Annotated in this window: 218 protein-coding genes and 1 other annotated feature (2 of these 219 running past the window's edge); of the genes, 199 read left to right on the top strand and 19 right to left on the bottom strand. The window is 45.9% G+C overall.

Annotation, left to right across the window (positions count from 1 at the left end):
• From V6668_RS10935 to V6668_RS10970, 8 genes are all read left to right on the top strand, one after another.
• Nucleotides 1-809: the 3' portion of an alpha/beta hydrolase gene (locus V6668_RS10935; RefSeq protein ID WP_338708407.1), read on the top strand. It extends 145 nt beyond the left edge of the window; only the last 809 of its 954 coding nucleotides appear in the window; its start codon lies beyond the left edge, outside the window; it ends in the stop codon at nt 807-809.
• A 68-nt stretch (nt 810-877) separates the two neighbouring features.
• A complete protein-coding gene (locus tag V6668_RS10940; RefSeq protein WP_338708408.1) occupies nt 878-1591 on the top strand; it encodes a class I SAM-dependent methyltransferase in 714 nt (237 codons plus the stop codon).
• A 68-nt stretch (nt 1592-1659) separates the two neighbouring features.
• Complete coding sequence (locus V6668_RS10945; RefSeq protein ID WP_338708409.1) at nt 1660-1845, top strand: hypothetical protein; 186 nt, start codon at nt 1660-1662, stop codon at nt 1843-1845.
• Nucleotides 1846-1900: 55 nt separating this feature from the next.
• Nucleotides 1901-2338, top strand: a complete 438-nt coding sequence (locus V6668_RS10950) for a GNAT family N-acetyltransferase (protein ID WP_036609514.1) — start codon at nt 1901-1903, stop codon at nt 2336-2338.
• A 219-nt stretch (nt 2339-2557) separates the two neighbouring features.
• Nucleotides 2558-3016 carry a MarR family winged helix-turn-helix transcriptional regulator gene (locus V6668_RS10955; protein ID WP_036609512.1) on the top strand — a complete coding sequence of 153 codons (459 nt, stop codon included), beginning with the start codon at nt 2558-2560 and terminating at the stop codon, nt 3014-3016.
• Nucleotides 3013-6180, top strand: coding sequence for an MMPL family transporter (locus tag V6668_RS10960; protein ID WP_338708410.1), 3168 nt, complete (start codon nt 3013-3015; stop codon nt 6178-6180). The genes V6668_RS10955 and V6668_RS10960 overlap by 4 nt, the downstream gene beginning before the upstream one ends.
• A gap of 203 nt (nt 6181-6383) precedes the next feature.
• Nucleotides 6384-7010 carry a GDSL-type esterase/lipase family protein gene (locus tag V6668_RS10965; protein WP_017689264.1) on the top strand — a complete coding sequence of 209 codons (627 nt, stop codon included), beginning with the start codon at nt 6384-6386 and terminating at the stop codon, nt 7008-7010.
• Between the two features lie 92 nt (nt 7011-7102).
• The gene (locus tag V6668_RS10970; RefSeq protein WP_338708411.1) at nt 7103-8164 is read left to right on the top strand and encodes a phosphotransferase; all 1062 of its coding nucleotides are present in this window, start codon (nt 7103-7105) and stop codon (nt 8162-8164) included.
• Nucleotides 8165-8277: 113 nt separating this feature from the next.
• On the opposite strand, the gene V6668_RS10975 is transcribed toward V6668_RS10970, so the two are convergent.
• From V6668_RS10975 to V6668_RS10985, 3 genes are all read right to left on the bottom strand, one after another.
• The gene (locus V6668_RS10975; RefSeq protein ID WP_026081149.1) at nt 8278-8955 is read right to left on the bottom strand and encodes a tetratricopeptide repeat protein; all 678 of its coding nucleotides are present in this window, start codon (nt 8953-8955) and stop codon (nt 8278-8280) included.
• 14 nt (nt 8956-8969) lie between these two features.
• Nucleotides 8970-10958 (bottom strand): translation factor GTPase family protein, encoded by a 1989-nt coding sequence (locus tag V6668_RS10980; RefSeq protein WP_338708412.1) that lies wholly within the window; start codon nt 10956-10958, stop codon nt 8970-8972.
• Nucleotides 10959-11100: 142 nt separating this feature from the next.
• A complete protein-coding gene (locus V6668_RS10985; protein ID WP_083677279.1) occupies nt 11101-12027 on the bottom strand; it encodes an AraC family transcriptional regulator in 927 nt (308 codons plus the stop codon).
• Nucleotides 12028-12168: 141 nt separating this feature from the next.
• Here V6668_RS10985 and V6668_RS10990 point away from each other — a divergent pair, with 141 nt between their 5' ends.
• Both V6668_RS10990 and V6668_RS10995 read left to right on the top strand, forming a co-directional pair.
• The gene (locus V6668_RS10990) at nt 12169-13686 is read left to right on the top strand and encodes a tagaturonate reductase (RefSeq protein ID WP_338708414.1); all 1518 of its coding nucleotides are present in this window, start codon (nt 12169-12171) and stop codon (nt 13684-13686) included.
• On the top strand, nt 13683-15197 hold the full coding sequence (locus V6668_RS10995) for an altronate dehydratase family protein (protein WP_338708415.1): 1515 nt from the start codon (nt 13683-13685) through the stop codon (nt 15195-15197). Before V6668_RS10990 ends, V6668_RS10995 begins: the two co-directional genes overlap by 4 nt.
• A gap of 101 nt (nt 15198-15298) precedes the next feature.
• On the opposite strand, the gene V6668_RS11000 is transcribed toward V6668_RS10995, so the two are convergent.
• The 3 genes from V6668_RS11000 to V6668_RS11010 form a co-directional block, all read right to left on the bottom strand.
• Nucleotides 15299-15985, bottom strand: coding sequence for an AlkZ-related protein (locus tag V6668_RS11000; protein WP_338708416.1), 687 nt, complete (start codon nt 15983-15985; stop codon nt 15299-15301).
• A 34-nt stretch (nt 15986-16019) separates the two neighbouring features.
• The gene (locus V6668_RS11005) at nt 16020-16976 is read right to left on the bottom strand and encodes a helix-turn-helix transcriptional regulator (protein ID WP_338708417.1); all 957 of its coding nucleotides are present in this window, start codon (nt 16974-16976) and stop codon (nt 16020-16022) included.
• A gap of 438 nt (nt 16977-17414) precedes the next feature.
• Nucleotides 17415-19442, bottom strand: coding sequence for a beta-galactosidase (locus V6668_RS11010; protein ID WP_338708418.1), 2028 nt, complete (start codon nt 19440-19442; stop codon nt 17415-17417).
• Nucleotides 19443-19605: 163 nt separating this feature from the next.
• Here V6668_RS11010 and V6668_RS11015 point away from each other — a divergent pair, with 163 nt between their 5' ends.
• The 18 genes from V6668_RS11015 to V6668_RS11100 all read left to right on the top strand — a co-directional run bounded on the left by V6668_RS11015 (nt 19606) and on the right by V6668_RS11100 (nt 43484).
• Entirely contained in the window at nt 19606-20406 is an 801-nt protein-coding gene (locus V6668_RS11015; RefSeq protein ID WP_338708420.1) for an AraC family transcriptional regulator, read from the top strand.
• A 143-nt stretch (nt 20407-20549) separates the two neighbouring features.
• On the top strand, nt 20550-21338 hold the full coding sequence (locus V6668_RS11020) for an alpha/beta hydrolase (protein ID WP_338708422.1): 789 nt from the start codon (nt 20550-20552) through the stop codon (nt 21336-21338).
• Between the two features lie 81 nt (nt 21339-21419).
• A complete protein-coding gene (locus tag V6668_RS11025; protein ID WP_076208943.1) occupies nt 21420-22085 on the top strand; it encodes an SGNH/GDSL hydrolase family protein in 666 nt (221 codons plus the stop codon).
• A 12-nt stretch (nt 22086-22097) separates the two neighbouring features.
• Entirely contained in the window at nt 22098-22979 is an 882-nt protein-coding gene (locus V6668_RS11030; RefSeq protein ID WP_338708423.1) for an SMP-30/gluconolactonase/LRE family protein, read from the top strand.
• Between the two features lie 403 nt (nt 22980-23382).
• Nucleotides 23383-26463 (top strand): X2-like carbohydrate binding domain-containing protein, encoded by a 3081-nt coding sequence (locus tag V6668_RS11035; RefSeq protein WP_422395250.1) that lies wholly within the window; start codon nt 23383-23385, stop codon nt 26461-26463.
• Between the two features lie 271 nt (nt 26464-26734).
• Entirely contained in the window at nt 26735-28282 is a 1548-nt protein-coding gene (locus V6668_RS11040) for a response regulator transcription factor (protein WP_338708424.1), read from the top strand.
• 18 nt (nt 28283-28300) lie between these two features.
• On the top strand, nt 28301-30070 hold the full coding sequence (locus tag V6668_RS11045) for a cache domain-containing sensor histidine kinase (protein ID WP_036670305.1): 1770 nt from the start codon (nt 28301-28303) through the stop codon (nt 30068-30070).
• Nucleotides 30071-30422: 352 nt separating this feature from the next.
• The gene (locus tag V6668_RS11050; protein WP_235193818.1) at nt 30423-31706 is read left to right on the top strand and encodes an extracellular solute-binding protein; all 1284 of its coding nucleotides are present in this window, start codon (nt 30423-30425) and stop codon (nt 31704-31706) included.
• A 141-nt stretch (nt 31707-31847) separates the two neighbouring features.
• Nucleotides 31848-32738: a carbohydrate ABC transporter permease gene (locus V6668_RS11055; RefSeq protein WP_036610887.1), complete on the top strand. Its 891-nt coding sequence runs from the start codon at nt 31848-31850 to the stop codon at nt 32736-32738.
• Nucleotides 32731-33561 (top strand): carbohydrate ABC transporter permease, encoded by an 831-nt coding sequence (locus V6668_RS11060; protein WP_036609483.1) that lies wholly within the window; start codon nt 32731-32733, stop codon nt 33559-33561. Before V6668_RS11055 ends, V6668_RS11060 begins: the two co-directional genes overlap by 8 nt.
• A gap of 157 nt (nt 33562-33718) precedes the next feature.
• Nucleotides 33719-36766 (top strand): glycoside hydrolase family 2 TIM barrel-domain containing protein, encoded by a 3048-nt coding sequence (locus V6668_RS11065; protein WP_338708425.1) that lies wholly within the window; start codon nt 33719-33721, stop codon nt 36764-36766.
• Between the two features lie 169 nt (nt 36767-36935).
• On the top strand, nt 36936-37241 hold the full coding sequence (locus tag V6668_RS11070) for a hypothetical protein (RefSeq protein WP_017689244.1): 306 nt from the start codon (nt 36936-36938) through the stop codon (nt 37239-37241).
• 143 nt (nt 37242-37384) lie between these two features.
• The gene (locus V6668_RS11075) at nt 37385-37633 is read left to right on the top strand and encodes a hypothetical protein (protein ID WP_338708428.1); all 249 of its coding nucleotides are present in this window, start codon (nt 37385-37387) and stop codon (nt 37631-37633) included.
• A 129-nt stretch (nt 37634-37762) separates the two neighbouring features.
• A complete protein-coding gene (locus tag V6668_RS11080; protein ID WP_338708430.1) occupies nt 37763-38197 on the top strand; it encodes a hypothetical protein in 435 nt (144 codons plus the stop codon).
• Between the two features lie 338 nt (nt 38198-38535).
• Nucleotides 38536-39606 (top strand): GIY-YIG nuclease family protein, encoded by a 1071-nt coding sequence (locus tag V6668_RS11085; protein ID WP_338708431.1) that lies wholly within the window; start codon nt 38536-38538, stop codon nt 39604-39606.
• Nucleotides 39607-39751: 145 nt separating this feature from the next.
• Nucleotides 39752-41152 carry a hypothetical protein gene (locus V6668_RS11090; RefSeq protein WP_338708433.1) on the top strand — a complete coding sequence of 467 codons (1401 nt, stop codon included), beginning with the start codon at nt 39752-39754 and terminating at the stop codon, nt 41150-41152.
• A gap of 552 nt (nt 41153-41704) precedes the next feature.
• Nucleotides 41705-42706: a hypothetical protein gene (locus tag V6668_RS11095; protein ID WP_036670316.1), complete on the top strand. Its 1002-nt coding sequence runs from the start codon at nt 41705-41707 to the stop codon at nt 42704-42706.
• A 4-nt stretch (nt 42707-42710) separates the two neighbouring features.
• Nucleotides 42711-43484 (top strand): ATP-dependent DNA ligase, encoded by a 774-nt coding sequence (locus V6668_RS11100; RefSeq protein ID WP_338708926.1) that lies wholly within the window; start codon nt 42711-42713, stop codon nt 43482-43484.
• A 53-nt stretch (nt 43485-43537) separates the two neighbouring features.
• On the opposite strand, the gene V6668_RS11105 is transcribed toward V6668_RS11100, so the two are convergent.
• Nucleotides 43538-44578: a fibronectin type III domain-containing protein gene (locus tag V6668_RS11105; RefSeq protein ID WP_338708435.1), complete on the bottom strand. Its 1041-nt coding sequence runs from the start codon at nt 44576-44578 to the stop codon at nt 43538-43540.
• 210 nt (nt 44579-44788) lie between these two features.
• On the opposite strand from V6668_RS11105, the gene V6668_RS11110 reads away from it, so the two are divergent.
• The 9 genes from V6668_RS11110 (at nt 44789) to coaD (ending at nt 50439) form a co-directional block, all read left to right on the top strand.
• On the top strand, nt 44789-45460 hold the full coding sequence (locus tag V6668_RS11110) for an SOS response-associated peptidase (RefSeq protein ID WP_338708437.1): 672 nt from the start codon (nt 44789-44791) through the stop codon (nt 45458-45460).
• A 128-nt stretch (nt 45461-45588) separates the two neighbouring features.
• Entirely contained in the window at nt 45589-45930 is a 342-nt protein-coding gene (locus tag V6668_RS11115; RefSeq protein ID WP_338708438.1) for a hypothetical protein, read from the top strand.
• Between the two features lie 58 nt (nt 45931-45988).
• A complete protein-coding gene (locus V6668_RS11120; RefSeq protein WP_338708440.1) occupies nt 45989-46339 on the top strand; it encodes a hypothetical protein in 351 nt (116 codons plus the stop codon).
• Nucleotides 46340-46861: 522 nt separating this feature from the next.
• Entirely contained in the window at nt 46862-47065 is a 204-nt protein-coding gene (locus V6668_RS11125) for a hypothetical protein (protein ID WP_338708441.1), read from the top strand.
• Between the two features lie 56 nt (nt 47066-47121).
• Nucleotides 47122-47379 (top strand): hypothetical protein, encoded by a 258-nt coding sequence (locus V6668_RS11130; protein WP_338708442.1) that lies wholly within the window; start codon nt 47122-47124, stop codon nt 47377-47379.
• Between the two features lie 145 nt (nt 47380-47524).
• On the top strand, nt 47525-47776 hold the full coding sequence (locus V6668_RS11135; RefSeq protein WP_338708443.1) for a hypothetical protein: 252 nt from the start codon (nt 47525-47527) through the stop codon (nt 47774-47776).
• An 835-nt stretch (nt 47777-48611) separates the two neighbouring features.
• Nucleotides 48612-48977 (top strand): BRO-N domain-containing protein, encoded by a 366-nt coding sequence (locus V6668_RS11140; RefSeq protein WP_338708444.1) that lies wholly within the window; start codon nt 48612-48614, stop codon nt 48975-48977.
• A 345-nt stretch (nt 48978-49322) separates the two neighbouring features.
• Nucleotides 49323-49931: a 16S rRNA (guanine(966)-N(2))-methyltransferase RsmD gene (gene rsmD / locus V6668_RS11145; protein ID WP_036609474.1), complete on the top strand. Its 609-nt coding sequence runs from the start codon at nt 49323-49325 to the stop codon at nt 49929-49931.
• Nucleotide 49932: 1 nt separating this feature from the next.
• Nucleotides 49933-50439: a pantetheine-phosphate adenylyltransferase gene (gene coaD, locus V6668_RS11150; RefSeq protein ID WP_085981453.1), complete on the top strand. Its 507-nt coding sequence runs from the start codon at nt 49933-49935 to the stop codon at nt 50437-50439.
• Here coaD and V6668_RS11155 read toward each other — a convergent pair.
• Entirely contained in the window at nt 50417-51754 is a 1338-nt protein-coding gene (locus V6668_RS11155) for a nucleoside recognition domain-containing protein (RefSeq protein ID WP_338708445.1), read from the bottom strand. The two genes, coaD and V6668_RS11155, sit on opposite strands and share 23 nt — an antisense overlap.
• A 251-nt stretch (nt 51755-52005) precedes the next feature.
• Here V6668_RS11155 and V6668_RS11160 point away from each other — a divergent pair, with 251 nt between their 5' ends.
• The gene (locus V6668_RS11160; protein WP_101313434.1) at nt 52006-53046 is read left to right on the top strand and encodes a SepM family pheromone-processing serine protease; all 1041 of its coding nucleotides are present in this window, start codon (nt 52006-52008) and stop codon (nt 53044-53046) included.
• A 362-nt stretch (nt 53047-53408) separates the two neighbouring features.
• On the opposite strand, the gene V6668_RS11165 is transcribed toward V6668_RS11160, so the two are convergent.
• Both V6668_RS11165 and hmpA read right to left on the bottom strand, forming a co-directional pair.
• Nucleotides 53409-54641 carry a nucleotidyltransferase gene (locus V6668_RS11165; protein WP_338708446.1) on the bottom strand — a complete coding sequence of 411 codons (1233 nt, stop codon included), beginning with the start codon at nt 54639-54641 and terminating at the stop codon, nt 53409-53411.
• 219 nt (nt 54642-54860) lie between these two features.
• Nucleotides 54861-56096, bottom strand: a complete 1236-nt coding sequence (gene hmpA, locus V6668_RS11170) for an NO-inducible flavohemoprotein (protein ID WP_338708447.1) — start codon at nt 56094-56096, stop codon at nt 54861-54863.
• Nucleotides 56097-56559: 463 nt separating this feature from the next.
• Between hmpA and V6668_RS11175 the strand changes: the two genes are divergently transcribed.
• From V6668_RS11175 to V6668_RS11275, 21 genes are all read left to right on the top strand, one after another.
• Nucleotides 56560-57066, top strand: coding sequence for a YceD family protein (locus tag V6668_RS11175; protein WP_047842456.1), 507 nt, complete (start codon nt 56560-56562; stop codon nt 57064-57066).
• Nucleotides 57067-57133: 67 nt separating this feature from the next.
• Nucleotides 57134-57307, top strand: a complete 174-nt coding sequence (rpmF, locus tag V6668_RS11180) for a 50S ribosomal protein L32 (RefSeq protein WP_017689233.1) — start codon at nt 57134-57136, stop codon at nt 57305-57307.
• 372 nt (nt 57308-57679) lie between these two features.
• Nucleotides 57680-58228 (top strand): transcription factor FapR, encoded by a 549-nt coding sequence (gene fapR, locus V6668_RS11185; RefSeq protein ID WP_047842457.1) that lies wholly within the window; start codon nt 57680-57682, stop codon nt 58226-58228.
• Entirely contained in the window at nt 58225-59220 is a 996-nt protein-coding gene (gene plsX, locus V6668_RS11190) for a phosphate acyltransferase PlsX (RefSeq protein ID WP_338708448.1), read from the top strand. Before fapR ends, plsX begins: the two co-directional genes overlap by 4 nt.
• 8 nt (nt 59221-59228) lie before the next feature.
• Nucleotides 59229-60218, top strand: a complete 990-nt coding sequence (locus V6668_RS11195; protein ID WP_036610885.1) for a beta-ketoacyl-ACP synthase III — start codon at nt 59229-59231, stop codon at nt 60216-60218.
• 25 nt (nt 60219-60243) lie between these two features.
• Nucleotides 60244-61185, top strand: a complete 942-nt coding sequence (gene fabD / locus V6668_RS11200; RefSeq protein ID WP_338708450.1) for an ACP S-malonyltransferase — start codon at nt 60244-60246, stop codon at nt 61183-61185.
• A 211-nt stretch (nt 61186-61396) separates the two neighbouring features.
• Nucleotides 61397-62146 (top strand): 3-oxoacyl-[acyl-carrier-protein] reductase, encoded by a 750-nt coding sequence (gene fabG / locus V6668_RS11205; RefSeq protein WP_017689228.1) that lies wholly within the window; start codon nt 61397-61399, stop codon nt 62144-62146.
• Between the two features lie 152 nt (nt 62147-62298).
• Nucleotides 62299-62532 (top strand): acyl carrier protein, encoded by a 234-nt coding sequence (acpP, locus tag V6668_RS11210; protein WP_024630176.1) that lies wholly within the window; start codon nt 62299-62301, stop codon nt 62530-62532.
• 176 nt (nt 62533-62708) lie between these two features.
• On the top strand, nt 62709-63947 hold the full coding sequence (fabF, locus tag V6668_RS11215) for a beta-ketoacyl-ACP synthase II (protein ID WP_036609459.1): 1239 nt from the start codon (nt 62709-62711) through the stop codon (nt 63945-63947).
• 13 nt (nt 63948-63960) lie between these two features.
• On the top strand, nt 63961-64665 hold the full coding sequence (gene rnc / locus V6668_RS11220; protein ID WP_036670338.1) for a ribonuclease III: 705 nt from the start codon (nt 63961-63963) through the stop codon (nt 64663-64665).
• A 371-nt stretch (nt 64666-65036) separates the two neighbouring features.
• Nucleotides 65037-68606: a chromosome segregation protein SMC gene (gene smc / locus V6668_RS11225; RefSeq protein WP_036609457.1), complete on the top strand. Its 3570-nt coding sequence runs from the start codon at nt 65037-65039 to the stop codon at nt 68604-68606.
• A 108-nt stretch (nt 68607-68714) separates the two neighbouring features.
• Nucleotides 68715-69728 carry a signal recognition particle-docking protein FtsY gene (gene ftsY, locus V6668_RS11230; RefSeq protein ID WP_036609455.1) on the top strand — a complete coding sequence of 338 codons (1014 nt, stop codon included), beginning with the start codon at nt 68715-68717 and terminating at the stop codon, nt 69726-69728.
• Nucleotides 69729-69874: 146 nt separating this feature from the next.
• Nucleotides 69875-70522 carry a PAQR family membrane homeostasis protein TrhA gene (trhA, locus tag V6668_RS11235; protein WP_338708453.1) on the top strand — a complete coding sequence of 216 codons (648 nt, stop codon included), beginning with the start codon at nt 69875-69877 and terminating at the stop codon, nt 70520-70522.
• Nucleotides 70523-70784: 262 nt separating this feature from the next.
• Nucleotides 70785-71135 (top strand): YlxM family DNA-binding protein, encoded by a 351-nt coding sequence (gene ylxM / locus V6668_RS11240; RefSeq protein WP_017689221.1) that lies wholly within the window; start codon nt 70785-70787, stop codon nt 71133-71135.
• 63 nt (nt 71136-71198) lie between these two features.
• Nucleotides 71199-72578 carry a signal recognition particle protein gene (gene ffh, locus V6668_RS11245; RefSeq protein WP_017689220.1) on the top strand — a complete coding sequence of 460 codons (1380 nt, stop codon included), beginning with the start codon at nt 71199-71201 and terminating at the stop codon, nt 72576-72578.
• Between the two features lie 53 nt (nt 72579-72631).
• Nucleotides 72632-72904: a 30S ribosomal protein S16 gene (rpsP, locus tag V6668_RS11250; protein ID WP_017689219.1), complete on the top strand. Its 273-nt coding sequence runs from the start codon at nt 72632-72634 to the stop codon at nt 72902-72904.
• 23 nt (nt 72905-72927) lie between these two features.
• Nucleotides 72928-73158 carry a KH domain-containing protein gene (locus V6668_RS11255; RefSeq protein WP_017689218.1) on the top strand — a complete coding sequence of 77 codons (231 nt, stop codon included), beginning with the start codon at nt 72928-72930 and terminating at the stop codon, nt 73156-73158.
• Between the two features lie 301 nt (nt 73159-73459).
• Nucleotides 73460-73972, top strand: coding sequence for a ribosome maturation factor RimM (rimM, locus tag V6668_RS11260; RefSeq protein WP_036609454.1), 513 nt, complete (start codon nt 73460-73462; stop codon nt 73970-73972).
• A gap of 1 nt (nt 73973) precedes the next feature.
• On the top strand, nt 73974-74747 hold the full coding sequence (trmD, locus tag V6668_RS11265; RefSeq protein WP_338708454.1) for a tRNA (guanosine(37)-N1)-methyltransferase TrmD: 774 nt from the start codon (nt 73974-73976) through the stop codon (nt 74745-74747).
• Nucleotides 74748-74928: 181 nt separating this feature from the next.
• Nucleotides 74929-75303, top strand: a complete 375-nt coding sequence (locus tag V6668_RS11270) for a VOC family protein (RefSeq protein ID WP_036609452.1) — start codon at nt 74929-74931, stop codon at nt 75301-75303.
• A 154-nt stretch (nt 75304-75457) separates the two neighbouring features.
• A complete protein-coding gene (locus tag V6668_RS11275) occupies nt 75458-76705 on the top strand; it encodes a hypothetical protein (RefSeq protein ID WP_076326824.1) in 1248 nt (415 codons plus the stop codon).
• Between the two features lie 3 nt (nt 76706-76708).
• On the opposite strand, the gene V6668_RS11280 is transcribed toward V6668_RS11275, so the two are convergent.
• Nucleotides 76709-77611, bottom strand: a complete 903-nt coding sequence (locus V6668_RS11280) for a polysaccharide deacetylase family protein (protein ID WP_338708456.1) — start codon at nt 77609-77611, stop codon at nt 76709-76711.
• Between the two features lie 357 nt (nt 77612-77968).
• Here V6668_RS11280 and rplS point away from each other — a divergent pair, with 357 nt between their 5' ends.
• The 10 genes from rplS to V6668_RS11330 all read left to right on the top strand — a co-directional run bounded on the left by rplS (nt 77969) and on the right by V6668_RS11330 (nt 86692).
• Entirely contained in the window at nt 77969-78310 is a 342-nt protein-coding gene (gene rplS / locus V6668_RS11285; RefSeq protein ID WP_017689212.1) for a 50S ribosomal protein L19, read from the top strand.
• Between the two features lie 357 nt (nt 78311-78667).
• On the top strand, nt 78668-79288 hold the full coding sequence (gene lepB, locus V6668_RS11290) for a signal peptidase I (RefSeq protein WP_047842465.1): 621 nt from the start codon (nt 78668-78670) through the stop codon (nt 79286-79288).
• 30 nt (nt 79289-79318) lie between these two features.
• On the top strand, nt 79319-80182 hold the full coding sequence (gene ylqF, locus V6668_RS11295; protein WP_036670353.1) for a ribosome biogenesis GTPase YlqF: 864 nt from the start codon (nt 79319-79321) through the stop codon (nt 80180-80182).
• 460 nt (nt 80183-80642) lie between these two features.
• Complete coding sequence (locus V6668_RS11300; protein ID WP_083669772.1) at nt 80643-81344, top strand: ribonuclease HII; 702 nt, start codon at nt 80643-80645, stop codon at nt 81342-81344.
• Nucleotides 81345-81374: 30 nt separating this feature from the next.
• A complete protein-coding gene (locus V6668_RS11305) occupies nt 81375-83426 on the top strand; it encodes a DNA ligase (RefSeq protein ID WP_338708457.1) in 2052 nt (683 codons plus the stop codon).
• Nucleotides 83423-83734: an EscU/YscU/HrcU family type III secretion system export apparatus switch protein gene (locus V6668_RS11310; RefSeq protein ID WP_036609395.1), complete on the top strand. Its 312-nt coding sequence runs from the start codon at nt 83423-83425 to the stop codon at nt 83732-83734. The genes V6668_RS11305 and V6668_RS11310 overlap by 4 nt, the downstream gene beginning before the upstream one ends.
• On the top strand, nt 83728-84126 hold the full coding sequence (locus tag V6668_RS11315) for a YraN family protein (protein ID WP_076318519.1): 399 nt from the start codon (nt 83728-83730) through the stop codon (nt 84124-84126). Before V6668_RS11310 ends, V6668_RS11315 begins: the two co-directional genes overlap by 7 nt.
• Nucleotides 84127-84445: 319 nt before the next feature.
• Complete coding sequence (locus V6668_RS11320; RefSeq protein ID WP_127543787.1) at nt 84446-84607, top strand: paeninodin family lasso peptide; 162 nt, start codon at nt 84446-84448, stop codon at nt 84605-84607.
• A 118-nt stretch (nt 84608-84725) separates the two neighbouring features.
• Nucleotides 84726-85859, top strand: a complete 1134-nt coding sequence (locus V6668_RS11325) for a carboxypeptidase-like regulatory domain-containing protein (RefSeq protein WP_338708460.1) — start codon at nt 84726-84728, stop codon at nt 85857-85859.
• 281 nt (nt 85860-86140) lie between these two features.
• Nucleotides 86141-86692, top strand: coding sequence for a nitroreductase (locus tag V6668_RS11330; RefSeq protein WP_338708461.1), 552 nt, complete (start codon nt 86141-86143; stop codon nt 86690-86692).
• Between the two features lie 234 nt (nt 86693-86926).
• On the opposite strand, the gene V6668_RS11335 is transcribed toward V6668_RS11330, so the two are convergent.
• Complete coding sequence (locus V6668_RS11335; protein WP_338708463.1) at nt 86927-88537, bottom strand: YifB family Mg chelatase-like AAA ATPase; 1611 nt, start codon at nt 88535-88537, stop codon at nt 86927-86929.
• A 477-nt stretch (nt 88538-89014) separates the two neighbouring features.
• Here V6668_RS11335 and V6668_RS11340 point away from each other — a divergent pair, with 477 nt between their 5' ends.
• The 105 genes from V6668_RS11340 (at nt 89015) to V6668_RS11860 (ending at nt 196678) form a co-directional block, all read left to right on the top strand.
• On the top strand, nt 89015-89470 hold the full coding sequence (locus V6668_RS11340; RefSeq protein WP_036609387.1) for a MarR family winged helix-turn-helix transcriptional regulator: 456 nt from the start codon (nt 89015-89017) through the stop codon (nt 89468-89470).
• A gap of 243 nt (nt 89471-89713) precedes the next feature.
• Nucleotides 89714-90874: an ADP-forming succinate--CoA ligase subunit beta gene (gene sucC, locus V6668_RS11345; protein WP_036609384.1), complete on the top strand. Its 1161-nt coding sequence runs from the start codon at nt 89714-89716 to the stop codon at nt 90872-90874.
• Between the two features lie 63 nt (nt 90875-90937).
• A complete protein-coding gene (sucD, locus tag V6668_RS11350) occupies nt 90938-91867 on the top strand; it encodes a succinate--CoA ligase subunit alpha (RefSeq protein ID WP_036609382.1) in 930 nt (309 codons plus the stop codon).
• Between the two features lie 245 nt (nt 91868-92112).
• The gene (gene dprA, locus V6668_RS11355) at nt 92113-93243 is read left to right on the top strand and encodes a DNA-processing protein DprA (RefSeq protein ID WP_338708464.1); all 1131 of its coding nucleotides are present in this window, start codon (nt 92113-92115) and stop codon (nt 93241-93243) included.
• A 116-nt stretch (nt 93244-93359) separates the two neighbouring features.
• Entirely contained in the window at nt 93360-95459 is a 2100-nt protein-coding gene (topA, locus tag V6668_RS11360) for a type I DNA topoisomerase (protein WP_047842473.1), read from the top strand.
• 56 nt (nt 95460-95515) lie between these two features.
• Nucleotides 95516-96859, top strand: coding sequence for an FADH(2)-oxidizing methylenetetrahydrofolate--tRNA-(uracil(54)-C(5))-methyltransferase TrmFO (gene trmFO / locus V6668_RS11365; protein WP_422395251.1), 1344 nt, complete (start codon nt 95516-95518; stop codon nt 96857-96859).
• 26 nt (nt 96860-96885) lie between these two features.
• Nucleotides 96886-97428, top strand: coding sequence for an ATP-dependent protease subunit HslV (gene hslV / locus V6668_RS11370; RefSeq protein WP_017689194.1), 543 nt, complete (start codon nt 96886-96888; stop codon nt 97426-97428).
• Between the two features lie 116 nt (nt 97429-97544).
• Entirely contained in the window at nt 97545-98945 is a 1401-nt protein-coding gene (hslU, locus tag V6668_RS11375; RefSeq protein WP_047842474.1) for an ATP-dependent protease ATPase subunit HslU, read from the top strand.
• A 987-nt stretch (nt 98946-99932) separates the two neighbouring features.
• The gene (gene flgB / locus V6668_RS11380; RefSeq protein WP_036670359.1) at nt 99933-100340 is read left to right on the top strand and encodes a flagellar basal body rod protein FlgB; all 408 of its coding nucleotides are present in this window, start codon (nt 99933-99935) and stop codon (nt 100338-100340) included.
• Between the two features lie 6 nt (nt 100341-100346).
• Entirely contained in the window at nt 100347-100796 is a 450-nt protein-coding gene (gene flgC, locus V6668_RS11385; RefSeq protein WP_017689191.1) for a flagellar basal body rod protein FlgC, read from the top strand.
• 58 nt (nt 100797-100854) lie between these two features.
• On the top strand, nt 100855-101166 hold the full coding sequence (gene fliE / locus V6668_RS11390) for a flagellar hook-basal body complex protein FliE (protein WP_017689190.1): 312 nt from the start codon (nt 100855-100857) through the stop codon (nt 101164-101166).
• A gap of 137 nt (nt 101167-101303) precedes the next feature.
• Entirely contained in the window at nt 101304-102887 is a 1584-nt protein-coding gene (fliF, locus tag V6668_RS11395) for a flagellar basal-body MS-ring/collar protein FliF (protein WP_282321925.1), read from the top strand.
• An 11-nt stretch (nt 102888-102898) separates the two neighbouring features.
• Nucleotides 102899-103915 carry a flagellar motor switch protein FliG gene (gene fliG, locus V6668_RS11400; protein ID WP_036609368.1) on the top strand — a complete coding sequence of 339 codons (1017 nt, stop codon included), beginning with the start codon at nt 102899-102901 and terminating at the stop codon, nt 103913-103915.
• Nucleotides 103899-104771, top strand: coding sequence for a FliH/SctL family protein (locus V6668_RS11405; protein WP_422395252.1), 873 nt, complete (start codon nt 103899-103901; stop codon nt 104769-104771). The genes fliG and V6668_RS11405 overlap by 17 nt, the downstream gene beginning before the upstream one ends.
• Nucleotides 104758-106077 (top strand): flagellar protein export ATPase FliI, encoded by a 1320-nt coding sequence (fliI, locus tag V6668_RS11410; protein WP_036609365.1) that lies wholly within the window; start codon nt 104758-104760, stop codon nt 106075-106077. Before V6668_RS11405 ends, fliI begins: the two co-directional genes overlap by 14 nt.
• An 11-nt stretch (nt 106078-106088) precedes the next feature.
• Nucleotides 106089-106541, top strand: coding sequence for a flagellar export protein FliJ (gene fliJ / locus V6668_RS11415; protein ID WP_036670362.1), 453 nt, complete (start codon nt 106089-106091; stop codon nt 106539-106541).
• Nucleotides 106542-106584: 43 nt separating this feature from the next.
• Entirely contained in the window at nt 106585-107526 is a 942-nt protein-coding gene (locus V6668_RS11420) for a MotE family protein (RefSeq protein ID WP_036609363.1), read from the top strand.
• Between the two features lie 39 nt (nt 107527-107565).
• Nucleotides 107566-108954 carry a flagellar hook-length control protein FliK gene (locus V6668_RS11425; protein ID WP_338708467.1) on the top strand — a complete coding sequence of 463 codons (1389 nt, stop codon included), beginning with the start codon at nt 107566-107568 and terminating at the stop codon, nt 108952-108954.
• A 19-nt stretch (nt 108955-108973) separates the two neighbouring features.
• Nucleotides 108974-109531 (top strand): flagellar hook capping FlgD N-terminal domain-containing protein, encoded by a 558-nt coding sequence (locus V6668_RS11430; protein ID WP_017689182.1) that lies wholly within the window; start codon nt 108974-108976, stop codon nt 109529-109531.
• Nucleotides 109528-109911 (top strand): TIGR02530 family flagellar biosynthesis protein, encoded by a 384-nt coding sequence (locus V6668_RS11435; RefSeq protein ID WP_036609362.1) that lies wholly within the window; start codon nt 109528-109530, stop codon nt 109909-109911. The genes V6668_RS11430 and V6668_RS11435 overlap by 4 nt, the downstream gene beginning before the upstream one ends.
• A gap of 81 nt (nt 109912-109992) precedes the next feature.
• Nucleotides 109993-110811 (top strand): flagellar basal body rod protein FlgG, encoded by an 819-nt coding sequence (gene flgG / locus V6668_RS11440; RefSeq protein WP_036609361.1) that lies wholly within the window; start codon nt 109993-109995, stop codon nt 110809-110811.
• 68 nt (nt 110812-110879) lie between these two features.
• Nucleotides 110880-111101 carry a flagellar FlbD family protein gene (locus V6668_RS11445; RefSeq protein WP_017689179.1) on the top strand — a complete coding sequence of 74 codons (222 nt, stop codon included), beginning with the start codon at nt 110880-110882 and terminating at the stop codon, nt 111099-111101.
• The gene (locus V6668_RS11450; RefSeq protein ID WP_036609360.1) at nt 111101-111562 is read left to right on the top strand and encodes a flagellar basal body-associated FliL family protein; all 462 of its coding nucleotides are present in this window, start codon (nt 111101-111103) and stop codon (nt 111560-111562) included. Before V6668_RS11445 ends, V6668_RS11450 begins: the two co-directional genes overlap by 1 nt.
• Before the next feature lie 40 nt (nt 111563-111602).
• On the top strand, nt 111603-112601 hold the full coding sequence (fliM, locus tag V6668_RS11455) for a flagellar motor switch protein FliM (protein WP_036609359.1): 999 nt from the start codon (nt 111603-111605) through the stop codon (nt 112599-112601).
• A complete protein-coding gene (gene fliY, locus V6668_RS11460) occupies nt 112591-113865 on the top strand; it encodes a flagellar motor switch phosphatase FliY (protein ID WP_036609358.1) in 1275 nt (424 codons plus the stop codon). The genes fliM and fliY overlap by 11 nt, the downstream gene beginning before the upstream one ends.
• A gap of 28 nt (nt 113866-113893) precedes the next feature.
• Complete coding sequence (locus tag V6668_RS11465; protein WP_017689175.1) at nt 113894-114259, top strand: response regulator; 366 nt, start codon at nt 113894-113896, stop codon at nt 114257-114259.
• Between the two features lie 11 nt (nt 114260-114270).
• Nucleotides 114271-114807: a flagellar biosynthetic protein FliO gene (locus tag V6668_RS11470; RefSeq protein ID WP_100529395.1), complete on the top strand. Its 537-nt coding sequence runs from the start codon at nt 114271-114273 to the stop codon at nt 114805-114807.
• Nucleotides 114804-115559: a flagellar type III secretion system pore protein FliP gene (gene fliP / locus V6668_RS11475; RefSeq protein ID WP_036609355.1), complete on the top strand. Its 756-nt coding sequence runs from the start codon at nt 114804-114806 to the stop codon at nt 115557-115559. The genes V6668_RS11470 and fliP overlap by 4 nt, the downstream gene beginning before the upstream one ends.
• 25 nt (nt 115560-115584) lie before the next feature.
• On the top strand, nt 115585-115854 hold the full coding sequence (gene fliQ, locus V6668_RS11480; protein WP_017689172.1) for a flagellar biosynthesis protein FliQ: 270 nt from the start codon (nt 115585-115587) through the stop codon (nt 115852-115854).
• 10 nt (nt 115855-115864) lie between these two features.
• On the top strand, nt 115865-116653 hold the full coding sequence (fliR, locus tag V6668_RS11485) for a flagellar biosynthetic protein FliR (protein WP_036609353.1): 789 nt from the start codon (nt 115865-115867) through the stop codon (nt 116651-116653).
• 23 nt (nt 116654-116676) lie between these two features.
• The gene (gene flhB, locus V6668_RS11490) at nt 116677-117759 is read left to right on the top strand and encodes a flagellar biosynthesis protein FlhB (RefSeq protein WP_179086416.1); all 1083 of its coding nucleotides are present in this window, start codon (nt 116677-116679) and stop codon (nt 117757-117759) included.
• Between the two features lie 25 nt (nt 117760-117784).
• Entirely contained in the window at nt 117785-119818 is a 2034-nt protein-coding gene (gene flhA / locus V6668_RS11495; protein WP_036609349.1) for a flagellar biosynthesis protein FlhA, read from the top strand.
• Nucleotides 119815-121167, top strand: coding sequence for a flagellar biosynthesis protein FlhF (gene flhF / locus V6668_RS11500; RefSeq protein WP_076318525.1), 1353 nt, complete (start codon nt 119815-119817; stop codon nt 121165-121167). Before flhA ends, flhF begins: the two co-directional genes overlap by 4 nt.
• Nucleotides 121164-122051: a MinD/ParA family protein gene (locus V6668_RS11505; protein ID WP_036670376.1), complete on the top strand. Its 888-nt coding sequence runs from the start codon at nt 121164-121166 to the stop codon at nt 122049-122051. Before flhF ends, V6668_RS11505 begins: the two co-directional genes overlap by 4 nt.
• Before the next feature lie 32 nt (nt 122052-122083).
• On the top strand, nt 122084-123526 hold the full coding sequence (gene cheB, locus V6668_RS11510; protein ID WP_036670377.1) for a chemotaxis-specific protein-glutamate methyltransferase CheB: 1443 nt from the start codon (nt 122084-122086) through the stop codon (nt 123524-123526).
• Between the two features lie 32 nt (nt 123527-123558).
• Nucleotides 123559-125631: a chemotaxis protein CheA gene (locus tag V6668_RS11515; protein ID WP_036609342.1), complete on the top strand. Its 2073-nt coding sequence runs from the start codon at nt 123559-123561 to the stop codon at nt 125629-125631.
• A gap of 41 nt (nt 125632-125672) precedes the next feature.
• The gene (locus V6668_RS11520; RefSeq protein WP_036609340.1) at nt 125673-126134 is read left to right on the top strand and encodes a chemotaxis protein CheW; all 462 of its coding nucleotides are present in this window, start codon (nt 125673-125675) and stop codon (nt 126132-126134) included.
• A gap of 10 nt (nt 126135-126144) precedes the next feature.
• On the top strand, nt 126145-126765 hold the full coding sequence (locus V6668_RS11525) for a chemotaxis protein CheC (RefSeq protein ID WP_100529443.1): 621 nt from the start codon (nt 126145-126147) through the stop codon (nt 126763-126765).
• Nucleotides 126758-127255 (top strand): chemotaxis protein CheD, encoded by a 498-nt coding sequence (locus tag V6668_RS11530; protein ID WP_017689162.1) that lies wholly within the window; start codon nt 126758-126760, stop codon nt 127253-127255. The genes V6668_RS11525 and V6668_RS11530 overlap by 8 nt, the downstream gene beginning before the upstream one ends.
• 4 nt (nt 127256-127259) lie before the next feature.
• Nucleotides 127260-127703, top strand: a complete 444-nt coding sequence (locus V6668_RS11535) for a hypothetical protein (protein WP_076208888.1) — start codon at nt 127260-127262, stop codon at nt 127701-127703.
• A gap of 15 nt (nt 127704-127718) precedes the next feature.
• The gene (locus V6668_RS11540) at nt 127719-128507 is read left to right on the top strand and encodes a FliA/WhiG family RNA polymerase sigma factor (protein WP_017689160.1); all 789 of its coding nucleotides are present in this window, start codon (nt 127719-127721) and stop codon (nt 128505-128507) included.
• A gap of 62 nt (nt 128508-128569) precedes the next feature.
• Entirely contained in the window at nt 128570-129979 is a 1410-nt protein-coding gene (locus tag V6668_RS11545) for a FapA family protein (protein WP_338708471.1), read from the top strand.
• 52 nt (nt 129980-130031) lie between these two features.
• Complete coding sequence (locus V6668_RS11550) at nt 130032-130352, top strand: hypothetical protein (RefSeq protein WP_338708472.1); 321 nt, start codon at nt 130032-130034, stop codon at nt 130350-130352.
• 65 nt (nt 130353-130417) lie between these two features.
• Complete coding sequence (locus tag V6668_RS11555) at nt 130418-131002, top strand: hypothetical protein (protein WP_036609330.1); 585 nt, start codon at nt 130418-130420, stop codon at nt 131000-131002.
• A 3-nt stretch (nt 131003-131005) separates the two neighbouring features.
• Nucleotides 131006-131632, top strand: a complete 627-nt coding sequence (locus tag V6668_RS11560) for an endolytic transglycosylase MltG (RefSeq protein WP_036670382.1) — start codon at nt 131006-131008, stop codon at nt 131630-131632.
• Nucleotides 131633-131928: 296 nt separating this feature from the next.
• Entirely contained in the window at nt 131929-132627 is a 699-nt protein-coding gene (gene rpsB / locus V6668_RS11565) for a 30S ribosomal protein S2 (RefSeq protein ID WP_017689155.1), read from the top strand.
• A gap of 115 nt (nt 132628-132742) precedes the next feature.
• Nucleotides 132743-133393: a translation elongation factor Ts gene (tsf, locus tag V6668_RS11570; RefSeq protein ID WP_017689154.1), complete on the top strand. Its 651-nt coding sequence runs from the start codon at nt 132743-132745 to the stop codon at nt 133391-133393.
• A 232-nt stretch (nt 133394-133625) separates the two neighbouring features.
• Nucleotides 133626-134354, top strand: a complete 729-nt coding sequence (gene pyrH, locus V6668_RS11575) for a UMP kinase (RefSeq protein WP_017689153.1) — start codon at nt 133626-133628, stop codon at nt 134352-134354.
• Nucleotides 134354-134908 carry a ribosome recycling factor gene (gene frr / locus V6668_RS11580; RefSeq protein WP_100529402.1) on the top strand — a complete coding sequence of 185 codons (555 nt, stop codon included), beginning with the start codon at nt 134354-134356 and terminating at the stop codon, nt 134906-134908. Before pyrH ends, frr begins: the two co-directional genes overlap by 1 nt.
• A gap of 89 nt (nt 134909-134997) precedes the next feature.
• Nucleotides 134998-135765 (top strand): isoprenyl transferase, encoded by a 768-nt coding sequence (locus V6668_RS11585; protein ID WP_017689151.1) that lies wholly within the window; start codon nt 134998-135000, stop codon nt 135763-135765.
• Between the two features lie 16 nt (nt 135766-135781).
• Complete coding sequence (locus V6668_RS11590; RefSeq protein ID WP_036670385.1) at nt 135782-136576, top strand: phosphatidate cytidylyltransferase; 795 nt, start codon at nt 135782-135784, stop codon at nt 136574-136576.
• Between the two features lie 70 nt (nt 136577-136646).
• Nucleotides 136647-137786, top strand: coding sequence for a 1-deoxy-D-xylulose-5-phosphate reductoisomerase (locus V6668_RS11595; protein WP_338708476.1), 1140 nt, complete (start codon nt 136647-136649; stop codon nt 137784-137786).
• A gap of 113 nt (nt 137787-137899) precedes the next feature.
• Complete coding sequence (gene rseP, locus V6668_RS11600) at nt 137900-139171, top strand: RIP metalloprotease RseP (RefSeq protein WP_036609317.1); 1272 nt, start codon at nt 137900-137902, stop codon at nt 139169-139171.
• 62 nt (nt 139172-139233) lie between these two features.
• The gene (proS, locus tag V6668_RS11605) at nt 139234-140688 is read left to right on the top strand and encodes a proline--tRNA ligase (RefSeq protein WP_100529405.1); all 1455 of its coding nucleotides are present in this window, start codon (nt 139234-139236) and stop codon (nt 140686-140688) included.
• Between the two features lie 382 nt (nt 140689-141070).
• Nucleotides 141071-145390 (top strand): PolC-type DNA polymerase III, encoded by a 4320-nt coding sequence (locus tag V6668_RS11610; protein WP_338708477.1) that lies wholly within the window; start codon nt 141071-141073, stop codon nt 145388-145390.
• Nucleotides 145391-145646: 256 nt separating this feature from the next.
• On the top strand, nt 145647-146108 hold the full coding sequence (gene rimP, locus V6668_RS11615) for a ribosome maturation factor RimP (RefSeq protein WP_036609311.1): 462 nt from the start codon (nt 145647-145649) through the stop codon (nt 146106-146108).
• Nucleotides 146109-146231: 123 nt separating this feature from the next.
• On the top strand, nt 146232-147329 hold the full coding sequence (gene nusA / locus V6668_RS11620; RefSeq protein WP_338708478.1) for a transcription termination factor NusA: 1098 nt from the start codon (nt 146232-146234) through the stop codon (nt 147327-147329).
• Between the two features lie 25 nt (nt 147330-147354).
• Nucleotides 147355-147660, top strand: a complete 306-nt coding sequence (rnpM, locus tag V6668_RS11625) for an RNase P modulator RnpM (protein ID WP_036609307.1) — start codon at nt 147355-147357, stop codon at nt 147658-147660.
• The gene (locus V6668_RS11630) at nt 147653-147982 is read left to right on the top strand and encodes a L7Ae/L30e/S12e/Gadd45 family ribosomal protein (protein WP_017689142.1); all 330 of its coding nucleotides are present in this window, start codon (nt 147653-147655) and stop codon (nt 147980-147982) included. The genes rnpM and V6668_RS11630 overlap by 8 nt, the downstream gene beginning before the upstream one ends.
• On the top strand, nt 147975-150560 hold the full coding sequence (gene infB, locus V6668_RS11635; RefSeq protein ID WP_338708480.1) for a translation initiation factor IF-2: 2586 nt from the start codon (nt 147975-147977) through the stop codon (nt 150558-150560). The genes V6668_RS11630 and infB overlap by 8 nt, the downstream gene beginning before the upstream one ends.
• A gap of 25 nt (nt 150561-150585) precedes the next feature.
• Nucleotides 150586-150945, top strand: coding sequence for a 30S ribosome-binding factor RbfA (gene rbfA, locus V6668_RS11640; protein ID WP_017689140.1), 360 nt, complete (start codon nt 150586-150588; stop codon nt 150943-150945).
• Nucleotides 150946-150964: 19 nt separating this feature from the next.
• On the top strand, nt 150965-151942 hold the full coding sequence (locus V6668_RS11645) for a DHH family phosphoesterase (protein ID WP_076249804.1): 978 nt from the start codon (nt 150965-150967) through the stop codon (nt 151940-151942).
• A complete protein-coding gene (gene truB / locus V6668_RS11650) occupies nt 151936-152859 on the top strand; it encodes a tRNA pseudouridine(55) synthase TruB (protein WP_036670396.1) in 924 nt (307 codons plus the stop codon). Before V6668_RS11645 ends, truB begins: the two co-directional genes overlap by 7 nt.
• Nucleotides 152860-152929: 70 nt before the next feature.
• A complete protein-coding gene (locus V6668_RS11655) occupies nt 152930-153868 on the top strand; it encodes a bifunctional riboflavin kinase/FAD synthetase (RefSeq protein ID WP_422395253.1) in 939 nt (312 codons plus the stop codon).
• Nucleotides 153869-153915: 47 nt separating this feature from the next.
• A complete protein-coding gene (locus V6668_RS11660; RefSeq protein WP_268745224.1) occupies nt 153916-154050 on the top strand; it encodes a hypothetical protein in 135 nt (44 codons plus the stop codon).
• Complete coding sequence (gene rpsO, locus V6668_RS11665) at nt 154028-154297, top strand: 30S ribosomal protein S15 (RefSeq protein WP_017689136.1); 270 nt, start codon at nt 154028-154030, stop codon at nt 154295-154297. The genes V6668_RS11660 and rpsO overlap by 23 nt, the downstream gene beginning before the upstream one ends.
• A gap of 259 nt (nt 154298-154556) precedes the next feature.
• Nucleotides 154557-156659, top strand: a complete 2103-nt coding sequence (pnp, locus tag V6668_RS11670; protein ID WP_036609294.1) for a polyribonucleotide nucleotidyltransferase — start codon at nt 154557-154559, stop codon at nt 156657-156659.
• A 175-nt stretch (nt 156660-156834) separates the two neighbouring features.
• Nucleotides 156835-157830, top strand: coding sequence for a polysaccharide deacetylase family protein (locus V6668_RS11675; RefSeq protein WP_338708484.1), 996 nt, complete (start codon nt 156835-156837; stop codon nt 157828-157830).
• A gap of 99 nt (nt 157831-157929) precedes the next feature.
• Nucleotides 157930-159213 (top strand): M16 family metallopeptidase, encoded by a 1284-nt coding sequence (locus tag V6668_RS11680; protein WP_076318531.1) that lies wholly within the window; start codon nt 157930-157932, stop codon nt 159211-159213.
• Nucleotides 159173-159619, top strand: a complete 447-nt coding sequence (gene dut, locus V6668_RS11685; RefSeq protein ID WP_017689132.1) for a dUTP diphosphatase — start codon at nt 159173-159175, stop codon at nt 159617-159619. Before V6668_RS11680 ends, dut begins: the two co-directional genes overlap by 41 nt.
• 157 nt (nt 159620-159776) lie before the next feature.
• Nucleotides 159777-160676 carry a dipicolinate synthase subunit DpsA gene (gene dpsA / locus V6668_RS11690; RefSeq protein WP_338708487.1) on the top strand — a complete coding sequence of 300 codons (900 nt, stop codon included), beginning with the start codon at nt 159777-159779 and terminating at the stop codon, nt 160674-160676.
• On the top strand, nt 160673-161269 hold the full coding sequence (locus tag V6668_RS11695) for a dipicolinate synthase subunit B (protein ID WP_017689130.1): 597 nt from the start codon (nt 160673-160675) through the stop codon (nt 161267-161269). The genes dpsA and V6668_RS11695 overlap by 4 nt, the downstream gene beginning before the upstream one ends.
• Before the next feature lie 377 nt (nt 161270-161646).
• Complete coding sequence (dapG, locus tag V6668_RS11700; protein WP_036670402.1) at nt 161647-162867, top strand: aspartate kinase; 1221 nt, start codon at nt 161647-161649, stop codon at nt 162865-162867.
• A gap of 47 nt (nt 162868-162914) precedes the next feature.
• The gene (gene dapA / locus V6668_RS11705; RefSeq protein ID WP_036670403.1) at nt 162915-163793 is read left to right on the top strand and encodes a 4-hydroxy-tetrahydrodipicolinate synthase; all 879 of its coding nucleotides are present in this window, start codon (nt 162915-162917) and stop codon (nt 163791-163793) included.
• Nucleotides 163794-164269: 476 nt separating this feature from the next.
• The gene (locus tag V6668_RS11710; protein ID WP_036609284.1) at nt 164270-165949 is read left to right on the top strand and encodes a ribonuclease J; all 1680 of its coding nucleotides are present in this window, start codon (nt 164270-164272) and stop codon (nt 165947-165949) included.
• 233 nt (nt 165950-166182) lie between these two features.
• Nucleotides 166183-166944 carry a ClpP family protease gene (locus tag V6668_RS11715; RefSeq protein WP_036609439.1) on the top strand — a complete coding sequence of 254 codons (762 nt, stop codon included), beginning with the start codon at nt 166183-166185 and terminating at the stop codon, nt 166942-166944.
• The gene (locus tag V6668_RS11720; RefSeq protein ID WP_017689125.1) at nt 166941-167171 is read left to right on the top strand and encodes a YlzJ-like family protein; all 231 of its coding nucleotides are present in this window, start codon (nt 166941-166943) and stop codon (nt 167169-167171) included. The genes V6668_RS11715 and V6668_RS11720 overlap by 4 nt, the downstream gene beginning before the upstream one ends.
• Before the next feature lie 90 nt (nt 167172-167261).
• On the top strand, nt 167262-170000 hold the full coding sequence (locus V6668_RS11725) for an FtsK/SpoIIIE family DNA translocase (RefSeq protein ID WP_338708490.1): 2739 nt from the start codon (nt 167262-167264) through the stop codon (nt 169998-170000).
• A 195-nt stretch (nt 170001-170195) separates the two neighbouring features.
• A complete protein-coding gene (gene sleB / locus V6668_RS11730; RefSeq protein WP_076318532.1) occupies nt 170196-171023 on the top strand; it encodes a spore cortex-lytic enzyme in 828 nt (275 codons plus the stop codon).
• Nucleotides 171024-171149: 126 nt separating this feature from the next.
• On the top strand, nt 171150-172430 hold the full coding sequence (gene yfmF / locus V6668_RS11735; RefSeq protein ID WP_076326811.1) for an EF-P 5-aminopentanol modification-associated protein YfmF: 1281 nt from the start codon (nt 171150-171152) through the stop codon (nt 172428-172430).
• 3 nt (nt 172431-172433) lie between these two features.
• A complete protein-coding gene (yfmH, locus tag V6668_RS11740; RefSeq protein WP_076318533.1) occupies nt 172434-173714 on the top strand; it encodes an EF-P 5-aminopentanol modification-associated protein YfmH in 1281 nt (426 codons plus the stop codon).
• A 1-nt stretch (nt 173715) separates the two neighbouring features.
• On the top strand, nt 173716-174486 hold the full coding sequence (gene ymfI / locus V6668_RS11745; RefSeq protein WP_036670413.1) for an elongation factor P 5-aminopentanone reductase: 771 nt from the start codon (nt 173716-173718) through the stop codon (nt 174484-174486).
• A 163-nt stretch (nt 174487-174649) separates the two neighbouring features.
• Nucleotides 174650-174913, top strand: coding sequence for a DUF3243 domain-containing protein (locus V6668_RS11750; RefSeq protein ID WP_017689119.1), 264 nt, complete (start codon nt 174650-174652; stop codon nt 174911-174913).
• 197 nt (nt 174914-175110) lie between these two features.
• Nucleotides 175111-175878 carry a DUF3388 domain-containing protein gene (locus V6668_RS11755; protein WP_036609270.1) on the top strand — a complete coding sequence of 256 codons (768 nt, stop codon included), beginning with the start codon at nt 175111-175113 and terminating at the stop codon, nt 175876-175878.
• A 66-nt stretch (nt 175879-175944) separates the two neighbouring features.
• Complete coding sequence (locus V6668_RS11760; protein ID WP_338708494.1) at nt 175945-176994, top strand: helix-turn-helix domain-containing protein; 1050 nt, start codon at nt 175945-175947, stop codon at nt 176992-176994.
• Nucleotides 176995-177067: 73 nt separating this feature from the next.
• Nucleotides 177068-177232 (top strand): hypothetical protein, encoded by a 165-nt coding sequence (locus V6668_RS11765; protein ID WP_167350848.1) that lies wholly within the window; start codon nt 177068-177070, stop codon nt 177230-177232.
• Between the two features lie 155 nt (nt 177233-177387).
• Nucleotides 177388-177879, top strand: a complete 492-nt coding sequence (locus V6668_RS11770) for a YajQ family cyclic di-GMP-binding protein (RefSeq protein ID WP_036609266.1) — start codon at nt 177388-177390, stop codon at nt 177877-177879.
• A 319-nt stretch (nt 177880-178198) separates the two neighbouring features.
• Nucleotides 178199-178786 carry a CDP-diacylglycerol--glycerol-3-phosphate 3-phosphatidyltransferase gene (gene pgsA, locus V6668_RS11775; protein WP_017689114.1) on the top strand — a complete coding sequence of 196 codons (588 nt, stop codon included), beginning with the start codon at nt 178199-178201 and terminating at the stop codon, nt 178784-178786.
• Nucleotides 178787-178893: 107 nt separating this feature from the next.
• A complete protein-coding gene (locus tag V6668_RS11780) occupies nt 178894-180150 on the top strand; it encodes a competence/damage-inducible protein A (protein WP_036609262.1) in 1257 nt (418 codons plus the stop codon).
• Between the two features lie 243 nt (nt 180151-180393).
• Nucleotides 180394-181458, top strand: a complete 1065-nt coding sequence (recA, locus tag V6668_RS11785; protein ID WP_036609261.1) for a recombinase RecA — start codon at nt 180394-180396, stop codon at nt 181456-181458.
• 282 nt (nt 181459-181740) lie between these two features.
• Entirely contained in the window at nt 181741-182478 is a 738-nt protein-coding gene (locus tag V6668_RS11790; RefSeq protein WP_036670417.1) for a regulatory protein RecX, read from the top strand.
• 310 nt (nt 182479-182788) lie between these two features.
• Entirely contained in the window at nt 182789-184330 is a 1542-nt protein-coding gene (rny, locus tag V6668_RS11795) for a ribonuclease Y (protein WP_036670418.1), read from the top strand.
• Between the two features lie 154 nt (nt 184331-184484).
• Entirely contained in the window at nt 184485-185279 is a 795-nt protein-coding gene (locus tag V6668_RS11800) for a TIGR00282 family metallophosphoesterase (RefSeq protein WP_036609256.1), read from the top strand.
• A 117-nt stretch (nt 185280-185396) separates the two neighbouring features.
• Entirely contained in the window at nt 185397-185657 is a 261-nt protein-coding gene (locus tag V6668_RS11805) for a stage V sporulation protein S (protein WP_007430104.1), read from the top strand.
• Between the two features lie 85 nt (nt 185658-185742).
• Entirely contained in the window at nt 185743-186744 is a 1002-nt protein-coding gene (locus tag V6668_RS11810) for a dipeptidase (protein WP_422395254.1), read from the top strand.
• 193 nt (nt 186745-186937) lie between these two features.
• Nucleotides 186938-187510: a phosphate propanoyltransferase gene (gene pduL / locus V6668_RS11815; RefSeq protein WP_017689107.1), complete on the top strand. Its 573-nt coding sequence runs from the start codon at nt 186938-186940 to the stop codon at nt 187508-187510.
• Nucleotides 187511-187822: 312 nt separating this feature from the next.
• Nucleotides 187823-189379 (top strand): tRNA (N6-isopentenyl adenosine(37)-C2)-methylthiotransferase MiaB, encoded by a 1557-nt coding sequence (gene miaB / locus V6668_RS11820; protein WP_036609253.1) that lies wholly within the window; start codon nt 187823-187825, stop codon nt 189377-189379.
• Between the two features lie 302 nt (nt 189380-189681).
• Nucleotides 189682-190095 carry a RicAFT regulatory complex protein RicA family protein gene (locus V6668_RS11825; RefSeq protein WP_197997748.1) on the top strand — a complete coding sequence of 138 codons (414 nt, stop codon included), beginning with the start codon at nt 189682-189684 and terminating at the stop codon, nt 190093-190095.
• Nucleotides 190096-190304: 209 nt separating this feature from the next.
• On the top strand, nt 190305-190709 hold the full coding sequence (locus tag V6668_RS11830; protein ID WP_036609249.1) for a PaaI family thioesterase: 405 nt from the start codon (nt 190305-190307) through the stop codon (nt 190707-190709).
• Between the two features lie 78 nt (nt 190710-190787).
• Nucleotides 190788-191591 (top strand): NUDIX hydrolase, encoded by an 804-nt coding sequence (locus tag V6668_RS11835; RefSeq protein ID WP_100529416.1) that lies wholly within the window; start codon nt 190788-190790, stop codon nt 191589-191591.
• A gap of 67 nt (nt 191592-191658) precedes the next feature.
• The gene (locus V6668_RS11840; RefSeq protein WP_036609245.1) at nt 191659-192216 is read left to right on the top strand and encodes a cysteine hydrolase family protein; all 558 of its coding nucleotides are present in this window, start codon (nt 191659-191661) and stop codon (nt 192214-192216) included.
• Between the two features lie 197 nt (nt 192217-192413).
• Nucleotides 192414-193868, top strand: a complete 1455-nt coding sequence (locus V6668_RS11845) for a nicotinate phosphoribosyltransferase (RefSeq protein ID WP_036609243.1) — start codon at nt 192414-192416, stop codon at nt 193866-193868.
• 397 nt (nt 193869-194265) lie between these two features.
• Nucleotides 194266-194919, top strand: coding sequence for a hypothetical protein (locus V6668_RS11850; protein WP_338708497.1), 654 nt, complete (start codon nt 194266-194268; stop codon nt 194917-194919).
• 110 nt (nt 194920-195029) lie between these two features.
• Nucleotides 195030-196049 carry an acryloyl-CoA reductase gene (locus V6668_RS11855; RefSeq protein ID WP_338708498.1) on the top strand — a complete coding sequence of 340 codons (1020 nt, stop codon included), beginning with the start codon at nt 195030-195032 and terminating at the stop codon, nt 196047-196049.
• A 74-nt stretch (nt 196050-196123) separates the two neighbouring features.
• The gene (locus tag V6668_RS11860) at nt 196124-196678 is read left to right on the top strand and encodes a hypothetical protein (protein WP_338708499.1); all 555 of its coding nucleotides are present in this window, start codon (nt 196124-196126) and stop codon (nt 196676-196678) included.
• A 77-nt stretch (nt 196679-196755) separates the two neighbouring features.
• Here the strand turns inward: V6668_RS11860 and V6668_RS11865 are convergent, their stop codons facing one another.
• Complete coding sequence (locus V6668_RS11865) at nt 196756-197274, bottom strand: MogA/MoaB family molybdenum cofactor biosynthesis protein (RefSeq protein ID WP_338708500.1); 519 nt, start codon at nt 197272-197274, stop codon at nt 196756-196758.
• Between the two features lie 171 nt (nt 197275-197445).
• Here V6668_RS11865 and V6668_RS11870 point away from each other — a divergent pair, with 171 nt between their 5' ends.
• The 7 genes from V6668_RS11870 to V6668_RS11900 all read left to right on the top strand — a co-directional run bounded on the left by V6668_RS11870 (nt 197446) and on the right by V6668_RS11900 (nt 204276).
• Nucleotides 197446-198564, top strand: a complete 1119-nt coding sequence (locus V6668_RS11870; RefSeq protein ID WP_338708501.1) for a GTP-binding protein — start codon at nt 197446-197448, stop codon at nt 198562-198564.
• A gap of 73 nt (nt 198565-198637) precedes the next feature.
• Nucleotides 198638-198973: a four-helix bundle copper-binding protein gene (locus V6668_RS11875; protein WP_036609230.1), complete on the top strand. Its 336-nt coding sequence runs from the start codon at nt 198638-198640 to the stop codon at nt 198971-198973.
• A 178-nt stretch (nt 198974-199151) separates the two neighbouring features.
• Nucleotides 199152-199443: a binding site (T-box leader), on the top strand.
• 65 nt (nt 199444-199508) lie between these two features.
• A complete protein-coding gene (argS, locus tag V6668_RS11880) occupies nt 199509-201239 on the top strand; it encodes an arginine--tRNA ligase (protein WP_338708502.1) in 1731 nt (576 codons plus the stop codon).
• Between the two features lie 6 nt (nt 201240-201245).
• Complete coding sequence (locus V6668_RS11885; RefSeq protein ID WP_338708503.1) at nt 201246-202301, top strand: ABC transporter ATP-binding protein; 1056 nt, start codon at nt 201246-201248, stop codon at nt 202299-202301.
• Nucleotides 202298-203008 carry a hypothetical protein gene (locus tag V6668_RS11890; protein WP_338708504.1) on the top strand — a complete coding sequence of 237 codons (711 nt, stop codon included), beginning with the start codon at nt 202298-202300 and terminating at the stop codon, nt 203006-203008. The genes V6668_RS11885 and V6668_RS11890 overlap by 4 nt, the downstream gene beginning before the upstream one ends.
• A gap of 99 nt (nt 203009-203107) precedes the next feature.
• Nucleotides 203108-203653: a hypothetical protein gene (locus V6668_RS11895; RefSeq protein WP_051447120.1), complete on the top strand. Its 546-nt coding sequence runs from the start codon at nt 203108-203110 to the stop codon at nt 203651-203653.
• Nucleotides 203650-204276, top strand: a complete 627-nt coding sequence (locus tag V6668_RS11900) for a YdcF family protein (RefSeq protein ID WP_338708505.1) — start codon at nt 203650-203652, stop codon at nt 204274-204276. Before V6668_RS11895 ends, V6668_RS11900 begins: the two co-directional genes overlap by 4 nt.
• Before the next feature lie 190 nt (nt 204277-204466).
• Here the strand turns inward: V6668_RS11900 and V6668_RS11905 are convergent, their stop codons facing one another.
• The gene (locus V6668_RS11905) at nt 204467-206557 is read right to left on the bottom strand and encodes an ABC transporter ATP-binding protein (protein WP_338708506.1); all 2091 of its coding nucleotides are present in this window, start codon (nt 206555-206557) and stop codon (nt 204467-204469) included.
• 12 nt (nt 206558-206569) lie between these two features.
• Nucleotides 206570-208315, bottom strand: a complete 1746-nt coding sequence (locus tag V6668_RS11910) for an ABC transporter ATP-binding protein (RefSeq protein ID WP_338708507.1) — start codon at nt 208313-208315, stop codon at nt 206570-206572.
• Nucleotides 208316-208800: 485 nt separating this feature from the next.
• Between V6668_RS11910 and V6668_RS11915 the strand changes: the two genes are divergently transcribed.
• Nucleotides 208801-209097 carry a HesB/YadR/YfhF family protein gene (locus V6668_RS11915; protein ID WP_036609218.1) on the top strand — a complete coding sequence of 99 codons (297 nt, stop codon included), beginning with the start codon at nt 208801-208803 and terminating at the stop codon, nt 209095-209097.
• A 56-nt stretch (nt 209098-209153) separates the two neighbouring features.
• Nucleotides 209154-209603: an NUDIX domain-containing protein gene (locus V6668_RS11920; RefSeq protein WP_338708508.1), complete on the top strand. Its 450-nt coding sequence runs from the start codon at nt 209154-209156 to the stop codon at nt 209601-209603.
• A gap of 97 nt (nt 209604-209700) precedes the next feature.
• Here the strand turns inward: V6668_RS11920 and V6668_RS11925 are convergent, their stop codons facing one another.
• The 3 genes from V6668_RS11925 to V6668_RS11935 form a co-directional block, all read right to left on the bottom strand.
• Entirely contained in the window at nt 209701-210213 is a 513-nt protein-coding gene (locus V6668_RS11925; RefSeq protein WP_036609214.1) for a hypothetical protein, read from the bottom strand.
• A 416-nt stretch (nt 210214-210629) separates the two neighbouring features.
• Nucleotides 210630-211073 carry a DUF441 domain-containing protein gene (locus V6668_RS11930; RefSeq protein WP_036609212.1) on the bottom strand — a complete coding sequence of 148 codons (444 nt, stop codon included), beginning with the start codon at nt 211071-211073 and terminating at the stop codon, nt 210630-210632.
• Nucleotides 211074-211078: 5 nt separating this feature from the next.
• Nucleotides 211079-212077 (bottom strand): YpdA family putative bacillithiol disulfide reductase, encoded by a 999-nt coding sequence (locus V6668_RS11935; RefSeq protein WP_076249782.1) that lies wholly within the window; start codon nt 212075-212077, stop codon nt 211079-211081.
• A gap of 178 nt (nt 212078-212255) precedes the next feature.
• Here V6668_RS11935 and V6668_RS11940 point away from each other — a divergent pair, with 178 nt between their 5' ends.
• The 6 genes from V6668_RS11940 (at nt 212256) to V6668_RS11965 (ending at nt 217549) form a co-directional block, all read left to right on the top strand.
• Nucleotides 212256-212849: a metalloregulator ArsR/SmtB family transcription factor gene (locus V6668_RS11940; protein ID WP_100529429.1), complete on the top strand. Its 594-nt coding sequence runs from the start codon at nt 212256-212258 to the stop codon at nt 212847-212849.
• Between the two features lie 533 nt (nt 212850-213382).
• Nucleotides 213383-214408 carry a ribosome small subunit-dependent GTPase A gene (gene rsgA, locus V6668_RS11945; RefSeq protein ID WP_422395277.1) on the top strand — a complete coding sequence of 342 codons (1026 nt, stop codon included), beginning with the start codon at nt 213383-213385 and terminating at the stop codon, nt 214406-214408.
• Between the two features lie 56 nt (nt 214409-214464).
• On the top strand, nt 214465-214803 hold the full coding sequence (locus V6668_RS11950; RefSeq protein WP_076318547.1) for a L,D-transpeptidase: 339 nt from the start codon (nt 214465-214467) through the stop codon (nt 214801-214803).
• Between the two features lie 163 nt (nt 214804-214966).
• Nucleotides 214967-215506, top strand: a complete 540-nt coding sequence (locus V6668_RS11955) for a GNAT family N-acetyltransferase (RefSeq protein WP_338708510.1) — start codon at nt 214967-214969, stop codon at nt 215504-215506.
• 170 nt (nt 215507-215676) lie between these two features.
• Nucleotides 215677-217152 carry an aldehyde dehydrogenase family protein gene (locus tag V6668_RS11960; protein ID WP_338708512.1) on the top strand — a complete coding sequence of 492 codons (1476 nt, stop codon included), beginning with the start codon at nt 215677-215679 and terminating at the stop codon, nt 217150-217152.
• Nucleotides 217153-217342: 190 nt separating this feature from the next.
• Nucleotides 217343-217549: a hypothetical protein gene (locus tag V6668_RS11965; protein WP_133384357.1), complete on the top strand. Its 207-nt coding sequence runs from the start codon at nt 217343-217345 to the stop codon at nt 217547-217549.
• Nucleotides 217550-217675: 126 nt separating this feature from the next.
• On the opposite strand, the gene V6668_RS11970 is transcribed toward V6668_RS11965, so the two are convergent.
• Nucleotides 217676-217915: a hypothetical protein gene (locus V6668_RS11970; protein ID WP_074094612.1), complete on the bottom strand. Its 240-nt coding sequence runs from the start codon at nt 217913-217915 to the stop codon at nt 217676-217678.
• A gap of 422 nt (nt 217916-218337) precedes the next feature.
• Here V6668_RS11970 and V6668_RS11975 point away from each other — a divergent pair, with 422 nt between their 5' ends.
• From V6668_RS11975 to hrpB, 10 genes are all read left to right on the top strand, one after another.
• On the top strand, nt 218338-218658 hold the full coding sequence (locus V6668_RS11975) for a hypothetical protein (RefSeq protein WP_036609203.1): 321 nt from the start codon (nt 218338-218340) through the stop codon (nt 218656-218658).
• Nucleotides 218659-218712: 54 nt separating this feature from the next.
• Nucleotides 218713-222717, top strand: coding sequence for a type VII secretion protein EssC (gene essC / locus V6668_RS11980; RefSeq protein ID WP_338708513.1), 4005 nt, complete (start codon nt 218713-218715; stop codon nt 222715-222717).
• Nucleotides 222718-222733: 16 nt separating this feature from the next.
• Complete coding sequence (locus tag V6668_RS11985; RefSeq protein WP_047842537.1) at nt 222734-223564, top strand: hypothetical protein; 831 nt, start codon at nt 222734-222736, stop codon at nt 223562-223564.
• Between the two features lie 6 nt (nt 223565-223570).
• Nucleotides 223571-224119, top strand: a complete 549-nt coding sequence (locus tag V6668_RS11990; RefSeq protein WP_017689072.1) for a WXG100 family type VII secretion target — start codon at nt 223571-223573, stop codon at nt 224117-224119.
• A 186-nt stretch (nt 224120-224305) separates the two neighbouring features.
• Entirely contained in the window at nt 224306-224581 is a 276-nt protein-coding gene (locus V6668_RS11995; protein ID WP_017689071.1) for a WXG100 family type VII secretion target, read from the top strand.
• A gap of 158 nt (nt 224582-224739) precedes the next feature.
• The gene (locus V6668_RS12000; protein ID WP_338708516.1) at nt 224740-226815 is read left to right on the top strand and encodes a hypothetical protein; all 2076 of its coding nucleotides are present in this window, start codon (nt 224740-224742) and stop codon (nt 226813-226815) included.
• Nucleotides 226816-226849: 34 nt separating this feature from the next.
• Entirely contained in the window at nt 226850-227602 is a 753-nt protein-coding gene (locus V6668_RS12005; RefSeq protein ID WP_017689069.1) for a vWA domain-containing protein, read from the top strand.
• Nucleotides 227603-227612: 10 nt separating this feature from the next.
• Complete coding sequence (locus V6668_RS12010; RefSeq protein WP_036609194.1) at nt 227613-228455, top strand: protein phosphatase 2C domain-containing protein; 843 nt, start codon at nt 227613-227615, stop codon at nt 228453-228455.
• Between the two features lie 229 nt (nt 228456-228684).
• Complete coding sequence (locus V6668_RS12015) at nt 228685-229491, top strand: SDR family oxidoreductase (protein WP_017689067.1); 807 nt, start codon at nt 228685-228687, stop codon at nt 229489-229491.
• Between the two features lie 153 nt (nt 229492-229644).
• Nucleotides 229645-230686, top strand: the 5' portion of a protein-coding gene (gene hrpB / locus V6668_RS12020) for an ATP-dependent helicase HrpB (RefSeq protein ID WP_338708517.1). The gene runs 1478 nt beyond the window's last position; the window shows 1042 of its 2520 coding nt (coding positions 1-1042); the start codon lies at nt 229645-229647; its stop codon lies beyond the right edge, outside the window.

The raw sequence follows: 230686 nt of genomic DNA on the forward strand, positions 1-230686 counted from the left end.
ATGAAATCATTAGCAGTGCTTCTGACCTGAAGTGGCTGGATGCTCAGCCTACAGAAGAGATATCTCTTCAATCACATGATGGATTAAAACTGTATGGTACATGGCTCGGTTCCAATAAAGGGTCGAATCAGACGGTTATTCTGGCACATGGTTATTCGGGGAGAGGCAGAGAAATGGCTGGATTCGCCCGGTTTTATGCGGAAAAGCATGGTTATAACGTACTCATGCCAGATGATCGAGGTCATGGACAGAGTGAAGGTGATATCATTGGTTTTGGTTGGTTAGATCGGAAGGATTATGTCCAGTGGACCAACTGGGTGCTTGAAAAAGTGGGTACACAAGGGGAAATCATATTGCACGGCATATCCATGGGAGGAGCAACCGTACTGATGACAGGTGGTGAAGTTCTGCCGATTCAGGTTAAAGCGATTGTATCTGATTGTGCGTATACATCCGTGGAAGAAGAACTGACGTTCCAGTTGAAGCAATTATACAAGCTACCTGCATTTCCGTTTATACCTGTCACAAGTCTGATCTCCCGGTGGAAAGCAGGGTATTCCTTTAGAGAGGCTTCGGCTCTCAAGCAGCTTGCCAAAGTTAACGTTCCCGTGTTATTCATCCACGGAGAGGCTGATATGTTTGTACCAACGGAAATGGTGTACAGGTTGTATGAAGCCTGCCCAACCGAAAAGGAATTGCTGACCGTCCCCCGTGCGGGTCATGGCACAGCGTTTCAAGTCGATCGCACCGGATATGAGGCGGCACTGGAATCCTTTATGAAGAAAAATCTGTCGCCTGCTTTTAATTGATTTTTTTGTGACAATCTGGGTATTAAGTAGAAGATGCAAATCATTTACTAAACGATGGGGGTATCTTGATGGGAAACGAACAATTTGAGGCTGCACGAAAAGCAGAGGCAGGTTATCATTCCAATTTCTATCAGAATAATGAATTATTCGCCTCTGGTACCTGGATGTCGAGGCCCATGCCCATGGTGATGGATATGCTGGAACGTCTACTTGCTCACAAGGAGGAGTTGCGTGTCCTCGATCTGGGATGCGGAGTCGGAAGGCATACGATACCGATTGCACAGCGCCTTGCAAAAACGAACAGTGAAGTCATCGGTGTGGATTTGCTGGATGAGGCCGTAGACGGACTTAGCAAGTATGCGAAAGAATATCAGGTTGATCATATCGTGCAGGCAGTGAAAGCAGATGTTGAACATTATGCTGTGGAGCCAAACTATTTTGATTATATCGCTGCTTGTTCTTGTCTGGAACATGTCTCAAATAAGCAAGCCTTCATGGAAGCGATAGACCGGTTACAGGCCGGAACTCGTACAGGGGGCATTCATTGTATTACGATGAGTACCAATGTGGAGGAAAAAGAAATCAATACAGGCAAGGAGATTAAACCATTAATTGAGCTGAACCTGCCCACAGCCGAGACGATTGCTATACTGGAGGATGCCTACAAAGGCTGGAATATTCTGCTTCAGGAACACGTTACACAGACGATTGAAGAGGAAAAGTATGATGAACCGACACAATTTCGTTGTGAACTGCTTCGTTTCGCTGTGCAAAAGCAATAAATTCTCTGCCGGGACCTGACAATGGACCCGGCACTCTTAATGTGTGGTCTGAAGGGAGATCGTTAAGGATGAATACATATGTAATAGGGATGGATGGAGGAGGGAGTCACACGCGTGTGACTGTCGCAGATCAGAACGGGAAGATTGTATCCTATGTGCAAAAGAATGGTTGCAACCGCTATCACGATACTAATGCTGAGCAAAATGTGCTGGAGGGTATCGGAGCTGAATCGGCACACGACTTGAACTTTTAGAGGCTAACGACTACAATACGATAACGGAAACAAGCAAGGTATAGGAGGAATCAAGGTGTTAATTAATCTGAAATCACGCATACAGGAGCCGGAAGTACAGGAACTATTGTCCTACTCGGTCTTTCCTGATCCGGATCACTTGAACCGTGCGTTGCAACAATATGTAGAGAAAGACGAATTGCAAATGGGCGGTTACGAAGATGAGGGACAATTGATCGGTCTGATTGGATATGAGAAGACAGGAACAAGTGAGGTTACCATTCATCATATCTCGGTTTTGCCTGAAAACCGCTTTAAAAATTATGGACGTGGTATGATCTCACAACTGTTGGCAACATACAACCCTGATAGACTAATTGCGGAGACCGAGTTGGAAGCCGTCGAGTTTTATCGGAATACGGGGTTTGTGGTATATAGTCTGGGTGAATTATACCCAGGTGTGGAGCGATTCCGTTGTGTGCTTGAAAAAGAGGAAGATACGGACGAAGAGTAGCACAGAGACCTTTTATTACTTTAAGAAATATATGGATTATCATCAGTACAGGATGTTGGATTTGGCAATGAGCTGAGTCGGACGTCCTGTTTTTTTGTCGTTTTCATCAAAAAAGCAGGAAAAAAGTATTGCTTTGTAAGATTGTTTCATTATAGAATAGTTTCACAGAAGAATAGTTCGTTAAGTGAACTATATAGATTTGGGAAAGGAGAATGAAGAATGAGTACACCGGATGCAAAAAGTTTGGTGAACCGCTATTTGGATGCTTCCTTTATGGTCAATAAGCGGTTTGATACGCGGATACGTGAACAAGTGGGGCAGACCATAACGACCGATCAGTTCTGCGCACTTCGTCTGATTGAAGAGAAACCTTTCTGCACGCCCTCTGATCTTGCAGAGCTTCTATGTATAGGTAAGAGTAGCATTACCGCTTTGGTCAACAAGCTGGTGGATCGCGATCTGGTCCATCGTGCCGGAGATGAACGTGACCGCCGCGTTGTATATCTGACACTGACGGATACCGGACGACAGGTATACAGGGAAACAGAACAGGAAATACAGCAGATTCTGGAGCCGTATCTGGTTCATTTTAAACCGGAAGAAGTCCGAATTTTCATTGAATCTTTTGAGAAGCTTGCAGCTTTGCTATCGCATGAAGGAGGACGGGAGAACGAATGAGAACGATACTAAAAGCAAGATGGTGGTTAATGGGGCTATGGGTTGTTGTAGCTGCCGTGTTGATGTTTACCGCCCCTAACATGAGTGAACTGATTCGGGAAAAGGGACAGTTTTCGGTTCCGGAAGGGTACTCTTCCACCCAGGCAGCAGCGATTCTGAATGAAGCTGCAGCACAAAAAGGAGAACAACAGGGGAGCCAGATCGCCCTTGTATTCTATAATCCCGATGGGCTGGGCACCACGGGGAAACAAGAGGCAGAGAAGGCCGTTAAGCAATTGGAGGCCGACAAGGAGAAGCTGGGCATTCTGTCCATTCTGGAACCTTTCTCTCAGCCTGAACTGTCCGAGAAGATGATCTCAGCTGATGGCAAAACGATTCTAACATCGCTATCCATTGATCAGGGAGATCGTACGGTCAAGGAAATGCGGGAAGACCTGAATGAAGCATTGAAGTCCGTCAATGTGGAGCACTACATAACCGGTAAAGGTCTGATTGATGAAGACACCATTGAAAGTTCACAAGAGGGGCTTAAGAAATCGGAATATATTACCGTTGTCTTTATTTTACTCATTCTGTTCCTGGTCTTCCGTTCGTTTGTAGCTCCGTTTGTCCCGCTGCTGACGGTAGGGATCAGTTACATTGTATCGCAACAGATTGTTGCATTCCTGGTGGATGGGCTGGACTTCCCGATATCCACGTTTACACAGATCTTTATGGTCGCAGTCATGTTTGGGATTGGTACGGATTACTGCATCCTGCTGATCAGTCGGTTCAAGGAAGAACTGGCTCATCATGAGAATACGTGGGATGCCATCATTGCTACCTATCGTACTGCCGGTAAAACGGTACTCTTCTCAGCACTAGCTGTGCTGGTTGGATTCATTGCGATTGGCTTTGCCCAGTTTATGTTGTACCGCTCTGCGGTTGCCGTAGCTGTAGGTATTGCTGTGATGATGCTTGCCTTGGTGACCATCGTGCCATTCTTCATGGCGGTGTTGGGCAAGAAGTTATTCTGGCCGTCGAAGGGTTCACTTGAACATGCGGAGAGCAAGATCTATGGTGCAGCTGGTCGCTTTTCACTAAAACGTCCATGGGCTGCGCTGCTCATCGTTGCAGCTGTCTGTGTGCCTCTTCTGGCAACCTACGATGGCAAACTGTCCTTCAACAGTCTCGATGAGATTGGTGAGAAATATGATTCCGTAAAAGCATTTAACATTATCTCTGACAGCTTCGGTCCGGGTGAATCACTGCCGGGTCAGATCGTCATCCAGAACGATGAAGAGATGGATAATGCAAAGTATATGGCCGTTGCCGAGAAAATTAGCCGGGAAGTAGAGAAAGTAGCCGGAGTCTCTGGTGTCCGTAGTATGACACGACCTACGGGTGATGAGATTAAAGATTTTGAAGTTACACAGCAAGTGGGAACATTATCGGATGGACTGGGTGAAGGCAAGACGGGTCTGGACAAAATCCGTGATGGCCTGAGTGAAGCCAGCAGTCAGCTAAGTAAAAATGAACCACAGTTAAAAGAAGCTGCTGATGGAGCAGGTGAACTTACCAAAGGAACCTCCCAGTTGCAATCGGGTATCACGCAACTCAGTGAGGGACTAGGGCAGATTGAAAAAGGTATTCGTGATGGTTCCGCAGGTGCGGGTGATCTGAAAGCCGGACTTCAGCAAGCCAAAACGAGTGCAGATCAGCTTGCGCAGGCGAACAATCAGTTGCTTGAAGCCTATCGTCAGGCGGGAGCAGGGGTCTCTGCACTGGGGGATGGAACCCGCGAACTGGAACAACAGCTGAACGGGGTTTCAACAGCTCTAACCAGTCTGTCCGAATCCTTCACAGCACTTGAAGAGCGGTATCCTGAATTACAGCAAGATGCTGATTACCAGCGTATCAAAGGTACGATTGGTGAAACAGGTTCTGGCACAGCGCAGCTTGCTCAAGGTTTGGGTCAGATTAAGACCAAGCTGGGGGAAGCCGCTGCTGGAATTAATCAGGCCAATGAAGGGTTTGCCTCCGCAGCAGCCGGACAAAAGGCGCTTGCCGATGGCCTGGGCCAGATTGTAACGGGAATTGGTCAGTTGCAATCCGGTCTCAAACAGGCTGCAGATGGTCAGGGCAAAGTGATTAGTGAAATTCCTTCCATTCAGGATGGACTTGGCCAGCTTCAGGGTGGTCAGGAGAAAATCCAACAAGGCTTCTCGGATCTGAGTGGTCAGCTGACACAACTGACAGATGGACTGAATCAAAGTGTCGATGGTATTAAACAGGTATCCGGTGGACTGGATTCAGCGCAGGACTACCTGACGCAATTGCAAAATTCACCAGATTCCGATCTGGCAGGCTGGTACGTTCCTGATGAAGCACTGAACAGCAAAGACTTCACACAGGTATTTGATACGTATCTGTCTGAAGATCGGAAAACGATGACGATTGATGTTATTTTCGCCGAAAATCCATACGGAACAGAAGCCATTGATCGTGTTCCTGACATTGAGGCGGCAGTACATCGCGCGGTACAAGGCAGTACACTTGAAAAAGCAGATATCGCCATAGGTGGCGTTACCAGCACGTTTGCAGATTTGCAGGAGATCTCGAATAACGACTATACACGTACTGTAATGCTGATGCTGGCAGGCACATTTATTATTCTGGTCGTACTGCTTCGCTCGGTCATTATGCCATTGTATCTGATTGTTTCCTTATTACTGGCTTATTTCACATCGATGGCGTTAACCGAAGTGATCTTTGTTAATATCCTCGGATTCGCAGGCATTAGCTGGGTTACTCCGTTCTTCGGATTTGTTATGCTGATTGCACTTGGTGTGGATTATAGCATCTTCCTGATGGACCGTTTCAATGAGAACAAAGGTATGAAAGTACAGGATGCGATGTTGTACGCGATGAAAAACATGGGCACCGTTATTCTATCTGCCGCAGTCATTCTGAGCGGTACATTTGCTGCGATGTATCCATCCGGTGTTCTCTCGATGATGCAGATTGCCACAGTAGTCCTTAGCGGACTGATCTTGTACTCTCTGCTGTTCCTGCCATTCTTCGTCCCAGTGATGGTGAAGATGTTTGGCCGGGCCAACTGGTGGCCGTTCCCGAACAAGGAACAATCAGATTCCGTTGATTCGGATCGGACCATAGGCATGTAATGCATTGTAATGGATCAGGCTCTGCCGCGTTATGCGGCAGGGCTTTTTTCTTTTTTTACCTCTACAGAAGAACAGTGGTCTTGTGCAGCAAAAGAAAGGTGCATGCCTAAGGACACCATCCCGCGCCTTGTCTTGCCACTCATCATAAGATATAGAGCAGTTCATTATTGTTCAGAGAAATCACAGCAGAGAGGGGCGACGGGATGGTATATCGATATGTGGCTATAGGAGATTCATTAACGGTAGGTACAGGAGCGTTGCTGGGCACCGGCTTTGTTCCTTTATATCGGCGAATGGCAGAAATGAATGTTCGTACGTTTGTATCCATGGAAAATATGGGCGTGAATGGACTGACGTCGGGGGAAATGTTGCAGATGATCTCTTCGCATCCCCGAGTGCGGCAATCGCTCCGTGAAGCGGATATCATTACCATATCCATTGGCGGGAATGATCTGATTCGTACGTTCAAAGCAAGTAATGGCATTCCAAATGCCAGCAAAATGACACAGGTGCTCGGAGAAACCCGCAGTAATGTATCCCAGATCATGCGGCACATTCGGCAGTTAAAGGGCAACCATGAGTATATGGTCCGATCCATCGGATTGTACAACCCGTATCCACAAGCGACGGAAGCTGCGTACTGGGTGCGCCAATATAATTCGTTTTTGAATGGAGCGGGATCAGGCAACTATGCGTGTGCTCAGGTGTATGACAGGTTTGAAGGTCGTGAACGTGAACTGTTGTTCTGGGACAGAGTGCATCCCAATGCAAGAGGGTATCGTGTCATTGCGGAGCAGCTTAATCGGACGGGATATTATCCGTTCTCTTGATCACTTTGGAACAGAACTAGACCAAGCGATGGACTTCCTTTAAGATAAATAAAAGACAGTTCCATTTTGTGAGATAAAGGGGTTAATTTTTGGTGCAAAACATCGATTCCGGTTCCCTCCATCCTTCAGAGCAGCAGCGTATATCCGAAGTGTTGGCCTTATATGGTTTTACATCGGATTGGAAAGGCGAGCGGGGAAAGGGTGGGATGAATAATTCTACTTACATGCTCCATGTAGACGGGACTAATTACGTCATGAGACAATATGAAACACATAATGATCCGATGAAAATCACCTTTGAACACGAGGTGCTGGAAGCCCTCCAACGTTCGAACTTTAAGCTTGATACACCTTCACCTGTAAGGCGGTTATCTGGTGAGAGAGGTACGTTCCTTCCTGTAAAAGATACCCTGACAGGTCATACCAAAATCGTGACTCTGTTTCATTATAGGGAAGGCGTCAATCCCATCTGGCATACACCAGATCAATTGATAGGGCTCGGTAAAGCGGCGGGGGCCCTGTCTTATGTTATGGCTACGCTGGATATACCACTTGAACCTGTGTATCCACCATATTATCGAATTCAGGATGCGTATCCGCTCTGTTCACCAGAACGATTATTACAGCTATGCACATCGCCGCCGGAGCAATTGGCCTCATGTGCAAATGAGTTGAAGCAACTGAGAGATGCGCTGCCAGATCTGTTTGAAGCCCTGCGGGGAATGGAACATCTGCCGCATCAATTGGTTCATGGGGACGTGAATGCCTCGAATGTATTGGTAGATCAGCAGGATGGTGAAATCTGTGCCATTTTGGATTTTGAATTTGCGACATGGGATTTGCGGGTAATGGAGCTGGCTGTTCCGATGTCTGACCTCCTTACCCTGGACAAGAGTGAAGATTGGATGTGGCAGGCACAGGAGGGACTGATCAGGGGATTTCGGGAACAGGTCAGCCTGAAACCGGAAGAGTTGCTGGCCATACCTCGATTGATTTTGCTGCGTAGTCTGGATGTGGTCATGCATTTCATCAGTCGGATGTTCGAGGGTACAGATGAGCCGGAAGTGGCTGTGGAGCAGATTGTGAAGCTCAAACAGCGGATCGACTGGATGCATCTCCATGAAGAACGACTGCGTGAGATATTGGTGTATTAATATCGTTATTAAAAATAAAGTGCACTGGTACTGCTCATACGAGGGCAGAGATCAGTGCACTTTTATTGGTTAGAAAAGTGATATATGAAGATTACAGCGTATAGCGAATGACATTACAATCCACGTTTGCGGAACCAACTGCGGACAGCCCAGCGGCGCTCCTGACGTTTTTTGTATTTGGGCAACGAACGATAAACGTTCAACGATTGCTCGTATGCCTGCTTCGCGTCTGCATTGCGCCCAAGGGAACGGTGAACCGAACCGAGCAGATAATAGGCTTCACTGGAAGAGGAATGAATCTCCTGAAACTGATGCACATAATCCAGCGCTTTGTCCTCATGCGTATCTTTGAAGGCTCCAGCAAGGGTTAGGTACGGGCGTCCGTACTTAACTCTGGGGTTGATCTCGAGTGCTTGCAAAATATGACGTTCGCCTTTTTCGATGTTGCCCAAATGAAGCTCAGTTGTTCCTAATGCCTCCCAGTACTCAGCTGATTGCTCGTATGGGCGTTCCAGTTCAAGCAATAACGCATGTGCCTCACTGTAACGCTTGCGCTCAATTAACAGGCGAGCCAGTTCCAGCTTGGAGGAAACTTCATTGGGACTCATGGCAAGCTGTTGCCGAAGCCGGGAGATGTTACGCATACGTTTGAGAGGTTTCGTGAAGCTTGGGAACACCCCAACGTAACGACGATCCAGGAAATACAGTATAACGAGTAAAATGAGGATGGCAATGAACGGATTACCTACAATCCGCCATAGAAGGCCAAAGATAAGAAATTTAATAAGCACAGGTTCAACTCCATTTATGATGTAATCGCGTTTCGTACACTTAAAATATATTTCGACTGATCCAACGGGTTAACTCCTCTGCGTTTGCGAGTATGATTCACATCCGCAGAACAATCTTGATATCCGGCAAACGAAGTCGTAAGCATCCCGCGGCCGCTTGTCTCGGAACGCAGTTTCACCGGATAATCCATTGAGGTGGCAAGAGGCATAACTCCTTCAATAATACAACGTCCGCTACCTATGACGGGGGCTTCGAAGGTTGCCCGCATATGTACCAGATCGCTAAGGGCCTTACCGCCGTATTCTTCCGGGACTGTCAGCCGGAACTGAAGAAGGGGTTCCAGCAAAGTAGTACCTGTTCTCGACAATCCATCCATGATTCCCATAGGCGTGGCTACAACAAAATCCAGCGGATGCGTATGCCAGACATGATGTTCCCCTTCCACCAGCGTGATGCGCAGATCGGTTACTTCCCAACCGAGCATACCTTGAGACAAGGCTTCCGGAATTCGTCGTTCAACTTCATTCTGATAACGTAACAGCAGATCATCTGTCCTTACGGTTGATGAATAGATCAGACCGCTTCCCCGAGGTAAAGGTTCAATCTTGAAGCGGAGGATGGCCCAGCAGGGCTTAGGCATCGTATAAGCGATGTAACCTTCTCCAGCTGCACGAGGCGTTTCCTTATAGATAACGGATGGCGGATCGAACACGACATCCAATCCGAAACGACTCAGCAACAGGCTGGATAAAATCTCAAGCTGAATGGTCCCCATGACCTTGAGATGCAGTTCTCGTTCCTCCGGCAACCATTGCAGGTCGAGTAAGGGGTCTTCATCCGTCAACTCTTGCAATGCTGCGACAAGATCGGGGTAACGTGCCGGGTCCTTGCCATGTACTTGTACGGTCAGCAAAGGCACAGCCATCTGTGGCAGAGGAGGTACACCTTCAGGATTGCCGATAATGTCACCCACATGTGTGTCACTCAGTCCGTACAGCGCAGCAATCTGTCCCGCGTGAACGGCACCGGTATCCGCCCATTTTCGTCCATCCATGCGGCGAATCTGCGTCACTTTCTCTTCAAGCTCCCGCGTCGAATTATGGATGGTATCCCGATTGTGTAAGCTGCCACCATACATACGGACGTAAGCCGTGCGTCCCATCGTACGGTCACGTTCAATCTTGAATACAACACCCGATACGGGAGAATCCACTGGTTGTGCAGGTGGGGGCAGGAATGCAAGGACTGCGTCCAGCAATGCCGTGACGCCAATTCCTTTGCCGGAAGCCCCATAACACACAGGGAACATCTCACCCTGATGCACATACCGCAGGAATGCTTCATTCAGATCCCTTTGCGATAACGGAGTCTCCTGGATGTAGGCTTCCATGACCTCTTCGTCCAGCTCGGCAAGTATCTCGACCAGACCTGGAATGGAAGGTGTGCCATCTGACAGAGAATCTTGATTCGGGTTCCATAGGGAGTCGATGCCATGAAATGAATCTTCATGGAGCTGATACGCTTGGATTTCGCATGCGAAAGGGGACAGGGTGGAACGAATCTGCTCCATTACCGCTGGGGCAGATGCGCCAATCCGATCCATTTTATTAATATAAATGATGGTTGGGATGCGAAGTGAACGAAGGGCATGCCAGATGGCTTCACTCTGGGACTGAATGCCTTCAACTGCCGACAGAATGAGAATAGCGCCATCCATTACCCGGAGTGTTCGCTCTACTTCGGAGCTAAAATCAATGTGACCAGGCGTATCAATGAGGTCAATGATGGTGTTCTTCCAGATCAGAGAGGTCATGGCTGCCTGAACGGATATGCCACGTTCTTTCTCAATCTCCAGGGAGTCTGTGGCTGTTGTTCCGTCATCTACACGTCCCGGACTTCGGACGACACCACTCTCAAATAACATATGCTCGGTGGTGGTTGTTTTCCCCGCATCCACATGGGCGAAGATACCAATATTCCTGTGATTTAATTCGTTTAACATGGAATGCTAAGCTCCTCTGACAACGGAATGCAATGTTTCCGACAAGTAATAATCCAGATTATCATACCACATCTTCCATATGGAAGAATATGTGGATATATATGATTAGGCCCAGGCACCTATGTTCCAGTCTGGTTCTATTTTAACGAGAACTGTTCATGGTTCTGCGGTATGCTGCGGGTGTTGTACCGGTTAATTTTTTGAATTGACGGTAAAAGTGGGGCAGGCTGTCGAACCCGCAAGCATCGGCAACGGCTGCCATCGTCTCATCACCTTGCACCAGATGCTCTTTCGCCATAATGACCCTTCGTGCTAATGCGTAATCCGTTAGAGTCATTCCCGTGTATCGTTTGAAGGCACGACTGAAATGGGCAGGGGATACAGAGGCGTGCTGCGCCAGTTCAGGGAGGGACAGGCCATTCCGAAGGTTATCGTCAATATGAGAGATCGTAGAAGAGAGCCATGAGGGACCTGGAGCGGATTTACCCGGATTCGCAGGTCCCGCAGCTTCCAGACGTTCCAGAAAAATGAGCAACAGTTGCAGCCTTAACAGGGCCGCATGTGCGCTTAGATGATGACCGAGCTGGAATTCGGTCTGAATATTATCAATGAGGGTGGCCACCTGTGATTGCTCCTCTGTGTTCAGATGCCTCTTATACACGCGTTGTTTACGACAACGTTCAAACAGGCTTAGCAAGGAAGAAGCAGCGCCTCCAGCGGTCGATGCCAGCAAGCCCGGGCTGAAGAACAATGCGGAAGATGTGACAGGATTGCCTGCATCCGGCAAGGCTCGGTGAACCGTGCTGCCCGGTATAATGAACAGATCTCCTTCTTGCATATTCTCAAGTCCCGTATCAATAAAGATGCTTCCCTGACCCCGATATACATAGATAATTTCATGCCAGTCGTGAAGGTGATCTGGCAATTCGTTCTGAGGGGATTTGGTATCGCTGTACACCAGGCGGAACGGAATACCGGATTCTGCTTGAATAGTCGTACGAACAGGTGAACGTTCCATAAAGACTCCTTTCCAGACGATCGTCTTCAACGAGATGTTATACCTGGTCATGAGAGAGTATATTTACCGCAATATAAGCAATTTAATTTCCTTTTATTGATGATACAATGAATTTAAAGCGTTTACAATAAAAGGGTGCAGAGCCTTCGAGCTGCATTCCGACAGTACAAATAATCGATGAGGTGAGTGTCCATGTCGGCAAGCACAAAACGGCCAAGGTTGAAGCTGAATTTACTGGGGAGCGATGGTCAGCGCAAGTGCAAGGAGATTATGGAGCGTCCCGTGAAGGTTTTGCAGATTGGAGAAGGTAATTTCTTGCGGGGATTTGCAGACTGGATGCTTCATGAGAGTGCCAGACAAGGCAAATTCCATGGAAGTGTAGCTGTTACCCAACCACGACCGGGAGGCAAAGCCAAGCTGGAGCAGATTCGTGATCAGGATGGATTATATACGATGATTACGCGTGGGCTGTCTCAAGGAAAGCCGGTTGAGCGGACAGAGTTGATCTCCATTTTCTCACAGTGTATCAATCCGTATGAGGAATGGGATGCCTTTCTGAACTTGGCGGAACTGTCTTCACTTGAGTTCGTTATTTCCAATACAACCGAATCAGGATTGAAATATACGTATGCGGACTATATCGAGGGTGAACCCGTCCAATCATTTCCGGGGAAATTAACGGTTTTCCTGCATCAGCGATATTTGAAATTTGATGGTGATCCATCCAGAGGTTTGATTCATCTGCCATGCGAGCTGCTTGAAGGCAATGGTGATGTGCTGCGCAGTTGTGTCCTCCGTCATAGTAAGGATTATGGGTATTCGGATGGCTTCCGTTCATGGATCGAGAACCATAATCACTTCCTGAACAATCTGGTAGATCGAATCGTAACAGGTGCGCCGACCCAGGAGGAAGCCGATTCCCTGACGAATCGCTGGGGGTATGAGGACCAGTTGATTAATACGGCAGAGCCATATCATTTCTGGGCCATTCAGGGTGATGAATCATTGGACAAAAAACTTCCTCTCAAGCAGGCAGGTCTCAATGTACATTGGGTGAAAGATCTGAAGCCTTTTCAGGTACGCAAAGTTCGTATTTTGAATGGGGCGCATACCTTAATGTCATCTCTAGGCATTCTGCAAGGCAAGCAACATGTGAGAGAAACGATGGAAGATCCACATTTTGGCACATGGATCAGGGAAGCTGTGCATCAGGAGATCGTACCTGCTCTGGATATGCCCGATCATCAGCTGGACCAGTATGCAGAAGAAGTGTTCGAACGGTTCCTTAACCCATATATTGATCACAAATTGCAAGATATTGCTTTGAATACGATCGGAAAATTCAAGGTGCGTGTGCTGCCAACACTTTTGTCTTACGAGCAAAATCAGGGAAGTTGGCCAGAACGTTTAATTCAAGGGTTTGCTGGATTATTGTGTCTCTATCGTCCGGTAAATACGCCAGAAGGTTACAAGGCACAACGACTGAATGGAGAGGACATTTTGCTGCGGGATGACCCGGATGTTCTGGCTACTTTGGCTGCACACTGGGACGGTTATGACACGCTTAACAGGGATCAGAACCAACTGGATAACCGGGTAGCGGCTGTGTTGTCAGATACCCTGATCTGGGGCGAAAATCTGGATGCAAGAGAAGGGCTGCGTGCAGCACTTGTTCGTGAAATCGGATTGTTGGAAGGTGAAGGGAAATGAACACAACAAGTACAATCAATGACTGGATTGCCATTCAACCACAGGATGATGTCATTATAGCGCTTCGGGATTATGCGAAAGGAGAATGCATTACCCTGCCAGACGGTGTTTCTTTTACCTTGCTGGATGACGTGCCCAAAGGGCATAAGATTGCTGTGCATACCCTGGCACCGGGTGATGATGTGATGAAGTATGGTTTCTCCATCGGGATTGCCCAAGAGCAGATTGAGCAGGGAAGCTGGATTCATAGTCACAACCTGAAGACGGGTCTGCACGGATTGCTTGAATATGAGTATCAGCCGGGCGCGCAGGTTCAGACGGACATGCCTCCGGAACATCTGCGCTCATTTGATGGATATTTGCGCCCCAATGGTGACGCAGGTATTCGTAATGAGATCTGGATTGTGAATACGGTTGGATGTATCAATAAAGTTTGTGAAGCTTTGGCACGTATGGGTCAGTCCCAGTTTGGAAGCCGGGTAGATGGTGTATTTCACTTTCCGCATCCATTCGGGTGTTCACAACTTGGCGATGATCTGAAGTATACACAACAGTTGCTGGCCTCCTTGGTGGAGCATCCGAATGCAGGAGGCGTGCTCGTCATCGGTCTGGGCTGTGAGAACAATCAGGTCGATGAATTCCGTGAGTGTATTGCTCCGGAATACCGAGGCAAAGTACGGTTTCTCAAAGCACAGGAAACGGATGACGAGCTTGAGGAAGGGCTTCGACTGATGGAAGAACTTGTTGAGATCGTTGAACATGAACAACGGCAGCCGCTTCCGCTCAGTAAACTCAAAATTGGTTTGAAGTGTGGCGGTTCCGATGGTTTATCCGGCATTACAGCTAATCCGCTGGTCGGTGCAGTTGCTGATATGTTGGTTGCTGCCGGGGGTACGGCTATTCTGACGGAAGTTCCGGAGATGTTTGGTGCGGAGACGATCTTAATGAACCGTGCTGCCAATGAGCAGGTATTTCACGATTTGGTGGACCTCGTGAACGGCTTCAAGCAATATTTTGTGAACCATGGCCAGAACATCTATGAGAATCCTTCACCTGGGAATAAGGCTGGTGGCATCACAACGCTAGAGGAAAAGTCACTTGGATGTACGCAAAAGGGAGGACGTTCTTCCGTAGTCGACGTTCTGCGTTATGGCAAACGTGTAACTCAGACCGGTCTGAACATTGTAGAAGCACCGGGTAATGACCTGGTATCTGTAACGGCACTGTCTGCGGCGGGTGCACATATTGTGCTCTTCACAACAGGGCGGGGGACTCCATTCGGAGGCCCGGTACCTACAGTCAAGATTGCGACCCAATCCGATCTGGCGAATCGCAAAAAACACTGGATTGACTTCAACGCAGGCCAGCTGTTGGAGGGGCAGACGATGGATGAGGTGAAAGTACAGCTGTTCAGCCAACTGATTGACATTGCTTCTGGGCGGTCACACACACTTAGTGAGCAGCATGGATTCCGGGAGATTGCCATATTCAAGGATGGCGTAATTCTCTAAATCCATTGTCGATGGGGGCTGTTGATCGTCTGGGTTACATTATATGGTGAACCACAGCCAATTCCGGTTGAAATTTGCACTACAACCGGAATTGGCTTTATTTAGATTCCACGGATGCCAAGCGCTTTGGCGATGCTTGATAATGCGGCTGGTGAGGCATGTTGTTGCAGTTGAGCAACCAGCAGTTCACGCGCCTCTGCAACGCTACCTTCAAACGGCTTAATGCCATGACGTTGCATCCAGTGATCTGCGGTTTCATATGCGGAGCTGTTCCATGCAACTTTGCCTTCTGCGAGCCCTTCTTTTTCTTTGGTGCCACTAATCACAATGGCTGCACAGCCCTGAAGGTCCAGAAGTCCACGGTCAAATGTTTTTTTGTCCTCTTTTGCCCCGAAACCGGCTTGTGATCGCAAGGCACGTCCATCGATGCCTTCCTGTTCTGCAACTAACGCATGGAGTTTGAACGCTTCACGGGAGAGCAGACCCGCTTCATACTGTTCCTTGATGGTTCTGGAGTCGGCAAGCAGTCGGTGTACCCAAGGGAAATATTCAGATGAGACAAGAAGCGCTTTCTTTTTGACAAATTTTCCATATGCAGCAATGCCCTCTTCAGCCAGGCGTGAACGCCATAACCAAGGATCGAATTCATCATCCTTGTGCCAATGTTCTTTGGGGGTTAGCGATGACAGAGAAGGATAATCGGCAAATAGTGGTGCCAGAGGCAGCAGCCCTATAGACTGGATACGCTGTACTGCTTCTTCGTACGTTATAACGGCTTCATATGTCATGATATCAGTAGGCTCCTTTTTGTGTGTAGTCAAGCTACGACTTGGTTGAAGCAAGGTATCTCCGGTTCACTTCCTCGGCATGCTGACGAATCTCACTGCGAAGTTGGAGAGGTTCAATCACTTCGGCTTCACGTCCTAATCGGTAAAAGAATCGTACGGCCCAGTCCCATTCCCCTGGTGGACAAAGGAATGATAATTCCCAGAGATCCGGGGCAATTTCAGTCATCTTTTCACCAATATGCTCGTCCTGTTCAGCTTCAATCATTCCCCGATAACTCAGTTGTACCTTAACCAGGGTTGGCGGCTGTTCTGGAGGGATCGGCTTACTCTGCTGTTGCTCTGCCTGTTCATTAAGCATCTGTGCATCCTGTGGTTCGATCGCTTTGACTTCGATAATTCGGTCAACCCGGAACAGACGTTGTTCAACATGTTCGAGGGAATATGCTTCACAGTACCAGAAGCCAGAGGAAGCATATACCCGTGTGGGACAGATATGCAACCAACGCTGACGTGATGCGGAGCGATACAGCACACTAAGCCACCCGTGTTCGGGTATACATGCCAGCAGTGCGTCCAGATGAGGAAGAATGTAATTGCGGTCTGGAATATGATGATGCAGTTGTTTGAGCATGGGATCAATTCGCGACATAATATCATCCGGAATGATAGCCTTAACTTTGTTCATCAGGGTCCAGCGTTTCTCATGAAAGGGTGTGTCGGCGTAGCGACTTAGACCTTCAAGAGCGAATAGGAGCGTCGCTGCTTCTACCGGGTCCAGCTGTAATGGGGGTAATACGTAACCCTCCATAAGACTGAAACCGCCTCCCGGACCGGAAATGGCAATAATAGGCACATTCATCTCGGAGAGGGATTGAATATCCCGAAGAATCGTGCGACGGGAAACCTCAAATTTCTCACCTAATGAGTGTGCCGTTTCGTGACCATGCTGTAATGCCATTACGATGGCAGCAAGCCGATTTGTTCTGTTCATGTCAGCCACTCCGTTTCGATCTGCGCCGCCGGAAAGTGATGTCGTAGTTATATTTCTATTGTAACAACGAATAAGTGACATCATGAGTGTCACCAATATTTCAACTGTTCATTATTTTATAATGGATCAGCATCAGGATTCACAAGCATGTTCCGGCAGGCTTTGTTAAAATGTGTTTCTCGTCCAATTCGCTTTGCATACTGATATTTCCTTCTATCAAAAAGACCACAGATCATGCCAAAAACCCGTATCCGGTGTAGACGGATACGGGAAGTAGCAGCTTTTGGCTTACAGAAGACGATAAAGGTCTGAAATCTATACCAATATCCTCGCTGAAGACAATAACAAGTATAAAAGGAATGAATATGTGACACTTTGTATCGCGGGTATTTCTATCACATTATATTATTCCGAATGATTCCAATTAAGCGAAATCGCTTATTTCATTTCGAGCAATTGCACTCCACGGGCTTCAATCTCAACACTTCCCGAAAGCTCACGATTGGTGAGCAGATCATGTGCCTTAGTTGTTCCCAGATCATAGGATTGTGTGGTTGCGTTATGGTTCATGACAAACAGGTAGGGTCTGCCGTCTTTGGTTCGTGCGCTTACTTCAACACCTTCTGGTGTCTCAAGCAAGGATTCTACGTTCTTGGCTGCTGCAAGCTGTCCCAGCAAACCATCCAGGAAGCGCTCATCCGGGTCGGATGCAACGTACCAGGCTTCACCTTGACCAAAGGTATTACGTGTCACAACAGGCATGCCTTTATAAAAGTCGTCTCCATACTCCGCGATGACTTCGGCTCCTTCACTGTGCAGCAGGTCACACAGCATGCCGCAGCCATACTCTCCTTGAAGATCACCGTAGGTTTCTTTGAGGACAATGCGGTTCTTTTGCTCAGGCAGCAGGGCATCAATCTCTTCCACCCAGATTCCGAGCAGTTTACGGAGTTCTCCCGGATATCCACCTGTAGTCACGAGGTCGTTCTCGTTGACAATGCCGCTGAAGAAGGTCGTCAGGAATGTTCCACCTGCTTCAACAAACTTCTCCAATTTGGCGGCAAACCCTGGTTTAACCATGTAAAGAACAGGGGCAAGGACAATGTCGTATTTGCTCAAATCCGTATCCACACTGACGATATCTACCTGTATGTTACGACGGAAGAAGGTTGCGTAGTATTTATGGATCTGATCCACATAGTTCAGGGCAACCGTTGGTCCGCTTGATTTTTCGATGGCCCACCAGTTATCCCAGTCGAACACAATCGCTACTTTGGATTCAACAGATGCATCCAGCGTGGTATCTCCAAGGATCTGCAATTCCTTGCCCAGCTCAGCGACTTCGCGGAATACACGTGTATTCTCATGCCCAGCATGCTCAATAACTGCACCATGATACTTCTCACAGGCACCGATGGAGCGGCGAAGCTGGAAGAACATGATGGTATCAGCCCCGTGCGCAACAGATTGATAACTCCACAGACGCATGACACCTGGACGTTTCAGTGAGTTATATGGCTGCCAGTTCTGCTGACTTGGTGTTTGCTCCATCAACATGAACGGTTGACCATCCTTCAGTCCGCGCATAAGGTCATGAGCCATTGCCGTGAAGCTGACAGGAGTGGCGAGACCAGGATAACTGTCCCAGGAGACGATATCCAAATATTTTGCCCATTTGAAATAGTCTAATTGCTTGAAGAATCCCATCAGATTGGTAGTAACAACGGAGTCCGGAATATGTTTTTTGATTGCATTGTATTCCAATAGATAACAATCCAGCATGCTGTCGGAGTTGAAGCGAGAGTAGTCCAGCGAGATTCCCTGGAACGTTGAATTGTTGTTACCCCAATGTTCGCTCAGGTTACTTGGTAATACAATCTCGTCCCAATCGTAGAAGGTATGCCCCCAGAAATTCGTATTCCATGCTTTGTTGACCTGTTCCAGAGTCTGATAGCGTTCTTTCAGATACACGCGGAACGCTTTCTCACAGTTGTCACAGTAGCACTCACCGCCATATTCGTTGGAGATGTGCCATACGAGAACCGCGGGGTGATCCTTGTATCGTTCGGCCAGTTTATCCGCAATCTTCTCAGCGTATTTGCGATAGGTCGGGCTGTTGGGACAGGAATTATGGCGCCCACCGAATTTGCGTTTGCGTCCATCGGCATCTACACGAAGCACGTCTGGATATTTCTTTGCCATCCAGGCTGGATGGGCAGCAGTGCTTGTTGCAAGGCATATATAGACACCGTTTTCATGTAAACGATTAATCAGTTGGTCGAGTTCTTCAAAACGGTAAGTAACTTCATCAGGCTGAATCAGTGCCCATGAAAATACGTTGATTGTGGCAATATCAATGCCTGCCAATTGGAACATGCGCAGGTCTTCAAGGTGGGTTTCGTGATCCCACTGTTCCGGGTTATAATCGCCCCCGTAGAACATTTTTGGCAGTTTGTTACTAATCAATGTGTTCACCTCTTGTATAAGAATAATCCTATACTATATGATACATATGACTTTTAAAATATAATAAAAGTAATGACTGATATAAGAATAAGGAAGTGTATTTCAGCTTGTACCCAAGGAGGCATCCCATGTTTATCTCCCCCCCCGACATCAACGATATTTCATGACATCACGTGATCAGCCGCTACCCCTTTATATTGAGAGCCTAGGTTATAACGGCAATCAGGAGAAGGTGTCCAGACCTGTCGGGTATCCCTGTTACCATTGGCTTCAGACAGTAAAGGGAGCAGGAGAATTCAAGTTTGCCGGGTCCACGGTCGTACTGGGGGAAGCATCAGGTATTTTGCTGCCGCCAAATGAACCGCATGAATATGTGCGCGCCCAAGGAGAGTGGGAGACATTCTATATTACATTTGGCGGTTCCCAGTGTCCGGCAATCTTGGAGTCACTTAGTCTGGGTGAAGCAGCGTTGCATCAGTGGGAGCAGAGCAGTCCGTTCAATGATTACGGCCAGGAAGTGCTGGATTCGATCAGAAGTGATCAGGATTTGTCGGGACTCGAGGCGTCAGCGGATATATATCGATTTCTGATTTTGCTCAAAAAACATGGCATGACCGGCAATCGCTCTTCGATCTCTCATGCCGTGGAGAGACTCGCTCCGCTCATTGCATTCATGGAACAGCATTATGCGAATCCTGAGATTGGTCTCGAACATATGGCTGACGTCACGGGGATCTCATCCAGACATCTGAACACCTTGTTCAAGCAGTCCTTTGGCATGACAGCCTACAGTTATTTCATTTTGCTGCGCATTCGCAAAGCCAAGGAAATCATGACCGGGGATACCGCCCTGACGATTAGGGAGACTGCAGTTAGGGTAGGGTTTCGAGATGCAAGCCATTTTGTAGCAACTTTTCGCAGGATTGAGGGGGTGACTCCTGAACAGTTCCGTAATTTGTACTAACATGTACCCAAATGATCAAAAAGTGATGCCAGGAAGGTATTGATGCGTTAGGGTCATTACCGTTATGATGGTATCGATTCCTGAGATTCGAAAACGTTTAAACGGACCCATGTATCCGTTCTACTTGGAGAGGATGATTGAAGATGACAACAACTATACCCTTATGGGATCATGCTGCACCTTATGCAGCCCAGGGTCATGAAGACGAGATGCCACATTTGATTCCATTTATTCAGCCCGGTTCCGAGAGCGCTGTCATTGTATGTCCAGGGGGCGGCTATGGATTCTTGGCTGATCATGAAGGTGCTCCAATAGCGGAATTGTTGAACCGTGCAGGTATAAGTGCATTTGTCCTGAATTATCGGGTGGCGCCTCACCAGCATCCTGCACCGATAACAGATGGTCAGCGTGCCATACGTTATGTTCGTGCTCATGCTGAGCAGTATGGCATCAACCCTGCCAAGATTGCAGTACTTGGTTTCTCCGCAGGCGGACATCTCACAGCAACACTGGGAACGCTGTATGACGAGGGACAACCGGATCATGAGGACCTCATCGAACGCCAGAGTTCACGCCCGGACCGAGTTATTCTCTGTTATCCGGTCATTACGATGGAGTCCTATGGACATGCCGGTTCCCGTGAGAATTTGCTTGGGTCGGACGCCTCTGCCGAGCAGATCAAGGCTTTCAGTGCGGAGAAGCAGGTAAGAGCGGATGCTCCTGAAGCGTTCATCTGGCATACCAGCGATGACCAGGCAGTGCCTGTAGAGAATAGCTTGCGTTACGCACTTGCATTGGGTGCGCATGGCATCCCCTATGACTTGCACGTTTTTGAGAAAGGGTCACATGGACTTGGATTGGCTGAGGACAACCACGCGGTTCGGGTATGGTCAGATCTGTGTCTCACATGGCTCAAGAATCAAGGCTGGTAATCACTGATTGGATAACAACTTAACGGTCTGATTAATCAATTATTCTTATATTAGCGCCTTGGAGCGAAGGAGAAAATGACGATGAAATTGCAAAAAAATGACAAGCTTCTGTTTATCGGGGATTCGATTACAGATTGTGGTCGGGAACATCCTGTAGGCGAAGGCAGTTCAGGTCTGGGCCATGGTTACGTAGCGCAAGTCTATGCCCTCTTGCGGTCCATCTATCCGGAATTGATGTTGCGTGTCCAAAATGTGGGTAATGGTGGAAATACGATTCGTGATCTGAAACAGCGCTGGGATCGTGATGTGCTGGACCTTAAACCGGACTGGCTGACGATCATGATTGGCATTAATGATGTATGGCGTCAGTTCGACAACCCATTGTCAACAGACTCACATGTGTTTCTTGAAGAATACGAATCCACATTGCGTGAACTGGTGGCTTCGGTTCGTCCCAACCTGAAAGGTCTGGTGCTAATGACGCCTTATTATCTTGAGGCCAATCCAGAAGACCCGATGCGGGCAACGATGGATATCTACGGAGAAGCGGTACGCAGGGTAGCGAATGAGTATGATGCAGTGTATGTGGATACACAGGCTGCATTTGCTCCATTTTGGGATCATTTTTATACGTCTGTGCTGACTTATGACCGGGTACATCCGGATGCAACGGGCCATATGGTACTGTCCAAAGCATTCTTGGATGCCATCGGATTCGAATGGTCAGGCGGCGTCAAATCTGAATAAGGACGTGAGGGCATGAGCGACGTAACTGTAGCAGTACAAACCCCGGCATTACTGGGGGAAGGTCCAAGCTGGGATGCGGAGAACAATCGATTATTGTGGGTAGATATTGAAAGCTTCAAGGTGCATGTGTATGATCCGGCTACAGGGCAGGATCAGGCTTATGATGTCGGTGAACATGTCGGGGCTGTTGTTCCCTATCGTGGTGACGAAGTTGTGGTTGCTTTACGCAGTGGATTCCATACGTATCACTTGCTTACGGGTGAGCTGCAAGCCATTGAGGACCCCGAACAAGATAAGGATACCAATCGTTTTAATGATGGAAAATGTGATGCGAAGGGCCGCTTCTGGGCAGGCACGATGAGCATGAATAATGAGAGCAAAGCCGGATCGTTGTATTGTTTGGAGCAAGGGCAACCCGTTCGCACAATGGTACAAGGTGTGTCTACATCCAACGGTCTGGGCTGGAGTCCGGATCGGCAGACCATGTATTACATTGATACCCCGACACGTTCTATTGACCGGTTTGATTTTGATTTGACGGCAGGTACGATTCAAAATCGGACAAGTGTCATTCACATACCGGAGGAATTCGGTTTTCCGGATGGGATGACGGTTGATGGTGAGGGCATGCTGTGGGTTGCGCACTGGGGCGGAGGAAGAGTCACTCGTTGGAACCCGCATACATCAGAACTGTTGCAACAGATCGAGGTGCCGGCAGATCAGGTAACATCCTGCTGTTTTGGTGGACCTGATCTCAAAGAGTTATACATTACAACAGCACGTATAGGGATTAAGGAAGAACGTCTAAAAGAGACACCGGATGCGGGCTCACTTTTTGTCATCAGACCGGGCGTTAAAGGGCAGGAGACTCACGCTTATGGTAGCCAGCAATAAACAGGTGCCAATTATATAGTGAACCTTAGTGAACCTCTGCCTGGTTTGCCAGGAAAGAAACGATTCCATTTTTTTACTCTTATATAAAATGTCGAAAGGTGCTGTTCTAACAGCATCTTTTTTTGTTGTATAAACCAGTTTGAACACTGAAAATATTTTACAAAAATCGGAATTTCGACAGAGGGGTTTGGAGATTGCCAGCGAATGTTATTTATTGAAAGTATTATCCAGATAACCGCGAATCAAGAACAATTATGTAAGCGCTTAACAATATGACTGGAAGGGGGTGAGCTTCTTGTATCAAGGGATGCATTGATTCGTCTGGCACGCCATCATCAGCACGATGAGACAGCGGGGATAGACCGAAATGCAGTAACGAAGTAGAAGAGGAGGATAAGTTGATATGAGAACGTTTATGGGGAAATTGCGATTGATGAGCCTGACGGTTGCTGTAGTAACCGCCTCGCTGGGAGGACTTGCTGGAACAACAGCGGCGGCACCAAGTGAAGCCTATGAGTGGAAAAATGTGGTGACGGGTGCAGGAGGCGGGTTTGTACCGGGCATTATTTTCAACGAGTCGGAAAAGGATCTGATCTATGCCCGTACAGATATCGGGGGAGCCTATCGCTGGAATGCGGCAGACGAGAGGTGGATACCCTTAACGGATTTTGTCGGCTGGGATGACTGGAACAAGAATGGTGTGGACGCACTGGCTACGGACCCGGTTGATCCCGATCGGGTGTATATGGCAGTTGGGACGTATACGAATTCGTGGGACCAAAATAATGGCTCCATCTTGCGCTCTACGGACCGGGGAGATACATGGCAAACCACAACACTTCCGTTCAAAGTGGGCGGCAACATGCCGGGACGTTCAATGGGAGAACGCCTGACCGTGGACCCAAATGATAACAGTATTCTGTATTTCGGTGCACGAAGTGGTCATGGGTTATGGAAAAGTACCGATTACGGTGTGACCTGGAACGAAGTCACAAGCTTCCCGAATCCGGGAAATTATGTGCAAGATCCTTCGAATGAATATACCAGTGACATCGTAGGTCTGGCATGGATTACATTTGACAAAACAACAGGTTCGGCAGGGCAAGCAACCCAGACAATCTATGTGGGTGTTGCGGATAAAGATCAAAGCGTATATCGCAGCACAAATGGCGGCCTGACCTGGTCAGCTGTTGCTGGTCAACCTACAGGTTATATTCCGCATCATGGTGTGTTTGATTCAGACGGAAGCCTCTATATTACGTACAGCGATGGTGTTGGACCCTATGATGGGGCAAAAGGTGACGTGTGGAAACTGAATACGTCTACAGGTGTCTGGACCAACATCAGCCCTGTTCCAAGCAGTAGCACGGATAATTATTTTGGATATGGCGGATTGGCTGTTGATGCACAGAATCCCGGTACATTGATGGTTGCGACATTAAATTCCTGGTGGCCGGATGCCACCTTGTTCCGGAGTACAGATGGCGGAGCGACATGGACACGCATATGGGAATTTGAAGGATATCCGAACCGGAAGTTACGTTATACACAGGATATTTCGGCAGCGCCATGGCTCACATTTGGCACCAATCCTGCCCCACCCGAAACAACCCCAAAACTGGGCTGGATGATCGGTGATCTGGAGATTGATCCGTTTGATTCGGATCGCATGATGTATGGAACGGGTGCTACGATCTATGGAACGAAGAACCTGACAGACTGGGATGATGATGAAAAAATCAATATTTCAGTGATGGCGAAGGGGGTTGAGGAGATTGCCGTGCTGGATCTGGTCAGCCCGCCAAGTGGTGCACATTTGATAAGCGGATTGGGAGATGTCTCCGGATTCCGTCATAACAATCTGGACCAGGCTCCAGCTACCATATTTACGAGCCCGAACTATCCTTCCACAGAAAGTCTGGATTTTGCAGAGTTAAGTCCAAATACGATGGTTCGCGTAGGTAAAGCAGATTATGCTGCTGATCCCAATGCAAAATCCATGGGTTTGTCCAGTGACGGAGGTACTACGTGGTATAAGGCCAATGCAGAACCTGCCGGCACAACCGGAGGAGGGACCGTAGCCATCTCTGCGAATGGTAACCGACTCGTATGGAGCACATCAGATAAAGGCGTACATTATTCGACTGGCGGCAATTCATGGACGGCAAGTACGGGCATACCAGCACAGGCAAAAGTGATTTCGGATCGTGTCAATCCAAACAAATTTTATGGATTTGCAGCGGGTAAAATCTATGTGAGTGTGAATGGTGGTGCTACTTTCACGGCATCATCTGCGACCGGACTTCCAATGGAAGGAAATGCCGATCTGGATGCCGTTCCAGGTGTTGAAGGCGAACTCTGGTTTGCAGGTGGTAGTGAGGAAGAAGGTCCTTACGGATTATGGCATTCCACGGATTCAGGAGCGACATTCACGAAGCTTGCCAATGTAGAGGAAGCAGACAGTATTGGATTTGGTAAAGCGGCCCCTGGGCAGAGCGTTGTTGCGTTATACACGGTTGCACAGATCGATGGAACACGTGGATTCTTCCGCTCCGATGACGGTGGTGCCAATTGGGTTCGTATCAATGATGATCAGCATCAGTATGCTCGTGTAACCACAATTACGGGTGATCCGCGTCTGTATGGAAGAGTATATCTCGGAACAAATGGCCGCGGAATTTTGTATGCTGACCGTGTTGGAGGTAACAATGGCGGAGGAGACGGCGGGGGTACACCAGTGACCAACTCTGCGATTACACCGGTTACAGCCGAATTTGATCGCAAAGCAGGGAATCAGGTTAATATTCCAGTCACGTTAACACTTAACGGGAATACACTTGCATCCATTCGCAACGGGAATGCAACGCTGGTTTCAGGTACAGATTACACGTTGACAGGCAATGAGGTCGTATTAAGTAAAAACTACCTGGCTTCACTGCCAAATGGCGCAGCGACGCTAACCTTTCAATTCAGCGCAGGCGCTCCTGTGACCTTGAATCTGCTCATTAAAGACACGACAGCTGCACCTGTTGGAACCATACGCATTGAGATGTTTAACAGCAACACTTCAGCGACGGGCAGCTCGATTAGTCCCAAATTCAAACTGACAAACACAGGTACTACAGCCTTGAATCTGTCTGATGTGAAAATCAGATATTATTACACGATAAACGGTGAACAGCCTCAGAACTTCTTCGCTGACTGGGCGACTGCTGGCAGTGCGAATGTAACAGGCACGTTCAGTGCACTCAATCCAGTTCGGACAGGTGCTGACCACGTGCTTGAGATTGGATTCACAGCTTCTGCTGGAACTCTGAGTGCAGGACAAAGTACGGAAATCCATACGCGCATCTCCAAGAACAATTGGACCAACTATACGCAAACGGATGATTATTCTTTTGCAGGTAGTCAGACTTCCTATACGGACTGGTCCAAAGTCACTGGTTATATCGCGGGAAGTCTCCAATGGGGAATTGAACCATAAGTGAGTGATTTAACGAAATAAAGGATTGAAATAGGGGTCCTGATTCGCCAGATGATCACATGGCGAGTCGGGGCTTCTTATTTTGTCGAAATATAGTGTAAACTATAGATAGTTACCATTGCTTAAAGGATCGTTTTAGGATATAAAAAGATGTACAATTAATTTAGAATTAATGTAACCGCTAACACTGGAAAGTGTTTATAACCGATATATAATAGTTGGTATAGCCTGTACAGATATAGAGGAAAGATTAGACAAGGGGGTCGCGATCATGAACCGGTTGTGCAAGGTGCTGATTGTTGACGATGAGTTTCTGGTAAGACAGGGCATAAAGCACCATATGAACTGGGAAGCGGAAGGATTTATCATTGTGGGTGAAGCTTCCAACGGTGAAGAAGGATTACAGCAGGTGAACCTGTTAAAACCGGATATTGTGATCACCGACATTGTCATGCCTGTCATGGATGGCGAAACGTTTGTCCGTACACTAAAAGCCAGTAATCCGCAGATTGAAGTTATTGTACTTAGCAGCTTCAGTGAATTCGAGTATGTACGTTCAACGCTTCAGCACGGGGCAGCCGATTATATACTGAAACCCAAGCTGGATACAAATGAATTATTGCAAGTCCTTCAACGCACAGCGGGTAAAATTCCGGAGCTACAGTTCGAGCCGTCGCACGATGGCTGGAGACTTGGACAACTGATGGAGAAGATGCTGTCCGGATTTACACTGGATGAAGATAGCGAAATGCCGATCATTCGAGATACCTTTCCGTATGAATCCTTTCGCTTGCTTGTGTATAAACCCGTGGGTGCTGGAGGGAATCCACTGAAGATGGATCAGGAACAGATTGAATCCAAGCTCCGCAGTGATCTGCCTGAAGTAGAATGTGCAATGGTTCCCGCAGAGGGTACATTACCTGTGATGCTTCTTAATGTCGATCCTGTGAGAGATGAATGGATGCTTGAACGGATCAGACAGTTGGCCAGTGAAAATGCAGCAGGAGAAGACAGTCCTGGTTGGGTGCTTAGTGAAAGCTTTACTTCATTTGAACAGATGGGTGTTGTTTACCGGGAACGCCTGATTAAGCTGATTGAATATCGTTTCTATTATAAGGATCGACCAATCCTGGTGTATGGTGAACTGCCTCCGATGCATCCCGCAGGTTACCAGTTTAATGTGAATATGTTTTTGCAGCATGTGAAGCGTAACCGGGTCGAAGCGGCAAGGGAGTATTTACAGGATCATGCAAAAACACTTGGACGGGATTATATTGCCGATGTTTTTGAAATCAAATCATTTCTCGGTAACTTGATATTTAACGTGACCATTACCCTCGCGGATATGGATGTCCAGTCTGCCGGGCTGGAAGAGAGCAAATATACTTATTTTAAAAATGTGGACGGCGCTTCGAGTCTGGACGAAGTCATGACCGTGCTTGATCAATTCATGACGGAAGTTCAGGAGTGCACCGTTGGTGCGGGTGGAAAACGAAGTGATCCCAACATGAAGATGTTGCTGGATTACATGCATGAGCACTTTGATCAGCCGCTCGGGCTTGCTGAAGTAGCCAAGCACTTTCATTTTAATCCATCGTATTTATCCAGTTATTTCTCATCTCACAAAAAAGAAGGATTTAATGAATACTTGAATAAAATTCGGATTGAAAAAGCCGAGGAACTGCTCCGATCCGATGATGTAACGATCTCTGAGATTAGCAGTATGGTAGGTTATTCCGATCATAGTTACTTTTGCAAAGTGTTCAAAAAATTCACCGGATTATCACCAAGCCGATACCGGCGCAAATTCTGGGCATAAAGTCAGAAGGATAAGATCATGAAGAAATGGATGAACCAATTATCTCGTCTCGGATTGTTTCCTAAGTTGTTTCTGGTTATGGTGGTCAGTATTGTCCTCGTTTCTGTACTCATCTTATGGACGACCATTCACATGTCAACCAATCTGTTTACTGAGACGTTCAGTATCACAAACTCCAAGGTGCTTAATCAGATCAAAACAAATTTTGAATCCTTTAATGAGGCCATTGCTGCCGTATCGAATAATGTGACGCAGAGTGGATCGATCCGAGGATTCCTGTCCGAAGGAGATGCCGATTCCCTCACGATGGCCAAATCCTTCTATAATATGAGGGAAACGATGGATCGAATTCAATCCATCACAGAATCCTACGAAGTTGGGATAACAATTATCGGGATTAATGGACGGAGCTATTCCACGAATCGTGCTCACCTTCAGTTGTCCGTGGATGAATTGAAGCAGGAGCCAATTACGATGGAAGCAGCTGAGACGCCGAGTCGTCTTATCTTTGATGTTTACCAAAACGAGGCAACGCTCGGGAGTCAGCAGATGATCTCTGCGACGAAAGCGTTGACGGACCGAACACGCAGCCGGATATACGGTACGCTCTATGTCACGATGAGAGAAGACATATTCCGGCAATTTTACAGCAGCTTTACAAGTCGTGGCAATGATGTGGTCATTATGAATGAAAAAGGTGAGATTGTATCATCGAATCGTGAAGACTGGATCGGAACAACTCAGCTGGATTTGCTCTCGTATGCCCGGGATATGAACAACAACTCTCCGAGAAGTATTAATGCTCGTGTGATGGATCAGGATAGCGTTGTGTTATCCGAGTATTTACCGTTCTATCGGTTTTATATTGTCAATGTAGTGGATAAGGATCTGGCGATGGGTCAACTTATCGACATGAAGACGGTTGCCCTGATCTGTGCAGCTATCGTTGTGGGGGCACTCATCCTTGTGTTTCTCATCACCAGCCAGATTACCAAGTCACTGCGCAGACTTGTGAAGCAGATGTCCAACATTACAAAAAGTGATCTGGACAACTATATTCCGGTGAGCGGAAGCTACGAGAGCAGGCAGCTTGGTCATGCTTACAATTACATGCTTGATGAACTGCATGATTATGTGGATCAGTTAGTACAGACACAGCATGAACAACGGAATGCAGAGCTTGCGGCATTACAGAGTCAGATTAATCCTCACTTCTTGTACAATACACTTGCATCTGTCAAAGTTCTGGTGCAACAAGGCAACAAAGACAGGGCTGCGGAGACGATTAATGCATTAATTGGATTGCTGCAAAATACGATCAGTGATGTGAGTCAGACTGTTACAGTGGAACAAGAAGTCGAGAATTTGAAAAATTATGTCTTCATTAATCACGTCAGATATGGTGGCCGGATTAAAGCAGCTTTCTACGTTGCTCCGGATTGTACACACTATCATGTACCCAAACTGGTGATCCAGCCGTTTATCGAGAATGCATTTTTCCATGGATTCATCAAGAAAGAAACGGGTACGATTCATGTCATGGTTTCCAGAGCGGGAGAATCACTCATCTGTGAGATTATGGACAACGGGGATGGAATTGAAGGACTTGTCATGGGAGAAACGTTGCCGAATCCAAAGAACAATCGTCAACTATTCAGTGGGATCGGTATTCGCAATGTCCATGACCGTATTGAGTTATTATATGGTTCACCTTATGGTGTCACCATTATGAGTACGGTTGGGGAAGGAACGAGAGTCACCGTTACACTACCTTTAATCACGAGTTGAATCGAAACCCGATTCCATTAAATACACTTAAAATCGAGATCCCTCGCTTCTGTTTTCTACAGAGTCGGGGGATTTTCACGTGTCAGAGGTAAAGCGGGTGAAATCATTTTTGTACTATTTCAAGATCAAGAAATTACAAAATCAAAAGAAATTACAAAAAACTAAATTTAATGCAAACGGTTTCTGTAAAGGTTTTCATTGTGGCAATAAGATGACAAATCCGTACAAAATTATTACTAACGAATGGAGATATGGGAATGATAAGATGAATACATCGAAAGCAACCGCTTTCAGAAAACGCAAACAAATTACACACAAAGAGGTCGAAGGGGAGTTGAATGTTTTGAAAAAAATGTGGGTATTGATGCTCGTTACAGTACTGCTGTTGTCCGCATGTTCATCCGGTGGCGGAGGTAAATCCGCTAGTGGTGGTGACGAAAAAACAAACGAAATCACGGTCTGGGCTTGGGACAAAGCTTTTAACGTAGCTGCAATGGAAACAGCAAAAGAAGCATATCAAAAAGCAAATCCTGATGTGAAAATTAACATCATTGAATACGCTCAAGCTGATATCATTCAGAAACTGAACACAGGTCTTAACTCCGGAACTGCCAGTGGTCTTCCAAACGTAGTTCTGATTGAAGACTATCGTTCACAAAGCTTCCTGAATGCATATCCTGATGCGTTCAAAGATCTGTCTTCCAGTATCACGGCTTCCGATTTTGCAGATTACAAACTCGGACCAACAGCGTTTGATGGCAAACAATACGGAGTACCATTTGACTCCGGCGTTGCTGGTTTGTACTACAGAACAGATCTGCTGGAGCAAGCTGGCTACAAAGCAGCTGACCTGCAAGACATCACTTGGGATGACTACATCCAAATTGGTAAAGACGTAAAAGCTAAAACAGGTAAAGAGCTTCTTTCTCTTGACCCGAATGACCTTGGTTTGATTCGTATGATGATCCAAACTGCAGGTAAATGGTATTCCGCAGAAGATGGTAAAACACCTGACATTGCTAATAATGCTGCTCTGAAAGAAGCGTTTATTACTTACAAAGCAATGATGGATGCCAACATTGTTAAATTGCACTCTGACTGGAGTCAATTCGTTGCCAACGCCAATAACGGTAGCGTAGCAACAATTCCTACAGGTAACTGGTTCTCACCATCTGTACGTCAAGAAGCTTCCCAATCCGGTAAATGGGCTGTAGCTCCAATACCGAAAATGGCTGGTCAAGCAAACTCTGTTCACGCATCCAACTTGGGTGGTAGCTCTTGGTATGTTATGAACAACGTTCCTGGTGCAGATCAAGCAGCTGATTTTGTAGCAAAAACATTTGGTTCTGACAAACAATTGTATCAAGATCTGTTGAACAACATCGGCGCAATTGGTACGTACAAACCAGCAGTTGATGGTGACGCGTATGCCAAAGCAGATGAGTACTTCGGCGGACAAAAAATCTTCACAGACTTTGCAAATTGGACGAAAGAAATTCCAAGCGTAAACTATGGTATCAACACATATGCCATTGAAGATATTCTGGTAGTAGAAATGCAAGCATTCCTGAACGGTAAATCAATCGATGACGTTCTGGCTGATGCACAAAAACAAGCTGAAGCACAATTAAACTAAGATACCCAAGGTAACTTATAGAACCCTAGGAAACATCGGAGCCATCTCCCATGTCCGGCGCAAGTCGAACCGGATATGGCGAGGGGCTCCGTGGGTTCTACCCATGTTCCATGGAGAGAGAGGAGCCATACTGTGAAAGCCATGAATACAGGAGACAGTCTCCAAAAGAAAAATAATTTGACTGGATGGGCTTTTGTTTTGCTGGCTGTTGTCGGGATTGTTGCATTTTACTTCTACCCGATGATCCAAGCGCTGCTCTTATCGTTCAAGTCTGGTGTAGGAGCCAATCTTGAATTTTCGGGCCTTTCTAACTACAAAAGATTGTTAGTTGATACAACGTTCCGTACAGCATTATCGAATACATTTATCTACTTGATTATTCAAGTGCCTGTAATGATCATTCTTGGTTTGTTTATTTCCGTATTGCTGAATGACAGCACACTACGTTTCCGGAGCTTCTTCCGTACAGCGATTTTCTTGCCTTGTGTAACTTCATTGGTAGCGTACTCTGTTGTATTCAAATATCTGTTCGCACCAGATGGAATGGTGAATCAATTCCTGATGGGCTTGCACATTATTGGCGATCCAATTCAATGGATCACAGACCCGTTCTGGGCTAAAATTACGATCATAATCGCCGTTACTTGGCGTTGGACCGGATATAACATGATTTTCTATCTGTCATCCCTGCAAAACATCGATCAATCGATCTATGAAGCTGCAAGAATTGACGGAGCGAATGCTTTTACACAATTCTTCAAAATCACTGTACCTTTGCTTAAACCGATTATCCTTTTCACGTCCATCACATCAACGATTGGTACATTGCAAATCTTCGATGAGATCATGAATATTACCAAAGGTGGTCCAGGTAATGCGACCATGTCGATTTCACAATACATCTACAACCTTTCGTTCAAATATTCACCGGACTTCGGTTATGCAGCAACAGTGTCGTATTCCATCGTAATCTTGATTATTGTATTGTCCATCATCCAGTTTAAAGTGGCAGGTGATAATAAAAATGGCTAAAGCTAAAGCAAAACGGATTTTCACGTATGTGTTCCTATCCATCGTCGCCTTTGTATCCATTTTCCCTTTCTTCTGGATGCTGGTCAGTTCAACAAATGCATCAGTCGATGTCACCAAGGGTAGACTGCTGCCCGGTTCAGCTTTTATTGATAACTTCAACAAACTGATTGATTCGACAAATCTGGTACAGGCTCTCGGAAACTCGGCGATTATCTCTGTGGTCTCCACTCTCTTGGCACTGTTTATTGGTTCCATGGCAGGTTATGGTTTCGAGGTATATCGCACGAAGTCTCGTGACATTGTGTTTAATATCCTGTTGTTATCCATGATGATCCCGTTTGCAGCGATCATGGTACCACTGTATCGTATGTTTGCAACAATCTCGGGAGTTGCACCGGTTATCGGAATCAACACGATGGCAGCAGTGATCCTGCCAACCATCGCAACAGCGTTCCTGATCTTTTTCTTCCGTCAGAACACCAAAATGTTCCCGAAAGACTTGCTGGAAGCTGGACGTATTGATGGTTTGAGTGAACTCGGCATCTTCTTAAAGATCTATATGCCAACCATGAAAACAACATATGCAGCGGCAGCAATCATTACATTCATGAGTAGCTGGAACAACTATCTGTGGCCACTCATTGTATTGCAAACACCTGACCAACAAACGATTCCACTGTTGATCTCAAATCTGGGTGCTGGTTATTCTCCGGATTACGGAGTAATCATGACAGCAATCGTGATTGCAACACTGCCTACAGCAATCGTTTTCTTCATCATGCAGAAACATTTTGTTGCAGGTATGGTAGGTTCCGTGAAGTAATGAAAACAGCATAATCCGTGCAAATGACGTATGCAGGAAAGAAGAGAGGGCGCTGTTATGGCGTACCTCTGTCTTTTTTGTTTATGTAAAGCAAAAGGAAATCCAGCGTAAACCTTGAATAAGTCAAACTATAACGTTTTAAAGGGAGAGAGAGCCGATGAAAGCAACAAAGGCAGATATCAACTGGTTGGGGGACGTAAGTGTATTTGAGGTAAACCGTCTTCATGCCTATTCCGATCACCGTTACTACCAAACAATGGACGAGGCTGTAGGTTCAGGCGCGATGTCCATGCGTTATGATCTGAATGGTACGTGGAAATTCAACTATGCAATTCGTCCAGACAGCCGTTCTGAGTTTTTCTATACATCCGATTTTTCCAGTGAAGGCTGGGATGATATTGAAGTTCCGGGGCATATCCAGCTACAAGGATACGGACAGATTCAATATGTTAATACACAATATCCTTGGGATGGCCTGAACGAAATTCGTCCGCCGGCATTACCACAGGATAAAAATCCGGTTGGAAGTTACATTCGCACATTCCACCTGCCGACAGGTTGGGAGTCGAATCCGGTATATATTTCTTTCCAAGGTGTAGAGTCTGCATTCTATGTATGGCTTAATGGACAATTCGTAGGATACGGAGAAGACAGCTTCACGCCATCTGATTTTGACCTGACGCCATTCCTTCAGGATGGAGAGAATAAACTCGCAGTTGAGGTGTATCAACGCAGCACAGGCAGCTGGCTGGAAGATCAGGATTTCTGGCGTTTCTCCGGTATTTTCAGAGATGTGTATCTGTATACCGTCCCGACTGCACACGTACGTGATGTTCATGTTCGCACAGATCTGGACAAGTCCTATACGAACGGTACATTGCAGCTAGACTTGAAACTGGAAGGAAAAGCGGTTGCTGGAGCGCGCGTAGAGGCTGAACTTCGTGATCGTGAAGGCAATACCGTTAAAACGTTTGAGTCCAAAGTTAACGATGGGCAAGTAAGTCTTCGTGAAGACATTGGTACAGTGAACCTGTGGAGCGCAGAGATTCCATACTTGTACCGTCTCTATATTCGTGTATATGATGCTGCGGGTACACTGGTTGAGGTAGTTCCTCAAGCCGTTGGTTTCCGTACATTTGAAATGATTGATAAAGTGATGCACATCAACGGTAAACGTATCGTATTCAAAGGTGTGAATCGTCATGAGTTCAACCCGCGTCGTGGACGTGCGGTTACGAAGGAAGACATGCTGTGGGATGTTCGTACCATCAAACAGAACAACATGAATGCCGTACGTACGTCACACTATCCAAACCAAAGTCTGTGGTATGAGTTGTGTGATGAATATGGATTGTATGTTATTGATGAGATGAACCTGGAGACACACGGATCTTGGCAGAAACTTGGTGCTGTTGAGCCTTCATGGGTTATTCCAGGTGACAAACCGGAATGGCATGATATCGTTATGGACCGCGCTGTATCCATGGTGGAGCGTGACAAAAACCATCCGTCCATTCTGATCTGGTCTTGTGGTAATGAATCACACGGTGGTGAAGTCATCTACAAAGTATCCCAATACTTCAAATCAGCTGATCCAACACGTCTGGTACATTACGAAGGTGTATTCCATGATCGCCGTTTCGATGAAACAAGTGATATGGAGACTCGCATGTATGCCAAACCGGCAGACATTGAGGAATTCCTGAATGCAAACCCGACGAAACCTTATATCAGCTGTGAGTACATGCATGCCATGGGTAACTCTATTGGTGGTATGCACAAATATACGGAGTTGGAAGACAAATATCCGATGTATCAAGGTGGATTCATCTGGGATTACATCGACCAATCCATTTATAAAAAAGATCGTTACGGCAAAGAGTTCCTCGCTTATGGTGGAGATTTTGGTGATCGTCCATCAGACTATTCGTTCTGTGGCAACGGTATCGTCCATGCTGACCGTAAAGTAACTGCGAAAATGCAGGAGGTCAAATTCCTTTACCAGAACATCAAGCTGTTCCCGGATCGTGAAGGTGTCAAAATCGTGAACGGTAATCTGTTTGCAGATACATCTGCGCTGGAACTGGTATACAGCTTGGAGCGCGAGGGACATGAAGTGCTGCGTGGAACATTGGAAGTGAACGTGGATGCACAAAGCGAGACGGTAGTGAAACTTCCGCTGGGTGCAGAAGCTCTGGCGGGCGGCGAGTACGCTGTGAACACTGCATTTGTGTTAAAAGAAGCTACAATGTGGGCTGACAAAGGCGAAGAAGTGGCCTTTGGACAGTTTATTTTCACACAGGATCAGGTAAATGATGCAGTTGAAGTCGACTTGAACCTTGTAAGTGATGTACAAGTTATCGAAGGTGATGTTAACATCGGTGTTCGTGCTGGCAAGACACATGCGCTGTTCTCCAAACAGTTTGGGACACTGGTTTCCCTGAAATTGTCTGGTCGCGAGACGATTGCTGTACCACCTGCACCGCTCTTCTGGCGTGCAATGACGGATAATGACAAAGGTATGGCGATGGGCTTCGAACTGGGCGCCTGGTATGCAGCGAGCCTGATGCCACGTTCTGTAGAGTGGAAAGCGGAACAGAAACCGGATCAATACCGGATCGAGTTCACGTACAAGCTCAACATTTCGGAGGATGTACAAGTGAAAGTGGTCTATACCGTTCATGCAGATGGAAGTGTACGTGTGCATAATACGTACAAAGGTACAGCCGGATTGCCAAACCTGCCAATTCATGCATTGTCCTTCAGAACATCACCTGACTTCGAAAACGTGGAATGGCTTGCGATGGGACCCGAAGAAAATTATGCAGACCGCGCATTTGGCGCACGTCTCGGTATCCACGGCAGCAAGGTAGCTGATACTGTAGCTCCATATCTTGTACCACAGGAATCAGGCAACCGTACTGGCGTGCGTTGGGCCAAATTGACGGACAATGCAGGACGTGGCTTCAAAATCGAAGCTTCTGGAGCTCCGGTTGAGCTGAATGTCTCACCATATACGGCATTTGAGCTGGAGAACGCACAACATGCGTACGAATTGCCACCTGTGCACTATACGGTCGTGACTGTAGCAGGTAAACAAATGGGTGTTGGCGGTGATGATAGCTGGGGTGCTCCGGTTCATCCGGAATACCTGATCCCTTCAGACGGCGAACTGACATTTGAATTTGTCATTCGTGCACTGTAAGTAAAAAAATCGTACAGAATAAAGAATGTATTCTATAAAGAACAGAGGTCTTCGCTATCGGAGGCCTCTGTTTTGTTATGTCAACGAACAGCTTGAGAGGCTTGGTATGAAACCGTTCTCTCTCCAACCTCGTAATGTACGAGACAGGAAACATAAGAGGGGGTTCAAGATGAGTAAAAAAGCAAAGACAGGTATATGGGTGACGGTGTTGGTCTTCTTGGGTATCATAGTTGGATGTTTCATATGGTATTTCAATACCGCTTCGGGTGAACGTGCACTCAAAACAATGAGGTCCAATAACTCGGGTGGTCTGGAGAGGGTTGTTAAAGTGTACAGCAATAACGGTGAATTGATTCAGACCTATGATGGTAAGATTGACGTGGAAGATACGGAATACGGCAATAAAGTATTATTTGATCTCAATGGGAAACGTGTTGTGATCTATAATGCAACGATTGTTGTTGAAGAGAAGTAAGCGTAATTTGCCAGTCTTGACGAAGCACTGGTTTGGAATTTGTAATGACACCTTATCTCTTATATGGTAAAATTAAGGAAATGATATAAGGGTCGGGTGAGATTTTTATGGTGGATATGTACCTCATAATCCTAGTTGCTATCTTGGGAATGATCCTGTTCTATAGCTTGATTGCTTATTTCTTGATTCGTTTCATTTCGAAAAAAGCATTCAAGCTGACGTTAACCAAATATGAAATGATGGAGATTATGACTTGGCTCGCCGTGTTGTTTATTACCTTCATGATGATTAAGAATGGTTCGGTGAATCTTCTCTTGCCGGTTGTTTTACTTATCATTCCATTGATCAATTTGCGACTTTCCAATCGGAAACATAGAGAGCTGAACTCGTAAGCTCTTGCTACGTTGGGGTAAGGTACAAGAAGGATGAACATAGGAAAGGTTGACGGAGATTACATCACTAGTCAACCTTTTCTAGTTGTATGATTATGAATGGTGAAAATGAACGGGAGGATTTCAATAATGATCTTCGGAAAATCAACGGATACTTCAGGTGTAACGCAGGTTGCCAATCTTTCGGATGAGTTGCAGTCTGTTTTTGATCAAGCAGAAAGCAAATATAAAATAGTTGATATTGAACTCTTCTTTGTTTTCAGGTGTCTTCCTGAAGAATATGAGAGGAAGTCGACGGTCAGACATGTGAAGAAGGAGAATGTCATCTATTTTGATCTGGTGGTCAGCGAGGATCGTTATAAGACATTAAGCAAAAGCAAACAACGGTATGTCTTAAGCCATGAGTTTTATGCTTTTTTAAGTGAAAAGATCCAGAAATACAATATTGAACATTTAAAAGTGAATGAGTTTATTGCAGATATGGGCATGTGGCTGAGGGAGATTGGATGGTTGCAGACCGAAGAGGAAGCCGAAATAAGTGAATTTGAAGAAAAGTATAACTAGCAAAATAAATGAAAACATAAACAACAAAAAGAAGCCCTCTTTCGAGAGCTTCTTTTTCATGGGAGAGGGGTTAAATTGGTTTATGAGTTCACATATATAATCGTGAAACGCTTGGTAGATTAAGCTTTTCATAAAATATGGAGTAGAGTAGAAATGTTGTTTTTGGGTACTTTTTGCGAAGTAGCTCGACAAGTTGGGTTATCGTATAGCTCAGGTTAAACCTCTCTTTATGCTGGGAAGCCTTAAACCTTCCAAAAGATACCATCAAAGAATTAAGTTTGGTATGATTGGTTTTGGGAATACAACCAGCATGAAGCTGCCTGAGGGGGATTTATTCCGTGTATGATATTTATGTAATCACAAATAAAGTGAACGGCAAAAGATATGTGGGATACACGTCAAAGGGATATGAGTCGAGATTCAATGATCATATCAAACAATCTCGTGGATCAAGCGAAAGGTATCTCTGCCGAGCTATAAGGAAATATGGGAAAGACCAATTTTATACCGAGTTAATTGAACAAGTCGAAACACTCGCGGAAGCTGCTGAAAGAGAAAAACACTTCATTGGAAAAATGAAAACCTTTGCTCATAACAAGGATGCGCATGGATATAACGCGACTTTGGGGGGCGAAGGAATGAATGGGGCGGTTTTCTCAAAGGAGACGAGGAAGAAAATCAGCGTCACCCACAAGAAGCGCGGAAGCTGGTCCGGGGAATCGAATCCTAAGTATGGAAAGGGACACCTTGTTAGCGGAATAAACCATCCTCTATTTGGAACTAAGATGTCAATAGACACAAAAGAGAAGATCGGTAATTCAAATAGAGGACGCTTAAAAGGTAACGCTAATCCATCCATAAAGGCTGTAATATGTTATTCCTTGGAGTGTTCAACTGGTTTAATTGAGAAATTCAACTCTTTTTTTGATTTAAGAGATTCATTTGAAAAGAGAGGTATAAAATTGAACCGTAGCAGTGTTCTTGCAGTCATGCGAGGCGGAAAAGGTCGAAGGACTTTTAAAGGTCATATGTTTTTTCGCCAAGATGTCACAGAACACCGAGTCCTAACTGAGATTGAACATAAATTCAAACACGGAATCATTGAACCAGTTGTAATCAAAGATCACAGACAAGGCAGTATCCATCCAAATGCAAAATCAGTCTCTTCTTATGCTGTGGACGTATCAAACGGAGAAATTCATAAGTTTGACTCGTGGTTTGATTTGAAAAGTTGGTTTGATGTTCGAGTCGGTTCCACCAAGACCAGTTATTCCAACTTATATAATGCCTTAAAAGGCAAGTATCGTCATACCAGAGGATACAAACTTTTCAGAGAAGATGTGACTGACAAAGATACGATGGATGATCTTTTATTGAAATACAACGAGGGCAGAACCTTCAACGACTAGTCGAAAGACGTAGGGCCAAGCGGCTCGAAACGGGAGGCATCCAAGCCTTCTTTTTTTATTGCTTGGATGAAGATATAGTCTGATCGTATGGAAACATACAGCTGCCGAGTGGCGGCATGGTATTAGCGACACCATGTGAACAGAAATGGACGCGATCAAGGAATTGACCATCCGAACCAAGGACCAATCGAAGACGACTTATGAAGGTTATAAGCTCCTGAACCTCAACGCTGAGCAATTCGAACAGGCCATAGCCGGAGGCGGAGAAAACGCGAAGAAAGCTACCCAGAAAATATTCCAAGCATTGTCTAAAATCCAGGACCCAATTAAGAGAAACGCCGCTGGTGTCTCCTTGTTCGGTACTCAGTTCGAGGATTTGGAGTATGAAGCGATCAAGGCCATGGGCGAAGCCCGTAGCCAATTCGATAAGACTAGGAAGACCATGGATAACGTCAAAAATGTCAAATTCAACACCCTGGGCATGGCGTTTCAGTCCATCGGACGTTCGGTTGAGATGGATTTCATTCAGCCCTTAGGTAAAAAGTTGTTGCCGGTTCTTTCCAAAGTGGCAAAGTGGTTCCAGTCTACTGATGGCAAGGCGTGGATGCAAAACATGCAGGACAATATTCAAAAGATCATCAAAAAGGCTGTTGATCTGTACACAACGATTAAGAATAACTGGTCAGGTGTAAAAAGTATTGCTCTGTCTGTCGTAGCGGGAATTGCAGCTATGCAAACAGCATTTACAGCATTAAAGATAATTGGCAGTATTAATGCCCTTATGAAAGCATATAAAGCTGGAACACTTTTAGCCTCAGCTGCACAATGGGCTCTGAATGGAGCTATGCTCGCTAATCCAATTGGCATAGTGATAGTTTCCATAGGTGCGTTGGTAGCGGCTATCGTCCTAGCAGTAACACACTGGGACTCCATTAAAGCTGCGGTGGGTCGATTCTGGACCGCTGTACAAGGCTGGTTGGGTGGTATTGGTGCTTGGTTCTCCGAACGGTGGAACGAGGCTTACAATGCGGCTACAACGGCGTTTAGTGGCCTGACAGGTTGGTTCGGTGGAATATTCGAAAGCATCAAAGGAACATTCAACAGCGCAGTGAATTGGATAATCGAAAAACTGAACTGGGTAATTGAGAAGGCCAACGGGATCAGCTTCGACATCCCGGACTTCTTAGGAGGCGGAACTATCGGGGTAGACATCCCGAAAATCCCAACGGTCGGTGGGTATGCAACAGGCGGATACGTCAACAAACCTGAGCTTGCTTGGGTCGGGGAAGGCAGATCAGCGGAGTGGATCATCCCGGACAACAACTCTCCTAAATCACAAGGATTGTTGGATGCTGCAAACAGAAGTATGGGTTACTCTCCGGCACCTTCTAGTGGAGGTATGAACATCGTGTACAGCCCTAATATAAACATCAATGGTAACGCCAGTAAAGCAGATATTGTTGCAGCTCATGACGCTGGCCGCGCTTCATTTGCACAGGAAATGGCTCAATGGCAGAGACAAAGGGAAAGGGTGAGTTTTGGATGACACGATGATTGGTGAAATGAAAGTTTTGTACACAAAGAATAATAGAAGAATTATAATGGGCATGAAAGGCTCTGTTGATGGTTTATCAGCAGAGCCTTTTATTGATATACATAACTAGTAGTCATATATTAAAATAGAAACATTATGAGTTTTGAGGGGGGATTTTACTGGGACACCCGTCAACTAAAAGTGGTATTCCTGTACATAGTGCGCTATCACATCTAAAAACTGCTTCTACATGGTACCGGTTTCCGCTACACATAATAGTTGGAGATAATTTCAATTCACTAACGAATGAAGAAAAAGAATTTATCCTTCTACATGAAGAAGGTCACCTAACCTATGGTCTCGTCCCTCCTGGAGAGTCTTGTGACAAAGAACTCGAAATAGAGCATAATTGCGATTTGTACGCTTTGGAAAGATCTAATCTTGATGCTGCGATCGGAGCCATGGATAAGATGATCGCCAATTCTATAAAATTGAAATTTACAACAAAAATAAAGAATTGATTAAAATAATCAACATCATTATCATTTTGAGGAGGGAATAGTTTTGTCGATAAACTGGAAAGTTAGTTGTGAAATACATATTTTTCATTATGAAAATTTCAGATTAGAGCCTGTCACAATAAAGTTCAAATCATACACATGTAACGTTTCTTTTATTTCTGGGGATTATTCTTCAGAGGAGGTTGGTGGACTGAATGAAGGATCAAGGAGCATAAGTGCTATAGAATTTTCTATCAGTAATATTGATAAAAAAGTGGATAAAGTAGAACAACTCATAAATGATGAAGAGAAACTTGCGAAAACAGTGTTGAATATAACTAACCTTGTCGCTAGAGTGGTCCGAAATGAAGGGGTTTGTACGTCAATCAATGAAGTCTCTTTTGATGAAAGAGAAGATTTGCATAATGTTTTCTATAAGTTGGGACTTGTAAACCCATTAACTAATTCTGAATACAAGCCTAATTTGGAATCTATGTACGTAAGTATAGCTAAGAATGAAAGATTAAATCGTGTCAACATCGGCACTGCTCATGTCAATTATGAGACCTGGTATGAAGAAGTAAAGCCTGCAATAAATACGGACTACATAACACCTCCGGAGAGAGTTTTCTTTGTTAATGCTTTGGAACAATATAAGAACAAAAATTACCGAATTGCGGTAATCGAATCTACGATATCTCTTGAAATTGTACTAAACGGTTTCTTGAGTGCTTATATGAGAAACTATAAGAAAATGACAGATGAAAAAGTGAAACAGTTTTTAAGTAAAGAAGTGGGCCTAACAGCAAGAGTAATTGGTTTGCTGCCCTTAACCATTAACGAAAAATCCCTAGAGGATATTGACTTGAATTCTGTATTAAAGCTAATCCAGTGGAGAAATAAGATTGTTCATGCTCTCGGTGATATTCCAAAGGGGATAGAAACTGATGTCTTTGCAGATTCTTTTAATAATGTGCTTCAACTTATTTTATTACTTTCACATAAAAAAGAGATTGTGGAGTCTAGTAAAGAGATAAAATTAGGAAATTCAATAATGCTTCCTTAGATCCATAACTTACCGCCTCAATCCTTTATGGCAAAACGCTAAGTTATATACACGTCACAACAACTATTGTACCCGACAGTATCCTGAATTATTGCTGCCCTTTGACTCTGACATTATCTTGGACGGAGAGGTTGCTTGCACCGATCCAGCGACTGGATTGAACGACTTTGAGGCGGTCATGAGTCGGTTCACCATTCGGCAGCACTCGAAGGTTCAGCAACTCACCAAGACATTGCCAGCCACGTTCGCCATATTCGATATCTTGCAGTCCAACGGTCACGACCTCCGTAACCTACCTCTCGTAGAGCGCAAGGCGATTCTGCAAGGGATCCAACTGCCATCTAGTAGTTTCGGAGTAGTACCGCATATTGACGGCGCAGGAGAGGTGCTATACGCCCAGATAGAGGCAATGGGGATGGAAGGTGTAGTAGGCAAGCGTAAAGACAGCCAGTACGTTAGCAGGCGGTCCAAGGATTGGTTGAAGGTTATTAACCAGTCCTATGCAGATGTGTTTATCACGGGATACAAAAAAGCTGAGTTTGGATGGTTTGCTGCCGTTCCAGATCCAACTGGCAGGATGCGTCCGGTAGGAATTATTGAGCATGGCCCGAGTCCAAAACATAAGAAGGCTTTTCGCGGAGTGAGCCAGCAACTAATAACTGGCGAAGACAAGAACAATGTTTATTTGGAGCCCCGTATACAGGCTAGGGTCAAAATGAGGAATTGGACCAAATCTGGTTTGTTACGTATACCCGTGTTTGATCAATTTATTTTCTGAGGTAATGCAAAAAAGGCTCCGCATTGAATTGCGGAGCCGATTTTATTGATTGCTTAGTATTCGCTCACTTCAAACGTCAAAACTCGATCAAATAGGATGTAGTCCTTGCGGCTCTTAAAGGGGCCTTTGTTATTATCATGCTTGTCAATTGCGTATGACGCCTTCCCGCTTCCTGCTTGTTTTGTTTCATACCAATCGATAAAGCTGTTAACTTCTTGCATGCTCAAATCATATTCTTTTTCAAGACCGGTTGTCATAGTCACAACAAGAATCGCACGATTACCCGATGGTTCCTCTGGTTCAATAACAGGTCCTTGAGGAGTTGCGGATGCTTCGTTTGAAAATTCAGATTCGACACTATCAATAATTGCGCTCACTACAAAATAATATGTGGTTCCATTAGTCAGTCCTGGAATAACAAAATTGCCATATTCATCTTTTGTCGCTGTTACTGTTTCTGTATACTTCCCTGACTCAGTGCCGTATCTTATTGTATAACTTTCAGCAGAGGCAATTTCGTCCCACTTCAAACCTACCTGAGTATTGCCCCCAGTAGCTTGAAGATTAAACTGAATAGGATTGGTAGATTCAGTTATGCCTAAGGTAAGTTCGTTAACATGAGCCCATGAAGCTGAACCATCTACTTCTACTTTAATACCATCATATTCACCTGGTGTAATTTCAATCGGATCTGTTACTGTAACTGATAGATTCACATACCTACTTACCTTGGAACTAACCGCTGTCCATTTTCCATCTTTCAGACCATAAATCGTGTAATAATTATTTGATTTAGGATTAGAATATGCGGCTATCTGAATAAAACTTAAATTAATAGGCTCAGGAAAAACATATTGAATAGTCCCCTTATAAGTCCCTGCATTCCAGAGAGTATTTAAATTACCATCAATAGAATTCTTTCCATAGTTCGAACTATATGTACCACTTACAGTTATCACTGTATCCTTGTGCGGGGATACTCCCTGCATTCCCTCTACAGTTAAGTATTCTCCTTCATCTGCGAATGCTACATTTAAGCTCAATAAAAACAAAATAAATCCCAACAAACATGTTTTCAATATTTTTCTGCTCATAAATTAATTCCTTTCATTAAAGTTTTAATGCACATATCATAAAGTTAATTATTTTCTCTGTCTAAACATAAACTTGCTGATCTATAAATATCATCTAATTTATTGCATTTTTATTTTATATTGGATGCAATTCTCCTCCAATCACCCGTTTCTATTCCTAAAAATCTGAGTAAACTATACATAGTATAGAGTCTCAAAGGAGGCATTTTCATGTGCGGTAGATTTACAATTACTGACCCTTTAGATGCAATTATGGACAGGTATTATGCTTCTGTTGCTGATAGCTTCGAGTACAAGCCGAATTACAATGCAGCTCCTATGCAATACATCCCTACCATAATTGGTAGTAAAGACGGGAATAGGTTGGGCAAGCTCCGATGGGGTCTGGTTCCATCCTGGGCAAAGGATGATAAGATCGGTAACAAGATGATTAATGCCCGAGCCGAGACATTGAATGAAAAGGCGTCTTTTAAACGCCTGATCAGCTCCAAGCGCTGTATTATTCCGACAAACGGATTCTATGAATGGCGTAAGGAAGGAACGGCAAAGCAGCCAATGCGCATCTTGATGAAGGATGACCGCGTATTCTCGCTTGCCGGCCTGTACGATACTTGGACAGATCCGGACGGGAACAAGCTGAGTACATGCACCATCATTACTACTGAACCGAATAGTCTCATGGAAGACATTCATAATCGCATGCCGGTTATTCTGCGCCCCGAGGATGAGGCGGAATGGCTTGGAAGAGATAATGATGATGTCCAATCACTTCTCGGACTTCTCAAGCCATATCAAGCGTCAGAAATGCGAGCTTACGAGGTGCCGAAGGAAGTCGGCAATGTGCGGAATAACAATGAGGAATTATTAAAGGAAGTAAATTAGATGCTCATTTGAGTGACACCATAGCGGTGGGCACTCTTTTTTTGTTTTAGATAACAGAAATTTATGGAAATACCTACATAGGTCTGATAGACTATTCTGGATTGATTTCATCGTTGAAGGAGTTTGTTATGATTCATAATATCAGTGAGATTTTTGGTATGGTATTCTTTGCAGGATTGATCTTAGCGTTATTTGTACTAGGCTTAATGGGTATTGCTGGAATGTTTCTTAATATCTATAGAAGATTGAAAGGGTTAAGGGCTAAAAAAACGGAACCTTGCAGATCTTGTGGGCATTCAATCTCAAGTTCTGCCATTGTATGTCCTAATTGTGGAGAACACTACGGACGAGGAAGTGGATTTGCTAATTCAATCATTGGTTGTTTTATCGTTGGATTTGTTTGTATTGGAATTGGTTTCTATGCCTTGTCAGAATTTCTCGAGACATTTGAAACCTTTAGTTTTAAATAGTAAATGTTACATAGTAAACAAGACTATTCTGGATTAATTACATAGTTGGAGGAACGTCATGTTTGAGCGTATAAACAATATAATGGGTAATTTATTTGGTATAGGAATCATTATCGCAATGTTTGTACTTGCAGTGCTAGCCTTTAAGGCAATGTTTAGAAATATAAAAAGAAAGTTCAAACCTAACTCTAACAACTTAATACATTGCCAATCTTGCAGAAGTGCAATATCTGGAGATGCTTTCATGTGTCCACATTGCGGACATCATTACGGGAGATCAAGCGCTGGTAATTCTATATTTTACTGTTTATTGGCCGGATGTGGTTTTTTGTTGGGGGCATTTTATGGTCTCCAACTCTTCTTTGAAGAAGAAGAGGTTCTTATTTTTTTCCAAACATACTTTAACTAATCGAATACCCAATAATAATGGAGCCATATATAGCTCCTATTTTGTACCCTAGATTCAAACGTGTCACGAAAGAATTTTTTCCCTGCCAACTTGACAGAGACTTGGCTATAGGCTTCTACTGATCGACCATAGTCAATGATGTGCTCTTGTTCCTCCAACACATGCCAAACCACCACCCGATCCTGGCTTAAAGCCGCCGTGAAAAATCGATATCCTCTTTTAATACTCTATATGTATGGTTCATCTTATTCACCTCATGTTGTTATTCTTCACAATCTGTCATATTTCCTCTCTTTCGATCTATTGTTTATACAGAATGTTGCCCCATAATATTCCGGCAATATTATGCAACGCTAGGTTTTCAGGGGCATATAGTTATAGCACGGAATAAAAGAGTACAGCACCCCGCACAGACCATTACCTGTTTTACGGTCCAGGGCCGCAAGGGTAGCACAAGCGGGAATGCTGTTCTTTTTGTTCTCAAATAAAAAAAACTCCTGCTATTTAAGCAGGAGCGTCAGAATGCTTGAAATTACCACTGATATTCTCAGTAGCTTTTCCAAGCTTTCTGGCGTGACTACTAATTCGAATCGAATTTTCATCGCGACTCCCCCTTTCCAACGGCGGACGCTTAAGCGCCCCAGCCCATTCTCGGGCAAGCCCGAAGAACAGAAAGTTGGTGGTGGTGAAATGAGTATATCACAGGTTCTCGAGCAGGTATATTAATAAAAAGGAAAAACCTACCTTCTTGTCGAATGTTGATGCCGAGGGAGGTGATATATTTGCCGAAAGTATTTGTGCATACTCATACAGCTCAAGATAGTGATTGGGAAAATGATTATTACGAATTCAGCAGGGTGCCGATTGAAGGCGAGGTATTCGCTCTTTCATCTGACTCCCCATGGTATGAGGTTGAGTTAGTAGTTCATACTCCATTCGAAAAGGGTCTGGCTGCAGAGGTTTATGCTGTTGAAGTAGATCATAACAAAATCATGAAGCAGAAATTGAATACTTCTAAAGCTACATTTGAATTTAAGTAAGCACCCACTGAGGTGCTTTTTTTTATTGCGCTCCCTTAATTCAACAGTAGAGTCCGGAGAGATCCGGAAAGATGGGCTTCGATTCCGCGAGGAAGCCTAAACTTATGGGAGTTTACTCAAGATTGGGTACACAAACTTTTTGATAATGAACAATTATGGCCAGCTACTCATAAAAGAAAGAGCAATGAGAAATGGAGAACTTATGAGTATGACTACAAGCAAAAAAAGCAATCTCTTCAATTTAAATGATTTGTACAGAAGGTTACCTAAAAAGCCGTTTATAAAAGGAAGGAAACAGGAATTAGAAATAATGATGATGTATGATTGGCTTCATGGAATTGAGGGCGACGAAGAGTATTGGGAGGAATACAAGTCTAAAGTGATCGAGAATTCTTGATTTCATTATATAAGGGGAGTAAATATGAAAGTGAGTCCGGAGTTTATGAAGCACCTAAACGAGCTATTGGACACTTACACACAGGACGTGAAGAGCGCGGGGTTAGAGCCGTCTACAGAGAAAATATATCTACTTCACGCCGATCATTTCGTGCGCTGGTGTAACGGGGACTTTATTCCTGGCGCTACATTAAAAAAGAATAACAAATAACAATATCAAATTGATGGAACTAAACAATAAGGGTCTTCACTAAACGAAGGTCCTTATTTCTGTCCATAAATCGGTCAGGATGTAGTGTACATTTAAGTATTATAAGAACAACGTACTCGTATTTTGAGTCTCAGAATTTCATATCATCCTGATCGGATGATGAGTCCCCTCGTCTTTATCTCATATTAGTTCTGTTACCCCTACCTTACTTATAGTAACCCCGCCAACGTGTACTCCCTTTTTGAGTATGTAAAAATTCCGCATCTGTCAGATCGATAGCTATGATTGGCAGTGAACAGTCCATTAAAAACTAGAAGGAAGTAAGCGCAAGATATGTGATTTGAAATCACATGGTGGAGAATGGAAAAACCTACGAAAAGTATTCTATCCACTTAACGGATAGTATCGAATAGGTGATGACCGTCAGATTGACGGGTATAACCTAATCCTACAAAGAAAATAACAATTATAAGAAAAGCAAAATGCTGATACAGCATCTTACATTTGATGTGGATAATTAAATCGCCGAGGGATGTGGGTTGAAAACACATCCTCCATACTGCTGGTGGGGGCGTAGTCGGACTTAATACATAATCTGTCTGCTGTAAAAGCAGTTTGCATATTAATGAAGGTAATTAACTTCGGACATGAAATTCGATTCGTAGAGAAGAGTCCTGGTGAGTGGTGGGCTGTGTTGTCTGATTTATCAACAGCACTGGGTTTGGTAGCCAAGAAGATAAAACAACGTCTACCAAAGGAGGTACTTTCAAAGCACCCCCTTCCTACAACGGGTGGCATCCAAGAAATGCTGATTGTTAACGAGTACGGAATTTACGAAACGGTGTTTGAGAGTCGCAAGAAAGAAGCTAAGGATTTCAAACGATGGGTGAAGCAGTTGATTCGTGAACTTCGCCAATCGACAGGGCTTGAAGGATTCCAAGTATTCCGAATGCTCGATAAGAATAAAACACACCCAATTCGCACCCAATAACGAATATGGTAATGAAATTCAATCGTTAGGAATGGATGAAAACCTTTATAAATAAGGGTTTAGACAACAAAAATAGGCCCTCTTTCGAGGGCCTATTTTTCATGGGAGAGGAGAAACCGGACGAAGAGCTTATGGGGAAACGTAAGTCTTCTCCGCGGTTGTCTACGACACTTGTGATGTCGATAATTATAGAATCGCCCGATTGTTTCCTTTTTATACATATGCGTCAACAATTCGTCAACAATCTTCCAAGGGAAATGAAGACCGCACATTTTTCAAACCGAACCCGAATGTGGTACGATAGTCGTATCAATAAACTTACATAGAGAAAAGGTGACTCGTCAAGTGAGAGTGGTATCTGGGAGTGCAAAAGGCAGGCCGCTGAAGGCTGTTCCTGGCACGGGTACGCGGCCGACCACCGACAAGGTGAAGGAAGCGTTATTTAGCATGGTTGGTCCTTATTTTGAGGGCGGCACAGCATTGGATCTGTTTGCAGGCAGTGGAGGTCTCGGTATTGAGGCGCTGAGCCGCGGCATGGACAAGGCTGTTTTTGTTGATTTGGAATCGAAAAGTATTGAAGTCATCCGCATGAATCTGAAGGCAACCAAGCTGGAAGACCAGGCGGCCGTATATCGTAATGATGCAGGTCGAGCATTGAAGGCACTCGCCAAGCGAGGCACAACGTTTGATCTGGTGTTTCTCGACCCGCCATATCGCATGAAGAACGGGCACGAGTTAATGCTGACCATGCACGAACTGGAACTTTTGGAACCCGAAGCAACCATCGTGCTTGAATATGAATCCAAACATGATTACCCTGAGCAATTCGGCCCGTTTGAACAAACGCGCAAGGCTTTGTATGGGGAGACGGCAGTATCCATCTATTATTATGCGCCTGAAGCAGTTGAAGATGGAGAATCCATTACACCGGAAGAGGAGGCTCCTCATGACTGAAATGATACATCGACAGGAACGGATCGCCGTATATCCTGGAAGTTTTGATCCCGTAACGATGGGTCATCTGGATATTATCGCCAGAGCGTCGAAGCAATTTGATCGCGTCATTGTGGCTGTGTTGAACAATATGAGCAAAAATCCGCTGTTTACGGTGGAGGAACGCAAGGAATTGATTACGGAAGTAACCCGCCATCTACCCAATGTGGAGGTGGATAGTTTCCGCGATCTGACAGCCAATTACGTCCGGCAAAAGGAAGCTCAGGTCATCGTTCGAGGTATACGCTCGGTAACTGATTTTGAATACGAGTTGCAATTGGCATCGACCAACAGCAAGTTGAACCCGGATGCGGAAACGATATTTATGATGACAAATCCGAAGTATTCCTATTTAAGTTCCAGTATCGTCAAAGAAATCGCTCATTATCATGGAGATGTTACAGATCTTGTCTCACCTGAAGTAGAAGCTGCGCTCCGTCAGAAAATCAGCGAGAAAACCGGCGGTTAAACCAGAAGGTAAGACCCGATAGACTAACCATGACTGCAAGAAGTAACGCAAGACCCATGCATGCAGCAGGGAAGACGCTCCAAATGGTGTTGATCGTGTATGTGTTACTTGGACTATGTATGAGTAGCCAACCAAATGGTGTTGAGAGGTCGTGCACTGCATTCGTCTGTAATGTGGTCCAGACTTCTGTGCTATAACGGCTGAACGGCATCCATAGGAACAGACTGATGAAAAAGGCGATTAATCCATGAGTCAGACGAACTCCAGCAAAGTACAACATCGATTTGCTGCCCGGACCAGTTGTTTTCAAGACAGCAGAGACTTGCAGATGGGAGCATAAACCACCCCATCCCAGAACGGCTGCAAGTAGAGACATGAGCAGCATGGGTGTTAATGAAGTCTGGCTCAAATGATAGGTGCCTAGGTGAATCTCAAAGAAAGCTGGCCACAGCGCAGCAGAGGACCCGGGAGTCAGATAAAGGGAGACCAACCGGATAAATACGGCAAAACCGATCATGTATCCCCCAGTCATCATTAAGGTCTGCACAGCTTGGGATACGGTGTCACCGAGCAGTTTGCCAAATCCTCTTCCATCACGACTATGTGCTTCCCTCGCTGCAATCATCATATCAGACCATATACTGCGTCGTTTTTTCGTAGCGTGGTGGGGGGCAGATGAGCGACTTGTGGAACTTGCAGGACTTGCAGACTGAGAATCAAGAGAGTTGTTATCTGTTTGCGCGGCTGTGGAGCCAACCCTGTTTGTCTGTTTACCCGGTGCTGGCAGGAGACGCGTGGCAAGAATGGCAGCAATCCAGCCGCTGATCCAGTGGACCACGAGTAGAAAATATCCGGCCGCTGGCTGGTGGAGAAAAGCAGCACCAACGACCAAAATGATCATCATTGGATTGGCAAAATGAGATGCCGCCGCAAGGACAACCGCCTGCTTGGCGGTAATTTGTCTATCCTGAAATAAACGGGATACCGCATCTGCTCCTGCGGGGAATCCGCCGCACATGCCAACGGCAATTGCCAGACCTGCGTTGCCTGGAAGTCTGAACCAGCGTTGCATTAACGGTCCGAGCAAGGCGCCCATCGCGTGGGTGAAACCAAACGCAGTGAGCATTTGGGATAACATGAGGAACGGGAGCATGGCAGGGAAGATGATTTTCCACCATATATCCAGACCTTGAATAGAGGCGTCAAACGCTTCTTTGGGGGACGCAACTACCGCAATGACCAACATTAAAGCGCCGGTACTTAGGATTATCGTTCGTAACGGGCCAGATTCTCTAACCTCGCTCTGTAATGTCATCGTTTCACCTCATATCAGATAACGCCTATTTGGCCTCTGAATCGTTATGGACGGCCGAATGACGCCCGAAGGGCGGTTCGGCCTTGACCGGACAGGCTATTGTATACAGCGGCCTATCCGGCCTGTACCATTGTATGCACAAGGACCAGAGTGTTAGACTTGAAAAAAATGATTAAACAAGATGGAATTACGATTGCTGATTAGTGTAGAGTTCAGCTTATATAGAGATACAAAGAACGGAGGCTCATGCGATGAATCGGATTCGGAAATCTGGCGGATTCAGAGCTTCGATCTTTGTGATCGTGGTGGCTCTGGTCGTCTATGTTGCCGTGTACATGCCAACGCCGTATATCATATATATGCCTGGCAGTGCAGATGAAGTAAAACCAATGGTAACCGTTAAGGGCGGAGACCAGGAAGAACACGGTGTGTTCATGATGACAACCGTGTCGGCAACATATGCCAATGTGTTTTTGCTAGGAACCTCTCTGTTCAATAAAAATGCTCAAGTGGATAAAAAGGAAGACCGACTGCGCGGCAAAAGCGAAGCGGAATACTCTGCCGAACAGGTGTGGTTCATGAGTGACTCACAATCCTCCGCAATGGAGGCTGCATATGAGCAGGCTGGTGTGACTTACTCTATTGTACCTGAACATATCTTTGTATTTGGACTGTCTGAAGATCCAAAACCGGAAGGAGACATTGCTCCGGGAGATATCATTCTGGGAGTGAACGGAACAGCTACGCCGGATAATACGGTGCTTTCTGCCGAGTTAAAAGATAAAAAGGTCGGAGATACGGTTGAAATGCAACTGGAACGTGGTGGAGAGACCATTAGCCGGGATGTGAAACTGATTCAGGTAAAAGACAATAAAACAGGTGAAACCCGCCCGGGACTCGGAGTAATGATTGGTACGGTTCAGAAGGTGAAAGCTGAAGAGCCAGACAAACAGATATCCTTTACCGATACTCAGGTTGGTGGTCCGTCTGCCGGCTTGATGTTTACGTTGGAGATCTATAACCAGTTAACACCTGGAGATCTGACCAAGGGGCATCGAATTGCGGGTACAGGTACCATTACCAAGGAGGGTGTGGTGGGTGCCATTGGTGGTGTAGTACACAAGATTGTAGCCGCTGATCGAAAAGAAGCGGAGATCTTCTTTGTACCTAAAGATAACTATAAGGAAGCAGCAGCCAAGGCTGAACAGATCGGCACCAAAATGAAACTTGTGCCTGTGAGCACGGTGGATGATGCGCTGGCTTATTTGAAAACCTTGTCCGTGAAATCATAGGTTATAATAGGGCGGGAAGAGATCGATTTGAGTTGAACCGGATGGATAAAGAACGGATGAAATCCGAATAATTGATTACAGTGGAATGAAACGTGACCAAGAGATTTGAGAAGATCAACAGACTCACTAGACCTAAAGGGGTAGAGATACCCAAAAGTTATAAGAGAACAAGAATTAAGAGAATAAGAGAAGTGAATAAGAGAAGTGAATAAGGAAATCCCCTTGTTGCGAGGTGCCTGAGCGGCGCGCAGCAAGGGGATTTTTAATTGTATATTTGATTAACGAATAGTGGATATCAATGATTTGTTTAATGATGGAACAAAGAGCTTCTTAGGAGATGAAGCCTTATGGTCAAAAGCGGATTACAGTCTCACAGGCGACTCATAGTAGTCACTGAACATCCTACGTGTGTCCCTGTGCTCGCAAGCGAGCCCATACGCAACCTGAGCTTGTATATCCAGTTCAAGTTGATTGTGTGTGAACGTCGATGGTTTCAGCACAACAGGCAGTGACGCGGTTTTCTTCATTTGTTTAAGCAGTCTCTGCCCTTGAGCATTAAATCCGAGGACTCGGAGATATCCGGGGCCGGCAGCCAATTGCTCTGGTGAACACTCGGCTTTGGTGTGATTCAGGAGCAAGTGGGCGAGCATACGCTGGAGTTTGGTGCGTGTGTATCGTTTGGTCTTCAGTGCATTCAGGAGTGCTTCGACTGAAGGCTCCGGGAGCTGAGCGAGTGCACGGCTCAGCCTGTGTTCCAAGCCTTCCGTGACTTCGGCGATGCGTTCCAGCTCGGAGGCACGTCGGGTGGCCGCGAGGTGCAACAGCGGCTGTGCAAAGCGCTCCCAGTGTATGGGAGCGCGCCCCTCTTGCCATTCGCGATGCAGAATGGCAAGAGTTGCCGCCGGCACGTATGGCGCGGCGGCGTCAGGTCCGTCCGCGATTAGCAGGCGGCGGACGGCTGTGGCACTGGCGATCGCCCCCGGCCCGGGCGTCGCCTCATGATACGCGGCACCGGTACGCGCCGCCGTAAAGGGCTGGATCGCGCTGCCAAGTCTTTGCAGCGCGATCAGGTAGTGCAGCCCAAGCGAATTGTTGGGCTGCTCCAGCAGTGCAGCGGCGTCGTGAGCATCGACGCCGCCGGGCGCCAGCGCCGCCGCCGCGCCAGCGTACGCGGCGGGGTAGCTGGCGCCTTCCCGCAGGCGGCGCGCGATGTCCTCGCGCATCCCTGCGGGCTCCACAGCCAGCACGCGCGCAATGCGCTGCAGGCTGTCCAGGTCGCCGGACTCGCTGCCAAAGCAGAGCGAGTCCACAATGCCGGTGCGGTGCAGCAGCGATACCGCACCGAAGGCAAACCACTCTGCCGGTTGGACTGCGTACGCAACCGGCAGTTCAAGCACGAGATCCGCGCCTGCGTGCAGCGCCATCTCGGTGCGTGCCCTTTTACCCACGATGGCGGGTTCGCCACGCTGGAGAAAAGGGCCGCTCATGACCGCAACAACGACGTCTGCGCCGCTTAGCCGCCGAGCTTCTTGCAAATGATAGACATGCCCATTGTGCAAGGGGTTATATTCAACAATGACGCCTACGGCTTTCATGATTAGACGTACTCCTTTCGATTGGATAACCGAGTATGTATTACATCCATTCCATCATAGGGGATGTCATGTATTAGATCAAATCATGCACCAATTTAGACAAGAAAAAGGCACAATTCCAACATCAGCAGATGTCAGACTGTGCCTGTAAATCTATTGTATATTACAGATTTTCGATAATCGGAGAACGGCTTCTTCAACTTAATAAATCAGCACGCTTTAGACACTTTCCGGCGCGGGAGATAGACTTGCTTTTGGTCCAAAAAATTCATAATGAATGTTGTCCGCTGCAACACCTAGCGCCTGAAGTTCCGTATACACTGCCCGCATGAACGAAACCGGTCCGCACAGATAATAAGTGGAATCCAGTTCATCGATCACTTGGCGAAGCCAGATCGCATCCATATAACCTTCCTTATGAAAATATTCATTTTCACGATCAGCATCCTCAGGTTGAGTATAACAATAATAAGCTTTAACGCCCTGATTACGTTTGGCCACACTGTTCACATGATCACGGAAGGCGTGCGATTGACCATTGGGACTTGCATGCAAAAATGTAATGGTGCGATTTTCGTTCAAGTTAACGAGCGTATTTAACATGCTGATCATGGGCGTTAGACCGACACCACCACTCAGGAGAACAACAGGCCGTTTATCGTCTGCATTCAGCGTGAAGTCGCCAGCAGGAGCGGATAGTTCCATCAGACTGCCTTCTTTAATGTGATCGTGGAGATACGTAGAGATAACTCCGTCAGGACGCTCTAATACACCTCGCTCACGCTTAACGGAAATGCGATAGTAGGGTTTACCCGGGGTATCTGAAAGGCTATACTGACGAATCTGGGTAAATGACTGTGCCTCTGATTTGATTTTGATACTGATGTATTGTCCCGGTTCATAACTGGCAATGGGCTGACCATCGTCTGGAACGAGGTAAAAGGACGTGATGACTTCACTTTCCTGCACTTTCTTGGCAACCTTGAAGGTACGAAATCCTTCCCAGCCACCCGTCTGGTTTTCCGCTTCCGTATACATGTCCTGTTCAATCCCGATAAAGGCGTCTGCAATGACATTATAGGCTTCGCCCCACGCCGTGATAATTTCATCCGTTGCCGCGTCTCCAAGTACATCTTTGATGGCTTGAAGCAGATAGGTGCCAACAATCGCATATTGCTCGGGAACGATACCCAGGCTGCGATGTTTATGTGCAACTTGCCGGACGGCAGGCAGGATGGAGGACAGATTATCGATATGCAGGGCAGCGGTGTATATCATATTGGCGAGGGCGGCTTGCTGTCGTCCCTGTTTCTGATTTGCATGATTGAAAATATTCAGTAGTTCCGGATGAGCTGCGAACATCGTTTCATAGAAATGGCGTGTGATCGCTTCGCCGTGGACTTCAAGTACGGGTACTGTAGATTTAATGACTCTAATTGTGTGCTCGCTTAACATACATTTTCCCTCCCGATATAATATGAAATAGTTGGATAATAAATCGGTCATGGAGCTGATCGTGCTTCGGTTTATAGCAAGTATAGATAGGGGACAAGCGGGTCTGTGTGATATAGATCACACTAAACGTTAACGAAATGTGACCGCTATTTGCAAGGAACTACAATTAAAATGACGACTTGTAGTTTATCTTGAAGTGAGTCTATAATAGACCAGATGGAGTAAACGGTTCTGGGCCATTGGTTTTAAAATAGGGTGTAAAGTTAAAAGTGTTGACAAACGTCTTGAAAAATCGGTATAATGATTTTTGTTTGTTAAGTCAATTTCATAATACTTTTAACGAAGATTCGTCAGAATACATACAGTTAGGATTTATTGCTTTACAAAAGCAGGCTTGACCTGTATAACTGTCGTGATACGTTTGATACGAATTATGAAATTGGTTTCGTTTGGAGTGATGGAAATGTTAATGCCATTTCGCAAAGTGGCTACCAGTGACGGTCCCCTGAAGTTTAACGAACAGTGGGAGATCAAGGAACTGGTTTCAAATCGACAAGATATCACAGCCGTTACCCCGCTGACTGCGGACTTATCTGCAGAATTCAGAGAAGGTGACGTTGTGGATGTTCATGGCAAGCTGACTGTAGGAGTGGACATGTTGTGCTCCCGTTGTCTCAAGCCAATCAATGAACATTTTCATATTGATTTTCATGAGCAATTCAAGCAGGGAAAACAGCCAAAGGAATTACACGAAGACGATGATACGCTCTATGTGGATGGAGATAGCGTTGATCTGAAGGGTTATGCCGAGGAAGCTTTTCTGCTGGATCTTCCGTTTATACCGCTATGTAGCGATACATGCAAAGGGTTATGCCCCAAGTGTGGCCATGAGCTGAACGAAGGTGACTGCGGTTGTGATAACGAGGTTATTGATCCGCGGCTTGCAGGGCTCAAGGATTTTTTTAAATGAGCATGATTGAAAATCGAACATTTTAAGACTACCTGCAAAGGTTGATTTTGATAAGGAGGTGGGAATAATGGCAGTACCTCAACGGAGAACGTCCAAGACGCGTCGCGACAAACGTCGCACTCACTTTAAATTGGCTGTACCGGGCATGGTGAAATGTGAACAATGTGGCGAACTTAAACTTAGTCACCACGTGTGCAAAGTGTGCGGAACGTACAAAGCAAGAGAGATCATCTCTCAATAATAGTTGGACATTAAGTAGCACTTCATTTCGATGAGGTGCTACTTTTTTTGGATTAGAGAGTGTAGGTAGAGTGAGCTAACAAGCATGAAATCCTTGCACTAGAAGGGTGAATTGTTTTTGTTAGGCCAGTCTTTCTTTTTGACACGGGATGAGATATACTATAGTTTAGTACCAGGTTCTAAGATTTGACGTTACATATAGATGAACCATAATCCGTTTGAGAACGACCCTGGTGACCAGGGATGCAACTATAGAAGCAACACGAAAGAATGGTTGAACTGGCCGGACGGGACGGTTCCGTAAACGATACAGCGGGGGGTGTCAGGCATCGAACGTGTACCGAAGAGACAGAGGCAACAGCAGTTAACCAGAATGATAGAAGAGAACCCGTTTGTGACGGATCAGGAACTTACACGCCAATTGAAGGTGAGTATTCAGACGATTCGTCTTGACAGGCTGGAACTTGGAATACCCGAACTTCGGGAGCGGATGAAACTGATGGCAGAGCTCTCGTATGATCAGGTACGCTCGTTGCCCTTGCATGAGATTATCGGTGATATTGTGGATCTGCAACTGGATAAGAGCGGGATTTCCCTGTTTGAGATTAAGGAAGAACACGTGTTTTCCAGAACAGGGATTGCACGCGGACACTATGTCTTTGCACAGGCCAACTCCTTGGCTGTAGCGATTATTAATGACGAGATCGCGTTGACTGCATCAGCAGACATTCGCTTTGTCCGTTCGGTTCATTTGGGAGAGAAATGTATTGCAAAGGCTTATGTGAGATCGATCCCGGGTCAAAAGGGCAAAGCCAAAGTGGAAGTATTCACTTATGTAGGTGAAGAAATGGTGTTTCAAGGCAACTTTGTAATCTACCATTCAGGTGGAGAAGACAGCGGAGAAGGAGGTCATTTGGAATGAAAATCGTCATTGATGCCATGGGAGGCGACAATGCACCTGCATCAACGGTAGAAGGTGCGATTGCCGCAGCCACGGAATGGGCGGATACACAGATCGTCCTGATCGGCGATGAAGCCAAGCTGGAACCTCTTTTGAGTCAGTCAGGTGTTAGACCTGCCAATCTTACGGTCCGGCATGCTTCCGAAGTTATTGGTTCGGATGATGAACCCGTCAAAGCAGTGCGTCGCAAAAAGGATGCCTCCATGGTGGTCGCAGGCCGTATGCTGAAAGAGGGCGAAGCGGACGCGATGATCTCGGCGGGCAATACTGGAGCGCTCATGACAGCGGGTTTGCTTGTTGTAGGTCGCATGGAAGGCATTGAACGTCCGGCGCTTGCGCCTATGATTCCAACGATTGATGATGTAGGTGTGCTTGCGCTGGATCTTGGAGCGAATATGGATGCCAAACCGGAGCACCTTGCACAGTATGGCCTGATGGGCAGTTTGTATCGGCAAAAAGTACAGGGCATTGAGTCCCCACGAGTGGGCTTGCTCAATGTAGGAACAGAGCCAGGCAAGGGAAATGAGTTAACCAAACATGCATACCCTTTACTGGATCAACTCCCAATTCGTTTTGTCGGTAATGTTGAGGCACGTGATGTGCTGACTGGTGCTTGTGATGTGCTTGTATGTGACGGTTTTGCAGGGAATATCCTGTTGAAGTCGCTGGAAGGCACAGCAGGTGCCATTTTCGCCTTGCTTAAGGAACAGTTTTCATCTTCTCTCAAAAGTAAACTGGCTGCAGCTGTACTAATGCCTGAGCTGCGTGGGTTGAAACGAAAGCTGGATTATACGGAGCATGGCGGAGCGCCACTCCTCGGTTTGAGCAGACTGGTTGTGAAAAGTCATGGATCTGCTGATGGCAATGCCATCAAAAATGCTGTGCGCCAAGCTCGGATTGCAGTGCAGAATCAGCTGGTAGAGAGCATATCTAAGGAAATTAGCGGGAAGTGAGTGAGGATATGAATAATTTGCGCCCAGTAGGGATTATTGGTACAGGGAAATATGTGCCTGAGAAAATTTTGACAAATAGCGATCTGGAGAAAATGGTCGATACCAATGACGAGTGGATCGTCAGTCGTACAGGAATCAAAGAGCGTCACATCGCTGCACCGGATCAGGCAACTTCTGATCTGGCATATGAAGCGGCTATTAAAGCCCTTGAATCTGCAGGTATGACAGGCAGTGATCTCGATCTGATTATTGTTGCAACCATTACCCCGGATTCTTCGTTCCCATCGACAGCCTGCATCTTGCAGGACAAATTGGGTGCAAAAGGTGCCGCGGCATTTGATCTGTCGGCTGCTTGTTCCGGATTTGTATACGGTTTGGCTAGTGCTACGAGCTTCATCCAAAGCGGTATGTACAACAATGCACTTGTTATTGGTGCGGACTGCTTGTCACGTATTACGGATTATACAGACCGTAACACATGTGTCCTCTTTGGTGATGGAGCAGGCGCGGTAGTCGTTGGTGAAGTTCCGGAAGGTCGCGGATTCAAAGCGTTCGATCTCGGTGCCGAAGGTGCTGGCGGTAGTCTTCTTCAGATGGAAGGCGGCGGTTCCCGTCTGCCTGCTACTGCAGAGACCGTTGAAAATAAAAAACATTACATCAACATGAACGGTCGTGAAGTGTTTAAGTTTGCGGTACGTGTCATGGGGACGGCTACCATTGAGGTATTACGCAAGGCTGGTATGGAGCGTACGGATGTGGATCTGTTTGTTCCTCACCAAGCGAATATTCGGATTATCCAATCTGCGATGCAACGACTTGAACTTCCTGAAGAAAAGGTTGTAGTCAACGTGGATAAGTATGCAAACACATCTGCTGCTTCCATCCCGCTGGCTCTGGTAGAAGCAGCAGAGGAAGGTCGCATGAAAGCCGGAGATACCGTTCTGATGGTTGGATTCGGTGGCGGTTTGACATGGGGTGCATCGGTACTCGTTTGGTAAAATAGACATCTGGGAGATGAATGAGATGGGTAAAATAGCATTTGTATTTCCCGGACAGGGATCACAGGCTGTAGGCATGGCCAAAGACGCGTATGAGTCCGTGCCTGCGGCAACCGAAATTTTTCGCACAGCAGATGAAACATTGGGTTTCTCTCTGAGCAACCTTGTATTTGAAGGACCGGAGACCGAGTTGAAACAGACATCAAATACACAACCGGCTCTGTTGACAGCAAGTATTGCCTTGCTTGAAGCTTTCAAAGAAAAAGGAATTAAGCCTGACTATACGGCTGGACACAGTCTGGGAGAATACAGTGCCCTGGTGGCAGCGGGCGTTCTTTCGTTTGCTGACGCAGTGAGCACTGTGCGGGCGCGTGGTCAGTATATGGAACAGGCAGTACCGGGTGGACAAGGAGCGATGGCTGCTGTGTTGGGTGCGGATCGGGAAGCGCTGGGGGTGCTTTGCCGTGACGTATCTGAAAGTGGTCATGCGGTTGAACTTGCCAACATTAATTGTCCGGGACAAATCGTCATTTCTGGTGTGAAGGAAGGCGTAGCTGCAGTCGCGGAGCGTGTTAAAGAAGCAGGCGGTAAACGCGCCATTGCATTGGAAGTAAGTGGTCCGTTCCACTCTTCATTGATGAAGGGTGCAGCTGATAAGCTGGCAGAGAAACTGAAAACCGTTACGTTCTCACCGGCAGCGGTCCCTGTAGTCGCTAATGTGACTGCAAGACCTGCAGAGGATGGACAGGTTCAGGATTTGTTGACAGCTCAGGTCTATTCTCCTGTATTATGGGAAGACAGTGTGACATGGCTTATTGAGCAAGGTGTGGATACGTTCATCGAGATTGGATCTGGCAGTGTATTGACCGGTTTGATTAAAAAAACAGATAAAACCGTAAAATTGTACAATGTGAACAGTCTTGAAACGCTCGAAGCAACGGCAAGTGAATTAGAAGGAATTATATGAGTTAAACTAAAATTTTTACACGAGAACGGAGAGGACAGAAAAAAACTGAAGAAGCGGAGCGTTCGCCTTTATCACCGGATTTTCCCTTTATAAAAGGGAATCAAAAAAATCTGGGGATAACAGCGATCGGAAGTTTATTCTGTCATCGGAGTGGCAAGTGTAAACATTCTTTGGTTGAACTGATATAGATTTGGGGAAAGGAGGAATGATTATGTCTAAACCATTAGAAGGTAAAAATGCACTCGTTACCGGGGCATCCCGGGGCATTGGGCGCAGTATTGCACTGGCACTTGCAGAAGCTGGAGCGAACGTAGCCGTGAATTATGCGGGTAGCCAAGCGGCAGCTGAGGAAGTGGCGGAAGCGATTCGTGCCAAAGGAGTCAAGGCGATTACACTTCAAGCCAATGTTGGCCTGATGGATGAAGCTGAACAAATGGTCAAAGCTACACTCGAAGCATGGGGCAACGTTGATATTCTGGTGAACAATGCTGGAATTACCCGTGATAATCTGATCATGCGTATGAAAGAGGAAGAATTCGATCAGGTTATTGAAACCAATCTCAAAGGTGTGTTTAACTGCCTTAAGGCGGTTACACGTCCAATGATGAAACAACGGTCGGGAAGAATTATCAATATCTCCTCGGTTGTAGGTGTGCTCGGTAATGCTGGACAAGCGAACTATGTTGCTGCCAAAGCAGGAGTCATTGGCCTGACAAAGGCATCTGCTCGTGAACTGGCTTCTCGTGGAATCACAGTTAACTGTGTTGCGCCAGGTTTCATTGAGACAGATATGACAAAAGAGTTGTCCCAGGAGCTGGTGGACGGTATGCTAAGTGGTATTCCGTTGTCCCGTTTGGGTCAGCCGGATGAAATCGCTGGTGTAGTCACTTTCCTGGCTTCACAGGCTTCATCTTATATGACAGGGCAGACGTTGCATGTCGATGGTGGCATGTACATGTAATTCTTCCCGGACTTGATCAATAGTCGGGGAACAGGCGCTGGACGATCCGAAATGCCGGAAAAAGGCCGGGTTCCCCGGCCGGGAGCCGCATATGTCTTCTATGGCATTTTGCCTGCGATTCTCGTATAATACCAAAGAAGGAGGTGAACCGGATGTCCGATGTATTGGAGCGTGTAAAACGCATCGTCGTCGACCGCTTGGGCGCAGACGAAGCTGAAGTTACACTTGAAGCATCTTTCAAAGAAGATTTGGGTGCTGATTCTTTGGATGTAGTGGAATTGGTCATGGAATTGGAAGATGAATTTGATTTGGAAATCTCTGATGAAGATGCAGAAAAAATCACGACCGTAGGTGAAGTTGTAAACTACATACAATCTCATACCTAAAGTCATTTTTAGTCCCGCACATGTTTTCGAACAGGCGGGACTTCTCATCATTCATTGGTTTTTCTCATTCCGCATGCAGCTCTACTCAAGCAGGCTATCTTGGTTGAGTAGATGTCTGTTTGCGGATATTCCCACAAAATACTTGCGTAATGCAGTCGATATAGAGGTGACTCGGTTTGAAACAAAGAGTAGTAATTACCGGAATGGGCGTAATGACATCGCTCGGAAAAGATTTGGAAACGTTCTGGGGCAGTTTAATGGCAGGAAAGTCCGGAATTTCTCAGATTGAGGCGTTTGATGTTAGTGAATACACGACACAGATTGCAGCCGAGATCAAGGATTTCAACCCGGAAGAATATATGGATCGCAAGGATGCTCGCAAAATGGACCGTTTTGTACAGTTCGCTGTGGCAGCCGGCTTCAAAGCCGTTGAAGACAGTGGTCTGAAAATTAACGAGAATATTGATGCAGAGCGTTTCGGTGTATCCATCGGATCAGGTATTGGTGGATTGGGTACGTGGGAGGACCAACATAATGCATTGTTGCAAAAAGGTCCAAAACGGGTAAGCCCATTCTTTATTCCCATGATGATCTCCAACATGGCTTCAGGCCAAATGTCCATTTCTCTTGGTGCCAAAGGTCCTAACATTAACGTTGTTACCGCTTGTGCAACAGGTACACACTCCATCGGAGATTCCTTCAAGCTGATTGCCAATGGTGATGCAGATGCCATGATCTGTGGTGGTGCGGAAGCAACAATCAGACCAACGGGTCTTGCAGGGTTCTGTGCGATGCGCGCAATGTCTACACGTAATGATGATCCTGCGAAGTCAAGCCGTCCTTTTGATACAGAACGTGATGGTTTTGTTATGGGCGAAGGCGCTGGTGTTATGATTCTGGAATCCCTGGAACATGCTCAAAAACGTGGTGCACGCATTTATGGTGAAGTGATCGGTTACGGTCTGACAGGCGATGCACATCACATGACAGAACCAGATCCGGACGGAGCAGCACGTTGCATGAAGATGGCACTTCGTAATGCGGGCATTGAGCCTGAAGAAGTGGACTACATTAATGCACACGGAACTTCGACGCCTGTAGGCGACAGATCCGAAACGCTTGCGATCAAAAAGGCGTTTGGTGATCATGCGTACAAGCTCGCTGTGAGTTCCACTAAATCCATGACGGGCCACATGCTTGGTGCTGCTGGTGGTGTAGAAGCGGTTATCTGCGGATTGTCACTGACACATCAGACACTGGCTCCAACGATTAACCTGGAAAATCAGGACCCGGAATGTGATCTGGATTATGTACCAAATGTTCCACGTCAAACCAAAGTTAATATTGCCATGTCCAATTCATTTGGATTCGGCGGTCACAATGCCACCATTATTCTCAAAAAATTTGAAGCATAAGGGGCTAGTTCGTTTGAGTGAAGATCTGAAGCAGTTACAACATAAACTTCAAATCAAATTTGACAACAGGCAGCTTTTAAAACAAGCGTTTACCCATGCTTCTTATGTAAACGAACACCGGTTCAGTCAGCATCAGGACAATGAGCGTCTGGAGTTTCTGGGCGATGCCGTGCTGGAACTGACTGTATCGGAGTACTTGTATCATTTGTATCCTAACCGTCCGGAAGGTGAATTAACTAAGCTGCGGGCATCCATTGTCTGTGAGCCTTCCCTCGTCAAATTTGCTGAAGCGTTGGGTTTTGGGCAGTATGTACTTCTTGGTAAAGGTGAGGAACTAACTGGAGGACGGACACGGCCGGCTCTGCTTGCAGATGTGTTTGAATCTTTCATTGGTGCATTGTATCTGGATCAGGGGCTTGCGCCTGTTCGGACATTTCTTGATCAGCATGTCTTCCCATTAATTGTATTGGGCAGCAAGCTGCAAATGAGTGATTACAAAACGGAACTGCAGGAACTTACTCAGCATCACAATATGGGAGCTTTGGAATACCGTATCGTTGAGGAACGGGGACCTGCCCATGAACGTGAGTTTGTCTCGGAGGTCCATATGGGTCAAGAACGACTTGGCAGAGGTACAGGACGTTCCAAAAAGGAAGCGGAACAACAGGCTGCATCTGCAGCACTTGATCGACTGAAGCTTCCGGAAGCCGGAGCTTAACCGATAGCGCATAGACAAACGAAGAGCAAAGAGCAGCCCGCGGGTCCGCCCCGGCGGAAGTAATCGGCCGGACTGCTTTTTGCTCTTTTTTTTGTAAAGAGGTTCAGGAGAAGGTTACCTGATCGTTAACTAAATAAGTGAACGTTATTTTACACAAAACGAAGAGTGCAGAACCAATCTGAAGAAGCGAAGCGTGCGCATTTATCAACGGATTTTTCCCTTGGATAAGGGAATCAAGAAAATCTGGGGATAAGGGCGATCGGAGGATGGTACTGCAATCGAAGTAGTCATGTGTAATGACAATAGTTCATTTTATTTAGGCGCTTGAATGCAATACTTGAAATTTGCAAGAGGAGGTGACGAGAAACCCTATGTTTTTAAAACGGATTGAATTGGGTGGATTCAAGTCATTCGCCGACAAAACGGAGATGGAGTTCGTTCGTGGCATTACGGCTGTTGTAGGTCCGAACGGAAGTGGAAAGAGTAATATATCGGACGGAATCCGCTGGGTTCTGGGGGAACAAAGTGCCAAGTCGCTGCGTGGTGGCAAGATGGAAGATATCATCTTTGCAGGCAGTGACGCACGGAAGGCCGTTAATTTCGGTGAGGTGTCGCTAACGCTTGATAACGAGGATCACGCACTTGCATTGGATTTCGGTGAGGTGACGGTGACTCGTCGTGTACATCGCAGCGGAGATAGTGAATATTTTATCAACAAACAATCTTGTCGTTTGAAGGATATCACGGAGTTGTTTATGGATACCGGCATCGGTAAGGAAGCCTACTCGATTATTGGACAGGGGCGAATCGAAGAGATTCTGAGTACCCGTTCAGAGGATCGCAGAGGTATCTTTGAAGAAGCTTCAGGTATCGTTAAATATAAATCCCGCAAGCGGGATGCGACGCGCAAACTGGATGAGACAGAGCAGAATTTGCTGCGTATTCATGATCTGGTGACTGAACTGGAAGATCAGATTGGTCCGCTGAAGGAACAATCGGAGAAAGCGATCCACTATAAGGAACTTCGTTCTCAGCTCAAATCGCAGGAAATTTCCATGTATGTGTACCAGATCGAACAGATTCATGCTTCCTGGAGTAAGGCAAATGAGCGCCTGCAATCGCTAAAACAGGAAGAGGTTGGACTCGCAGCGATTGTCTCTACGCATGATGCCAAGCTGGAAAATGATCGGAATGCGCTGCGTATCCTGGAGACAGAGACAGAGCAACTGCAAGCTGCTTTATTGCAATTCAGTGAAGCGACGGAGAAAAGTGAAGGACTTGGAGAATTGCTCAAGGAGCGCTCGCACCATCTGCAAACAAATCAGGAGCAGCTCAAAGTAACGCTTGCCGCCAGTGAAGAGAGACATCGCGAACGGGAAACCGAGCTGCTTGCACTGCGTGAGAAGTTTGGCAAGCTTGAGCATGAACTGAATGATGTGAGAAATCAGTTGTCTCAGGAAGAAGCCAAACTCATCGGTGTCACAGGTGGCATTAGTCAGCAGCAAGAGGAAAGCCTCAAAGGCAATTTGCTGGAACTGATGAATCAGATGGCTCAGACACGCAATGAAATTCGTTATGTGGATCAGCAGAAAGAAACGCTGGAGCGCAGAATGAATCGCGCGGCTGAAGAATCAGGCAAATGGGAAGAGCAGAAAGAGACACTGGAGAGTCGCAAAACGGACATTGAGAAAAAAGTTGTTCGCTTGGGCAAAGAAATCAGTGATCTACGTGGTGGTTACATTACGGAAAGTGAACGACTTCAGTCGCTGCAGAAGCTGCTCGAAGAAAGTCGGGGTACGGTCCGTAAATGGGAACAGAAGCGTGAAGCTCAAGTCTCCCGCCGCGATACGATGAAAGAGATGCAGGATGATTTTGACGGATTCATGCTGGGTGTCAAGGAGGTTCTCAAGGCTTCACGTAAAGGTACGCTGAGCGGTGTTCATGGAGCTGTGGCTGAACTCGTAAAAGTTCCCGAGAAGATCGAACTTGCGGTAGAAACAGCAATGGGAGCATCCTTGCAGCATGTGGTCATGGAAAATGAATCAGTTTCCAGACAGGCAATTGCTTTTCTGAAGCAACGCCAGTTGGGGCGTGCAACGTTCCTGCCTCTGGATGTCATTCGTCCTCGTGCCATTGGAGCGGCTGAACGTTCTATGATTGAAGGTATGGAGGGTTTTGTGGGGATCGGTGCTGATCTTGTACAATTCGAATCCAAATATGCTTCAATCATTGGCAGCTTGCTCGGTAATGTTATTATTGCCGAAACGTTGGAGGTCGCCAATAAAATTGCGGCTCGCTGTCAGTATCGTTTCCGGGTTGTGACGCTTGAAGGTGACGTGGTCAATGCGGGTGGTTCCATGACAGGTGGTAGCCAGCACAAGAAAAATGTGAGTCTGCTCAGCCGGAAACGGCAGCTTGACCAGCTCGACCAGGATATTTTGGATACGGAAAATCAAATCGTGAAACTGCATCGCAGTGTGGATGATGTAAAAGTCCAACTGGAACAGTGTCAGGACAAACTGGATGAACTTCGTCAGTCCGGTGATGATACCCGAAATGCAGAACAGCAGGCTTCGATGGAAATGAAACAGGTAGAGCATGAGCTTCGCCATGTGCTTGAACAGGTTGCCGTTGCCGGGCAGGAGAAGAGCGGCTTTACCGAAGAGATCAAAGAGCTGGATACGGCTCGGATCGTCGCTGTGAAGAAGCTGGAGCAGCTTGAAGAGGAAGAAAAAGCGACTCATCGTGCCATTCATGCAGCCGAGTTTGCTCGGAAAGCCAATGAATCTGCGAAGGAAGAATTGCAGAGCCAACTCACCGAATTGAAAGTGCGTGAAGGCAAGCTGGATCAGGAGCGATTCTCCAATGGAGAACAATTGCGACGTCTGGAGCGGGAAGTAGAGTCGCTGGTGAAAGATCTTCGTCAGAATCGCACGTTGCTGGCTTCGATGGAAGCAGATCTCAAGAAAACACAGACCGAGAGTGTTAAACAGATTGAAGATCTGAACCAGTATAAGCTGAAAAAAGCGGAAGCTTCTCAGGATCTGGACTTCAAACGTGCTGCCCGAAGTGAGTTGTCGAAAAAGCTTGAGCTTGCCGAGAGCGAAACGAAGGAACAGCGCACGCAGTTAAAAGCTGTGGAAGAACAGATGCGACAGACGGAAATTTCCGTGAACCGGTTGGATGTTGAGCTGGAAAATATACTGCGAAAGCTGACGGATGAATACGAACTGGGCTATGAACTGGCCAAAGAGCGTTATCCTGTACCGGAAGACGTGGAGCATACACAGGCAGAGGTACAGAAGCTGAAGCGCAGTATATCCGCCCTGGGTGATGTGAACCTGGGAGCGATTGAGGAGTTCCAGCGAGTCAATGAGCGATACGAATTCCTGAGTGAACAGAAGAATGACCTGGTGGAAGCTAAAACAACGTTGTATCAGGTTATTCGGGAAATGGAAGACGAGATGGCGAAGCGATTCAAGATTACGTTTGATGCCATCCGCCGTGAGTTCGGTACCGTGTTTAGCAAGCTGTTTGGCGGGGGACGTGCTGACCTTGTTCTGATGGACCCGGAGCGCTTGCTTGAAACGGGAATAGATATCGTGGCTCAGCCACCAGGCAAGAAACTGCAAAACCTGCAACTGTTATCCGGTGGGGAGCGGGCTTTGACGGCGATGGCTTTATTATTTGCTATTTTGCATGTCAAACCGGTACCATTCTGCGTGTTGGATGAAGTAGAGGCAGCACTGGACGAAGCTAACGTGGTACGTTTTGCCCAGTACTTGCGTGAATTCTCCGAACAGACACAGTTTATCGTTGTTACCCATCGTAAAGGTACGATGGAAGAGGCAGATGTGCTGTACGGTGTTACGATGGAAGAGGGCGGAGTATCCAAGCTTGTTTCGGTTAAACTGGAAGATGAGGAAGCAGTAATTGCCTGATCTGATCCAAACTTGCGAGACAAATGAACTCATTGTAATCATTGAAAATCATTCAGATTGAGCATTTTTGCAAAAGCGCTTAGATTATGTACACGATGGAGGGGCTTTATGAGTTTTTTTAAAAAGCTTAGAGACAGCATTGCAAGCAAAACGGAGTCGGTCACCAAACAGTTTAAGGATGGATTGGAAAAGACACGTAAAGGGTTAGTGGAAAAAGTGTCGGATCTCGTAATCCGTCGCAAAAAAATCGATGAAGAGTTCTATGAAGAACTGGAAGAGATTTTGATCGGAGCAGACGTTGGTGTGAATACAGTCATGAATCTGATCGAAGACCTGCGCGTTGAGGTGAAAAAACGAAAAATTGAGGATGCGGCTGAGTTGCAGCCTGTATTGTCCGAGAAACTGACGGGTCTTCTTCGCGGTGAACAGAATAACGAATTGAAAATGAACCCGGATGGCATTACCGTCATTTTGTTCGTTGGTGTTAACGGTGTTGGTAAAACAACAACGATTGGCAAGCTGGCACATCGATTTAAACAACAAGGTAAAAAAGTCATCATGGCAGCTGGAGATACGTTCCGTGCCGGAGCCATTGAACAGCTGGAAGTATGGGGGCAACGTGCCGGTGTCGATGTGATCAAACAGCAATCTGGTTCTGATCCAGCAGCGGTTATGTATGACGCGGTACAAGCAGCGAAACAACGGGGTGCGGATGTTCTGCTCTGTGATACAGCAGGTCGTCTGCAAAACAAATCTAACCTGATGGACGAGCTTAACAAGATCTATCGTGTCATTCAGCGTGAAATTCCGGATGCTCCGCATGAAGTACTGATGGTACTGGATGCAACAACAGGTCAAAATGCTTTGAACCAGGCTAAACTTTTCGGTGAGAAAAGCGGTGTAACAGGCCTCGTACTGACGAAACTGGATGGAACAGCTAAAGGCGGGATCGTTGTTGCGATCCGTCAGGAACTGGACTTGCCTGTGAAGCTCGTAGGACTGGGTGAGAAAATTGATGATCTGCAGCCGTTTGACTCGGAGCAATTTGTGCATGCTTTGTTCGCCGGATTAATCCAGGAACAGCCAGCGGAAAGTGCTGAAGAAGAGGAAGCTAATTCCTAGAACCATTAATAATAGAATGAATTAATAATGTTAACCGTATTGCCAGTGATATACGTGATAAGTGTCACGTGTAATGTCACTGGCAATACGTGTATAATGGAGGAATAAAGCAGGCAATGTTAAAGGGTTAGAAAGGACGGTTGAAAATGGCCAATACTCATACCTATTCTCGCCGTGAAGAAGTCGCCAATGCGGTGACACATGGAATCGGCGCTGCACTCAGTGTAGCTGCACTGGTGATATTGATTGTATTTTCAAGTATGAAAGGCACAGCTTGGCATGTGGTCAGTTTCACGATCTACGGGATCACCATGCTGCTGCTCTATACAAGTTCTACACTCGTGCATGCATGGAAAGATGGAAAAGTGAAAGATTTATTTGAGATTTTCGACCATTCTTCCATTTATTTATTTATTGCGGGATCGTACACTCCGCTTTTGTTTATTGCTGTTCGCGGTACACTTGGATGGACCCTGTTTGGTATAATCTGGGGTATCGCATTATTCGGCGTGATCTTTAAGGCATTTTTTACGAAAAAGTTTCTATTCATGTCCACGATTTTCTATATTGCGATGGGCTGGCTGATCGTTATTGCCTGGCAACCTCTTATGGCGGCCATTCCTACAGGCGGCATTGTGTTGCTGGTGGCTGGAGGCCTGATGTATACACTTGGTACGCTCTTTTATGTATGGCGTGGATTTCCGTACCACCATGCGATTTGGCATCTCTTTGTGTTAGCAGGCAGTATTCTTCATTTCTTTATGGTACTGCTGTACCTGACACCACTTCGTTAGAACACCATAGACGGATGCATCTCCACGGACTGAGACGCATTCGTTTTTTCTTCTACATAGAGGCGGCTCGCAGGGACACGGATAGAATTTGCTTCTAGTGAAAAAGGGTATAAACCATCCGTTAAACATCGAAATAACGTATCATCAGAGCTGTTTTTATTGTGACAAGTATTTTTGCTTGACAACCTGATTTGTTTTAGGTATTATTAGGAACGTTGCAAGAGTGTAAAGTGTTTTTCCTTGACGAAGGGAGTGCCCCGATGTGAGTCAAGAAAATCGGCTTGAGAAGACAAACCGGATTAACTTGCTGTTTGCTTTTTATGAATTGTTACTTACCGAGAAACAGCAGACTTTTCTAAAGTATTACTTTCATGACGATTTCTCACTTGGTGAAATTGCAGCCGAGTTTGAGATCAGCCGCCAGGCGGTATACGAGCATATCAAGCGTGCCGAACAAGTGCTGGAAAATTACGAAAGCAAGCTGGGCTTGCTAGAAAAGCATGAACGGCGTAATCGCAATCTTGAAGATTTGCAAAATGCATTGGAACGCGCAGGCGTCTCCATTGATAACAACAAACAAATACACGATATCGTTGCTCAGCTTAGTGAATGAAATATTGGCTGAGCGGAACGTATCGGTCTTGCAAACAGTATTAAAGCTTAAGGAGGTGGGATCATGGCATTTGAAGGATTAACGACCCGATTACAGAATGTGTTCAGCAAGCTGCGCGGCAAAGGCAAGGTGTCTGATGAAGATGTAGCCGAGGCTATGCGCGAGGTACGTCTGGCATTGCTCGAAGCGGATGTAAACTTCAAAGTGGTCAAGGAATTCATCGCCAAGGTGAAAGAGAAGGCTGTTGGCAAAGAAGTGATGGAGAGCTTCACGCCAGGAATGGTCATCATCGACATCGTTAACAAGGAACTAACGGATTTGATGGGTGGAAGCCAAGCGAAACTGGCTAAAGCGAACAAACCGCCTACGGTGCTGATGATGGTTGGTTTGCAGGGTGCTGGTAAAACAACCACATCGGGTAAACTGGCTAAAATGCTGCAAAAGCAAAACAGCAGACCATTGCTTGTTGCAGGAGATATTTATCGTCCCGCAGCGATCAAACAGTTGCAAGTACTTGGCGAGCAGATCAAAGCGCCGGTATTCACACTGGGAGATCAGACAAGCCCTGTTGAGATCGCACGTCAAGGTCTTCAACATGCGAAGGATAACGGTAATGACTATGTTATTATCGATACAGCTGGACGTCTGCATGTTGATGAAGAACTGATGGAAGAACTTCGCCAGATTCACAGCGTAGTGAATCCGGATGAAGTACTGCTTGTCGTAGACAGCATGACAGGTCAGGATGCGGTTAACGTAGCAGAACACTTTAACCAGCAGCTTAATCTGACCGGGGTTGTCCTGACAAAGCTGGATGGAGATACTCGTGGTGGTGCTGCGCTTTCCGTCAAAGCAGTTACGGGTTGTCCAATCAAGTTTGCTTCCCTTGGAGAGAAACTTGACGCTTTGGAGCCGTTCCACCCGGAACGTATGGCTTCACGGATCCTCGGTATGGGTGATATGTTATCTCTGATTGAGAAAGCACAATTAAACATTGATACCGATAAAGCCAAGGAAATGGAACGGAAGATGCGTAATGCAGAATTCACGTTTGAAGATTTCCTGGAGCAGATGGATCAAGTGAAAAAGCTGGGACCAATCGATCAGATCATGGATATGATCCCCGGCATGGGCAAGATGAAACAAGCCAAGGATCTGAAGGTTGATGATAAACAGATGGGCCGGATCGAAGCGATCGTTTACTCAATGACGACCGAAGAGAAACGTAACCCGGACATGATCAACCATAGCCGCCGGAAGCGTATTGCTACCGGAAGCGGAACATCTCTGGCTGAAGTAAATCGTCTGATCAAGCAATTTGATGAGATGCGCCGCATGATGAAACAGTTCTCGGATATGATGGGACCTAAAGGCGGCGGTAAAAATAAAGCGATGAAGCAGCTTAAAGGTATGGGTAAAGGAATGAAGTTTCCTTTCCGTTGATTTAAGCGAAGCTGGATCATATACAGATTTCATTGAAGGAGGTGAATTTTCAAATGGCAGTTCGTATTCGTCTGAAACGTATGGGTGCTCACAAAGCTCCTTTCTACCGCGTAGTGGTATCGGATTCCCGTTCCCCACGTGACGGTCGTTTTATCGAGGAGATCGGTTACTACAACCCGGTTGAACAACCGGCTGTTGTTAAGATCGATGAAGATAAAGCATTGGCATGGCTTCAAAACGGTGCACAAGCATCTGACACTGTCCGCAACTTGCTTAGCAAAGCGGGCGTGATGAAGAAGTTCCACGAGTCTAAATTATCTAAATAAAGTGCTGATTCGGAGGGTCATCTATGGAAGAATTAGTAAGCATAATTGCTAAGGCTTTAGTCGATCATCCGGAAGATGTGACGGTTCGGACGGTTGAGAAAGACCGGCTTGTCGTTTATGAGTTAACTGTTCATCCTGACGATGTCGGGAAGGTAATTGGTAAACAAGGACGAATCGCGAAATCACTTCGTACGGTCGTCACATCAGCAGCAGTTAAGATGGATAAACGGGTTACCGTTGATATCATATCTTAAAGATATACGAAAGGGGGTTAGGATGCATGTCCTAGCCCCTTTTCGTGCATGCTGAACTTAATATGTTGAATTAGATATTGAATTAAAATATTTTGGGTATGAGTGACTTCGGAGCAGTGCAGGGGACGGGATCGATTCTGGAGAAGCGTCAGCGTTCGCCTTTATCACCTCATTTTCACCTTTTAAAGTAAGTTCGAAAAATGAGGGGGTAACAGCGATCGAAAGAACGAACCGTCGCCGGAACGACCGTACGAGAGTCGAAGTAGCTGTTTAGTTTGATTTAATTTCGTAGGAGGAACGTATGGCAGAGTTTATGAATGTAGGTAAAATCGTTAATACGCATGGAATTCGCGGTGAGGTGAGAATCATGCCTATAACCGATTTCCCGGAAGTGCGTTTCGCGAAAAATGCAGAGTTGTTTTTCTTTACACCAGATAATCATCCAGTCATGGTTAACGTGGAATCTGCACGTTTGCATAAAAATATGTATATTCTTCGTCTGAAAGAGTATGGCAATATTAATGAAGTAGAGAAGTTTAAAGGCGGTATGGCCAAAGTGTTAAAAGAGAACCTCGCTGAGCTGGAGGAAGGTGAATACTACTTCCATCAAATCGTTGGGTGTTCGGTTATCACCGAAGAGGGTGAAACGCTTGGAACTATCTCTGAAATTTTGACTCCGGGTGCCAATGATGTATGGGTTGTCAAAACGCCAGCAGGTAAAGAAGTGCTGATTCCCGTTATTGATGATGTAGTACTTGATGTGGACATCGAACAGCAGCAAGTGAAGATTCACCTGATGGAAGGGCTGCTGTAACATGAAAGTGGATGTATTAACACTATTCCCGGAGATGTTTGATGGCGTATTCGGAGCAAGCATTCTGGGTAAAGCCCAAACGAAGGGGCTGGTGTCCCTCGGTGCAACCAACTTCCGTAATTATGCCACAAATAAACATAATACGGTCGATGATGCTCCTTACGGTGGGGGTGGAGGCATGGTGCTAAAACCAGATCCGATCTTTGCTGCTGTTGAAGATGTACTGGAGCAACGCGGAGAAGCCGCGGCAACCATGAAAGCTCCACGTATCATTTTAATGTGTCCGCAAGGTGAGACGTTTACACAGAAAAAAGCAGAAGAACTTGTACAGGAAGATCATCTGATTTTTATATGTGGACATTATGAAGGTTACGATGAGCGAATTCGCGAATTTCTCGTGACGGATGAACTATCCATTGGTGATTACGTGCTCACTGGTGGGGAATTGCCTGCTATGGTTGCGATCGACAGCATCGTACGTCTTATTCCCGGTGTGCTTGGCAATGAGACAAGTGCTGTGACGGATTCATTCAGTACTGGACTCCTCGAATATCCACACTACACACGTCCACCCGAGTTTAGGGGCATGAAAGTACCGGATATGCTGTTGTCGGGACATCATCTGAACATTGAGGCATGGCGTAGAGAACAGTCGTTGCTTCGTACGCTGGAGCGCAGACCGGAGATGTTGGAAACGGCTGATTTGACGGATAAAGAACGTATTTGGTTGAAAAAGATACGCTCAAACCGTAAACATAACACAGAGTATGTATAAGTATCGTATAAACACGTAAATATATCTTTTTATAGAGTTTGAAAAAGCCAACCTTGATACCAAAGGTTGGCTTTTCTTATGTGTTTTGTAAAGAAAGCTGGATATTCAATGGGTTATTCTATAAAATGGAGGTATATTTTAAAACTCAGTTTCACTAAATGAAACCAAAGGCGGTGTATGAATGACTTACAATATTATTGGTCTTGATCATATTCAGCTCGCAGCACCTGAATCTTGTGAAGCGGAGGCACGTCATTTTTTCCATAAAGTACTGGGCTGGACGGAGATTCCCAAACCTGAAATTCTGAGAAAACGGGGTGGTGTATGGTTCGAGTGTGGTAGACACCAAGTGCATATTGGCGTACAAAAAGATTTTATTCCCGCCACAAAAGCTCATCCGGCTTTTCATGTACAACATTTGGATCAGTTGCGTGATCATCTCATTCATAACCAAATTCATATTGTCGATGACGAAGCAAGGGCAGATGAAGGTGTAAGACGTTTCTATATAAATGATCCTTTTGGCAATCGTCTTGAGTTTTTAGAGTGGGCTTAAAATCATTCGTTTAAATCGTTTAATTACGTAGGCACTTTTTTGCAGTTTTGAACATTTTTGCATGACCACATAATAGGGTTGTAAAAAACAGGGGTTTTCTTTATGGTGAACTCAGCTGGATTTGAATAACAACGATAAGCTGAGGAGGAAGATGATGAGCATTCAGCCTTATGAAATCGCCAGACTAAATATTAGCCAAGCCGGAGAACGCTGCAAAATGCTTTTGGGAGATCTAAACGGGGATAGCAGACTTGAAATGTTGCTGGTACAGGCAGATGGGGGTATAGACGATCGGTACGTCCCGCATCAGGTATGTTGTTTGACTGCATTTGATCTGGAAGGAACATTACTATGGCAGGTCGGAACTCCTGATCCCGATGCAGGGGGTCCGGGTTCAGACTATCCCGCTCAGGTAGCAGATTGGGATGGAGATGGAAATAATGAAGTATTGTGTGTCATGGACAAACAATTTCTGGTGTTGGATGGCCGGACCGGAGAGATTAAAGAAACACGTGATCTGCCAGGTGATGAAGCACATGACTGCATTATTCTCACCAACCTGACGGGTAACCAGCAGAAAATGGACATTATACTGAAAGACCGCTATAAGACGTTATGGGCACTCGACCATGATTTTAATTTGTTATGGAAGCATGAAGGGAATCCGGGACATTTTCCATGGGTATATGACATCGATGGAGATGGGAAAGATGAAGTGATGGCCGGATATGACATGCTGGATCATGATGGGACGTTGTTATGGTCTTGTCATAATCTCGATGATCATGCTGACTGTATATGGTTTAGCGACGTTGATGGTGATGGGGAAGTCGAGATTGTTATCGGTGGCAGTGTTACGGTCATGATGGACCGCTATGGTAATGAGAAGTGGCGTTATGAAGATTCGATTGAATCACAGCATATTGCATTAGGCCATTTTTGTACTGGAATGATAGGTTTACAGATTGCAGGTCTGGACCGGATTGTCCGTGGGGATGAGAATGGTAAGGATGGAATGTTCATGCTGGATAGCGCAGGGCAAGAAATATGGAAAGAAAACCGCACGACTCCTGGCTGGTTAACCATTATAGAGCCTGTATGTAACTGGGATGAAGGTGGACTCGATTATATTTTGGCGTATCGTAGAGGTGGAGATGTGTTGCCTTCTTTGGTAGATGGAGATATGAAAACGGTTACTGAATTCCCGAAAGAGGGATATGCGGTACATGCAGACCTGGTTCAGACGGGGAAAGAACAGATCATCATCTATGACGCAGAGGAAGCAGTGATTTATTCCAGCTCTCCGATGACATTATCACTTACCGATGCAAAAAGAGCCAAGCCACAGCTTAAAAGGCTGTATAACTCGACTCTGTATCCGGGCGGTGAAGTTAAAATCTAGGTTTTACTGGTCATTCTCCGATGCAAATGGTTCGTTCTGCGGACTGGATTCGGGTTGAAGCAAGGTCGCCAAATCAGTACCTGTCGTGACCGTCAAGCGAGGCAGCTTCATGGGATGATCTCCTGGATGCACAAATCCAGACTTTACGGTAAAAGCCATGCGATATCCATGTTGCTGTAACTTGTAGATCATCTGTGTGCTGGTATAACCAAAAGGATAGGCCAAATAAGGTGTGTCTTTTCCGGTTTGCTTCATATGCTGGATATCATCATCCAGAAGACTGGTGTCCAGACCGACAGGAACACTGTTACCACAGCGCATAAATCCCTTGTGATGCAGGTTATAGGTATGGCTATTGAATTCAAATACGTCAGTTGCTGCCTGCATCTCTGGTTTGGAGATGAAACTGTTAATGGCGGGCTCAAATTCCGAAGGTTGATCTTGAATTTTACTGCCTATGACAAACAGCGAGGCATGAAAATTATATTTCTGAAGCACAGGGTAAGCTAAAGTATAATTGTTCTGGTATCCGTCATCAAAGGTAATTACAATGGACTTCTGTGGCAGGGAAATCTTCCCGCTAACATATTGTTCAAGCTGATTCAATGTAATCGTGCGGTAGCCTTCATCATGCAGGTATTTCATATTTTGCTCAAAATCCTCCAGATTAATGATGGATTTATTATCTGTCTCGTGATTATTCAGTTTGGGCTCTATGTAATGATACATCAGCACAGATTGGTTAGAGAAGTCAGTGTGTGACAGCTCGAATGCTTTGCGTTTGACTATGTCCCAGGATGTGCAGGCTTTGTGTGACAGTGCATTCGTTGGGTGAGTTACGGCATATGAATATAGTGTAATGGAGCATGTGAGCATGGCGAGTAGGGCAAGTGTGATCTTTTCCAATATTTCATAAGTCTTGGGATTCTCCTTTTAAAGTGGTCAATAAGTTATATCATAGACGATATTACTACACTGGAAGTTACAGTATTTTTTCCTGTATCAGGTTGACTTGCAGATGAGAGCGTTGATTCACTTTCCATACGGGAGAATGTATTTTAGAATGAAGTTAACATGTGATGGATGAGTTTCAGAGTGGCAGATTGAACAATAGGCATTTGTTTAATTTCTCTTGTGTTTTGATATGCTGCGTGATACAATAAGTCTGTTATGTGGAATACGGCGGTCCTCTATGGATGATGAAGGAGACAAGGTGATCTCTGGAAGAAGTATGAACGCCTGTATGGAAGGAGGGAGTCATAGATGAATATCGTTCAAGCGATTACACAAGAACAACTTCGCAAGGATCTTCCGAGTTTTCGTCCTGGTGACACTTTGAAAGTGCACGTTAAGGTAATCGAGGGAACTCGCGAGCGTATCCAATTGTTCGAAGGTGTTGTGATTAAACGCCGTGGTGGTGGAATCAGTGAGACTTTTACAGTTCGTAAAATTTCTTACGGTGTAGGTGTGGAAAGAGCTTTCCCGCTTCATTCCCCTAAAATCGATAGAATCGAAGTGGCTCGCCGTGGTAAAGTTCGTCGTGCGAAGCTTTATTATCTTCGTGAACTACGCGGTAAAGCAGCGAGAATTAAAGAAATTCGTTAATATAACGGATACCGGGAAGGGCTTGGAGACAAGCCCTTTTCGTTTTTGTCCGGGAAAAGTTGAACCGGAGGTACACTTCCGAGTAAAATGGTATGGCAACACATGCGGGGAATAGTCCGGGAGGATTGTAAAATCAGTTATTGAAGTGCGTGTTCAAAAGACCGGTTTCAGTACCGACTTTTTGAACAACCTCTTGAAGGCATTTGAATTGTGGATTAAATGTACTGTAATGCTTGGTGTAAGATTACATAACTGATGTGAATGTTTTGTATCCATCCATTGAGTTATTGGAACGATACAGAATGCTGGATGTGTGTACTGCTATAAACATGTACTGTGAAGAGAGGAAGATCTTGAATGGAACAAGAAGTTCAACATGACCAGGGCAATCCTGCCGAAGAGAAAAACAGTCGATCCAAAAAAGCCAAAAATGAAATTGTTGAATGGCTTAAAGCCATTGTTATCGCATTAGTTCTCGTCATTCTCATTCGGTGGTTGCTCTTCAAACCGTTTGTTGTGGACGGTCCGTCCATGCAGCCGAACTTTGAAACGGGTGAACGTGTGATCGTCAACGAAATCTTATATGATATCAGAGAACCGAAGCGCGGTGAAGTTATCGTCTTCCACGTACCATCCGAAGGTCGAGATTTCATTAAACGTGTTATTGCTGTAGAAGGTGATACCGTTGAGGTTCAAGACGATACCGTGATGGTTAACGGTAAAAAGGTTGATGAAACGTATATTCAAGGAGCCATTGATGCAGCTGAAGCAAATGGTGGAACCTATAACGTGAAGGATTTCCCGAATGAACAGTTCCCTGATGGCAAAGTGCCGGCAGGTCATGTGTTTGTCATGGGAGATAACCGTCCAAATAGTACAGACAGCCGTATGATCGGTTATGTTTCGTTAAAAGATATTATTGGTCGTGCAGATGTGATTTTCTGGCCGATCGGTGAGATTAAGTGGATCAACCACTGAAATTGAAGTAATTAATGAGGTGAAGACAAGTTGACGATACAATGGTTTCCAGGTCATATGACTCGAGCCAGACGCCAGATTCAGGATAAGTTAAAGCTCATCGACGTGGTCATCGAACTATTGGATGCCCGTCTGCCTGTCTCCAGTCGTAATCCAATGATTGACGAAATATTGCTGGATAAACCCCGGATGATTTTGTTGAACAAATCGGATTTGGCAGATGCAAAAGTGACGCAAGAATGGATTGAATATTTCAAAAAAGAAGGAATTACCGCTTTTCCTGTAGATGCTTCGACGGGAACCAATGTTAAAGATATTCCCGTGCAGGCCAAGCTTCTTCTTAAAGAAAAAATTGACCGTCAAATTGCTAAAGGGATTAATCCTCGTGCGGTTCGCGGGTTGATCGTAGGGATTCCCAATGTAGGTAAATCAACACTGATTAACCGACTGGCTGGACGTAGTATTGCGTTAACAGGAGATCGTCCTGGTGTGACGAAGGGGCAACAGTGGATCAAGGTAGGCAAAGAAATGGAGTTATTGGATACTCCAGGTATTCTTTGGCCTAAGTTCGAAGATCAAAATGTAGGTTATCGTCTTGCCGTAACTGGTGCGATCAAAGAGGAAATTTTGAATGCAGAGGATATCGCCTTTTTTGGAATCAGTTACCTGATGCGTTATTACTGGGACGCCCTTGAAGAGAGATACGGACTTCAGGAGTTCTCCAAGGATGCAGATGATTCAGACAGTGTTATTGCAATTATGGAACAAGTCGGCCGTATCCGTGGATGTGTTGTAAGCGGTGGACGTATTGATCTGGAAAAGGCATCACGAGCATTTCTGCGTGAACTGCGAGCGGGTAAAATGGGACGTTTCTCTATGGAAGCTCCCTATTAAAAAAATGGACTCTACACGATGAAGATCATTGTCTTCATTTGTTCATTTCATATATACAAGTGCCGAAAGAAGCGGCCGTTACCGGATTACCGGGAGCGGTCGTTTTTTGTGTATACAAACGCGGAAGTAGAGCTGGAACATACGTAGAAAACGATAAAATGGAAGAGGTTTGAAGAACAGTACGCTTTATGGAATTGGCTGACCTATATATCAGGTGCATCTAAATCGTGCTATGATAAATGGTGGTGCAATTTAAATTAGACGAGGTCTGATATATTCAATTTAAACCATCAAATACCGATAAATGAAGACATCACTATCTTTATATTGTAAATCTCAAGGAAAAGTTTTACTGAGAGAGACAGGTTGTACAGAACAAAAGACAGAGGATCTACGTCTATATTATAAAATTGTAAGTGATACGTATGCTGAAAAAGCGTGGGTAGAGGAGATGAGCGTTATGGTTGAAAATAATGAAGAGATCGGGTTGAATCTACTGGATACTCCCATTGGACCAAAGAAGAAAAAAGAAGTCAGTGAACCTCGAGATCTGTTGCTCTATGAGCGGGAGTATTGGGACAGTGGATTTGAACGTATTGCTGGTATTGATGAGGTGGGACGGGGTTGTTTGTTTGGGGATGTTGTGGCAGCGGCGGTTATTTTACCGAAGGATCTCATCCTGGAAGGCGTGAATGACTCCAAGAAATTAACGGAGAAAAAACGTGATGCATTATATGACATCATTATGGAAAAAGCGCTGGCGGTAGGTATCGGGTATGCGGATGCAGAGACAATTGATCGGCTTAACATCAAACAGGCTGCGAGACTTGCGATGAAACGTGCGGTTGAAGCATTGGGAGAAACTCCTGATTATATGCTGGTGGATGCCGAGAAGGTGGATGTGAATGTACCTCAACTGTCCATTATTAAAGGGGATGCTAATAGTCAATCGATCGCAGCGGCATCTATTATTGCCAAGGTAACGCGAGATCGGCTGTGTAAGGAAGAATGGGATACGTTATATCCGGAATATGGTTTGTCGATACATAAAGGATATGCAACAAAAGTTCATCGGGAGCAAATTATGGCATTGGGGGCAACCCCGATGCATCGGCGCAGTTTTCTGGGCAACCTGCTTGGAGAGCAGCAATCTTTGTTTTAACACAGGTTTGAAGAAAGGAGGGGGAGAGATTTGAATATCGGTTCCATGATAAAGGGGTTAATGGGAGACAGTAAGCCCGGCAATGCCAAACCGCTTGAATTAAAGGAAGGTCAGGTGGTTCGTGGCTCCGTCGTTAGTGTATCCGATGATGGGGGAGAAGCAGTTCTGCAGATTCAAGGTGTGCAAGTGCGCGCCAAGTTGGAGACTCCACTCCGTCCGGGTGAGACCACGTTGCTTCAAGTGCAACCTCCAGGTGAAAATGGCATAACGGTAATGAAACCTATGACGGGTACACTTGCTGAGCTGCCACAAGCTTCGCTGAACAACCTGCTTAAGGATGTAGGACTGCCGGATACAAAAGGGAACCGGGAACTGTTACTTGCCATGCAGCGTAGCGGATTGCCGCTAACGAAGGATAATGTGGCTATGGTCCAGAATATGATGACTGCTAAACCTGCACAGGTCCCTGTGGAAGAATGGGTGCAGGCGACGGGAATTGCTTTTCAGCGTGGTCTTCCGGTTACGGCGGAAACAGTAAAAGGATTACACCAGACGGTGTTTGGCCCCCCTCTGCACCAGTTGTTAAGCGGGTTGGCTGACCAGTTGGAAACGATGCTGACTCAAACAACAGGTAAACCACTATTGCCTGGAGAGCAATCTGCTGCCATGAAACCAGCTGTTGTGGCTGGTGTACCCGTCGTGCTGAATGGAGCACAGATGGAAGAAGGATTGGCTACATCAGGCAACGGTCGTCAGGTGACTGGAACGGGAACACCTGCTTTGTCAACGCAACAAGGACAAGCGGCGTTGGCAGGTGCTATATCCATGACGGATGGCGGGGCAGAGGATGCAGGTACTGCGGTGAAAGGAAACGTGCAGACCGGCGGAGGCACCGGAAATGCTGAAGCCGGGGCAAAGGCAGTTGCCAGCAACGTTGAAACGGCTGGCAAAGGGGCTACGGGTATTCCGTCTGGAACTGGAATACCTGGAGAGAGCCCGCGCGGGGCTGACGCGGGGCAGGCTGGGAGCCGCCCGGGTACATCGGGGGCGGCAACAGAATCTGTGGCTGGCCGTGCAAGTGCAGGCCAGCCTGAAACAGGCGCGGCCGGGCGGACTGACGGCCGCGCTGAAACGCCTGCTGCTGCGGGGACGCCGTCCGCAGCAGGCCAGGCGGCGCCAGCAGCGCCTACGGCAGCGCAGCTGGCGCCCAAGCTGCTGGCGCTGCTGGACGCCCTGCGCAGCGCGTCCACTGCCGCACCGGCACAGCCTGGTGCGGCAGTACAAGCCGCCCCTGCATCGCAGGGCGGCCAGGCGGCTGCCGGAGGCGTGCCGCAGCCGTTGCCAGCCGGCGCTGATGCGTCGCCGGCTGGCGGTAGTGCCGCAGCACCTGCGGGAGCTGCGGCAGTGCACGCGCCTGTCACCCACGAGGGGGACCCGTGGGTGGGGCGCGTGCTGAAGCTGCTCGGTGCGGAGCACGAGCAGCAGGCCGTTCACGGCGCGGCAGTGCAGCCGCGCGTGGGGGATGCGGCGAGTCCGGCGAATGCGGACACGCTGAAGGGCTTGCTGCTGCAGCTCGCCAGCAGCGAAGGTGCACCGGCGGCGCTTAAGGATGCCGCCGGACAGGCCGTGCAATATCTGACAGGTCAGCAGTTATTGCTAACGACAGATCGCAGTGCTACATTTGCACAGATGCACTGGTTTATTCCGATCACTGGACCGGACGGGGAAGAAACGGCGTCTGTTCAGATTCAGTCTCGCAGAGGTCAACGTGGGGAACTGGATGCCTCCAATTGCCGTCTGTGGTTTGATCTGGACATGAAAAGTCTTGGGCCTACTCTGGTAGATGTCCATGTGGTTAATAACATTGTCAGTCTGCGTGTATTAAATGATCGCGAAGGAATGGGACCGCTTCTGGAGAGCGGACGAGAGGTGATCCATCAGGCATTGGACAAGCTGGGCTATCAACTGCTGACCTTCAAGGCGGAACCGTGGCCTGCGGGCCAGGAACCGGGCGCGGAACGAAAAACGCGGGCCTCGGACTATAGTCCTGAACGATACAAAGGGGTGGACTTGAAGGTATGAAAGACGAGTCGTCACAACCGGACCTGCTCTCCAAAAAGGCGGTTGCCCTAAAATATGTCCCTGGAGAGAGCGAAGCGCCTGTTGTTGTAGCCAAGGGGCGCGGCAAAGTGGCAGAAGCCATTCTTGATAAAGCCAGAGAAAACGGCGTGGCTGTTCAGGAGGATGCAGCACTTGTGGAGGTGCTCTCCAAGTTGGATCTGGATGAACAGATTCCGGCAGAACTGTATCAACTGGTCGCAGAGGTGCTAACGTACGTCTACCGTGCAGATCGCATGGCCTCAGGACGTGAGGAAAATGAGTCATGGTAGAACGTAGATTGGGTCAGGAGCCAGGATTAAAGCTCACACGACAGCAGAAAGGCCGATTAGGTGAAGAGGCTGCCTGTCAATGGTTGCGAGAGCACGATTATCGAATCATTAGACAGAACTGGCGTTGCCGTAGCGGTGAGATTGACATCATTGCTTCCTACGAGGGCTTGCTTGTCTTTGTAGAAGTAAGAAGCAGAAGTGGAGCCGCTCAGTACGGTACACCTCAGGAATCGGTTGATATGCGTAAAATGCAGCAGGTACGTTCAACCGCATCCGTGTATTTGCAAATGACGGGAGAGACGGAACTTCAGATCCGTTTTGATGTAATTGCCGTAATGCTTGATCAAGCAGGAGAGATTGTCTCTGTGAATCATATTGTTAATGCTTTTTAAAAATTACACTAGAAGTTATTGCTATATTATGCGATACGTAATGTATCTTTTTAATGTGAGTCGGTCAGTGATTTCGAAGTACAAGTTTAATTATGTCTTATCTTTGCATTCGTTTTAGTTTTAAAATTAGTTAATATACTAAAGCTGTAGTTCCTATTTATACAGGAGCTGCGGCTTTTTTGATTTAACTATGAAATCAAAAAACAGAGGTTAGAGCATTGATAATAAAATCATCGTATTTCAGAAATTTATAGATACAAAATGTATCATTTGTAATAAACTAAGAAAGTTGAAATTTAAAGAGAGGTTGGTGGGATGTATGAAAGAGCTTCAGAATACTTCGAACAACACAGTAAAACAAGTATGGGAGTGCCCTCAGATGGAAGTGCTGGATATCAGCGAGACCATGAACGGTGGACAGGGGATTTGGCAATATGTTTGGGACGGAGAATTCTGGAAGCTTGAACTTATGGTCAGTTAATTTTAAGAGGCTAAAGAGGAATGTTTGATCAATAAAATAAATGGTGAGGTGTAGTGAGAAGATGCAGACAAGTATCAAATGGATAATTCGACTAAGTACACTATCTTTATGTTTCATTTTGTTTGGAATCATGTATTCCGGAGTTTCTTATGCTACTGAATCTGACAATGCGGTTAGTGTGTCAGGTAAAGTGATTGATCGTCAGGGATTGCCTGTCAAGGACGCCACAGTCAAGTATTGGCTTGATTATGGGAATAAGGAACACAGCGTGGAGACAGATGAGAGTGGGAATTATCGTATTATTGAATCCGTTGAGAACTATACTGTATTTACCTTTTCAGTTGAAGCAGAGGGGTATGTGCCGTATCGACATTACACTTCCTATAGTTTAAGGGGGGGAGAGCAAATACAACTTGATTTTCGTATTTATGAGCCATCCACGATTGTAGGAACAGTCAAAGATCAGGCAGGTAGACCGGTTCCAGATGCTCGTATAAAAGTAACAAGTGTCTTTGATCGTATAGTGAAAACTGATCAGCAAGGTCGATATGCGGTTACAGGAATTGATTACGCCTATAATCCGAACATTGCAATATGGGTAGATGCCGATGATTATATGTTATATGAACAGGATCGCTTGGGTGTCCGGGAGGGAGGAACCTTGAGAATGGATGTTGTTTTGGCAGAGGCGGCACACGTGCGGGGAAAAGTTGTAGATGAGTCGGGCAATCCAGTAAGTGGGGCTAAAGTTAATGCTGGAGGTTCGGCAACAACAGATGCTCAAGGCAACTATTTAATAAAGCGCGTACCAACAGGGGCTAGAACGATAACGGGAGAAGCAGCAGGATATCTAAAAACGAGCCTGAGCGTTACTCTTGTAAAAGGAGATCATAATACGTTTAATATCGTACTTAAGAAGGATGCAGATATTACACCTCCAGTAACCAAGTACAGATTAGTTCCTATTACAGATACTGTGAACGGGAAAATATACATCAAAGGATTTACATTCAGACTTCAGGCAACAGACGAAGTCAAAGGTTCGGGCGTAAAAACAACGCAATATCGAATCAACGGGGGAGAATGGAAAAACTATGAAGGACCCGTCAAGTTTTATGCCCCTGATGTCAAGGTGGTAGAGTACTATAGTACAGATGTTGCAGGTAACCAGGAGAAGTACAACAAAATGGATTTTATTAATGGCACATTTGAAGGGAATGGCACGTTTGAAGGGGAGAGTTACGACGATTGATTACTCGTTGATATGATATGTGAATCAATAACATGAGAATAAAAGACGGTTCTGACTTTATGATCCCTCGTGGTGAATCAAGATTCAGAGTCGTCTTTTCTGTTGGAATGACCCTAACGGTACTGACCTTTGCCTCCCCTTTGAATCTCGTGATCAGATGGGTGTATAATCAAGAAGGTAAACTGGTATTTTATTATGTCATAAAGAAATTATATTGAATGTACAAGGCCGCGAATCACTATTGCGGTTGCAAATGATTTTATAAACAGGAGGTACGGCCGATGAGTAAAGCTACGAAAACAACAAATGAAGTCAGAAATGCGATTCAAAACCGTCGTACGGTGAAAAAATTCAAAAAAGAAGCTGTTCCTACACAGCAGATTATAGATTTGCTGGATACGGCAGTCTGGGCTCCTAACCATAAACTGCGTGAACCTTGGAGATTTTTGTTGTTTACCGGAAATGGACGGAAGAAACTGGCGGAGGCTATTGATGCAGAAATGGGAGAAGACAACAAATTCTCACCCAATATTATGCAAGTTCCATCCGTTATGCTTGTTGTGCTGGAAGAAGATCCAAGACAGAATATCTGGGACGAAGACTTCGCTGCGGTTAGTGCATTGGTTCAAAACTTTATGCTTGCAGCCTGGAGTGAAGACATTGGAACGTTCTGGGTGACCAAGCCATTTTTGTACGCTCCCAAATTCCGCAAATCGCTTGGAATAGAGGCGGGAGAGAAGATTGTAGGCATGATTTATATGGGTTACCCTGATGTTATTCCTTCTGCCAAAGAACGCACACCAGCCAAGGACAAACTCACTCTTTTTGAATAATAAATTATTGTAGACCTTAGCTATATAAGATCCCCTTACGTTTACAGGGGAAATCCACGTACAAGTACCTTTCTTCACAGAAGAGAAGGGCTTGTACGTTTTTTTGTCATGTTGGTGTATCCGCATTGTAGAATCTGCATAAGGAATCCTTCTCGATTTTCCTCTGATGTCTGCAGTTTCATGCCCATTTCACTGCCTTTGGGTAAATCGGCCTGTTCTTTCCTCCATATGCTTCTAAAATAGATTAAGATCCAATTGACGATACTGGATGGCTTCAGCCACATGAGCTGTCACAATTTCACCTTCATGGTCCAGATCGGCAATGGTCTGTGCCATCTTGATTATCCGATCATGTGCACGCATGCTCAGGTTTAACGTTTGCAGCGTTTGCTCTAACAGCTGCTCTGCCTCTTGGGGGAGATGGATCGTTCGTCGCAAAAGCGTGCCCGAAAGCTGGCTATTCCAACGAACCGAACTTTTGGCATAACGTGTAGCCTGAATTTGATGAGCGTGGATCACTTTTGCCTGCATTTCTTCAGAGGAAGGGGAAGCAGCAGACTTGCGCCACTCGCCTGGTGGAGGAACTTCAACCTGAAGATCAATGCGGTCCAGCAGTGGTCCTGAAATTTTGGCTCGGTATGCGGCAACACGGGCTGGACTACATATGCAGCGTTGCTCCTCCGAATGAGCGGACAAATAACCGCAGGGACAGGGATTCATGGAACATGCAAGCATGAACTGGGCCGGAAAGGTGAATGCAGCCCGTGCCCGACTAATTGTCACTGTGCGATCCTCTAACGGCTGCCTTAATACCTCCAGCACTTGACGCTGGAATTCAGGTAATTCATCCAGAAACAATATGCCACGGTGGGCAAGGCTCACTTCACCCGGTTTTGGGATACCACCGCCTCCAATCAGACCAGAAGTGGATATTGTATGGTGAGGCGAGCGAAAAGGTCTATCTGCAATCAGGCCTTGAGGCGCTTCTTTCAATTTGCCTGCGGCACTTAATACTTTGGTGACTTCCAACGCTTCATCTTCTGACAAAGGAGGAAGGATGGAGGGCAGACGTTTGATTAACATCGTTTTGCCCGTGCCTGGCGGTCCAACGAGCAATATGTTATGCATGCCTGCTGCTGCAATCATAAGCGCGCGTTTTACATGATGCTGCCCCAGAACATCGCTATAGTCATCTGCAAATAATGGTGTTTGTCTTGGCTTCCTATCCGCCATCTTATGAGTCTTATCAGTTATAGGAGCAGCAAGGTGTGCATAATTTTTCAACACGACTGGTCCTGCATTCGATTTGTTTGGTATTCCCACTGAACTAGAGGGTTGATCTGGGTTTTCCGGAGCAATATCCTGTAAATGACGAATGCCAAAAACCTGGATACCTCGAATCAGTGACGCTTCCTCCACGTTATCCAAAGGCAGGAGCACGGACGTAAAGCCTTGCCGTTTGGCCAGATCCACCATGGATAAAATGCCGGGCACGGACCTGATCGAACCGTCCAACGCCAGTTCGCCAACCACGAGTGTCCGTTCCTGGGGAGGAAGTACAAGCTGACCGCTTGTCATAAGTAAACCAATAGCAATGGCCAGATCAAAGGAAGATCCTTCCTTGCGCAGATCAGCGGGGGCCAGATTGATTGTGATCCGCTGTAAAGGGTACTGATATCCGCAATTTTTAATCGCTGCACGAACACGTTCAACGGCCTCACGAATGGCTGAATCCGGTAAACCAATGATGGACGTCTGTGGCAGACCATTGGATAAATCAGTTTCCACTTCGATCAGAACGCCATCAATTCCGTACAAACATGCACTATGCAATTTTCCGTACATAACAAAGAAACACCTCACTCGATTCTTGACTCCGCATAATACGGGCCAGTCTACGAATTAAGGTGCTTCCTCAGCTTCTACTAGCATTTTATATAAAAGGAATCATGGAGTCAACCTGTCATTATCATTGCTGTAGTCATCTTTCCTGATCCCTGAATTTTATTTCTGGAAGGAAATCATTAAATAGCTTTGCGAACATGGTTACGTATAAACTTTCATTATGTTTATTAAATTTAGCCCGAGAAAGCGTGAATCTGTTCGATGGACTTATCTATTATTGTTGTTAAATCATGGGGATGAACTGCTGATTATCTAATTATATTTATGTTTTACACAATCTAATTTATCATAATTAAATTGAATAGTAAAATCATTTGTGCTCAATTATTCTGTTTTTTTTCTATTTTGTGATAGTATAGATCTATAGTTCCTGGATTATTAGGAATAGATTGCACAATAGGCAGGTGAGAAAGACATATGCAGACTGACAGTTTGAAGCTGGATAACCAATTATGCTTTGCCATATATGCTTGTTCACGTGAGATTACGAAGATGTACCAGCCTTATCTGGAGGTACTTGGCGTAACGTATTCCCAGTATTTGGTGTTGATGGTTTTGTGGGAACGTGAAGAATGTACGGTTAAGGAGATCGGGGAGGCTCTCTATCTCGATTCGGGAACGTTGACACCACTTCTCAAACGTTTGCAGTCAGCAGGACTTATTAATCGCGAACGCTCGGCTCAGGACGAACGAAAAGTATTAATTACACTAACCGACTCGGGTCGTGAGTTGCGGAACAAGGCATTATCCATACCTGAATCCATTCAGGGAGATGCGTGTTTGAACAGTACAGAGTTTGAAACATTGCTGGGTCAGTTCAAAGGATTGCTGGAGAAAGTTCACGAAACCAACACCAACGCAGCCAAAAAATAAAATGTAGTTTTACATCAAGGAAACCTCAGTTTTTAGCTGAGGTTTTTTCCATATATACCCAAGCATTCACAATATGGGATCATACTCATATCAAAATACTGTCTATTAACCATTAGTTTTTTAAGGAAAGCGTTTTAAAAACGTGTTACAATGAATTGGGCTTGAGTGAAAATAGTCAACATTTGTCTTTTGTTAGTCTACCAACCCGCCTTGTTGCAGTCATGTTGATAGGAGGATTCGAGAATGAATATCCATGAATATCAAGGAAAAGAAGTACTGAAACAGTATGGAGTTACCGTTCCAAACGGAAAGGTTGCTTATACAGTCGATGAAGCGGTCGCGGCCGCTGAGGCATTGGGCAGTCCAGTGACTGTTGTCAAAGCACAGATTCACGCAGGTGGCCGGGGTAAAGCCGGCGGCGTAAAAGTGGCAAAGAGTACGGATGAAGTTCGTGCCTATGCTTCTGAAATTCTGGGCAAAGTATTGGTAACACACCAGACTGGACCAGAAGGTAAAGAAGTGAAACGTCTTCTGATTGAAGAAGGATGCGATATCCGCAAAGAGTATTATGTGGGTGTTGTTGTGGACCGTGCCACAGGCCGTGTAGTTATGATGGCTTCCGAAGAAGGCGGTACTGAGATTGAAGAAGTAGCTGAAGCTACACCTGAGAAAATTTTCAAAGAAATCATTGACCCTGCCATTGGATTGCAAGTGTTCCAGGCCCGTAAACTGGCCTACAGCATTAAGATTCCAAATGAACTGGTGAACAAAGCTGTTAAGTTCATGCTCGCGCTGTACACTGCATTTGTCGAAAAAGATTGCTCTATTGCCGAGATCAATCCTCTCGTTGTTACCGGAGATGGAAACGTTATCGCGCTAGATGCGAAATTAAACTTTGACTCCAACGCCCTGTTCCGTCACAAAGACATTTTGGAACTGCGTGACCTGGATGAAGAGGATGAAAAAGAAATCGAAGCTTCCAAATACGACCTCAGCTACATAGCACTTGATGGCAACATCGGCTGTATGGTCAATGGTGCGGGACTTGCGATGGCAACGATGGATATTATTAAATACTACGGTGGAGACCCGGCCAACTTCCTTGACGTTGGGGGCGGTGCAACAACAGAGAAGGTGACTGAAGCATTTAAGATCATCTTATCCGATGCCAAAGTAGCTGGGATCTTTGTTAACATCTTCGGTGGCATCATGCGCTGTGATGTTATCGCCAATGGTGTTGTTGAAGCCGCGAAGCAGCTTGGCCTGACCAAACCGCTGGTTGTTCGTCTTGAAGGAACTAACGTGGAGCTTGGCAAACGTATTCTGGGTGAATCTGGCCTGAATATCGTTCCTGCTGATTCCATGGCCGATGGTGCACAGAAAATTGTTGCCCTCGTAAAATAAGTTCATTCCTTAGTACCGGAGCTGTCCGGGAATTGAAAAATAACCGTAAGGATGTGAAGCAACGTGAGTATTTTGATCGATAAAAATACAAAAGTCATTACGCAAGGCATTACGGGTTCAACGGGAATGTTCCACACGAAGGGCGCATTGGACTACGGAACCCAGATGGTAGGCGGAGTTACACCGGGTAAAGGCGGAACTAATGTGGATATCACGTTGGAAGACGGTACAGTAGCTAGTCTGCCGGTGTTCAACACTGTGCAGGAAGCGAAAGAAGCTACAGGCGCAACAGCGAGCGTCATTTACGTTCCTCCTGCATTTGCAGCAGATTCCATTATGGAAGCTGTTGATGCTGAGCTGGACCTCGTGATCTGTATTACAGAAGGTATTCCGGTTCTTGACATGATCAAGGTTGACCGCTTCATGGAAGGTAAAAATACTGTCCTGATCGGACCAAACTGTCCAGGTGTCATTACACCAGGAGAATGTAAAATTGGTATCATGCCTGGTTACATCCATATGGCAGGGCACGTAGGCGTTGTTTCCCGTAGTGGAACACTTACCTATGAAGCCGTTCATCAACTGACGACACGTGGTATTGGACAATCTTCAGCTGTAGGAATCGGGGGAGACCCGGTAAAAGGCTCGGAGTTCATTGATATCCTCAAACGGTTCAATGAAGATCCACAGACTCATGCGGTCATCATGATTGGTGAGATTGGTGGTACAGCTGAAGAGGATGCTGCAGATTGGGTACGTGAAAACATGACCAAACCGGTTGTTGGCTTTATCGGTGGCGTAACAGCGCCTCCAGGCAAACGGATGGGCCATGCTGGCGCTATTATCTCTGGCGGTAAAGGTACAGCCAAAGAGAAAATTGCTAAGCTGGAATCATGTGGAATCAAAGTAGCACCAACTCCTGCTGAGATGGGTTCGACTTTGGTGAGTGTACTTGAGGAACGCGGTATTTTGAATTTGTGCACGACACATTAATTCTTTTTCGTTATAATAGAAGAAACGGCTCGGAAATGATTTATTTCTGGTAGACCGACTATTATGGTTACGGAAAAGGTAAGCAACCTTTTGTCCTTGAACAGGGCGAAGGGTTGCTTTTTTGCGTTTTTTTTTACGGGAAAAGGGGGAGGAATTGTCTCTCATCTGCGTAAACGCTTGCATTCCGTGGTCACTTAACACACAATATGAGGGAAGATCTCTTCCCGCTTTGGGAGGTTTATGGTATGGAAGAAAGATGGATCTTGTTTGGGTTACATGAGATGGAGGGCATTGGCAAGAAAACAATCTCGAAACTGATTCTGGGACAACATGAATTACCCGAACTATTGAATTATGGTGAAAGCGACTGGGTCGCAGCAGGCTTGCGCAAAGATCAGGCTGCCCGTTTGGCTAGCCAATTTACTATCGACTGGATTGAGAGTAAAAGAGAACACGTTTACAATCAGGGGATAGAGGTTATTACTTATCTGGATCAGAATTATCCCATATTAATGAAGGAAACCGTTCAGCCTCCCTGGGTAATGTATGCTCGAGGGGATGTTAGTTTGCTACACAATTCGTCTATTGCCATGGTGGGAACTCGTATGCCAACCGTGTATGGGCGCAAAGTTGGAGAAAAGCTGGCAGAGCAATTATGCAATGCAGGACTGACGATTGTAAGCGGGCTTGCCCGCGGTATTGATAGCGTATGTCATGAGGCAGTACTACGTGCCAAAGGAAAAACGATTGCAGTATTCGGAACAGGGATTGATAATATATACCCACCCGAAAATACAAGCCTCGCTGAACGAATCGCGGAGACGGGGCTGCTTTTGTCGGAATATCCACCAGGTACGAGAGCGCGCCAGGGATTATTTCCGGAACGGAATCGAATCATTGCCGGTCTGACATTGGGAACATTGGTTGTTGAGGCTGACATTCGCAGTGGTTCACTCATTACAGCAGATGCTGCGCTTGAAGCAGGCAGGGATGTATTTGCAGTCCCTGGACCTATTACATCGCCGAAAAGTCGGGGAGCACACAATCTTATCCGTCAAGGGGCCAAATTGGTCACTTGTGCAGCAGATGTGTTGGAAGAGTATCGATTGGGCTTGCCAAATGGAGAACAACTTCCTTACAATAGAGGACGTTCGACCGAAACAACCGAGCCTTCCGGGCGAGGGATATTCGCCGAGGTTAAGCTCTCTCCAGATGAACAACGTGTGATTTATCTGTTGGAACAGGGAGAACAATCATTGGATCAACTGGTTGAGCTGCTTGGTTGGGATTTTGGACATTTGCATTCAGTTCTGTTATCTTTAATCATAAAAAAGCAGATTAGCCAATTACCAGGCACTAAATACGCGAGGGTATGACGAAGCTACAACCTACGTAGTGCGTGGAAATATATAATTAGCAGAAGTTATTAACTATGCATAAGCTTACAGAAACAGTTTCATGACAGTTTCATGACTGAGAGGAGGATGAACCTATGGCGGATGCACTCGTAATCGTGGAGTCGCCCTCAAAGGCGAAGACGATAGGCAAATATTTAGGCAGCAAGTTCATCGTAAAAGCTTCGATGGGGCATATTCGCGATTTGCCAAAGAGTCAGATCGGCGTTGAGGTAGAGAATGATTTTAATCCGAAATATATTACGATCCGCGGCAAAGGTTCAATTTTGAAAGAACTTAAGGATGCACGGAAGAAAGTGAAAAAAGTGTATCTCGCAGCTGACCCGGATCGCGAAGGTGAGGCTATCGCATGGCATTTGGCCCATGCCCTTGAACTGGACGATACGGCAGATTGCCGGGTAGTATTTAATGAAATTACAAAACAAGCGGTCAAAGATGCGTTCAAAACGCCGCGGAAAATCAATATGGATTTAGTTAACGCGCAGCAGGCAAGACGTATTCTGGATCGGCTCGTTGGATATAAAATTAGTCCGTTATTATGGAAGAAAGTGAAAAAAGGTTTGTCTGCAGGCCGGGTTCAGTCCGTGGCTGTTAAAATCATTTTAGATCGTGAAAATGAAATTGATGATTTTGAGCCGGAAGAATACTGGAGCATTACCGCTAAACTGACAGCAGACGGCAATCCGTTTGAAGCCAAGTTTCATAAACTGAACGGGGCCAAAACAGAGCTGGGCAGTGAAGCGGAAGTGCAAGCGATCCTGAAACAGATCGAAGGTGCAGACTTTACGATCAAGGAAGTTAAAGAGAAAGAACGGAGCCGTAACCCCTCCGCCCCGTTTACGACGAGTTCTCTGCAACAGGAAGCGGCGCGTAAATTGAATTTCAGAGCTTCCAAGACGATGTCGGTCGCCCAACAACTATATGAAGGTGTAGACCTTGGAAAAGAAGGCACAGTAGGTCTCATCACGTATATGCGTACGGACTCCACACGAATTGCGGCATCTGCACAAGAAGAAGCCAAAGAATATATCGTTGGTAAGTATGGTGAGCCATTTGCACCTGAGACTCCACGAAACTATTCCAAAAAAGCAGCTAATGCTCAGGATGCGCATGAAGCGATTCGTCCAACTTCAATTTTGCGTGACCCTGACTCAATCAAGTCATTCATGAGTCGCGATCAGTTCCGGTTGTACAAACTGGTATGGGAACGGTTTGTAGCGAGCCAGATGTCTTCGGCTATCCTGGATACACTCTCTGTAGATATTGCTGCGGGGGACACCATTTTCCGTGCAGCAGGTTCGAAGGTACGATTCCAAGGTTTCATGAAGGTATATGTTGAAGGAAACGACGATGGTACAACCGATGAAGATCGTCTGTTGCCCCCGTTGAAAAGTGGAGATGTGCTTGAGAAGCAGGAGATTGAGCCAAAACAGCATTTTACACAACCGCCACCCCGATATACGGAGGCAAGGTTGGTTAAGACGCTTGAGGAATTGGGTATAGGGCGTCCGAGTACATATGCGCCAACACTGGAGACCATTCAGAAGCGCGGATATGTTGCAATTGAGGAAAAGAAATTCATGCCGACCGAGCTGGGTGAACTGGTCATCGAACAGATGGAAGAGTTTTTCCCGGAAATCCTGAATGTAGAGTTCACCGCAAACATGGAAGGTGATCTTGACCATGTGGAGGAAGGTTCGGAGGATTGGGTCAAAGTACTCGCAGAATTCTATGAATCTTTTGAGAAACGCCTTGAGTTTGCGGAAGAAGAAATGAAAGAAATCGAGATTGAAGACGAAGTATCCGATGAGATCTGTGAGAAGTGCGGCAAACCGCTGGTTTATAAACTCGGACGTTTTGGCAAGTTTCTTGCGTGCTCGGGCTTCCCTGATTGCCGGAATACCAAACCGATTATCAAGGATATCGGCGTGACTTGTCCGAAGTGTAAGGAAGGTCATGTTGTTGAGCGTCGTAGCAAAAAAGGACGTATTTTCTACGGTTGTGACAAATATCCTGAATGTGATTTTGTCTCATGGGACAGACCTTCAGCCAAACCATGTCCAAGTTGCGGATCGCTAATGATTGAAAAGCGGAACAAAAAGGGAGCACGATTGCAGTGTACTTCATGTGATCATCAGGAGCCGGTGGATGAACCGGATGACGAATCAGCAGATTAGTATATATGTGAATCAATACAATTATAGTGAAATATGAAATTGCTTTATGGGGGTAAATGATTTTGACGAATGAACAACAAGTAACCGTTATTGGTGCCGGGCTGGCAGGAACAGAAGCGGCCTGGCAGATTGCAAGTCGCGGCGTACGCGTGAAATTATACGAGATGAGACCTGTTGTGAAAACGCCAGCCCATCATACGGATAAATTTGCAGAACTGGTATGTAGCAACTCGCTTCGTGCGAATGGATTGACCAATGCAGTGGGTGTGTTAAAAGAAGAAATGAGAATGCTCAATTCTCTCGTATTGTCAGCAGCAGACAAACATGCAGTTCCCGCAGGTGGGGCACTTGCTGTGGACCGGGATGGATTTTCAGGTGAGATTACATCCACGTTGCACCAGCATCCGCTCATCGAAGTGGTGAATGAGGAATTAACTTCTCTGCCGGAAGATGGCATCGTTGTTGTTGCAACGGGGCCGTTGACCTCACCTGCATTGTCTGAGCAAATCAAGGCACTAATGGGGGAAGAGTATTTCTACTTCTATGATGCAGCTGCACCGATCATCGAAAAAGATTCAATTGATATGAATAAAGTGTATCTGGCTTCCCGTTATGATAAGGGTGAAGCGGCATATCTGAACTGTCCGATGACAGAAGAAGAGTTTGATGTCTTCTATGAAGCTCTCATTACTGCTGAAGTCGCTCAATTGAAAGAGTTCGAGAAAGAAATTTACTTTGAAGGCTGTATGCCAATCGAAGTGATGATGAAACGCGGAAAACAGACGGCTCTGTTTGGTCCAATGAAACCGGTAGGTCTGGTTAACCCTCATACAGGAGAGTTGCCACATGCGGTTGTTCAGCTTAGACAGGACAATGCAGCTGGAACCCTGTATAACTTGGTGGGCTTCCAGACGCATCTGAAATGGGGAGAACAGAAACGTGTCTTTTCCCTTATTCCTGGACTTGAAAATGCAGAGTTCGTTCGTTATGGCGTAATGCACCGTAATACATTTATTAACTCTCCTAAACTGCTTCTTCCGACGTATCAGTTTAAAGAGCGTCCAAACCTGTTCTTTGCAGGTCAGATGACGGGTGTAGAAGGATATGTGGAATCTGCTGCATCAGGGCTGATTGCTGGCATGAACGCAGCCAAAGCAGCACTTGGGCAGGAACTGGTGGTATTGCCGGTAGAAACAACACTTGGCAGTATGGCTCAGTATATTACAACGGCTGACTTCAAGCACTTCCAACCAATGAACGCAAACTTTGGTTTGTTGCCGAGGCTTGAAACAAAGATTCGTAACAAAAAGGAAAAAAATGAAGCTCTTGCACAGCGTGCACTGGATGGCATCATTAGTTTTGCTGCGGCAGAAGGTCTAACTGTTCCGGAACGCGTATAAATTATTCGTGGGAGGATGCTGATATCATGGATATGTCATTTCATGCTACAACGATCTGTGCTGTTCGTCATAATGGTAAGGCTGCAATCGCAGGAGATGGTCAGGTGACCATGGGCCAAAGTGTTGTGATGAAGAATACAGCCAAGAAGGTAAGACGTTTGTACCGCGGACAGGTTGTTGCTGGCTTTGCTGGTTCTGTGGCGGATGCGATCACCCTGTTTGAGAAATTCGAAGGTAAGCTCGAGGAGCACCATGGTAACTTGCAACGTGCTGCTGTAGAGCTTGCCAAGGATTGGCGTCAGGATCGGATCTTGCGTAAGCTTGAGGCACTCTTGATTGTGATGGACAAATCAGGTATGCTGCTCATTTCAGGCGGCGGGGAGATAATTGAACCGGATGATGACGTTATTGCTATCGGATCAGGTGGAAATTTTGCCTTATCTGCTGCGCGTGCGTTGAAACGTCATGCAGTAAACCTGGAAGCGAAAGATATTGCGCGTGAATCACTTCAGATTGCCTCGGAGCTATGTGTATATACCAACAATAATATTATTGTAGAAGAGTTATAAAGCCAAAGAAATCTCCCGTAGTGGAGCATGATTCTGTAATCTGCTCCAGGACGTCTAGGGGATTCTTTGTCCTTGCTAGGAAAAATAATTCAACATACTGGTAGGAGGGAAGCAATATGAATACTCAAGCGTTAACACCGAGACAGATTGTTGCAGAGCTTGACAAGTATATTGTAGGTCAAAAGAAAGCTAAAAAATCGGTAGCTGTAGCCCTTCGTAATCGATATCGGCGTAGCCTTTTGCCTGAGCACACTCAGGACGACATTGTGCCTAAAAATATCTTGATGATTGGACCTACCGGTGTGGGTAAAACGGAAATCGCCCGTCGCCTTGCTAAACTGGTAGGTGCGCCATTTGTGAAAGTGGAAGCTACCAAGTTCACTGAAGTAGGTTACGTTGGCCGTGACGTTGAATCGATGGTGCGTGATCTGATTGAGACATCACTGCGGATGGTGAAGCTGGAGCGGACTGAAAAAGTGAAGGACAAAGCTGAAGAAGCTGCCAATGAGCGAATTGTACATATTTTGGCTCCTTCACAGTCTAAGTCCAAGAGTCAGCGTAATCCCTTTGAGATGATCTTTGGTAATAATGGCAACAACGTTCAGGAACAGGATGAGCCAGAACCAGATACCGGGGTTGCCGAACGCCGCCGTAAGATCAAGTTTGATCTGTTGTCCGGCAAGTTGGAGGATGACATCATTGAGATTGATGTCGAAGACACTGCGCCTAACATGATGGACATGTTTGCTGGTCAAGGTAATGATCAGATGGGCATGAACATGCAGGAGATGTTTGGCAGCCTGTTACCTCGTCGTACGAAAAAGCGCAAGCTCGCTATCAAAGAAGCTCGCAAAGTGTTGATCCAGGAAGAAGCAGGCAAATTGATCGATATGGATGATGTTACACAAGAGTCCATTCGCCGGGCGGAGCAGACAGGTATCATTTTCATAGATGAAATCGACAAGGTTGCCAGTCAAGGACGCGGTAGTGGACCCGATGTATCCCGTGAGGGTGTGCAACGTGACATTCTGCCTATCGTAGAGGGCTCTACAGTGATGACGAAATATGGCCCTGTCAAAACGGATTATATTCTGTTTATGGCAGCTGGCGCATTCCATGTCGCCAAACCCTCTGATTTGATTCCTGAGCTTCAGGGACGCTTCCCAATTCGTGTGGAACTAAGCAGTCTAACACTGGAGGAGTTTGTATCCATTCTGACTGAACCCCAAAATGCACTGACCAAGCAGTATGTTGATCTGTTGCGCACAGAGAATATTGAGATTGAGTTCTCGGATGAGGCTATTCGCGAGATTGCCAAATTGGCTGAATCCGTCAATCAAAATACAGAAAATATAGGTGCACGTCGATTGCATACGATTCTTGAGAAGCTTTTGGAGGATTTATCCTTTGAGGCACCTGAGCTTACACTGGAACGTATGGTGATTACTCCGGAGTATGTCCGGGAGAAATTAAATGATATTGCGCTTGATCGTGATTTGAGTCAGTATATCCTGTAACATGCGGCTGCGGCTAGTAATGTAGTTGTTAAAATGATGTTATAAATGAACGGTATGCAAGAGAGTAGAGAACATTTGTGTGATCGACAAAGGGAAGCGATCCTTTAACGAATCACAAAGGCCCTCTTACTTAACGCATATCGTTTATTTTTGTTTCTATCTAAAGGATTTTGATGTTACAACCGATAAAAGATGTGTGGTTGTTATACGGATCGACAAAACCTAGGACTTGTGCCGCATGTATCCGGAGTTAATACCTATCGGAGTGGTAGTTATTCTTCCATTCCATACCCAATGATTCCCATTAAAAGAATTTTCCTTATTCCAAGTCTGGTCATCGGTTTAGTCGACAGATTGGTAAATGTTGCGTAAATGCGCAAAATGATGAATTGTTGAAAAGTTTGAAGCCACTAATTGTTTCCTTAAAATTAAAATATATAGACCCCACTGAATTGTTAAGAAAGTGTTGTGTGGGCAAGACGAGTTTTCTTTATTCTTGAAAGATAATTTGTCAATTGATTAATATACAGCTTTGTATGTATACCTATCATATTATCCTTAAACCCTTAGTATGACGGCAAAAAATTCTAACATTATCAACTATGAAATATTCGGAAATATACATAATTACGGGCGTTATAAGCTCATGCTGAGACTCGAATTTTTTTTTTTATTTTAAGAATGTTAAAGAACAATAAGGGAGAGTATTAACATACTTTTGTTTTGGGCCCGAACATTTACGAAAAAATTCATAATTTGCAGAAAATACACAAAAAGCCCCGTCTTTCAGAAAAGATAGGGCTTTTTTCTTATTGTAATAAATCCCAAACTCGAAGAAACTTATGTTATACGACAACATCAGAGTTAATTCTACTTAAGTCCTAGAAAACCGTGTAAAGACGAATGTTTTTGTCGAAAAAAACATAAGAATTTTTAAGGGAAAAGATACAATCTTTTTCCATAACTTCTAAAGAGAGGAGGGAGATTGTGAATCTTTTAAACGATATCAGCTTTAAAAGATTACAAGGTGCACTCGATGCGTCCAATATCAGACAACGAACAATTGCTGACAACATCGCGAACGCCGACACCCCGTATTTCAAGCGCTCGGACGTTTCTTTTGAAGAAATGTTGCAAGGGCAAATGAATGGAGATATGCCTGTTCTTAAGGGTAAAGTAACTGATGCAAGGCATTTTGTCATAGGTCCTTCCTCTTCCGTACCCACGCCAGTAGTTAATATGGACCAGTCAACCTCCATGAATAACAACGAAAACAATGTCGATATAGACAGAGAAATGAGTCTTCTGGCGGAGAATCAGTTACGTTATAACGCTTATATTCAGCAAGTGAACGAACAAATTAAAATCATGCGTGTTGGCGTGGAAGGGAGATAACCTAAATTGAACATTAGTAATAGTTTTAGTATCAGTAGCTCAGCTCTGACAGCCCAACGGTTGCGGATGGACGTAATATCTTCCAACATTGCCAACGCAGAGACTACGCGCGCGAGCGTATCCAATGGTGAAGCGGTCCCTTACAAACGTAAAATGGTTGTGCTTGAGCCGAATAAAACGTCATTTGGTACGATGCTGCAAAATCAGATGAGAGGTAGCGGTTCAGGAGATGGCGTAAGAGTAACGGAGATTCGCGAGGATCAGTCACCTCTGAAGCCTGTGTATGACCCTTCTCATCCGGATGCAAACGCAGAAGGATATGTATTTATGCCTAATGTGGATATTGCGAAAGAAATGGTCGACATGATCTCTGCTTCGCGTTCATATGAAGCAAACGTAACAGCACTGAATTCAACCAAAGCGATGATCTCCAAAGCTTTGGAGATTGGAAGATAATCTGCTTAAAAATGAAAATAAGAAAAATACAAACCAGGGATGAAGGGGAGGGACATTAATGATTCAGAACAACATGTTTAGCACACAGGGGATACAACCGCTACAGATGAAGAGTGCAACCGAAAGTAAGCCTTCTACACCAGCCGAAACCATTCAGAGCTTCGGTACATACTTACAGAATGCATTAGGGTCCGTTGCAGCACAGGAGGCTCAATCGCATGAAATGTCGAATCAATTTTTGGTCGGCAAAGCGAATGTGGATCAAGTGATGATTGCTTCAGAACAGGCCTTGTTAAGCCTACAACTCACAACTCAAGTCCGAAACAAAGTGGTCGAAGCATACCAAGAAGTTATGCGAACGCAGTTATAAAATAACCTACTTGCGCTTCGATAATAGCGCTGATCATTACAACAAAGCAGCTGCGATGCTGCTCCTGATCGTCAACCTATGAAACGGCTAGGGTTGAGTAAGGACAGACTAAGCAAAGTTTCGGATGGGGTGACAGAGTGAATGAGAGAATCGCCCAGTACAGGGATAAGGCATCCCAGTATTGGAATAGTTTTAGCAAAAAGCAAAAAGTATTATTTATATCCACCTTCCTGTTCCTGATTTTGGCTGCAGTTGTACTCACGATGCAATTGTCCAAAACGGAATATGAAGTTGCTTTTACAGATTTGAATGCAAGTGATTCAGCGGGCGTGATCAGTTATCTCGATTCATCTAGCATTCCATACAAATTAAGTTCAGATGGCAAGACCATATCCGTACCGAGTACAAGTGTTGCAATTGCAAAGGTGAATGTTGGATCTCAAGGGATTATTCAGAATGGTTCATTAGGGTATAAGTCATTCGAGGAGTCATCATCCCCCATCGGGATGACGGATAAAGAGTTTGATGTAAAGTACAACAACGCTATAAACGGAGAAGTTGAACAGTTACTTCAGCGGATGCAAGGGATACAGGATGCTAAAGTACTGGTTAATATGCCGAAAGATAACATCTTTGCTGGTTTGGAAGAACAAGACAAAGCATCAGCATCGGTAGCTCTCCAATTCAAACCGGGTTATCACCCAAATCAGGCAGCGGTAGATGGCTACTTTAACTTGGTTAAGACTGCAATTCCTAATCTGCCTGTTGAGAACATCACGATTACAAACACAGATGAAGCAGAATTGATTCCAACTGCCCGAGGTGGCAGTGGCGGGTTGTCTTCCGAAGTTCAAGAGAACATGGCACTACAGAAAAAGTTTGAAAACGATGTCCGTAATAACGTAAAGCAGTTCCTTTCCCAGATTGTAGGCGAAGACAAAGTTAATGTTTTGGTAGCCTCCAAACTTAATTTTGACAAAGAAACACGTAAGGAAAATCTGGTTACACCTGTTGATGTAGATAATATGAAAGGCATCGAGATCAGTGTGCAGGAGATACAAAAGAGCTACACTGGCGCAAGCAATCCAACAGGTGGTGTTGCTGGCACAGGGCAAGAGGAAGTTCCGGGTTACCCATCATCTGATGCAACCGGTAACTCTACCTCCGAAGAATCATCAAGCACTATAAACTACGATGTTAATCGAATCGCCAAGGATATTATTTCCAGTCCGTATACTGTAAAAGACTTAACCATTAACGTTGCAGTTGAACCACCGAATGGAGAAACAGAATTACAGGGACCGGTTCAGGACGCAATTGAGAATATTTTGGTTAACATTGTTCGTGCTTCACTGGCAGACTCAGGCACTATAATAAGTGACGCCGATCTGACAAAGAAAGTTTCAGTTATGTCACAAGGCTTCCAGACTGCCTCTGCAGACAATACAGGTTTCCAGCTTTCCTCAACGATGATGTGGGGTGGAGGCGCACTCATAGCGGCATTGATCGCAGCGGTAGTTATTTTGTTAGTACGCCGTCGCCGCAAACAAAACGAAGTCGAAGAAGAAGAGATTCCTCTTCCAATAGCAACAGAGTTCCCGTCCATTACGCTGGACAGTGTAACGAACGAAAGTCAGGTGCGCAAACAATTGGAGAGTTTGGCCAAGAAAAAGCCAGACGAATTCGTCAATCTGCTGCGTACTTGGCTGGCTGACGAATAGAGGTGAGCGCATTGGCAAAGGCAAGCAGTCAAGGTTTGACTGGCAAACAAAAAGCAGCAATATTGTTGATTACATTAGGTCCGGAAGTATCGGCTCAGATTTTCAAACATCTGCGTGACGAAGAGATCGAGCAACTTACGTTGGAGATTGCCAACGTTCGCAAGGTTGATTCTTCCGAAAAGGATATGATCATGGCCGAGTTTCACCAGATCTGTCTGGCGCAGGAATATATCTCTCAGGGCGGTATCAATTACGCCAGAGAAATCCTGGAAAAAGCTCTGGGTTCATCAAAAGCACTTGAAGTCATTAATCGTTTGACAGCTACGCTGCAAGTCAGACCATTTGACTTTGCGCGCAAAGCAGATCCGAATCAAATTTTGAACTTTATTCAGAATGAAAGCCCGCAAACGATTGCGCTGGTTCTGTCTTACCTGCAATTCGAACAGGCAGCAGCGATTCTATCATCCTTGCCACAAGAGAAACAGGCAGATGTCGCTCGCCGGGTGGCTGTTATGGATAGTACTTCGCCAGAAGTTATCTCTCAAGTGGAGCGGGTTCTGGAACAGAAACTATCTTCTACTGTAACGCAGGATTACACGAATGCGGGTGGTATCGAATCGATCGTTCAGATTCTGAACGGAGTCGATCGGGGGACAGAACGTACCATTTTGGACTCGCTCGAGATTCAGGATCCAGAGCTTGCAGAGGAAATCAAAAAACGCATGTTTGTATTCGAAGATATCGTCAATGTGGATGATCGTTCGATTCAGCGTATTATTCGGGATATCGACAACGCAGATTTGCAGTTGGCACTCAAAGTGGCAAGCGAAGAAGTTCGGGATGCCGTGTTCCGGAATATGTCGAAACGGATGTCCGAGACATTCAAAGAAGAGATGGAATTCATGGGACCTGTGCGATTGCGTGATGTTGAGGAAGCTCAGACACGTATCGTAGGAACGATACGCAGATTGGAAGAAGCCGGTGAGATCATTATCGCACGCGGTGGAGGAGATGATATCATTGTCTAATTTGATTAAATCTTTCCAGTATGTACCGGTTGATGACCGTAAAAAACTTGAGAATCATCATCATTATGGTGGTTCTGAGGAGTCTGAAACGGAATTAAGTGGTGTGAGTGCTGAAGGTTCTGAAGTTGAAACACTTCAAGCACGCGTGGACGAAGAAACACAACGTCTTACCGCAGAAATGCTGGAAGATGCCAAGGAGTTTGCAGAAAAGCAAGTACGTGAAGCTTCAGAAGAGGCAGAGCGCATGCTTCAAGAGGCCCGTGAACAGATCGACAGCTGGTGGCAGGAACAACGACAACAGGATGAACATCTGACCGAAGCGCTTCGTTCACAAGGTTTCCAACAGGGTTTTGAGGAAGGCCAAGTACAAGCTGGACTGGATCTCCAGGTGCAGATCGAAAAGATGATGATTGAAGCCCAGGAAGTGCTCAGGGAAGCTTATGTAGCTAAAGATCAGATCATTCAGGAAGCCGAACCGTTCCTCGTGGAGCTCGCTTGCGGGATCGCTGAGAAAGTCATTGATAAGCAACTTACCATTGAACCCGATCATACATTGGAGCTGATTCGTCAGAGTTTGTCACGTAAACGGGAGCAGGGTTTGATCACACTCTGTGTGGCACCTGATCAGTTTACATTTGTACAGGCAGCTCGTGAAGAATTATCTCTGTCCATTGACTCTCAGGCAGAATTGCAGATTTTGCCTGATTCAACGGTCAAAGATAAGGGATGTGTCATTCGTTCTTCGTTTGGAAGTGTAGATGCGAGAATTGATACACAGCTTGCAGAGATTAAAAAAGAACTGGTCCGCATAGCACTTGAGGATGAGGAGCGAAAAAATCAACATGAAGGTTCTTAGTTCACAGCGATATATGGAACATTTGCGCCAATTCGATCCTGTTCGTATTAACGGCAAAGTTACTCAGGTCATTGGTCTTATGGTGGAGTCAGAAGGGCCAGATGCAAGTATCGGTGACGTATGTTATATCTATCCTGGTAAATCGGCCAAGCCTCTTCAGGCCGAAGTTGTTGGGTTTCGAGATAACAAAGTGCTGCTGATGCCACTGGGTGAACTTCAATCCATCGGTCCTGGTTGCGATGTAGTAGGTACGGGTAAACCACTCGGCGTTCAGGTAGGCTCCGAATTGCTCGGTAAAGTATTGGACGGACTCGGACAACCGCTAGACGGTTCCCTCCTTCCATCCAGAATGCCGATGTACTCTACCTCCAATACACCGGTTAATCCAATGGATCGTCCGCGTGTACTTGAAACGATGGGTGTTGGTGTAAGAGCTATCGACGGATTGTTGACCGTAGGTAAGGGACAGCGTGTAGGTATTTTTGCCGGTTCTGGTGTTGGTAAGAGTACATTGATGGGCATGATCGCTCGTAATACAGCAGCAGATGTCAATGTCATCGCGCTAGTGGGTGAGCGTGGACGTGAGGTACGTGACTTTATTGAACGGGATCTGGGTCCAGAAGGACTGGAACGCTCCGTAGTCATTGTTGCAACTTCAGATCAGCCTGCCCTGATTCGGATCAAGGGAGCAGTTATTGCGACCACTATTGCAGAGTATTTCCGAGATCGTGGAATGAACGTGATGCTCATGATGGATTCGGTAACCCGATATGCGATGGCACAAAGGGAAGTGGGTCTGGCCGTAGGCGAACCTCCGGCAATGAGAGGATATACGCCATCGGTTTTTGCAAGTTTGCCCAAACTGCTTGAACGGGCGGGTACAGGACCTACCGGTTCGATTACAGCCTTTTACACCGTTCTGGTCGATGGGGATGACATGAATGAACCAATCGCGGATGCGGTAAGGGGTATTCTGGATGGACACATTGTGTTAAATCGATCCATTGCAAATAAAGGTCATTTTCCAGCGATTGATGTGTTAGCCAGCATAAGCCGTGTTATGAAGGATATTGCTCCGGAAGAGCAGTTGGAAGCCGTTAATAATATGAAACGTTTGATGGCTGTGTACAAAGAATCGGAAGATTTGATCAATATTGGAGCTTACCAGCGGGGATCAAATGCAGCCATAGATGAATCGATAGACCAGATTGATAGTATATGGAACTTTACCAAGCAGAAAGTCGACGAGAAAGTCACTTTAAGTGAAGTACAGGAACGTTTGATTCTTGAATTTGCAAGGAGATGAATGGGTAAACGATGAAATTTCGATATCATTTCCAGAAAGTTGTTGACCTGAAGAGTAATGAAAAAACACAGGCAGAGTGGATGTTATCCACAGCGATCGGTAAACTTCAGACGGAGGAAGAACATCTGATACAACTTCTTAATGATAGAAGTAATCTGATCGGCATTATCCAATCTGCTACGGAAAATACAGCGTCTGTAAACAGTCTGCAGGAGATGCAGCGATATGTACATCACCTTGACGAGTGCATTTCACGCAAAAACAGTGATGTTAAACATGCTCAGGTCAATGTGCAACGGAATCAGACGTTTCTGAACGGTAAGATGGTTGATGAAAAAGTATGGCTTGGAGCGAGAGACAAGGCCAAGATCAAATTTCAGCAGGAGATGCTCCTCCGGGAACAGAACGATCTGGACGAGATGGCTACTGTACGCTTCGCTGCCAAAGCCGGACGCGCGAATTGATGTGAGCCGGACGCGAAGTTGTCTCGTGAAGGAGGAATGAACGATGGCTGTTAAAGATGATAGCGACATGGAAAAAGAGTCGGGAGGCGGTTGGGAAAAATTTCTGATGATTTCAATCCCGATTGTATTCACCGTAGTATTGCTAGGTGTACTACTTACGCTATTTAATGTAGATATTCGTAATAATTTGTTTGAATTCGCCAACAAGATACCGGTAGTTAAGGAATGGGTACCTGATCCTGTACTGGATCCGGAGAAGGAGAAGCTGGAGAAGAGTGAGCAGCAGGTTGAAAGTGCTGAAGCCACAATCGAAAAGCTGAAATCCCAAGTAACTGCCAAAGAAACAGAGCTCAAGGCAGCACAGGAAGCGACAACAACTGAAGCAAAGAAGGCCACGGACCTTCAGAAGAAGTTGGATGATGCGGAAAAAGCGGCTGAAACGGCTACAGCAGCAACGCCGGAAACGGAATCTGATTATCAGAAACAAATCAAAGATTTGGCTAAAATGTATGCTGACATGAGCCCAAGCAAAGCTGCACCGATTTTGCAAAATATGACGAATGAGGAAATGGTATTGTTGTTGAATGCCATGCAGTCATCTGCTCGGACCAAGGTGCTTGAAAAGATGGACCCGAAAACGGCAGCCGATGTCACCATGATGATGAAGGATGCTAAACCGTCCGGGGATCTGGCACTGGATGCGCTGCAATCCAGATTGAAGAAAGAAACCACAGCAACTTCAACTGCATCCACAACCACAAGCAAAAACCTGGATAAAAACCAGCTTAGTCAAACATTTGCTTCGATGTCTGCTTCAAGTGGTGCCAAGTTATTATTGGAAACATACAAGTTGAGTCCTGACAAAACATTGACCATCCTGAATTCAGTAGATGATGCAACACGCTCTCAATTGCTTGAGAACATGTCTTCAGAGGATTCGGTTGAAACTGCAAAAATTTTGAACAGATTAATGGGTAACAAGTAGAACTGATTACTCTGTATAACCGAGAGGAGGTGAAAATAAATGTCGATTGTATATCAAATGGCATCCACAGCATCTGCAAAAGCAACGGGGACAGGTCAGACAACCGGAGCACAATCGAAAGGTTCAGCTGCAGGTGCTAGCGGTGAATTTCTCCAAACTCTTGCACAATCGCTATCTGGAGGAAACACAGAAGGTGATAGTTCAAGCGCTACTGGAAGTTTAACTGCCAATCCGTTGTTGTTTTCCTTTGCTACAAGTGAAGAAGGAGAAGCGGCATCAATCACAGATATACTGAATTCGTTGTTCACGGACTTGGATTCACTTGACGAAGCTTTGGAAAATGACCCAGCTCTACTTGCAGGTTTGCAAACTCTGATTCAACAGATGTATACACAATTAAGTGATCCTTCAGGTACTAATGCAGAAGGTTCCGACGAGTCTTCGAACGGAGCCGAAAGTGTAAAAACAGTACCCGCAATTGAACTGTCGCAGCATCCTGCAGCAGTACGTTTTGTTCTGCAAGATATGCTTACACAATTAGTAGCTGGAATGAATGATCCTGAGAGTAACGTTGCGAAGAACGCTCCTGAATTCAAACATTTGTTACAATCTCTGCAGAGTCAGCTTCAAGAGGCTGGAGTGGATACCACTAGTAACAAAGGATGGACTGAACTGAAATCCATACTGGATACATTGACTGCAGTTAAGGATCAGACTGCACAAGTTGCTCCAAGTACTTCGCTTCAAACATCCAAACAGGATTCGGTCGTACCACAAGTTCTTGTTGCGGCAGTGGCGAATTCTGGATCCCAGGTGAAAGCTGAAGCTGAGACAACATCTGCTTCAAATGCAGGTGGAGAAGTGGAACACTCAACCATCATTACTGCAGGAGAGCTGTCCTTGCGTTCATCAGGTACAACAGCAGGAAAACCGGCTGAACCTGTAATGCAAACATCACAGTTTGCCAAGGAAATGACACAGTTTGTTGTTAACAAGCTGGATATTGTCCAGCAAAAAGGATTTTCCGAGGCGACCATCTCACTTCGGCCTGAGCATCTAGGTAAGTTGGATGTTCAAATTACCTTACAGAACGGGCAGTTGGTTGCACGGTTTATGACTGAGCATACGATGGCTAAAGACATGCTTGAACAACAAATGACGCAGCTGCGTTCATCACTTCAAGCCCAGGGAATTCAAGTGGAACGACTTGAGGTTACCCAGAACAGTTCAATCGGATCACAGATGTATCAGGACGGAGGCCGTCAGCCGGGAAGTAACTCTCAACAACAACGCCGTTCGCGTGAGCGTGAGGAACAATCGGATGATGCTATAGCTACAGCAGGGATTCAAGAAGAATTGCGTAACTGGCGTAGCGAGCAAGTCGAAGGAAACGAATTACAGAGAGATACGTTTAGTGCTGAGGCTTAAATAGAAATGAGGTGAGTAAATGGCTAATGAAAATGTTTCAATGAATAATACCTGGCCGAACTATTCGGCAGCCAATAAAGCAACCACAAGTGCTGCAACAAAAGAATTGGGTAAAGATCAGTTTCTAAAAATCCTGATTACCCAGCTGCAAAATCAAGACCCGATGCAGCCAATGGAGGATAAGGAATTTATCGCTCAAATGGCACAGTTCAGCTCAGTGGAACAACTGGTCAATATTTCTACGCAGCTTAAAACATTGAACCAGTCCCTTGGTGCTGTATCCGGCATGATTGGCATGGAGGTAAGTTGGCTTTCTTCTAATAAAGATGATAACGGAACTCTTCGTCAGGGTATTGTAGATTCCATCATTGTAAGAGATAGCGTTCAATACGCAAAAGTGGGCAACGACGAGATTAAGCTGGATGAGATCATTCAGGTGAATTATCCAAAACAGGCAGAAGAGAGTCAAACTCCGGTACAGAACGTTCAGGATGTAACTCCTGAAACGAACGAGAGCCAGGAAGTTGAATCATCCGCTGAAACGGGTGATACAGAAGATAGCGGGAAAACGATATGAGTGATCGCATAACGGTTGGACAATTATACGCAGGCCCGATTACACCGAATATGCTTCAAAGACCCAAAACGGGAGAAGCTTCGGCTATACCCGAAAAACCTTTTGCAAAGGTGCTGGAAGATAATCTTCTGAAATTGAGCAATCATGCTGCCAAACGATTGGAACAGCGTGGTATTGAACTCAAGACCGAGCAAATGGAACAGATTGGTTCTGCTTTGGACAAAGCTGCTGCCAAAGGAGCCAAAGAGTCATTGATTTTAATGCAGGATATGGCTTTTATCGTCAATGTCAAAAATCGTACTGTGGTTACAGCTATGGATAGTGAGAGCATGAAGAATAATGTGTTCACTCAGATTGATAGTGCCGTAATCATTTCTTGACCGGCTGGCCCTTCTCGGGAGCCGGAATGCCGCTGACCGACTGATGCGGTAACCAAATGAAGACTGGGAGGATTTTTAAAAATGTTGAAATCAATGTACTCAGGCGTTTCCGGGATGCGGGGTTTCCAAACAAAACTCGACGTAATTGGTAACAATATTGCGAACGTAAACACGGTTGGCTTCAAAGGCAGTCGGGTTATGTTCAAAGATATTATGAGCCAAACAACGGCAGGGGTAACTGCCCCAACTGATGCTCCATCTGGTGGTGTGAATGCAAAGCAAATCGGTTTGGGTGTATCTGTGGGATCTATAGATACACTGCATCTCGCAGGAAGCCCAATGACTACAAACAATCCGACAGACTTACGTATTAACGGAGATGGCTTTTTTCTTGTCTCCCTGGGTGGAGATCAGGAAATTCCTTACTTGACACGTGCAGGGGATTTCCATGTTGATGCTGCTCGAAATCTTGTAACTTCAGATGGTTTGTTCGTCTTAAGTAGTGAGGGAGAGCCCATTACAATTGGGGATGATGTTGTTTCATTCACAATCGGACAGAACGGTATGATTAATCAGACAATGGCTGATGGAACAATCGAAGGCGATACTCAAATTGGAATAGGGAAGGTAGTTAACCCTGAAGGATTGGAAAAAATAGGGGGTAACCTATACCGGATGACAGCTAACGCAAATCCTGACGGTACTCTTGATCCTTTAACAGCGAACAGTGCTGAGGACGGAACAGGAGCAATCATTGCTGGACAGCTCGAGATGTCTAACGTGGATCTGACTGGAGAGTTTACTGAGATGATCGTAGCTCAACGTGGATTCCAGGCAAACTCCCGAATCATTACAACGTCGGATGAAATACTTCAGGAAGTTGTTAACCTGAAACGTTAATAACTGATTAATGAATTTTTAAAACGTGGGGGAGCTTGCTCCTCCCACTCTGATTAAGGGGGCTTAGCATGATTTCGGTTACGCGGTTAAATGGTTCTCCCATGTGGTTAAATGCGCTGATGGTTGAAATTGTGGAAGAGACGCCGGATACGTATATTACTCTGGTAACTGGAAAGAGACTGATTGTGCTTGAAAAAGCTGCTGACGTTATTTCCAAGATTAAAGATTACAACCGTGAAATCGGGGTTCAGGCAGCCACTATTAAAGTGCAGCAAACGGAGGAATCCTGATGAAAAAAATGATGCCCTGGCTTGCAACAATGTTGCTGGCGATAACACTCATTGTGGTGGTTGTGTTTGTATTTATGCAAGGACAGAACGGGAATAAGGACGACACACATACGGCGGCAGCCTCAGAAGCTAAGAAGATGACTGCGGATGAGATTGTAGAGGTTTCCTCTGAGCTTGGAGAAATTAAAACCAATTTGGCTGATACGGATCATGTTGTAGTTGTCAGCTTCTCATTCAAGTTGTCAGACAAAACAGCCAAAGAAGATTTCGAGAAAATCAAAGAAATTACAGTGAAGCCTATTATCATTCAGACGTTTGCGGATACAAAGTCTGAGGAGCTGGCTACAGCGAAGGGCCGCGTACAATTTAATGAGAGATTGACGGGACTAATTAATGAAGCTTTACCTGAAGGTAAGTTGAGCAGCACCAGTTTTTCAGCTTTTGTAATGGCGCCAATGTAAATGAACAGAACACGCTGTAGACCTGTAAGGGGGTGAGAACATGGTGGATGTATTATCACAAAATGAGATTGACGCCCTATTAGCAGCCCTTTCTTCTGGTGAAATGGACGCAGAAGAATTGAAGAAGGAAGAAACTCAGAAGAAAATCAGATCGTACGATTTTAAGCGGGCAGTGCGTTTTTCCAAAGACCATATCAGAAGCTTGACTCGTATTCACGAAAACTTTGCACGCTTTCTCACCACTTATTTTTCAGCCCAACTGCGGACGTTCGTTCAAATCAATGTCGTTCAGGTCGAACAGTTGCCTTATGATGAGTTTATCCGTTCTATTCCTAAGATGACGATATTGAACATTTTTGAAGCGGAGCCACTACAGGGACGAATGGTGATGGAAGTCCATCCAAACGTGGGATATGCGATGTTGGATCGCCTGCTTGGTGGAACCGGAATTGCTCCAACCAAGATCGCATCCATGACGGAGATTGAGACGACCATCATGGAGCGGATATTCAGCCGAGCATTTGAAAGTTTGCAGGAAGCATGGAAGACTGTGTTGGATATTTCCCCAAGGATGGAAGCGCTCGAGACCAATCCGCAATTTATGCAGATTGTATCTCCCAATGAGACCATTGCTCTGATCTCGCTCAGTACCAAAATTGGTGACACGACAGGCATGATCAATCTATGTATACCGCATGTCGTTCTTGAACCTATTATGTCACGGTTGTCAACTCATCAGTGGTTTGTTTCGGAGAAGAAAACGAGAGCTCCGGAGGAGTATGATGCTCTAAAAGAGCGTGTAAACAAAGCCAAGTTACCAATCGTTGCGGAATTGGGAGAATCGAGAATTTCAATTGCAGAATTTCTGGGTCTGTCCGTTGGCGATGTCATTACGTTGAACAAACCAGTTGATGAGGGACTTTCCATTAAAGTGGGTGACAAACTGAAATACATGGGCAGTCCGGGGACAATCAAAGACCGTGTGGCTGTGCAAATAGACAAGATTGTCACCGAAGGAGTTGAAGAATTTGACGAGTAAGGATTATTTATCCCAAGAAGAAATCGATGCTTTGCTCAGGCAATCGGAATCGATAAACAGCTCGGAACCCGCTGAAAAGACGGTTGATGATTTTTTGACCGAGCTGGAGCAGGATGCCTTGGGGGAGATTGGTAACATTACATTTGGTAGCGCGGCAACAGCCTTATCCACGCTATTAGGCCTCAAAGTAGATATTACAACACCTAAAGTTTCTATCATTAGTCGAACGCAGTTTGAAGAAGCTTTTCCTAAGCCACATGTTGCCGTTCATGTGAATTACGTGGATGGATTCGAAGGTATTAACTCACTTGTTATCAAGAAGAGAGATGCCCAAGTCATCGCTGATTTGATGTTGGGTGGAGAAGGAAATCCGGTCGATGAAGAACTGAATGAAATCCATATTAGTGCAGTACAGGAAGCGATGAACCAGATGATGGGTTCCTCTGCAACCTCAATGTCCACGATTTTTAATCGTTTTGTGAATATTTCCCCTCCGGGAATCGATATTCTCAATCTGGAGAGTGGAGAGGGTGTAAGTAATCTTCCAGCAGATGAGACACTTATCCAAGTTTCATTTCGTTTGTTAATCGGGGATCTGATCGATTCCAATCTGATGCAGTTGCTTCCAGTACATTTTGCCAAAAGCATGGTAGATATGCTGATTGGAGGCGCTCAGGAGTCAACTGCCAGCGCACCAGTGGCATCAACACCTGAACCTGCGCCAGCAGCTGTACCAGCAACGCCACCACCGGTTGCGGAGCAGCCGCCCGTTCAGCACCAACAGGCTCCACAGGCTCCACAACAGCCTGCTCAGGACTATAACGGATATGGACAGGCCCCGATGGGTATGCCTCAAGGAATGCCGCCACAGCAGCCGTATGGCATGCCACCGCAGCAACCTTATGGTGCACCTCAACATTACGGTGGAATGCCAAATAGGAATGTTAACGTACAACCAGTTCAATTCGCCAATTTGCAAAATGGGGCGTATGGTCAGGTAGACGAAAACAATTTGAATTTATTGATGGACATTCCCCTTAAGGTCACCGTAGAATTAGGAAGGACCCAGAAGCAAATTAAAGATATTTTGGAACTGTCACAGGGTTCGATTGTCGAACTGGATAAGTTAGCCGGGGAACCTGTCGATATTTTGGTGAATAACAAACTGATCGCCAAGGGAGAAGTTGTCGTTATTGACGAAAACTTTGGTGTTCGTGTTATAGATATCGTTAGCCAATGGGACCGAATTCAGAAATTACAATAAGCACAATTTAGGGAGGACTTGAATCAAGATGGCAAACCGAATTTTAGTCGTAGACGACGCTGCATTTATGAGAATGATGATCCGGGACATTTTGTCCAAAAATGGATATGAGGTTGTTGGTGAGGCACAGGATGGCTCACAAGCAATTGAGAAATTTAAAGAGCTTCGTCCAGATCTAATCACAATGGATATTACGATGCCTGAGATGGACGGCATTGCAGCTTTGAAAGAAATCAAGAAGATTGATGCTAACGCTAAAGTAATTATGTGCTCCGCGATGGGTCAACAAGCGATGGTAATCGACGCTATTCAAGCAGGTGCTAAAGACTTTATCGTTAAACCGTTCCAATCTGACCGGGTTATCGAAGCGATCAGCAAGACACTGGGCGTTTAAGAGACATGATGATGGCTCAGGGTGATATTCCAGGAGGAGCTGGCGTGGGAAGTAATTATTATTTACAGCTTGTATGGGTGATTGTTGTCCTGGCCGTCATCCTGGCCCTTATTGTTTATCTGATCCGTTTTCTAAACAAAAGGAATCAGCAAATGTTCCGGCACGGCACAATTCGTACCCTGGGCGGAGTTGGACTGGGGCAAAACAAGTCATTGCAAATTATGGAAATTGGTGGATGTGTATATCTGCTTGGTGTAGGTGAAGACATCCAGTTGATAGATAAGGTTTCGGATCTGGAAGAGGCCCAAAGAATCATTGATTCCTTCGAACGAGATGCTGCTGCACAACAAGGAAATCTCTCACCTCTCATTGCCAAGCTCACAAAACGTTTCCGTAAAGAAGAACCGCCGCGGGAAATGGAACTAGAGGACACAACTTCTTTTCACGAAATGTTTGAATCCAAACTTCGGCAGATGCCTAACCGTAAAGAGAAGATGGAAAAGCTCCTGGATAAAGACAATACTACAGATCGGTCGAGGGATTCATGAAGAAAAAGATTTGGTTAGCGTGTTGTTTATTAGGACTTATCAGTCTGGCATCTGTAACGGTTGCCTTTGCCGAACCCATTCCGAATATTGATATTCAGATTGGAAACGGTGATGGAGGAACACCAAGCACGAGTTCACTGTCCATCATTCTGTTAATTACGGTGCTTAGTATTGCTCCAGCAATGCTTGTACTGATGACCAGTTTTACCCGGATTGTAATTGTGCTCGGTTTTATACGTACATCTTTGGGTACACAACAAATGCCACCCAATCAGGTGCTGGTCGGTTTGGCGCTATTTCTGACACTTTTCATTATGTCGCCGACGTTGTCTTCCATAAATCAGGTAGCGCTTCAGCCCTATCTCCAGGGAGAGCTTACGCAAACCGAGGCACTTGAAAAAGCAGCGGATCCCATGAAGAAATTTATGTTTAGTCACACCAGAGAAAAAGATCTTCTGCTGTTTATGAAGTACAATCAGACTGAACAACCAAAGACCTATCAGGATATCCCAATTACTGTTATGGTGCCGGCATATGTAATCAGTGAGTTGAAGACAGCATTCCAGATGGGGTTTATGATTTTTATTCCGTTTCTGGTTATAGACATTGTTGTCGCGAGTACACTCATGGCAATGGGGATGATGATGCTTCCGCCGGTCATGATCTCATTACCTTTCAAAATACTGCTCTTTGTCCTTGTGGACGGGTGGTATCTGGTTGTCAAGTCACTGTTACTGAGTTTTAACACTTGATCCGGAAAGTTAAAGGAGGACGGTCATGACTTCGGAATTTATTATCGGTCTGGCCGGGAAAGCGGTATACACGTCATTGCTGGCCAGCGCACCTATGCTTATACTAGCTCTGGTTGTAGGACTTGCAATCAGTATTTTTCAAGCGACAACTCAAATTCAGGAACAAACATTAGCTTTTGTGCCCAAGATTGTTGCCGTACTTCTGTCAGTACTTTTGTTTGGACCTTGGATCTTAAATATCTTGGTCGATTTCACGTTTAATATTCTCGATAATCTATACAGATACATAGGGTAGGCTTTAGCAGATGGAGACATTGTTGCAAAGTTTCCCTGTCGCTCTGCTTATGTTTTGTCGAATCACATCATTTTTTGTAACTGCACCAGTTTTCTCGGCTCGAAATGTGCCGGCTTCAGTTAAAATAGGTATCTCTGCATTTGTCACATTGTCTGTCTATCTGATTTACGGAATAGACCAGACCGTACCCACAGACCTGAGTTATGTCTTATTGATCATCAGAGAGATTCTAATTGGCCTGCTTTTAGGTTTTGTGGCTTATCTGTTGATGACGGCAGTTCAGACTGCGGGGACCTTTATCGATCTACAGATCGGTTTTGGTATGGCCAATGTATACGATCCAATGACAGGTGCTTCCGCTCCACTTACGGGTAACTTGAAGTATGCATTTGCTATGCTTCTGTTTCTGACAATGAATGGTCACCATTATTTGCTGGATGCGATAGTTTACAGTTACCGGTGGGTACCATTATCTAATGTGTTTTTCCTACGGTTGGCAGATGGAAGTATTGCTGAATTTTTGATTCAGACCTTAGGTCAATCATTTATGCTGGCTTTTCAGATGTCGGCTCCGATTGTAGTTGCGTTGTTTTTGACGGATGTTGGATTGGGTTTTTTGGCCAAAACTGCTCCTCAATTTAATGTATTTGCAGTTGGGTTGCCGCTTAAGTTACTCGTTGGTCTTGCTATTTTGCTTTTGCTGGTTCCCAGTTTCTCCTTTGTATTTAGTCAATTGTTCGAAGCGATATTCAGATCGATGGAAAAATTGCTTGGTACCATTGGACAAAGGCCCGGCTGAGTGAAACGGAGGAAAAGACACGGATGAAACTTCAACTCGACCTCCAGTTGTTTTCAGGGGAGAAGACGGAGAAAGCTACCCCGAAAAAGAGACAGGATACACGAAAAAAAGGACAGGTTGTAAAAAGCGCTGAACTATCTGGCGCATCCATTCTCCTAATCGTGTTTTTGATCATGATGGTATTCAGCAATTTCTATAAAGAACGTATAGTTCGTCTGTTTACAGATATCTTCATCAATCGATTGAGTATGGATATCACCGGAGAGAATGTGATGGCGCTTATGATGCGCTATGGCATTGAAGTTTTGTTATTGATCGCTCCCGTTTTGCTGGGTGCGTTCCTGGTTGCTTTGATCGTTAACTACATGCAAGTTGGTTTTCTTCTTGTAGGGGAAGGTTTGAAGCCAAAACTTGAGAAACTGGACCCGATTAAAGGTTTCAAAAATATATTCTCTCTCCGCTCATTAGTGGAATTTGCTAAATCCATTTTGAAAATGTCGCTTATCGGTTATCTCGTTTACAGTACAATTAAAGGCTACCAGTCAGATATTGCTTCACTTTCTCATTTTTCATTGGATGCTATTTTACATTTCGCTGCGTCGATCACTTTAAGTCTTGGTATCAAGATTGCAGTGGCATTAATGATACTTGCGATATTTGATTACATGTATCAGAAGTATGACCATGAGAAGAAGATTCGTATGTCCAAGCAAGACATCAAAGACGAGTACAAGAAAATGGAAGGTGATCCGCTGATCAAAGGTAAAATCCGGGAACGCCAGCGTCGTATGGCTATGCAGCGTATGATGCAGGAAGTGCCAAATGCGGATGTAATCATCACGAACCCGACCCACTTTGCGGTTGCGCTAAAGTATGAAGGTTCCGAGATGGAGGCACCACAGATTATTGCCAAAGGTCAGGATTATGTCGCCTTGCGTATTAAGGAAATAGCCAAAGAAAACGGTGTTATTACGATGGAAAACAAGCCGCTGGCACGGGCATTGTTCCAGAGAGCCGAGATTGGTGACGCTATACCGGCCGATTTGTTTCAAGCGGTAGCTGAAGTGCTGGCTTATGTATATAAACTAAAGGGCAGAACGAAATAAAAGGGGATCGGAGGCCGTACATTCATTGAAGATTAAAGATATAGCTGTCCTTGCGGGTATCATTGGCATTGTGTTGATGATGATTCTTCCGATCCCAACCTGGCTGTTGGACTTGTTGCTGGTCGTCAATATTTCAATTGCACTGATGATACTCCTTGTTGCAATGAACAGCAAAGAAGCGTTGCAGTTTTCTATTTTTCCAGCTTTGCTGTTGATCACTACACTATTCCGACTGGCTCTGAACATTTCGACTACCAAGCTAATTCTTGGTGAAGGGGATGCTGGAGCTGTAGTTGCTACCTTTGGTAGCTGGATTGCTGGAGGGCAAATTGCAATTGGATTTATCGTGTTTTTGATCCTCGTTGTCGTTCAGTTTATCGTTATTACAAAGGGGTCTGAGCGCGTAGCTGAAGTTGCTGCCCGATTCACCCTCGATGCGATGCCTGGTAAACAAATGAGTATTGATGCGGATCTGAATGCGGGTCTGATCAACGAGCAACAAGCTCGTGAGCGTCGTTCCAAAATTGAACGTGAAGCCGATTTCTATGGAGCGATGGATGGAGCAAGTAAATTCGTAAAAGGTGACGCAATTGCAAGTATTATCATCCTCCTGATCAATCTCATTGGTGGATTTATTATCGGTATGACTGTGCATGGGATGGCTTTCGCAGATGCGATGGCAACGTACTCTGTACTGACTATCGGAGATGGATTGGTAAGCCAAATCCCGGCTCTGCTTATTTCCACAGCAGCAGGACTTATCGTCACCAGAGCGTCATCAGAAGGAAACCTGGCAGATGATATTACGGGGCAACTGTTTACATATCCAATACTAATTTATATCGTAGCTTTCGTTATTGCCATGCTCGGTTTCTTCACACCAATTCATGTTATTACTACGCTTCCGTTGGCAGGTGTGTTGGCATATGCCGCGTGGCGTATGCAGAATAATCTGAATTTGAAACAAGTAGCGGAAGAACAGTTGGAAGAAGAACAGCAGATTGAAGAGGTTAGAAGTCCTGAAAGTGTAATTAACCTGCTTCAGGTGGACCCTATTGAGTTTGAATTTGGTTATGGTTTAATACCACTTGCTGATAATCAGCAGGGTGGGGACTTATTGGATCGGATCATTATGATTCGGAGGCAGTGTGCTCTTGAACTGGGGTTGGTCGTTCCGGTCATACGGATTCGAGATAATATCCAGCTCAGACCCAATGAGTATGTTATCAAAATCAAGGGTAATGTGGTAGGTGGCGGAGAACTGTTGTTGAATCATTACCTTGCCATGAGTCCTGGCTATGATGAGGAGTCTGTGACAGGTATTGAAACGACGGAACCTGCTTTTGGACTTCCGGCACTATGGATTGATGAAGTAACCAAAGACAGAGCCGAACTTGCAGGATATACGGTCGTTGATCCGCCTTCCGTTGTGGCTACACATCTGACGGAACTGATTAAGAAACATGCGCATGAGTTACTTGGAAGACAAGAAACAAAAGCACTTGTGGATAATCTCAGAGAGAACTATTCTGCCCTTGTGGATGAACTGATCCCTTCTCTACTTTCCATTGGTGATGTACAGAAAGTGCTTGCCAAGTTATTGCGTGAGAAAATATCTATTCGAGATATGGTTACCATCTTCGAGACACTGGCTGACTATGGTACGTATACGAAAGATCCTGATGTGCTGACTGAATACGTCAGACAATCCCTCTCACGTCAGATTACTCAGCAGTTCTCACAGAAAGGTGAGACACTTCGAGTGATCACGGTTGGACCTGGTCTTGAGAAGAAAATTGCTGAAAGTGTGCAACAATCGGATCAAGGCAGTTATCTTGCTCTAGACCCTGTATCTACACAAAGTGTATATCAGAAGCTCAGTGAACAAGTGAACCGTTTGATTCAATCAGGTCAACAACCTGTTGTATTAACTTCTCCAACCATTCGGATGTATCTGCGTCAGGTTATTGAACGTACTATGCAGGACATTCCTGTGCTTTCCTACAGCGAGTTGGAGCCGAATGTTGAAATTCAAAGTATCGGGGTGGTGAACTTATGAGAGTAAAACAATACGTTGTTGAGACCATGCCCGAAGCTATGCTTCAAATTCGCAAAGACCTGGGAAGTGATGCCGTTATTCTGTCCACCAAAGAGATTAAGGTGGGCGGTGTAATGGGAATGTTTCGCAAAAAACGGATCGAAGTTGTAGCTGCAGTGGATAAGGAAGAAAACAAGCAAACAACAAAGCCAGTACAAAATCAATTCACACCTGTACCTCGTGCATTTGTACCTGAGGCTTATCGGCAAACAGCTCGTTCGTTTGTTGCGGCTTCTGATGAGTCGGTGACAACGAATACAGCTGATCAAAGTGTACAGGACCAATCTGTGGCTGCACCGTCTGTGTTTGAATCGCGTAATATCGGTTCAAACATAGACAGCGGCTCAGGTTCTTCGAGCACGGATCATAAACCGCGACCGCAAGGGGCGGATTTTTCGGGTTCAACAACTGCTCCGAAGCCAACAGGTTCAGACCTGCAGCAGGATAAGTTGATGACTGAATTGCAGGATCTTAAACAGATGGTGACCAGGCTTTCAAAGCAAGGTACTTCTGCGGACCCTGTGCCAGAGGAACTGCATACGATCCGAGAACGTTTGACAGAACAAGATGTTTGGCCTGAAGTATGGGAATCCTGGTTTGATTCAATTCAAGCAAAATGGTCTGAGGATGGATTAAAAGAACAGGATGTAGAGCAAATAGTGAAGCTTGAGGTTATGCACTTTTTGGAGCAACGTATTGAAGAAGGCATTCTTCCTACCACGCGAATCGTCTATGTAGCTGGACCAACCGGTGTAGGGAAAACTACGACAATTGCAAAATTGGCTGCTGAACAAATGTTCAAAAAACAGCGTAAAGTTGGATTCATTACATCAGATACGTATCGGATCTCGGCGGTAGAACAGCTTAGAACGTATGCATCTATACTGAATGTTCCACTTGAGGTGGTGCAATCGCCTGGTGATACACAACGTGCCATTTCTCGATTAGAGAATTGTGATTTGATCTTTATGGATACAGCGGGTAGAAACTACAGAAATGAATTACTTGTTTCAGAACTGCAAAGTTTGCTTGCTCCTGTAGAGAATAGCGAAACCTTTCTGGTCATGAGTATGACTTCCAAAAGTGCTGATATGGTGCAGATCACGGAACATTTCAGTAAATATGGACTGGATAAGGTGATTTTCACCAAAATGGATGAGACTGGGAGCTGCGGTCCGCTATTTAACTTGTTACACCGTTTTCCACTCAAGCTCGCATATGTGGCAAATGGACAAAATGTTCCAGACGATTTGTTGAAACCAGATGCAGATTCGTTGTCCAAACAGTTGCTGGGAGAATGGTCACAATGAAGGATCAGGCAGCTACACTTCGAAGTATGGTCTCCGCGCCATTGGAAATGGAAGGCATTGAGCGAGATATTCGATCCTCGAAAATTATTACTGTGGCCAGTGGTAAGGGAGGTGTTGGCAAATCCAATTTCACACTGAACTTTGCCTTGGCATTGCAGGCTTTGGGGCAAAAGGTACTTGTATTTGATGCTGATATTGGAATGGCTAATATTGATGTTCTTATGGGTACGTCTTCTTCCTATAATCTTTACCACCTGTTGTACCGACAAAAATCCATAAGGGAAATCATACAACTGGGTGCCAGTGGCTTGCCTTACATTGCTGGAGGATCGGGCATGAAAGAGTTGTTCTCATTGTCTGATCGTGATCTGGAGTTTTTCGCCAGTCAAGTCGAGGATATTGCCCAGGAAATGGATTATGTCATCTTTGACACTGGGGCAGGACTCTCCAGAGAGAATATGAAGTTCATCGGTGCTGCTGATGAATGCCTGATTATAACTACACCTGAACCGACTTCAATAACCGATGCTTATGCTTTAGTTAAAGTTATGCACGGCCAGGAAAATGCTACACCCTTTCGGATGATCGTTAACCGGGTGGAAGACGAACGAGAAGCGGAACGGGTGGCAGAAAAAATAGCTGGAGTGGCGAGGCGGTTTTTGCAGACGGATATTCCGCTGCTTGGGTATATTTCAGAAGACGCCCAGGTAGTCAAGGCGGTTAAAAGGCAAATGCCCTATAGTCTGGCTTATCCCAATGCCAAAGCCTCTAAAGATATAGAGAAACTTGCTCTTCGTTATCTGGCTGTACCTGCAACTCCGGGATCCGGAACCTTGACAGGAATCAGGGGATTTATGAATAAGTGGCTTAAACGAACAACATGATTTCTGAATAAAGGAAACAGGGGTGACACAACATGGCGGCGTATCAAGTATTGGTTGTCGATGATTCCGCTTTTATGCGTAAGATTGTTACGGATTTGATCCAAGCGGATCCGGAATTCAAGGTTACGGCAACGGCATCAAACGGTAGAGAAGCGATTCAAAAATCACTAGAATTGAAACCCGATATTATTACAATGGACGTTGAGATGCCCGAAATGAATGGGTTGGATGCATTAAAATCAATTATGAAGGAATCTTTCGTTCCTGTGATTATGCTCTCTGGTATCAATGAACAAGGCATGAAAGAAACCATTATGGCGCTTGAAGCCGGGGCATTTGACTTCATTCGCAAACCATCTATTTCACATGACCAGGATATTGCTCAAGTTGGTAAAGCCTTGGTTGAGCGCATGCGTGCTGCGATGAATGAGGTCAAAAGAAAAGCTGATCGTGAGTTATCCATGAAAAATAGAGACATGTTGCGAGGAGCAGTTGCTCCCCCAACTCAGCCAGTGCAGAAAGAACTGCCGGCTAGGGATCGAGCGGAGCCTGTAAAAAAAACGATCGAACCTGTCGAGACGATTCAACGCTCTCTTCGAGAGCGGACTGAAGCCTTTCAGGCCAAAGCCAAGAAACCAATTGAACCATTGTCACCTTCAAAACCAGGTCGCGTAGAGAATAAACCGGAGCCTTTGCCAAAGGCTGAGCGTAATTTGGGGACGAAGGCAGAAAAAGCAGTGAGGTCAGCTAATCCAGTACAGACTCCAAAGGAAGTTCGACTACCTAATGCAGCTAGAGTGGCAGCTGATCAAATAGCGGCAACTTCTGCCTCTGCAAAAGCCAAGGATGTAATCAAGCCTAATCCTGTTCCCAAAGGTGGAGGGGGACTGGAAGGACCATTCAACAAACTTGTGGCAATAGGTTGTTCTACGGGTGGACCGAGGGCTCTCAAGACATTGCTCGAGCAGTTGCCTGCTGATTTGCCTGCACCGGTCATTATTGTGCAGCATATGCCGCCCAATTTCACACGTTCTCTGGCTCAACGATTGAATACATTCAGTCCACTGCATGTGGTTGAAGCTGAAGAGGGCATGGTTCTGAAAAAAGGAACCGCCTATATAGCACCCGGCGGATTCCATGTGAAAGTTAACAAAACAGCAGACGGGAAGTTTATCGTGAAGTTGACTGAAGATCAACCAGTGAATGGCCATAGACCTTCAGTGGATACGATGTTTGAGTCACTTCTGCCGTTTACATCTTTACAAAGGCATCTTGTTTTGCTAACGGGAATGGGAAGTGATGGAGCACGTATGATGAAGAGATTATACGAAGCCGGAGTTACATCAACCTTTGCCGAGAATGAAGAAACATGTGTTGTATATGGTATGCCGCGTTCTGCTGTAGAGCTGCAATGCGTTCGTCATCTTCTGCCATTGCAGGAGATTGCTTCTAAACTTGTTCAAGCAGTGAAATAACGGAGTGTAACTCACGGAGGAGGTGCCTCACAATGGACATGAACCAATATTTATCCATGTTTATTGATGAGTCTAATGATCATCTGCAATCGCTTAACGAAAACATGCTTCAACTTGAAGGCAATCCGGAAGACCTGGGCATAGTTCAGGTTATATTCCGCTCTGCTCATACCTTGAAGGGTATGGCAGCAACTATGGGCTTTGAAGATTTGGCATCACTGACACATAAAATGGAAAATGTGTTGGATCTGGTTCGTAATGAGAAGTTGAAAATGCAGGATTACATTTTTGATACCATGTTCAAGAGTCTGGACGCTTTGGAAACTATGGTTCAGGATATTACCGAAGGTGGACAAGGTAAAGCAGATGTATCGTCGATCGTAGCTTCACTTCAAGCCATTGAAAATGGTGAAATGACAAACGGAAATGGACCTGCTACAGAAACAAACAAGCCGGCTAACGCTTCAATCTCTTCGGCTGTGGAGCTGGATGAATTCCAATATTCAGTGCTGGATCAGTCGATCGCCGAAGGTCATCGTGTGTTCTACGTGGATGTGCTTGTTAGCGAGCATAGCCAGTTAAAAGGTGTACGGGCTTATATGGTCTTTGATATGCTGGAACGTTCAGGTGAAGTCGTTAAGGCTTACCCATCCGTTCAGGATATTGAGCAGGAGAAGTTTGAGCGCAGTTTCTCGTTGTATTACATAACAACTAAAGAAGCGCACGAACTGGAAGAAGGCATCATGAGTATCTCTGAAATTGAAAGTGCAAAGCTCATTCAACTGGATCAGGAGACTCTTCAGCAGATGGCCAATCAGGTAGCAGCTACAGTTGAAGCGCCACCCGCACCAACAGCTGTAGCTGAGGTTGCTTCGCCGGATAAGAATTCTGTACCCAAAGAAGAAACCACAACGGCACCAGCTAAAACAGCTGCACCGAAGCAAGCTGCTGCACCTTCACGTACCATTCGTGTGGATATTGAACGTCTCGACGTATTGATGAACCTGTTCAGTGAATTGTTGATTGACCGTTCACGTCTGGAGCAACTGGCCAGTGAAACAGGCAACAATGATTTATCCGATACAGTAGCTCATTTAAGTCGAGTTAGCACAGATTTGCAAAATATTGTACTGAAATTGCGAATGGTTCCGGTAGATACCGTATTTAATCGATTCCCGCGCATGATCCGTGATCTGGCTAAGACACTTGATAAAAAAATCGATCTGGTGATTACAGGTGCTGAGACGGAACTGGATCGTACGGTAATTGATGAGATTGGTGATCCGCTTGTGCATTTACTGCGTAACGCGGTTGACCATGGTGTGGAATCCATTGCAGAGCGTGTAGCTGCAGGTAAACCAGAGATGGGTACAGTAAACCTGCGTGCCTTCCACAGTGGAAATCACGTATTTATCGAAATTGAAGATGATGGTAAAGGTATCTATCGCGACAAGCTTTTGAAAACCGCGATCAAACGTGGTGTTGTTACCGAAGAACAAGGTGCCAAGATGAGTGATGATGAAGTGAATCAACTGTTGTTCGCACCTGGTTTTAGTACTGCTGATATTATCTCGGATATCTCTGGCCGGGGTGTTGGCTTGGATGTAGTAAAATCGAAGATCACTTCGCTTGGCGGTAATGTAACGATTCATTCAACTCCAGGCAAAGGCACGAACTTCTCTGTTCAGCTTCCGTTGACACTATCCATTATTGCTGCAATGCTTGTACGACTTGGTTCTGAGAAATATGCTGTTCCGTTGTCCTCCATTGTAGAGACGGCCATTGTACAACGTGAGCAAGTTCGTAATATTCACGGCAATAAAATGATCACATTCCGTGAGTCACTGATTCCGTACTTGTCTTTGAGCGAAGTATTCTCTGTACCGGATTTCAATGACGCTGATGAGCAAGAAACAGAAATTGTCGTGATTCGCAAAGGCGACCGTCTTGCAGCCGTAGCTGTTGAAGAATTTATTGGACAAAGTGAGATTGTTCTCAAATCAATGGGAACCTATCTTCCTGCTATTGAAGGAATCTCTGGAGCAACCATTCTCGGAGATGGACAAGTAGCCCTGATTCTTGATCCTAATGCATTTATTAAATAAGCATAGAGCTAAGTCTTACATTTAATAGGGAGGTTTTTTACATGGAAGAAGAGTTGAAAGTCATCGTCTTTAAATTGGGTTCCGAAGAGTATGGTATTGAGGTAGACAAGGTTCAGACGATTGAGCGCATGATGCCAATTACCCGTGTCCCCAAGACACTTTCCTTTGTAAAAGGAGTTATTAATCTACGCGGTGTTGTAATTCCAGTCATTGATCTACGCGGTCGTTTCTCCCTTCCGGAAACGGAATACACGGATCAGACTCGTATTGTTATCGTAGGTGTAGACGACATGCAAGTTGGCTTTATCGTAGATTCTGCTAATGATGTTATTGATATCAAAAGCAGTGCGATCGATAGCCCCCCAGAAGTGGTTGGCGGCGTCAAAGCGAGATACCTGCGAGGTGTTGCTAAATTGGAAGATTCACGCTTGTTGATTATGCTCAACCTAAACGAAGTATTAAATAAAAGCGAGATTGTACAGCTGGAAAGTGTTGAGGGCTAGTACCGTGGAGATGTTCAACCGATTTGAGGTATTCCAGATGGATGTGCTCAAAGAGGTCGGTAACATTGGAGCAGGCAACGCCGCAACGGCGTTGTCTCAACTCCTCAACAGACCGATTGACATGGGTGTACCTACAGTACAAATGCTCCCTTTTGAAGAAGTTGCCGAAAAAGTGGGCGGAGATGAACGCATCGTGGTTACCGTGTTTCTTCGTGTAGAAGGCGAAGCACCGGGAAATCTTTTCTTTATGATGACACCAGAGGCTGCTAAAATGTTGTTGAATAGACTTGCCGGGTTTGATCTGAAAGAAGGACTCGATTTTACAGATATGGAACAATCAGCGCTTTCCGAGATTGGAAATATTTTGGCTGGATCCTATCTTTCTTCTCTGGCAGATTTCACGAAGTTGTCTATGTATCCAACTGTCCCTGGACTTGCCATCGACATGGCGGGTGCCATTCTAAGTTATGGCTTGCTGCAATTTGGCGAGATGGGTGACGCTGCATTGTTGATTGACACATCTTTCTTTGAAGGTGAAGATCAAGTTGAGGGTCAGTTTTTCCTCATTCCGGATCCACCATCCTTTGCAAAGATATTTGAATCGCTAGGGGTGCCACTGAGCTATGATTGAGGACAAAAGCGTCGTTAAAGTCGGTATGGCGGATTTAAACATCGCTCATCTTCCTGGTGTAATCCGTACGACTGGCTTGGGTTCGTGTGTGGGATTAACAATGTATGACCCACATTTGAAGCTGGCTGGAATGGCGCATGTCATGCTTCCTACTTCGGAGATTGCCCGTGAAGGGAAACTGAACACTGCGAAATATGCGGATACGGCGTTGCCTGAGCTTTTGGAAAAGATGATTAAACTAGGCGCTTCTCACTCACGTATTGTGTCTAAAATGGCCGGAGGCTCTCAGATGTTTGCCTTTGCTGGCGCTGGAGATACAATGCGTATTGGACCAAGGAATGCAGATTCTTGTCGAGAGTGGCTTCAAAAACTCAATATCCCTCTTCTAGCAGAAGATACGGGTGGGAATTATGGACGAACGATTGAGATGGATTGTGAAACTGGACTTTTGACTATTCGAAGCGTACAAATGGGTGTAAAGGAACTATAAGACTATGATAGGAAACTACCGCATTAATCTTGGAGCAGGCATCGTTGGGTTTATTCTTACTTTTTTTGTAGCATACAGCAGCAATGTGCTGATGACCAGTTTAATTCGCGGATTGATCGGATTCGTAGCCTGGTTTGTCCTTGCATATGGTTTACGCTGGGGATTGGGATTGCTGCTGAACCCTCAGATCGAGGGAAATGGGTATGGTTATGATTCACCAAATGCTCAAGATCAAAGAGGTTCACAGGTGGACATTAAAATCGAAGACGATGGACAAGAGCTGAATGATTTGCTCAAGAGTGGACAGAACGCTTCATCTGGGGACGATCTTCCGCCATCTGAGACGAAAGCTCCAACGGGATTCGCCCCTTTGGATCCGCCTAAACTTGTCCGGACCAAGGATCCGGAGGAATTGGCGCAGGCCGTTCGTCACCTGACAGACAAATAAGGAGGGTGAAAGTAATTGAACGAGCGTAAAGCTTCACATTTGAACCATTCTGATCTGTGGGAAAAGTGGAAAGAACATGGAGATCTTGAAGCCAAGAAAACGTTGATTGAAAAGTATCTTCATATTGTAAATTATGTATCCGGTCGACTGGCTGTTGGTTTACCCAAAAATGTTCCCAAGGATGACTTGGAGAGCAATGGCGTTATGGGGTTAATTGATGCATTGGAGAAGTTCGACTATGAACGTGGTCTGCAATTTGAAACTTATGCATCATGGAGGGTCCGCGGAGCCATTCTTGACGGTCTGCGTCAAGGTGATTGGGTTCCGCGTTCTGTGCGTGAGAAGGCCAAGCGAATTGAAGACGCCTACCAACAGCTGGAACAAAGTTATCTCAGGTCTGTTAGTGATGAGGAAATGAGCGAGTACTTGGACGTATCCACTAAAGATTTTCAACATATGCTTCAGGAAGTGGCAGTCATGTCACTTTGCTCGTTGGAGGACCCAATTCGTGAGGAAGAGTCTGAGACTCGTCTGTCTTTGATGGTGGATGAGAAAGCCAAAAATCCGGATTATAAAGTGAATGAGTTTTATTTGAAGGAAGCTTTGGTGCAAGGGCTTGACAAGTTGACGGTAAAAGAGAGAACGGTTGTTTCACTCTTGTATTACGAAGATCTTTCTCTTAGTGAAATTGCTGAGGTTATGTCTCTTTCTCCGTCTCGTATATCCCAGTTACATTCCAAGGCAATATTAAGATTACGCGGCACGTTGGACAAACAGAAAGATTTGTTGATGCGTAAAGATTAATAGAGAGAAGTAATATCATTGGAGTTTGGGGAGTGGAAAGTCTAAAAGGGGGAAGAATTGCGGTGACACAGCGGACTGCTTTGGAACAATGTTTAAACATTGTTTTATCGGACGACAAATGCACAGCCTACCTTGAATTTTCCAAAGAGGAAGAAGGCTTTGCCTGCACGATCGATGAACTTGAACAATTTGTGGCAAACAAGGGCATCAAACAAGGTGTATCGCGAGAGGCATTATTACTTTTTGTGAACAACCCTGAAACCTATTTGAAAGATAAATACAAGATTGCAGAAGGTGTCGCTCCCATTCAAGGAACAGATGGCTTCATCAAGGTCCTGGTTGGAATGGACGATACGAATGAACGACGACCACTGGAATCGGAAGATGGAACTGTCGATTACAAAGAAGTGACCCGATTAAACAATGTCCGTAGTGGTCAGATCATTGCAGAGCGGATCGCTCCTACCGATGGCATACCAGGCAGGGCAGTAACGGGTGAGGAAATTCCTTATCGTCCGGGAAAAGAAGCTCGGTTTAAAGTTGGGAAAAACGTTGTGATTAACCCGGATGGTTCTGCGATGTATGCTGCACTGGATGGGCTGGTTACCAAAACGGACGGTAACAAACTGAATGTGTTTCCGGTTTATGAAGTCAATGGTGACGTTGACTACAATAACGGTAATATCGACTTTGTAGGCACAGTTGTCATACGAGGCAATGTACTTACCGGATTTAAAGTAAAAGCAGCAGGGGACATTCGTGTCGTCGGAGGTGTCGAAGGAGCTGAACTGGAAGCAGGCGGCTCAATCGAAATTACCGGTGGTATTATTGGTTATAACAAAGGACTGGTACAAGCAGGCCATAATGTTAAATGTACTTTCATTCAAGAAGGCAACGTAGATGCCGGTGAAGATGTTCTGGTTTCCCAAAGTATTATGCATTCCAATATTCGTGCTGGCCACGGTGTCATCTGTGCGGGAACCAAAGGTCTTATTGTTGGTGGCTCGATCCAGGCTGGTCAGAACGTCTCAGCGCGTGTTGTGGGCAACAGCATGTCCACGGTCACTTCCATTGAAGTTGGTGTGCTACCAAAGCTGCGTAACGAACTCAATGATTTGCGTAAGGAAGTCAGAGAACAGATGGATTCCTTGGACAAAACGAAGAAAGCTTTGACATTGCTGGATCAATTAGCTGCCGCTGGACAACTAACTCCAGATAAGATGTCGATGCGAATCAAGCTGAATGCTACGCAGAAATCTGCTCTTCGTATAAGTGAAGAAACGAAAATGCGTATCTTTGAAATTGAAAAGGCACTTGAAGATACAAGTAATGCTCGTGTTGATATTCTGAAGATGATTTATGGAGGCTCTAAAATAGTTATCGGCAGATACACGAAATTTATTAAAGATCCAGTGAGTCGAATTTCATTTTATTATCACGATGGTGATATTACGATGGTTCCATACGTTTAAGTACAGCATTCAGGCACAGGAAGAAATCCATTCGAAACCGTGAGGTGAGCGTATGAGTTTCAAAGCAGTGGAGTTGCAGATTGCGGTACCACGAACAAGTGAAGCGGGACGTTATCAAAGTGAAGCCCAGCAGCGACCAATTACGGATCAGAATCTTTTGGCAGAGCAAACGTCGAAAGAAGCAAATGAAGCAAGGCAACGAAGTGAAGCAATGGACGAAACTTCACAGACTTCGGTGCGTGATGGTCATAACCATGATGGGGATCAGCAGAGTGGTTCCGATGGACAGGAGACGGCTCAGGCTCAAGCTCAAGAAACTGTCAAACCTGCAGAGCACCCTTACAAGGGAAAACACATAGATCTGTCTTTATAATAAATGGTTGTTATGGACATGCAGTCTTGCGCACCGATGGTTGAATCAGAAGGAGAGAACCCAATTTGTCACCATGGATCATTATTGTCATATTAGGGGCCTGCGCCATCGCCTACGCTTGTATTATGCCTCGGAAAAACAAGGCGCAAGAGCCTGGGCATCAACTGGTGCAGGAGATGGAATCTACGCTTGAACACTACATGACCGAGATCGAAAATGATAATGATGCTCTTATTCAACGTGTGGCTGAAATGAAGGGAGAAGCGACAGCAGCCGATCAACGTATGCAATTGCAACTTCAGGAATTACAGCAGCGGTTGGATCAGCTGGAACAGAGCAAAAAGAATGAAGCTGTCGCATCACCTGTTCCACACTCCGGTAATGTATCCGTACAATCTTCCGAAGGTTTGCAAGCACAAGCGCTCGTGAAAAGTGTACAAGCAGAGGCGGCCCAGCAGGCGTTAGAAGCAGACCAACAGACCAGTGAAGTCGAATCTTTGCCTGGGCGTGAATCGATTAAAGATCGATATGCAGAACTCTTTAATCTACATGCTGAAGGTAAGTCGATGGATGCCATATCCAAGCAGACAGGCATTCAGCGAGGTGAGGTACAGTTAATACTGCAACTGGCAGAACGGGAGGAAAGCTAAGTCATGGACAAGCGATCCTTATGGATTGGTCTGGGGAGCGGCATGATTATTGGTGCGGTTTTGCTTCAACTGGCCACAGTTGGACAAAATGCATTGTCGGATAGTAATCTGGACCCCGAGCAGACTGCCAATATGACCAAAGAACAGCTTGAAACGGCCGCGAAAACCTTGGATATGAAGTTGGTCGGTTCTGAAGAGGAACTATACACAGAAGCAGAGTGGGTGGCAAAGAAAAAGCAGGAGAGCAGTGAGTTGCAGGGGAGTACAGCAACACCGCCAGAGACAGCAACCTCTACGGAAACACCTACCGAGCCTGAGAAGCCACAAGAGCCTGCTGCAAGTGAAGGTGAAGGGCAGAAAGAGATAACTGAGCCGAAGACAACAGAACCTGTAACGCCAAGCAATCCGAAAGGCGCAACAGTATCATTTAAAGTACGTTCAGGCAACAGTCTGGCGATCGTTGCAGCAAACCTAAAAACTGCGGGAATCGTAGATGATGCTCAAGCATTCATAAAGGCTGGCAAGGCTGAGCGAATCAATACCAAAATCCAGGTGGGTACCTATGCGCTTGAAAAAGGCGAAAGTTTCAAATCCATTATCGCAAAAATCACGAAAGAACCGTCAAACTGAGCATGCTCGGACAGGACGGTTTTTGCGTATTAAACGGTACATTTTCAAAGCTTGATAATAATTAGCGCCTGAGTTACATATCAAGTTTAAAATGATTCGATACTAGCAAAAAACGAAAAGTAGATTTTAGCTTCAAAGACTGTTGCATCGGACAGTCAGTTATGCTATATTAGATAACGGTGTTAAAACACACGCATGTGCTAATTTTGTTGAGGGTGCTTTCCTTATGGAGAGTCTTGGCGAAAAATGATGCCGGCGGAGGACACAATAAAAACCATATTAGGAGGTGTGTGAAGATGGCAGTAATCTCCATGAAGCAGCTTCTCGAAGCTGGGGTACACTTCGGTCACCAAACTCGTCGTTGGAACCCAAAAATGGATCGTTATATCTTCACTGAAAGAAACGGAATTTACATCATCGATTTGCAAAAAACGGTGAAAAAAGTCGAAGAGGCTTACAATTTCGTTAAAGGAATCGCAGGAGAGAATGGTAAAATTCTTTTCGTGGGCACTAAGAAACAAGCTCAAGATTCTGTTAAAGAAGAAGCTGAACGTGCTGGTCAATTCTACATTAACCAACGCTGGCTCGGCGGTACCCTGACTAACTTCCAAACTATTCAAAAACGTATTGATCGTTTGAAACAGTTGGAAGCTTGGGAAGAAGACGGTACATTCGCTGTATTGCCTAAAAAAGAAGTTATCTTGCTTCGCAAAGAAAAAGATCGTCTGGAGAAATTCTTGGGCGGTATTAAAAATATGAAAGGCCTGCCAAGCGCCCTGTTCATCATCGATCCACGCAAAGAGCGTATCGCTGTTGCGGAAGCTCGCAAATTGGGTATCCCAATTGTTGGTATCGTTGATACTAACTGCGATCCGGATGAGATCGATTATGTTATCCCAGGTAATGACGACGCGATCCGTGCTGTTAAATTGCTGACAGGTAAAATGGCTGATGCTGTAATCGAAGCTAACCAAGGCGAAGAAACTTCCGCTTAATAGATTCGAACATATGTTATAAACTAAATTAAAAGGGTGGTTGGCAGGTGGATAACCTCTCACTGCCCTTTTTTTAGAGTGAACGTACAATACTTAATGTTGGAGGGAATTTATAATGGCAGTTAATGCGAGTGCAGTAAAAGAACTTCGCGAAAGAACGGGCGCTGGTATGCTCGATTGCAAAAAAGCACTGGAAGAAGCAAACGGTGATGTAACAAAAGCGGCTGAATTGTTGCGTGAGAAAGGTCTTTCTGCAGCAGCAAGCAAAGCAGGCCGTGCAGCAACTGAAGGCGTTGTAGAATCTTACATCCACGCTGGTGGACGCATTGGTGTCTTGGTTGAAGTTAACTGTGAAACTGACTTCGTTGGTAAAACGGATCAATTTAAGGATTTCGTTAAAGATGTAGCTATGCAAATCGCTGCAGCTAATCCTAAATTCGTTAAACGCGAAGAAGTTCCTACAGATGAGCTGGAAAAAGAAAAAGAAATCCTGAAAGCTCAAGCTCTTAACGAAGGCAAACCAGAGAAAATCATTGAAAAAATGGTTGAAGGCCGTATCGGTAAATACTACGAAGAGTACTGCCTGATGGAACAAACTTTCGTTAAAGATCCAGACAAAACGATTTCCCAATTGCTGAACGAAAAAATCAGCCAAATTGGTGAAAACATCTCCATCCGTCGTTTCGTTCGTTACGAACTGGGTGAAGGTCTTGAGAAAAAAGTAGACAACTTCGTAGAAGAAGTAATGTCCCAAGTAAATAAATAAGACGGTTTCTATAGACCGGCGAGCAGAATTGATTTTCGAAGATATAAGAATGATGAAACTTCGAAGCGTAAACTCCCTTATATCTCAGGAAAACAGTGACTTACCGGTTAAACGTTTTTCCTAAAAGAGCGGAACACAACTGTGTTCCTTTCTTTTTAAGCAGGAGGCCATGCGCGAGAAGTTTTGTTGGTTGAACACCAAGCGTGTTCGATTCAAAGTGGAGGGTGAATAATTGGAACAGCCAGTATTTAAACGTGTTGTCTTAAAGGTCAGCGGAGAGTCTCTTTCCGGTCAAAACGGCTACGGTATTGATGCAGATACGATCTCGTCGATTGCCCAACAGGTAAAAGAGGTTGTTGCACTTGGTGTACAGGTTGCTATTGTATGTGGCGGCGGAAACATCTGGCGTGGAATTGCCGGTAGCGAAAACGGCATCGATCGTGCAACTGCCGATTATATGGGTATGCTGGCGACAGTAATGAACTCGCTGGCACTGCAAGATGCTTTGGAACAGATTGAAGTGCCTACGCGTGTACAGACATCTATTGCAATGCAACAGATTGCAGAGCCTTATATTCGTCGTAGAGCTATTCGCCATCTGGAGAAAGGCCGGGTCGTTATTTTTGCAGCAGGTACAGGTAACCCGTTCTTTTCCACGGATACAACAGCAGCACTGCGCGCAGCGGAGATTGAAGCAGAAGTTATCTTGATGGCCAAAAATAAAGTTGATGGTGTATACTCAGCAGATCCGTTTAAGGACAGTACGGCTGTGAAATTTGATCAGTTGACTTACATGGATATTCTTAACAAAGACCTTGGTGTAATGGATTCGACGGCATCCTCGCTTTGTAAGGACAACAACATCCCGTTGATCGTATTTGCCATTACGGAACAAGGTAACATCAAACGTGTTGTTCTGGGCGAACGTATCGGAACAATCGTTAAAGGGAGTGTAGATTAATGCCACAAGCGGTTAAACAACATGCCGAAGAGCGTATGGAAAAAGCAATTCAAGCATTGCGTCGTGACCTGGCTAGTTTGCGTGCAGGCCGCGCAACTCCAGCTCTTCTGGACCGAATTCAGGTAGAGTATTATGGAGCAATGACGCCATTGAATCAACTCGCTAATATCAGTACTCCGGATTCCCGTACACTGATGATTCAGCCTTGGGACAAATCCTCCATGGGTGACATCGAGCGTGCCATCATGAAATCGGATCTGGGTCTTACTCCAGCCAATGATGGCAGCATGATCCGTTTGTCTATTCCGGCATTGACGGAAGAACGTAGAGCGGAACTTGTTAAGCTGACGAAGAAGTTCGGTGAAGAAGGTAAAGTAGCGATTCGTAACATTCGCCGTGATGCGAATGATGACATTAAGAAAATGGAAAAGTCAGATATTTCCGAGGATGAATCCCGGAGACATCAAGATGATATCCAAAAATCGACCGACAAGTTTATTGCTGAAGTCGATAAGGTACTCGCTGCCAAAGAAAAAGAAATCATGGAAGTGTAAGACAAGCGCAGCCCCTCCAATACGGTGGGGTTTTGTCTCTTTTTCCAAGCTTCAGATAAAGAAACTTCAGGGATTTTGGAGGAACAGGAATGATCAAACGGGTTCGGTCGTGGTGGAATGGGGCTGACAAGCAGGAAACGCTGACTATATCCGAGGACAATATCCCGCAGCACGTCGCCATCATCATGGACGGCAATGGACGATGGGCCAAACGTTTGGGGCTGCCGCGTATAGCCGGGCACCAAAATGGCATGAAGGCGGTCAAACGTGCGACCATCGCGGCGGATGAACTGGGCATCAAATATCTGACGATGTACGCTTTTTCGACAGAAAACTGGACGCGTCCAAAAGAAGAAGTGGATTTTCTGATGCGACTTCCGCAAGAATTTCTAGCTATAGAGCTGGATGAACTTATAGAAAAAAATGTGCGCATTCGCATGATGGGTCAAGAGGAACATTTACCTTCTCATACCATTAATGCCTTGCGGGAAGCCATTCGTCTTACGGAACATAATACAGGTCTCGTTTTGAATTTTGCAATGAACTATGGAAGTCGTCGTGAAATGACGGACTGTGTTAAACAGATCGCTCTGCAGGTGAAATCGGGGGAACTATCGGCAGAGGATATAACACCTGAACTCATTGATAGACATATGCTGACGGTTGACATGCCTGATCCGGATCTGCTGATCCGGACGAGCGGAGAGTTGAGATTAAGCAACTTTATGCTTTGGCAGCTTGCATATAGTGAATTATGGTTTACGGATATATACTGGCCCGAATTTGGCAAAAAGCATTTGCTTGAAGCAGTAGCCGAATATCAGCGCAGAACAAGGCGTTACGGCGGTTTGAAATAGATGGAGGATGAAGCCGTTGAAACAGCGACTAACGACAGGAATCATAGCAGGTGTGTTGTTTTTAGGTTTTTGCATGCTGGGCGGACCCTGGTACCATGGTTTGGTATTGCTTATGGCTCTCATCGGTTATTATGAATTTGTTAAAATGACCGGGGTGATGCCTTTTTCAGGTGTGGCCCTGATTGGATATGCTGGTGTGTTTGCCATTGTGTTTCCTTGGGAAATGTTTTGGGAGGCAAGACCGCTATCCTTATTTCAGGTCATCTGGATAGTAATGCTTGTACTGATGACAGCTTCGGTTGTCACCAAAAATAAGGTTCCCGTGAATACAGTGGCCATGCTTTTCCTCGGCGTGTTGTATATAGGGATCGGTTTCTATTACATTGCAGAATCCAGACATCTGCATCATGGGTTGTTCTGGACGTTCCTGTTGCTGGGCTCCATATGGGCCAGTGATGCAGGAGCTTATTTTGTAGGGAAACTCATTGGTAAAAACAAACTGTGGCCTTCTATCAGTCCAAACAAAACTATAGAGGGTGCACTGGGTGGCATCGTAATTGCAATTGTTACTTCTGTTATTTTTGCATTAGTATCAGATGGTTTGCTTTCCTGGCAGAGAGCGATTGTGATCGGAATTGCCTGTGCAGTTGTAGGTCAGATGGGTGACTTGATCCAGTCTGCATACAAACGTGTATATAATATCAAGGATTCAGGCAGTCTTCTCCCAGGGCATGGAGGCATTCTTGATCGGTGCGACAGCTGGATTGTTGTTTTTCCATTCGTACATATACTAATGCTACTGCCCTACTAAAGAAGAACATGAGTCTGAGATAACAGCATTGTTCGCCGTAGGCATTGGATAATTAAAGATGAGGTGCAGCATGAAAAAAATTGCGATTCTTGGGTCAACCGGTTCCATTGGAACCCAGACACTGGATGTAGTTGACATGCATCCAGAACTCTTTCAAGTGGAGGGACTGGCTGCCGGAGGCAATACAGACCTGCTGATCGAACAAGCCAAACGTTACCGGCCGAAGAAAGTATCAGTGGGGTCCAAAGAACTGGCGGAGAAGATAGCTCCACATTTGCCAGCAGGAACGCAACTATTTTATGGCAACGAAGGACTCGTAGAAGTTGCGGCAGGAACCGATGCGCATACGGTTGTTACAGCGGTGGTGGGCAGTGTTGGATTGGAGTCAACGCTTGCTGCCATAGATGCAGGCAAACAGATCGGACTGGCCAATAAGGAGACATTGGTTACAGCGGGGCATATCGTTACGACAAGAGCGGCTGCCAAAGGAGTCTCTTTACTGCCCGTTGATAGTGAGCACTCTGCGATATTCCAATGTTTAAATGGTGAAAACAGAGAACGCCTGACAGGCATCACGCTCACCGCTTCAGGTGGATCATTCCGTGATCTTACCCGTGAACAGTTGAAGAACGTGACTATAGAGGATGCGCTTAAACATCCGAATTGGTCAATGGGCTCCAAAATCACGATAGACTCGGCAACGATGGTTAACAAGGGTCTTGAGGTCATTGAAGCACATTGGTTATTTGGTCTTCGATATGATCAGATTAATGTATTGCTTCACCCAGAGAGTGTTATTCATTCTTATGTGGAATTTGATGACACCAGCATCATCGCACAACTGGGGAATCCGGATATGCGAGTTCCAATTCAATATGCACTGACTTACCCTGACCGCTTGCCATCACCGGCACAGCGTCTGTCTCTCGCTCAAGCTGGGAAATTACATTTCCGTGATATGGATATGGAACGGTTCCCGTGTTTAAGAATGGCGTATGAGTGTGGTAAAATGGGAGGAACCGCAACAACGGCGTTTAATGCAGCCAACGAGGTTGCTGTAGCCCGTTTCTTGCGTAAAGAGATTTCATTCCTTAAAATAGAAGATATTATTGCTTCTGTGCTGGAAGCACACCACAATGTGGACGAGCCTGATCTGCAGGAGATCGCACGTTGTGATCAGGAGAGCCGTAAGCTTGCGGCCAGTCTGTAATCTCTTTTTTCATTACAAATTGGAAGAAGTGATTCTCTTGTGCGGCATCAGAGAATAATGATAATCTAGAGGGACAGACTGCGGTATGTGCCGTGAAGGAGGATGGATAGGGATTGGAAACCATACAAGTGGTATTTCTAACGGTGCTCATGTTCTTTGTCATCGTGACGGTTCATGAATGGGGGCATTATTATTTTGCCAAACGCGCCGGTATTCTTGTACGGGAGTTTGCGATCGGTTTTGGTCCCAAATTGTTCTCATATAAAAGAAACGAAACCCAGTTTACATTGCGTTTGTTGCCTTTTGGTGGATATGCACGGATGGCAGGGGAAGATCCGGAACTGGTAGAGATCCAGGAAGGACAGACCATTGCGGTAAGATCAGCGGATGACCAGGTGAAGATGATCTATCTGGACCAGCTGGATAACCGTAAAAATGTAATACGTGGTGAAGTCATCTCCATTGATATGGAGAGAGCGCTGAAGCTTCAACTCGATGTAGATGGAGAGATTCAGGAGTATCGTATTCATCCTCAAGCAATGTTGGTAAGTCGTGGTAAACAAACGCAGATTGCACCGAAAGATCGTCAATTCGGCAGCAAAACTGTTGGACAGCGTGCATTGGCTATTTTTGCGGGCCCACTCATGAACTTTATCTTGGCCTTTGTGCTGTTTGCTGTATATGCCCAGATGGCAGGAGTTCCAGTGGAAAATCCAAAAAATCTTGTAATTGGTGAAGTGCTTGAAGGTGGGGCAGCCGATGAGGCGAACCTGCAAAAGGGCGATATTATCGAAACCATCAATGGTACTGCAATTGGTACGGATTCACAAAAAATGGTGTCGATGATTGCCGATTCCAAAGACAAGCCGATGGAATGGACGCTGCGCCGGGGTTCGGATACGTTTAATATAACGATTACTCCACGTGCTGTAGAAGGACAAGAAGGCGGTAAAGTGGGAATTGTACCTACGTTACCAACCCGATCTGTTGGATTTGTAGAGACATTTAAAGTCTCAGGCGTGGCCATGGTTGATACAACCAAAATAATATTTGAAGGTTTTAAACATCTGATCAATCAGTTCAACATGGATGATATCGGTGGTCCAGTTCGCACATTTGAAGTGACAGGACAAATTGCTAAACAAGGGATTGAACAGTTAACGAGATGGGCAGCGATTTTGAGTCTGTACCTTGGGATTTTCAACCTGCTACCAATACCTGCACTGGACGGCAGCCGTCTGGTATTTTTGGGAATTGAAGCGCTGCGCGGCAGACCTGTTGATCCCAATCGCGAAGGCATGGTGCATTTCGTCGGATTTGCGATGTTGTTTGTGTTGATGCTGGCAGTAACTTACAATGATATATTACGTTTAATTAACGGATAATTACGGTTTGACTACGCTCTGGACATTCAGAGATAGTCGTTATGGGAGGACGCTGGAGTCTTATGTCAAAGGAAAATGATAAACAGTTCGTGACTGAAATCACACCACAGGGTGAGGATTTCTCACGCTGGTACATTGATGTTATCAAAAAAGCTGATCTCATGGACTATGCACCCGTACGCGGTTGTATTGTGTTCAAACCAGACGGCTTTGAAATCTGGGAACATATTAAGGATGAGTTAGATCGTCGTTTCCGGGAAACGGGTCATCGCAATGCGTACTTCCCGATGTTCATTCCTGAGAGCTTCTTTCAAAAGGAAAAAGAGCACGTGGAAGGTTTTAACCCTGAATTACCATGGGTTACGGAAGCTGGCGGAGAGAAGCTGGAAGAACGTCTGGCAATTCGTCCTACATCCGAAACGATTATTGGTCACATGTATTCCAAGTGGATTCAGTCTTATCGTGATCTTCCGGTACTGATCAACCAGTGGGCTAACGTAGTTCGTTGGGAAAAAAGAACGTTGCCTTTCCTTCGCACAAGTGAGTTCCTGTGGCAGGAAGGTCATACAGCGCATGAGACGGAAGAAGAAGCACGTGAAGAAACGATGAAAATGCTTCAGATTTATCGTGAAGTGGTTGAGGAATACTTGGCTATTCCTGTAATTGTGGGTCAGAAAACCAAGTCCGAGAAGTTTGCGGGTGCGGTGGATACCTACTCGATCGAAGCCATGATGAAGGATGGACGTGCAGTACAAGCAGGTACATCTCACTACATGGGGACGAACTTTGCAAAAGCATTTGAAATCCAGTATCTTAGCCGGAATAATGTGCTGGAGCTGGCTTACACTACTTCATGGGGAGTAAGCACACGTTTGATCGGTGCATTAATTATGGTTCATGGAGATGACCGTGGTCTCGTACTTCCTCCTAAAGTCGCACCGACTCAAGTGGTCATGATTCCAATTGGACCTCCTAAAACACGTGATGCTGTTGTTGGGCGTGCAGATGAGTTGTTCACTGAGTTGAAAAAAGCTGGAGTCCGTGTGAAAATGGATGATCGCAGCGATGTTCGCCCAGGTTGGAAATTCAATGAATACGAGATGCGCGGTGTTCCGATTCGTCTGGAGATTGGTCCGCGTGATATGGAAAATGGCGTTTGTGTACTCGTATCACGGATCACAGGTGAGAAGAAAGTGGTAGAACAAGCAAACCTGGTAGAAGAGATCCAGGCTATGCTGACACAGATCCAGGTAGATATGTTAGAGCGTGCTCGCACATTTATGTCGGATAACTTCTACTCCGTGGATACACTCGATGAGATGAAAGAACTGATGGAAAATAAACGCGGGTTTACACTGGCCGGATGGTGCGGTTCAGAAGCTTGCGAAGATAAAGTAAGAGAAGTTACAGGTGCAACAAGCCGGAACATTCCGTTCCAGCCTGCGGAAGAAAAGCATACGTGCCTGGCTTGTGGTGAACAGGCAGAACACACGGTTGTGTTTGCAAGAGCGTATTAAGTCAGGATAACCTGACTATATACATTGAACTAAACATTTACATGAGAACGTAGAGAACAGAAATAACCTGAAGAAGTGGAGCTAAAAGCTTTCTGAAAGATAGCTACATCGGAAGCATACGCTGCGCCTTTATCCCCGGATTTTCCCCTTTGTAAATGGGAATCAAAAAATCTGGGGGTAACAGCGATCGGAAGGTTGTTCTGTTATCGGAGTGGTAAGTGTAAATATCTTTTTGTTCAATGTATATAATGGCACGTACGGACTGTAAGAGTAATGAATGGAGAGCTTCTGTCGGATAAAATGAGTCGGTGCGAGTTCGGATCGGTGACATTTTTGAATGCAGGGGCTTTTCATGCTTTAAGGGGGTACAAGGAGGAACACGATGAGCGGATTCGAGGAGAAAAGAAAACGGTTTGAGTTGTTGATGAAACAGGCAGAGCTTCCGGCTGGTCTGTTAGAGCCCTATTTTTTGGATGGATGGATTGAACAAGTAGAGACCAATCGAAGTAATCGGGAATGGAATATTCTGATTGCAAAGGATACGTTGGTACCCGCTCCAATCTATCGCGCATTTTGCCTGCATATTCAAGAGAAGATGAATCATATCGCCAAAATTTCATTTGGCTTCAAATACACGGACCAAGTACAAAATGGTGATATCGTCAGTGAATATTGGAATCTGTTTCTGGAGTGGGTTACCCGTGAGATTCCATCTGTAAATGGTTGGATGAACCGGACAACCTTTGAATGTGAAGAGGATCTCCTACAACTGACAATGAGTGATGCAACGTCGATGGAATTGGCTCGTAAGAAACAGATTGATCAGGCTATTACAAAATTCTATGACAAATACTTTCATCTACCTCTTCGCATCAAGATGCAAGTGGGCGAAGTGGGAAGTAATAAAGAGGCCATGGAACAGTTCCAGGCCCAAAAACGTGTAGAAGAACTTGAGGTCATCGAGAAGATGATGAGTGAAGTGGACACAGAAATCCCGGTGGATGAGGAGCAGGGTGATCTGCGTTTGCAAATGGGTTATGACATCAAGGAGCCAGCAGTACCCATGCAGGAAATCCAGGATGAAGAGAAAAAGGTCACGCTTCAAGGTTCGGTGTTTGGACTGGATCGTAAAGAATTGCGAAACGGAAATACGTTGTTTACCTTCTACCTGACCGACTTTACAGACTCCATGCAAATGAAGATGTTTGCCAAAACAAAAGAGGACGTTAAAATTCTTAGTTTGCTGGCTAATGGTAAATGGGTGAAAGTGCGTGGTCGTGTAGAATATGACCGGTTTATGCAAATTCCTGAACTGGCCATGATTCCATCGGACCTGATTGAAGTCAAAGCACCGCCGTCTCGTAAAGATAAAGCACCAGAGAAGCGGGTGGAGTTCCATTTGCACTCTACGATGAGTACGATGGATGCTGTAACTTCAATCGACAAATACGTAAAAATGGCAGCAGAGTGGGGACATAAGGCGATTGCAGTCACTGATCATGGTGGGGTGCAGGTATATCCCGAGGCTTCCAAGGCTGCTAAGAAAAACGGGATTAAAATGATCTACGGCCTCGAGGCCAATGTCGTGAATGACTCTGTTGCCGTTGTAATGGCTCCTCAGCCATTGGATCTCCAAACAGCAACATACATCGTATTTGATATCGAGACCACAGGTTTGTCGGTAACACAGAACAAAATCATTGAGATTGCAGCCGTGAAGATGCAAGATGGTAAAGAAATCGACCGGTTTGCAACGTTTGTGAATCCGCATGAACGCATTCCCTACAACATTCAGCAGTTGACCAATATTAATGATGACATGGTAAAAGACGCACCTGAGCTGGAGCCTGTCATTCGTGAGTTTGTGCAGTTTGCTGGTGATGGTGTGCTTGTTGCGCATAATGCACGTTTTGATATGGGCTTTATCCAGGCTTCGCTGAAGCAAATTGGAATGCCAGAGCTTCCTAACCCTGTCCTTGACACGTTGGAACTGGCGCGATTGTTATTTCCAAAAAATAAGAACCACCGTCTGAATACGATGGCAGATAAATATAAGGTTGGACTTGAAAGTCATCACCGTGCCATTGATGATACGATTGCACTCGCGGGTATACTGATCGGATTATTAAATGATGCTGCTCAGATGAAAGGGTTAACGAGGCTTGATCGCTTGAACGATTATGTAGGTGTCGACTTGTCGAATACAAGACCTTTCCATTGTGGAATCTATGCATTGAATGATGTCGGTAAGAAAAATCTATACAAGCTGGTATCTCTCTCTCATACGGAACATTTCAAGCGGGTACCGTGCATTCCCAAATCAAAACTGATTAATTTGCGTGAAGGCCTTGTTATTATATCGGGCTGTGAAAAAGGGGAGTTTTTCGAAGCGGTGCTTAACAAATCGCTCGAAGAAGCGGAAGAGATCGCTGAGTTCTATGACATACTGGAGATCCAACCACTTACCATGTATATGCATTTGGTGGATAAAGGGTTGGTGGCTACACCCGAAGAAATCAAAACAGCGATCCGTAAAGTCATCGATATAGGTGCAAAATTTAATAAACCAGTCATAGCCACAGGTAACGTGCACTATTTGGAACCGCGTGACAAGTTATATCGGGATATTACCATTCACGGAATTACAGGTTTTAGTCCACTCAAAGATCAACGTAAACCGGATGCACATTTCAGAACGACAGAGGAAATGCTGGAAGAGTTCCAGTTCCTGGGCCAAGATAAAGCTTACGAAGTCGTTGTTACAAATACGGTAGAGTTATCTGACCGCTTTGAGGAAATTAAGTTATTCCCGGACAAACTGTTTACTCCAATTCTGGAAGGTGCGGACGAAGAAATCCGTAATACCTGCTATGACACTGCCAAGTCTATCTATGGTGAGGAATTACCAGAAGTAATCGTTGCACGACTAGAGAAAGAGCTCATTCCAATTATTAAATACGGTTTTTCTGCCAACTATCTGATCTCGGAACGCTTGGTTAAAAAATCGAATCAGGATGGTTACCTCGTAGGTTCGCGGGGATCGGTTGGCTCCTCTGTTGTTGCTACATTCCTGGGTATATCCGAGGTTAATCCACTACCTGCTCATTATATTTGTGTGAATTCAGAATGCAAACACAGCGAGTGGTTCCTGGACGGCAGTGTTCGGAGTGGATTTGACCTTCCAGAGAAAGAGTGTCCGGATTGTGGTGGCACACTTAAAGGAGAAGGCCAGGATATTCCGTTTGAGACCTTCCTTGGATTTAAAGGAGATAAAGTTCCCGATATTGACTTGAACTTCTCTGGTGATTATCAGCCTCATGCTCATAACTATACGAAAGTACTATTTAGTGAGAAGAGTGTTTTCCGTGCGGGGACCATCGGTACGGTGGCTGAGAAAACAGCATTTGGTTTTGCCAAGAAGTACGAGGAACATCATCAGAAGAAATGGCGTGGAGCTGAATTGAATCGTTTGGCCTCTGGCTGTACTGGGGTGAAACGGAGTACTGGTCAGCATCCCGGTGGTATTGTCGTAGTACCTGATTATATCGAGGTCGAAGACGTTACACCTGTTCAGTTTCCGGCTGACGACGTTAATGCGGAGTGGAAAACGACACACTTTGATTATCATGCTTTTGAAGAAAACTTGCTGAAACTTGATATTCTGGGGCACGATGATCCAACTATGATGCGGATGTTGCAGGATTTGACAGGGGTCGATCCAACGACCATTCCGATGAATGATCCGAAAGTTATGAGCATGTTTAACTCAACCGAAGCTTTGGGTGTTACACCGGAACAGATTAGGTCGCCAGTCGCAACGTTTGGCGTGCCGGAGATGGGAACGAAGTTTGTACGTCAGATGCTTGTTGAATCCCAGCCGACGTCTTTTGCCGATTTGCTGCAGATTTCCGGATTGTCCCATGGTACAGGGGTATGGCTTGGAAACGCTCAGGATCTGATTAAGAACGGAACGTGTAACATTAAGACGGTAATTGGTTGTCGGGATGATATCATGTTATTTCTGATCTATAAAACGGGAATGGACGCAAGTCTGGCATTTAAGATTACCGAGAGTGTTCGTAAAGGACGGGGCCTACCACAGGAATGGATTGACGAGATGAAGAATTGTAAAGTGCCTCAATGGTACATTGATTCGTGTCTCAAAATCCAGTACATGTTCCCGAAGGCTCACGCGGCCGCTTATGTTATTTCGGCAGTACGTACGGCGTTCTTCAAGCTGTATCATCCGATTGAATATTACGCAACTTACTTTACTGTTCGAGCTGATGAGATTGATATCGAACTGATGTGTCAGGGATATGACGCGATCTATCGCAAAATTACGGAAATTGAGCAATTAGGTTTCCAGGCACCTCCAAAAGAGAAAAACATGTTACCTGTCCTGGAAATGGGTCTGGAAATGGCAGCACGCGGATTCTCGCTGAAATCCATTGACTTATACCGTTCAGAAGCGACAAAGTTCATCGTTGACGGAAAAACACTAATCCCTCCATTTTCAGCTTTGGCAGGAATCGGGGATAATGCAGCTCGCAATATTGCTGCGGCAAGAGATCATGGTGAATTCCTGTCAGTGGAAGACTTCCAGCAGAAGTCGAAAGCAAGTAAGACCATTGTTGAACTCCTGTCGAATATGGGATGTTTCCGTGGCTTGCCAGAGAGCAATCAGCTTTCCCTTTTCTAGGATTGAATTTGGATCTAGCCATAGCGATTGTTGGGGGAACGTAATTTTTCCTTCATTAGTAAGTAAACTGCCTGAAGCATCGCTTACTTGTCACTATTACCAGACTATGTTATAATTTTTGAAGTGAACGAGATAGTACGAATTTCTAAAGAGTGGGGAAACCCACTCTTTAGTCTTTGGTATACAAGAATCTTGGGTATTGAATAATCTGCCAGTGCTTTTTTGCTGGTGTAACCTAAGTTGGAGGTTATTGGTTTTGAGCACAACGAACATTAAATCTACCGTGGAAGAAATGATCCAACCCTACTTGAACGAACAAGGCTTCGAGCTGGTTGACATCGAATACGTCAAAGAAGGCAGCAACTGGTTTTTACGGGTGTATGTCGACAAAGAGGGTGGCATCGACATCGACGATTGTGTCTTGATCAGCGAAAAGCTGAGCGCCAAGCTGGATGAGAACGATCCGATTCCAACCATCTATTTCCTTGAAGTGTCTTCTCCCGGTGCGGAGCGTCCACTGAAAAAACCTGAGGACGTTACCAAAGCTGTAGGCAAAAATGTTTTTGTTACAACCTACGAGCCGGTGAACGGATTGAAGGAATTTGAAGGCAAGCTGCTTTCCTTTGATGACGATGAACTCGTGATCGAAGCAGGCAAAAAACAGCATGCCATTTCTTATGATAAGGTTGCCAGTGCGCGCCTAGCTATTTTGTTTTAAGTGCCTTGTTCACTTTATTAATGAAAAAGACACATCTCACGATAACGGCAAGGTGCTCATGAGTTCAGAGCCTTTCGCCGTTTTACGTATGAGATGCCATGTTTGAAAGGGGGATCAACATTCATGAGTACGGATTTTATTGAAGCAATGAATGAATTGGAACGGGAAAAAGGGATCAGCAAGGATGTGCTGTTTGAAGCGATCGAGGCTGCACTAATTTCCAGCTACAAGCGGAATTTCAACACGGCCCAGAATGTGCGTGTTGACATGAACCGTAATACGGGAGTTATTCGGGTGTATGCCCGTAAATTGATCGTGGAAGAAGTCCTGGATTCACGTACCGAAATTTCATTGCCTGCTGCACGAGAAATCAACCCACACTTCCAGCTGGAAGATATTGCGGAGATTGAAGTTACGCCGCGTGATTTCGGACGTATCGCGGCACAAACTGCCAAACAGGTAGTGACCCAGCGGATTCGTGAAGCCGAACGCGGCCTGATCTACAACGCTTTCGTAGATAAGGAAGAAGATATCGTTACGGGAGTGGTGCAGCGTCAGGATTTGCGCAATATCTACATCGATCTGGGCAAAATCGAAGCGGCTTTACCGCTGACCGAATTGATGCCGAACGAGAAGTTTGTTCATGGTGACCGTATTAAGGCGTATATCACCAAGGTCGAGAATACGACGAAAGGGCCGCAAATCATTTTGTCCCGTACCCATCCGGGCCTCTTGAAACGTCTCTTTGAACTGGAAGTGCCTGAGATCTTTGACGGTGTAGTTGAAATTCGCTCCGTCGCTCGCGAAGCAGGGTTCCGCTCCAAGATTGCCGTTCATTCCCGCAACGAGGAAGTTGATCCAGTTGGATCTTGTGTAGGTCCTAGGGGAATGCGCGTGCAGACCATTGTGGGTGAGCTGCGCGGTGAAAAAATCGACATCGTTCGTTTCTCCGATAAGGTAGACGAATATGTTGCTAATGCACTGAGTCCTTCCAAAGTATTGGAAGTTCATGTATTTGAGGAAGAAAAGATGGCTCGGGTTATCGTTCCGGACTATCAACTGTCCCTCGCAATTGGTATCAAAGGCCAAAATGCCAGATTGGCAGCCAAATTAACCGGCTGGAAAATCGACATTAAGAGCGAGAGCCAGGCGGAACAGGAATTCGGCAGAGAAAAAGATTCTTCTTCTGAAATGCATCAGGATTCCGTCTCCGTCGACTAAAGTAAAGTACGGGGGGCGCTGACGTATGAAACCAAAAAAAGTGCCGCTGCGCAAATGTGTGGCATGCCAAGAAATGATGCCCAAAAAGCAGCTGATTCGCATTGTTAAAACGCCAGAGGATGAAGTGCTGATCGATTTGACTGGCAAAAAATCCGGACGTGGTGCCTATTTATGCGGCAAAGAGTCCTGTTTTAAGCTCGCACTCAAAAACCGGGCTTTGGATCGGGCGTTAAAAGGCAAAGTCTCACCTGAAATTTACGAGCAATTAGCAGCTGACTTCATCGCGGTTGAGGATGAATTCATAGCAGCACAGGAGCGTGAACATGACTAATATTAAAACGCTGTCTTATTTGGGACTCTCTATGCGTGCAGGTAAACTTGTAACAGGTGAAGAAATTGTACTTAAAGCGATCCGTTCTTCCGAAGCTAAAATGGTTATTGTTGCGGGTGACGCCTCAGCCAATACACAAAAGAAATTTCGCGATAAATGCGGAACTTATAAGGTTCCTCTGTTGATCGGATTTGACCGGGATAGTCTGGGTTCAAGTATCGGTAAAGACACGCGTGTTGTTCTTGCAGTAACGGATCGAGGGTTTGCAAAAATGATCTCCAAGCAAGTCGGTATAATGTCGGAGGTGGAGTATATTGAGTAAACAGGAAAACAAGGATAAATTGCGGGTTTATGAATATGCGAAGTCCCTTAATATGAGTAGTAAAGAAATTATAACCATTCTTAAAAAGCTGGAAATTCCCGTAAACAATCATATGAGTGTCATGGAGAATGGTTCAGTCGGTAAGGTGGAACAATTTTTTAAAGATATAAAATCCACTGCTGCTTCGAAACAAGGCAACGATGCAAAACCAGTTGCAACTTCGGCAGTACGTAGTGACAAACCAGTGGACAGCAACAAGCCGGCCGGCGGAGTGAACACGCCGATTAGCAGCAACCCATCCGGTAGTCCCGTACAAACAAAAATACAACAGGAAAAGCAGGTAGGTATGAACAATAGACCAAATTCCAACAATAACAATGGCACTCAAAGACCCAGCGGCCAAGACAGTCGCAACAGAACGAACTCTTCCCAAGGCTCAAGCCAAGGGGGACAATCAACTAACCGTCCAAAACCAGCTCAAGGTGGACAAAGCAGTACTGCATCCCGTCCGCAAGGAACGGGTCAACGTCCGAATAACAGCGGTGGCGGTCAAGTAAGAACTTCAGGCCCTAACAGCGGTGGTAATACAGGTACTGCTGGCAACCGTAGCGGTGGCCAAGGTCAGAGCCAAGGACAAGGCCAACGTAGAAGCGGCCCAGGTGGTACTACTGGCAGCAACAACAATAGTGGTAACCGTTCGAACAGCGGTGGCGGTGGACGTCGTTATGATGACAACCGTGGCGGTAACTTCCGTGGTAACCGTGGTGGCAAGAACAACCGCAACAGAAATCAACAACAGTACCAACAACGTGAGAAAATTGATAACACACCTAAGAAAATCATCGTTCGTGGTGATATGACCGTTGGTGAAACAGCGAAGTTGCTCCATAAGGATGCTTCCGAAGTTATCAAAAAGCTCATCGCTATGGGTGTTATGGCAACAATCAACCAAGAGCTTGATATCGAAACGATCCTTCTGCTTTCAGGTGAATTCGGTGTTGAGGTTGAAGTGAAGATTGTGCTTGAAGATGACCGTTTCGAAACACTGGAAGAGAATGATGATGCTGCTGACTTGCAGGCTCGTCCACCAGTAGTTACGATCATGGGTCACGTTGACCATGGTAAAACTACTTTGCTGGATGCGATTCGTTCTACGAATGTATCCGATGGCGAAGCAGGCGGAATCACGCAACATATCGGTGCTTATCAAGTTGAAATTAACAACAAAAAAATCACGTTCCTGGATACTCCGGGTCACGAAGCGTTTACAGCGATGCGTGCACGTGGCGCACAAGTTACGGATATGACGATTATTGTCGTAGCTGCGGATGACGGTGTTATGCCACAGACCATTGAGGCGATTAACCATGCCAAAGCTGCTGGGCTACCAATCATCGTTGCTGTCAACAAAATTGACAAGCCGGGCGCTGATCCAGATAAAGTGAAACAAGAATTAACCAGCTATGAACTCGTTCCGGAAGAGTGGGGCGGAGATACCATCTTTGTTAACGTGTCAGCGAAACAAAGAATGGGTCTGGAAGGTCTGCTTGAAATGATTCTGCTCGTTGCAGAAGTGAACGAATACAAAGCGAACCCGGACAAACGTGCCCGTGGTACAGTGATTGAAGCCGAGCTGGATAAAGGACGTGGCCCAGTTGCACGTATCCTCGTACAGCACGGTACATTGAAAGTCGGCGATGCTTTCGTTGCAGGTAACTGCTTCGGTCGTGTTCGTGCGATGGTCAATGACAAAGGTCGCAAATTGAAAGAAGCTGGACCTTCAACACCTGTAGAAATCACAGGTCTGACTGAAGTTCCAGGTGCGGGAGATCCATTCATGGTGTTTGAAGATGAGCGCAAAGCGCGTTCCATCGCTGACAAACGTTCGATCACGCAACGTGAATCCGATCTGGGTACGCATACTCGTGTGACGTTGGACGATCTGTTCCAGCACATCAAAGATGGCGAGATCAAAGATCTGAACGTAATCATCAAAGGTGATGTACAAGGTTCGGTTGAAGCATTGAAAGGTTCCCTTGCGAAGATCGAAGTTGAAGGTGTACGCGTGAAAATCATTCATAGCGGCGCTGGTGCAATCACAGAATCCGACATCATTTTAGCTGCAGCATCCAATGCTATCGTGATCGGTTTCAACGTTCGTCCTGATAACCAGGCGAAATCAACTGCAGATCAAGAGCAAGTAGACATTCGTCTGCATCGCGTGATCTACAGTGTTATCGAAGAAATTGAACAAGCGATGAAAGGTATGCTCGATCCGATCTACAAAGAAAAAGTTATCGGTCATGCTGAAGTTCGGAGCACGTTCTCCATCAGTAAAGTGGGTACCATCGCTGGTTGTATGGTTACCTCGGGTAAAATTACGCGTTCTGCGGAAGCACGCCTGATTCGTGATGGCATTGTCCTTTACGAAGGTAAGCTGGATTCCCTGAAACGTTATAAAGATGATGCCAAAGAAGTAGCACAAGGTTACGAGTGCGGTATCACACTTGATAAATATAATGATCTCAAAGAAGGCGACGTTATCGAAGCTTTCATTATGGAGACAGTACAACGATAAGCAAGGAAGCATGAGGTGAACAACAATGGCTAAGATTCGTACAGGTAGAGTGGGCGAGCAGATCAAGAAAGAAATAAGTCTGCTCATCCAGTCTGAACTGAAAGATCCACGTATCGGCTTTATTACGGTAACGGGAGTCGAAGTGACAGGAGACTTGTCGCAAGCCAAAGTTTATCTGAGTGTCTTCGGTGAACAGGAACAAAAAGATAACACGCTGAAAGCTCTGGCAAAAGCAAATGGATTTTTGCGTTCGGAGCTGGGCAAACGTATCCGGTTCCGGCATGTTCCCGAGTTGATATTTAAGATTGACGAATCCATCGCTTATGGCAGCCGAATTGAGAAGCTGCTTGGCGATATTGGTTCCGACAAGAACGAATCCCAGTAACAGAATAGAGGAGACGGCAATGCACACTTATGAACAGGCGCTCCAGGCCGGAAAGCAATTTCTACTGGAGCATGATGATTACCTGGTCGTGTCGCATGTACAGCCGGACGGTGACGCAGTCAGCTCGACGGTAACGGTGGGCTGGCTGCTGTCATGTCTGGGTAAGACATTCACGATGATTAATGAAGGTGAAATCCCCGGGCGCATGCAATTTTTGTGGGAAGCAGGCAACATTGTGAACATGACCGAACAACCACCGCAGCGAAAATATAAAGCTGTTATCTGTGTGGATTGTGCAGACTTTGCCAGAGTAGGTTTGACACGTCATTATTTCGAAGATGATGCTGTTATCTTGAATATTGATCATCACCCTACAAATGACGGTTATGGTACAGTCAACATCATTAAGTCAGATGCTGCTGCTACGGCTGAAATCTTGTTCGATTTTCTTAACCTGTTCCAAGTAACATGGGATCAAGATGTTGCGACGGCAGTTTATACAGGATTGCTTACCGATACAGGTGGATTCCGCTATGCCAACACCAGCCCAAATGTAATGAAAACGGCCTCCAGACTGCTTGAACATGGCGTGAATGGACCCTATCTCGCCCAGACCTTGTTGGAGCAGGTGACTCTTCCGCAAGTTCGGATTTTGAATCAGGCACTATCAAGCCTGCAGATGACAGATGATGGAAAGATAGCCTGGGTTGTTATTACACCAGATGATATGGTGGCTTGTGGAGCAGCTAATGAAGATCTTGAAGGGGTAGTGAACTATCCGCGCAACATTCAGGGCGTGGAAGTTGGTATCTTTTTCAAAGTCATCAACGAGAATGCAGTCAAGGTTTCTTTGCGTTCAGCTGGTAAAATTGATGTTGCTGCACTAGCACAGACCTTTGGCGGAGGCGGGCATGTGCTCGCAGCCGGATGTCGTCTGGAAGGCAGACTTGATGATATTGTCGCAAAAGTACTGAAGCAGGTGAATTCACAATGGTAAAGCCATTTGAAGGTGTACTTCCGGTTTATAAACCGGCGGGATTTACTTCTCATGATGTTGTAGCCAAAATGCGTCGCATTCTCAAAATGAAACGCATTGGGCATACGGGCACACTTGACCCACAAGTTACAGGCGTTCTGCCGCTCTGTCTTGGACGAGCGACACGTGTGGTGGAGTATATGCAGGAGCTTCCGAAGGAATATCTGGCTACGCTCAGATTGGGACTGTCTACTGATACAGAGGATATGACAGGGGAAGTTATTGAGCGGGCTGAAACGACTGTGGAAGTAACACAGGAACAGGTTCAACAGGTGCTTGAGCAGTTCCTGGGCACGATCTCTCAGGTACCACCCATGTATTCTGCGGTAAAGGTAGACGGCAAACGTCTTTATGAACTTGCTCGTGAAGGTAAGACGGTAGAGCGTAAGAGCCGTGAGGTCACAATCTATGAGCTCGAACTTACAGGGATTGAGACTCAGGGTGAGACCACCGATATATCCTTCCGGGCCTTATGTTCAAAAGGTACTTATATTCGGACATTGTGTGTAGACATTGGCCGGCAACTTGGATATCCATCAACCATGGTTCAACTGGAGCGTACGATATCGGCAGGTATCTCTGCAGATCGTTGTCTTCGAATTGAAGAAGTGGAACAACTTATGGCTGATGGGACTTTGGCGGAGGCGTTGATTCCTGTTGACGAGGCTATTGCTTCAATTCCGGCCCATAAGGTTGGAGAAGAACAGACCAAAGGAGCACTTCAAGGTCAGAAACTGTCTGCACGTCTTCTGGAACCGCCTGTGGAGCAACCTGGTTTGCTGCGGTTGTATGCTCAGGATGGTACGTTTCTGGGGATATTTGAGCGGGATGAACTAAAACCAACGGTGAGGGCAGTTAAAGTCTTTTTGCCGGAATAAAGAGGTTTCGGGCTTGGAGTTGTGGTGATGCTCTAGCTTGGCCTATCTAGTGAAATGCAGGTGAATGATTGTGAAAACCGTAATGCTAACCTATCCGCAGACGTTACATTCGACTGAGCTGAGCACACTGCCCCAAGTGCTTGCGATTGGTCAATTCGACGGACTGCATCTCGGACATGCAAGTGTCATTTTATCAGCTGTCCGCATTGCGCGGGAAACGGGCATGCAGGCAGCGGTCATGACCTTTCATCCACATCCGAAGGAAGTTATGCGCAAAGGGGATTACGAGGGTTATTTAACTCCCTTGAGAGATAAAGAAGAGATCTTGGCAGGAATGGGCGTTGAGGTACTCTATGTGGTGGAGTTCAATGAGGATTTCTCACGGTTGACGCCGCAACAATTCGTACACGACTTGTTGATTCCTCTTCAGACACGAACAGCGGTGGTGGGTTTTGACTTCCGTTTTGGTCACAAGGGTGCAGGGGATGAACAACTTCTTCGTACTTTGGGAGAAGGAGAGATGACGGTGGAAACCGTTCCTCCTTTCTTGTTAAATGGTGAAAAAGTGAGCAGTTCTCTCATTCGTGGCCTGTTGAAGCGTGGGGAGATGGATGAGGCCAGTCATTGGCTTGGCCGACCTTACAGCATCAGAGGAACCGTCATTCACGGGGAGAAGCGTGGACGAACGATTGGATTTCCTACAGCCAACCTTGAACTCACGGATCATTACGTTACCCCGTCGAAGGGTGTTTACGCTGTTCGTGTGCAGTATGGCGAACAGGAACTGCGTGGGGTAATGAATCTCGGTGTGAAACCTACGTTTCACGAAAGCGGGATGAAACCTACGTTTGAAGTGCACCTGCTTGATTTTGATGGACACTTATATGACCAGGAACTAAAGGTTGAGCTCGTTCACTATATTCGTGCAGAACGAAAGTTTGACTCCATTGAGGCATTGATTAGCCAGATTCGTGAAGATGCATTAACTGCCGGCCGCCTGTTATCTTAAAGGTTCAGGATTAAATGCATGTTTACATTTACTTTAACTAGGCAATTATGATATACTGTACTACGTTGTCGATTGAGGCAACATTAACCTTGGCTTGGTTGCTTGCTCTCACCGGCGGTGACGAGGCTAATGGCGATTATATTGAAGGAGGTGAACAGGATGGCATTGACTCAAGAACGTAAACAACAACTGATCGACGAGCACAAAACTCACGAGTCCGATACAGGATCTCCAGAGGTGCAAGTTGCTATCCTTACGGAAAACATCACAAGTTTGACAGACCACTTGCGTACGCATAAGAAAGACCACCACTCACGTCGTGGACTTTTGAAAATGGTAGGTCAACGTCGTAAGCTTTTGGCTTATGTGAAAAACAAAGATGTTAAACGTTACAGCGCACTGATCGAAAAACTCGGATTGCGTCGTTAATTATCGTACATGTTTTCAAAATCAACCTGGCTGTTATCCGTCATTCTTTTGTCTAAAAGGACAAGCGGAACTTACAGCCGGGTTGTTTTGTAGATGAACATGTTGCCATATATTTGTAGATGGGGCTCCGTGAGGAGCTTTTGTTGTGCAGGTTAGCATGTTGAAAGTTCCATACATAGCTAATGAATGCAGGACAAGCAGGAAATACTGTGAATATGCAGAATCCATTGAATTAGGAACGAATAAAAGGAGGGGTTTCATGGAACAGCGTGTTGAAATGCAGCTTGGTGGAAGAAAACTTACGCTTGAGACCGGGCGTTTGGCCAAGCAGGCTAATGCTGCCGTTAAGGTAACATACGGGGATACCGTGGTATTGTGTACCGTGACAGCATCAAGTGAGCCGAAAGATCTGGACTTTTTCCCATTAACGGTGAACTATGAAGAAAGATTGTACGCCGTAGGTAAAATCCCGGGAGGATTTATTAAACGTGAAGGCAGACCGAGTGAGAAAGCGATTCTTTCAAGCCGTCTGACAGACCGTCCAATTCGTCCTTTGTTCCCGGAAGGCTTCCGGAATGATGTACAAGTTCTGAATATCGTTATGAGTGTGGATCAGGACTGCGAACCGCAAATCGCTGCAATGATTGGTACATCAGCAGCATTGAGCATTTCGGATGTTCCATTCAGCGGACCGATTGGTGGCGTGAAAGTTGGACGTATTGATGGCGAGTTCATCATTAACCCAACGATTGCACAGCTTGAAGTTAGTGATATTGAACTGGTTGTTGCAGGAACCAAGGATGCCATCATGATGGTTGAGGCCGAAGCAAACGAAGTGGCGGAAGAAGTGATGCTCGAAGCAATCATGTTTGGACATGATGAGATCCAAAACATTATTGCTGTAATCGAACAACTTGTGCAAGTTGCTGGAAAAGAAAAAATGGCTGTTAAGTTGCGTACCGTTAATGCTGAAGTTAACAACAGTGTGCGTGAATTCGCCAGCGCTCGTCTGGTCGAAGCGGTTAAAATCGCCGAGAAGCATGCTCGTCAAGATGCAATCGATGTAGTGAATGACGAAACCGTTGCTCACTTTGAAGAGAAATATATTGAAAGTCCGGAATTGTTCAAAGACGTGAAGGAAGTTCTGCACGATATCGTCAAAGAAGAAGTGCGTCGTCTGATCACGCATGATAAAGTTCGTCCAGATGGACGTGGACTTGCTGAAATTCGCCCAATTGAATGTGATACATCTCTGCTGCCACGTGCACATGGTACAGGACTGTTTACGCGTGGGCAAACGCAAGCACTTAGCGTTTGTACACTTGGTGCACTGGGTGATGTTCAGATTTTGGACGGAATCAGTCTTGAAGAAACGAAACGATTCATGCATCACTATAACTTCCCACCATTCAGCGTAGGCGAAGCGCGTCCATTGCGTGCTCCAGGCCGTCGCGAAATCGGACATGGTGCTCTGGGTGAGCGCGCGCTTTCCAAAGTGATTCCTTCCGAAACGGATTTCCCATACACGATTCGTTTGGTATCTGAAGTTCTTGAATCCAACGGCTCATCATCTCAGGCAAGTATCTGTGCCAGCACTTTAGCTATGATGGATGCAGGTGTACCAATCAAAGCTCCAGTTGCGGGTGTAGCTATGGGTCTGATCAAAGATGGAGATCATGTATCCATTCTGAGTGATATTCAAGGTATGGAAGATCACCTCGGTGACATGGACTTTAAAGTAGCTGGAACACCTGAAGGTGTAACTGCAATCCAAATGGACATCAAAATTGCTGGTATTAATCGTCAAATTTTGTCTGATGCATTGGCGCAAGCCAAAGAAGGCCGTATGCACATTTTGGGCAAAATGAACGAAATTTTGAAAACTCCACGTGAGCAGTTATCACAATATGCGCCTAAAATTACAACGATGCATATCAATCCGGACAAAATCCGTGATGTGATCGGTGCAGGTGGTAAAATTATCAATAAAATCATCGAAGAAACCGGTGTTAAAATTGATATTGAACAGGATGGACGTGTCTTTATCGCTTCTTCCAACCAGGAGATGAATGATAAAGCCAAAGCGATCATCGAAGGTATTGTGCGCGAAGTATTGGTCGGCGAGATTTATGTCGGCAAAGTAAAACGCGTAGAAAAATTCGGTGCATTTGTTGAAGTACTTCCGAACAAAGAAGGTCTGGTACACATCTCGCAACTGTCAACTGAACGTGTTGCCAAAGTGGAAGATGTTGTAGCTATCGGTGATTCCATTACGGTAAAAGTAACGGAAATTGACCCACAAGGTCGAATCAACTTGTCCCGTAAAGCAGTTTTGACTGCTGAAGCCCCGGCTCAATCCTAGGATACCGAAGCGACAAGTTATAAATGGATAGATTGAATGAAGAGACAGAATGTGAATTTCTGGCTCTTTTTTTAACGTTTAAATACGTAAAGCAAGGATGAAACCATGGCTTAGCATTCATATTTTTGCCCTTGTCCTCATATGATGGGGACAAAGACGGCGGGAGGATGGAGCTGTGGGAAACCAATCCAAAAAGCTGGCGGCTGTTCTGGCGGGTGTGACTGCGGTCATATTGATCGGACAAGTTGGCAGTGTACGTACATACATTACGGAGATCCGTGATGGGCCAGGTACGCAAAATGCTTTTGACATGTTTAAGGAGGCAACTGGAGAAGATGCGCTGTTGTCTGCGATTCGGGATAAAGCGGCTGAAACGAAAATTGCTCCGGTAAATGCCAGAGTGGATCGGGTATGGAAAGCGATTCCTGGTTATAATGGCATGGAGATTGATGTGGAAGCGACATACCGTAAGGCGCTGAGTGGAACGTTGAATACCAAAATAGCGTATGTCTACCGTCAGATTGAGCCGGAGATCCAGCTTAAGGATTTGGGTGCACATCCGATCTATCGGGGGAATGCAAACAAACCGATGGTTTCTTTTATGATTAATGTGGCCTGGGGGAACGAATACATCAAACCGATGCTGGATACGCTCGATGCCGAGAAAGTGAAGGCTACTTTTTTTCTGGATGGAAGTTGGTTAAGCAAAAATGTTGAACTGGCCAAAGAAATTCAGAAGCGTGGGCATGAGATGTCCAACCATGCATATTCTCACCCTAATATGAGTCGATTGAGCGCAGAACGGGCCAAGCTGGAAATTAGCAAAACCCAGGATCTGCTCCATAAAACATTGGGCGTAGAGAATCGTTGGTTTGCTCCGCCTTCCGGTGACTTTAATCAGAAGACCGTTGACATTGCTTCATCCATGGGACTGCACACCGTGTTATGGACAGTAGATACTGTGGATTGGCGTAAGCCAAGCCCGGATGCCGTTGTTGCCAAAATTGCTAAAAATACCGAGGCTGGAACGTTAATTCTAATGCACCCTACAGCTGCTTCTTCGGGAGCTTTAAAGGGCATGATTCAATCCATACGGGCCAAAGGTTTGGTGCTCGGAACAGTAAGTGAGACGCTGTCTTCGGAACGTGTAGATACGTCTGCGGTTGAGTGAACGTTGTTTTTTTGTTAATATCAAACAGTTGGAACCAAATGTCGATTTCAATTTCAAGGTTGAGATCAAGGCAATTATAGAGATGTAGGAGGGCCAACCATGAAAAAAATTCAGCTGGGCAATGGCCTCAGAGTTGTCATGGAACAGATACCGACCTGCCGTTCTGTGTCTTTCGGAATATGGGTCAAGACAGGTTCGCGTAATGAGCAACCTGCAAGTAACGGAGTATCACATTTTATTGAACACATGTTGTTCAAGGGAACAGATCGTTATGATGCCAAGGCGATTGCGGAGCAGTTCGATGCGATTGGCGGTAACGTGAACGCATTCACTTCCAAAGAATACACGTGTTATTATGCTAAAGTATTGGATGAACATTTGCCGATTGCGGTTGATGTATTGTCTGATATGTTTTTCCGCTCCAAAATGGATGATGGTGAATTGATCAAGGAGAAAAACGTCATTCTGGAAGAAATCTCGATGTATGAAGATACGCCTGATGATATGGTTCATGATCTGATGGCCTTGGCCGCTTATGGTGAGCATCCACTCGCATACCCAATCCTGGGTACGGAAGAACGTCTCAAAGCGATGGATTCCAGTCATCTGCGTGCATATATGAAGGAGCATTACACGATTGAGAACACGGTCATTAGTATCGCGGGTAATATTGATGACAGTGTAATCGATCTGATGGAGAAGCATTTTGGTGCTTTTGATGTAAATGGAGTATCGGAAGCAGTCACGATGCCAGCCTTCCAAAGCGGACAGCTCTTTCACAAAAAGAAAACGGAACAGAATCATATCTGTATCTCGTTCCCGGGCTGTAAAATCGGAGATCCGCTGCAATTCGCTATGGTTGTTCTGAATAACGCCATTGGTGGAGGCATGAGCTCCCGGCTGTTCCAGGAAATTCGTGAGAAACGGGGTCTTGCGTACTCCGTGTATTCCTATCATAGCTCTCATGCGGACAGCGGACTTTTCACGATATACGCAGGTACAGCACCGAAACAGACCAAAGAAGTGCTCGATCTGACCAAAGAGGTTCTACGCGACCTGGCTGTAAACGGCTTGTCCGAAGATGAGCTTCGTAAAGGAAAAGAACAGCTGAAAGGTAGCTTGATTCTGAGCTTGGAAAGCACAGGCAGTCGCATGAATCGTCTGGGTAAAAACGAGCTCATGCTGGGCAGACACCATACGTTGGATGAGATGATCACCAAAATTGAGCAAGTTACCATGGACGATATTAACGCGGTACTTGATCTGATGTTTGCTGAACCTTTTGCACTTGCTATGGTTGGCGCTTCAGATAAGACGATCGCTGGATTGAGAAGGGATGATTTTGTTGCATTACGTTCAAATACAGAAACTGCCGGGCAATGAAGATATTAAACTACCTCAAAAAATGTCGGAGCTGGCATCCGGCTTTGATGTAGTAGCTGCACTCCAGGAAGATGTTGTATTGCAGCCGGGTCAGCGTACGCTGATTCCTACCGGACTTGCGATGGCAATGCCAGCTGGATTGGAAGCACAGATCCGTCCTCGGAGCGGACTGGCTTTCAAACATGGAATTACTTGCCTCAACACACCGGGGACTATTGATGCGGATTATCGCGGAGAAGTTAAAGTTCTGTTGATTAATCTGGGTCAGGAACCGTTCACGATTGTACGGGGAGAGCGCATTGCACAGATCGTCTTCCAGACCGTGCCTGCGGTTGAATTGACGGAAGTGAATGAACTTTCGGAAACGGTACGTGGCGAAGGCGGATTCGGTCATACCGGGAAATAAGCAGCGTAAATATACTCATTCTTTAGAGTCGTCCCTGACAGGGGCGGCTCTTTTTTACATTTGAGAAACGGACGGTGGAATGCAATTATTGTTTTCACCCCCCTGTGGGCCCCTGCATACGATAAGGCATACATGTGGTGAAAGGAGTGACGTCCCGATGCTGACCGGAGTCCGGATTGTAGTCCTGGGCGGAGATGCGCGGCAGCTTGAAGTCATTCAAAAGTGCGCTGAGCTGGATGCAACGGTAAGTGTGGTGGGTTTCGATAAAATAGAGCGTTCCATTCCAGGGATCGAGCACCAGGAACTGGAGGATGAAGTGTTTGCTTCCGCAGATGTACTCGTACTGCCTGTTGTCGGTTGCGATGAGCAGGGAAAAGTAAGTACTTCATTCAGTGACACACCGATCTATTTGAAAAAGGAACATATTGCAGCATTACCAGAGCATTGTATTGTGTTCACAGGTATGGCAAAGCCGTTCTTGCGCGAACTTAGTCTTGAAAATGGGCTGCGACTTGTTGAAGTACTTGATCGTGATGATATTGCACTTTATAACTCTATTCCAACAGCTGAGGGAGCCATCGCCATAGCTATTCGGGAGACGGACTTCACAATCCATGGTTCGGAATGCATTGTGCTTGGCATTGGTCGAACAGGATTCACAATGGCCAAAACACTGCAGGGACTTGGAGCAAATGTACGGGTGGGAATCAGGCGGGAAGAGGATGCTGCCCGCGCTACAATAATGGGCTGGAAGCCTTTCATGACAACGGATTTGGCCGCTCAGACCGGGGAAGTTGACTTGCTTTTTAATACGATACCGACTATGATAATCACAGCACAAATCCTGTCCAGAATGCCGCAAAAGGCTGTCATTATCGACCTCGCATCCGCTCCTGGCGGTTGTGATTTCAGGTATGCCGACAAACGCGGTATCAAAGCGCTACTTGCGCCAGGCCTCCCCGGCATTGTTGCTCCCAAAACGGCTGGCGGCATTATTGCCGACGCGTTGATCCGTTTGCTTTTGGAAGAACAGAACGCACGGGAGGTTAAATCATGAACTGGCAGGGAAAAACGGTAGGTTATGCAATTACGGGTTCTCATTGTACGTTTGAAGAGGTTATGCCGGTAATTAGCCGCTTCGTAGCTGAAGGTGCCAACGTCGTTCCGATTATTTCGAATTCGGTTCTGACGACGGATACACGCTTCGGTACGGCGCAAAATTGGCAAAAACAGTTGAAAGATATAACAGGTAATGATATCATTTCTACAATTGTTGAAGCGGAGCCTTTAGGGCCTTCCAAGCTGCTTGATGTGCTGGTTATTGCTCCATGCACAGGGAATACAACAAGCAAGCTGGCTAATGCGATGACCGACAGTCCAGTGCTAATGGCAGCCAAAGCGCAGATGCGCAATCAGCGTCCACTTGTGCTCGCGATTTCCACGAATGACGGTCTGGGCTTGAATGCTGCGAATATCGCCAAATTGCTTGTGGCTAAATACTTGTATTTTGTGCCATTTGGGCAAGACGATCCAGTGAAAAAACCAAACTCGTTAGTCGCCAAAATGGAATTGATTCCAGAGGCTTGCTGGAGTGCTCTTGAGGGCAAACAGTTGCAGCCGATGATTGTGGAGCGTTCTTCACAGGCTTGATGGAACAATGATTCGGTGACAACGTTTATACGCTTGGAGAAATGAAGAAGGGTTCTAGAGACAAAGAAAATCATGGGGGACAATATGCTGGATTGAACAGCTACTATGTCCACGTTCCTGTCTATAAGGCATTCCTGCTTGCGGGCAGTACAGGTTAAGCAAGCGGGAGAGGTCTATTGTGAATGTATGCATCATGACCTCGATAACAACCGCGACCTTTGATTTGCGATTGTCCCAGACAATTACAGAAAATAAGGAGCGGCATGGAATGCCGTATAAAATGCTGAAATTATCGCATCAGAACGCTCCCTAGAGTGATCCATTTGTTGATTTGACCCGTGTCCAGTCTTCTTGCGTACACAAATGGAGGAATAAAGATGCGTATCATGGTACAGAAATTCGGAGGCACGTCTCTCTCCACTGTTCAGGCGAGAGAGCATGTGCTCCGTCATGTTAAACGTGAACTTGAAGCAGGATTGAGTCTGGTCATCGTTGTGTCTGCGATGGGGCGCCGCGGCGAGCCATATGCGACCGATACGTTGCTGGACTGGGCTGCACAGAACGGAAACGCACTATCCGCACGCGAAAAGGATTTACTGCTGTGCTGTGGTGAAATCATATCGGCGACAACGTTGAGCAGTTTACTCGAACATGAAGGCATTCCAACTACAGTGCTGACCGGTGCACAAGCAGGTTTTGTGACGGACGACAATTTCGGGAATGCCCGGATATTGGATGTCCGTCCTGTTCGTGTGTTGGAGCAGCTTCAGCTTGGCCGTGTCGTTGTTGTAACCGGATTCCAGGGGCAGACAGAGAACGGAGACTTCACGACATTGGGTCGTGGGGGAAGCGATACGTCTGCTACAGCTCTCGGTGCAGCATTACGTGCTGAAATGGTGGATATCTACACAGATGTGAACGGGATACTCACCGCTGATCCGCGAATTGTTGAGGATGCACGTCCACTGACTGTTGTGAGTTATGCAGAGATCTGTAACATGGCCCACCACGGGGCCAAGGTAATCCATCCACGTGCGGTTGAGATTGCGATGCAATCCCAGATTCCAGTGCGGGTAAGATCTACTTTTGCAGACACGGAGGGAACGCTGGTTACGCATCCGGAAGGATTCCAGGATGTGCAGACAGGCATTGTTGACCGTTATGTAACAGGCATCGCCTACGTGAGCAATGTAACGCAAATTACGGTGGATGTGCCTGGTGGTGGTGCAGATCGATTGCAACTAAAAGTGTTCAAAACCATGGCTGAGAATTCAATCAGCGTTGATTTTATTAATGTTACCCCCTCGGGAGTTGTCTATACGGTTTTTGACAGTGATTCCGAGAAAGCCATACAGGTATTGCAGGAGATAGGTCTCAAGCCACAAAGCCTGTCCGGTTGTGCCAAAGTGTCCGTCATTGGCGGAGGCATTAATGGTGTACCTGGAATCATGGCTCGAATCGTGGAGTCCTTGACACTGGCAGACATTCAGATCCTGCAATCGGCAGATTCGAATACAACGATCTGGGTACTCGTAAAAAAAGAAGATATGGTTCAGGCCCTGAGGGCACTTCACGCCTCATTCGAACTTCATTTGTAAATAACTGAAGTTAGAGGAGCCAAACCTGTTTTGAAGGAGGAATCGAATTGGACTTTGGAAGATTGATTACAGCAATGGTCACTCCGTTCAATGAACAAGGAGAGATTCATTGGGAGGAAACGGCACGTCTAATCGACTATCTAATTGTAGATCAAAAGTCGGAGACGCTTGTGGTTTCTGGAACAACAGGGGAGTCTCCAACACTTAGTGATACTGAGAAAGTTCAATTATTCGAATTTGCAGTGAAACATGCGGCCGGTCGGTGCAAAATTATAGCCGGAACGGGAAGCAATAACACGGCACATTCCATCCATTTGACACAGGAAGCTGAACGTGCCGGAGTGGATGGCATTTTGTTGGTTGTTCCGTATTACAACAAACCTAGCCAAGAAGGTTTGTTTAAACATTTTGAAGCGATTGCAGGCTCCACCAAGCTGCCAATTATGCTCTACAACGTGCCTGGACGTACAGTAACCAGCCTGTCAGCAGAGACAACGCTTCGTCTTGCACAGATTCCTAACATCGTCGCTACGAAGGAATGTGCGTCTATGGAGCAGGTTACGCTGATTGCAGCAAGTGCTCCAGAAAATTTTAGAGTTTATTCCGGTGATGATGCTTCAGGCTTACCAGCGATTGCGGTTGGAGCACATGGAATTGTCAGCGTGGCCAGTCATGTCGTAGGGGCAGAAATGAAGAAAATGATTGACGCCTTCTATGGCGGAGCACCTCTTCAGGCTGCTCAGATTCATCAGCAGTTGTTCCCAGTATTCAAAGGCCTGTTTGAGTGTCCACAGCCTCTACCAAACCCCGTAGCGGTGAAATATGCGCTGACATTGCGTGGTCTAGACGTTGGTTCCGTACGGTTGCCCCTTATTCCGCCAACGGAAGAGGAGCAGGTTTATATCAAAGGTTTGCTTAATTTGTAATCATTTTGGTTGTATATGGACTATTTTATTAATCATGGGAATATCCTTCAGATCAGCAAAAGAACCGCTCCTCTTCCTAGAGGCTGCGGTTCTTTTTTTTACGAGTAATGTGAGGTTTCTTTTCCACTGCTAAGGGGAAACCTACAGGTTAACGAGAGAGTGACTTGTTTTTTTTGTTTTTAATCATGTATAATGATGTCAAGTGACTGGGTGCGGTATTTTTTTGAAATTGAAAGCGACATCGCTTCGTGGTGTAGCTTTGCGGTGAAAAAGGAAGGAACGGCTAAGAGGGAATTTCAACTCCAACTTGTTGGTCAAAGGGAATAACTTCGAAGAACTTCTTCCAAATATCGTGAATAAAGGTGTTCTTTTGCATTCATCCCGATAGGTGGGTATGTGATGTATGGACTACTTTTCTTAACTTACAATAAATAATAAGGTACGACGTCCAACTACCATAGGAGGTTTAGATTCATTTGTCTAAGAAAAATAATAACGATAAACTGATGATTTTTGCTTTGGGCGGCGTAGGCGAGATTGGTAAAAACATGTACGTCATCCAATACGCCAACGACATTGTAGTCGTAGATGCTGGTCTTAAATTCCCGGAAGAAGATATGCTTGGTATTGATATTGTCATCCCTGACATTTCTTACCTGACTGAGAACCGTGACAAAGTAAGAGGAATCATTCTTACTCACGGACATGAGGATCACATTGGTGGTCTGCCATATGTTCTCAAACATCTGAATGTTCCTGTATACGGAACAAGACTTACGCTTGGACTTGTAGAAAACAAGTTGAAAGAAGCGAATTTGCTGGGTGATACAAAACGTATTCTGATTGATGCTGATTCCGAGATCCAACTTGGATCTGTTCTGAAAGCATCGTTCTTCGCTACTAACCATAGTATTCCGGATTCTGTTGGTGTATGTGTCGAAACACCGGAAGGTGCAGTTGTTCACACGGGTGACTTCAAATTCGACCATACTCCAGTCAATGGTCAATATGCAGATCTTCAGCGTATGGCACAGATTGGAACAAATGGCGTGTTAGCGCTATTGTCCGACAGTACGAATGCTGAGAAACCTGGATTCACACCATCGGAGAAAAATGTGGGTATCGTGCTGGAAGATATCTTCCGTAAAGCAAGTCAACGTGTTGTTGTGGCGACATTTGCTTCCAACGTACACCGTATCCAACAGGTGATCAATGCAGCAGAAGTGACTGGACGTAAAGTTGCAGTTATCGGACGTAGCATGGTGAACGTGGTTGGTATTGCTTCAGAACTGGGTTATCTTGAGATTCCGGATGGCATGATCATTGAACCTGAAGAAGTAGGCAAGATGGCAGCTGATCGTGTCGTGATTCTCTGCACAGGAAGTCAAGGAGAGCCAATGTCAGCACTGACACGTATGGCTCGTTCCACGCACCGTAAAGTGGACATCCTGCCAGGTGACACCGTCATTATCGCAGCAACTCCGGTTCCAGGTAATGAGAAATATGTAGGCCGTACGATTGATGAACTGTTCCGTCTGGGTGCTAACGTGCATTACAGCGGTGCTAACAGTGGCGTCCACGTATCTGGTCACGGTAGCCAGGAAGAGCTGAAACTGATGCTCAACCTGATGAAACCGAAATTCTTCTTGCCGATTCACGGTGAATTCCGTATGCAGCGTCGCCACGCGGTTCTTGCTGAATCTGTAGGGGTAGAACCTGAGAACATTTTCATCACGGATATCGGTGAAGTGATTGAAATTCAAGGTGGAGCAGCACGTAGAGCAGGTAAAGTTACTGCAGGTAATGTGTTGATCGATGGCTTGGGTGTAGGCGATGTGGGTAACATTGTACTTCGTGACCGCAAATTGTTGTCACAAGATGGTATCCTTGTTGTTGTGGTAACACTCAGCAAACAGGATGGAAAAATTGTTTCCGGTCCTGACATCATCTCTCGCGGATTTGTGTATGTTCGTGAATCGGAAGGACTATTGGATGAGGCCAACCGGATCGTTAGCAGCACATTGCAGAAGTTGATGAGTGAGAACGTTAACGAGTGGGCTTCACTCAAAACAAATGTTAAAGATGCACTGGGACGCTTCCTGTATGAGCAAACTCGTCGTAGACCGATGATTTTGCCAATCATTATGGAAGTTTAAAATAGGCTAAACAAAAACATATATTCAGGCACACAGTCGCCCCTTCTCTACGAGTAATATTGGACGGTTCCTCGTAGAGAAGGGGCTTTTTTTGCGTTTTCAGGAAGATCTGCAATAGCGTCAATATGTGAAGCAATTTGATGTAGCGGGTATAAGGCAGTTGGAAAAGTCCCCATACTAAGGAAATACATTAAATGTTTCTGGAGAAGGGGATTATTGAAATGAATGAACGTATGAATGACAAGCAGGCGTCAAGATCCAATCAACCGGAAGTTGAAGCGCCGGAAATTCCGATTCAGGAGGAAAAGGCCATCTCTCCCGTGACAGAGACTATTCAGCAATTTGGGCAGACACAGTCTCCTGCAGGTGAGTCGAATATTTTCTGCATGACCATTATTGGACAGGTCGAAGGGCATTTGATTTTGCCGCCACAAAACAAAACAACAAAGTATGAACATATCATTCCACAGCTGGTGGCCGCAGAACAAAATCAGCGTATTGAAGGTATACTGATCATTTTGAACACGGTAGGTGGAGATGTAGAGGCGGGTCTAGCCATTGCAGAGATGATTGCTTCTCTAAGCAAACCTACGGTGACTGTGGTCATTGGAGGCGGGCATAGCATTGGAGTACCGATTGCTGTAGCTTCAACATATTCCCTGATTGCCGGAAGTGCAACGATGACGATCCATCCGATTCGGATGAACGGCCTTGTCATTGGTGTACCTCAAACGTTTGAGTATATGGAGAAAATGCAGGAAAGGGTTGTTCGGTTCGTGACTTCTCATTCGAATATCTCTGAAGAGATGTTCAAAGAACTAATGTTTAAGACTGGTGAGTTGAATCGGGATATTGGTACAGCTGTAGGAAGCGCAGATGCAGTGAAACATGGATTAATGGATGCAGTGGGCGGGATTGGACAGGCTATTGCTCAGTTAAATCAGCTCATAGGAGACAAGAGACAGACTCTGCAAGCGGGAGGTTATACCCAATGACATTATATACAGTGATGCCCCCGGAACAACTCTGGTCGGGAATGTGGAAAGAGGGCGAAGATACGAGGGAGATCAAAATGAATGGTTTGTTAATGCAGGTAAGACCTGTTAATGACAATGAAGCCGTTATTGTTCGTTTGCTGGATTGTCCACTTGAAGCCTATCTCAATCCTGCCAATATGCCGGGTTCGACCATTCCGATTTCGGGTAACTTGGGATCAGCATAACGCGACGAATTCAGACAAATTGAGCAGAAAAAGAACATATGTACGGATTATATTTGTATGGTATAATATTCTTCTGGGGGTGACCTGATTTTGGCCAGAAGAAAAAAGAGGAAAAAAAAGGGCGCTGGTTTTAGTGGCGTTTTAAAATATGAAATTTACGGGATTGTGCTTATTACCCTTGCTGTCATAGCATTATCGGGTGAAGCCACCGTTGGACGTTCGCTTTCCAAGATGTTCGGACTGATGCTTGGTAAGTTTTATTTTGCGATTCCACTTGTTGGTATTTATTATGGTCTCATGGTGATGATTCACCGGAAATGGCCGAGTGGTTGGACCACACGCAAGACAGGACTTGTTTTGCTGGTCTTTGCCTTAACCTTGATGAGTACTGTCTCTGCAATGCACCAGAAGCTCATTCCGGTAGGTGCGCTTGAGCCTGGTGCTGTGATTACGCAGGTACATAATGATATGCAAACCGAGTTGCTAACCCCTGCTGTGCCAGGTGAGAGGGACTCCATGCTTAACAAGGACATCAGCGGTGGTTATCTCGGAGCTGGGCAATTTGCTCTTTTCCTGTGGCTGTTCGGCAGTCTTGGGGCGAGACTCATCATGATTGTCATGTTTATCATCAGTTTTATGCTGATTACGAGTCTATCTTATGTGGATTTGATACGAATATTCCGAACAAAGATTTGGGATGCCGGGAGTTCGATGTACAAAAAGCTGGAGTCGAGACCCTCTGCACGTTCTGCTTCAACTTCTGATGCCAGAAAGAAAGGTAACGCCCGTAAAGTGGTACCTGTTCCTGTTGAAGATGACGAAGACGAGTATGAGGATGAATTAGAGGAACAGCATCTACCAAAACGAAACTCGCCCATATTCTTCCAACTTTTTGGGAAATGGGGAGCTAAACGGGAACAGGCGACATCAGGACGTGAAATGGATGAGGTCGATTCGGCAGAAACAGAACAGATTGTGTACCGCGCCGAACAAGATCACAATCTAGAGGCGTGGCAGGATGCAACCGAAGACGTAACTAACAAATCAGCTTCATCACGTGTTCCTGTTCAGGCTAAACCTAATTCAGCGCCGATCATTCGAGACTTTTTCGAGCACGTCAGAACAGAAGAGGCAAGCATTGAAGATGATCTGGACGATGCTTATCCTTTCCCGGATAATCTGGCCGATCCAAACGTAGTACAACAGGGCGAGCATGCCATTAAAATAACGGATGAACTGGTAGAGACGGAGTGGTCCGCATCCGATGCGGGTACAAACGGGATGAATGCTGTGGATGAGATTCAGAGTGGAGAAGAAGTACCTAATGATGCAATGCAGGGAACAGATACTCCAACTCCTGAAGGGCAGGACACACCACCGGTGAAACCACCACCGCCACCTCCTAAGCCGTACAAGCTGCCATCATTCCGTCTACTTGCCAAGCCAAACAATGGGGGCAAGGCGGGTGACCAGAAGGATTATATGCAAACAGCACGTAAGTTGGAAGCCACACTGGAAAGCTTCGGTGTTCGTGCCAAAGTACTTGAAGTGGTTCGGGGTCCTGCCGTTACAAGATATGAAATTCAACCTGACATTGGCGTCAAGGTCAGCAGAATTGTCAGCCTAACTGATGATATCGCGTTGGCTCTGGCGGCAAAAGATATTCGGATGGAAGCACCGATTCCCGGAAAGTCTGCTATTGGTATCGAAGTACCTAATGGTGAAGTATCGGTTGTAACGATGCGTGAAGTAATGGAGACAGCAACGTTCCAGGATGCAGAATCCAAAGTGACCATTGCATTTGGCCGAGATATCTCGGGACAGACGATTATTGGTAACTTGGCTCGTATGCCCCATTTGTTGGTTGCGGGTGCTACAGGTTCCGGTAAGTCGGTGTGTATTAACGGAATTATTACCAGCATATTGTACAAAGCCAAGCCGGATGAAGTGAAGTTCCTGATGGTCGATCCCAAGATGGTTGAGTTGAACGTATATAATGGGATTCCCCATTTGCTGGCACCGGTAGTAACTGATCCTAAGAGAGCGTCACTTGCTCTCAAAAAGATTGTGGTTGAGATGGAGAAACGATATGAACTGTTCTCCAAATCAGGCACTCGTAACGTTGAAGGTTACAATAATCTGATGAAAGATAATCCTGCGGCTGTTCTGCCTTATATTGTTGTCATTGTGGATGAGCTTGCAGATCTCATGATGGTTGCAGCCGGAGATGTTGAAGATGCGATTGCGCGGCTTGCCCAGATGGCTCGTGCAGCCGGTATCCATCTGATTATTGCTACACAGCGGCCTTCTGTGGATGTTATTACTGGCGTAATCAAAGCCAACATACCTTCTCGTATCGCCTTCGGTGTATCCTCACAGGTGGATTCTCGAACCATTCTGGATATGGGTGGGGCCGAGAAACTGTTGGGTCGCGGAGACATGTTATTCATGCCAATGGGCGCATCGAAACCGGTTCGTGTACAAGGTGCTTTTATGAGTGATGAAGAAGTGGAAAATATTGTGAATTATGTACGTGGTCAAGGTGAAGCACAGTATGATGAGTCCCTTGTACCTGAGGTGGACGACTCTATCCAGGCTGAAGATGAAGTACAGGACGAGTTATACGAAAAGGCAGTGCAGATTATTCTGGAGGCCAAGCAAGCGTCTGTTTCTCTGCTACAACGTCGAATGCGAGTAGGATACACCCGTGCCGCACGTTTGATTGACTCCATGGAATCCCGGGGCGTGATTGGTCCTTACGAGGGTAGCAAACCACGGGAAGTGTTGGTCTCGCTTGAAGAGTACCAACAAAACAAAATAAGCTCGTAGCTTGTAATGCACATGAATATTCAGGCGATTCGAGCCCTCAACCTTAATGGTTGGGGGCTTTTTTCATACAATTTGACTGAAGTTTTACCATGATGTCCAATGATCGGATGATTTGGTGCATAGGAAGCAAGCAGGCTTGTCATAATAACCTTAGCGATTCTGTTAATCCCACAAGAGAAAGGTAGAGCACAGTCGATGCGAAAAATGAACATATGGCTTTTCACTGCTATTTTGCTGATGTCCGCATTGGGAATCCGTTATTTGCTTCCTGAGAATGCAGCAACCGAAAGTTCGAATCAAAGCACATCACAAGTTGAAGAGAAAGCCTTGCCTACTTTCAGCAGCAACGCTGTGAAATATGGAAGTTACGGTCAGGATGTATATGAGCTTCAGGGGCGTCTGAAGTACCTGGGATTTTACAATGGTAAAATCGACAGTAATTTTGGCAGCAGCACACTGAAATCCGTCAAATGGTTTCAATCCGAGTTTGGCATGAAGGCAGATGGTGTGGTTGGAGCTGAGACCAAGCTCAAGCTGTACAATGCGTCAACCAAATGGTCGCCAACAGAGCCGCCGCTACACAAGGAATCCTCAGGTGGAGGTGGAGGTAGCAACAATACGGCAGATAAAGAGCAAGACAATATGGGATCTGCCAATGCTCTTGGTCTCTCAGAGAATGAACTCAAGATTATGGCTAACGCTGTATATGGTGAAGCCCGGGGTGAACCGTTTGAAGGTCAAGTCGCAGTAGCGGCAGTAATTATGAATCGCGTGAAATCACCAAGCTTTCCAAATACGCCTTCAGGCGTGATCTTTCAGCCAGGTGCATTTACGGCTGTAGCAGACGGACAGATCTATTTGGAACCAAACGCACAAGCCAAAAAGGCAGTTGAGCAGGCCCTGAATGGATGGGATCCGTCCGGTGGATGTCTCTATTATTTTAACCCGAAGACAGCAACATCCAAATGGATCTGGACCCGCCCACAAGTGAAAACAATCGGACAGCATATCTTTTGTATGTGATGATGTTGGAAGCAACCAGAAGGCGTGACTTCGGTTGCTTCTTGCCTTTTGAATGGGTTAAAATGGTTGTTACGTTTAGCTTAATATGATTGCATGATAAATGACGCCGTAAAGGGGTTTTGACATTTGAATACATCAGGATTCGAACGAGGTAGCAAGAGAGAGTTTCGTATACATGTGCTTCCGACTAAACGTTTTAAAACGTTTGCTATATCGTTATATGCAGGAGTTCCCTTACGGGAAGATACAGTAACCAAAGTAGCGCTGACACCTTTTGTTCTGCGACGCGGCACGGAGTCCTATCCGGAAACAACGCAATTTCGTGAGCAACTGGAGCATCTGTATGGAGCAGGTTTTGGTTTTGACGTCTATAAACGCGGGGATTACCAGATTGTACAGTTCCGAATGGATACCATTAATGATTCCTTTGTTGGAGGGGATGAGCAGTTGCTGGATCGTTCATTTGCCTTCCTTGGAGAGGTTCTTACACGACCTGCACAGGAGAATGGACATTTCAGGACGTCTTATGTACAAGCAGAGCGAGAGACTGTTCGGAAAAAGCTGGAGTCCATCGTGAATGATAAAATGCGCTATGCGGCTGAACGCAGTATCGAGGAAATGTGCAAGAACGAGCCATACCGTCTTCATCCATTGGGTGAGCGAAAGGATCTGCCTGGGATTGAGCCCGACACACTGACTGCGTCTTATCAGGAGTGGCTGCAGCAGGCGAGTATGGATCTGTACGTGGTAGGGGATACGACACTGGAGGAGGTCGAGAACCTTGTTCAGCGTCATTTCAATGTAGATCGAACGTCCTCCTCTGATTACCAGACACAGGCAGCGGTTCGAGGAAATAAGGAAGTGGAGACCGTTGTTGAGCGACTGAATGTGAGTCAGGGAAAACTCAATATGGGACTCCGTACATCTATCACTTATGGAGATCCTCAGTATGCCGCAGCACTAATGTACAACGGGATTCTCGGTGGTTATCCTCATTCCAAACTGTTTGTCAATGTTCGTGAAAAAGAAAGCCTGGCGTATTACGCGTCATCGCGATATGACGGACATAAGGGCATTGCAACGATTCAATCCGGGATTGAAATCCCTAATTATGAGAAGGCTGTCACCATTATCAAGCAGCAGCTGGAAGAAATGAAAAGCGGTACAATCAGTGATCTGGAAATGTCTCAGACCAAAGCAATGATCCGTAACCTGCTTAAGGAAATGCAGGATTCTGCTTTTGAGATGATCGCTTATGACTTCAATCGACAGTTGTCTGGCAAAGAAAGAACGGCTGAAGAACTGTTGGCTCAGGTAGAACATATTAGCAAGGAAGATGTACGTGAGGCGGCAGAACAATTCCGTCTGGATACGATTTATTTCTTGCGGGACGAGAAGGAGGAATAATCGGTGGAGAGCATTCGGTATGAGCATTTGCAGGAGACACTATATTACGAAGTAATGGATAACGGACTGCATGTCTATATTTTGCCTAAACCGGGGTTCCAGAAAACGTATGCTACGTTTGCAACCAAGTATGGATCGGTGGATAATCATTTTCAGGTTGAAGGACAGGAAGAAGTGAAGGTTCCGGATGGGATTGCTCATTTCCTGGAGCATAAAATGTTTGAAGAACCAACAGGCGATATTTTTGCAACATTTGCGTCTCACGGTGCCTCAGCTAATGCGTTTACGAGCTTTGATCAGACGGTTTATTTGTTTTCAGCGACTGAATATGTGAATGAAAATATACAAACATTAGTCAACTTTGTGCAAAATCCTTACTTCACGGATCAAAATGTGGAAAAGGAAAAAGGCATTATTGGACAGGAAATTGACATGTATGCTGATAATCCGGATTGGCGTGTTTATTTTGGATTGATCGAAGCCATGTATCAGAAACATCCGGTGCATATCGATATTGCAGGAACGGTGGAATCCATCCGTACGATTACCAAAGAGATGTTATATGAGTGTTATAACACCTTCTATCACCCGAGTAATATGCTCTTGTTTGTGGTGGGTGGTGTAGATCCACAAGAAGTCATTGATATGGTTCGATCGAACCAGGAGCAGAAGGATTATAAGCCACAGGGGAGCATTCAACGTTTCTTCGAACCGGAGCCTGAGCAGGTAGGAGAAGCCAGACGGGAAGCGAAACTGGCTGTTTCACTGCCCAAATGTCTGTTTGGATTCAAGGAGACGGACGTTGGACTTACCGGGGAACAATTGTTACGGCGAGATATGACAACGCAGCTGATGATGGACCTCTTGTTTGGCTCAAGCACACGATTATTTCAGAAGCTCTACGATGAAGATCTGATCTCGGACAGCTTTGGACATGAGTATAACAGTTCGCCGCAATATGCTTTTTCAGCCATTGGTGGTGATACAAAAGACCCGGATCAACTGCTCGCGCGTATACGTGAAGAAGTGGATGCCATTGTAGAAAAAGGGTTCGATTCCACGGATTTTGAACGTGCACGCAAAAAGAAAATAGGCGGATATTTGCGTATGCTCAATTCTCCGGAGAACATTGCGCATGAATTTACACGTCAGCAATTCCGTGGCGGTGATTTTTTCAATATGCTGCCGCTCTATGAATCGATTACACTGGAAGATGTAAATCTCAGACTGAGAGAGCATATTCGGTGGGATCATCTGGCTGTATCGCTAGTCGTGAGTCCTTGATATGGAGAGGGGAACGGGACAATTGAAGGCAATCGGGGAAATGACTGTACTGGTAACTGGCGCAAGTGGTGGCATCGGAGCGGCTATCGCAGAACGCTTTGCCAGAGTGGGAATGAATGTTGTTATACACTATATGAAATCGCATGAAGCAGCGAATGAAGCCGCCAGACGGTGCATGGAACAAGGCAGCGGAAAAATCATGACCGTGTCTGCGGATCTTCGCAGCCGGGAACAGATTGAGCGTATGCGTGAGAAGCTGGAGTCGCACAATCTCATGCCAGATATCCTTGTGAACAATGCAGGAATCTCGCACTATGGGATGTTGGCTGATGTTACAGAGGAGATCTGGGATGAAGTGATGGCGATTAACCTCAAAGGCACGTTTATGTGTACACAGGAAATGATGCCTCACATGATCTCCCAAAGGTACGGCCGGATCATTAATGTATCGTCGATCTGGGGGCTGTCTGGTGCTTCTTGTGAGGTGCTGTATTCCACAACCAAGGGTGGGGTGAATGCATTCACCAAAGCGCTTGCGAAAGAACTCGCGCCTTCCGGAGTAACCGTAAATGCCGTTGCTCCTGGTGCAGTTCAGACATCCATGCTGAGCCATCTGGATCAGAGTGAACTGAAGATGCTGGAAGAGGAAATTCCGGCAGGAAGACTTGCTCAACCTGATGAAATCTCATCATTGGTTTATTTTTTGGCTCTCCCTGAATCGGGTTATATCAATGGGCAGATCATCAGTCCAAATGGCGGTTGGTTAACGTAAAAAAGCAAGAAAACTTGACTGGCTGTGAATGAACCAGGTGAAGGTTGCTGAGAAGCAGTCGTCTTCCGGATTATTTTCAAAATGCTCGTATATAAAATGCTTCGAAAGCACATATTACAACTGTTGATTTTAAATCTCATGCGTCATCTAAGGAGGATTTATCATGTCAACAGAAAAAACAGTGCTCTCCAGTTTTGACACATGGAAGAAGTTCCTGGGTGACCGCGTACTGCAAGCAGAGAAGATGGGGATGAGTGAAGAAACCATCAACAAACTTGCGTATGAAATCGGCGACTTCCTTGATGAGAAAGTCGATCCGGCGAACCATTCCAACCGGGCATTGAAAGAGTTATGGGATGTCGGCGATGCTGATGAGCGTCGTACGATTGCGTGCCTGATGGTCAAATTGGCCAAACAAAACGCATAAGATTACAGATGAAGAGCTCCCGCAAGGGGGCTTTTCTCTAATGATTACAAACGGATTACAGAGCTGTTCTTGTAATTCATTTTCATTTTATATATCATTAACGTGACCCATTTTTAGAAGATGTCTCAGATTGTTGTCCAGTGGATATGTTCTGTTGCTGTCGAATAATGGGGAATAATGCATTACGGGGTGTTGAAATGGAATCTAAACAATGGTACATGGAATATAAAATACATAAGAACAGACCCGGTTTGTTAGGCGATATTGCCTCTATGCTGGGGATGCTTGAAGTGAATATATTGACCATTAACGGTGTTGAAGGCAAAACTCGAGGCATGCTGCTTGAATCGGATGATGATGAAAAAATCCGTTTGCTTGGTGAAATGCTTGGCAAAGTAAACAGCATCACCGTATCGGCTTTGCGGCAACCTAAATTGGTGGATATTTTGGCCGTACGTCATGGCAGATACATTGACCGTGACTCGGATGATCGCAAGACATTTCGTTTCACACGAGATGAACTTGGGTTACTTGTGGACTTTTTGGGTGAAGTATTTAAGAGGGAAGGCAATCAGGTCATCGGTTTGCGCGGAATGCCTCGTGTTGGCAAAACGGAGTCTATTATTGCGGGCAGCGTATGTGCAATGAAGCGATGGACGTTTGTTTCCTCCACACTTCTCCGTCAGACGATAAGGAGTCAAATGTCCGAAGACGAATTGAACCCAAACAATGTCTTCATCATTGACGGAATTGTAAGTACGATTCGTTCCAGTGAGCGGCATTACAACCTGTTGCAGGATATTATGTCCATGCCTAGCACTAAAGTTATTGAACATCCGGATATTTTTGTACAGGAATCCGAATATGATTTTAATGATTTTGATATTATTATTGAATTGCGTAACATTCCCAATGAAGAGATTATTTATGATACGTTTACGGCTAGCTACACCGATGAATTGTAAGGAACCGTACGGAATCATGGAATAGATTAGCAACAACTCAAGAGATAAACATAAGGAGGAGATGGCATGTCTGAACTGGGTCAGCAGTTAAGGGAGGCCCGGCTGCAAAAAGGGATGAGTCTTGACGATGTACAGGAAATGACAAAAATTCGCAAGAGGTATCTGGAGGCCATAGAAGCAGGAGACTATAAAGTGCTGCCGGGTAGCTTCTATGTGCGTGCTTTCATCAAAACCTATGCGGAGACCGTGGGACTGAACCCTGATGAGCTGCTGGAGGGACACAAAAAAGACGTACCCGAAGAAGAGACGGAAGCAACGATGGAACCGGTTATTCAGAAGCGTTCCAGCCGTCCGGTTGAGCGTAGTAATCGGTGGATGTCTGTCGCGTTGATGTGGACATTCCCTGTTTTGATCGTAGTACTGTTGTATGTATACGTGGTGTATAACAATGGTGATGAATCAGATAATCCGGGTCTTGATCAGGTCAAAATTACAGACAGTCAACAACAACCTGAGGATAAACCAGATCCACCTGCCGACAACGGACAGGCATCTAATCCGCCTGCGACAGATTCAGGTACTGACGGTACTGGTGAGGGCGACGCTGGGGGTAATGGTGGCGGTACAGACACTGAAGGACAGACGGACGGTCAAACTGATGGCCAAACGGACGGACAGACGGATGAAACTGAGGAAAAACCAACTGACAATTCACCGTCTAATGTGACTGTTGCAGAAGATGGGAAATCAGGGAATATTACGAACTTTAAAGTTAACGGTAGTGCAGGGCAACCTGTAACGGTTACGATCAAAGCAACAGGTCATAGCTGGCTGGAAGTGTATAAAGGCGAAAACTCCAGTGGAGAGAAGTTGGAGTATGGTAACACAGCCGAAGGTGACAGCTATACCTTTGAGCTTGATAGTACAGGCATGTATATTAAGTCCGGTTACGCTGCAGCGACCACGATTGAGGTTGGCGGGCAGGTTGTAACGGATGGCAAGGCGACCAATCGGATCCGTTTGAAGCTTGGTGAAGATAGTAGTGGCACTCCTTCTTCCACAGGTGTTGAAAATGGATCAACGGACGGTACAGGGGGTACCACGGGTAGCGAATAACCGGGTCAACTGCAGGAGACAATAATCGTGTCTTAACTTGCAGTTAACTTTTGGTGAAGTGAGGTGGATGGCTGTGACAGTCAGCTGGATCGTAACAGGTTTAGGGATCATTGTCAGCCTCCTAGGTTATTACCTGACTCCAAGTGCTTGGGGTTACGGAATATTGGGTTTTGGACTTGCACATGTACTTTTGGGTGTGCTCGATATGTTCAGACAGCCCAACCGCAGCCGCTATTAGGTTGGAAGCTAAACCAGCAAGCATTTTTGGCAGCCACTTGAAGTGGAAGCCAAAAATGCTTTTTTCTTTGTGTAAAACAGCTTGAAATTAGACTTTTGCTTAAGGTATCCTCTATAATGTTACAGAACATACGATTAACTGAAAGGGTGACTGGTTTGAGCTCAGAAAATTCATTTGATATCGTGTCCAAAATGGACTTGCAAGAACTGACAAATGCCGTTACACAAACCGAGAAAGAAATTGGCGCTCGTTATGACTTCAAGGGCAGCAAGAGCAGCCTGAAGCTGGATAAGGATGCGTTAACGATCGTATCTGATGATGAGACCAAACTCAAGGCTGTCATTGAAGTGCTGCAATCCAAAATGGCGAAGCGTGGTCTACCATTGAAAAACATTGATTACGCAAAGGTAGAGCCAGCGTCTTCTGGTACAGTCCGCCAGCGTTTGAATTTTAAACAGGGGATTGATCAGGACATCGCCAAGAAAATCAATATCCTGATTCGGGATTCCAAGATGAAGGTGAAGAGTCAGATTCAGGGAGATCAACTTCGGGTAACTGGTAAGAGTAAAAATGATTTGCAAGCTGTCATGCAGTTGCTAAATGGTGCTAACCTGCCTCTGGATTTGCAATATACAAATTTCAAGTAATAAGGCCTTTTTGTAGCAAAAGTGTTTTTTGACACGGTATTGGGCGTATATTATACTAAGTGTGCATTGCTGGCAGTCAAGCATCAAGTCCAGTCCTCATCGTTTGCTGACTTTGTGAAAAGCAGTACATCTTCTGGAAGTCACCGGAACGTTTAAAGCGTTTTGCTTTTGAGCGGTTGACTTTATTTTTTGCGTTTCTACATAGTGGGATCATGTTAATATGGATTGACATTGAAACTGTACATTTCATGTTCCGGATGATGATAACGGGATTATGATGATTGTTTGGAGTAATGGAGGATATGAGGGAGGGCGTCTTGTGAATTTACCCAACCGGATTACGCTTGCACGAATTTGCTTAATCCCTTTTTTGATGGTGTTCCTGCTCGTGGATTTTCCATTTTATCCAGAGCCGTTGCAGCTTGGAAGCTTGTCGCTTCCGTATAATCAACTGATTGCTGCTGTTATTTTTATCATCGCCGCAAGCACAGATGGAATTGACGGATACCTTGCGCGGAAAAATAACATGGTTACCAATCTGGGGAAACTGCTCGATCCACTCGCAGACAAGTTGCTGGTTACTGCAGTTTTGATCTCGCTTGTGGAGATGGGCAAGCTGGATTCCTGGATTGCAGTTGTGATTATTAGTCGTGAATTCGCAGTTACCGGCTTGCGTCAAATTGCATTGCTGGATGGTTCGGTTGTTGCCGCTAGTGCTTGGGGCAAGCTGAAGACTGTAGTGCAGATTGTGGCGATTGTGCTGTTGCTGTTGAACAATTTCCCGTTTTCATACACGGGTATTCACGTCGATATTATCGCGGTATGGGCAGCAGCGCTTATTACCATCTGGTCGGGTATCGATTACTTTATCAAAAACAAAAATTTGCTTCATTTAACAAAAGCATAATGGTTTGTTCTTAAATGGGTAATCATGAAGGAAGCATTGGGTCAGGGGCAATAGGAAATTATCCTATTGCCCTTTGATCACTCACCACGTGTACAGGAGGATGCTCAATGAAGGCAGAAATCATTGCAGTTGGCACAGAGCTACTGCTTGGACAAATCGTCAATACCAATGCCAGATACCTATCCCGTGAATTGGCTGCGATGGGGATCGATGTATATTTCCAAACGGTGGTTGGGGATAACCTGAACCGACTTAGTGAAGCTATTCGCATTGCGCAGAGCCGTGCAGACGTTATTTTATTTTCCGGTGGCATCGGACCTACACAAGATGATCTGACCAAGGATGCGCTCGCAGCTGTTCTTAACCGGAAGCTGCATACAGATCGAATGGCAATGGACAAAATTGAGAGCTTTTTCAGAGATCGTAATGTGGATATGACAGAGAATAACCGACGTCAGGCGATCGTTATTGATGGCGGAACACCTCTGGCCAATGAAACGGGCCTCGCGGCAGGAAATGCGATTTCTGACAATGACAAATATTATGTTGTGATGCCTGGACCACCTAAAGAGTTGATTCCAATGTTTGAACAGGAAGTCAAACCTTGGCTGTTCCAGCATGTACTCACAGAAGAGATGCCGATCTATTCCCGAATGCTCAAATTCGCAGGTATTGGTGAATCTGCTCTGGAAGATCGACTTCTGGATCTGATTGACGCGCAGACAGACCCTACGATTGCTCCTTACGCGAGCGAAGGCGAAGTTACGGTACGTGTCTCCACAAAGGCTGAGAGTGAGGGAGAGGCGAAGCTGAAGCTGGATGCGATGGAAGTTCAGATTCGGGAGCGTTTGACAGAACATCTCTACGCGAACGAGGATGTGCCTATAGAGTACACGATTGTAACTATGATGTCTGACATGGGGCTGACGCTCAGCGCTGCTGAGAGCTGTACAGGAGGGCTTGTCATGCAAAGTCTGACCTCTGTACCCGGAAGTGCGTCAATGCTCAAAGGTGGAATTGTTTGTTACTCCAATGAAATTAAAGAAAAGTTGCTGAATGTGCCTCATGATTATCTGGAAGGTGAAGATGCACCTGGGGCGGTAAGTCCAGAGGTTGCAAAAGTGCTTGCTGAGCAGATCCGCATGATTGGCGATGCTGATTTTGGCTTGGCTGTTACCGGTGTAGCTGGACCGGGATATTCGGAACGCAAACCACCCGGACTTGTCTTCATCGCTCTTGCTGAACGTGGAAAAGAGACGGAAATTCATGAGCTGCGTATTAATGGTAATCGCGAGACGGTTCGCATTCGTTCAGCCAAAGCGATTCTCTATCGCTTATGGCAAAAACTTGTGGCGATGGATTGATTAGTTAATAGCTTCGATTGCATTTACAGTTCCAAGCAAGTATAATTAAGGAAGACGGAAGAACCGTAGAATTAGGCTTTACAGCCTTGTTTACGGTTCTTTTTTCTGTTTAATGGAAAGTTTCCTTGAGGAAGAGGCGCCTCGGCCTTTACAAAAAAAACGAATGTATGTTCGAAAAAAAGCTTGGCAAACGTGTTAAAACAAGGTATCATTATCTTATAAACAGTAAAGGGTGTGAGCTTATTGTCAGACCGTCGTGCCGCGCTTGATATGGCGCTCCGTCAAATAGAGAAGCAATTTGGTAAAGGATCCATCATGAAACTGGGTGAGTCCACTCATATGAATGTGGAAATTATTCCCAGTGGTTCCTTGGCTTTGGATATTGCATTAGGAACAGGCGGCTTGCCTAAAGGCCGTATTGTTGAAATATATGGACCTGAATCCTCTGGTAAAACAACCGTAGCATTGCATGCTATCGCTGAAGTACAAAGAGCGGGTGGACAAGCTGCATTTATCGATGCCGAGCATGCTCTTGACCCACAGTATGCAAGCAAACTTGGTGTTAATATTGATGAATTGCTTCTGTCTCAGCCAGATACGGGTGAGCAAGGGCTGGAAATTGCAGAAGCTCTTGTACGCAGTGGTGCAGTAGATATCGTCGTTATTGACTCTGTAGCCGCATTGGTTCCAAAAGCAGAGATTGAAGGCGAAATGGGCGATTCACACGTTGGTTTGCAAGCGCGTTTGATGTCTCAGGCGCTGCGTAAACTGTCTGGTGCAATCAGCAAATCCAAAACAATCGCAATCTTCATTAACCAGCTTCGTGAGAAAGTCGGCGTTATGTTTGGTAACCCGGAAACAACACCTGGTGGTCGTGCTCTGAAGTTTTATTCCACAGTACGTCTGGATGTGCGTCGTATTGAGAGTATCAAATCAGGCAATGACATGATTGGTAACCGTACTCGTATTAAAGTTGTGAAAAACAAAGTGGCACCTCCGTTTAAACAAGCGGAAGTGGATATCATGTATGGCGAGGGTATCTCGAGAGAAGGCAGTATCATTGACATTGGTACAGAGCTGGACATCGTTAATAAAAGTGGTGCTTGGTACTCCTACGAAGGCGAGCGTTTAGGACAAGGCCGTGAGAACGCAAAGCAGTTCATGAAAGAGCATAAAGATATTGCTGACATCATTGAACAAAAAATTCGTGTAGCCAGTAACTTGGTTACTGCAGTTCCTGCGCCAACTAGTGAAGAGCAACAAAAAGAAGCAGCAGAAGAACAAGAACTGTTTGAAATCAACGAGTAATCTCTCAAAACCTCCCTTGTAGGGAGGACCCTGAGGGTGTTCCCCACTGGACTCCGTAAACTTATCTGATTGAGCTTGGATCAATCTGGATAATGGATTGTAGTGGGAGTACTCGTGCTGTCTAACAGCCCCTGTCCCAATGGACAGGGGCTGTTAGCACGCTAACTGTGGAGTAAAGGCCGGGTAGAGTTCCCGGTCTTTTGTATTATTGGTGTTCTTCGTCTTATCTGAAGGTGTGTTTGGCGTAGTCAGAATGAAAATGTTATGAAAGGGGAGACCAGAATGGATCAACATGACGAGGATTTATATGAAGAAGCAGAACAGGATGGCCTATCCCAATTTCCGGACAACGAAGAACTTATTATTACACGTGTAGAACGAACGAAGAGCAGGCAAGCTCGTTATCGAATCACTTTTGGCATCCACTCCATTACGGTTCTTGAAGATGTGATGATTAAATACAGGATGACTCAAGGTAATACGTTTATGAAGAAGGATCTGGAAGATATCATTCTAGCTGACGAGCGACAGCGGACGTATGCACAGTCTCTGCGTTTTTTGGAGCATAAGCCACGTACGCGCCATGAATTAAGTCAGAAACTTCGTCAGAAGGAGTTTGCTGCACCTTTGATTGAAGAGGCGCTGGATCGGCTTGAGCGGGAGAACCTGGTGGATGACGATCTATTTGCGAAGGAATGGACAAGACAGCGTATGGAGGGCAAGCGGAAGGGAAAACTGTGGATAAGGCAAGAGCTGCGTCAAAAGGGCATTGCCAATGATCTCATTGTTGAGGCACTAGAAGGGATAAGTACAGATGCGGAATTTGAGACTGCTTTGAGTGCCGGACGCAAAAAATGGAATCAGGTCAAAGGGGACGTCAAAGAGAAGAAAAATAAAACGCTTCCCTTCCTAATGAGACGTGGTTTTTCAATGGATATGGTGCGCAAGGTCGTGAATTGTTTAATTGAAGAAGATGAGGCTGGGGACCCTGAAGATGACGAAGCGTTGTTATGGGATTAGCAGACTAGAGTCTCTATACTGCATTCTCTTGACAATTTCTTTCGTCAAATACTAAAATGGACATGAGTCTGTAAGAAATGGACAACCCTTTTTCCTTCCAAAAAAGCGGTTTCGGTTTCTTAAGATTTATACCATTCTTAATTATGGGTTCGCTGGAAACAGTGAATAGTACGTGGAAACATGTACATGTGAAATGAAAATCGGCGGGGGATCGCCGTGAGTATTCGTTATTCCCAAACATATGTAAGGTTTGAAAACTGCAAATTGACCCAAGGAATGCCTTGGAGGAACCAACGAGGAGGTGAACAGTATGGAAATTGCAATCACGATCGCTCTCGTTGCAGCCGCGCTATTCATTGGGTTCGGAGTAGGATATTTTATTCGCAAATCTCTTGCAGAGGCTAAAATCTCTAGTGCGGAACAAGCTGCCGTACAAATCGTGGAGAACGCGAAGAAAGAGGCAGAAGCACTGAAGAAAGAAACGGTGCTGGAGGCGAAGGATGAAATCCATCGCATTCGCGCTGAAGCTGAAAAAGACACTCGTGAACGTCGGAATGAAATTCAACGACAAGAAAGACGATTGTTGCAAAAAGAAGAGTCGCTGGATAAAAAATTGGAATCACTCGAACGTAAAGAAGAGCAAGTGGCTAACAAAGAGAAACGAATTGATGAGACTCAGCAGCAGATCGAAATGATTTACAAAAACCAGGTGACAGAGTTGGAACGTATATCCAACCTCACCATGGAAGACGCACGCAGTATCATACTGTCCAACGTAGAACAGGAAGTTCGTCATGAGACGGCTCAAATGATCAAGGACATTGAACAACAAGCGAAGGAAGAAGCGGACAAAAAGTCCCGCGAGATTATTACACTCGCCATCCAACGTTGTGCGGCTGACCACGTAGCGGAAACAACGGTATCTGTTGTTACCCTGCCAAATGAAGAAATGAAAGGCCGGATTATCGGTCGTGAAGGACGTAACATCCGTGCGCTTGAAACCCTTACAGGGATTGACCTCATTATCGATGATACGCCAGAAGCTGTTATTCTGTCGGGCTTTGACCCGATTCGCCGTGAAATCGCCCGTACTGCCCTGGAGAAACTGGTGGCTGATGGACGTATTCACCCGGCACGGATTGAAGAGATGGTTGAGAAATCCCGCAAAGAAGTGGATGAGCGCATCCGTGAATACGGTGAGCAAGCTACCTTTGAAGTGGGCGTGCATGGTCTGCATCCGGATCTGATCAAAATTTTGGGCCGGTTGAAGTTCCGTACAAGTTACGGTCAGAACGTCTTGAAACATTCCATGGAAGTCGCTTATCTGGCTGGACTGATGGCTGGCGAACTGGGAGAAGACGTAACTCTGGCAAGACGTGCAGGTCTATTGCATGACATCGGTAAAGCGCTGGATCACGAAGTGGAAGGATCACACGTCGAAATTGGCGTGGAACTGGCGAAGAAATACAAAGAACATCCGGTTGTAATCAACAGTATCGCGTCCCATCACGGAGATTGCGAAGCGACTTCGGTCATTGCCATGTTGGTTGGCGCAGCAGATGCGCTCTCCGCAGCAAGACCAGGCGCACGCCGCGAAACGCTGGAAACGTATATCAAACGACTGGAGAAGCTGGAAGAAATCTCAGAATCCTTCGAAGGTGTCGAGAAATCGTACGCCATTCAGGCCGGACGCGAAGTTCGCGTTATGGTACAGCCTGAGAAGATCGATGATGCTGAAGCATTCCGCTTAGCCCGTGACATCACGAAGATGATTGAGAATGAACTCGACTATCCGGGTCACATCAAAGTCACCGTCATCCGGGAAACCCGTGCGGTTGAATACGCAAAATAGAGCATTACGGAAAAGTGGCCGCAGTAGTGGGCCACTTTTCCTGTTGATAGCCTGTTAAAAGGCAACTACACATTATGGAGCATGAGATAGAGTCCTGCAAAGGTTCAACATTTGAAGTAAGAGGACTTTGCAGGAATTGAGGAGGCAGTAATCAATGAAAGTTTTGTTTATTGGTGACATTGTAGGTAACGTGGGACGTAAGGCATTAAAGGAAAATTTACCGTATCTGAAATCGAAGTATAAGCCACATGTAGTGATTGTGAATGGTGAAAATGCGGCAGCAGGTCGCGGCATTACCGGCGCAATCGCAAATGAGTTTTTCAACTGGGGTGTACATGGTATTACACTTGGTAATCATACTTGGGACAATAAGGATATTTTTGATTTTATAGATGATGAGCCCCGCATGATTCGTCCAGCGAACTTTCCACCAGGCACACCAGGACGAGGGTACACGGTTGTCAAAGGCGAAGGGAAAGAGCTGGCGATTGTCAATCTTCAAGGAAGAACGTTCCTGCCTGCTCTGGATTGTCCATTCCGTGTAGCTGATGAAATTGTAGATGAGCTGCGCCAAGACCATAAATGTATTTTGGTCGATATGCATGCTGAAGCGACGTCAGAAAAGATTGCCATGGGATGGCATCTGGATGGACGTGCGTCTCTCGTTGTAGGTACACATACGCATGTACAGAGTAATGATGATCGGATTTTGCCTGGAGGAACAGCTTACTTGACGGATGCAGGCATGGTAGGACCTCGTGACGGTATATTGGGTATGGAGCGTGAGGCCGTGCTGCGTAAGTTCTACACCCAGCTACCTGTACGTTTTGTTGTGGATGATGGCAAATGGCACTTCCATGGTGTTTTTGTTGAAATTGATGAAGCCACAGGTGCGGCAACACGCATCGAAAAAATTCGTCTGACGGAGGACGAGTGGCGCATGGAATAGGGGTATTGTCCCAATTTGCAGGGAAACCCGTCTAAAAAGAAGGAATTTTTTTGCCTCCCGCGAATAACATCTAGTAAGTGGAAACAAACTTTCAACATTCCCAGGGAGGTACTTACCATGGATGTATTAAAAGTTTCAGCAAAGTCCAATCCTAATTCTGTAGCCGGCGCTCTTGCAGGGGTTCTTCGTGAACGTGGAAATGCTGAACTGCAGGCAATTGGAGCGGGAGCACTGAACCAAGCCATTAAAGCGGTAGCGATAGCCCGGGGATTTGTAGCACCAAGCGGAGTTGACCTGATTTGTATTCCAGCTTTTACAGACATTGTGATCGACGGCGAGGACCGAACGGCCATTAAGCTGATTGTGGAGCCCAGATAATACATGCAGTATGCATTGAACCTGTTTACGATGTAGACAGGTTTTTTTGCGTTTTTTTGCAATCACATATTGAGGAGGGTTTAAGATGTCCATGTCTGATTGGCGTGTAGCTGATTTTCACTGTGATGCACTGAGCAAAATTTTGATGCAGCCTGCTCTTTCATTCCAAGATGCTCCACAACTGGATGTGAACTTGCAACGTTTGAAAGAGGGGAATGTAGGGTTGCAGGCGTTCGCGATCTATTTACCTGAAGTACTTGGCAGAGGCAAGTTTGAACATGTGATGGGGCAGTTGGAGATTTATCGTAGACGTGTGGAGAGAAGTCAGGAGCGGCCTGGCGGCACACAGACGTTGTTATGGCGTGAACAGGTGGCTCAGGTGGGGCAAACAGAGGGTCTGTGGGGATTAATCACACTGGAGGGTGTGGATGGCCTGGAGGGCAACCTGTTCTATCTGGAGTTATGTTATCAGATGGGCGTTCGAATTATTGGACTAACGTGGAATTATGCCAATTGGGCGGCTGACGGAGTAATGGAGAAACGTGGAGCAGGTCTGACCGAGAAGGGGAAGGAACTGGTGCGCCAGTGTAATGAAATCGGAATGCTGCTCGACGTGTCACATCTGACAGAGAAAGGTTTCTGGGAACTGGCTGACTTGAGTAAACGTCCTTTTATCGCCTCCCACTCCAACAGCTACAGCGTATGTCCCCATGTGCGTAATCTGAAAGATGATCAGATTCAGGCTATCATTGCCCGGGAAGGGCGGATTGGACTGACGTTTGTACCCTGGTTTGTCAAGCAGGAGGGTGAGGTACGTATAGAAGATCTGCTGCCTCATATTGAGGAGATCTGTTCTCTCGGCGGGCAGCATCATCTGATGATGGGGTCTGATTTTGATGGAATTTCAACGTATATTCAGAGACTTGAACATTCAGGACATTATCCGAGACTGACGGAAATCCTGCTCAAGCATTATGATGAACATTTAGTGCGCGGCTGGTTGTGGGGGAATGCAATGAGTTATCTGGGGGAACACTTGCCAGAGAGCAATCCGAAGATGCAGATGAAGGGGAATTCCATGAAATAGTGAACTGGTGTGTGCTTTGAATGTGTTGAATTGAAACTTGTTTTCCAAAAAAAGGAGGGGAATGATGGTGAAATAAGTGTATTTCATGAATTTTCACCAGTTCGTTTTCATTTCACTCCAAAAAGGGGTATAATACCATTGGATTGTTAAGAGCCTGAGTACAGGCCATAGATAAACAAGGAGTGAATTTACAATGAGTAAAACAGTACCTGTGGGCGTATCTGCCCGTCACATTCATGTATCCCAAGAGCACGTTGAAATTTTGTTTGGTAAAGGTTATGAACTGACTGAATTTAAACCTCTGTCCCAGCCTGGCCAATACGCTGCTAACGAAACTGTAGCGGTAATTGGTTCGAAAGGACAGTTTGATAAAGTGCGTATCCTTGGACCTGTTCGTCCTGAAACGCAACTGGAGATCTCCATGACAGATTCATTTGCGATTGGTGTTAAAGCACCTGTACGTGAATCTGGAAGCATTGAAGGTACACCAGGAATCACAATTAAAGGTCCTGCTGGCGAAGTAACGATTGATAAAGGTGTTATCGTTGCTGCTCGTCACATTCACTTCCATACTTCTGATGCTGCTAAATGGGGTATCGAGGACAAACAAATGTTGAAAGTTCGTCTGGGTGGAGATCGTGGTCTGGTACTGGAAAATGTACTGGCTCGTGTATCCGATTCTTTCGCACTGGACATGCATATTGATACAGATGAAGCTAACGCTGCTGGCGCTCGTAATGGCGACACTGCTGAAATCATCGATTAATTACATGTAATAGCCTCAGCCCCCAATTATGGCGGTCTGAATAACATATAAACCTGAGCACAGCCAACAGGGGCCGGTTAATTCCAGCCCTGATGGCAAGGCTCAGGTTTTTGTGTTTTCTGAGTGTTCTTCTGAGCATGGCATGTTTCGGATTAGACGAAGGGAGATGCGCTTTGGATGTGGAACTACAGCCCAATTCATGCTATAATTTGCTGTAATGCTCTTTTAATGTTCCAAGCAAGATATTCATGTGGAACAGGGATGAATGAACGATTTTTTATTAATAGAGGCTGTAAGGAGTGACCGAAGGAAATGGCTAAAGACTCAAAAAAGGATTACTCCCAATATTTTGATTTTTCCGATGCCAAAGTAATTTCGCAAGATGAATTCAGCAAAAAGATAAGAATCCGGGGCCGTGAGATTAACATCAAATCGGAACCCAATCATCGTCAGGAGAAACAGCGGGGCAAGGAAGACGTCCAGGTGCTTTACGAAAATGCCGTTCCCGATGAACTGAAAAACATAGGGAAAGGTAAACACTATATTGTATATACGTATGGATGTCAGATGAACGAGCATGACTCGGAGACCATCAAAGGACTCCTTGAGTCTATGGGATATCAGGCTACAGAGAATCGCAAAGAAGCTGATATTATTCTGCTCAATACGTGTGCCATACGAGAAAATGCGGAAGATAAAGTATTTGGTGAGCTTGGTCACCTCAAAACGCTAAAACTCGAACGTCCGGGATTGTTACTTGGCGTATGCGGTTGTATGTCCCAAGAAGAAGGCGTCGTCAACCGAATCATGCAGAAGCATGGCTTTGTGGATATGATCTTTGGTACACATAACGTGCATCGACTGCCACATCTAATCCAGGAAGCGTTGTTCAGCAAAGAAATGGTTGTTGAGGTATGGTCCAAGGAAGGCGACATCATTGAGAACCTGCCGAAGAAACGTGAGGGTATGCGCGGCTGGGTGAACATTATGTATGGCTGCGACAAATTCTGTACATATTGCATCGTTCCGTTTACGCGGGGCAAAGAACGCAGCCGTCGTCCAGAAGATGTCATTGCTGAAGTTAGGGATTTGGCACGACAAGGCTTTAAGGAGATCACGCTGCTTGGTCAAAATGTGAATGCGTACGGCAAGGACTTCACCGACCTGAACTACAGCTTTGGTGACTTGATGGATGCCATTCGCCAAATTGATATTCCAAGAGTACGTTTTACAACCAGTCACCCACGTGACTTTGATGATCACTTGATTGAAGTGCTGGCCAAGGGCGGAAACCTGGTGGAACACATTCATCTTCCGGTGCAATCCGGCAGTTCGGAAGTACTCAAACGTATGAGCCGCAAGTATAACCGGGAACACTATCTGAAGCTGGCTGACAAAATTAAAAAGGCCATCCCGGATGTTGTGTTGACAACGGATATTATTGTTGGTTTTCCGGGGGAAACGGAAGAACAGTTTGAAGATACACTTTCCCTTGTCCGTGAAGTAGGGTATGATTTTGCCTATACCTTTATTTATTCCCCGCGTGAAGGTACACCGGCTGCAGTGATGGAAGACAACGTACCGATGGAAGTGAAGAAGGAACGTTTGAAGCGCTTGAACGAAACGATCAACGAATACAGCCACCGAAGCAATGAAGAGCAACGCGGCAAAATCGTTGAAGTGCTCGTTGAAGGCGAGAGCAAACGGAATTCCGAAGTTCTGGCAGGACGTACGCGCAGCAATAAGCTGGTGCATTTTGAAGGACCTAAAGATTTGATCGGTACTTTCGTACAAGTGGAAATCACCGATCCGATGACTTTTTATATTCGGGGCAACCTGCTATCCGAGCCGGTAGCTGCCAATCAGTAATACACACACACAAATAAGATGAATGATTTTTTGCACTTAGCGGGGTTACGCCGAGCGTAGCGAAGGTGACGGAATCGATTCTGTAGAAGCGAAGCGTTCGCCTTTGTCTCCGAATTTTAACCTTGAACAATCTCAATCGAAAAAATTCGGAGACAACAGCGATCAAAAGAACGATCCGACACCGCAGCGGTCACTCAGCAGTCAGCTGAACTTAGTGCAACAGTGAGTTTTCATCTTATATCATCTCATAGAATGGAGCGATTTCAGTGGCGCAGGAAGAAGTGCAGTACAACCATTATGGAATGCCAACCTACGATACGCGCAATCTGGTCATACGCGACGACATTATGGGAAAAGCCAAAGAATTGGCTGATATGCTCGGAACGAGTGAGGAAGTTAGACAGTTTCAACAGGCTGAAACCAAAATTCGGGATCATGAGCGTATCCAGCAGTTGATTGCAACGATTAAGAAAAAACAAAAAGAGATTGTTGCTTTTGAAAGCTTCAAAAATGTGGAGATGGTCAGCAAAATTGAACAGGAAATTGAAGATCTGCAAAGCGAACTGGACAGTATTCCATTGGTTACGGAATTCCAGCAGAGCCAGAGCGACATCAACTACTTGCTTCAACTAGTGATCTCTGTAATCCGGGATACGGTTTCTGAAAAAGTAAACGTGGAGGCTGGAACGGATTCACCTCCGACCAGTTGCGGTTAAATGACGGAAGGGTGCGGACGCTGTCCGCGCCTTTTTTGACATTACATAACCGTTAATGTGGAGTGGCTATCGCCAAGTACTCGGAATATAATTCCAAGCAAAGCTCCACGCTGTGGGGTTATTTTGTGTGGCGCGGCTGATTTTTAATGATAAAGGCACATGACATCAAGAGAGCTTGATACGTACAGTGAATAAAGGAGAAATGAATAATGAGTATTTTGGACAAAATGGTGGAAGACGGAGACGGACGATTCTGGGGATTTCTCGGCTGTCGTTATATTAAAGGAGACGGAAAAGAAGTACAGATTGCGTTGACAGCAGGCGAACATCATACCAACTCCATGGGGATTATTCATGGGGGTGTATTGACTTCACTGATGGACCAGGCGATGGGTATGGTTGCAACAGCAGCAATGGAAGTAGACGGCTGTGTGACAACAAATCTGAACGTACATTTTCTTGCACCAATGAAACAAGGGGAATTAACGGTGACAGCTACGGTACTGCATCAAGCAGGACGCAGTGTTACGACTCAATCGGAGGTTCGTGATGCATCGGGCACGTTGGGATGTATGGCTACGGCGACATTCCGCATAGCACGCCCGAGAACGTAACGCATGAATCCTGCGGTTGACAAAAGATATTATTATGTCATAATGAAATTATCAAAATGAAAATAGTCGGTGGTGCCCATGAGCGAAAACTACGAACACTTTAATGCAGAGAGCGACGAACAAGCAGCACTTGCTTATAGTTCCCAAAAATATCGTACCCCCGATGGTGTTCCTGCGGATATCGTTATGTTCACCTTAACCAAGCGGGAGCGCAAGACGGTGACGAAGACACTTCCCATTCGGGAACTGAAAGTGATGCTGATCAAGCGCAAAGGCTGGCCTTTTGCAGGTAGATGGGCATTACCCGGTGGATTTTGTCAGGAGAATGAATCCATCTACGGTGCAGCTAAGCGTGAGTTGATGGAAGAGACAGGTGTAGACGGTGGACATCTGGAATACTTGAATGTATACAGTCAGCCGGGTCGTGACCCGAGGGGCTGGATTATCTCACACGCATTTTTCGCGCTTGTAGAAGAATGGATGCTGGATCAACGCCAAGCGGCAGATGATGCTGAGGATGTTGGGTTGTTCACGATTCAGGAGGCGCTGCAAGAACTGGAACTGGCCTTTGATCACAGAACAATCATTGAAGATGCTTATCGACGTATTCAACAGCAGATGCTGGAAACGACGATTGCTCGTCAGTTCCTGCCACGTGATTTTACATTAAGTGAATTATATCAGGTTATTCAAAGTGTTGTACCGGATTTTGAAGAACCAAACTTCATTCGCAAGATTACGTCAACCCGCAGCCGTAAAGGCATTGTGGAAGAAGTAAGAGATGAAGAGGGGAACCTGGTGAGTTCCAACCAGTACTCGCAGCGTCCGGCGCAGTTATATCGTTTTACAGAACTCGTACCACGCCTGTCCATCTACACGTAATAAGGTGTAGATGTGTCAATCTGATTGAATCAGGATCAACCATTTCTGGGCTAAGGGAGTGTTGACGATGAAAGCACTGATTGTCATTGATTTTACGAAGGATTTTGTGACAGGTTCTTTGCCTGTAGGTCAGCCAGCAGTAGAGATCGAAGAGACGATTGCAGCTGTAACCGAGGCCTATTGTAAGAACAAACATGAGGTAATCATGGCTGTGGATCTGCACGAAGAGAATGATCCGTATCACCCGGAGACTGTACTTTTCCCACCTCATAACATCAGAAATACGGAGGGAAGACAGTTATATGGTCGTCTTGCCCAAGTGATGGAAGAACGGAAAACAGATATACAGTGGATGGATAAGACGAGATATAGTGCATTCTGTGGGACCGATCTGGAACTCAGACTGCGTGCACGTGGTATAACGGATATTGCACTGATTGGGGTATGCACGGATATTTGCATATTGCATACCGCAGTGGACGCTTACAATAAAGGTTTTCATATTACGGTATACGAAGATGCCGTTGCCAGCTTCAATCCGGCAGGGCATGAGTGGGCACTTGGACATTTTCGTTCCAGCCTTGGTGCTTCGGTGGTTAAGGCGAGCGAGACAGTCTTGGCTTAATTTACTCCATAGTCATGTTTGGTTGACTCCATGTTAGGAACCGGATGAATGTGGTGAATGGTGTATAGAGTTTTTTACGGGAGACTTGTTTGTTTAATACGGATGAACAGAATCATGAAGAATGAGTCTCCATATGTTAACCCGTGTTCACAGATGAAATCTGGGGGCACGAGCGGAAGTCAGAGAGGATGAGACAAATGCAGACAACTAGCCTGGCTTTACATACGGATAAATATCAGATCAATATGATGTACGCCCATTGGGTGAATGGTACTCACAAGCGGAAGGCGGTATTTGAAGCCTATTTCCGTAAACTTCCTTTTGGTAACGGATATGCGGTATTTGCCGGATTGGAACGTATTGTGAACTATATCAGCCAGCTTCGGTTTACGATGGACGACATCAAATTTTTATCCAAACAAGAGGAAAATTACGATCCGGTCTTTCTGGAAGAGTTGCTCCAGTTTTCATTTCAGGGGACGATTCATTCCATGAAGGAGGGTGCAATTGTTTTCCCTGACGAACCGCTCATTCGGGTAGAAGGCTCCATTATGGAGACTCAATTGGTGGAGACGGCGATACTTAACTTCATGAATTATCAGACGTTGATTGCAACCAAGGCTTCGCGGATCAAACAGGTAGCACAACAGGATACGTTGCTCGAATTCGGCACACGGCGTGCGCAGGAAGCGGATGCTGCCATCTGGGGCGCACGTGCCTCGTATGTAGCAGGCTTCGATGCAACGTCTAATATGCTGGCCGGAGAGCGCTTCGGAATCCCAACAGCAGGTACTCATGCCCATTCCTGGGTACAGAGCTTTATGAGCGAACAGGAGGCGTTTGACGTGTATGCCAAAGTGTTGCCTGATCAGGTTACGCTGCTGGTTGATACCTTTGACACATTGAACAGTGGAGTACCTCACGCCATCAAAACAGCCAAGAAGTTGGAGAGCCAAGGCAAAAAGATGAATGCGATTCGTCTCGACAGTGGTGACCTAGCGTACTTGTCGATTCAGGCACGTCAGATGTTGGATGAGGCTGGGCTGGATTATGTGAAAATTGTAGCATCCAATGATTTGGATGAAAATACGATTTTCAACCTGAAGGCTCAAGGAGCACGGATTGATACATGGGGTGTTGGTACACAGTTGATTACCGCTTCTGACCAGCCATCTTTGGGTGGAGTGTACAAATTGGTGGAGCGTGAAGTGGACGGTGCCATGTTGCCTACGATCAAAATATCTGCCAATCCTGAAAAGGTGTCCACTCCAGGTAAAAAGGAAGTGTTCCGGATCATTGATCCGAAACATGGCAAAGCGATTGCAGATTATATCTGCTATCCAGAGGAAGAGCAGCCGCTACAGGGCGGACCGCTCAAGCTGTTCAACCCGCTACACCCTTACCTGAAAAAGACGGTTACCCGCTACGAAGCGGTCAATATGCTGGAGCCAATCTTTGTGAATGGACGTAAAGTGTATGAACTGCCTAATCTGGATGAGATTCGGGCGTACCACCGGGAACAGATGAACCTCTTCTGGCCTGAATACCAACGGAAGCTCAACCCGGAGATCTACCGTGTGAACATCAGCCCTGCGGCATGGAATATGAAGCAGAAGCTCATTGCGGAACATGTGAAATCCACAGAGGAATGATCTACACATAAGAATTACAGAGAGGCATAACCAGTGAGGTATACTGGCTTATGCCTTTTTGATGCCTATAAAATGTATACGTTCTTAGCGGAGTTGAGCGATTCGATGATTGCAAGCAAAATTTCCGCTATACGCGTTCTGTCTTCTGTGAAAGTACGTCGATAGTTGATAGACGTTATTCTTATATGATCCCGATGAGGTGGACCAGTGATGTAAGAAATCTCATGGACAGACTGCCAAGGTAGCAGGCTATACTGGAAATAGTCATGCCCAATTCAAGAGGTTGTAGGGGAAAAGCAGTAATTATTTCTCGGGAAAGCGCACGAGACGCCAAATTCTGCATCGCATTGTTTCAATCCCGCAGCTGTAGGGGATGAAAGTAAGAGGAGGTGCAGACATGAGATGGATATTAGGACTGGTCTGGATCGCTTTTATTGCCTATGCAGTGTTGTTGGCACCAGGGCAGTCACCTGGAAGTGATCCGATATTCAAAGAACTGATTACAATGCAAAGCAAAGAGCCCTGGTTACTTACGGTATTTTCGTGGTTAGGTATTTTCCCGGCAGTTTATGCCTGTATGCTGTTAAGAACATCTGTGAAAGAACGAGGTGGCCGTGTACCGGCTTGGCCTTTTGTTATACTTTCTTTCGGATTGGGTGCTTTTACCCTTCTTCCCTATTATGCATGGTCATCATCCGCAAATAGAGCTTCGGGTTACGCAAGCTTGCATTTTGGTCGTCAGCGGGAGACGGGAATTGGACGGGTAGCAGCCCACAAGCTGACGCATGTAGTCCTTCTGCTGTTGACGCTGGGGACAGCTTTCTATGCCGTGACGCAAGGTCATCCGGATGTATATATGGAAGCATTCAAGCAATCTGCCTTTGTACATATCATGACGATTGATTTTGTGCTGCTGACCTTACTTTCCATGATTGCGATATACAGGGATACTAAACTGAGTCGACGTTCAGCAGCTTGGACCGCGGCAGGCATCATCCCTATTGTGGGTCCACTAATCTATCTGTTGACGCTCAGGAGAGACAGAGCTTGATCATCAATATTTGAAGAATTTCACAGGTAAAAGGAGCCGTTAAGCTGAATGCGAACAATTCATGTGCTTAATGGAAAAATATATACAATCCAAAGAAGGAGTGGCTATCGATGAAAAATCATTTTAACGCATATGTTGTCCGTAAAGAAGAACAGGGCGGAGTGAAAGCTGCTATAGAGCAACTGAAGAAGGAAGATCTGCCAAATGGAGATGTAACGGTACAGGTGCAGTACTCCAGTGTCAATTATAAAGACGGACTCGCTACCCTTGAGAAAGGCGGTGTCGTTCGTGAGTACCCGATGGTACCAGGAATTGATCTGGCAGGAACGGTAGAGGAGTCGGTCAGTGGACGTTTTGCACCAGGAGATCGGGTGATCAGTACAGGATTTGAACCTGGCGTATCCCATTACGGAGGGTACAGCGAGTATGCTCGTCTGCGCAGTGAATGGCTGGTGCCTCTGCCACCGGGTCTCAGTGAGAAAGAAGCCATGGCAATTGGAACCGCAGGATTTACGGCTGCACTTTCGGTAGATTCGTTGTTACAGGCTGGAGTGAAACCAGAGATGGGCAAGGTTCTGGTTACGGGTGCAACGGGTGGTGTTGGCAGTATGGCAGTTGCCATTCTGGCGAAACTTGGTTTTGAAGTAACAGCCAGCACAGGCAAGAAGGATCAGGAGGAGTCATTGCTCCGAAACTTGGGCGCCTCAGAGGTTATTACTCGTGAAGAAGCTGATGCTCCAGCTAAAGGAGCCATGGGGAAACAGCTATGGGCGGGAGTTGTTGATCCAACAGGAGGACCGGCTCTTGCGGAGCGATTGAAACAGATTCAATACGGAGGTGCGGTAGCGGTATCCGGGTTAACTGGAGGCACAGCTTTTGAATCCACGGTACTTCCGTTTATTTTGCGTGGCATCCAGCTTATGGGTATAGACTCTGTATATTGTCCGATGGAACGTCGGGAACGATTGTGGAAACTGCTCGGCGGAGAATGGAAACCAGAGCGCGCGCTGGAACTGGGAATCCGGGAGATCTCTCTAGATCAATTGCCTCTTACGCTGGAGACGATACTCCAAGGTGGTGCAGTGGGTCGTACGGTGGTCAATACAATATCAGATCTGCCATCCGCATAAGATTCTAAGTCCTTAGACATGCTAATTCTACCTGATTGGGTCACAGTACACGTGGCTGGAAAGGAAGGATTGGCATGTGGTTTGGTAGAAAAGGCCGAAGTCTGGTTGGAAGAACAATGAAGTCGGTACTTGTAAGTGGCGTGTTGATCACGAGTGTCTGGTCCCTGGTGGCTTGTTCGGCATCATCCATTGAACAGGAGCGGAAGGTCTACACCCGCGAAGCGACAGATGAAGGAAATGTGCGGGCACAGAGTCAAGGACACGGATTAAACGGTGAATTGGTGAGTGAGATCAGTAAGAATTTTGAAGCAAAAGGCATTCAGCTGATGAATAACATGTCTGCCGATGACGGCCATGGTGGGATCTCTTATATGTATTTGTTGAATGGAAGTGGCAGACACATCGTGAAAGTCCATATTTTCAGTGATGCGACAACCCGGGTGGCCAGCATGAAACAAATGTATAGTGAGAATCGTGATGAGGCTGTCTTGGAGAATGCGCTTGGCCGGACAACGATTCGTAGCAAAGGGTACGTCTCACTCGTTTATACAGCTTCCGGTGGAGAAAAGGACAAGTATGAACAGGATGTTATGCAGGTGTTCCAACATGTGTTGGGGCAACTAAGGTAAGAGAAGATGGAAGCACAGAAAACTTTCAATCCTTACCGTACAGCTAAAAAATAAACCCGAAAAACCCGTCTGATCTTTCAGACGGGTTTATATATTTCACGCATCACATGCCGCAGCTCGGGCAAAATGAGTTTTTCCATGGCCAATTTGACGGCTCCTTTGGAACCCGGCATGGAGAATACGGCTGTTCGTCCAATCGTTCCAGCGACGGCTCTGCTCAGGATGGCAGCGGAACCGATATCTTCGGTGTAACTGAGAAAACGGAAGATCTCACCAAAGCCCGGGAGTTCCTTGTCGAGTAGTGAGGATACTGCTTCATAAGTTGTATCTCGGGGTGCAATCCCTGTTCCGCCGCTAAGTAACACGGCTTCAATATCATCACGAACAGCTGCATCTTGCAGGATGCTTCGAATGTTCTCCGTCTCATCTGGTGTGATGATGTATTCAACAATCTGATAACCCGCTTCATTCAAAAGCTGGTGCATGAGCTGGCCACTGGTATCGGTGTCTTTAGTTCGTGTGTCAGACACTGTAACAATCATGCACGATACCGTGTCAGGGGCTTCCTCGCGATGTTGTTCCACTGAATTAGTCATGAAACTTCCTCCTTCAATCAACATGTCCTCATAGCATAGACCATCCGTTAGAATCAGGCAATGTACTGGGGAAGAGTTGAACGTTATTGCACAACGAATGCGGGATGGTGTACACTCGCTAGATATAGATAGACTAGGTTACAAGAAGGACAATCAGAGAGGTGTATACGCATGAATGAAACGATTATAAAAGAACAATCCATACCTGTATATATACTGTCAGGTTTTTTGGGGAGTGGCAAAACAACACTGCTTGTTCAGTTGATTGAACATTGGCAACAGCAGGGTTTGCGCCCCGCAGTGGTTATGAATGAGTTAGGCGAAGTCAATCTGGATGGTCAGATTGTGGATTCCACTGTTCCGATGACAGAGATGTTAGGTGGATGCATCTGTTGTACCGTACGTGGTGACTTGGGATTGCAACTTGCTGATCTCGTTAAAGAGGAATCCCCTGATGTGATCATCATTGAAGCAACCGGTGCGGCGAATCCAATGGAGATTCTGGATGCGGTAACGGAGACTTCACTTTACATGCGATTGGAACTGAAAAGTCTCATTACTGTTGTGGATGCAGCACATCTGTCTGGTCTGTATCAGGAGCAGAAGGGGCAGACCTTCAAGCTAATGCAGGAGCAGATTCGTTGTGCGTCTGTGCTTCTCTTGAATAAAACGGATCGGGTGAGTGCACAGGAACTGAAGGATCTGGAGCAGCTTTTGGCAAAATGGAATGGCTTCGCACCTGTAATTCTTACAGTGAAATGTGAGGTGGAGATGGATCTGCTGCTTCGCAGCGGGGCAGACGTGCATGTACGTGATTCAGCTTCTGAAGCAGGCAAGCCGGCTCACCAAGAGCATCATGTGCATACGGAAACCTGTGGTACACATGGCTGCAATCATGGACATGAGCATACAGATCATACAGTCCAAGGCGATGCTACGAATACTGACGCATCTCATAGCCATAGTCATGACCACGGTCACGAGCATTTTGCTCCTCATGCCTCACACGAACATGTTATGGTGTATACGCATTATTTCAGTCATCCGGTGAACAGTGAGGCGTTTGAACAATTTGTATCTGCTTTGCCACGGGACGTGTATCGAGCAAAAGGCATCTTATCGTTTAGTGACACGGCGAGTCGTTTCTGGTTCCAGTATGCCTACCGTGAATCGGATTACATGAAGATCACACCTCAGGGAGAGGTCCCTAATGTTGCTGTGTTTATAGGTGAGCATTTTGACCAAACTGTCATTCGTGACCAATTACTGGAATTGGAAGCGATAAAGTAGGTTAGATGATTCAATATTCCTCCGAACTGGGTATTAAGATGCATAGCAAACTTTGCCTGGGAGGTAACTTTAAATGACACAACAACAATATCAACAATGTATCGATGCTTGCCTGGAGTGCATGAATGCATGCAACGTATGTTACATATCGAGTCTGAAAGAATATGATCTGGCGATGTTGCGTGATTGCATTCGTTTGAATCGGGAATGTGCGGAGATCTGCAGTTTTGCTGCACAAGCGATGACACGTGGAAGTGATTTCATTGCTGAAATATGCGAATTGTGTGTGAAAGCTTGTGAAGCTTGCGCCGCTGAGTGTGGCAAACACCACCATGATCACTGCCAAGCATGTGCAGAGGCTTGCCGCAGATGTGCAGAAGCTTGCCGGTTGATGGCAGCAGTAGCGTAAATATTATTTCACTGGAATATATAATTAAACCGATAATGACCGTTGTCCCCTAAGGGAAGGCAGAGAACACAAGCATCTGAGACGATGTGCCTATGTGTTGCCTTTCAGTAGGGGATTTTTAATGCAGGTTGCCAATTCTGATCGTGGTATGTATAATGATGGCAATGAATTGAAACGAAGAATATCAATGATCGGGAGAGTAGCCAGATCCATACATGACAGCGAGCCGGGAGAGGTGGAAGCCGGTATGACATGACCTGAGTGAATCGCACCCGTGAGATGGTTATCCGAAAAGATGTACGTATCCCGATTGGGATAGGCCATATCTGTCTGAGGGTAACCCGGCTTGCGACCGTTATACGCATCGAGCGGAACAGGTTCTACTGGTATGCATGTTGATGCATATTAAGAGTAAGCTGTTCACTTAGAGTGGTACCGCGGGAACTGTTAAGTCAGCTCTCGTCTCTTATTTAGAGACGAGAGCTTTTTGTGTGTTTATTTTCAGCCAATAATGAATGGATAAGGAGTGTTTTGCATGTTGATGAAGCAGGTTGCGGCCGATATTGCCCCTTTAACGGGATTGAATGAACAAAAGGTTCTGAGATTACTGGAAGTCCCACCACAGGCGGAGATGGGCGATGCAGCATTCCCTTGTTTTGTATTAGCGAAGTTATTAAAGAAAGCACCGGCAGTTATTGCAACTGAGCTCGCAACGGGATTGCAGACATCTGGAATTGAAGCGACTCCCGCCGGTCCGTATGTAAATATCCGTTTTAATCGGGAGAAGCTCGCACCGAATCTGCTGAAAGAACTGGGGAATGCGGCATTTGGTAAGCTTCAGCTTGGTCAAGGTTCACGTGTTGTGATTGATATGTCTTCCCCTAACATCGCAAAACCCTTCGGAATCGGACATTTGCGTTCTACTGTAATCGGTGCAGCACTGTATCGGTTGTATAACGAAGCGGGTTATACCTCTGTAAGTGTGAATCATCTGGGAGACTGGGGAACCCAGTTTGGCAAGCAGATCGCAGCGTATAAACGGTGGGGCAATGATGAAGCGTTGCAGGCAGACCCGATCCGTACGTCCTTGGAGCTGTATGTGCGCTTCCACGATGAGGCGGAGAACGATCCTTCACTTGAGATTGAGGCACGCGACTGGTTCCGCAAGCTGGAGCAAGGGGATGATGAAGCACAGCGGTTATGGGCGTTCTTTGTGGAAGTGAGCATGAAGGAATTCAACCGGATGTATGAACGTCTGAATGTACAGTTCGACCATACACTGGGGGAGAGCTTTTACAATGACAAGATGGGTGCAGTGGTTGAAGAACTGAAGGCAAAAGGTTTACTTGAAGAGAGTGATGGAGCACTCGTGGTACGTCTGGAGGATGAGAACATGCCACCGTGCCTGATAATCAAAAAAGATGGAACAACAATTTATCCTACTCGGGATTTAGCTACGGCAGTCTATCGTCATGAGGTGATGAAGGCAGATCGGTTGTTATACGTGGTCGGAGGCGAGCAGAAGTTACATTTCCAGCAGGTATTTGCGGTCCTATCCCGGATGGGTCATGGATGGTCTGCGAAGTGTGAACATATCCCGTTTGGATTAATGCGTTTTGAGGGACGGAAAATGTCTACCCGTCGTGGTAAAGTCGTCTTTTTGCAGGAAGTATTGGATGAGGCAGTTGCTCGTGCTTTGCAGATTATTCAGGAGAAAAACCCCAATCTGGAGAACCCTCAGAAGGTGGCTGAGGCTGTTGGTGTAGGTGCCATTATCTTTGGTGATCTGCGTAATAATCGGTTAAACGATGTGGACTTCTCACTGGAAGATGCGGTGAGTTTTGAAGGGGAGACTGGACCTTATGTGCAATACACCCATGCTCGGATTCAAAGTGTGCTTGCCAAGGCAGAAGAGGCAATCCGCGTGGCAAATGAAAACCCTTTGACTAAACCCAACCTTGCGGATGGTGAGAATAACACAGTAACCACTCCATCCCTTATCGGAGATACCTCATGGGCATTGCTGAAACTGCTTGGTGAATATCCCGAGTATTTGAAAAAAGCAATTCATCGGAATGAGCCTTCGGTCATTGCCAAATATACAATAGATGTCGCTCAAGCATTCAACCGCTTCTATCACGCCGAACGCATTGCGGATGCGTCATCTGATGTAAGATCCTTCCGAGTGGCATTGGCCAAACGGACTGCCGAACGCCTCGCGTACAGTTTACATTTGCTAGGTGTACAAGCTCCAGAGCGGATGTGATCCCAGGTGATAAGGAGTATACGTGGACTTTTCAAGAAAGCCGATCAAAATGTACCAGACTCATCAGGTCGAGGTATGTTGCTTCAACAAGTGAGCAAGCGATTAGGTAATGCTCAAGTACTTGATGAAATTAATCTGGAAGTGAAGCAGGGCGAATGTGCTGTACTTGTTGGCAGAAACGGCTCTGGCAAAAGCACGTTGCTACGTATGTTGGCAGGTATTTTGTTACCCGATACAGGATCGATCCAGCGCACAATGAAGGGTTCTGATGGGTATGCAGTAGATGGCCTGCCACGTTTGCCCTTTACCTCTGGAGAGTATTTGTGGGACATGGGTCGGATTCGGGGCATTCGCCCCGAAGTACTGCGTGAGCGGATTAGAGAACTTAGTGAACTTTTATATCTGGATACCGCGATCGATCAGAAGTTACCCTTATTATCGAAGGGCACACTGCAAAAAGTGAATTTGATTCAGGCCCTGTTACCTGGACCGGGTGGTCTTTTGTTGCTGGATGAACCGTTGTCAGGCTTGGATATTCCAGCTCAAGAGGGCATTGTATCCTTATTGGGGCAATGGAAGGATGAAGGGACATCCATCGTTACAGCTTGTCATGAACCGTTGCTTATTGAACGTTTGGCAGACCAGGTGATTGTGTTAAAGAAAGGCCGCGTGCTCCGCTACTGGAGTCGTGAAGATATACTTCAAGTTGGCGAACCTGTTGTACGTATTCAGAGTCTGACGGAAGCCGGAGAGGATCTGGCTAACGATCTATCGATTTTACAACAACCGGGAGTACTGTCTTTAGTTCGTAATACAAACTCGGAGAAATCCAATGCTTGGTTGTGGGATTGGAAAGTGGTTCAACAATCAACAGATGATGTCCTCAGAATGATCCTGGCATCCGGAGGTTCGGTTGTGTCTGTACAACAGGAAGAAAGTCAATTACATATGGAAAGTCTGCTGGAAGGACAACATCCAGCTGTACATGCGAGTCGTGGAGCTGTCACAGAATCTGTGGACTTAAGCTCTTCCATGGATGATGCGGGGGGAGAAGCTGAATGATCTATCTGACCCGATATTTGTTAAGGCATCACATTCGCTCACAGAAATATTTTGCACCGGTTATCTTTTATATCATCGCCATGCTGCTGATCTATTCCTACAAACCCAACCCTATTGCGGACAGTTACAGTGTCACGGCTATGCTGTTATTTGTGGCAGCTGCTTGGCTCGGAGTAATGGTGATGAATACCGAACGTGCAAAGCAGTATCAATTACTCGTCCTTCATACAGGAAGCAGGCGTAAAGTTGTATTAAGTCAACTCATCTGTGCCTGGATAATGCAATTCATGCTCACCGTAATCACTGTGCTGTATCCCGTGTTCGCGGGAATGTTTGAGAGACAACCCACAGGTGAGGAGTGGATGATGACTTGGTTAGGACATATGGGGTTATCACTGCTGGGATTAGGCATTAGTGTATTCTTTCAAAAATCGTACATTCCCTTGCTTAGTCGAAGTATGCCTGCCCTCATTATTGTATTATTACTATCGTTTATCCAAGGTTCCTTAAGTGAACGTTTGCCTGAATCGTTAGAATGGCTTGGCCGCATTCTTCCGCCAGCTTTTTATCTGGTTCGTGAGATGATGTTATTTGATGAATCAAAGATGGACTCTTTTGTTTCGGTTATGCTGTGGACTGTGCTCTATGCATTAGGGTTACTAATCATCCATGTGTGGCTGTCCGGAAGAAGAGATCTGCGGAGTTAGAAGACGCGCTTCCCGATAACTTGAATGTTGCTCTTGGTTTGGTTAGGATAGAGGGACATGGAATGGTTAACATTGTACGGTTGAAGGGGGCGCTCGCATATGCAAAATACAGATATCCAGAATGGTGACATGCTGGACAGCGAACACTCCAGGGAATTGTTTGCCTATTACGGATTGGCAGTGTACTACGGGCAGGCGCTTGAACAGCAGCTGGTCAATCTGATTTTATTAATGAAAATGTCTCAGGGCAAAGCCGTGTCTGAAGAGGATCTGGAAGATCTGTACGAACGAAAGATGAGCAGTTCACTGGGACAGCTCATTCACGAAGTGCGCCATCATTTTACATTCTCCGAGGAAGAGACTCTTCAATTGAATGAGTTATGGCAGCAACGTAACCGTATCGTACATCACTACTTCAAGGAACGAATCCATGAGACATTCAGTCCGGAAGGACGATCACGTATGATTAAGGAATTGGAGGATTTCAAAGACCGTGCACAGGAGTTGGAGATCCGTCTTCAGCAATATACGGGTGCATGGATTGCAGAGCTTGGTCTGGATGCCGAATCCGCAGCAGCTCTGCAAACGCTGGAGCGTATGCATACCGAGAGTATGCAAGCAAGGGCTTTGGAAGAGGATGAATGACAAGCAAACGGATAACGAAACGCTGGATATTAATGACGGCTCTGGCTGTAGTATTGGTTGGAATCCTGTGGACTGTGGTTACAGCAATCCGTATATCTGCATATACGGATGAGGATTCATCCAGGATATCGGACGCAGCAATCATTCTGGGCGCAGCCGTGGCGGGGGATAACCCTTCACCTGTATTTCGCGAACGTATTGAACACGGGATTGAATTATACCGTCAGGGTACCGTTCGTAATCTGCTTTTCACAGGTGGATCAGGTGATGATGGAGAACATACGGAAGCTGAAGTGGGTCAGAAGTATGCCATCACACATGGAGTAGATCCTGCGGACATTCGCATAGAGACCAAATCCAGAATTACCGAGGAGAACCTGGTCAATTCAATTCCGATTGGTGAACAGGCCGGTTATCAAACCTATACGATTGTGAGTGATCCATTACATATGAAACGGGCCATGAAGCTGGCTGTCGGACTGGGTATGGATGCTGTACCCTCTCCGACACGAACTACGGCTTATCGAACCTGGCGCAGCAAGTTTCCTTTTCTCGCAAGAGAGACCGTGATGTACATGGGATATACGATCAAAGGATGGATAGACAATCCGCAGCAGCCATGAGGCTGCACGCGGATTGTTTTTTTGTCTGGACGAAATCGAAATAAACAGTATCGGAACCTGAATCCCGATGAAAATACAAAAAAACCGATCTACACCGCAAACCCTGAGGTAGCTGTGTAGATCGGTTTTTGTTTTGCCGTCGAGTACATCATTTTGATTGGTTACTTAAAGAGCTATCTGTTTTACTCTGTTATGCATTGCCTCCGGCAAAGGAGGTTGAGGTTGGAATGATCTCACCCGACGGATTTTCGCTGGTTGCACTCGTTGCTGCTTGCGCACCTTGTTGAAGCTGATACATCTTATAATAGCGGCCTTTAAGCTCCATCAGTTCATCATGTGCACCCTGCTCAACGATACGCCCGCGATGCAGAACCAGAATTTGATCTGCCGAACGAATGGTGGAGAGACGGTGAGCAATGATGAAGGTGGTACGTCCTTTTTTGAGGACTTCGAGTGCGTTCTGAATCAAAGCTTCTGTTTCCGTATCGATATTGGCTGTAGCTTCATCCAAAATGAGGATGGCCGGATCAAACGCCAGTGCCCGAGCAAAGGAGATCAACTGACGCTGTCCAGCAGACAATGTGCTTCCTTTTTCGATGACAGGTTCGTCAAAGCCTTGAGGCAAATGAGCCAGTATACGTTCAGCGCCTACATCACGCAGCGCCTGTTCAATTCGTTCACGGGAGATCTTCTCATCGCCGAGACTGACGTTGGAAGCAATGGTGCCTGTGAACAGATACGGGTCCTGCAATACAATCCCCATATGCTCGCGAATCCACTGTTTAGGCAGATCTTTGACGTTCTGACCGTCAATCGTGATCTTGCCTTTTTGCGGGTCATAGAACCGGAATAGCAGGTTGATAATTGAGCTTTTACCCGAACCGGTATGACCGACCAGAGCGACCGTCTGACCTTGGGATGCTTTGAATGAGATATTGTTAAGCACGTAATCTTTTTTATAGGCAAAGGATACATCATCGAAGACAACATTCCCTTTGTATCTTGGCATAGAGCCATCGGTTACAGCTTCTCCCTTTTCATCCATCAGCTCAAAGACGCGACCAGCAGATACGAGGGAGGAGTCCAGGTTGGCGAGTTGATTCACCATACCGGTGATTGGCTGGAACAAGCGACCCAGAACATCTACGAAGGCATACAGAACACCAAGGGAGATAATACTTGTGCCATCCAACACGCTGGAACCGAAGTACCACAGGACAACCGCAAAGGCGATATTCCGTAATACGTTAACCAGATTGTGTGAGGTGAAGGCATTTAGGTTAAGCATTTTGTTCTGGTGTTTCATATAGTCATCATTTAGATCTTCGAATTCCTGTTTGGTTTGTTTCTGATGGCGGAATACGCGGATAATGGACATCCCCTGAATGGATTCGTTAATGATTGCATTGATCTCACTCAGTCGGGATCGAATGATCGTGTTGTAGCGAGTAGCGAATTTGCGATAGAGCACAATCCATGTAATGAGCATCGGCACAACGAATAATGAGATTAGACCCAGGCGAACATCAAGCAGGAAGAGTGCGACATACACACCTGTAATCGTGATGATTCCTGAGAAAAAGTTCGAAAGAACAGCAACGAACAGATCCTTGACGGCTTCTGTGTCGTTTGTGACCCGAGATACAACTTTACCTGCGGGCAGGTTATCAAAAAAGTGCACCGGCAGTCGCTGAATATGGGCATACACATCGTTACGCAGTCTTTGAATGACCTTGTTGGCCGAGGATTGCAGCCAGAAAGTTTTACCAAACTCCATAATGACCGAGATCACGAGGAAGATCATGTAATACACAATTAATTGATAGATGCTGGGCATCTCCGGTTTGTAAAAAGCAAACAGTTCACCCGCGGACAGGGGTGTTGCCGCATATTGGCCTGTTACCTCACCTGCGCGTGTAACCGTGAGGGTTCCATCCGTATATGTGCGGTCCCCGTCAGGTGCGCTTACCGGTTCGTTTACAAAATAAAAACTTCTGCCGGCTTGTAATACTCGCACTTCGGAACCTTTGTTTTCATCCGGTTCGAACAAGCCTTCGCGTTTGTAGTTCTTACCGTTGTAGACTGCGGCTTCATCAGAAGCTGTTGTCTCATAGAAAGGCTGCTCAATCGCGAGCAAGTGATTATCGATCATGGATTTGGCGATGAACGGCCCGGCAAGCTCGGCCGCAACACCAATGGTAAGCATAATTAATGCAGCGATAAATGTTCCTTTGGCTTTCAAGGCGTAATCAAGCAGCCTTTTGCCTGTATTAGACTTCAATGAATTGACCTCCTACGTGGACAGATTGGACTCGACCTGTTGCCGTTCATACTGTTCACGGTACCAGCCGTTCATGGCTAACAATTCCTGGTGAGTGCCTTCTTCCGTAATTTTTCCGTGCTCCAGTACGATGATTCGGTCAGCATGTTCAATAGCAGACAGGCGATGAGTCGAGATCAGCGTGGTTTTGCCCGAGCGTTTGTTGCGTATATTTTCAATGATTTTGGCTTCAGTACGTGCATCGACCGCAGATAAGGCATCATCGAGGATCAGAATATCAGGATTAGCAATAAAGGCACGCGCCAGCGATACCCGCTGTTTCTGTCCACCGGACAGAGAGATTCCTTTTTCACCAACGAGTGTATCCAGTCCATCGGACAAAGTCCCCAGATCCCCGTCAAAAGCGGCGGTACGAATGGCTTCCATGATGACTTCATCACTGGCCCCAGGTTGACCGAATTGAATGTTTTGACGAACTGATTTGGAGAACAGAACTTGTTCCTGTGGTACGTACCCAATCCAGCTGTGCAAGTCATCTTTGGCGATATCCTGAATCGGATGACCCGAGATGCTTAATGTGCCCGAACCGGCAGGGTATTCATGAAGCAGTTGTTTGAGTAAAGTAGACTTACCGCTACCCGTACGACCCACAACACCCAATGTTTGACCCCGTCGCAGCGAAAAGCTGATGTGACTGAGATTGTCGACAGTGGAACTTGGGTAACGGAATGTAACATCCTGCATCGCAATTTCTTCCGGATTCGGAACGTGAGCAGGTTGCTCCACATCTTGTACGGCAGGTTCTACTGATAAAGTCTCGTTGACCCGATCAAGCGAAGCGCTACCACGTTGCATCAGGTTAATTAATTCGCCGATGGCAAACATGGGCCAGATCATCATCCCCAGGTACATGTTAAACGATACGAGATCCCCCAGGGTAATTTCATTATGAAATACAAGATAAATGCCGTAGGCAAGTGCAATCACATAACTGAGTCCTACGAAGAGGCGGATGGTGGGTTCAAATAGGGCATCCATTCTGGCAACAGCCAGATTTTTTCGATACACATCTTCGGTCACGTCGGCGAACCGTTTCTCGTCCAGACGTTCCTGCACATAAGCACGCACGACACGAATCCCGGCGATGGATTCCAGCACCTGGTCGTTCATATCTCCGAATGCATCCTGTGCCAGGGTGTAACGTTGATGTACAGCTTTACCATAGATCATCATGGCAATGGCGATAAAAGGTAATGGCAGGATTGCCGCCAAGGTCAGTTTCCAACTAACCAGAAAACCCATGGCGAACAATACGGTGGCCAGAAAGGCTGTAGAGTCTGTTAAGGTCAGCATGCCGAAGCCTGCTGTAGTGGCAATGGAACGAAGATCATTGGTGGCCCGAGCCATCAGATCTCCTGTTCTGTTTTTCTCAAAAAAGGGAGGAGTCATCCGTAACAAGTGGTCCATAAAGCGTGAACGAAGCAGCCGCTCCACTAGGTTGGCACCACCAAACAGTTTGTGCATCCAAACGTATGTAACCAGATAGATAATGATGACCGTTCCCAGAATAAGCAAAATATAACGCGTAAGTGAGGTGCCGGTAATGGAACCGCGCACAATCTCGTCGATGGCATTACCAAGAAGACGAGGAGGCAGCAGTTCGGCAATGCCCACCAGAATAAGCAAAATGACACCGGTTAGGTATCGTTTGCGTTCCAGCCGGAAGAACCAGGCCAGGTTTTTAAGTACAGAGAACAAGTGTTATCCCTTCCTTTCGATGTCCGAGAAATGCAAATTCCGTTCATGAATGCCGAAATGTACCCACAAAAAAAGACATACCGCACGCAGGCGGTATGTCTTCATATAATCATACGGCAGCATGGCTCAGAGAACAGAGCCGTCACCATATATAAGTTCGATTGTGAGTATACATCACAGAGGTTCTAATGAAAGATCGCCTGTCATGCCGACTTATGAACGGAATAATGATTTCGGGTGTGCTCCGGTATTTAGTTGTGTGCTGAATTGACCTATCATATGTTTGTTAAACACCGTAATCACCCTTTCTTTTTTTGGAAATAAATACAATGTAGACCTCGTATGTTTGCATCTTAACACCGGCTTTTACAATCTGTCAAACATTTTTCACAACTTATTTTGTCTTTATGTGGTCACTTGGGTTTGTATTCAAGTCCCTGTCGAGATATGATGGAACATATATATACAGAAGGAGCTGACACCAAATGAGTACCATACATGTATCCGATCAAGCTGCTCGCTGGTACAAGGAAGAGCTGAATTTGAACGAGGGAGACAGCATTCGATTTTTTGCACGTTATAGCTCTGGCGGAGGTCTTCACCCTGGATTTTCGCTAGGTATTGCTGTAGAGAAACCGAGACATCCTGCGGATCAAACCGAAGTGTCGGGGATTCAATTCTTCATGGAAGATCACGATTATTGGTATCTGAAAGGGCACCAACTGCATGTGGACATCGTTGATGAAGGTCAGGATATCGAATATCGTTACACGGAAGTCTAAGCAATAGATGGATTACAGGTCGCCACCGGCTTCCGAGTAGGAGGAGGGGATAAGCAGTGAATCTGCCACCACGAGATTTGGCCCAGTATATCGCAAAACGCTCTCATATTGTTGTAAAAGCGGCGGTGCGGGCTGAGAACGAACAAGGTGAATTACTGCTGATTCAGCATGCTGAACATGGTCACTGGCGGTTGCCAGCAGGTGAGATGCGCCCGGGTGAGGCTATTGAAGATGCTGCACATCGGGAGTTATGGGAAGAGACAGGTTGGACTGCTGATACCATGACACTGGAAGGTCTCTATTCGGGGCCTGACCTTCGGTATTTGCATTCAAGCGGAGATGAAGAGTATTATGTCATTGCCATGTTTCGGACAGTGATCATTCAGGATGACCTTGTGGAGTCGCGTGTAAATAGTGATGCAGGTCTGAAGTTTTTTACGCTGGAGTCGTTACCACCTCTTAATCAGATTAGCCGAATCCTGTTAGCGCGGGATATTGCAGAATAAAATAAGTGTTGACGCAAAAAATGACCTTGGCATGCACGATACAGTGGATGCCAAGGTCATTTTTTAAAAAATCCGATTCACGTGCTCAGAGCATGAATTACACCTGATCCAGTGGTTCATCATCCATCGCAAAATCAAAATCATCAATATCAAATACCTGTACAGGTGATTCAGACTCAATTATGCGTGCAATCAGTTCAACCTGATCGGTAAGAATCGGGATACTCAGGCGCTGAGATGTCAGCAGCAGTTCGGTCTCAATGGGATCGAAATACTCCCCGTACTGTGCCGTATCTATTGCATTGATAATGGCAATGGATACTTGGTCACCAAATAAAATGGAGGGGCTTTTGGCCCATGGAACAAGTAACGCACGCTCTATTTTTTTCTTATTCAGCGGTTCCTCGAAATAAGAAATCATTTCATTGATTTTGGATTTCACATGCTGATCATCTGCCGGGTTATCCATCATGGGATCAGGACTGGTCTGGAATTCATATAGCTCAAGGATGGTGGTATAAGGAACAATATATTCAACAGGCGCGGGCGGCGCTAACAATTGACCGTAAATGGCCACCATCACGGCTTCTGTAATAAACTGACGTGACATGGTTCCTGAATCCTCCTGCGCCATTAATAGTTGCAAAGTGAATCTATATTTTCATGCAACAGCATAACCACAATAGTACGTGTTCAAATAGGACGGTTTTCAGTACCGAGAAGATGGGATGAAGCTAGAAATGGAGTAGCGGAGCGTAGGGAAAACTACGTGAGCAACCGCAATGTTTCCAAAGGAAACATACTTCGTAAGCCTCCCGCTTATTTCGGCTGAATTCCATATTCGATGCTGATGATGCCTCTAGGCATCCTTCGTAATCAAAAGCGGACTTTTTGAACAACCTCTAATGTGGATTATTCTGCTGTAGACTCGTGTACATGATTTGCATGAATAGAAGTATATCACACAACGGTGGGAAATACAGCCAATCTGCATAGCATGTAAGGTCACAAGCTTCACAATTTGATTCAGGATTTGCCCAGCAGCAATGATAAAATTCCCGCCGCAATCAATGGACCCACAGGCACACCCTTGAATAGGGCAACCCCAAGTACCGTTCCGATTAACAGCCCTGCAACGACAGTTGGCTGTGTACCCATCAACGTAGCGCCACGTCCTCCGAGATATGCCACCAGTAATCCTACGCCAATGGCGAGCAGTGATTTCCAGTGCAGGAAAGACTCACCGATCGTCTGCAGACTCATCTTGCCACTGGCAAGAGGTGCCATCACGCCAATGGTCAGAATGATAATGCCCAGTGTAAGTCCGTATTTTTCAAGCCATGGAAATGCCTGATTCAGGTTCAGGACTCGTAGCAACAACAGAAATACCATCGCTACGGTCACAGGTGTGTTGCTGCTGATAATCCCGAGAGCCGCAAATACGAGCAACAGCAGGGAAGTCATATCCATTGTTTTCATTTCCCTTCAGTCTGTCCACGTTGTTTGCTAACGATATGTTCCGCAATGTAACGTCCATGCCAGCGCCCGGATTCAATAAAGACTTCATTGGCATTACGACCCGAAGCGATGACTCCGCCCACATATACACCAGGTACGCTGCTTTCCATCGTTTGTGCATCATATAGAGGTTTATCCATATCATCAGACATCTCCACACCTACCGACGTGAGTAGTTGACGATCTGGACGGAAACCGGTCATTGCCAGTACGAAGTCATTATCCAGTTCCCGAGTGGAACCATCCGTGTGTATCAGACGAATCGAATCATCGAGTATTTCATTCACGCGTGATTCCAGGTGGAGTGTGATATGACCTTTTGTCACCATGCTCTCGAATAGCGGACGTACCCACGGTTTAATATGCTGGGACAGACCACTGCCGCGATAAACCATATCAATATGTGCTCCGACCCGAACCAGTTCCATGGCTGCATCCACGGCTGAGTTGCTTCCGCCAATAATGGCGACACGTGTACGGGTATAAGGGTGGGCTTCCCGGAAGTAGTGGGTTACCTTATCTTTATCTTCTCCAGGGATGCCCAGATAGTTAGGATGGTCAAAATAACCGGTAGCTACAACTACATTGCGTCCAACATGTACGATGGCCTCCCCGCGGCGATTGAGCGTATGTACCTCAAACGTACCATCATCCTTGCGTTTAATTTCACGGGCTTCCTCATAGTTATGAACACGCAGACCAAAATGTTCGGCTACCCTGCGATAATAGGCAAGTGCTTCATAACGAAACGGTTTATCATTAGGTGTGCTGAACGGAACGTTTCCGATCTCAAGCAGCGGGGCTGTGCTGAAAAACTGCATATGGGTTGGATACAGATAAATAGATTGAACGATATTGTATTTCTCAACGATCACAGCGGACAGTCCCAGCCGCTCACATTCAATGGCAGCAGACAGACCGCATGGGCCTCCGCCGATAATAATGACATCTTCCATGTTCTTAATCCTCCTTATTTCAAGCAATATAATCCTACCGTAAATAACGAGCCAATGCCAGTTCAAGCGTGGAGTTTAATTAGACAAGCTTACTTGAAACCAAAGGAGTTGACGTGTAGAGGAGAAAAGACTAATATCAAATTAGATATATATCTAATTGAAAGCGAGATGAACGATGATGCAGCTGGAGAAAATTGTGGCTTATCATAAAGCGTTGGCTGACCCGACCCGGCTTCGCATGCTGCTGTTGTTGGCACAGGGTGAACTGCACGGACAGGCACTTGCCGAGCGGCTGAATCTTTCACAGCCAACCGTGACACATCATGCATCCAAGCTGAGAGAGGCGGCGCTGATTAAGGAACGACGGGAGAAAAATACAGTGTATTTCACACTCAATCCTTCGTTTATCCGCGAGAATGCACAGGCTTCGGTTGATTTTATCTTTAATCGAGAGGAGGTTACGGATATGAGTGATGTGAACGAAACATTGAAAGCGTCGGTCATGAGAAATTTTTTCTCCAAAGATGGACGACTGCGTCAGATTCCGGCTCAATACAAGAAAAAACTGATTGTACTTGGTCATCTGGTCGAGCAGCTTGAATTTGGTCGGAAGTATACAGAAAAAGAAATCAATACATTTATAAAGCAATACCATGAAGACTTTGCCACGATTCGGCGGGAATTTATCATGCATCAGTTCATGTATCGGGAAGAGGAGATCTATGAATTGAATCCGAAGGAAATGTGGACACGCTGGGATCAGGTCAAATAGAGTAGCTGGTGGTAAAAAAAGTTTGGGCTTGACAACTGTAAAGCTAAGTGTGTAACATAATGGATAATTCTACAAGGGAGGCGATTGTTTATGACAAACTTAAATGCAGTATACGTTAATTTGAATATGAACAGCGTCTCCGGAACGGATCAAAGCATGTAATTTTGCGTTAGCTGGATAGCAGTATCCATTGTAACGTGATGTATTGCATGCTCAGATGAAGCCACGGGTGACGCACCCGTGGCTTTTTTGTTTGCCGATAAAAGGGTGTTCCTGAATTGTTTATATCGGAGGGTTAAGTATTTTATCCGGTAGATCTACAAGAAGGGATGATCTTTGATTCGGCTAACTACTTATTGCTGCGGGTGTATTTCTACTCGTGGTTTTTTTGTTTTGATCTGAACCGGAGATGATTGTTCACTCGGCTTGAACGAAGTAAACAACTTATTTTGGGAGGAATTTTTATTTTAGATAACCATATTGAGAAGTACGGCTGGTCTGCAAAGTGGCAGGAACTGTGGCAAGAGACAGGGATGGAAGAGCAGGAGAAAAAGCCAGCCAGAATTATCGCAGACCATGGACATCTGCAACGTTTGATTACAGAAGAGGGCGAATGCTGGGGAAGGATTTCGGGCCGAATGCGTCATGATAGTCTGGAGACCAGCTTGGCACCGGTGGTTGGAGATTGGGTGGCCATTACAGGTCAGTCGGGTGAAGAAGCAATTATTCACAATCTGGTGCCACGTCGGAGCAGGGTATCGAGACAGGCGGCAGGTCCGGTGACCAAGGAACAATTAATCGCCGCAAACGTAGATACACTGTTAATCGTGGCTGCACTTAATCATGATTTCAACCTTAGACGACTCGAAAGGTACGTGATGATGGCTTGGAATGGTGGTGTAAGGCCAGTCATTGTTCTGAGCAAAAGTGATCTGTGCAACAATGTGGAAGAACAGATCCGAAGTGTAGAAGGAATCGCCCCAGGCGTTGAAGTGCTTGCGATATCTGCAGTGGAGGGTCAAGGGAAATCCTTACTGGAACGATACTTGCAGCCAGGGCTGACTGTTGCGCTCACAGGATCTTCTGGCAGTGGCAAGTCTACGCTGGTGAACTGGATGATGGGTGAGGATGTGCAGCTTACGCAATCCGTCCGCGAGGGAGATAGTCGTGGGAGACATACGACAACACACCGGGAGATGTTTGTACTTCCACAGGGAGCCGTATTGATCGATACTCCAGGAATGCGCGAGCTTAATCTCTGGGATGAGGGTAATGATGGGCTGTCGCATGCGTTTGGAGAAATTGAAGAACTTGCCGCCACGTGCCGATTTCTGGATTGCAGTCATACACGGGAAGCTGGATGTGCAGTGAAAGAGGCCATACAGGATGGTTCATTGGATGAAAAAAGACTGAATAATTATCTGAAAATGCAGAAGGAATTGCAATATCAGCAACGCAAGGAAGAAGTGGCATCCAGAAGGCGTACCGCTTCCAGTAAACCGGCCAATAGTCGCAAACCCAAGCACTCCCGTAGTGTGAAAGAGTGGGAGGAAGCCTGAAATCAGGCGGGCATCATCCGGTATCATGCATAAGATAGGTCAGGAGGGATGTCATTATGCCAGATTACAGGATTATTGTAGATCTGTCTGACCACATGTTATATCTTCTGGACGGCAATCAGGTAATTAAGGGCTATCCTGTGGCCACCGGCAAGATGCTCACGCAGACTCCAAACGGGGAGTTCACTATTATTAACAAACAATCGAATCCAGGTGGGCCATTTGGCGTGCTCTGGATGGGGCTGTCTGCTCCCCATTATGGCATACACGGAACCAATGAGCCTTGGTCTATTGGCAAATCTGTCTCCCACGGTTGTATACGCATGTACAACTCGGATGTACTGGATCTGTCTTCCAAGGTATCTGTAGGCACTAGGGTAACGATCCGGCCGTAGGGCCGGATTTTACTTTTATAAGAGGTAGTTCAAAAAGTCCACTTTTGATTACGAATCATGCCTAGCGGCATCAGGACTGAAGTGGATGAATTTGGAATTATAAAAAGAAGAACATATAATATGGTAAAAATACGGCAGTTACGAGAGAAAGTGAGTGATAGCTATGCTGATCAGGCGGGCGCGTGAAGGGGATGCGCAGGGGATAGCTCATGTACATACGGAGAGTTGGAAAACAACGTATCGGGGAATTGTGCCTGACGATTTTTTGGATCATTTGACTATAGAATCAAGATTGTCCCAGTGGGAGAAGACCATTCGTTCTGGCGAAAAGGATCAGATCCTGGTGGTAGCTGAACAGGATGATGGGAACATTGTCGGATTTGCTTGTGGGGGTAAGGAGCGTGAAGGCAAATTACCTTATGATGGAGAGTTGTACGCCATATATTTGCTGAAGGAAGTGCAACAAGCGGGGATAGGTCAGCAACTGGCGACACATGTCGTTCATCATCTGCAGACCCACAATATGAAACGTTTGATCATATGGGCTTTGGAGCGTAATTCAGCTTGCCGCTTCTATGAAAAGATGGGAGGCACTCCAGTCCAGACACAGTCCCTCCGCATTGGTGGTCAAGATCTGATCGAAGTTGGCTACGGATGGGAAGACTTGAGCCTCTTTGGAGAGAAGAGCCTGCCCGACTGTTGAAAGACGTCCAGATGGTGAGAGAATAGTGTTGGTTGTATTGTTTCCCTTAAGCTTAAAGAATGGAAGAGCTAATTCAGGTCTTCTCGTTTGCGTAGTTCTTAACAAGGTTAATGATATATTACACCGTTGTGCAGATGTGACATTTAATCTTGATCAGGAGGCGTATTCACATGACTTTAATGGACACTGAACATACAACATGGACGAAACAATATATTAATGGCAGCTGGGTAGATGGCTCTGGTGAGAAAACAATGGAGAATATCAATCCTTATTCGGGAGAAGTAATTGCCACATGGCGCTCTTCCAATAAGAAAGACATAGATAAGGCTTATGAGTCAGCTCAGAAAAATTCGATTGAATGGGCGAAGTCTTTGCCCGCTGCGAAAGAAGAGGTATTGCGTAAAGTTTCATCCCTGATGGCGGAGCGAAAAGAGGAGATCATTCAACTGTTGATTACGGAATCCGGGAGTACCCGAATCAAATCGGAGGCGGAGTTTGCAGCGGCTAAACGCATTGTGGACGAAGCAGCATCTTTTCCTTATCGCATGAAGGGTGAGATTATCCCGTCCAATACCCCTGGCAAAGAGAACCGTGTGGTTCGTGAGCCGAAGGGAGTGATTGGTGTTATCGGGCCATGGAACTTCCCTTTGCATCTATGCCTTCGATCTGTAGCTCCAGCGATTGCTCTTGGTAATGGTGTAGTGATTAAACCAGCATCAGACACTCCAATTACGGCAGGTTGGCTTATTGCCGATTTGTTTGAACAGGCCGGTCTGCCTAAGGGCGTGCTGAATGTCGTTGCCGGAAGTGGCAGCGAGATCGGGGATTACTTTGTCGCTCATCCGGTTCCCAAAGTAATTTCATTTACGGGTTCCACCGAAGTTGGACAAGGGATCGGTAAACTGGCGGGTGAACATTTAAAAGAAACGGCACTGGAACTGGGTGGCAACAACGCCATGGTTGTGCTGGAAGATGCGGACATTGAACGTGCTGCCGAAGCGGCGGTCTTTGGCAAGTTTCTGCATCAGGGACAGATCTGCATGGCTCTGAATCGTATCATTGTGCATGCCGATATTTACGATAAGTTCGTCGATTCATTTGTAGCCAAAACGAAGAATGTCCAGGCAGGTGATCCAGCGGATGCCAAAACACTCGTGGGTCCTCTCATTCGGGAAAAAGAGGTAGAACGATTACAGGAGCTTGTGAACAAAGCCAAAGCTGAAGGAGCCCGGTTATTGCTAGGAGGGACCAGTAAAGGCAGTTTGCTTTCTCCTACTGTACTTGCCGATGTTAAACCTGAACAGGATATCGTGCAGCAGGAATTGTTTGGCCCGGTGGCAGTGATCATGAAGGCTCATGATGAGCAGGAAGCTGTACGTTTGGCGAATGATACTCCTTATGGACTTAGTGGTTCCGTATTCACCAAAGATCTGAATCGGGGATATCAGGTTGCCCAGCGCATTGAATCGGGTATGGTGCATGTAAATGATCAGTCTGTGAACGATGAAGCGCATGTGATGTTTGGCGGTGAAAAAGCTTCAGGGATTGGACGTTTCGGTGGGGATTGGGCCATTGAGAAGTTTACACGTACTCGTTGGATCAGCATTCAGCACCAATATCGGGAATATCCGGGAGTAAAATAAGTCGAAAAAGGGTGAACAAGCAGGGGCATTTATGAATGATTAGAGTGGGTTACAAAAAGATCGACAAATCATGCGAAAGTCCGTCTCCAGCTTGGTGGGACGGGCTTTTTGCACAATTTTACACCTCAGCAAAATACGGCTTAAGATAAGAGTGGAAAAGCTGTTTGGGGCTGACACTATCTGGTTATTTATGGATACACGGAAGAATCGATCCGTAAATCCAATGGCAAAGGGGCTTAAATTCATGTCCATTGACCGCTTTATTCTGAGGAAACTGAATACCTGTCAGGAAGAACATACACGTGCCAATTTGGTTCGGCTGTTTGTCATTCGTATTCGTAAAGCCGAGATTGCGGAAGAACATGATGCCGCCTATGTCCTGAGCAAACTACACTGAGTGAGTGATGGCTGATAATAATTGCGATCCACTGTTAACGTGTATACAACTCAAAAAAGGAAGCTTGTCTATAACGACAGCTTCCTTTTTCATGTCTTGTAATGAATGTGTCTTGGTTGACTCCTTTTAATATAACGATAAAGCAAGGGAGTCGTTTTCACTTCGACTGTGGAGAATGGCTTCTCCATTAACAATCTCAATACTAATTAAAGAATGCAGACATTTTTGAATGGCGCGTTTACCGTTGCTAATTTTATGCTCAAGAGCACTGCTAAGCAATCTTAATGTCTTCTGCATAGGTTGTTTGTTTTCTTGATTAAAATATACAGGGATTGATTTGTTCTGAAAGGTTATTAGGGTTCTCACTTGAAATCACCTCACGGTTGTTATTTCATACAGCTAATATTAAATTCCAATGCTTAAAATTACCTTAAAATCAGCTTATGAAAACATAAAGGTGGGTAATGTTTGAAAAGTGTTCACAATTCAATTGTGAGCGAAGGAATAAAAGTCCTGAAAAACGTAACTTAATTACCATTTAAATGGAACAAAAAACGATAGTTTTCGTATCCTCGCAATATTTAATTGCATAACTGCCACGAAAGTTCTGAGTCGAATGTACGATATTTTAATATATACGTGGGTCATATGTAACAAAATTACAGGTGGTACATTGCAAACAGGGTGTTTATGTAAGAAAATAGGGTTGATATAACGATTCATTCTCTTTTTTTTGATTTAATCTGACATTAGGACAATTTACATATGAGACCATGGGAGGGATTCGGATGATTCTAACCGTGCATTCCGGCCGCGAGGAAGGAGAATGGTTCGACATCGATGTTCCGGACGAATGTACCATCGAACATTTGAAGACATTACTCGGCGTTCGCATTTTTGGACAGGCACCGGGAGACGGCATTCAGTACATCCTTGAAGCCAAGTTTCCAGAAGGTCTGTGGTTCTCTCCGCAGAACGCACAGCAGTTAATGGAAACAGGGCTGCGACAGGGCAGTTGCGTACGTGTCCAGCGGGCTTTTTCAACAACTTCGGAAGAAGCGCCTGTATATGGAAGACGTTCATTGTTTCAGCAGGACAGCAACGAATAGGGCTTTTGAACGTATACATTCATTATTGAACGAACTAAAGGAGGTCTTCTCTTCGTGAATGTGTTATATCAGCGTTCTCCAAGAATGACACCGGTTCTCAAGGAAGAGAGACTCGAAATACTCAGGCCTCCAACAGAACCGAGCAAACCCACGTTTTCCATGATATCCATTATTGTGCCGATCATGATGACTATGGTCAGTATTGGTTTCTACGTATATATCAATATGACCGGCAAAATGAATAACAGCAGTTATATGATGTTTCAGATGATGACGGTCATGATGATGCTTACTTCTTACACCATTCCATTCTTCGTGTATCTGAGCAACAAGAAATCATATCGCAAAAAATTGGAAGAACGAAAAATAATGTATCTTGCCCAACTGGACAAACACCGGGAAGAACTGAAAGAAGCTCAGGCGGAGCAAGTGAAGAGCCTGTACGAAATTCATGGTGATCCGGGTGTGTGTCTTCAAGTGGTGAAGAACCGGAACAGTTCCTTGTGGGAGCGTTCACCAGAGGATGATGATTTCCTTCAGGTGCGCATTGGTACGGGAGAGATTCCATTCCGAATCAAACTTCAGGTTCCGCGGATTGATGGTTATGAGAAGGATGAGCTGATTGAAGCGGCCCATGAACTTGCGGCTGAATTCCAGACGGTACCGGATGCTTCCATTACATTGCCTTTGTTCCAATCGAAGGTTATGGGACTTGTCGGTGATCGGGAGGAGGTACTTGCTTCCCTGCGAGTCATCATCTCACAACTGACGATACGCCATTCCCCGGATGAACTGAAGCTTGCTGCTTTCTATGAAGAAAAGGACAGCAAGGAATGGGATTGGCTTCGCTGGATGCCCCATATCTGGGATGAAGACCAAGGACAACGCTATATGGCCGACAGGCACAGCGGTGCGCATCAATTGGCGGACAGCTTGTTTTCCGTGTTGAATCGGCGTCGTAACAATAAGGAAGACCGCTACAAGAAAAGCGTACAAACACCATGTTACGTTGTAATTCTCTCCGATACGCAATTGATTGAAGAAGAACCATTGCTTCCGCTGCTGCTGGAGTCGGCTCACGAGATTGATGTATGCACCATCATACTGGCTAATCGCAAAGAGTCTCTACCGATGCATTGTCAGTTGATTATGGATGCCTCCAAAGGCAAAGGGGTGTATATCAAAAAAACGGAAGATGCGGATGTTATTCAACAGACGTATAAGCCTGATGTGATCTCGAAGGAGATGGCAGAGGCTCTTTCCCGTTATATGTCACCGATCCGGTTAAAGCGGTCATCTGCTTCAGATATCCCGCAAGTGCTTCCGTTATTCGATATGCTGAGCACATCACGCGTGGAAGATCTGGATGTGGTGTCCAGGTGGGGACAGACGAGATATCCTGATACGCTGCCTGTACCAATGGGTGTACGCGCTGGCGGCAAAAAAATTGCGATAAACCTGCATGACAAAATTGAACGTCAGGGTCATGGTCCCCATGGTCTGATTGCAGGCACAACCGGTTCAGGTAAAAGTGAAGTCATCCAGTCCATCGTAGCTTCACTCGCTGCTGAATTCCATCCACATGATCTGGCCTTCATGCTGATTGACTATAAAGGTGGCGGTATGTCCAATACATTTGTTGATCTGCCTCATGTGGTAGGGACAATTACCAATCTGGATGGGAATCTGATCGAGCGGGCGAATATTTCACTTCGTGCCGAACTGGTCAGAAGGCAAAAAATATTAAATGATGCGGGAAACCTCCAGCATATTGATGAATATTACAAGATTCTGCGTTCCAGACATGAACAGCCACTTCCACATCTGGTTATTATCATTGACGAGTTTGCTCAATTGAAGCGGGACCAGCCGGAGTTCATGGATGAATTGATCAGTATAGCGGCGATTGGCCGGACACTTGGGGTTCATCTAATTCTGGCAACCCAAAAGCCGGCTGGTGTTGTGGACGATAAAATATGGAGTAATTCGCGCTTCCGGATCTGCCTTCGCGTACAGAGTGAGGGAGATAGCAGGGATATGATCAAGATTCCAAATGCAGCCTGGATTACGAAGCCTGGTCGTGGATATTTCCAGGTTGGTAGTGATGAAGTGTTTGAAGAAATGCAATTCGCTTGGAGTGGTGCACCTTATAACCAGCAGGAGGATTCAACAACGGTATTACCTGTTATGGAAGTGCGCCTGAACGGTAAGCGGGAGCCTCTGTTAACTGGAGAGCGCAGAGCCGTTCTCAAAGGTGAAGATGTTCCGAAACAGCTTCAGGTATTTATTGATTATGTTGCGCAGTCTGCAGCGGATGCGGGTATCCGTCGTTTGCCAGGACCATGGTTGCCACCTTTACCAGAGACACTGGAATGGGAAGGTCTTCAGGACTGGCAGGAAGAAGAGAATCGGGATCTGCTGCTTGATGGCGGGGCGAATGGTCTGAAACCACTGGTTGGTTTGCTGGATGATCTCCCTAATCAGCGCCAACAACCGCTCGCATTGCCTGTGGATCAAGGACATCTGGTCGTGTACGGCATGCCAGGACTGGGCAAAACAACATTTGTTCAGACCTTGCTTATGTCTTTGGCCCGTTCCCATAGAACTGAACCTTGGCATGGTTACATTATCGATATGGGCCGTATGATGAAAGACTTTGCAGCACTACCTCAGATTGGTGGTGTGATGATGGCTGAAGAGGAAGACCGGATCAAGCGGTTATTCCGCTATATTCTCAAGCTGTCAGCACAACGCAAAGATATCATCTCGGAGGCGGGGGTTAAAACGATTTCGGCGTACCGCCGGACAGCTCACGCGGCTGTCCCGCAGGTTGTGGTCGTTATCGATGGTTATCTTTCATTCCGCAATGCCTATCCGGAAGAGAATGAACTTCTGGAGACGATCCTGCGTGAAGGCGGAAGTCTGGGTATCACCTTTGTGCTCACAGCCAATCGGGTAACAGATGTATTTGAAAAATTCAGAAGTAATATTCCCAATGCGGTTTCATTTGAGTTATCCGATCCAAGCGATTATTATTATGCCGTGGGAAGACCTTCCAAGGCCCCAAGCCAACTTCCGCCAGGAAGAGGTCTGGTCAAAGGGCAAGTGCCTCCGTTAATGTTCCAGGCGGCATTACCCTCTTCAGGGGCAGATGAGGGCAAGCGTTCATCGGCACTGCGCCGTACGATTGCTGAGATTCGCCAAGGCTGGACAGGGGAAGAAGCGCCGCAGATTGCTCCACTTCCGGAAGAGATCAAACTGAAAGATCTGCTCATTCGGACAGGATCATATGGTCAGGCTTGGGATACATCGTCTGTAACTGTCCCTGTGGGATTGCTTACGGATGATCTGGAACCATTCGAGCTTAATCTGCGAGAAGGTCCGCATTTCATGGTAACGAGTCCGATGGAAGGCGGCAAAACGACATTTTTATTGACATGGATGTTATCACTGGCTTATCATGCTTCTCCGGAAGATGTGCAAATATACACAGTAGATATGCGTTATGGCTCAGGTGGGCTGGCGGAAATCAGCAGTTTGCCCCATGTCCGGGGACATGTATCGCGAGAAGAACAGCTTGCACCTGTCATTCAACAGTTGTACGATGAAGTTCTGAAAAGAGGCGAGATTTCCGGTGGACCGGAACTTGTGCTCGTCATCGACGATGCGGACACCTTGTCCAAGCAGTTAAACGATTTTAATGTAAAAGATCAATTGGGAGCGATTGTTCGTCAAGGAAGGGATCGCGGTGTACACGTGATTCTATCCGGAGTTCCGGCAGACTTCCCAACTTTTGGTTCTGACTGGGTAACGGATGTGAAGGCTTCCCAGAGTGGAATGCTGTTCGGGACTTTAGACCCTAACGATCTCTCGTTCTTCCGTATACCTTATTCCGAATCTGGAGGTAGTTCAGGTGGGCTGAAGGTACTGCCTCCGGGTCAAGGTTATTATGTAAAACGTAAATATTCCAGGGTTAAAGGTGCAGTTCCATGTGATGACAGCTGGAAAATGACCGATTGGATTTCTGAAATTCGTGACCGATGGCATGTTGTAGTTTGAGGGGAGGTGGCTCATAATGTTGACGGTTCATGATTCTAAGCAAAAGGTAGTCACGTTGCAAACAAAGGAACTTTTTTTCCTGGCTGGTATTCTCGGTTCAGACCGACTGCTTGGTGTGGAAGATCCGTTTCGCGGCTATATGGCGGAGGATATCGCGATGGAGTGGGAGCGTGTCAAAACCTCCCTGCTTGACAAAGGATATCTGATTCGGGATCAGGATACCGATGAGCTGATCATGACACCGACCGTTTTCTCCAGGGTAGCCATTGCCGGATTGTCCGACAGAGCTTGTTGGATTCGCTACACGATCAACGGCAAGTCGTATGAGAGTTATATCCATTGCACGGATGAGCGGGTCGTTGAAGTTTCCCGTGTTGACGACGTACCGGACTCGTTCCGGCTCAGCGATCTGGGAAGTGTTCGTGAAGCCATTGATGTTCTGATAGAGCGGATGAAATGGAGCGGCCATTCTCCTGCGGAGAAACCGGCCCTAATGTGCTCCAAGAAAAAATTTTATGATGTCATGAATGAGCTCGAAAACAGCGGAGTACAGACCGTAGCAGCGGAACTCGAACAGGAGACAAGTGATCCTGAGGGCTCACTTGCACTGGCACGCTGTCTGGTGGGTAAGGAGTCAGACGGGGAGCTTAGGTTGCTTGTATGGAATGAAGACGGGTGGAAGTCGCAGTCGGCAGCATTTGCTGCAAGTGCGGTATCCAACTGGTTGTTCCGGATGAGCACTGCGGCTTCAGATGATTGGCTTGTTGCAGCACTAACGACTAGAGAACAGTTTCACGAGATGCTGCTGGACTGGCTTAAACAGCCTGCAGGGGAAGAGGAAAGGTGATGGTAAATGCGCATTCGTGTGGAACCGGATGTGCTTCGGGCACTGAGCAAGCAGATTCAGTATGCAGCGGAGCAAATACAGCAAAAGATGACAGTGTTGGATCAGGCGATTCATTCGCTGGAGTGGGAGGTTGAATCCCGCGCAGCGGTGATGAATGAATGGAATCACAGTAAACGACTGGGCGAGGATGCGCTGCGTCGATTAATGGACTTAAGCGTACAGCTGGGACGCAAAGCGTTGTTATTCCAGCAGGCAGACATGGAGTATCGTTCCGTGCTGAGTCATGTGAACACAGCCTATGGTAATGCGGTCAATATGCTGAATGTTCTTCAGAACAATCGTACAGGAGAAATCATGCCTGCACATTCTGCAACTGTAGCTGTAGTATCCGATCCCCTTTCCGCAATGGCGGCCGTATATCGTGTACAGGATGCCGCTCCGCCTGATGGCTCCCCGGCTACACTGGTGCAGGCTATGCAGCCTGAGCCTGTAGCATGGAGATTCACAGATCCTTCCTTTCGGGGAAGAAGAGGGACCGAGCCTGTTGTTTCCTGAACAGGGTGAATAAAAGTAACAGCAGAAAGTGAATATTTTTTTGTAAATAGGCTGTTAGGAGAAGTTTCAAGTGCTGAAAATGGGGTAAATAGGATTAGGTCCTTCGGCTTTTGTCCGATCGATCCTGGTATAGTACAATTTGAACAAGTAAAAATTTAATTGCACAAACCAAGGAGGAATTTACAAATGGCAGGACGTATTTTAGTTACCCCAGAGCAGCTTGATCAGGTTTCCAACCAATTTAAACAAAGCGGTGAGCAAAGTCAGCAAATCGTATCTACATTGACTCAATCCATCACAAGCATGGAAGGACAATGGGAAGGTATGACAAAGCAACGCTTCTTCCAAGAGTTCCAAGAAGCTAGCAAACAAATGCAATCATTCGTTCAAACGCTGAACAGCATCAGCGCTGAACTTACAGCTATTGCTAACAAATTCCGTACAGCTGACCAAGCTCGTTAATCTGCTTTACATAGATCAGGCCGATGTGAAGTCTGAATTCGTCCTGAATTATAGGTGGATAGCAAGCTGAAGATGTACAACTACAGCAAAAACCGGGCGTTTTCACAACACCCGGTTTTTGTTGCAACTATGACACTAGGACAGAGAGAGGGATAAGCATGTCTTTTCAACCAAATCCCGGGGATGAAGTGGTGATTAACGACATTGCCTATACGATTGGGCAACATCCGGCTGCGCCGGGTCTGGCTTATGCCCAAGCCGGAAGGCAGGGGATTGTTTATCAGTTGTTACCCCGAAATGGTTCCATTCATGGGGCTAAAGCACTAAAAGTATTTTTTCCTAAATTCCGTATTCCGGCTATGGTATATCAGTCTGAGCATATGGAGTCTTATAGTGAACTGCCAGGTTTGCAGGTATGCAAGCGTGATGTGCTCACTCCGGAAAGAAACGGAGCGCTCATTGGAAAACATCCCGATCTGTTATATGCGGTGTTGATGCCATGGGTGCAAGGTCAGACCTGGTTCGATGTGATCAGTGATCAGAGACAGTTGACGGCTGAGGAGAGCCTGAAGCTGGCTAGAGCGCTTGCTGGAACAGGTTCGGCTATGGAACAACGTGGACTGGCTCATTGCGATATGTCCGCTCCCAATGTAATGATTCCGTTTTTTTCCGAAGTGGAGAATCTGGGGAAGATGTCTGCGGTAGAACTTGTGGATGTCGAGCAGATGTACGGTTCCAAGATGGATCGTCCGGATGCCCTGCTTGCCGGGTCACCCGGTTATGCAGCTCATCGAACAGTGCACAGCGGTTTGTGGAGTTCATATGCTGACCGATTTGCTGGAGCGGTTATCATTGCTGAAATGTTAAGCTGGTCCGACCCTGTGATTGTAGAGAAAGCGTGGGGCGAAAGTTATTTTGATCAGCATGAAATGCAAACGGTGAGTGAACGGTATTATGCGATGCGGGAGTCCCTTGAGAAGCGTTGGGGTTCCAAACTGTCCGATCTGTTTATTCGAGCTTGGGAAAGTCACGATCTGAGCAGTTGTCCGACGTTTGGTGAGTGGTATGTTGCATTGGCTGCGGTAGACGTGGATCAGGCCAATGCAGCGGCTGCTGTGACAGCGGAAGAAGAAGCTGCCAATTCGTCCGAAGCTGATGTGAATCTGAAAAAGAGCTCAGAACCAGTAAGTGAACCGGTGAATACGCAAGACGGGAACCGTCCTCAAACGCCGCACTCTCCCGATCAGGAAGCGGTTGTGAACCGTCTGTTCCTGCAAGCAAGAGCCTTGGAGGATGAAGATAAACCGGCTGCAGCACTGGAAGTGTACCGGTCGCTTTATCATTTTATTCCTCATAACAGCGCGATGCAGATGGAAGTCGAGGCTGCAATTAAGGAACTGGATGCAAAGCTTAATCCAAAAGAAGACACAGACAAGCCTGTGCCTGTACCATTCTACAGATCCAAAAAGTTCATGATTTCCTCCGCTGTGCTTATTGTATTGCTGGCAGGTGGTGTGCCAACGGTCAAAATACTCGCCGATCAGGCAGAAGTGAAGCAGAAAGAACAGCAGGAAGCCACACGACTGGCAGATATCAAAGCTGCGGAAGAGGCTGAAGCAGCAAAGGCAGCTGCGCTCAAACAGCAGGAAGAACAAGAGAAGCAAAAGGCAGCAGATGCTGCAAAACTGGACGCAGAGGAAAAGAAAAAGCTTGCTGAAGCCAAGCAGAAGGAAGCTGAAGCAAAGAAAAAAGAAGAAGAACGTAAGGCGTTACAGGCCAAGTACGACAAACAGGCGAAATATGAGGCCTTTCTGGTGAAGCAGGAACAGCAGAAGAAAGAAGCGGCTAAGAGAGCGCAGCAGGAGAAGTACGATAAACAGGCAAAATATGAAGCTTATCTGGTCTGGAAAAAAGAGAATGATGCCAAGCTTGCAAAACAGGAAGCGGAGCGTAAAGCGGCAGCTGAAGTTAAACGTCAACAGGAGATTGCTCAGAAAGCAGCTCTGAAGAAAAAACGTGCTCAGAATGTGGTCACGCTGATTGCTCATTACAATAAAACGTATAACGCGCAAAAAGGCAGAAAAATTGAAAATGCGGAAGCATATGCCCGTGATTTCAAAAATCTTTACAATACCGATGCTTCCTATTTCAAAGGTGTTGGCAAAGTAGCCGCTCGAATGAGTGCCATTAACAAATTCCTGAGCAACAACAGCTATACGTTGCCTAACTTATAAATAACACGTGAATGATGGAGGTGACTCACCCTAGATGAACTACACGATTCAAGCATCACAGCGTACACCTGCACTTATTATATATTTAATTGATATTAGCGCCTCCATGAACATGGTTCTGGAAAATCGTCGACGGATTGACGTCGTCTATGATGCCTTATCTCTCGCGATTCGCCAAATGGTGTTTCGGTCTACCAAGGGAAATCGTCTGACACCTCGCTATCGTATAGCCATATTGGCTTACAGCGATGATGTATATGACTTGTTGAACGGAATCAAAGGAATTGACGAGATCGCTGCCGTTGGTTCTTTGCCTGACCTGACACCGAGACGGTTTTCAGATTCTGCGAAGGCTTTCCTGCAGGCGGAAAAGATTCTACAGGCCGAAATTCCAAATATGCAGGATTGTCCTGCGCCACTTGTATGCCACATGACCGACGGGGTGGCTACAGGTGAAGATCCCGAGCCGATTGCCAAAAGAATCATGGGCATGAGTGTGCCGGACGGCAATGTGTTGGTGGAAAATATTTTTATATCGGATCATCTGCTGGAAGGACCAATTGCTGAACCTAGAAGATGGAAGGGAATCTCTTCGGAAACGAATCTACAGGATGAGCATGGAGAGAAGCTGCGGAATATGTCATCCGTTCTGCCCGAAAGTTATCGGGAAATGCTTGTTGAAGCTGATTATTTGCTTGCACCCGGTGCACTCATGATGCTGCCAGGTACATGTGCAGAATTGGTATCAATCGGGTTCCAGATGTCCGCTGCTACGCCTGTGAGATAGGAGGGGAATCATGAGAGCGATGCGTTTGGCAACATTGTCTGCTGGAGATAAGGGGGGCCATGCCGAGCAACGGCATGGCAACTTTCGCTATGTGAGTGTACAGACCGGGGAACAGCCGCTAACTCGGTATCAGGGCACATTTAAGTGCAGATATGGTTATGGCAGAGCGGCTGAGACGGTACATCAGGGAGATACCGGACAGGACTTTGCTGCGGTACGTATGAAAGGGAATATCTGCAATTTTGTTTTGTGTGATGGCGTAGGCATGAGTTACCTTGGCGATTTTGCAGCGCGTTTTCTAGGGAATGCTCTGTTGGATTGGTTGGAAACGACGCAACACACAACGGTAGAGGGTGTTGAGCGTCTTCTCCATGATCTTACCCTTCCCGCATCGGAGCAATTGGAGAAATTACAGCCACTGGAAAGTTCCCCTTTGTTGCTGCGTGAAGTGTTGATGGAAAAGCGAAGTCGGGGCAGTCAGGCCATGTATGTGTGTGGGCGGATCGAGCTCACGGGAGGCGGCCGCAAAAGCCGTGTATGGTTAGCGTGGCAAGGAGATTCCCGTATTCGCCTGTGGCGTAATGGTCAGGAACAGTCTGAATTATTTCAGACTCACTGCAAGACAAATGAGCGTTGGTCTACACTTGAAGGACCTGTTGGTGGTAAGCCGCACATCTGCGAGATGAAAGGGTCCGCAGGAGATTCACTGCGTCTTCAGTTGTATACGGATGGACTGAACGATCTGGATGCCATTCAAGCCTATGTCCCGGATGAACACATTCAGGTACTGCTGGATGCGACACATACCGGCGGTCTTGAAGATGATGCCGCTTTCATTGAGCTGGAATGGTGAGTGCCGGATATCAAGTTGTGGATCGATCCTGATGAAGCTGTGACAGCGGCGAAGATCAACTGTGAAAAAACTTGTTGGTGTTGATTTAAAAGACACTCTTTTTGGGTAATCTTGTGAAGAATTGATTTTAAGTACGTGTTCAAAAGCGGACTTTTTGAACAACCTCTTTAACGATGAGCTTGAACGTACATTCTTACATAATTGCTAAAATGAAGGAGTGGAATGGATAATGACACAACATAACGGCAAGTCACGGTTCCAGGGTAAGGTTGCGATTATTACCGGAGCTGGCTCCGGGATTGGGAAGGCCACTGCGGTCAAGCTGGCTAAAGAGGGTGCACATGTTGCATTGTTTGATCTGGTGAATGATCGGATCTCGGAAACGGAAGCAGAGATTAATGCGCTGCACCCCGGTGCGGCAAGAGCATTTGATGTAGACATTTCCGACCCGGCACGTGTGGAAAAGGCTGTACTGGAAACCGTTGAGTTATTCGGCGGTTTGGATATTGTTTTTGCCAATGCGGGCATTAACGGTGTATCGGCACCGATTGAGGAAATTCAGGTTGAAGATTGGCAACAGATTATTACAACCAACCTGAATGGTACGTTTTTCACGATTAAATATGCATTGCCTCACGTGAAAAAACGGGGTGGCGGCAGTATTATCATCACGAGTTCGATTAATGGCAATCAACGCTTCTCAAGCTTTGGCATGTCGGCATACAGCACGTCCAAGGCAGGACAGGTTGCTTTTGCCAAGATGGCTGCGCTTGAGCTGGCGAAGTTCAAGATACGTGTGAACGTGATCTGTCCAGGAGCGATTGCAACAAATATCGATCAAAGTACGGTCAAAACGGATGATCTACAGCAGATCATCATTCCGATGGAGTTCCCGGAAGGACAGCAGCCGCTGGCGGACGGGCCGGGTCAGCCGGAACATGTTGCCGATCTGGTAAGTTTCCTCGCATCGTCCGAATCCAGACATATTACCGGAGCAGAGATCGTTATTGATGGTGCCGAATCATTGCTCAGCTAAGTGAGTATTCTGGATAAATTTGATTTTTGCTAAGGCGTGTCTTAGGGTATGTCTGCGATAGTCGTTCCTCTGGAACGGCTTTTTTTGTTATAATGCTAACATTCGAATAGAGATACTGAAGAGCAGTAGGGTACATTCATTAGGAGCGATTATATGCATATAGAGTTACCGATACAAGAGGTTATTCCTGAGTTAAGACAATTATTTCGGGATCAAGATACAGGTGTGTTAATTGCAGAGCCAGGAGCGGGAAAAACGACTGTTGTACCGCTGGCTTTGCTGGAGGAGCCGTGGATTGCTGGACGGAAAATCATTATGCTGGAACCCCGAAGGCTTGCTGCGCGTTCGGCTGCATCGAGACTGGCGGCTACGCTTGGAGAAAAAGCGGGTCGGACCGTAGGATATCGTGTACGCATGGATACCAGGGTGAGTCAGGCGACGCGTATTGAAGTTGTGACGGAAGGGGTATTGACCCGGATGTTGCAGCAGGACCAGGGTCTTGAGGATACGGCGATGATTATATTTGATGAATTCCATGAGCGGCATCTACACGGGGACCTGGGGTTGGCCCTTGCATTAGAATCGCGAGCGATGTTACGTCCAGATCTGAAATTGCTGGTGATGTCGGCGACCCTTGATCCTGTTCCCGTCTGTGTATTGCTTGGCGAAGGTACAAAATCAATTCACTGTCCCGGACGCACGTTTCCGGTGGAAACTCGATATGTACCGAGACCAACAGCCATGCCACTGGAACAATTCACCGCTCAGACGGTGACGAGGGCATTAGCCGAACAGGAGGGGGACGTGCTTGTTTTCCTTCCTGGTGCAAGAGAGATACACCGTACAGAGCGGGAGTTATTAAACGGTTCTCTTCCTGGACATGTGAAAGTTCATTCCCTGTATGGCAGTATGCCGGTGGAACAACAGGATGAGGCCATACGGCCGGCGGCTGAGGGGTCGCGCAAAGTTGTGCTGTCCACTTCCATTGCGGAATCCAGTCTCACACTCGCTGGGGTTAAGATTGTGGTGGATGCAGGGCTGAGTCGTGCATCGGCATTTTCGCCGCGCACGGGCATGAGCCGGTTTGTCACTCTGCCGGTGTCCAAGGCGTCAGCCGATCAACGGCGGGGTCGTGCAGGGCGAATTGCCCCGGGGGTGTGTTACCGGCTATGGAGCGAAGAGGTTCACGGGGGAC

The organism is Paenibacillus amylolyticus (assembly GCF_036894225.1).
Classification (GTDB): domain Bacteria; phylum Bacillota; class Bacilli; order Paenibacillales; family Paenibacillaceae; genus Paenibacillus; species Paenibacillus amylolyticus.

What these genes read in the sequence shown, in the direction of transcription:
- V6668_RS11680 (WP_076318531.1), top strand. Translation starts at nt 157,930, where the DNA reads ATGAAAAAAATTCAGCTGGGCAATGGCCTCAGAGTTGTCATGGAACAG.
- rpsP (WP_017689219.1), top strand. Translation starts at nt 72,632, where the DNA reads ATGGCAGTTCGTATTCGTCTGAAACGTATGGGTGCTCACAAAGCTCCT.
- V6668_RS11405 (WP_422395252.1), top strand. Translation starts at nt 103,899, where the DNA reads ATGATATCATTGTCTAATTTGATTAAATCTTTCCAGTATGTACCGGTT.
- argS (WP_338708502.1), top strand. Translation starts at nt 199,509, where the DNA reads ATGTTGATGAAGCAGGTTGCGGCCGATATTGCCCCTTTAACGGGATTG.
- V6668_RS11115 (WP_338708438.1), top strand. Translation starts at nt 45,589, where the DNA reads ATGATTCATAATATCAGTGAGATTTTTGGTATGGTATTCTTTGCAGGA.
- V6668_RS11335 (WP_338708463.1), bottom strand. Translation starts at nt 88,537, where the DNA reads ATGTACGGAAAATTGCATAGTGCATGTTTGTACGGAATTGATGGCGTT.
- trmFO (WP_422395251.1), top strand. Translation starts at nt 95,516, where the DNA reads ATGATTTTGACGAATGAACAACAAGTAACCGTTATTGGTGCCGGGCTG.
- V6668_RS11890 (WP_338708504.1), top strand. Translation starts at nt 202,298, where the DNA reads ATGATCTATCTGACCCGATATTTGTTAAGGCATCACATTCGCTCACAG.
- V6668_RS11850 (WP_338708497.1), top strand. Translation starts at nt 194,266, where the DNA reads ATGAGATGGATATTAGGACTGGTCTGGATCGCTTTTATTGCCTATGCA.
- V6668_RS11530 (WP_017689162.1), top strand. Translation starts at nt 126,758, where the DNA reads ATGATTGAGGACAAAAGCGTCGTTAAAGTCGGTATGGCGGATTTAAAC.
- V6668_RS11950 (WP_076318547.1), top strand. Translation starts at nt 214,465, where the DNA reads ATGCCAGATTACAGGATTATTGTAGATCTGTCTGACCACATGTTATAT.
- fabD (WP_338708450.1), top strand. Translation starts at nt 60,244, where the DNA reads ATGGGTAAAATAGCATTTGTATTTCCCGGACAGGGATCACAGGCTGTA.
- V6668_RS11320 (WP_127543787.1), top strand. Translation starts at nt 84,446, where the DNA reads ATGAAAGAGCTTCAGAATACTTCGAACAACACAGTAAAACAAGTATGG.
- V6668_RS11750 (WP_017689119.1), top strand. Translation starts at nt 174,650, where the DNA reads ATGTCAACAGAAAAAACAGTGCTCTCCAGTTTTGACACATGGAAGAAG.
- trmD (WP_338708454.1), top strand. Translation starts at nt 73,974, where the DNA reads ATGAAAGTGGATGTATTAACACTATTCCCGGAGATGTTTGATGGCGTA.
- ymfI (WP_036670413.1), top strand. Translation starts at nt 173,716, where the DNA reads ATGGAGAGGGGAACGGGACAATTGAAGGCAATCGGGGAAATGACTGTA.
- V6668_RS11340 (WP_036609387.1), top strand. Translation starts at nt 89,015, where the DNA reads ATGCAGACTGACAGTTTGAAGCTGGATAACCAATTATGCTTTGCCATA.
- V6668_RS11465 (WP_017689175.1), top strand. Translation starts at nt 113,894, where the DNA reads ATGGCAAACCGAATTTTAGTCGTAGACGACGCTGCATTTATGAGAATG.
- V6668_RS11550 (WP_338708472.1), top strand. Translation starts at nt 130,032, where the DNA reads ATGAGTTTCAAAGCAGTGGAGTTGCAGATTGCGGTACCACGAACAAGT.
- V6668_RS10990 (WP_338708414.1), top strand. Translation starts at nt 12,169, where the DNA reads ATGTCGGCAAGCACAAAACGGCCAAGGTTGAAGCTGAATTTACTGGGG.
- ftsY (WP_036609455.1), top strand. Translation starts at nt 68,715, where the DNA reads ATGAGTTTTTTTAAAAAGCTTAGAGACAGCATTGCAAGCAAAACGGAG.
- V6668_RS11720 (WP_017689125.1), top strand. Translation starts at nt 166,941, where the DNA reads ATGACATTATATACAGTGATGCCCCCGGAACAACTCTGGTCGGGAATG.
- rimM (WP_036609454.1), top strand. Translation starts at nt 73,460, where the DNA reads ATGGCAGAGTTTATGAATGTAGGTAAAATCGTTAATACGCATGGAATT.
- V6668_RS11860 (WP_338708499.1), top strand. Translation starts at nt 196,124, where the DNA reads ATGTGGTTTGGTAGAAAAGGCCGAAGTCTGGTTGGAAGAACAATGAAG.
- V6668_RS11535 (WP_076208888.1), top strand. Translation starts at nt 127,260, where the DNA reads ATGATAGGAAACTACCGCATTAATCTTGGAGCAGGCATCGTTGGGTTT.
- fliR (WP_036609353.1), top strand. Translation starts at nt 115,865, where the DNA reads ATGGAGACATTGTTGCAAAGTTTCCCTGTCGCTCTGCTTATGTTTTGT.
- V6668_RS11875 (WP_036609230.1), top strand. Translation starts at nt 198,638, where the DNA reads ATGACACAACAACAATATCAACAATGTATCGATGCTTGCCTGGAGTGC.
- hslU (WP_047842474.1), top strand. Translation starts at nt 97,545, where the DNA reads ATGAATACTCAAGCGTTAACACCGAGACAGATTGTTGCAGAGCTTGAC.
- rplS (WP_017689212.1), top strand. Translation starts at nt 77,969, where the DNA reads ATGAATATCGTTCAAGCGATTACACAAGAACAACTTCGCAAGGATCTT.
- V6668_RS11155 (WP_338708445.1), bottom strand. Translation starts at nt 51,754, where the DNA reads ATGACATTACAGAGCGAGGTTAGAGAATCTGGCCCGTTACGAACGATA.
- V6668_RS10965 (WP_017689264.1), top strand. Translation starts at nt 6,384, where the DNA reads ATGGTATATCGATATGTGGCTATAGGAGATTCATTAACGGTAGGTACA.
- tsf (WP_017689154.1), top strand. Translation starts at nt 132,743, where the DNA reads ATGGCAGTTAATGCGAGTGCAGTAAAAGAACTTCGCGAAAGAACGGGC.
- V6668_RS11835 (WP_100529416.1), top strand. Translation starts at nt 190,788, where the DNA reads ATGAGCGAAAACTACGAACACTTTAATGCAGAGAGCGACGAACAAGCA.
- V6668_RS11025 (WP_076208943.1), top strand. Translation starts at nt 21,420, where the DNA reads ATGAAATTGCAAAAAAATGACAAGCTTCTGTTTATCGGGGATTCGATT.
- V6668_RS11255 (WP_017689218.1), top strand. Translation starts at nt 72,928, where the DNA reads ATGGAAGAATTAGTAAGCATAATTGCTAAGGCTTTAGTCGATCATCCG.
- fliJ (WP_036670362.1), top strand. Translation starts at nt 106,089, where the DNA reads ATGAAATTTCGATATCATTTCCAGAAAGTTGTTGACCTGAAGAGTAAT.
- V6668_RS11125 (WP_338708441.1), top strand. Translation starts at nt 46,862, where the DNA reads ATGCTTGAAATTACCACTGATATTCTCAGTAGCTTTTCCAAGCTTTCT.
- V6668_RS11195 (WP_036610885.1), top strand. Translation starts at nt 59,229, where the DNA reads ATGAATAATTTGCGCCCAGTAGGGATTATTGGTACAGGGAAATATGTG.
- V6668_RS11965 (WP_133384357.1), top strand. Translation starts at nt 217,343, where the DNA reads ATGGATACACGGAAGAATCGATCCGTAAATCCAATGGCAAAGGGGCTT.
- flhF (WP_076318525.1), top strand. Translation starts at nt 119,815, where the DNA reads ATGAGAGTAAAACAATACGTTGTTGAGACCATGCCCGAAGCTATGCTT.
- V6668_RS10985 (WP_083677279.1), bottom strand. Translation starts at nt 12,027, where the DNA reads ATGACCAGGTATAACATCTCGTTGAAGACGATCGTCTGGAAAGGAGTC.
- V6668_RS11090 (WP_338708433.1), top strand. Translation starts at nt 39,752, where the DNA reads ATGGACGCGATCAAGGAATTGACCATCCGAACCAAGGACCAATCGAAG.
- dprA (WP_338708464.1), top strand. Translation starts at nt 92,113, where the DNA reads ATGGAAGAAAGATGGATCTTGTTTGGGTTACATGAGATGGAGGGCATT.
- V6668_RS11000 (WP_338708416.1), bottom strand. Translation starts at nt 15,985, where the DNA reads ATGACATATGAAGCCGTTATAACGTACGAAGAAGCAGTACAGCGTATC.
- V6668_RS11915 (WP_036609218.1), top strand. Translation starts at nt 208,801, where the DNA reads ATGAGTACCATACATGTATCCGATCAAGCTGCTCGCTGGTACAAGGAA.
- V6668_RS11020 (WP_338708422.1), top strand. Translation starts at nt 20,550, where the DNA reads ATGACAACAACTATACCCTTATGGGATCATGCTGCACCTTATGCAGCC.
- V6668_RS11065 (WP_338708425.1), top strand. Translation starts at nt 33,719, where the DNA reads ATGAAAGCAACAAAGGCAGATATCAACTGGTTGGGGGACGTAAGTGTA.
- V6668_RS11450 (WP_036609360.1), top strand. Translation starts at nt 111,101, where the DNA reads ATGAAAAAAATGATGCCCTGGCTTGCAACAATGTTGCTGGCGATAACA.
- V6668_RS11810 (WP_422395254.1), top strand. Translation starts at nt 185,743, where the DNA reads ATGTCCATGTCTGATTGGCGTGTAGCTGATTTTCACTGTGATGCACTG.
- trhA (WP_338708453.1), top strand. Translation starts at nt 69,875, where the DNA reads ATGGCCAATACTCATACCTATTCTCGCCGTGAAGAAGTCGCCAATGCG.
- V6668_RS11855 (WP_338708498.1), top strand. Translation starts at nt 195,030, where the DNA reads ATGAAAAATCATTTTAACGCATATGTTGTCCGTAAAGAAGAACAGGGC.
- V6668_RS11445 (WP_017689179.1), top strand. Translation starts at nt 110,880, where the DNA reads ATGATTTCGGTTACGCGGTTAAATGGTTCTCCCATGTGGTTAAATGCG.
- V6668_RS11300 (WP_083669772.1), top strand. Translation starts at nt 80,643, where the DNA reads ATGGTTGAAAATAATGAAGAGATCGGGTTGAATCTACTGGATACTCCC.
- V6668_RS10940 (WP_338708408.1), top strand. Translation starts at nt 878, where the DNA reads ATGGGAAACGAACAATTTGAGGCTGCACGAAAAGCAGAGGCAGGTTAT.
- V6668_RS11595 (WP_338708476.1), top strand. Translation starts at nt 136,647, where the DNA reads ATGAAAAAAATTGCGATTCTTGGGTCAACCGGTTCCATTGGAACCCAG.
- plsX (WP_338708448.1), top strand. Translation starts at nt 58,225, where the DNA reads ATGAAAATCGTCATTGATGCCATGGGAGGCGACAATGCACCTGCATCA.
- V6668_RS10955 (WP_036609512.1), top strand. Translation starts at nt 2,558, where the DNA reads ATGAGTACACCGGATGCAAAAAGTTTGGTGAACCGCTATTTGGATGCT.
- V6668_RS11520 (WP_036609340.1), top strand. Translation starts at nt 125,673, where the DNA reads ATGGAAGAAGAGTTGAAAGTCATCGTCTTTAAATTGGGTTCCGAAGAG.
- V6668_RS11790 (WP_036670417.1), top strand. Translation starts at nt 181,741, where the DNA reads ATGGATCAACATGACGAGGATTTATATGAAGAAGCAGAACAGGATGGC.
- dapG (WP_036670402.1), top strand. Translation starts at nt 161,647, where the DNA reads ATGCGTATCATGGTACAGAAATTCGGAGGCACGTCTCTCTCCACTGTT.
- V6668_RS11135 (WP_338708443.1), top strand. Translation starts at nt 47,525, where the DNA reads ATGAACAATTATGGCCAGCTACTCATAAAAGAAAGAGCAATGAGAAAT.
- V6668_RS11160 (WP_101313434.1), top strand. Translation starts at nt 52,006, where the DNA reads ATGAATCGGATTCGGAAATCTGGCGGATTCAGAGCTTCGATCTTTGTG.
- V6668_RS11060 (WP_036609483.1), top strand. Translation starts at nt 32,731, where the DNA reads ATGGCTAAAGCTAAAGCAAAACGGATTTTCACGTATGTGTTCCTATCC.
- V6668_RS11310 (WP_036609395.1), top strand. Translation starts at nt 83,423, where the DNA reads ATGAAAGACGAGTCGTCACAACCGGACCTGCTCTCCAAAAAGGCGGTT.
- V6668_RS11105 (WP_338708435.1), bottom strand. Translation starts at nt 44,578, where the DNA reads ATGAGCAGAAAAATATTGAAAACATGTTTGTTGGGATTTATTTTGTTT.
- fliM (WP_036609359.1), top strand. Translation starts at nt 111,603, where the DNA reads ATGGTGGATGTATTATCACAAAATGAGATTGACGCCCTATTAGCAGCC.
- V6668_RS11870 (WP_338708501.1), top strand. Translation starts at nt 197,446, where the DNA reads ATGAATGAAACGATTATAAAAGAACAATCCATACCTGTATATATACTG.
- coaD (WP_085981453.1), top strand. Translation starts at nt 49,933, where the DNA reads ATGATACATCGACAGGAACGGATCGCCGTATATCCTGGAAGTTTTGAT.
- V6668_RS11830 (WP_036609249.1), top strand. Translation starts at nt 190,305, where the DNA reads ATGAGTATTTTGGACAAAATGGTGGAAGACGGAGACGGACGATTCTGG.
- V6668_RS11045 (WP_036670305.1), top strand. Translation starts at nt 28,301, where the DNA reads ATGAAGAAATGGATGAACCAATTATCTCGTCTCGGATTGTTTCCTAAG.
- V6668_RS11040 (WP_338708424.1), top strand. Translation starts at nt 26,735, where the DNA reads ATGAACCGGTTGTGCAAGGTGCTGATTGTTGACGATGAGTTTCTGGTA.
- V6668_RS11760 (WP_338708494.1), top strand. Translation starts at nt 175,945, where the DNA reads ATGTCTGAACTGGGTCAGCAGTTAAGGGAGGCCCGGCTGCAAAAAGGG.
- flgG (WP_036609361.1), top strand. Translation starts at nt 109,993, where the DNA reads ATGTTGAAATCAATGTACTCAGGCGTTTCCGGGATGCGGGGTTTCCAA.
- V6668_RS11080 (WP_338708430.1), top strand. Translation starts at nt 37,763, where the DNA reads ATGATCTTCGGAAAATCAACGGATACTTCAGGTGTAACGCAGGTTGCC.
- sleB (WP_076318532.1), top strand. Translation starts at nt 170,196, where the DNA reads ATGCGAAAAATGAACATATGGCTTTTCACTGCTATTTTGCTGATGTCC.
- V6668_RS11895 (WP_051447120.1), top strand. Translation starts at nt 203,108, where the DNA reads ATGCAAAATACAGATATCCAGAATGGTGACATGCTGGACAGCGAACAC.
- topA (WP_047842473.1), top strand. Translation starts at nt 93,360, where the DNA reads ATGGCGGATGCACTCGTAATCGTGGAGTCGCCCTCAAAGGCGAAGACG.
- V6668_RS11715 (WP_036609439.1), top strand. Translation starts at nt 166,183, where the DNA reads ATGAATGACAAGCAGGCGTCAAGATCCAATCAACCGGAAGTTGAAGCG.
- V6668_RS11140 (WP_338708444.1), top strand. Translation starts at nt 48,612, where the DNA reads ATGAAGGTAATTAACTTCGGACATGAAATTCGATTCGTAGAGAAGAGT.
- V6668_RS11005 (WP_338708417.1), bottom strand. Translation starts at nt 16,976, where the DNA reads ATGAACAGAACAAATCGGCTTGCTGCCATCGTAATGGCATTACAGCAT.
- acpP (WP_024630176.1), top strand. Translation starts at nt 62,299, where the DNA reads ATGTCCGATGTATTGGAGCGTGTAAAACGCATCGTCGTCGACCGCTTG.
- V6668_RS11695 (WP_017689130.1), top strand. Translation starts at nt 160,673, where the DNA reads ATGAACTGGCAGGGAAAAACGGTAGGTTATGCAATTACGGGTTCTCAT.
- fliP (WP_036609355.1), top strand. Translation starts at nt 114,804, where the DNA reads ATGAAGAAAAAGATTTGGTTAGCGTGTTGTTTATTAGGACTTATCAGT.
- V6668_RS11560 (WP_036670382.1), top strand. Translation starts at nt 131,006, where the DNA reads ATGGACAAGCGATCCTTATGGATTGGTCTGGGGAGCGGCATGATTATT.
- miaB (WP_036609253.1), top strand. Translation starts at nt 187,823, where the DNA reads ATGGCTAAAGACTCAAAAAAGGATTACTCCCAATATTTTGATTTTTCC.
- V6668_RS11955 (WP_338708510.1), top strand. Translation starts at nt 214,967, where the DNA reads ATGCTGATCAGGCGGGCGCGTGAAGGGGATGCGCAGGGGATAGCTCAT.
- cheB (WP_036670377.1), top strand. Translation starts at nt 122,084, where the DNA reads ATGGCGGCGTATCAAGTATTGGTTGTCGATGATTCCGCTTTTATGCGT.
- V6668_RS11660 (WP_268745224.1), top strand. Translation starts at nt 153,916, where the DNA reads ATGATATACTGTACTACGTTGTCGATTGAGGCAACATTAACCTTGGCT.
- V6668_RS11050 (WP_235193818.1), top strand. Translation starts at nt 30,423, where the DNA reads ATGTGGGTATTGATGCTCGTTACAGTACTGCTGTTGTCCGCATGTTCA.
- dpsA (WP_338708487.1), top strand. Translation starts at nt 159,777, where the DNA reads ATGCTGACCGGAGTCCGGATTGTAGTCCTGGGCGGAGATGCGCGGCAG.
- proS (WP_100529405.1), top strand. Translation starts at nt 139,234, where the DNA reads ATGTCAAAGGAAAATGATAAACAGTTCGTGACTGAAATCACACCACAG.
- fliE (WP_017689190.1), top strand. Translation starts at nt 100,855, where the DNA reads ATGATTCAGAACAACATGTTTAGCACACAGGGGATACAACCGCTACAG.
- smc (WP_036609457.1), top strand. Translation starts at nt 65,037, where the DNA reads ATGTTTTTAAAACGGATTGAATTGGGTGGATTCAAGTCATTCGCCGAC.
- V6668_RS11055 (WP_036610887.1), top strand. Translation starts at nt 31,848, where the DNA reads ATGAATACAGGAGACAGTCTCCAAAAGAAAAATAATTTGACTGGATGG.
- V6668_RS11960 (WP_338708512.1), top strand. Translation starts at nt 215,677, where the DNA reads ATGACTTTAATGGACACTGAACATACAACATGGACGAAACAATATATT.
- rpmF (WP_017689233.1), top strand. Translation starts at nt 57,134, where the DNA reads ATGGCAGTACCTCAACGGAGAACGTCCAAGACGCGTCGCGACAAACGT.
- V6668_RS11975 (WP_036609203.1), top strand. Translation starts at nt 218,338, where the DNA reads ATGATTCTAACCGTGCATTCCGGCCGCGAGGAAGGAGAATGGTTCGAC.
- lepB (WP_047842465.1), top strand. Translation starts at nt 78,668, where the DNA reads ATGGAACAAGAAGTTCAACATGACCAGGGCAATCCTGCCGAAGAGAAA.
- V6668_RS10980 (WP_338708412.1), bottom strand. Translation starts at nt 10,958, where the DNA reads ATGTTAAACGAATTAAATCACAGGAATATTGGTATCTTCGCCCATGTG.
- V6668_RS11630 (WP_017689142.1), top strand. Translation starts at nt 147,653, where the DNA reads ATGACTAATATTAAAACGCTGTCTTATTTGGGACTCTCTATGCGTGCA.
- V6668_RS10995 (WP_338708415.1), top strand. Translation starts at nt 13,683, where the DNA reads ATGAACACAACAAGTACAATCAATGACTGGATTGCCATTCAACCACAG.
- V6668_RS11865 (WP_338708500.1), bottom strand. Translation starts at nt 197,274, where the DNA reads ATGACTAATTCAGTGGAACAACATCGCGAGGAAGCCCCTGACACGGTA.
- rbfA (WP_017689140.1), top strand. Translation starts at nt 150,586, where the DNA reads ATGGCTAAGATTCGTACAGGTAGAGTGGGCGAGCAGATCAAGAAAGAA.
- V6668_RS11825 (WP_197997748.1), top strand. Translation starts at nt 189,682, where the DNA reads ATGCCAACCTACGATACGCGCAATCTGGTCATACGCGACGACATTATG.
- V6668_RS11610 (WP_338708477.1), top strand. Translation starts at nt 141,071, where the DNA reads ATGAGCGGATTCGAGGAGAAAAGAAAACGGTTTGAGTTGTTGATGAAA.
- pnp (WP_036609294.1), top strand. Translation starts at nt 154,557, where the DNA reads ATGGAACAGCGTGTTGAAATGCAGCTTGGTGGAAGAAAACTTACGCTT.
- V6668_RS11755 (WP_036609270.1), top strand. Translation starts at nt 175,111, where the DNA reads ATGGAATCTAAACAATGGTACATGGAATATAAAATACATAAGAACAGA.
- flhB (WP_179086416.1), top strand. Translation starts at nt 116,677, where the DNA reads ATGAAACTTCAACTCGACCTCCAGTTGTTTTCAGGGGAGAAGACGGAG.
- hmpA (WP_338708447.1), bottom strand. Translation starts at nt 56,096, where the DNA reads ATGTTAAGCGAGCACACAATTAGAGTCATTAAATCTACAGTACCCGTA.
- V6668_RS11990 (WP_017689072.1), top strand. Translation starts at nt 223,571, where the DNA reads ATGCGCATTCGTGTGGAACCGGATGTGCTTCGGGCACTGAGCAAGCAG.
- V6668_RS11995 (WP_017689071.1), top strand. Translation starts at nt 224,306, where the DNA reads ATGGCAGGACGTATTTTAGTTACCCCAGAGCAGCTTGATCAGGTTTCC.
- V6668_RS11110 (WP_338708437.1), top strand. Translation starts at nt 44,789, where the DNA reads ATGTGCGGTAGATTTACAATTACTGACCCTTTAGATGCAATTATGGAC.
- V6668_RS11780 (WP_036609262.1), top strand. Translation starts at nt 178,894, where the DNA reads ATGAAGGCAGAAATCATTGCAGTTGGCACAGAGCTACTGCTTGGACAA.
- hslV (WP_017689194.1), top strand. Translation starts at nt 96,886, where the DNA reads ATGGATATGTCATTTCATGCTACAACGATCTGTGCTGTTCGTCATAAT.
- V6668_RS11585 (WP_017689151.1), top strand. Translation starts at nt 134,998, where the DNA reads ATGATCAAACGGGTTCGGTCGTGGTGGAATGGGGCTGACAAGCAGGAA.
- V6668_RS11925 (WP_036609214.1), bottom strand. Translation starts at nt 210,213, where the DNA reads ATGTCACGTCAGTTTATTACAGAAGCCGTGATGGTGGCCATTTACGGT.
- fliQ (WP_017689172.1), top strand. Translation starts at nt 115,585, where the DNA reads ATGACTTCGGAATTTATTATCGGTCTGGCCGGGAAAGCGGTATACACG.
- V6668_RS10960 (WP_338708410.1), top strand. Translation starts at nt 3,013, where the DNA reads ATGAGAACGATACTAAAAGCAAGATGGTGGTTAATGGGGCTATGGGTT.
- V6668_RS11175 (WP_047842456.1), top strand. Translation starts at nt 56,560, where the DNA reads ATGTTAATGCCATTTCGCAAAGTGGCTACCAGTGACGGTCCCCTGAAG.
- V6668_RS11470 (WP_100529395.1), top strand. Translation starts at nt 114,271, where the DNA reads ATGGCTCAGGGTGATATTCCAGGAGGAGCTGGCGTGGGAAGTAATTAT.
- rny (WP_036670418.1), top strand. Translation starts at nt 182,789, where the DNA reads ATGGAAATTGCAATCACGATCGCTCTCGTTGCAGCCGCGCTATTCATT.
- V6668_RS11030 (WP_338708423.1), top strand. Translation starts at nt 22,098, where the DNA reads ATGAGCGACGTAACTGTAGCAGTACAAACCCCGGCATTACTGGGGGAA.
- V6668_RS11840 (WP_036609245.1), top strand. Translation starts at nt 191,659, where the DNA reads ATGAAAGCACTGATTGTCATTGATTTTACGAAGGATTTTGTGACAGGT.
- V6668_RS11505 (WP_036670376.1), top strand. Translation starts at nt 121,164, where the DNA reads ATGAAGGATCAGGCAGCTACACTTCGAAGTATGGTCTCCGCGCCATTG.
- rpsO (WP_017689136.1), top strand. Translation starts at nt 154,028, where the DNA reads ATGGCATTGACTCAAGAACGTAAACAACAACTGATCGACGAGCACAAA.
- V6668_RS12010 (WP_036609194.1), top strand. Translation starts at nt 227,613, where the DNA reads ATGAGAGCGATGCGTTTGGCAACATTGTCTGCTGGAGATAAGGGGGGC.
- V6668_RS11935 (WP_076249782.1), bottom strand. Translation starts at nt 212,077, where the DNA reads ATGGAAGATGTCATTATTATCGGCGGAGGCCCATGCGGTCTGTCTGCT.
- V6668_RS11420 (WP_036609363.1), top strand. Translation starts at nt 106,585, where the DNA reads ATGGCTGTTAAAGATGATAGCGACATGGAAAAAGAGTCGGGAGGCGGT.
- rsgA (WP_422395277.1), top strand. Translation starts at nt 213,383, where the DNA reads ATGGAAGAGCAGGAGAAAAAGCCAGCCAGAATTATCGCAGACCATGGA.
- V6668_RS11985 (WP_047842537.1), top strand. Translation starts at nt 222,734, where the DNA reads ATGTTGACGGTTCATGATTCTAAGCAAAAGGTAGTCACGTTGCAAACA.
- fabG (WP_017689228.1), top strand. Translation starts at nt 61,397, where the DNA reads ATGTCTAAACCATTAGAAGGTAAAAATGCACTCGTTACCGGGGCATCC.
- V6668_RS11900 (WP_338708505.1), top strand. Translation starts at nt 203,650, where the DNA reads ATGACAAGCAAACGGATAACGAAACGCTGGATATTAATGACGGCTCTG.
- rnpM (WP_036609307.1), top strand. Translation starts at nt 147,355, where the DNA reads ATGAAACCAAAAAAAGTGCCGCTGCGCAAATGTGTGGCATGCCAAGAA.
- V6668_RS11315 (WP_076318519.1), top strand. Translation starts at nt 83,728, where the DNA reads ATGGTAGAACGTAGATTGGGTCAGGAGCCAGGATTAAAGCTCACACGA.
- V6668_RS11330 (WP_338708461.1), top strand. Translation starts at nt 86,141, where the DNA reads ATGAGTAAAGCTACGAAAACAACAAATGAAGTCAGAAATGCGATTCAA.
- V6668_RS11070 (WP_017689244.1), top strand. Translation starts at nt 36,936, where the DNA reads ATGAGTAAAAAAGCAAAGACAGGTATATGGGTGACGGTGTTGGTCTTC.
- V6668_RS11165 (WP_338708446.1), bottom strand. Translation starts at nt 54,641, where the DNA reads ATGAAAGCCGTAGGCGTCATTGTTGAATATAACCCCTTGCACAATGGG.
- sucC (WP_036609384.1), top strand. Translation starts at nt 89,714, where the DNA reads ATGAATATCCATGAATATCAAGGAAAAGAAGTACTGAAACAGTATGGA.
- V6668_RS11930 (WP_036609212.1), bottom strand. Translation starts at nt 211,073, where the DNA reads ATGGATATGACTTCCCTGCTGTTGCTCGTATTTGCGGCTCTCGGGATT.
- V6668_RS11425 (WP_338708467.1), top strand. Translation starts at nt 107,566, where the DNA reads ATGTCGATTGTATATCAAATGGCATCCACAGCATCTGCAAAAGCAACG.
- V6668_RS11845 (WP_036609243.1), top strand. Translation starts at nt 192,414, where the DNA reads ATGCAGACAACTAGCCTGGCTTTACATACGGATAAATATCAGATCAAT.
- ffh (WP_017689220.1), top strand. Translation starts at nt 71,199, where the DNA reads ATGGCATTTGAAGGATTAACGACCCGATTACAGAATGTGTTCAGCAAG.
- V6668_RS11435 (WP_036609362.1), top strand. Translation starts at nt 109,528, where the DNA reads ATGAGTGATCGCATAACGGTTGGACAATTATACGCAGGCCCGATTACA.
- V6668_RS11805 (WP_007430104.1), top strand. Translation starts at nt 185,397, where the DNA reads ATGGATGTATTAAAAGTTTCAGCAAAGTCCAATCCTAATTCTGTAGCC.
- V6668_RS11645 (WP_076249804.1), top strand. Translation starts at nt 150,965, where the DNA reads ATGCACACTTATGAACAGGCGCTCCAGGCCGGAAAGCAATTTCTACTG.
- V6668_RS11035 (WP_422395250.1), top strand. Translation starts at nt 23,383, where the DNA reads ATGAGAACGTTTATGGGGAAATTGCGATTGATGAGCCTGACGGTTGCT.
- V6668_RS11430 (WP_017689182.1), top strand. Translation starts at nt 108,974, where the DNA reads ATGGCTAATGAAAATGTTTCAATGAATAATACCTGGCCGAACTATTCG.
- rpsB (WP_017689155.1), top strand. Translation starts at nt 131,929, where the DNA reads ATGGCAGTAATCTCCATGAAGCAGCTTCTCGAAGCTGGGGTACACTTC.
- V6668_RS10945 (WP_338708409.1), top strand. Translation starts at nt 1,660, where the DNA reads ATGAATACATATGTAATAGGGATGGATGGAGGAGGGAGTCACACGCGT.
- fliI (WP_036609365.1), top strand. Translation starts at nt 104,758, where the DNA reads ATGAAGGTTCTTAGTTCACAGCGATATATGGAACATTTGCGCCAATTC.
- V6668_RS12015 (WP_017689067.1), top strand. Translation starts at nt 228,685, where the DNA reads ATGACACAACATAACGGCAAGTCACGGTTCCAGGGTAAGGTTGCGATT.
- V6668_RS11270 (WP_036609452.1), top strand. Translation starts at nt 74,929, where the DNA reads ATGACTTACAATATTATTGGTCTTGATCATATTCAGCTCGCAGCACCT.
- truB (WP_036670396.1), top strand. Translation starts at nt 151,936, where the DNA reads ATGGTAAAGCCATTTGAAGGTGTACTTCCGGTTTATAAACCGGCGGGA.
- fapR (WP_047842457.1), top strand. Translation starts at nt 57,680, where the DNA reads ATGATAGAAGAGAACCCGTTTGTGACGGATCAGGAACTTACACGCCAA.
- frr (WP_100529402.1), top strand. Translation starts at nt 134,354, where the DNA reads ATGCCACAAGCGGTTAAACAACATGCCGAAGAGCGTATGGAAAAAGCA.
- V6668_RS11800 (WP_036609256.1), top strand. Translation starts at nt 184,485, where the DNA reads ATGAAAGTTTTGTTTATTGGTGACATTGTAGGTAACGTGGGACGTAAG.
- pduL (WP_017689107.1), top strand. Translation starts at nt 186,938, where the DNA reads ATGAGTAAAACAGTACCTGTGGGCGTATCTGCCCGTCACATTCATGTA.
- V6668_RS11120 (WP_338708440.1), top strand. Translation starts at nt 45,989, where the DNA reads ATGTTTGAGCGTATAAACAATATAATGGGTAATTTATTTGGTATAGGA.
- V6668_RS12005 (WP_017689069.1), top strand. Translation starts at nt 226,850, where the DNA reads ATGAACTACACGATTCAAGCATCACAGCGTACACCTGCACTTATTATA.
- V6668_RS11015 (WP_338708420.1), top strand. Translation starts at nt 19,606, where the DNA reads ATGACATCACGTGATCAGCCGCTACCCCTTTATATTGAGAGCCTAGGT.
- V6668_RS11275 (WP_076326824.1), top strand. Translation starts at nt 75,458, where the DNA reads ATGAGCATTCAGCCTTATGAAATCGCCAGACTAAATATTAGCCAAGCC.
- V6668_RS11515 (WP_036609342.1), top strand. Translation starts at nt 123,559, where the DNA reads ATGGACATGAACCAATATTTATCCATGTTTATTGATGAGTCTAATGAT.
- V6668_RS11940 (WP_100529429.1), top strand. Translation starts at nt 212,256, where the DNA reads ATGCAGCTGGAGAAAATTGTGGCTTATCATAAAGCGTTGGCTGACCCG.
- V6668_RS12000 (WP_338708516.1), top strand. Translation starts at nt 224,740, where the DNA reads ATGTCTTTTCAACCAAATCCCGGGGATGAAGTGGTGATTAACGACATT.
- V6668_RS11525 (WP_100529443.1), top strand. Translation starts at nt 126,145, where the DNA reads ATGTTCAACCGATTTGAGGTATTCCAGATGGATGTGCTCAAAGAGGTC.
- nusA (WP_338708478.1), top strand. Translation starts at nt 146,232, where the DNA reads ATGAGTACGGATTTTATTGAAGCAATGAATGAATTGGAACGGGAAAAA.